The sequence below is a fragment of the Streptomyces sp. NBC_01237 genome (assembly GCF_035917275.1).
Lineage (GTDB): Bacteria > Actinomycetota > Actinomycetes > Streptomycetales > Streptomycetaceae > Streptomyces.
Genome location: NZ_CP108509.1, coordinates 857,564 through 1,088,249 on the forward strand (window position 1 = coordinate 857,564; position 230,686 = coordinate 1,088,249).

Here is a 230,686-nt window from a genome sequence, read left to right on the forward strand (position 1 = left end):
GATCCCGAACGTCTCGTCGAGCAAAGGCACTTGAATCTCCACTGGACTGGAGTTCCTACCGTACCGGCCTGACCCCTTGAGAGGAGCTTTCGTGATGACGGAGACACTGGACACCGCACGGCTCGTGGCGGGCCTGCGGGAGCAGACCGGAGCGTTCACCCGCGCGGTCGCCGGAAGGGACCCGGACGCTCCGGTGCCCACCTGCCCGCGATGGCGGCTGCGCACCCTGGTCGGGCATGTCGGTCAGGAGCACCGGTGGGCGGCCGAACTGGTCCGCAAAGGCGAGCGGTTGCCCGTTCCCGACCCTCGGCAGGCGGACCCCGGCGCCCCGGACGCATGGGCCGGATGGCTGCGCGAGGGCGCGGAGGAACTGATCCGCGCGATCGAGGAGACCGGACCGGACACCGGGACACCCACGTTTCTCGGGCCGCGACCGGCTGCCTTCTGTCTGCGCAGGATGCTGAGCGACACCTGCGTCCACCACTACGACGCGGCGTTCGCGACGGGCACCCCGTTCGGGGTCGCCGATGACCTCGCGGCCGACGTGATCAGCGAGAGCCTGGACCTGCTGTCCGCTTCGGCCTTCGAGAGGGTCCGGCCGGCGGTCGCAGAGCTGCGTGGCAGGGGCGAACGCATCGGGTTCCGGCCGCGGTCCACGGACGGCTGGGTGATCACCAGAACGCCTGAGGCAGTGCGGTGGGTACGTGGGCCGGTCGAGGCCGACGTGGTGGTGTCGGGGGCGGTGGCCGACCTCATGCTGGTGTTCTCCCGCCGCGTACCGCCGGAGGACGACCGGGTGACGGTGACGGGCGACCGTGCGTTGCTGGACCACTGGCTGGCCCGCGCGGTGTTCTAGCCCGGCCGGTCCGCACCTCGTCGACGCCGCCTCCCGGCCTTCCGGGAGACGGCGTCGCCCTGCGGAGCCGCTGTCAGGGGCTCGTGAGGATGACGAGTTGCCGAGTGGCCCGGGTCATCGCGACATAGCGGTCGACCGCTCCTTCGATGCCCTTGCCGAACGCCTCCGGGTCGATGAGGACGACCAGGTCGAATTCGAGCCCCTTCGACAGTTCCGGAGTCAGCGACCGCACGCGGGACGTCTCCCGGAACGCGGGATCGCCGATGACACAGGCGATCCCGTCGGCGTGTGCGTCGAGCCAGGTGTCCAGGATCGCGGTCAGATCCGCAGCACAGCCGTGGAGGACGGGCACGTCGGCGCTGCGGATGGAGGTCGGCACGTTGGCGTCCGGGAGCACGGCGCGGATCACCGGCTCCGCTTCCGCCATGATCTCTTCCGGCGTCCGGTAGTTGACGCTCAGCGAGGCCAGCTCGACCCGGTCGAGCCCGACCCGTTCGAGCCGTTCCCGCCACGTCTCCGTGAACCCGTGCCGGGCCTGGGCACGGTCCCCGACGATGGTGAAGCTCCGGGACGGGCACCGGAGCAGCAGCATCTGCCACTCCGCGTCGGTCAGTTCCTGGGCCTCGTCCACGACGATGTGCGCGAACGGGCCCGCGAGCCGGTCCGGCTCGGTGCCGGGCACCGCGGCCCCGTCGCCCAGGGCGTCCCGGATGTCCCGTCCGTGCAGCATCGTCACCGCGCCCTCGCCGTCGTCGTCGGCCTCCAGCAGGGCGTCGACGACATGGGCCATGTGCTCGCGTTCGGCGGCGACAGCGGCGTCGTGGCGACGCCTGTGTCGCGACGCTTCCGGATCGCCGACCCGCTGCCGTGCCGCGTCCAGGATCGGCAGGTCGGACACCGTCCACGCCCGGGCGTCCTCGCGCTGGAGCCGCTGGATGTCCTCGCGGCCGAGCCAGGGAGCGCACATGCGCAGGTAGGCGGGTACCGACCACAGGTCTCCGACGAGGTCCGCCGCTTCGAGCAGCGGCCACGCGCGGTCGAAGGCCGTGATCAGCTCCCTGTTCCGCAGCAGCGACCTGCGGAGCAGGTCGGCCGAGCCGTCGCCGTCGTACTTGTCCATCAGGATCGTGAGCAGTTCCTCCCAGACCTGGTCGCGTGCCTCGTTGTGGGGAGCGCCCGGTCCCGCCGACGCGAAGGCCACGGCCCAGTCGTCGGCGCTCAGCCGGATGTCGGACCACTGGGTCGTGACCGTCATCCCCCTGGTGGGCGGCTCCTCGTAGAAACTGACGGCCCTCTCGATCGCCTTCACCAGATCCGCGGACGACTTCAGGAGGGCCACGTCCGGATCGGCCTCGGCCGTCGCCGCGGCTCCCTCGGGGACGAGGTCGCGCAGGGTACAGGTCTGTACGCCCTCCTCCCCGAGGCTGGGGAGGACATCGGCGACGTAGCCCAGATAGGGCTGGTGCGGACCGACGAACAGTACGCCGCCCCGGCGGTGGCCGAGGCGAGGGTCGGAGTGGAGGAGGTAGGCGGAGCGGTGCAGAGCGACGACGGTCTTGCCCGTACCCGGACCGCCGTCGACGACGAGCGCGCCGCGGGATCCCGCCCGGATGATGGCGTCCTGGTCGGCCTGGATGGTGCCGAGCACATCGCGCATCCGTGGCGACCGGTTGCTGCCCAGGCTCGCGATGAAGGCGGACTGGTCGTCGAGCGCGGCGTGCCCGGCGAACCCGTCCGGGGTGAACACCTCGTCCCAGTAGTCGCTGATCCGCCCATGTGTCCAGCGGTACCTGCGGCGGCTCGCCAGGCCCATCGGGTTGCCGTGGGTGGCGCCGAAGAACGGCTCGGCCGCGGGGGAACGCCAGTCCAGCAGCAGCCGTCGCCCCTCGCTGTCCGTCAGGCCGAGTCGTCCGACGTACACGGGCTCGGGGCTGTCCGCGCCGACCATGTGCCCCAGGCACAGATCCAGACCGAAGCGACGCAGCGCCCGCAGGCGACCGGTCAGCCGGTGGATCTCCGTGTCCCGGTCCATCGCCTGACGGCCGACGCCGCCGGGCGACCTGCGCTCGGCGTCGAGGCGGTCGGACAGCTCGGCGATCGACTGCTCAAGGCACTGCGCGATGGCCGCGAAGTGCTCCTCGTCGCCGCCGATCAGCGTCGGATCGTCCTTGGGGGAAAGGCGGTCGGGAAGGTCAAACGCCCTTGTGGTCAGGGGGTTCACGGTACGAGCTCCGATCTGAGGTCTCCGGCGCCCTTGCGCACGGCCAAGGGCTGTCCCGCGTGACGAATCCGGTGGCCATGACGGGACACGCTCCGCCCGGCGGGGACCCCGTGGCCGCTGTCCGTCGAGGCCGCCGGGATCTGTGGGTTCTTGTGTTCCGGGTCCCGCCCGATGGTCCGGTGCGGTGTCACGCGGGCTCGGGCGGCCGTTCCCGGCCGAAGGTGTCGAGCAGCAGCTTCGCGGCCACCTCGGCCCCGTCGGCGCGGATCGTGCCGGCCACGGCCCTCGCCCGTGCGCCGGTCCCGGGGGCCAGGGCCGTACCGAGCGCGGCCGACAGGGACTCGAAGGTCGGGGTCGGGCCGTCGTGTGCCGCGCCGATGCCCAGGTCGGCCACTCGGCCCGCCCAGTACGGCTGGTCGGCCATCTGGGCCACCACCACCTGGGGCGCACCGGCCCGGGTGGCCGTCGTCGTGGTGCCCGCGCCGCCGTGGTGCACGACGGCGGCCACCCGGCCGAACAACTGCTGCTGGTTGACCTCGCCGACCACGAAACAGTCGTCCCGGTCGTCGATCGCGGCCAGGTCCGCCCAGCCGCGCAGGACGACCGCGCGGCGGCCGTGCGCCCGGACCGCTTCGAGGGCCACCCGGGCGACCTCCGTCGGGGCGAGCATGGGCATGCTGCCGAAGCCCACGTACACCGGTGGTGCTCCGGCGTCCAGGAACGCCTCCAACTCGGCGGCGAGCGGCTGGACATCGGGCAGGATCCACGCGCCGGTCCGGACGACGTCGAAGTCCGGCGTCTCCTGCCACGGGTCCAGGACCGGGTCCGTCGCCAGCCACGGCCGGTCTCCGATGACGTAGTCACGGACGTGGTCCACCGGTGGCAGGCCGATCGACGCCCGGTTCGTGTTGAGCGCCTCGCCGAACAGTACGTCGATGCTCTCGGCGTCCAGGTCCCACAGCACCTGGTTGTCGGTCACCTCCGGCGGGAACGGCCGCCCCGGATACGCCGGCGGCGGGTGGTGCGGCGACGGCAGGGTGAGCTGCTGGAAGGTCACGGACACGGAGGGGATGCCCAGCTTCTCGGCCACCGAGCGCGCGCCGGCCGCGGCCGGCATCATGCCGGTCGCCACCAGCACATCGCATCCCTCGGCCGCCGCGACGACCGTGTCGAACTGGGCGGCGATCACCTCGGCCGCCCGCCGGGGAAGGGACGACGCGGGCGGCGCCGCCTTCGTCCACGCGCGCGCCGACGGGCCGACCGGCACCAGCGGCACGCCGACACCGGCCAACCGCTGCGCGAAGTCCTCGTCGGGCGGCGCGCACACCCGCGCTTCCGCGCCGAGCTCACGCAACCGCACCGCCAGTGCCACCAGCGGTTCGACGTCTCCGCGCGACCCATACGTAGACAACAGCACACGCACTGAGTGACTCTCCCATTTTCGCAGGTCCTGGCCTCGGCGGACGATTCTGCGGCATGACCGGGGCCTTGCCGCAAGCCCCCCTGTGCGCTATACCTTGGGAGTGGAAAGGAGTGGGTACTCCCCCTTTCCCGGTCTCGTCCACTGCCGACGGACACCCTCCTCCCTGAGCGAAGCGTCGACGTACGTCCGCCGACAGCTCCAGCCGTCCCGGTGGCGGGTCGCGTACACGAGGTCGTACGCCGGTGACACCTCGCGCGCCGACGGGGGCGCGGCGCCACGTCACCGGCTGACGTCGGGCTCCTTCACCACCGCGGTGGGCGGCGTCCGCGAGGCGGGGAATCTGGCCGGTGCGTAGTTCGGCTGCCGCAGGCGGTACACGTGTCCGAGATGGTGCTGAAGCCGGGCGTGGCGGAACTGATAGACCGCACCGGTCCGGCGCAGCACACCTCGGCGGTAGGCGTCGTCGAGGAAGGCACCCGTGTTCCAGGGAAGCTTCCCGGTGAGCGGCAGCCAGACGCGGACCAGGGTCAGCCACTGCCCCCAGGCGGTGAAGCACAGTGCGTAGGAGAAGGCACCGCCGAGCCCTCCGACCGCTCCGATGAGGATTCCGTTGGGCAGGCTCCAGCCCAGCGGCCCGAACACCCCCCGGAACACGTCGACGATCAGGAACCCGCCGAGGGCGATCGCCACGCTGAGCACGGGAACGATGACGAGGATCTGCCGGCCCACCGTCGCGCGGTTCGCGGACAGCAGGCTGATCGGAGTGGCCGCGGAGGATACGTCCAGCGGCGCTTCGAGCGCCGCGATGACCCCGAAGACCAGCCCGGCGGCCGAGCCGAAGATCAGCCCGAAGATCAGCATGTCGATGAGCGCGCTCTCGAACACGTCGGGAAGCGCGAGCGGATGCCCGTAGTACAGCGCGCGTTCGAGGGCGAAGGCGCACGCGCACCCGGTCCCCATCACGAATCCGCCCAGCAGCACGGCGCCGAACCGGGCGGCGAACGTGCGCAGCGGTCTGCGGCCGATGCCGTTGGATCTGGTGTGCAGCCGCAGGCGCACCTGACTCGGCGCGAAGACACCGCCGTCCAGCGCGGCCAGCACGGCGTAGACGGATCCGAAGGCGAGGCCACCGGCCGGCCCCATCATGGCTCCCTGCGCGAGGATCTCGCCGGGCGTGATGACGCCGGCGAGCAGTCCGACCAGCCAGGTGGACACCGTGATGCAGAGCGCGGATGCCAGCACGACGGCCGTGGTGCGCGTCGAGCGTCGCAGCGAGTCGCCGATCTGCCACCACGCGAGGTCCTGCCGGTCCCGGTCGAGGCGAACCATGTGGTGGGCGAGGTATCCGAGCCAGCGCCGGGCCCGTTCCGGGTCCCAGTTCCGCGGTGGACGCCGGGACCCGCCGATGCCCCGCTCGGGGACGCGCGGCCGGTAGACCGCGGGCACGAAACCCGCCAGCAGGTGTTCTTCCAGTGCGTGCTCGGTGGGGAACCGCTCGGTGTTCAGCAGTTCCGCGGAATCCCTGTCCGGCGCTTCGCTGTACATCGTCCGCGCCAGGACGACCATCAGGGGGGTGCTCAGAACCCTGGCGAGATGCACGCCCGACTCGGCCTTCGGGGACCGCAGTTCCTCCAGGACGGTGTCCCAGGCCCCTGCCCTCCGGTCGGGCCCGGGGCTGTGGGCGGCGGGCCGGGCGGTCCGGGGCAGGTAGGCCGTGAGGTCGTCGGGGGTGAGGTCGGTGAGTTCGATGCCGGCCGCCCAGACCAGTGGCGCCCGTGCCGCCCGCACCGCCTCGGCGTACTCGTCGCGCCGGCTGGTCAGCACGAGCGGCAGCGAGGTCGCGTTGAGGGCTTCGAGCGTCTCACGGCGCAGGCTTTCGGCGATCTCGTCGAACCCGTCCAGGACCGGCAGTACGAGATCGGCGTCGACCAGCGCGGCGGCCAGGGTCATTCCGCCGGGAGTCCTGCGGGCCAGATGCTGATAGTCCCGCAGCAGCCGGCCGATCAGCCAGTCCCGCAGGGTGATGGCCGTCGCGTCCCAGTCACCGATGCTGAAGATCACCGGTACCCGGCCGGAAACCGCGGGGCTCTCAAGGAAATTCAGGATCAGCCTGATCGTCAGAATGGACTTTCCCGATCCGGCCCGGCCGAGAACGACCAGACGTCCGGACGGGATCTTCCGGTAGACGTCCGCCACACTGCGCAGATCGCCGCTCAGTTCCACACGGGGCGAAGTGGCTCCCGGTGGCAGGCGTTCGATGTTCTCCGCATGGTCGGTCAGGTCCGCGGGTGCCGGTTGCCATCGCACCGGCAGCGGAAACGGGTCGTGGACCCGGTGCTGCTCCTCCTCGCGCCGCCAACGGCGTCCGACCTCTCTCGCCAGTTCGGCAGCGACGCCGACGAGCGCGTCACCGGCCGACGACGAGAGCGAGGCCGGGCCCGGGAGCGGTACGGAGGGCGGGTCCGGGGGCGGTGCGGAGGGCGACAGTGAGGGCGGGTCCGTGGGCGGTGCGGAGGGCGCGCTGTCGGCTTCCGCTGGACCGGCGACCGTCTCCGGTTGTTCCGGGGCCGTCGAGGCATGGTCCTTCGCGAGCATGGCAGCCAGGCGCCTGCGGTCCTCCGGGGTGGGTTCCAGAGCGTCGGCGAGCAGGTTCACCGTGCCCAGCCGATGGTCGGTGGCCTTTCCGGTCTCCAGCCGGCTGATGGTGCGAATGCTCACCCCGGACCGTTCCGCCAGCTCTTGCTGCGTCAGCCCCGCTTGATTCCGCAGCCGGCGCAGCAACGTGCCGAGCTGATCCGTCACTTGGGTGCCCCTCCACTCGCGAGCGCGGACAGCGGCGAGTGTAGTCCGGTGACCGGCCATATATGGCCGGTGCTCTGTCCTGTCCCCCGAGCCGGGTGGATACGACGATCAGTGGTGCCGGGCCCATCGGCGGGTGGTCCTGCCGGGCAGCGGACGCCGGGATCGCCCGGCCGGCCCGGCGGCGGGAGCGTGCCGGAGCCGAAGGGCTGTCCCACCGACTGCCCGGAAACGGGATACGAGATACGAGGAATCGCCATGGCATACCGCTGCTGGTGCGGAGAATGCGCTTTCAGGACGCCATGGCTCAGCGAGTCCCAGGCCGAGACGCGGCAGATCCAGCACTACGCCGAGAGGCACCCGGGCCTTGAGCCCGGCGGCCATGTGGAAGTCAGTCGCAGGAGTCCGAACGGGGGTACGGGATGTCTTCGGGTGGTGGGAATCCTCGTCCTGTTGCTGATCCTCGCGGCCGCATGCCGTCAGTGGTACGGGAATTGAGCCCGAGGGCTCTGCCTGCCCACCGGAATGGGACGTCCGGGCGGCCGGGCGGAGGGGACACCGCCCCGCCCGGCCCTGAACACGTCGAATCACCGAGGAAAGGAATACGCATGCGTCAACGGCGAATTGTCGGTCTTCTTGCCGGAGTCCTGGGACTTCTTTTGGCCCTGACGGGCACCACCGGCGCCACGGGCGCTGTCGCGGCCGAGGCCAGGACGGCAGCGGTCGCGGGAGGGGAGAAGCGTGTCTTCAACGCCATGCAGATCATCTTCCAGCCGGACACACCCGATCTCTTCTGCACGATCGGAGCGGTCGGCACGGACACCTACGGGCGGAACATCGCCATCTCGGCGGGGCACTGCCTGCGCGGCGAGCAGTACGCCGACCGTGACATCCCCGAGAACATCCAGCCCGTCTACGATCGCGGCGACGCCGGCTTCGGCCCCATCGGGTACGTGCGGTACTTCAAGGATCCCGAGGGCTCGATGACGGGGCACGCCACCAAGGACTACATGATCATCGAGCTGGTGCCGACGGTGATTCCCTCCTCGCAGGGCCCGCACCTGAAGCAGGTGGGTGAGACCGCGGTTGCCGGCGGGCAGCCCAGCCCCAACGCCCTCACCCCGCCGCTGGCCGTCGAACGCCTCCTCGGCACGGCCCTGTTCGACAACAACGAACTGGTGGTGTCCGGTCAGCTCGGTGTCTACTACGGACGCATCACCAACAACTCAAGCGGTATTTACCAGTCCTGGGCTCCGCACAAGGCCGGAGACTCGGGGGGACCGGCGATCTGGCACGTGCCCGGCAGCGCCTACCCCTCGTCCGAGAACGGCTTCCGGGCGACCGGCCCCTGGGCGGGGATCACCAAGGCCATCTTCCTGGGAGTCCCCCAGTACGCCTATACGAGCTCCGCGAACATCCTCGCCGACCTTCGTGCCCGGGATGCCGCACACCCCGGCGTCTACGGCGCGGGATTCCGCGTCACCACTAACCCCTGAGGGCCATGCGCGGGCAGACGGCAACCGCACCGCATGCCACGCCACCGGGACGGCGACGCCGCACCGTGGCCGAACGCGGGCGGCAGGAACCTCTCGCGGCAGCCGGCCGGCCCTCACCGCAGGCCGGCACCGCCCGACGCCCGGTCCACCGAACAGCCGGCCCCGTGGAGCGGCCGAAGTGTCCCTCCCCCACGGAAAACCGAAAGCAGAACGCCCTATGAAACCCATGATGTCCGGCGCACAGATCCGCGCCACGATACGCGCCAGGGCGGCCGCCGCCGCGATCGCCGCGACGGCGGTGCTGAGCGCACTGTCCGCACCGGTCGCCCACGCGGACACCCCCGTGATCCCGAGCTTCACCGACGGCTACGGCCTGACCCAGGTCACCGACGCCACCGAGGTGCACTCCAGCACCGACTTCACGATCACCGTGACGACCCCGCAGCTCTCCGGCCGGCACAAGATCCGCGTCTTCCTTCCCTCCGGCTACCGGACGGAGCCCGCCAGACGGTGGCCCGTGGCGTACTTCCTGCACGGTGGGGGCGGCACCGTGGACGACGCCGCCGCTGCCCCCGCTCTGCGCTCGGACTCGATGATCACCGTGGTCCCGGACGGCGGCCTGAAGGGCTGGTACGCCGACTGGGTCATGCAGAGAACCGCTCTGGGCGCGGCCAACTGGGAGACCTTCCACATCAGCCAGGTCATCCCGTTCATCGACGCCAATCTGCGCACCGTCGCCGACAGGGGACACCGGGCGGTCGTCGGTCTCTCGATGGGCGGTTACGGAGCCCTGCGGTACGCCGAGGCCCACCCCGGCCTCTTCGGCCATGTCGCCTCCCTGTCCGGCGGCATCGACTTCGGCATGGCGGAGATCCGCGCGGCCGTCCTGGCCACGGAGCTCAACCTCACCGGCGCGTGGTGCGCGGTGAGCACCTCCACCCCGTCCGGCACCGGCCGGTGCACCGGCTACGGGCCCTATGTCGACAGTGACGCGATCTTCGGCTCCCCCTACCCGGTCCTCGACGCGGACCGTGTCTGGAAAGCGGTCAACCCCGCCGCCCCGGCCAACCTCGCCGCCCTGACCGGGACCGGAGTCACGCTCTACACCGGCAACCAGGGGCCCATAGACCACTTCACCGAGATCGCCGCCAGGACCGTCAAGGACCGCCTGGACGTGCTCGGACTGCCCAGCCGCCTCATCAACTACGGCAACGGCTCCACGCTGGCTCCCACGTGCGACGGCGGCCACAACTACGGCTGCTGGGCCCCCGCGCTCGCCGACTACATTCCCCGCCTCGCGACCGAGTTCGCCACGGCGAGCTGACCTCGGGGAGCCGTGCCGCACGGCTCCCCGGAGGACGGCGGACCGATCACCGGGGGGTGAGTTCCCACGGACACGTCCGGTGCGGGGAGGAGACACGCGAGACTGGGTGCATGTCTCTTCCCCGTACCGAGTGCCCCGAGCCCGGGTGCGGCCGCGATGTCGCGGTCAGCCGCAAGGGGCTCGTCTACCGCCACGATCCGGCATCGGGCAGGACCGCGGAGCTGAAGTCGTGCCCCGGGAGCCTGAAACCGGTCCGGGCCCCGGAGGGCGACCCGGTGCTGTTCGTCACCCCGGGGATGCCGGAGCCGGCCCGGTTGTTCTGAGCAGCAGGGCCCGGCGCGACGGAAGGTGCTCGCGCCGGGCCCTGCTGTCCCGGCGGGTGATCGACAGGCTCTGAAGATCGTCGGGTGCCGGGCCCCTTCCTCGACGCGCTCAGCCCGCGAACCGGGCCATCCATGCCTCGACGTCGTCCGCCGACCGCGGCAGGCCCGCCGACAGGTTCTCGTTGCCGTCGTCGGTGACGACCAGATCGTCCTCGATCCGGACGCCGATGCCGCGCCACTCCTCGGGCACCGTCAGATCGTCCGGCTGGAAGTACAGTCCCGGCTCGACGGTGAGCACCATGCCCGGCTCCAGAACACCGCCGACGTACTCCTCGTCCCGGGCCTGGGCGCAGTCATGGACGTCCAGACCGAGCATGTGACCGGTGCCCGCCATGGTGAATCGGCGCTGGAGGCCGAGTTCGTACGCCCGGTCGGCGGGGCCTTCGATGAAGCCCCATTCGACCAGCCGGGCCGCCAGGTAGCGCTGGGACGCCTCGTGGAAGTCGCGGTAGGCGGCGCCCGGCTTGACGGCGGCGATGCCTGCCTCCTGCGCCTCGTACACCGCGTCGTAGACCTTGCGCTGGAGCGGTGTGAAGGTGCCGCTGATCGGCAGGGTGCGCGTGACGTCGGCGGTGTAGAGGGTGTGCGTCTCCACGCCGGCGTCGAACAGGAGGAGGTCCCCCGCCCGTACCGGACCGTCGTTGTCCGTCCAGTGCATGATCGTGGCGTGTTCGCCCGCGGCGCAGATCGAGCCGTAGCCGACGGCGTTGCCCTCAAGGCGTGCGCGGCGGAAGAACGTGCCCTCGATCCAGCGCTCGGACGACGCGATCGCCCGGGAGAGCTCACCGATCACATCGGTGAATCCGCGCACGGTGGAGTCCACGGCCTTGCGGAGCTCGGCGATCTCCCAGTCGTCCTTGACGAGGCGGAGGTCGCTGAGCGCCTCTTCCAGTTCGGAGTCACGCTCCTCCTCGGTGGTGACGGCGGTCTCCAGGGACGGGTCGATCCCGCGGACGATCCGGGTCGGCACCGCGGTGGCGGCGGCCAGGTCATCGGCCGCCGCGCGGACGTCACGGCAGGGCAGGCCGAGCACGAGCTGCGACTCGGCGAGGGAGCGGCGGCGGCCCATCCACAGTTCCGCCGTGGGGCCCGTCCAGAATTCGTCGTTGTTCCTGCTGTCCCGCGGCAGCTGGTAGCAGTAGGCGTCGTGGCCGCCGTCCGCACGGGGTTCGAGGACGAGGGCGCCGTCCCGGGCCCGGTCCCCCGTCATGTGCACATAGCCCGAGTACGGGCGGAACGGGTAGGCGTCGTCGTTCGACCGGACCTTGAGGTTCCCCGAGGGAATCACGAGGCGTTCGCCCGGGAAGCGCGCGGAGAGCGCGGTGCGGCGGCCGGCCGCGTACGGGGCCTGCTCGGCGAGCCGCAGGTCGTGCCGCTCGGTGTCCGCCCACCCCGTCCGCATCAGAGCGGACAGTTCCTCGGAGATCCCTGAGTAGAGACCGTTCTTTCGGCCTTTCGCCACGTCGTACGCCTTCCTGTGGGTGGGTGCCTCAGCGGCGAGGGGCCGCGGGAGCCGCGCGGACTGCTTCCGCTCGCGGTGCGTCCCGGGCGCCCTCGCTGCCGCCGGTCGTCGGCGGCTCCCGGACGGTATCGCGCACAATGAGCGTTCGGTGCCAAGGACCGCCACTGGCACAGATCCGCCAAAACCCTGGCCGGAGCCGTCGATAATGGGGTTCATGACGAACGGGAAACTCGGCGAGGCCCTGCGGCTTCTGGGAATCGATCACGCGGCGGTCCGGGTCTATCTGGCGCTGCTGGAGCTGGCCCCCGCGCCGCTCAGTGCGATCGGGACCGCGGCGGGGCTGGACGGTGCGGATCTCGCCGCGTCGTACGGCGCGCTGGTCGACGCCGGTCTCGCCAGTGCCGCCGAGGAGGGCGAGGACGTGGTGGCGCCGGTTCCCCCCACCGCGGGCCTGGAGATCCTCGCCCGGCACCGGGCGGCCGAGGTCGAGGAGTCGCGCATCACCGTCGGGGGCGCGTTCGAGTCGTTCCGGCGGCAGCGGCTCGCCGCGTACAACGATCATCTCGTGGAGGTCGTGACCGGCGACGCCATCGGCCCCAGGATCCGTCATGCCTGGGCGAGTGCCCGCGACAGGATCCGGCAGTTCGAGTCACCGCCGTACTTCCCCCTGCCCGGAGCCACGGACGACGCACTGGCCACACTCGCCCGCGGTGTGACGCAGCGCGTCGTGTACTCGCGGGAGTCACTGGAGCATCCGGGCCACCTGAAGAACGTCATCGAGCCGTGCATCAAGGCCGGTGAGCAGGCGAGGGTGCTGCCGTCCGTGCCGGTCAAACTCGTGATCATCGACGAGGCGTACGCACTCGTGTCGTTGTCGATCAAGGAGGCCGACGTGCACAACACCATGCTGGTCGTGCAGCCGTGCGGCCTGCTCTCCGCGCTCGTGGCGCTGTTCGAGCAGTCCTGGCAGAACGCCCTGCCGTTCCACGGCCGCACCACAGGGCCGGGCGGTCTGCCGGCCGCCGACCGCCGGCTGCTGTGGCTCCTCGCGGGCGGCGCGAGCGACGATGTCATCGCCCGCGAGCTGGGAATCAGCCGCCGGACGCTCTTCCGCCGTCTGCAGATCCTGATGGCGCAGCTGGGCGCCGCCAACCGTTTCCAGATGGCCTTGCAGGCCCAGCGCTCCGGATGGCTGTGACCGGCCCGCCGACGGGCGAACCGGTTCCGGGGCCGGCCGGCCGCGGACGGCCGTTCGAGGGTGGCGCGAACCGCACGAGGGAGCGCTGAGCCGTGCGAGGGTGCCGCGAACCCCACGGGGAGCGGAGGGAGCGCCTCTGCTTTCGGCCAATCATGCGGCCGGGGAGTGTCGTGCGAACGATGTGCGCGTGGCCCCGGCCCGACCGGACGCCAAGATCGTCCCGCGCGCGGGCCGGCCACCGGCCCACGGATACGGAGGTCCGCCGTTCGCCCCCGAGAACGAGGGGAGGCCGACTTCCAGGAGGGGTGGCACCGTCGATGCGTACGGCCGGAGGGACGGCCCGCTCCCGCGGCGCGGCCTCCCTTCGTGCTTCCTGGCACGCCGGACGGACGAGGTGAGAGCACACGTAAGCCTCGGCGCCACCCCCGAGGCGTGAGGGGCACGGCCGGACGGGGGCGCCCGGCACCGGGCGATCGGCCGTGTGCCGGAGCGAATTCACCGGGCGCGGTGCCGGAGCCGTCCGCCGCACCCCACGCGCCGCCGTACGGCAGTGGGCCGGTAAGCGGCACACGACCACCCGGGTTCGTACAGGGATCGGGTCCACGGCCGGATTGCGCCGCGAGGCCGGAAATACTGCACCCCGTACTGGCCTTGTGGCGCTCGGTGACGCCTGGTTAGGCTCCGGCTCGTTTCAATTCCTTGGCATTTTCTGCAAGTTCTGGACGACTCGTGAACAACCTCCGGTCGTCGCCGCATGCGGAGAGGGGGCATGGATGGCAGGGACGTCGGCGTCCCGGGCGGACAACGGCCCGGCCACTCCGCCCGCGGCCGAGCCCCGTGCTCTGCCCCGCGACGTACGCCTCTTCTGGTGGGCGAGCACCGCCGATGCGCTCGGGAGCCAGACCTCGGGCATCGTGCTTCCCCTGCTGCTGCTCACCTTGGGGTACTCGCCCGCCGCGGTCGGTCTGATCGCCGGTGCGTCCGCGGCCCTGGGAATGGTGCTGGGCCCGCTGGCGGCGGTCCCCGCCGACCGGGGGGCCCGCAAAACGGTGATGCTGTGGTCCGCGAGCGGGGCCGCTCTGGCCATGGCGACCGTGTCCGTCACCGTGGCCTCGGGTCGGCCGCCACTGGTCCTGCTGCTGTGTGCCGTGCTCGTGGAACGCTTGTGCACCGCCTCCTACGAAGCCGCCTCCCGCGGAACGATCGCCATGATCTGCCCGCCGGCGGGCTACCCCCGCCTCGTGGCCCGGCTACAGGTGGGGGACAACGTCGCCCTGGTCCTGGGACCCCTGCTCGGGGGCGCGCTCTACCAGGTGAACCGCGCCCTGCCCTTCCTCGCCGATGCCCTCTCCTACACGGTGACCGCCGTGTGCATCCGGTTCATGCGCGCTGATCTGCGTGCCCCCGCCGCGGCGGACACCGGGACGGCGACACCCCTCGCGGACGGGCCCGGGGAGGAGACACCGGGCCCGGCGGGTCCCCGCGGCGGTGGCGGCGGTCCGGAACGGCACGCGCGTCGGCTCCGCCGCGCGGCCCTGCTCGCCGAAGTCGGAGCCGGTCTGCGCCTGGTGGGTTCCTCACCTCTGCTGCGACTGGTCATGCTGTGGACCGCGGTCGTGAACGGGGCGCTGTCCGCCCTCTACTTCGGGGTGCTCTTCTCCCTCCGGCACGACGGCCACAGCGGGTCCGCGACCGGAGTGGTCCTGGCCGTGTCCGGGGCAGCGGGCATCGCGGGCGCGCTCGTGGCCCCCGCGCTGGCGGGCCGGCTCGGTGCCACGCGCACCTTCCTCGCGGTGACCTGGCTGCTCGTGCCGCTCGCCGCGGGTCTGGCCGCGACCCGTTCGCCGTGGGCCTTCGCCACGCTGTTCGGCGCGGTGTGCCTGATCCTGCCCGCGGCCACCGTCGTCCTCCAGTCCAGGACCATCGCCACCACTCCGCCGCACCTCCAGGCGCGGGCCGGGGCCGTCCTGGCCGCCGCCGCGGGCGGCGCCGCCGCACTCGGGCCCGCGGCGGCGGGGCTGCTCGCGTCACGCGCGGGCACGGCCGGACCGGCCCTCGGCTGCGCGGTGGCCCTCATCGGCCTTGCCGCGTATACGAGTTCGGCCCATCCTCGTACGCTCAAGAGCACCGGGAGCACCTCGTGACGGGCCCGTCGACCACCGATTCCGCGAGCAGCCGCACCGCGGGCGAAGCGCCCCCCGCGTATCTCGTCTCCCGGGACGCGCTGCCCGAGGTGTGCGCGAAGGATCCGCTCCGGATGGTCTTCACCGCCGACGCGGGGGGCCGCTGCGAGGTCTTCACCTGGGATGCCACGACCGCCACCGCCCGGCAGGTGACGGACCACCCCTTGGGTACGTTCCACGGTTCCATCGACGCCGACGCCCATGTGTGGTGGTTCGAGGAGGACGCCCACGGTGTGGGCCGTTGGAAGTTCCGGCCCTTCGACGGCGGGCCGGCGCGCGAGGGCCTGCTCGGCGTTCCCGCCGGCCCGGCCCGTGGTCTGAGCGTGAGCCGCACCGGCACCGTCGCGGTCGCCCTGGGCGACTCGGAGGGCACCACCGTGCACTGCGGCCGGCGCGGCGGCGAGGCACGTACGGTGACCCGGCTCCCCCATCACGCCACCCTGACCGGGATCACGGCCACCGGTGGTCTGCTCGCCGTGAGCGCGCAGGCCCGCTCAGCGAACGCGGTCACCGTCTTCCGTACCGACGGCACCCGCCGCGCCGTGCTCCACGAACCCGGTGGGGCCCTGTGGTCCCTCGGGTTCGGGCCCCGTACCGGACAGCGGGATCTGCTGCTGATACGGGAGTGGCAGGGACGCTACCTGCTCGCCACCTGGTCCCCGGGGCAGCCGCTCGTCACCCACGCGTGGTGCGCGTTCGACACGGAGATCACCGGGCGCTGGTGCCCGGACGGCCGCTCCGTGCTCGTCCGCCAGGACCGGCACGGCCGCAGCATCCTGCACCGGGCCGACCTCGCCGCCCGCACGCTGACCGTGCTGCCCACCGACCCCGGCACCCTGCTGGACGCCTGCGAGCACCTGAACGGCGACGTCCACACCCTCTGGACCAGTACCGCCACCCCGCCGCGCGCGCTGTCCACCGCCGGCACCCCGCTGCCCTCCGCCGCGCGCCTCGCCCCGCGGGTACCGGGCGTGCCCCACGATCTGTGGACCGCGGGACCCGACGGGCCGGTGCACACCCTGGTCACCCTGCCTGAGGGGACGTCCGCGCCCACACCCACGGTGTTCCTCGTCCACGGCGGCCCGGCCGACCACGACCGCGATGCCTACGACGGCGCGGTGCACTCCCTGGTGGCTTCCGGGTTCGCCGTCGCCCGGGTCAACTACCGCGGCTCCACCGGGTACGGGCCCGCGTGGCGGGGCGCGATGACGGAGGGCGTCGGGCTCACCCAGGTCGCCGACCTCGCGGCGGTCCGTGCGGACCTGGTCGCGCGCGGCTGGGCCGACCCGCGGGCACTCGCCCTCTGGGGCACGTCCTGGGGCGGGTACCTCGCCCTGCTGGCGCTGGGAACCCGGCCCGGCCTGTGGCAGGCGGGCGTCGCCGTGAAACCGGTCGCCCATCTCGCCCGTGCCCACGCGACCACCACGCCCGCCCTGCGCGCCCTGGACGAGCGGCTCTTCGGCGGGACGCCGCAGGACCTCCCCGAGGTCTACGCGCGGAGCTCGCCGCACACCTACGTCCCGCACCTCGACGCGCCGCTGCTGCTCGTCGCGGCGACGCACGACGTGAAGTGTCCGCCCGGCCAGATCCGGGAGTACCTGGACGAGCTGGCCGCCCATCACAAACGGCACGAGGCGCTGTGGCTGGACACCGGCCACGACGGATACGACGGGCGGGACCACGTGAAGGTCCTGCGCGGCGCCCTCGTCTTCCTCGACCGCGAACTGCGCGGCCGTCCGCGCACCACCCCCACAGCGCCCCCCGCCACCCGGCGGGGGGAGTCCGTCCGGCCGACGGACGCTTTTGCACCGGCCGCGAACGGCACACCGCAACGCCTCACGGAAAGGCAGACCCATCATGCAGAAGGACATCATCAACAACGACCCGCTCACGGGTGACGAGGAAAGCCGCAAGCCGGGCATCAGCATCACCATCACCGTCCCCATCCGCAACGCCGAGGACTCGGACACCGAGAGCTAGTCCTCATGGGGCCGGCCCGGTGCCCCGTGCACCGGGCCGGCCTCCTCCCCTCCGGAACCCGGAACCCGGACCTCCGGAACCCCGGCCTCCTGGCCTCCGGAGTCCCTGACGGCCCGGACCGTCCCGAGTGCCCTGGTGCCCCCGCACGTCCCCGCCCCGCCGCCGCGACGCCACCGCAAGGAGCCCCCGTGCGTGTTCTGCTGGTCAATATGCCCTGGTCGCCCATCGACCTTCCGTCACTCGCCCTGGGGATCCTCAAGCGCAGCGTGGACGAGCGCGTTCCCGGGGCCTCGGCGACGGTGCTCCACGCCAACCTGGAATTCACCGACTGGATCACCTCACGCACCGAGTTCACGGCCGACGACTACGAGTACTACGCCCTCTCCTCGTACTTCATGGGCTGCGGCGACTGGGTCTTCTCCTCGGCCCTCTACGACGACCCCTCCTGGCGCGAGGCGGAGTTCACCGAGGCCATGCGCACCCGGCTGAAGAAGTCCCGCCTCAAGATGTCCCACGAACTGCACCGTCTGGCACCGGACTTCGTCGCGGAGATGGCCCAGCGGATCGTCGACGAGGCGCCCGACGTCGTCGGGTTCACCTCCACGTTCCAGCAGAACACCGCGGCCCTGGCCGCCGCCAAGCACGTGAAGCGGCTCGCCCCGCACATCAGGACGGTCATGGGCGGCGCCAACTGCGACGCCGAACAAGGGGCGGCCCTGCACCGCAACTTCCCCTTCGTCGACTATGTCGTGCGGGGCGAGGGAGAAGCCGCCTTCCCCCAGTTGCTCAGCGCGCTCTCCACGGGGGAGGACCTGGCCGGGGTGTCCGGACTGTGCCACCGGACGGACGACGGGGTGAGCACCGTGAACCCCATGGCATCGAGCCCGCTGCCGCCCGCGACCATCCTGGCACCCGACTACAGCGGCTACTTCGAACGTCTGGCGTCCTCCGCCGCCCGCAACTGGGTCGAGCCGAAGCTCGTCGTCGAAGGAGCGCGCGGCTGCTGGTGGGGCGAGAAGCACCACTGCACCTTCTGCGGACTCAACGGCTCCTTCATGCAGTTCCGCAGCAAGAGCCCCGATGTCTTCTACGACGAGATCATGGAACTGGCGCGCAAGCACCGGGTGCTCGACATGTACGTCGTCGACAACATCCTCGACATGGGCTATCTCTCCACCGTGCTGCCCCGCATCATCGACAGCGGGTACGACCTGCGGCTGCACATCGAGATCAAGGCCAACATGCGGCGCAGCCAGCTGCGCACACTGTCCGACGCCGGCCTCATCTACGTGCAGCCCGGCATCGAAAGCCTCAACAAGCGCGTGCTGGACCTGATGGACAAGGGCGTCAGCGGCTGCCAGAACGTCCGGATGCTCCGGGACGGGGCGGAGACGGGGCTGTCCATCTCGTGGAACTACCTCCACGGCTTTCCCGGGGAGAGCGCGAAGGACTACGAAGGGGTCATCGCCCAGATTCCGGCACTGGAGCACCTCGACCCGCCCGTCGATCTCTCCGCACGGATCGCGATCGAACGCTTCAGCCCGTACTTCAACAAACCTGAACTGGGGTTCTCCGGGCTCCGGCCCGAGGCGCACTACCGCTTCACCTACGATCTGCCGGAAGAGGAACTGTACGACCTCGCCTACGTCTTCGAGGCACCTCAGCGGGGCATCGGCGAGACCACCGTCTCGGCTCTCAACGATGCGCTGGCGCTCTGGAAGGAGCACCACGCCGACGCCCGCCTCACCCAGGCGGACCTCGGTGACCGGATCATCCTCGTGAGCAGGCGGCGCGCCTTCGACTGGCGGGTCATGGAACTCTCCGACCCCTTCGAGATCGCGGTCTTCCGCCTGCTGGACCAGCCCCACGCACCGGCCTCGCTCCTTCGCAAGGCGACGGTACGGGTACCCGGCCACACCCGTACCGAGGCGGACGTCGACGCGCTGCTGGCCCACTGGCAGGAGCGCGGGCTGCTGTTCACCGACGGCGGCCACTTCGTGCACCTCGCCCCTTCCGCCGTGAACGAGGACCTGCTGCGCCTGGGCTTCATGCGCACCGCGCACGCGGCGCCCGCACCCGGTTCCCCGCCGGAGTCCGGCTCCGGGTCCGAGCGCGGAACGGACAGCGGCACCAGGACGGACCGCGACGCCGTACTTGCCTGACGCCCCCGCTCCCCCGACGACCTCGCCCTCCCCTTGACCTGCTGACCCAGTGATATGCCCGATGTGAGCGAAACCCGACGAGCCGGAGACCCCCTGCCATGGACTCAGCCCTCGACACCACCGCGGCCACCCTGCGCGTCGCGGCCTGGCGCGACTACGACGAAGCCGCCTGCGCCCTCCCCGGCATGTTCCTGGGCGAACTCGATCTGACCGGCCCCGTGGCACAGGAGAGCGACCGGCTCTGGGACCTGGGCGCCCGCCGCGTCGTCCTGCCCGCCGCCGTGGACCTCACGGCCGCGGGGGACCTCGACGGCGCCCGCCGCACCGTGCGGGCGCTCAGCCTGGTCCGGGACCTCACCGCCCGCGCCGTGCTCGTCGAGTGGGACCTCCGGCTGGACCCCGCGCGCCCGGACGACTGGCTGACCCTCAGCCATCTCCAGCCGCCCCGGACGCTGCACGGGGCACCTGACCCGCTCGCCACGCTCACCACCTGGCGCAACGGCCACTACCTGGGCAAATGTCTGTGGCGCAACGGCCCCGGCTTCCTCCAGATCCGCGATCGCCGCTGGGGCAACCTCCAGCGCTTCACCGCGGACGAGCCGCACTACCGCAGCGCCGTCGAGGAGCTGTCCTACGGGGCTCCGAGCCGGTCCGTACCGAAGGACGCACTGGAGGACTTCACCGAGGAGAAGCTCGTCCTCCATCTCGGACCACTGGCCTGGTGGGTCCCCTACCGTGTGAGCCGGTGGATCCAGGAGCCGATGGCCATCTGAGACCGCGGAACGAACGGCGAACCCCCCACTGTCGTGCGAGACTTCGGCCATGGAGGATGTGAGACTGACCTTCGACGACGGCTCTGTCGTACGCCTGCACCTCGCGCCGCGGACCGGGACGCCGACGGACCGTCCGGCCACCGACGCGCGCAGCGTCGAGCACGACGGCGCCCCGGCGGGCGAGTTGGACCTGCCGCCGGGGTTCGGCAGCGCGCGGCCGGTGAGTTCCGACGGGCGCACGGCGCGGACCCTCACCCGCAGCGGTCAGGCGCTGAGCGACGCGCTGCGACCTCTCGGCGGGGTGCTCAGCGGCATCCACGACTCCTTCAGCCGGTTCGCCCAACGGCCCGACGAGGTCACGGTCGAGTTCGGTGTCACGCTGGGCAGCGACCTGAGTCTCGGCGTGTTCTCCGGAAGCGGCGAGGCCAGCTTCACCGTCTCGGCGACCTGGAACCTCAACGGCACGGAGGAAGCGGCCCCGACGCACCCGCCCGTCGCAGGGCTGCCCAGCCAGGTCAACGGTTCCTGACCCGTATGCCGCTGGATGTGACGCCCTCGCTCGCCGACGCGCCGCTGCACCGGGCGTTCGTGTCCGTCCTGGGCCGGGACCAGCCGGTCGGTGCGGGCGTGCTGCTCTCCCCCACCCTTGTCCTGACCTGCGCACATGTCATCAACAGCGCACTGGGCCGGCACCGCTTCGACACGCCCCTGCCGCCACGGGGGCAGCAGATCGGGCTGAGGTTGCCGCATGTCGACCGGGAGCGCGAGCTGGTCGGCCGGGTGCTGCCGCACTGCTGGCGGCCGCCGCGCAGCCGCCCCGAGGCCGACCACCCGAGCCCGCCCGGGGCCGGCGCCCTTCCGTACTACGGCGATCTCGCGGTCGTCGAGCTGGACACCGAGGCCCCACCGGGCGCCGAGCCGGCCCCCTTCCTGACCCATCGGGACGGCAACGAGGTCATCGCCCAGTGGGCGAGCGGACACGCCCTGCCCACCCTCCGTGCGATGCCACGGGTCTCCGCCCATCCCTGGATCGCGCTCGACGTCCTGGGCGGGACCGTGGCCGACGGATTCAGCGGCGGGCCGCTGTGGGACCGGGAGCGGCAGGCCGTCGTCGGGCTGGTCGTCGCCGCTCACGAGAGCCGCACGCCGCAGGAGCACTCCCCACCGGCCGGGCAGTACACCCCGCCCGCCGCGATGTACGCGATCGGGCTCTCCTCCATCGAGTCCGAACTCCCCGGCCTTCCGCCGGTCGCCGTCCCCGCCGCGGGCCGCGGTCGGCAGCAACTGCTGGGCGCCCTGGAGAAGTTGCTGCCGACCCGCAGAGAGATCATGGCGTGCGAGGAGCGGCTCGCCGGGCGGCTGGGGCGGCGGTCCTCCGGTCCGGCCGCCGACGTCGAACGACTGGCGGGCCTGGCCATGGGAGTACGCCGGGGCGTCCCCGAACTCCTCAACATCGTCTACGAGCAGCTCGCCGAACTCCGTCCCGGCTCCTTCGCGGCCGACCCGGACTGGGAGCGGGCGCTCGGGATCGCGCGCATCGTCAGTCCGCGGGAACGGCTGTCGCCGGGGCAGCGGCGCAATCTCGACGCCCTGCTCGCGGAGTGCCGCACCACCGACCCGGGCGCGCTCGTCCGCACCGTGCTTCCCTTTGCGGACGACCTGCCGCGGCCCCGCGATCTCGCGGACGCCACGGATGTCCTGGAGTGCTACGACCCTCAACCCGGCCAGCCCATGCCCCCGTTGTTGCAGGGCGTCATCCGCATCAGCGTCCAGGAGCGCGCGTCGGGCGCGTATCTCGCCGACGATCTGGACGCGTGGGTACGCAGCACCGCCCCCCGGCTGGGTGTGGCGCCCGCCGCCGTCGCCCAGTTCCGGGCGGATGTGTCGGCGCATGCCGGGGCGCGTGGAGCGCGACCGCCGAGCACGGCTGCGCCCCGGGTCCAGGTCGAGCTGCTGCCCGTGTCCACCGGCCATCTCTTCACGTATCAGATCTGGGTCTGGAGCGGCGACGGACGGCACGAGGTGGTCCTGACCGAGGACACCGAAGTCACCAGCCAACGCGTCGTGGAGGCCATCCGGCAGGTGCTGCGTACGGAGGTGGAGGAGCATCCGGAGACGGCGCTGGTCGAGTTCTTCGTGGCCCCCGCCTGGCTGCGGCTCGATGTGGACACCTGGGAGTTCCCGGGCAGCGCCGACGACGGGGGCTTCCGGCCCGGCATCACCCGCCGGGTGGTGCTGCGCAGTTCGGAGCGGACCCGGGAGACACACGCCGGGTGGAAGCGCCGCAGCAGCGCGCTGCCGTCCTCGCCCCGGCTGCTGCTCGATCAGCGTTCCTCCGACCCGGTGGTGGCGCAGGCCAGGCTCGAAGTGAATCCGGAGGCCGGGATCGTCGTCGTCTGCTGCGACCGGCAGTACCAGGGGCTGGTGCTGCGCCAGTGCATCCAGGCCGGGGTCCACACCGTGCTGTGGCACCGCGAGGAGCACGGCGGGCAGATCGCGGCGGACCTGCTGGCGCTGGTCGAGGGTGTCGATCACGCGCGCATCCCCGAAGCGGTCCGGCTGGAGCGGGCCAAGGCCATGGCCGATCCGGACTGCACGACCCACCACGGGCGTGAGCTGTCGCTCCTGCACGACGGGCCCGACCACCGGCCACCGCCCCTGGCGCCCGCCCCGTGGGCCCTCACCCAGCCATGACCCCGCCCCGACGAGGAGACCGCGTCGTGCCGCATCCACGCGCCACAGCACCTGGTGACAGCAGCTCGCCCGCCGAACCCTGGTGGGTGTTCCGCGGCCCGTCCGACCTGCCCGAGCCGCCACCGTGGCGGCGCTTCCCCGCCGCACGGCGCAGCCCCGGCTCCCGGCGCTACCTCATGAACGCCGACGAGATCGCCGTCGTCAACGCCGCGCTCCATCTGCGCCGTCCCCTGCTGGTGACGGGCCGTCCCGGCACCGGGAAGAGCTCACTGGCCCGCGCCCTCGCCGAGGACCTGGGGCTGGGCGAGGTGCTCCGCTGGTCGGTGAACAGCCGCTCCACGCTGCTGGACGCCCTGTACCGGTACGACGCCGTCGGCCGACTGCGCGAGGCGTCGCTGCAACGTGAGCGCGAGACGCCGCGCGGTCCGGCACGGCGGCTCAAGAGGCGCGGCGCGCAGAGCTCGGACATCGGCAACTATCTGCGCCTGGGGCCGCTGGGGACGGCACTCGCCGCCACCGGCCGCCCCCGCGTGCTCCTCATCGACGAACTCGACAAGTCCGATCTGGACCTTCCCAACGATCTTCTGGTGGTGCTGGAGGAGGGCGAGTTCGAGATCCCGGAGCTGGCCAGGCTGCCCGAGCACCAGCAGACCGCGGATGTTCTGGTCACGGGCAGCAGGGAACGCATCCGGGTGCAGCGCGGCCTGGTGGCCTGCGAGGAGTTCCCCATTGTCGTCATGACCAGCAATGGGGAGCGGGACTTCCCCCCGGCCTTCCTGCGCCGTTGTGTCCGGCTCGACCTGCGCGACCCGGACGAGGCGAAGCTGCGTGACATCGTCCGGCAGAACCTCGGTGAGGCCGCCCTGTCCGAGGCCGACGATCTGATCTCCGAATTCCTCCGGAAGGCGGCCGTACAGAGCCTGGCCACCGACCAGTTGCTCGCCGCCGTCCATCTGCGGGTCACCGGGGCCGACCTCACGCGAGAGGAGCTGCTCGGCGCGGTCATGCACCGGTTGGACGAAGCGTTCCCGTCATGATCGACCGGCTGCACGTGCTCCTGGATTCCCTGGGGTACGACCTGGCGGCGCCCGAACTGCTCGATGTGCTCTGGCTCGCGCGGGCGATGGGCCCTGCGTCACCGGCGCCCGAGCAGCCGGCCGGCCCGCCGGCACTCCGGCCGGATGACGCGCCCGTTGTGAAGCCGGTGGGGGACGCCGGGCCCGGGTCGCCCGCAGCGCCGTCCGAGGCCGCCCGCGATCCGCGCGTCACGGCGCAGGCCGCGGAGCCGGCCGGCCGGCCGCACCGTCTGTACGCCGCCGACGGCGGAGGCAGCGGCGCCGCACCGGAGGGCGCCGGGACGCGGGCCCGTTCCGTTCGCGCACCGGGGCCCCGGGCGCTGCCGGGGGCGCAGCCGCTGGCCCGCGCGCTGCGCCCGCTGCGCGGCTACCGCGACCACCGCTACCGTACGGTCGCGGACATCGAGGCCACGGTCCGGCTCACCGCCGAGTCGGGTGTGCTCGACGTGGTGGCCCGGCCCGAGCAGGAGTTGCGGCACACGGCTTTCCTGCTCGTGGACGACTCGCCGTCCATGCGGCTCTGGCAGCCGCTCGCACGGGAGGTGAAGCGCCTCCTGGAGCGAGCCGGAGTGTTCCGTGCGGTACGGGTGCACCGGTTCGTCCTGGGTGATGGTCACCGCCCCACCGGAACTCCGCGGACGGAATCGCCCGTCACCTTCGTGCTGACGGACGGTGTGGACGAGGCATGGCAGAGCCCTGCGGCGGACCGGTTCATCGAGACGTGGGGGCGCGCCGGGCCGCTGACCGTGCTGCCACCGCTGCCGCGGCGGCTGTGGCGTGGCACGGCCTTCGACGCACAGCCTCATCCGGTCGTGGCGGAGCAGCCGTTCGCGCCCGCCCGCGAGCTGCGGATCCTCGACCCGCTCAGTGGTCTGCCGGTCCGACGGACGGCGGACCGGCCCGCGGTCCCGGTGGTCGCGCTCACGCCGTCCTCGCTGTCCGCGTGGGCCCGGCTGCTCACCCGGCCCGGCACTCCCTCGCTGGTGGACATCGCGATGTTCGACGCCGGTGGCGTGGCGTCACGGGCTGCCGGTCCTCCCCCCTCGACGCACCCGCGGCATCGTCTGGAACGCTTCCGGGCCTCCTTCTCCCCGGACGCCTACCGGCTGGCCGTGCGGCTCTCCGCGATCAGGCCGCTCAGCCTGCCGGTCATCCAGCTGGTACGGATCGCCTCCCTGCCCGGCACGTCGCCGACAGCGGTCGCCGAGGTCCTGCTCGGTGATCTGCTGCGGCCGGCGGAGGACGGCGGGCCGGGGGACCTTCGTCTGCCGACGGCTGTCGGGGGCGGGCCGGCCGATCCGCTCTACGACTTCAGGCCCGGAATCCGGGACCTGCTGGCGAGCGGGCTCAGCGTGGAACAGTCCATCGAGGTCGTCGAGGCGGTCGGCGGTGCGCTGGAGCCCTATCTCGGCCGGATGCCGGACTTCGCCGCGCTGCTCGACGATCCGCGGGGCGACGAGCACCGCTCGGCGGGGACATCCGCCTTCGCTGTCCTGGTCAGCCCGGTACTGGACCGGCTGTACGGCAGGGCCACTCGGGTCGCGGAGGTTCCGGGCGCGCACCAGGTACCCCTGCGGTTCACCGTCTTCGGACCGCATCTCGCCTGGCGGGGCACGGAGCCGGTCCCGATGGGATCGTCGCGGCAGAAGGCGGTACTGGTGGCGCTGCTGCTGCGCAGGGGCCGGGCCGTGGCCGACACGGTGCTCGTGGACTCGGTGTGGGGTGAGCAGGCGCCCGACGACAGGACGCAGGCGGCGCGGTCCTATGTCTCCCGGCTGCGGCGGGCGTTGGCCTCCTCCGGGATCGAGATCGAGGACACGGCGGACGGCTACCGGTTGCCGGCACCGGGCGGGACGGACGAACCGGACCTGGATCTCACGGTCGCCGAGCGGCTCCACGAGGAGGCGAGGACGGCACGGGCGGCGGGCGACCTCGCCGGGGCCCGGCGGGCGCTGACCGATGCGCTGGCCCGCACCGAGGGACCTCCGCTCGACGGGATCACCGGCCCCTTCGCCACGGACCAGGCCACCCGTCTCGCCGAGTGGCGCCTCGCGCTCCTCGAATTCCGTATCGAACTCGATCTGGAGGCGGGGGATCATGCCGCGATCATTCCCGAACTCGACGGTCTGACCCAGGCACATCCGTTGAACGAGAGGCTGCGCGCGCATCTGATGCTCGCCCTGTACCGCAGCGGCCGACAGGCCGAGGCCCTCGCGGTGTACGCGGACATCCGCAGACTGCTCCACGACGAAATCGGGCTCGACCCGGGCCCGGAACTGACGCGGCTCCAGACACGCATCTTGCAGGGCGCCGATGCCTCTCACCCCGCCGTCGCCCCGCGCCCACGGCCCGTGCTCGCGACGTCACCGGTCACGGCACCACCGGTGGACGGGGTGCGGTTCGCCGTGCTCGGGCCCGTACGCGCCTGGCGCGGTGGCGAGCTGCTGGCCTCCGGTTCACCGCAGCAGCGGGCCCTGCTGACCGCGCTGCTCCTGCGCGACGGGCGGACGGCCACCGCGTCCGAACTCATCGACGCGATCTGGGGCGAGGAGCCGCCCCAGCAGGCGCTGGCCGCGCTACGGACGTACGCTTCCCGGCTGCGCAAAGTCCTGGACCCCGGTGTCCTGATCTCCGAAGCCGGAGGTTACGCCCTCCGTATCCCCGCCGACGCATTGGATCTCCACACCGCCCGGCGGTTGGCCACCGAGGCCGAGCAGGCCCGGATCAACGGCGATCTCCCTCAGGCCCGCGCCCTGATCACCGAGGTGCTGGCCCTGTGGGACGGCGAGGCGCTCACCTCCGTGCCCGGTCCGTACGCGGAGAACCAGCGCACCCGGCTGGAGGAATGGCGCCTCGAACTCACCGAGACGCGGCTCGACCTGAACCTGGAATCCGGTTTCCACGCGGAGGCGATTTCCGAGCTGACCGCGCTCACCGCCGCACACCCGCTGCGGGAGCGGCTGCGCGGACTGCTGATGATCGCCCTATACCGCAGCGGACGCCAGGCCGAGGCCCTCGCGGTGTACGCGGACACCCGCCGGCTGCTCGCCGATGAACTGGGCGTCGACCCGCGCCCCGAGCTGGCCCAGCTCCAGCAGCGCATCCTCCAGGCCGACGAGGAGCTGGCCCGCCCGGCCGGGCAGCAGTCCCCGGCCGAGGAGACCCCCTGGCCGCCTCCCCCGGCCGTTCCTCACCAACTCCCGACTTCCGTTCATGACTTCACGGGCCGTCAGCACCATCTTCTGGAGATCACCGAGCATCTGCTCCGGGCCGACGGTTCGGTCATGGCCATCACCGCGCTGGGAGGCCTGGGAGGCGTCGGCAAGACGACTCTCGCCGTCCAGGCCGCCCATACGGTCCGGACCGACTTCCCGGACGGCCAGTTGTACGTCGACCTCCAGGGCGCCGGATTCCGTGCGGCGGCGGCCGAGGCGGTGCTCGGCTCGTTCCTGCGCGCACTCGGCACCGCCGACTCCGCGATCCCGGACACCCTGGACGAGCGGGCCGCCCTGTACCGCTCCTCACTGGAGGGCCGCCGCGTCCTGGTCCTCCTGGACAACGCCCGTGACGCGGCGCAGATCCGCCCGCTGCTCCCCGGCACGGCGGGCTGCGCGGCGCTGGTCACCAGCCGGGTCCGGATGGTCGATCTGGCCGGTGCGCACCTGGTGGACCTCGATGTGATGTCCCCCGAGGAGGCCCTCCAGCTCTTCACCCGGATCGTCGGCACGGAGCGGGTCGGCGCGGAGCGCGAAGCGGCCCTGGACGTGGTGGCCGCCTGCGGCTTCCTGCCGCTGGCCATCCGCATCGCCGCCTCCCGGCTGGCCGCCCGCCGCACCTGGACGGTCTCCGTCCTCGCCGCCAAACTCGCCGACGAGCGCCGCCGCCTGGACGAACTCCAGGCCGGCGACCTCGCCGTCAAGGCGACCTTCGAGCTGGGCTACGGCCAGCTGGAGCCCGCCCAGGCCCACGCCTTCCGCCTCCTCGGCCTCGCCGACGGCCCGGACATCTCGCTGGCCGCCGCCGCCGCCCTGCTCAACCTGGAGCCGCACACGGCGGAGGACCTGCTGGAAGACCTGGTCGGTACCAGTTTCCTCGACTCGGCGGCACCGGGACGCTACCGCTTCCACGACCTCGTACGCCTCTACGCGCGCGCCTGCGCGGAGCGCGACGAACAGCCGCCGCAGGAGAGGGAGAAGGCGCTGTCACGGCTGCTGGACTTCCACCTCGCCACGGCGGCCGGGGTCTACGCGCTGGAGCACCCCGGAGACCGGCTGGTCGACCATCTGGAGCCCACGGAGCACGGAGGCCTGGTCTTCGGCGGCCGACGCGAGGCGATCGACTGGCTGTACTCGGAGGCGACCGCTCTGCTCGCCTCCGTCCGCCAGTCCGCGGGCCCGTCGCTGCGGCGCGCCGTGGACACGTTGTGGGCCACCCAGGATCTGGCGGACTCGGGCGCCGCTTCACGGCAGTACGAGGCGGTCGCCACGTCCCTGTGGGAAGAGGCGGCGCGGCGGAGCGACCCCAGGGCCGAGGGGCGGGCCGCGCTGGTCGTGGCCAGGAGCCATATGAACGCGGGCAGGTTCACGCAGGCCGACGACGCGGCCGCCCGCGCGCTCCTGATGGCGGAGAGCTGCCAGGACGCCCTGGCGATCTGCTGGTCGCAGAACAGCCGGGGCACGATTGCTCTCTACCAGAACCGCCATGAGCAGGCCGAGCGTCATCTGACGGCTGCCCTGGCGGGTTTCCAGGCCGTCGGTGACCGGCCCGGCGAGGCGAGCGTCCTGTGCAATCTGTCCCGTGCCCGGCTCGCCGCCGGTGAGGTCTCCTCGGCCCTGACACTCGCGGAGGAGGGGATGGCCGTCTACGACGGCCTCGACATGTCCCTGCGTGGCGCCAACGCGCGCTACGCGCTCGGACTCGCGCTCACGGCCGCCCAGCGGTTCGACGAGGCCATCGCGTCGTTCCGCGAGGCCCATCTGCGGTTCGCCGACAGCCGCCAGCGCCTCTGGGAGGGCATGAGCCTCTTCAGGATCGCCGAGGCCGAACTCGCCGCGCACCATCCGGCAGCGGCCCTGGACCTGGCCGAGCGGGCCCTGGCCGTACTGAGCGGCATCGGCGGGGACTGGCGGAGGGGCAACGTGCTGACGGTCCTGGGGCGAGCGCTCCAGGCCGTGGGCCAGGTGGACCGTGCGCGGGCGTGCTGGCAGGAGGCGCTGGACCTCTTCGAGGAACTCGGTTCACCCGAGGCCCGGCAGGTGAGCGAACTGATCGAGGGCCGGATGTCCTCCTCCCTGCCGAACACCACGTAGCCAGTCCGTCCGCCGACGCACACTGCCCCGTTCCCGGCGCGGGTCCGGGAACGGGGCAGCGGCCGTGCGCATCCGACGAGGTCAGAACCCCTTCTGGAAGTCGCCGTGTTCGGACAGCCATCGGTGGACGGCGAGTGCGGTGGATTCGGCGTGTTCCTCAAGCATGGAGAAGTGGTCGCCCGCCACCTCCGTCCGGACGTGCTCCAGGGTCCAGCCGGCGCGCGCGTCGTCGCCGAGCAGTTCGGGCAGGGCCCTGTCCTCCGCCGCCCCGACGAGCAGGGTCGGGGTGGTCACGGGCCGCGGGGTCCAGCCGTCGAGCAGATCCGCGTACCACGCCATCGCCGTGAGCTGTTCGTCGGCGACGGGCAGTTGCGGGAACCGGTCGAGCAGCCTTCGCGTGATCACGGACATTCCCCGGACCATGGCCGCCCCGGTCGACCGGGGGGTGTCGAGCAGCACCAGTGCGACGGGCGGAACGCCGGCCGCCTCCAGCCGTCGTACGAGCTCGTGGGCCAGCCATCCTCCGGAGGAATAGCCCGCGAGCGCGAACGGCCGGTCCTCGAACCGTCGCAGCAGCGTCTTGGCCAGTCGGTCCGCGGCCGCTTCCAGGTTCACCGGCAGCGGCTCCCCCGGGGCGTATCCGGGCGCGGCGGCCGTCCAGACCTGTCGGCGGTTGCGCAGTGCGGCGGCGAACTTCACGTACTGGTACGCCCCTGTGGGTGCGATGAGCGAGGACAGGCAGACCAGTGCCGGTTCCTGTTCACCGTCCGAGAGCCGCAGGGTTTCCGGCTCGGCCCCCTCGCCCGTCGCGAAGGCCGGCCGCAGCCGGGCGGCGATCGACAGCAGGTCACCGGCCTGTTGCGGGGTGCCGGTCCGCAGCGCCGCGCGGAAGAGCGCGGCAATGGGGTGCGCCGCATCCGGTGAGGGCGGCGGTGTCTGCTGCGAGGACGCGTGGGGCGGCCGGGACGCGGAGTCGGAGGCGGGTTCCTCCGCTGCCGCGGGGCTCAGGCGCGCCATGAGGGCGTCCACGTGGGAGCCGCCGGTCTCCAGGAAGTGGGCGGCCAGCTCCTCGACGGACTCGGCGTCGAAGAGCAGGGTGGACGACACCTCACCGAGATCCTCGCGCAGCGCGTTCGTCAGCTGGAGGACAAGGATGGAGTCCATCCCGTAGTCGCTGAGCGGCGCCGAGAGAACGATCTTGTCCGCCGGAATGCCGAGGGTCTGTGCGGCCCGGTCACGGAGGTAGCCGGCCATCGTGTCGGCGCGGCCGGCCTCGTCGGGAGCCGATGCCGTTCCGGTCGGGACGCCGGTCAGGGGTGCTGCCGGGGCCGGGACCGATACAGGGACCGGAGCCGGAGCCAGGACAGGAGCCGGGACAGGGGCCGCGGCCGCCACCGGGGTGAAGGCGGGTTGCGGGGGTGCGGTGGTCCCGGCCGGGGACTTCGGGGGTGTCCGCCGGGTCGCGGACTCCCGCCGCGCCGGCGGGGCCGCCGCCTGCCGTGCGATCCCGTCGCTCTCGGCGGCGATGATCTGCTGCCCGAGCTCACGTGCCTGGGGCAGCACGGAGACGACCGACGGGAAGCCCTCGCTCGCCAGCACCTCCCGCCAGTTCTCCGGCGACAGCGCGGGCGAACCCGGCACGCGCAGCGAGTCGTCCTCGAAGAGCCACCAGCCCTCCAGCAGTCCGAACGTGAGGTGGCTGGAGACGTCGAACGCCGCGAGTTCGTTCATCAGGAGCCAGCCCCCGTCGCGCAGGGCCGCCTTCGCGTTGCGGATCGTGTTCCGCGTGTCGCGCGTCGCGTGCAGAACATTGGCGGCGATGACCAAGTCGTAGCTCCCGCCTTCGACGCCCTGCCCCGCCAGCGGCTGTTCGGCGTCGAAACGGGCGTAGGCGAGATACGGAACCTCCGGTCCGTACTCGGTCCGGGCGTGGTTGAGGAACGCCTTCGAGAGATCGGTGTACACGTATGTCTCGATGTGCTGCTGGAAGGGGCGCAGCGCGGCGAACATCCCCACGCTGGTGCCGCCCGTGCCGGCGCCGATCTCCAGGATGCGAAGGCGAGCGCCCGGATCCAGGCGCAGCCGCTCCGCGACGACGGAGGCCGCGGCATCGCTCATGGCGCGGTTGTACATGTCGGCCACGCGGTTGTTGCGGTACGTGCCTTCGACGAGCGTGACGGAGCCACGCGGGAACAGGATGTCGGTCGGCCGGGTCCTGCCGGTGAGGATGTCGGGCAGCGCCCGGAGCGCGGCGTCGAGCAGGGCGAGTTCGGCCGCCTTGTCGGGATCCGCGGACCACTCCGCGCGGCGCTGGTCCCATTCGCGGTCGAGGACCTCCAGCGACGGGGCCGACTGCGGGACGATGCGGAGCGCGTGGTCGAGCCAGGTGTCGTAGCGGTCCAGGATTCCGGCACGCCGGCGGAGCCGGGCGATGTCGTCGGGGGACGACGGGGTGCCGGAGCCGTGCAGTCCGCCGAGCGCTTCGAGATGTCCGCGGACCATGCGCCCGAGGAGCGGATCGCGTTCGTTCCTGCGCCATGCGGCGATCGCGCGCAGGGTCTCCCACTCGGACGGTGCCGTGGGGGCCGCCACGACGGCGGCGGGCGTGACGTGGGACCGTGCCCTCGCGTGGACCGTGAGCCGGGTCGCCGGGTCGATCCCCTCGATGGCGTCGGGCTTGCTCAGCTTGATGAAGCTCACCTGACGCTGCGGTCCGCCGAGAAGCGTGCCGAGCGCCTCCATCGCCTCCGGCGGTTCGATCGAGACCAGGCCCCAGCGTGCCATGTGTTCGCGGTGGAGTTCGGACGAGGCGCTGCCGATGCTCCCCCACCACCCCCAGTTCATCACCTTCACCGGGCACTCCCAGTGCCGGGCGAGGAAGTGGGCGTAGGCGTCGCTGAAGGTGCATCCGGCCGCGTAGTTGCCCTGGCCCGCGGCGGTCGTGAACGATTGGACGGACGAGAAGAAGAGGACGAAGTCCAGACTCTCGTCCGCGAACACCTCGGCCATGGCCACGCTGGCGTCGATCTTCGCCGTGAGGCTCGCGCGCAGCGTCGCCTCGTCCATCCTGGCCAGACTCTGGTCCCGCAGGACGAGTGCCGCCTGGATGACGCCATGGATCCGCGGATGATGCCGCTTGATCTCCTCGTAGGCCCGGCGCAGCGACGCGGGGTCGGCGGCGTCGGCCGACAGGTAGCGCACACTGCCCCGACCGTTGCCGTTGCCGTTGCCGAGCTTCGCGTCGATCGACGCGTCCTGCGGGCGGCGACCGATCCAGATCACATGGGCGCCGTAGCGCTGGACGACGTGCTGGGTCCATACGGTGCCGAGTCCGCCCGCTCCGCCGATCACGACGTAGACGCCGCCTTCGCGGTACCCCTCCTTTTCGGCGTTCCCGGCCTCGTTCGGCACCCAGCGCCGGACCAGCCACTGGCCCGTGCGGCGCACCAGGGTGTCGCTGTCCGCCCGTTCGGGGAGCGTCAGCAGGTCCTCGGGCAGGTCGGGGGTGTCGAGGTCCGTCCGGCGGACCGACCAGTGCGCGTACTCCCGCCCGAGCGAGCCGAAGAGGCCGTGCAGCCCGGCGTGGGCGGGTGCTGTCGACTCGGTGTCGTACGTGGCCAGGGCGCGCCGCGTCACCAGGGTCACGACGAGCGGGCGGGCGTCGTGACCTGTGCGGACGAGGGCCTTGATCATGCGGAAGGCCGCGATGACGCCGTCCTCCTGGGCGGCGGTGAAGCCTGCGGTGTCGGTCGGCAGGAGCGCCGGCCGCCCGTCCGGTTCGGTGTCGGGCGCGATCCAGACGAGATGCCCGACCGGGGCCGCGGCCCGGAGCCGGGACGCGACCTCGTCCGTCGACGCGCTCGGCGGAAGGTCCCACACCGTGGCACGCGGGTACTGACGGGTGAGCTCGGACCGCTGGTCGGTGCTTCCCCCCACGACGAGCACATGGTCCGGGGCCGGCAGGGGGCGGTCGTCCGTCGTGCGCGCGGATACGGGTTCCCAGACCGGTGCGAACAGCGCGGGTGCCGGTTCCTTCACCCGGCGGGAGGTGTAGCCGGTCATCCGGACGCAGACCTCGCCGTCGCCGTCGACGAGATCCACGTCGAGCCGGCTCAGCGTGGTCGGCTTCCCCGTCGCGTCCGCGGCACGGACGACCGCCCACATCGAGGGCGGGCACGGGGCGAGGAGTTCGAAACGGTCGAGCGCGAACGGCACCACCGTCTCCAGGGCGGTCGCGCCGTCGGTGAGGTGCAGCGCGATCGATGCCTGGATGGCCGAGTCCAGCAGCGACGGGTACAGGACGTACGCCGTGTCGGCCGCGTCGGCGTCGGCCGGCAGGTCGAGTTCGGCCACGACGGTGCCGGTACCGACGTGTGCCTCACGGATGGCGCGGAGCGACGGCCCATGGACGATGCCCATCGACGCGAGCGCGTCGTGGATGCGTGCGGCGGACACGGTCGTCGCACAGTTCGCGCGGAGCGAGGCGAGGTCGAGGGGCTCGGGACGGGCCGTGTCGGAGGGCGCCATCCGCCCGGTGGAGTACACGACGGGCCGGGCGGCTCCACCGGTGTTCGAGGCGATCTCGAAGGTGAACTCGTCGTCCTTCGCGGGTTTCACCAGGACGTCGAGGCTCAGGGGTGTTCCGTCGTGGGTGACCGGCCGTACCCAGGTGATGTCACGCATGCGCAGCGGCGCCGACGCGTCGGTGCCCCACAGCCGGGCCGCGGTCTCCCGTGCCATTTCGAGATGGGCGACGCCCGGGAGGACGCGCTGCCCGCGCACCGTGTGATCGCGGAGGACGGACTCGTCGCCCTTGAACTCGGTGGACGCGCGCAGGGTGCCGGGGCTGCCCGCCACCGGCGAGAACTCCTGGATCAGCGGATGGTCCGTCAGCGGGCGTCGCACCGCGGCGCGGTTCACTACGGACGGCGGGGACAGGGGCGGCGGACCGGCCCAGTAGCTTTCCGCGGCGAACGGGTAGGTCGGCAGGGGAACCCGCAGATGGGCTCCCGCGGCGAACGCCGCCCCGTAGTCGAGGGCGACGCCCTGGGTGAAGTATCCGGCGAGAGCGGTGAGGTCCGCGCGGTACGCCTCGGCGTCCGCGCCGGCCCCGGCCGGGTCCGAGCAGCGCAGGAGGCACGCGTCGCCATGGCTGCTCCCGGTGCCTGCGCCGCCCTTGCGGGCCGGCACCGCGTGGCCGGTGAACGCCCGTGATCCGTCGGGACCTTCGTCCAGTGTCCGGATCAGCTCGGCGCGGTCCGCCACCACGCAGGCGAACCGGTGGGCGAACCAGTCCCTTCCCACGGCGAGCGTGTAGGCGAGGTCGCCCAGGTCCGGGGCGTCCTCGCGGCGGCAGTGCGCCGCCAGCCGCGTCATCTGCCGGGCCAGTTGCTCGCGTGAGTGTGCCGAGAGGACGACGAGATACGCGGGGCGCGGCGCTCGGCCGCGGGCACGGTCACGGGCGGCGGACGGCGCTTCCTCGATGACGAGGTGCGCGTTGGTGCCGCTCGCGCCGAAGGAGCTGACGGCCCCGCGACGCGGTCCGCCGTCGGACGGGCTCTCCCAGCGGTGGTTGCGTGTACTCAGATAGAAGGGACTGTCCTCAAGGCTGATGGCGGGGTTCGGCTTCTCGAAGTGCAGTGAGGCGGGGATCTGTTCGTGCCTCATCGCGAGGAGGATCTTCAGCACCCCCGCGACGCCCGCGGCGAACTGGGTGTGACCGAGGTTCGTCTTGACCGAACCCAGCGCGCAGTAGGCGGTTTTCTCCGTGCCGGCCCGGAACGCGCGGCTGAGGGCGGAGAATTCGATGGGATCGCCGAGCGGGGTGCCGGTGCCGTGGGCCTCCACGAGCCGGATCGACTCGACGTCGACGCCGAAGGTCTCGTACGTCTCGCGGAGCAGCCGCTCCTGCGAGACGGAGCTGGGCGCCATGATGCCGTTGGTCGCTCCGTCGTGGTTGCTCCCCGTGGCGCGGATCACGCCATGGATGTGGTCGCCGTCGGCCAGGGCCTCGTCGAGCCGCTTCAGTACGAGGACACCGACGCCCTCGCCCGGTACGAACCCGTCGGCACGGTGGTCGAAGGTGTGGCAGTGTCCGGTCGCCGAGAGCATTCCGGCACGTCCGGCCAGCTCGTAGAGCCGCGGTGTCGACTGGACGAAGACCCCGCCCGCCAGTGCCATGGTGGTCTCGCCCGACCAGAGCCCCCGGCACGCCAGGTCGATCGCGACGAGCGAGCTGGAGCACGAGGTGTCGACCGCCAGCGCGGGTCCCTTCAGGTTGAGGACGTAGGAGATGCGGGCCGGGATGACGGATGCCATGCTCCCCCAGAACGCCTGGGCCGGCGCGTCCTCCCCCACGATCTCCTGGTAGTCACCGTTCCAGCAGCCCACGTACACACCGCAGCGGGTCTCCCCCAGGTGCCGCCCGGCGTACCCCGCGTCCTCCAGCGCCGTCCACGCCTCCTCCAGCAGCAGGCGCTGCTGGGGATCCATGGCGGCGGCCTCGACGCCCGAGATGCCGAAGAACGACGGGTCGAACCGATCGATCCCGTGCAGGAATCCGCCCTGTGTGCAGAGCGGCGAACCGTCGGCCCCGGTGTCCGCGAGCTTCCAGCGGGTCGCCTCGGTGACGAGGTCGTCGCCGTTCACGAGATGGGTCCAGAGGTCGTCGAGGTTGTCGGCCCCGGCGAACCGGCCGCTCATCCCGACGATGGCGATCGGCGCGCGGCCGGCGGGCCGTCCGGCGGGAACGGGGCCGGAGGCGGTCCGCGGACGTACTTCGACGGTGTCGGCCCGCGGTGTTGCCGGGGCGCCGATGTCTCCGTACTCCGCGAGCAGATGCGCGACGAGGCGATCGGCGGAGCTGTGGTCGAAGACGATGCCGGTCGAGAGGTCGAGCCCGAACGTCTCGTTGAGCAGATGGACGAGACGGACGGCGAGGATGGAGTCGAGTCCGTAGTCGGCGAACGCGAGCCCGCCGTCGAGTTCGTCCGGCGACATGACCAGCACTTCCGCGATCTTGGCCCGCACGGTGCGTGCGACCCCTTCGTCGCGGGTGATGCCGGGCGTGGCGTCGGGGGCGAGGGCGGGTACGGCGCGGGGCGCGGTCTCGGGTGCGGAGAGGGATACGGCCTCGGGTGCGAGGGATACGGCCTCGGGTGCGAGGGATACGGCCTCGGCGAACTGCCGCGCGGGGGCGGCCGGCGTGCCGCCGGGGACCGCGGCCCGGACGGGCTCCAGGTCGCCGATCCAGAACCGGTCCCTCGCGAAGGGGTAGGTCGGCAGGGAGATCCGGCGGGGCGGCGTCTCCCCGTGCAGCATCGGCCAGTCCAGCGCCACGCCGTCGGCCCAGAGCGCGGCCAGTTTGTCGAGCTTCCCCGCGCGGGCCCACCGTTCGACCAGGAGCTCCCGGAGGTCCTCGTCGGCCGAGATCTCGGCGACGGCGCCCGATGCCTGTCCGGCGCTGCCCCGGTGGAGGCCCGGCGTCAGCGCCTCGTCCCCGGTCTCCGTGTACGCCCGCAGTACACGCCGGAGCTCGGGCAGTGAGGACGCCGTCACCGCCAGACGCTCCTTCATCGCCTCCCGTCCGACCTGCAGCGTGAAGGCGAGATCCGCCAGGCCGACCGGTTCGCGCTCCGCTTCGCCTCGTTCGAGGAACGCCACCAGCCGCGCGGCGGAGTGCCGGAGCCGCTCCGGCGTCCGCGCCGAGAGGACGACGATGTGCTCGCCCTCGTCGGAGGCGGCCCGGTCCTCCTGTGCGTCCTGCCCCACGTACTCCTCCAGGATCACATGGGCGTTCGACCCGCCCGCCCCGAAGGAGGAGACCGCCGCGATCCGCGGCCGTTCGGACTCCCACGGTGCCAGGGTCCGCTGGACGAAGAACGGCGTCTCCTCGAACTTGATGCCAGGGTTCAGCTCCTCGGCGTGCAGGGACGGTACGAGCGTGCGGTGCCGGAGCTGGAGTACGGCCTTCGTGATGCCCGCGATGCCCGCGGCGGCCTCCAGATGCCCGATCGCCGACTTCACGGAGCCGATCGCGCAGAACTGCCGCTCGTCCGTGGTCTGTCGGAAGGCGAGGGAGAGTCCCTTGACCTCGATCGGATCACCCAGCTCCGTACCGGTGCCGTGCGCCTCGACATAGCTCACGTCCCGCGCCGGGACCCCGGACCTGGCCAGCGCGTCGCTGATCAGTTCCGCCTGGGCGGTCGGGCTCGGCACCGTGTAGCCGTTGGACCGCCCGCCGTGATTGATGCTCGTCCCGCGGACCACGGCGAGGATGCGGTCACCGTCCGCCAGGGCGCGGCCGAGCGGCTTCAGCAGCACAGCACCCACGCCCTCGCCGGGTACGAACCCGTCACCGCCGCTGCCGAAGCTCCGGATGTGTGCCTGCGAGGACAGCATGGTGGAACGGCAGAGCTCGATGTAGTCGGAGGGATGCAGATAGAGGTTCACCCCACCGGCGATGGCCACCTCGCAGGAGCCCTGGCGCAGGTGCTCGCATGCCTCGTGGATCGCGGTGAGGGAGGACGAGCACATCGTGTCGATCGTCAGGCTCGGTCCGTGCAGGTCCAGGACGTACGAGGTCCGTGCGCTGAGCGAGGCGAAGGAGAGCGCGGGCACGACGCTCTCGCCCGACGGCAGGCGCGCCTCACCGTGCCGCGCGTGGCCGGACTTGGTCACGCCGGCGAAGACGCCGACCCGCCGTCGATGGCGACGGGCCAGCTCCTCACGGGTGTAGCCCGCGTCCTCGATCACCTCCCACGAGGCCTGGAGGAAGAGGCGTTCCTGCGGGTCCATGGCGTAGGCGTCGCGCGGTGCGATCCGGAAGAACCGCGGGTCGAACGCGTCGAAGTCCGCCAGGAATCCGCCCCACTTGCTGTAGCTGCGCCCGGTGGCGACGGCTGTGGCCCGGTCCGGTTCGTAGAAGCCGTCCAGGGGCCATCGGCCGGGCGGGATCTCCGTGATGAAGTCGCGTCCCGCCTTGAGGTTCTCCCAGAACTCGTCGGTGTTCTCGGCCTGCGGATAGCGGCCGCTCATGCCGATGATCGCGATGGCCTCGTCCGGGGCGGGCGGGCCGGAGGGCTCGGCCGTACCGGGGGTGGGCGGGCGCGACGGCCCGGAGACGGCGGCCGGGGCCGCGTCCGTGCGTCTGCCGGGAGCGGCCGGGCCGTGCTGCGCGGCGAGTCGCCCGGCGACGGCGCGCAGCGTGGGGAACTCGTAGAAGAGCGTCGTCGGGACCTCGCCGTACACCGAGGACAGCTCCCTGTTGAGCTGCACGACCATGACGGAGTCGAGGGCCAGGTCGTCGAGCGGCCGGTCGGCGTCGACTTCGGGCAGGGGGAGCTTCGTCACCCGCGCGAACACTTCCACGACGGACCGGAGTGTCTCCCGGTCGGGATGCCCGCCCGCCGTCCTCGGCACGGGCGCGGAAGCGGCAACAGGAGTGCGTACGGAAGCGGTTGCGGCAGCGGGTACGGAGCCGGGGACGGCCTTCGCCGTCTCGCCGTGGTGCACCCATATCTGGTCCTCGCCTGCCTCACCGAGCCGCCAGGCGCCCAGGAGTGCCTCGATCCCCCGCTCCGACTCCATGGGGACCAGGCCGCGGTCGCGCCGGAGGTACGCGGCGGTCGCGGCGTCCACCGTCATTCCGCCGTCCTTCCAGAGCGGCCAGGCGATCGAGACCGTGCGGCCCGACCGTTCGCCCGCCGCGACGCGGGTGTTGCGCCGGGCGGCGTACGTGCCGAGATAGGCGTTGGCGGTGGCGTAGTCGGACTGACCGGGATTTCCGGTGACGGCCGCTCCGGACGAGAAGACGAGGAAGGATTCCAGCGGCATGCCCGCCGTGGCCCGGTCCAGGTGCACCAGGCCGTCGACCTTCGGGGCGAGGACCTTGTCCCAGTCCTGCGCGGTCTTGTTCGTGAGGGTCGCGTCGTGGATGACGCCCGCGGCGTGGATGATTCCGTGGATCGCGCCGCTCTCCTCGCCGACCTGCGCGACGAGGTGGCGTACCTCCTCCCAGCGGGAGACGTCGGCGAGGGCGTACCGGGCGACCGCTCCGGCTTCCCGCAGTTCGGCGAGCAGGTGGCCGATCCGTGCGTCCGGCGCCGACCTGCCGACGAGGACGAGCGTCGGGCGTGCGACGTCGGTGGCGATCCGGCGGGCGACGACGGCACCGATGCCGCCGGCGCCTCCGGTGATCAGATACACGCCTCCCGAGCGCCAGGGCGTGCCCGTGCCGGCGGACGGCATCGGTGCCCAGGTCCGCACCCGGCGCTCCGCGCCCCGGTGCACCACGATCGCGTCGTCCGCGTGGCGTGCGTCGTCCCGGACGATCGCCGCGATGCCGTCCGCGTCGCGCTCGCCGTCGAGTCCGATGACCTGCCCGGCGATCTGCGGGTTCTCCAGGGTGGCCGTCCGCAGGAGTCCCGCGAGGGCGAGCCCGGACGCTTCCTCCCCGTCCGTGGGTGTCACCAGCTGCACGAGCGTGGCGCCCTCGTGCGCTTCCCCGGCGAGAGCGCGGAGGATCTCGAAGACCTGCCGTGAGATATCGGTGAAGCGGCTCTCCGGGCGCTGCTTGGCGGTCGTGACGGTGTGGCAGCGCACACCGGGCAGCCGGCGTTCGACGCTGTCCCGTGCGGACGCCGTCGCTCCGCAGAGGATGACGGCATGACGCGTGTACGGGGCTTCACCGGAGCCGCCCGACGCCATGGGTTTCGGCGTCCAGCGGGGTACGAGCAGCGTCGTGCCGACCGGGCGGGCGGGTTCCACGGCGCTGTTCTCCCTCGGGCCGCTTCCGGGGATCCAGTACCTGTCGTGGGCGAACGGGTACGTGGGCAGATGCGTGCGCCCGGGCAGGGCGGCCCCGTACAGCCGGCGCCAGTCGACCTCGGCCCCTCCGCTCCAGCGGGCGATCACCTCGGCGAGGCCGTCCGGATCCGGCCCGGTGCCGCCCTGCGGCCCGGGTGTCGCGTGGTCGAGGAACGCACGCAGCTTTCCGGCGAGTTCCCGGTGCGAGGTGACGACCCAGCCCGCCCGTACGTCCATGGCTTCGCGCCCGGCCTGGAGCGTCCACGCGATCGAACGGAGGGGGGCGGGGCGGGCGGTGTTCTCCAGATGGGCCAGGAGGTCCTTCGCCCGCTCGCGGAGCTGCTGTTCCGTACGCGCCGAGAGGGGAACGGCGACGGGCCTCCCGGCACCGTCGGTGTCCTTTGCCGCAGCCCTGTCCGCCGGTGTCCGCCCGGCGTATTCCTCGACGACGACATGGCAGTTCGCGCCGCCGAAGCCGAAGCTGCTGACTCCCGCCCGCCGGGGAGCGGGCGCACCGTCGCCCCCGCGCGGGCGCTCCCAGGGTTCACTGGAGCGCACGATGCGGAACGGGCTGCCGTCGAGCTGGATGTAGGGGTTGATCTCGTCGCAGTTGCGGGTCGGCGGCAGGGTGTTGTGCTCCATCGCGAGCAGCACCTTGAGGAGCCCGGCGATACCGGCGGCGGCTTCCAGATGCCCGATGTTCGTCTTCACCGAGCCGATCCCGCAGGTGCCGACGCCGTCGCCGCCCAGCTTCCGGAAGGCGCTCTGGAGCGCGCGCACCTCGACGGGGTCGCCCAGGGCCGTGCCGGTGCCGTGGGCCTCCACATAGCCGATGGTGCGGGGGTCGATGTCTCCCATCGCCCGGACCACGAGGTCCGACTGCGCGGAACCGTTGGGCGCGGTCAGGGAGTTCGCGCGCCCGCCGTGGTTCTCCGCGCTCCCGACGATCACTCCGAGGATGGCGTCCCCGTCGCGCTCGGCCGCCGCGAGGGGCTTCAGCACGACGGCTCCGACGCCCTCGCCCCGTACGTATCCGTTGGCGTCGCTCGCGAAGGTCTTGCACCGGCCGTCCGGGCTCAGCATGCCGGCCCGGTCCGCGCTGACGAACGTGTCGACGCTGAGGAGGAGGTTCACCCCGCCCGCTATCGCGGCGTCGCAGGCCCCGGAGCGGATGGCTTCGACGGCCCGGTGGACCGCGACGAGCGAGCTGGAGCAGGCCGTGTCTACCGGCTCGCTCGGACCGTGGATGTCCAGTACGTAGGAGATGCGGTTGGCGAGCATGGAGTGGGCGTTGCCCGTGGAGGTGAACGCGTCCGGCGGGGTGCCGTGGGCCGCGAGCAGGGTCGCGTAGTCGGTCCCCGAGACACCGAAGTACAGCCCGGTGTTCGCCGGGAGGCCGGAGGGGGTGTACCCACTGTGTTCCAGCGCGTTCCAGGCCGTCTGGAGCGCCAGCCGGTGCTGCGGGTCCATCAGCTCGGCCTCGCGCGGCAGGATGCGGAAGAAGGCGGCGTCGAAGGCGTCCACCTCGTCCAGGACGCCCGCGTGGCGCGGAAACTCGGACTCCTCCACGATGCGCGCGTAGGCCGCGTCGTAGCGGTGCAGGGGGAACGCCGTGACGTTGTCGGTCCCCGCCGCCAGATTCGCCCAGTACGCGTCCAGATCGGGTGCACCGGGGAATCGGCCGGCGGCCCCGATGACGGCGATCGGCATGAGTGCGTCCTCGGACACCGGGCGCGTGGTGGCCGACACCGCGTCGGGAACCTCGGCCGTCTCCCCGCGGGACCGGCCCGCGGGACTCGGAACAGGCGCCTCGGCACGGTCCACGGGACTCGGAACACGCTCCTCGGTCCGGTCCGCAGGACTCGGAATCAGCTCCTCCGTACGCTCCGTGCCGCGGGGAACCGGCTCCTGGGCACGATCCGCCGGGAGTGATCGCTCGTACGCCGTGCGCAGAGGGCTCGCGTACTCCGTGACGAGGTGGCGGCCCAGTGAGTCGAACGTGTTCCGGTCGAAGAAGACCGCGGGGGTCAGGTCGATGCCGAACCGCTCGCCCACCTGCCTGGACAGGGTGATCAGCGAGATCGAGTCGAAGCCGAAGGCGTCGAAGCCGGTGCGGGGATCGAGTTCACCGACCTCGAACTTGAGGATGCCGCCCGCCATTTCACGGAGTTCGTCCACCGCGAAGGAGACGATGCCGTCGCTGCCCTCCCCCGGCCTCTCCTCGTCCGCGCCTTCGGCCCGGTCCACTGCTCGTGCGCTCACGCCGGAGTCCTTTCGCGGTGCTTCGTCATCGCCGCACCACATGTCCGAGAGGACGGCGAGCACCTCGCCGTGCCGGTCCAGCAGTCCGACGGACCCGCCGATGCCTTCGCCGTCGGCGGTGACGTCGAAGACGGCGTACGCCACCGGTTCACCGGTGCCGCTCGCACCGGCGAAGAGCCGGATCTCGTCGATCCGGTGCGGCGCCGTCCGTGCCCAGTGGGGTGAGCCCGTCCGCTTCGCTTCGTACTGGAGGCCCTGTGCGACGGCCGCGAGGACGTGCGGAGCGAGGGTGACGTTCGGCTTCACATGGTCCCGTTGGAGTTCGGGTGCGGTGATCTTGAGCACCAGTCGCCCGTCCCGCATGCGGTGCGCGCTCTCGGTGCCGTTGAGCTCCGGTGTGTATCCGAGGCCGCCCTCGGCGAGTTCCGCGAGGAATTCGGTCCGGGAGAGCGGGTCCGCCGGGCCGGAGGTGAGCGCCCCGACAGGGATTCCCGTGAAGGGTTCCGTACGGGGACGACCGGGCGAGGACATACGGTCGTCGTCACCCACCCGCACGTCGAACGCCGCCACGGGTGTCCGTGCCCCCGACGCGTCCTGCGCGAACACGGCCGCGGAGGCCGTCTTCCCGTCGACGGCGTCGACGGACGTCACCAGACGCGCGGCCGTCGCCCAGGGGACCGGGCCCAGGAGGCGCAGCCGGCGCACGAGGGCCCCGTCGGCGAACCCGGAGACCTTCGTGGCGGCGATCGCCAGGTCGACGGCGAACGTGGGGACGATGCCGCGTCGCTTGTCCTGCCGCTCTCCCGTGGTGCAGCCGTAGTCGAGGAGATCGTCCAGGTGCACGTCGAGCGCGTAGCGCAGCCCGCTGACGTCCGACTCGTTCCTGCCGAGGAACGGGTGGAGCTTGTCGCGGAGGGCGAGCGGCGCGATCACGGACGGCGCGCCCTCCTCCTGGGCGACCCAGCAGCGCACGCGCTCGAAGGGATAGGAGGGGAGGGAGACCCGCCGGGGCGTGCGTGCGCCCTCGTCGGCCCGGCGCCAGTCGACGCTCTTCCCGCCCACCCAGGTGGTCGCCAGGCTCCGCAGGCCCTCGGTCACCGGGCCGCCGCCCGCGAGCGCGGCACCGAGGTCCCGGTCTCCCGCGAGATAGCGGTCGACGGCGGCGACGGCCTCGCCGGTGGTCTTCGCGAGGAATGCCCAGCGGTGCGGGAGTTCGTTCTTGCCGACGCGGAGGGTGAAGGCGATCGCCGCCGGGTCCGTCTCCGTACCGGCGGCCAGATAGGCCCGGAAACGGGCGAGATACGCCGCGAGTGCGGAGTCGTTCATCGCGGAGAAGACGAACAGCTCCTCGTGCCCGTGCACCGCGCCGTGCGGGTCGCCGGACGTCTGCGGATACTCCTCAAGAATGATGTGGGAGTTCATGCCGCCCGCACCGATCGATGTGATCCCCGCGCGCCGCGGATGGGTGATCCGCCGGCCGTCGACGGTCGTCACCGCCGGCTCCCAGGTGGCGAGCCGGCGCTGCACACGGAACGGCGTACGGGAGAAGTCGATGTCCGGGTTGGTCACCGAGCTGTGCAGCGAGGGTGCGAGTTTCCCCTTCTGGAACTGAAGGATGACCTTCGCGATACCGATCATCCCGGCGGCGTGGAGAAGGTGTCCCATGTTCGACTTGACCGAGCCGATCGCACAGAACTGCTTCTCGTCCGTGTATTTCCCGAAGGCGGTGCTCAGCGCCTTGACCTCGATCGGGTCGCCCAGTGATGTCCCTGAACCGTGGGCCTCCACATAGCTGATGGTCCGTGGATCGACTCCCGCGTCGTCGATCGCCTTCTCGATCGCGCGTGCCTGCATCCGAGGGCTGGGGACGGTGAAACCGTTGCGTACGCCCGCGTTGGCGAGAGCGGTTCCCTTGATGACCGCGTACACATGGTCGCCGTCGCGCTCGGCCTCGACGAGCGGTTTGAGGACGAGGGCTCCGATGCCCTCCCCCAGGATCGTCCCGTCCGCGCCCAGGCCGAAGCTCCGGATCACGTCGGAGGTCGCCGTCGTGAAGTGCTCCTGCGACGAGGTGATGAGGTTGTACGGGTGCAGCAGCAGGTTCACTCCGCCCGCGACGACCATCCTGCACTCGCGCGCACGGAGCATCTGCACGGCCTGGTGGACACAGGTCGAGGACCCCGAGCACATCGTGTCCACGAAGATCGAGGGACCGGTGAGCCCGTAGAAGTACGAGAGCATGTTGGGCAGTGTCCCCGTGTAACTGCCGCTCGCCGGGGACCCGCGCGTCAGACTGTTCTGAAATCCGTACAGACCGTAGTGGTTGCTCATGGAACCGGCGAGTACGCCGACATCGCCTTCGTACATGCGGTGGATCGTCTCGCGCGAATAGCCCGCGTCCTCCAGCGCCTCGACACCGGTCTGAAGGAACAGACGGACTTCGGGCGACATGCTCTCGGCATCCCGCTTGGAGATGCGGAAGTAGCGGGGATCGAACATGTCGATGTCCCGGAGGTAGGTTCCGGTACGGATCGAACTCTTGCCGAGGACACTGCGGTCGCGGCTGTAGACCGCGTCGTAGTCCCAGCGTTCGCGCGGTACTTCGCGGAACTCGTCGCGGCCCTCTTCGAGCACCGACCAGAGGTCGTCGAGCGTGTCCGCTCCGGGGTACGTCCCCGAGATGCCGATGATCGCGATGTCGTGGTAGTCGTCGCGCGGGCCCGGCACGGTGTCGCGCCGGTCGGGGGCGGCGGGCGTACCGGTGACGGGAGCGGGCCGAGCGGGTGCGACGGGATCGGGCCGCGCGGGGGCCGCGGGAGCCGACGCCTCGTCCGGCCGGGCCGCGGCGGGCGCGGCGGACTCCTGGGGCGGGTCTTCGGCAGCGACGAGGGCGCGCAGCGTGTCGCCGTGCTCCGCGATGAAGTGGCCGGCGACGCCCTCGATATTGGTGTGTTCGAAGAAGATCGTCTTGGGCAACGGGCCGAAGATCTCTTCGAGCGAGGCGGTCGTCTCAAGGATGGCGAGCGAGTCGATCCCGTACTCGACGAGGTTGACCGTCTCGTCCAGCGTGTGGGGATCGCGGTGCAGCACATCGCCCACGATGCGGCGCAGCAGTGCCGTCGTACGCTCCGTCAGCTCTCCCTCGGCGAGGGCGCGGGCGGGAGCGGTCTCCGTGGGCAGGGAGACGGGCGCGTGCGGGGGCGGGGCCGCCGTGAGCGTGGCGGCGGCGCCGTACGCGACGACGACGTGTTCGGGCGCATCGCCCAGTACGCGGCCGAGGACACGCAGCCCGTCCTCCGTCGGCAGGGGCTCCCAGCCGCGGTCCCGGCGCATCGACTCCAGCGTCACGGGGTCCATGGACATCCCGCCGTCGGCCCACAGCGGCCAGCTGACGGCGCGGGTTCGCCCGGACCGTTCGCCGATGTCGACCAGCGCTCGGCGGTGGTGGGCGAAGGCGTCCAGGAAGGCGTTGGCCGCCGCGTAGTCCGACTGACCCGCGTTGCCGAACACCCCCGCCACCGAGGAGAAGGCGACGAAGAAGTCGAGCGGCAGGCCGCGCGAGGCGGCGTCGAGGTGGAGAACGCCCGCGACCTTCGCCTCCAGCACCGCCCGGAGATCGGACGCGTCCTTGGTGAAGATGTACGCGTCACGGAGGATGCCCGCCGCGTGGACGATGCCGTCGATCGTTCCGTGGTCCCGGGTGATGGCGCGGACCGCGCGGTCCACATCGTCCGCCGACCCCACGTCGAGGGGGAGATAGTGGGCGTCGGCCCCGGCCTCCCGCAGCTCTCGCAGGGCCGCCTCGCTCGCGGTCGCGGGTTCCGACCGGCCGCTCAGGACGACGGTGACGCCGGCCCGCCGGGCGAAGTACCGCGCGACATGCAGCCCCAGGCCGCCGAGGCCGCCCGTGATCCAGTAGACCCCGCCCTCCTTCAGCGGCGGGATCTCGGCTCCCTCGCCCAGGGGGAGTTCCCGGGGCCGTGACGCGAGACGTGTGCCGTCCGCCCCGTAACGGATCTCGCAGTCGGCCGACCCGTCCGCCGCCTCCGCCCGGAGAATCTCCGCGATCCGCTCGGGCGACGCGGTGTCGAGCCCCGCGACCCGTACGACCCGGCCCGAGATGCGCGGGTTCTCCAGCACGACGGTCCTGAACAGGCCGGTGAGCGGTGCGTGGTAGTGCCCCGGCAGGCGGTCGTCCACCAGGGCGACGAACCGGTGGGCTCCCCTGGGCTTGGACCGCACCAGTTCCGCGATGTGGCCGAAGACCAGGTCCACCGCGGCCCCGACGCCATCGGCGACACGGCCGGGGGCGACTTCGGGAAGAGGCGAGACGGTGAAGCCGGTCGCGTCCGCCACGGGGGCCCTGTGCGCGGCGGCCTCCCCACCGAGGTACCCGCGCACGGAGGGGAGGACGGCTGCCTCGCCCTCGTGGGTGCCGAGCGGCGTCGGCACCCACTGAACGGTGGCGGTGACGGTGTCCGCACCGGCTCCGCCGCCGGGCTTCGCCGGGTCCGTCCGCTGGACCAGCCCGCGCAGGCTGACGCTCACGATGCCCTCGCCGTCGCAGAGGTCGATGTCGAACATGGCCAGCGCACTGTGCCCTTCACGGCGCCGCACCCACGCCCATGTCTCGGGCGCGCAGGGGCCGTGGACCTTGAGTTCCTCGAAGGCGAACGGCAGGGCGGGGCTGTCGGAGGGCTCACGCGAGGTCTCCGCCAGGAGCACGAGCGTGGACTGGAGCGCCGCGTCCAGCACGCTGGGCGGCACGACGAAACCGGCGCCCCCGGCCCGGCGGACGTCCCCGGTCCGGCCGGCGTCCGCGGCCTGTCCGGCGCCCGGCTCCGCGATGCGCGCGAGCAGTTCCCGCGCACCCACCCGGAGTTCCTTCAGCCCGCGCATGGCCGGTCCGTACTCCAGCCCCCGCGCGTGGAACGCCGCGTACACGTCCGCCGGGCCGCGCTCCCCGGGGCAGGCCGCAAGCAGCGTGCCGAGGTCGAGCCGGTCCGGCTGCTCGGGAGCGCCTATCTCGACGATGCCGGAGCTGTGCACCACGGTCGTGGCCGTGCCGGTGGAGACCTCGAACGCGATGGCGCCGCCGTCCTGCGGGGTGAGCCCCACGCTGACGTCGACCGGTGAGTCCCCCACGACGAGCGGGCGTGGCCAGGCGACGTTGCGGAGCCGGATGACCGCGGGCTCCTCGGCATCACGCCCCACCGCACGCGCCACCGCGGCGCGGACCATCTCCACATGGGCGGCCGCGGGCAGGACACGGGTGCCGCGCACCACATGCGAGGCGAGGAACGGTTCCTCCCCGGTGAATGTCGAGCTGTAGCGCCGCCGGGCGGGCCCTGAGGCATCGGAGGTGTCGGCGTGAACGAGCGGGTGGGGCACCGCGCTTCCGCTCGCCACCGGTGGCGCCGTCGCTGCCGCGACGTCCTTCGGCGGAGTCCTGAACCAGTGCCGCTCACGGGCGAAGGGATAGCCGGGCAGGCACACACGCCGTGGACGTACCGCTGCGGTGCCGGCCCCGGGCCGCTCCGCCCAGTCCACCTCCCCGCCCCCGGCCCAGAGCGTCCCCGTCCTCTTCAGCTCGGTGATTCCCTCGTCGGCCAGGGCCACCGTGCCGCCCAGGTGGACCTCGCCCTCGGTGAGCGTGCCGTCCATGAACGCCTGGAGTGCGGCGCCGAGTTCGGCCCGGTCGGCGACGACGAACGCGACCCGCGCGGGCATCGGTTCGCGGCCGGACCGCAGGGTGTACGCGATGTCGGCGAGCGCCTGCGAGGGCTGTTCCCGCAGATGGGAGAGCAGGTTGCCCACGACCGCGCGCAGTCGTTCCGGCGTCTTCGCCGAGAGCGGCACGAGCTGTGCGCCCCGGACGGGCTCGTCCCGCGTGCCGTCGTCGCCGAGGTGTTCCTCGAGCACGACATGCGCGTTGGTGCCGCCGAATCCGAACGAACTCACCCCGGCACGGCGCGGCAGGGCCTCTCCGTCCTTCCCGGTGGACGGTGCGGCCCAGGGCTGGGTGTCGCGGATGACGTGGAAGGGGCTGTCGTCGAGCCTGATGAGCTTGTTCTGATTCTGGAAGTTGACGGTCGCGGGCAGCGTCCGATGCGCCAGGGAGCCGATCACCTTGGCGATGCCGGCAACTCCCGCGGCCCCTTCCAGATGCCCGATATTGGTCTTGACCGAGCCGATCCCGCAGCTCGACGGCTGGGCTACGGTGCCCTGTGCCGCGTGCAGGTTACGGAAGGCCCGCTTCAGAGCCATGGTCTCGATCGGATCGCCCACGGGCGTTCCCGGGCCGTGCGCCTCGATGTACGTCACGGTCTCGGGGCGTATTCCGGCGCGGGTGTAGAGCCGCTCGATCAGATTCGCCTGCGCTGTCGGATTGGTGACCGTGAGGGAATTCGTCCGGCCGCCGTGATTCGTGGCGACCCCCTTGATGACCGCCTGGATCGGATCACCGTCCGCCACGGCCTGTGCGAGAGGCTTCAGAAGAAGGATGGCGCCGCCTTCACCGCGCACATAGCCGTCGGCGCTCTCGTCGAAGGCGCTCGCGCGGCCGGTGCGGGACAGCATGCTCGCCTGGCTGAAGGCGACGAAGTGCTTCGGCGACCAGATCAGGTTGACCCCGCCGGCCAGCGCGAGACCGCACTCGCCGTTGTTCAGCGCACGGACCGCCTCGTACACGGACACGAGCGAACTCGAACATGCCGTGTCGTTCGTGATGCTCGGGCCCTGGAAATCGAAATGGTAGGAAACACGGTTCGCGATGATCGAGTAGGCCGTGCCGGTGGGAAAATAGACGTCGGTTGCGGCCCCTTCCCGCTCCATCATTTCCGCGTAGTCCGCGTGGCAGACCCCCATGAAGACGCCGGTCTCCGTGCCCGCGAGTTCACTCGCCGCGTAGCCCGCGTTCTCGATGGCCCGCCAGGCGAGTTCGAGCGTCATCCGCTGCTGCGGATCCATGCTCTCCGCCTCGCGCGGCGAGATGGCGAAGAAATCGGCGTCGAAGCAGTCCGCGTGCTCGATGAATCCGCCCCAGACACTGTTCGTCTTCTGGGCCCCGCGCTTCGGATCCCCGAAGTACGTCTCCTTGGACCAGCGCTCGGCCGGGACCTCCGAGATGAGCGAACGGCCCGCGATGAGATGCCCGCTGAGTTCCTCCAGTGTGTCGGCACCGGGGAATCGCAGGGCGAGTCCGATGATCGCGACATCATCGGTCGCGGGCGTCGGTTCGACCGTACTCATCGGAGTCCTCCTGCAGAGGGGAAGGCTTGGTCCGCCGACGTCGATCGCCGGGATGTGCGATGGTCGACGATCGTTCTCACCGTGAAACCGTCCTCCGGGAAGGCGTGCTCGGGCAGTCCCTGTCCGAGCACGAACTGCTGGTTGAGGACCGCGGTCGAGAGCAGGTAGACGAACGCCTGGTCCTCCTTCGTGCTGATCTCCCCCTGGGGCGTGGCCATGATCTTGGTGACGAGCTTCCGTGCGAACACGGGGTCGATGCAGTCGATCTTCTGCAACTCCGTGTCCGAGAGCAGCAGGTCCAGATACTCGGGCCGCTGCTCCTTGAACACGGTCGCGCCGGGCGCGCGGTACGGCTGCTTCCGCCGGGTGAGGCTCGATTCCGGCAACTCGCCCCAGAACGCCTTCTTGAGAATGGCCTTCTCCTCGAAACCGTCGTCGAATCGCAGGTTGATGGACGCCGCCGCGCGGACGACGGCGGGATCGAGGAACGGGCAGCGGTTCTCGACCCCGTGCGCGAGGCTCATGCGCTCCCCCTGGGTCGAGAGGAGATAGCCGGGAAGAAGGGTCTTGTATTCGAGCCACTGCGCCTTGCGGACCGGGCTCAGGGCGGCATAGCCGGGTGTCGTGTCCGTGAGCGCCAGAAGGTCCGCGAACGGATCGTCACGCTGTTTCAGCAGGCGCGCGGCGAACCGCCCGTTCTGGTAGCGGAGTTCGTGGGAGAAGAGCCCCGGCAGGCGTTCGACGGCGAACTGCTCGAACAGACCCTTCAGCCGCGCACGGTTAGCGGGACCGAAGTGGCTCAGCTCGGGGTGGAGACTGCTGAGCCCGGTCATCCGCTCGTCGTCCGACAGATCGTTCCATGAAGCGCGCAGGAGTGTCTCGCGGAAGAGCGAGTAGCCGAGGAACGCCTCGTCGGCACCCTCACCACTGAGGATCACCTTGATTCCGGCGTCCCGGGCGTGCCGGGAGAGCAGATACATGGGCACGAACGCCGCCCGGAACGCGGGCACTTCCGCGTGATACACGGCGGACGGGAAGTTCGCGGCGATATCGGCGCTCGACACGGCGATGGACGAGTGGCGCGTCCCCAGATGCGAGGCGACGACCTGCTGGCTGCTCGACTCGTCGAATGCCGCCTCGTCGAACTCCACCGAGAACGTCCGGACCTCGTGCGAGGAGAGCTCCGTCGTCAGCTTGGTCACAATGGAGGAATCGAGGCCGCCGCTCAGGTAGACGCCGACCTCGACATCGCTCCTCAGCCGCATCTCGACGCTCTCGCGGAGGGTCTCGCGGACGAATGCGGCCGCTTCGCGTTCGGTACCCGTGAACGGTGGTACGTCGAGTTCGAGTTCGGCGTAATCGTGCAGCACCGTCCGTCCGCCCCGGACGGTCAGGCAGCTGCCCATGGGGAGCTGGCGGATGTGCTGGAAGGGCGTCCGGTCGGGCAATGGCGTCCACGCCGCGAAGGTGGAGGCCAGTTCGCGGGGGTCGAGCTCGAATCGGAACCCCGGGAACGCTTGGAACGCCTTCATCTCGGAGGCGAAGAGGAATTCCCCGCCCCGGTTTCCCCGGGCGTCGCTCCCCTCGCGGTCGACGTAGAAGAGCGGGCGTTTGCCGTATCTGTCACGCGCCAGGAAGAGCTCGCCCGACCGCACGTCCCGGATCGCGACCGCGAAGGCGCCGTTGAAGCGGGGCAGGCAGGCGAGCCCCCACTGGGCCCACGCCTGCAGGACGACCTCGGTGTCCGAACGCGTACGGAACCGGCGGCCGAGTCCTCGCAGCTCCTCGCGGAGTTCGACGTGGTTGTACAGCTCGCCGTTGAAGCAGATCCAGTAGCGTTCCGTCGGGTCCGCCATCGGCTGTGCGCCGTTGGGGAGGTCGACGATCGACAGACGGGCCGTGCCCATGGCGACGCCGTCATCCAGGTAGTAGCCCGCCTCGTCCGGCCCGCGGTGGCGGATGAGCGACAGCATCGAGGCCATGACCTCGGGCATGGCTCCGGCGTCGAGCGAGGGCGAGACGAAGCCTGCTATTCCGCACATGCGGGTCTCCTTGCTTCAGTGGTCGTCGCGCTCGGCAAGTTTCTTCGCGATGAAGGCGTCGATGGCTGCCAGTGAGGTGAAGACGTTCGTGAGGAATTCCTCGTCCGTCAGCTTGAGCGAGAAGTCCTGTTCGAGGGAGCTCAGGAGCTGGATGTATCCGAAGGAATCCATCACCCCGGCCTTGAAAAGATCACTCTCGGCCGTCAGTTCGCCATCGAACTCCACGAGGAATTGATCCTCGATGAGCTTCTGTATGTGCTGCGTTCGGTCCATGTCTCACACCCCGCTTTTCATGAGAGTTTTATCGGCGTCGGTCCTCGTAAGACTCTTCACCATGCGGAGAAGGGAGTGACCGCCTACCTCCTCGCACTCCAGCCCGGCGTCGAGGGAGAGGAGATGGCGGATGCTGTCGGCCCACAGGACCGGTTCGACGAGCTGCCTGCTCAGCATCTCGGGGATCGTGCCCCGCTCGTAGGGACGTCCGCTCACATTGGAGATCACGGTCGTTCCGGGCTCCGCGAACGTGAACCCGTCGAGGAATCTCTCGAACTCGGCGCGCACCGGTTCCATGTGGCGGGAGTGGAAGGCGGCGCCGACCCGTAGCGCGGCGAAGCGGATCCCCCGCTCCTTGAGCGAGGCATGGGCGGCTCGCAGGGCGCCGTCGCTGCCGGCGATCACGACCTGGGCGTCGGTGTTGAAGGCCGCGAGATCCACGCCCTCGACGCCGTCCGCCCTCAACATGTCGAGCAGGCGCGGGGCCGGGGTGTCCATGACCGCGGTCATCCCGCCGCCCGATGCCTCGGCCATGAGCTCGCCGCGCTTCTTGACGAGCCGGAGACCTGTCTCGAAGTCGAAGACCCCGGCCGCCAGGAGCGCGTTGTACTCCCCGAGGCTGTGCCCGAGATAGCAGTCGGCAGGCCGGTCCTCGCGACGCTCACGCTCGAACGTATGCAGCGCGTTGACGGTGAAGAGGGCCGGCTGCGTGCACTCCGTCCGCGCGAGCACGTCGTCCTGATTGTCGCGGCAGCGCGCGACCAGGTCATACCCCAGGAGATCGCAGGCGTATCGCGAGATGCCTGGATAGCGGCCGAAAACATCTGCCCCCATGCCCCGGAACTGCGCCCCTTGCCCAGGGAAGAGAATCGCAAACACCGTGATGCCTCCAGGGTCTGCGCCGGTGGCGGGCCCACGGCCACCCGGCGATGTCGGTTCCGCACATGCTGTGCCACCCCCCTTGCGGCGTGCTGGCCGGAATGCTGATCCACCGACTCGGCCCCTTGTCGGGATCCTTGCCATCCGCTTGCCGGTTCCCCCGGTATACACAGGAACCACTTTGCCAATTCGGTGATCGTTTATTGGCCATTCATCGGCCCTGAATCATTGGACGAACATCCGCTGACCTAGGATTAATTCGCCGGAGAAGTCTCAAGCGTGAGAACGAATGGGGCCGAATATGTCTGTACGCCAGGCTCAGAGCGCAGCTCAGCCTCCCCAGTCGCCCGCCCCCTCCGGACCGGTGCTGCAGGTCCTGGGGCCCATGTCGGCCCAGTTCGGGGGGCATGACGTGTCCCTGGGTCCCCCCCGTCGCCGGGCGCTCCTGGCGCTCCTGCTGATACGGCTGGGCCGGGTCGTCCCCACCACGGTTCTCGTCGAGGAGCTCTGGCGGGACGATCCGCCGCAGCGGGCCGTCGCCACGCTGCAGAGCCATATCTCCCACCTGCGCCGGGCGCTGGCCCCCGCGGCCGGTCCGGGCAGGACGGCGGTACTGCGCCACCGGGCCCCCGGATACGTCCTTCAGCTGTCCCCGGAACAGGTGGACGTCCACCAGTTCGAGCACCTCTTCTCCACCGGGCGCCGGTTCCTCGCCCGCCAGGATCCCGCCGCCGCACGTGACCGGCTCACCCGGGCGCTCGCCCTGTGGCGCGGCTCCCCGTACGCCGAATTCGTCACCCACCGGCCGCTCGCTGACGAGTGCACACGGCTGGAGCAGGTCCGGCTCACGGCCCTGGAGGCATCCGCCGAGGCCGGCCTCGAACTGGGGAGGACCGCCGAGGTGGTGACCGAACTGGAGCGCGAGGTGCGTCAGCATCCGACGCGGGAACGCCTGGTCGGCCATCTGATGACCGCGTTGTTCCGGTCGGGCCGGCAGGCCGAAGCGCTGGAGGTGTACGAATGGACGCGGAGCTATCTGGTCGAGGAGTACGGCGTGGACACGACCGCCGAACTCCAGCGGCTCCACACCGCTCTCCTCCGGCAGGAACTCGGCGATCAACGCCCCCACACCGTGCCGGACGCCGAGCTGCCGTCCAGGGCGACCGGGTTCACCCGGCCCGTCCGGACCGGGTTGTCCGTCGAAGCCGAGGGTGTGACCGCGGTGACTCCGGCGGCCGGGGAAACGGTCCTGCGCGGTCCGGAGAAGCCGAAGGGGCCGGGGCGTACGGCTCAGGCCCGGTCCCTCGCCGCCGGACTCTCCCTCGGTGAACCGGTGACGCCGCCGCCCTTGACCGGCCGGGAGCGAGAGCTGAGGCGCCTGGTCGCCGCAACGGCCGGAGCGGCGGCCGGTCGTGGACACCTCGCCTGTGTGTTCGGCTCCTCCGGGCTCGGCAAGACCCATCTGGTGATGGAGCTCGTCCAGCGCCTCCAGAGCATGGACGGGGACATCGAGACGATCCGGAGCGGCTGCTTCTCCGGGGAGGGAGTCCCGCCGTACTGGCTGTGGACCCAGGTGCTGCGCCGGCTGTCGGCGGCACGGCCCGAAGCCTTCCGCGCCGCCGCGGCACCCTTCGGCTCGCTGCTCTCCCCGCTGCTGCCCGGATGGCAGACCGGTCCGGGCGACAGGGAGGAGGCCGAGCCGGACGGTTCCCAGGGGCCCTTCCGGACCCACGACGCGCTCTGCGAAGTCCTGCTCGCCCTGGCCGCCCAGAGGCCGCTGGTGCTGCTCCTGGAGGACGTGCACTGGGCGGACACCGTCTCCCTGGACCTGCTTCGTCTGCTGGCCACTCGCCGCCAGGGCCATCCCCTCAGCATCGTGCTGACCGGCTGGGACCTGGAGGCATGGCCCGACGCCTCGCGGTTCCGGGTGATGACCGAGGTGCTCAAGGGCCCCCACACGGAGATCCTGCGGCTGGCCGGACTGACCCGGCCGGACGTCGCCACCCTTGTCGACGCGCAGGCCGGGCCCGGCGTCGACGAGCGGATCATCGACGCGCTGCACCGCCAGAGCACGGGCAGTCCCTACTTCGTCCTGCAGATGCTCTCCCTGCTCTGCGACGCCAGGGACCTGCGCGATCCCGGCGCCGTCGACGAGCTCCTCGGCCTCATCGTGACGTGCGCGCGCAAGGTGCTCCGCCAGGAATTCGCCATGCTGCCGGAACCGGTCGTACGGCTCCTGCGGCTGTGCGCGGTCGTCGCACCCGATATCGAACTGGATCCGCTGTGCCGTGCCACCGGCACCAATTCGGCCATCGCCATCGTGGAGTCGGCGGTCCGGTACGGGCTCCTCGCCCCGGACCGGCACCGCCCCGGACGGCTCCATCTCGCCCCGCCACAGGCTCAGGAGGTGCTCACCAGCGAGCTGACGGAGGAGGAGCGCCAGCGGCTGCACGCCCGGTACGCCGACGCCCTCTCCCCGCACGTACACGAGGACAGCGAGCCGGAGGAGATCGACAGCGTCGCCCATCACGCCTGGCGCGCCAAGAACGCCATGCCCCCGGCGCGGGTGCTGCCCTGGCTGCTGCGCGCGGCCGAGAACGCGGAAGTGCGCCTGGCCTCCGAGGAACGCGAGATGTGGCTGCGCCGCGCGCTCGGGATGGCGGGCTCACTGCCCGACGACCCGTCCGCCCGCGACCTGGAGCAGCGTCTCCACCTGGAACTGGGCCATCTGCTGGGCCAGGTACGGGGATTCGGCGACGCCGAGGCCGAGGCCGAGGTCACCCGGGGACACGGCCTCCACACGACCCCCCAGACCTCCGACGACCCGGCGGTCCTGTCGATGCTGGGCGTGTCGCTTCTCGTCCGCGGGCGCTACGACGAGTCGAGGCAGCTGTCCATCCTGCTGCGGAACATCGCCGAGCGCACCGACGGCCCGACCGCCCGGCTCGGCGCGGCGTACGGCGAGGGTGCGGCGCTCTTCGTCCGCGGTCTCCTGCCCGACGCGCTCAAGGAACTGGAGGACGGCGTCGAGCTCGCCGATCGGCTCGCGCGCGAGGGCCGGCTGCCGGAGGGAACGTACCGGTCCGACCCACGGGTCTACTTCCGTTGCTACGACGTGTTCGCCCGCTGGTTGCTGAACGACCGTGCGGCGGCCACCGAGCAGCGTCGGCGGCTGCTGCGGCTGACTCGGTACGAGAGCAGGCCGTGGGACCGGATCGAGGCCCTGTACGCCGACGCGATCGTGGCCGCCTGGGAGGGCGATGTGGAGACGGCACGGTCCTCGGGCACCGAGGGCGTCGGGCTGGCCGTCGAACACGGGCTGTACTACTGGAAGGCGATGCTTCACATCCCGCTGGGCTGGGCCCTCACGCACGCCGGACATCGGGAGGGGATCCCCGAGATGAGGAACTCGCTGGCGGAGCTGCGACTGTCCCGGACACACATACGCCTGCCGCTCCACCTGGGGCTGCTGGCCCAGGCCCAGCACCACGCCGGACAACGGGAGGACGCGGTGGACACCCTGCGCACCATGGTCGCGGTCATCGAGCACCGGAGCGAGTACGTGTACCTCCACTCCGCCCTGCCCGCGACGCGCCTGCTCCACGAGCTCCTGGGCAAGGACACGACCGAACGGTTATTACCGGAGTGAGCCGTGCCCGGTACCGCCCGTTCGGCCCTCACGCATGGAGCAGGCGAGTTGCCCGCGACGGACCGTGCCCCGCGTCTCCACGGCGTCGGCGCGCTGTCCCTCAGGTGTGCGAGGACAGGGAGACCGGGTACACGGCGAGGGAGAACGAATGCCCGGCGGGGTCCGTGTAGACCCTGACATCGCGCGGGCCGCTGTTGTCCTTCGTGTCGACCGGCCTGGCCCCCAGACCGATCGCCTCGCGCTCCGCTTCATCCATGTCGCCCCGGCCCACCAGGATGCGCAGATGGGCCTGTTGGGCGTCCTCCGGGCGCGGCCAGCTCGGCGGCGCATAGCCGTGGTCGCGGCGGACGGCGAGATGCACGCCGTTGTTCCCGACCACTTCAACGAAGTCGGGATCGCTCCCGATACGGGTCTCCGCGCTGAGCAGGCCGGAATAGAACTCGGCCAGTTCCAGGGGTTCGGCACAGTCCAGAACCAGGACACTCGTCTTTTCGACAGTCATATTTTCCGGATACCCCGGGTGCGACCGCCCACTCCGGCCGACCCGGCTTCCGGCTGATACGACACGGTCCCCTCCGCCCGCCGCGTCCGGGACGTGACAGCCGGCACAGCCCCTCCCAGGGGGTGCGGCCCTCAGCCGCTGCCCTCGCGCCGGAGCCGGGCCGAGAGGTGGTGCTGGAGGGGCCGGCCGACCGCGGCGAGATCGTGGACGAAGATGAGCGTGTTCTCGTCGGTCAGGGTGTAGCGGCGGCGGGTGGCGTCGACCTCCTTGGCGGTCGGAGCGAGAGCGACCTGGTGGGTGGTGAGGTCGAGGGCGCCGTCGGCAGCCCGGCCGACCGAGATCTCCGCGATGCCGGTGGGCTGGGTGATCAATGCCTCCACCCGCCCATCGGGCTGCATGCGCCACCAGCCGCTCTCACGGGCCGAGGGCCGCAGCGGGGTGCCGTCCGCGTCGATCAGCCAGGCTCGCGCCTCGTAGCGGAGGAAGGGCCGCCCGTCGTGGCTGAACGTGACCTCCTGCGCGTACGCGAACTTCTCGGCGAGCGTCGGGTACTCGCCGCGGCCCCGGCCGGTCCAGGTGCCCAGGAATCCGATCAGCGGCGCGAGCAGAGGATGCGGCGCAGGTGCTTCGCCGGGGCGAGAGGTGTCCGGATAGGGGTGCCGGCGAACGGGGTCGGACATGCGCGCTCCTCGGTCGGGGTTCGGTGCCGGTGGCAGCCTAAGGGCTGCCTCGGGGTCATGCCGCTGACTACCACGCGGATGATGCACTGAACTCCTCCGCGATGCGCACCGTCCCTGCTTCGGACACTCGGACAGGGTCAAGGCTTCATGCGCTCGACAGCCGACCACCGCCGGAGGGTTTTCCCTGGTCGTAGGGGCTGGGCGAGGGAGGACACGTCAGCGGCACCAGCTCACGCACGGGATTTGACGCGTCAAAATTATCGGCCGAACGACCGCCGCGGGACAAGCTTGACGCGCAAAGAAATCTCCCAAGTACCCACAATGACAAGAACCTTGACGCGTTATGGGCGAGACCATACGGTGCACACGCCGCCCCCCATCGAGCCGCCGCCGGAGCGTACCCATGAAGCGCCGCACCTTCCTTGCCGGAACCGCCGCCGCCGCCGCGTCCGTGCCCGCCACCATCGCCGTCGCACCCGCCGTCGCCACTGCCGCGCCGGTCGCCCCCGACAGCGCCGACGGCGCCGCGACGGTGCGCCTCGTCCTCGACGGCGTGGCGCACGATGTGCCGCCGGCCACGCTGTACCGGACGACGCTCGCGGCCACCGGCACGGCCGGCGGGGCGCGGGTCACCATGACCGACGCGTACAGCGAGTTCTCGGTGGCGTTCCCGAGCCCGTACACCCCACACCTCAGCCGGGTGTCGGTGTGGCTCACCGGGGTGACGCCGAAGAAGGGCAACCTCTGGCTGAAGCTCTTCGACCAGGACAACGAGGAGTGGGGCACGCTCGCGAGCCGGGTCGACCCGGCCGGATTCGACGGGCGGACCCGGGTCACGTTCGAGCCGCAGCGGCTCTCCCGGATGACCTGGAGCGGGAAGGCCGACGGACGGCTCACCTACCCGCTGCGTCGGCTCGTGCTCGTGTTCTTTCCCGACGACAAGCAGTCGCCCGACCCGTTCGTGGTCGATGTGGACTCCATCGAGGTGGTCGGCGACGGCGGGCCGGTGGATACCTGGAGCCGGGCCGGTGCGCTGGAACTGACCAGCGGGGCCGACCGGGTCCTCATCGACCGTCACGGCCGGCTGCTCGACTGGACGACCGGCGGCCGGGTCCAGTCCCCCGGTGTGCTGCCGCTCGCCGTGTACTACGACAACGGCACCGGCGTCTTCTCCGACGAGGCCACGGCCGAGATCGCCCGGGTCGCCGCCGATGAGGCCACGGTCAGCCTGACCGTGCCCGGCTTCTTCGCCGCGGACGTGGCGGTGCGGCTGCGTGCGGGACATCTCGAACTGCGCCCGACCGGCCTTCGGAACCTCTGGTCCCGGCCGATCCTGCGGGTCGCCTGCCCCGAGGTGGCCTACCGGGTCATCCCCGCCGAAGGCACCATGCTCGGCATCGCGCCGAAGTGGGGCGGGCTCGCCCACACCCGCTCGGTGCTGGCCGGTGGCTTCTACGCCAATTACGGCATGCCGACCGCGACCCACGACCTGATCCTGTTCGAGGAGGACGACTCCGCACTCGGCGTGTACTCCGTGCAGCCCGCGAACGTGAAGCCCTACCGCCCGACCCAGTTCGGCTTCGTGGGTGCCCGCGCCCGCGCCGAATCCCTGACCGGGCTGATGCACCGCGTGGATGCCTGGATCGCGCCCGGCACGTCCGAAACGCTCCCCGCGACCAGACTGGCGGCGGGCGGCACCGCGTTCGACCTGTTCGCGGCGTACCGGGCGGACAACCGGATGAACGCCTGGCGCGGACTCTCCGACAAGCTCGAACCGCGGCTGCGCGCGGGGCTGGCCGACTCGGTCCACCTCAAGGTGGACCTCTGGCAACCGACCGGCGGCACCTCGGCGACGGGGCGGCCGGAAGTGGCGTTCGCGTATCTGCGGGCGGTGCCCGGCGGGCCGTACAGCGTCGAGCTCGCCAGCTACTACTCGGACGGTCAGCACGACCACCACTACCCGGACTTCCTCACCTTCGACTACCTCGGCGGACCGGCGGAGTTCCAGCGGCTCATCGACACCATCCACGACCGGGGGCACTACGCCGGCGCGTACACCAACCCGACGTGGTGGCACCCGGACAGCCGGGCGGTGGCCACGCTCGGCGGCGTCGAGCGGATCGGTATCCGGGACGGACACGGCAAACTGGTCACCAAGACGCACACCGACAACCTCGGGTACCTCATCGGCGGCTGGCGCAAGGCGCCCCGGGCGCTGATCCTCGACCAGCTCCGCACGTTCCGCGACAGGTACGGCCTGGACATGATGTTCCAGGACGAGATCGCACGCCGGGAGTACGACTACTCGGCGGACTTCTGCGCGCCGCCGTACGCGTACTGCGAGGAGATAGTGGAGCAGACCGCGCAGTCGGCCGCGATCCTGCCGATCGGCACCGAGGGGGTCGGCGGTGACCGGCTCTTCCAGGACCTGACGTCGAGCCTCGGCTTCTACCTCAACACCATGCAGGGCGACCGGGCCGGAACGTACGACGGGCCCAACCGCAACGGCGTCGTGGTTCAGCAATGGCCGCTGGGCACAGCCGTCATGCACGACAAGATCGCGTTCTACCCGCACAACCTCGACCGCGGCGTCGACACCACCGAGAACCTGAGCTGGGCGCTGGCCTTCGGCCTCAACATGCACTACCAGGCACAGCACATGGAGAGGGACTTCAGGGCGGGACGCGGATTCGAGATGCTCAAGGGGCTGTCGCTGGTCCAACGGCGGGTCGCCGCACGGTACTTCGGACGGGCGATGACGGCGTTCCGGTACCTCACCGAGGATCTGAAGGTGTCCCGGACCGCGTTCGAAGGGGGCCTGGAGATCATCGCCAGCCATGATCTCCAGCCCCGCGCGCTGCCGCTGCCCGGCACACTCGGCACCGTGACGGTGGCCCCGCACGGCTTCGTCGCGAGCGAGCAGGGAACACCGACGTACGCGCTGATCAACGACGCGCACCACCGGCCCGGTCACCTCGCGCGCTGGAAGGACGGCCGGTTCGTTCCCGAACTCGCCTGGTACCCGGCGGATCTGGCGGGATACCGGTCCGACACGGTCCACGCCGACCTGCGGCTCACCGCCACACCCGCGGAACTCCCCGCGGGCGGCACCGCCCGTGCGGCCCTGACCCTCGCGGCGTGGGACGGCACACCGATCGACCTGACCGGTGCGGACATCGCCTGGGAACTCGACGGCCAGCCGATCGCGCACCTGGACACCGACGCCGACGGCAGCGTGTGGCTCGCACCGAACCCCGGCGGTACGAGCGGATGGGCGACGGTCCGCGCCGTTGTCACCCGTGACGGGGTCGCGGCGTACAGCGGCGTGCAACTGGTCGAGCTCAGCGGCTGAACCGTACGTCCGGGCGGTGCCGGGGTCAGTCTTGTGGAGGCTGCTGGGGTGGGCCTGGCGCCGAGCCCGGGATGTTCAGCTTGATACGCGTGGTGATGTCGTGTGCGTCGGCATCGGGCCAGGGCCATGCCACGCCTCTGGTGACAGCCGTGCTCCACGGCGCGTCATGGCCCCGGCCGTCCGACGACCGGGGCCCGGAGGTGCCGTGTACCGAATTCTCGTGGAAGGAGTCCAGTGCTTCCAGCACGTCCTGCACCCGGGCAATCTCCAGCTGGATTTCCTCACGCCGTCGGACCGACTGCTCGATCTCGCGCCGCATCGTCAGTGACTGACTCTCCAGGGCCTCCCATACCCGGTCGGCCTGCCGGGCCGCTTCGCCGAGGATCGCCCTGGCTTCCTCACGGGCCGCCGCCACGATGGCCTGGGCCGACCTGGTGGCCGCCGGGGGGACGGGCGTGGGGACGCTTGACGCGTGGAGCGGTCGTTCGGCCCCCGGCCACACGGCCGTCGCCCCCTGCCGGGCCTCCGCCGGCACCCCGGCGGCACCCCGTCGCAGCCGCTCCGCCTCCGCGGAGCTCTCCACCGTGTTCCGCGGGGCGGTGTGTGCGCCGTCCGGCAGTGGGCCGGGGCCGGCTCGCCCCTGACGCGCTCGGGCCGCCGCCCTGGCGGCGATCTGCGCTTCACGAGCGCTGCGCCAGAGCTTCCGGAACTCCTCCGCCTCGGCTCGATCACCGGGAGCGAGCAGCCGCACGAGTTCCAGCGTGAACTGCTGCGAGGGCAGCCGTTTGCCGTTCAGTGCCTCGGAGACCGCGGCCGGGGACAACGGGACCTCCCTCCTGGCACCTCGCGAGATCTGCCGCAAAGGAGGTGTGCCGGAGTCCAGGTGCACGGCGCGCAATCGATGGGCGAACACCCGCAGTGCCTTGTCGTAGGCATCGGCCAGGGCCTCGGCCGAGGGCTCGGCACCGTCCACCACCGCTTCTCCGGGCTCTTCGGGGACAGCACCCGACATCGGGCTCCTTGTGTTCGTACCGGCACTTTCCGTCACGCTAGCCCGCGGCGCGCGGGACTTCCGGACGTTCCAGCGAAAACCACCGAACGAATGGCGTTTCGGCCGAACACCTCGCCGGTTCGGATTCGTCCTCGTACGTTCGCCCGGCTGGTCTCCGGCCCGACCGTGTTCTCCCATGGAGTCGCGCAAGGAGAGGACGCCGGTGATCCGAGGAGCGGACCCGGCGCGAGCAACCGGAGGAGTCACCATGACGGGGAATCGCCCTACGGGTCGCGGGGGTTGGCATCTGAGCCTGGACGGCAGGGGGCTGGAGGTCGGCGCGGGCGCGCATCTGCGTCTGTCGGTCTCGCTGGCCGCGCTGCGCTGGATCATGTGTCTGGGCGGTGCGACCGCGGCAGGCTGCACGTACTGGACACGGCTCGGCCGCTGAGACTGTGGACCGGGCGCGGACAGGACGGCGGAGCCCGGCCGAGCAGAAAGTCGCTTGTACGAGCCGGAGGTTGCGCATAGCGTCCGCGGGATGGAGACAAAGCCCCTCGTCCGGCGTTACCAGACCTCCGACGAGGACGAGGTGATGGCGCTGTGGTCGAGTGCCTCGAAACTGGCCCACCCGTTCGTCGAGGGTGAGGGCGAGGGTGAGCGGGCCCGCAAGGTCCGTGAGGTCTATCTGCGCGAGGCCGAGAACTGGGTCGCGGACGAGGACGGCGTCGCCGTCGGCCTCCTGGGCCTGATCGGCAGCGAGATCGGTGGCCTGTTCGTCGCGCCCCGGGCTCAGGGGCGGGGTATCGGGCGGGCGCTGGTGGAACATGCCGCGACGCTGCGCGGCGATCTGCTGCTGGAGGTGTTCGAGGCGAATCCCGCGGCCCGTGGCTTCTACGGGCTCATGGGCTTCGAGGAGCGCGAACGCCGCGTGGACGAGGAGACCGGGCACGTCCTGATCGTCATGTTCCGTCCGGGACGCTGAGCGCGTCGCCCCCCAGGGCTTGCGGGCGTCGGGCTCCGGCCGCCGTCGGGTGCGGTCCGCGTCGTTCGGCGGCCCGACGTCCGTGACTGTCCACGAGGGCCTGCCGCACCGCATAATTCAGCGGTGAAGAGCAACCACGTGATTCTCGATTGGAAACTTCCTTTCCACGAGCGGATCCGGCAGGCCGTCGAGATGTGGATCCACGATGGCCGTGGCCCCGACCATCTGGTGACCGGCAAGGCGTTCTTCGCGATGTACTCCTGGCACCTGCGCCACTGGACCGACCATGACATCGCGTGGGCGGAGTTCGCCGCCGCCTCGTACCACTCCCTCGGTGGCAAGGACGGCTGGGAAGCCATGCTGCGTGAGCGGGCCAACTGCGAGAGCTGCGGGGACAGATACCGGCTGGAGAACATCGGGCTGTGCACCGGATGCATGCGGTACACCTGCTACGACTGCGGCGCCCACGGGTCCTGCGCCGGCGAGATCGTCTGACACCCGCGGCCGTCGGGATCCGGCGGGCGTACCGCGCCCGGCCAGACCGGCGGTCCGGCCCGGCCCACCCCCTCCGTGGGCCGGGCACGTTCTGTTCCCGCCGCGATGACCTCGGCAGGGTCAGCGGCTCACCCCGTTCTCCGCCGCCTGGGTCAACAGCGGTTCCACCAGGGGTGGCTGGAAGCCCAGGGCCAGGAAGGCGACGGGCCAGGAACCGCGCCGTGTGATCTCGAACCGGTAGAAGGCCATGAAGAGGGACTGCGAGGTCATCATCTGGATCCCCATCACCTCGGCCCACGGGACCGCCCTCCGCGGCTGTCCGAACAGACCGGTGATGACCAGGCCGTCCCTGAAGAGGTAGCACCTCCTGAGCCCGAATCTGGCGGAGGCGCGGCCCCATGCCCACCTGAGCCCGATCGCGGCCAGCGCCACGGAGATCGTGATGGCGCCCTTGGTGAACGCCGCCGTGGGCCTGACGCAGACGAGGCCGACGAGCGTCGCCAGGCACAGCCCCAGGAGGAGCCGCAGGCCGAGCTGAGCAAGCCCTCCCCCCAGTCCCGCGACGGCGTAGTTGCCCCGCGCCTCGCCGAAACCCGCCCTGTTCACGCCTGGTCGCATGCCGAATCGTCTTCCTGGTAGGTCATGTGGGGTGAGGGCTTCCTGTCGGTGCGCGGGGGCCACCGGGTCATCGCCCGGTCCGCGCGACGAGTTCGGCGAGCAGACGGGCCCGGGGAACCATCCGCGCGACATCGACGTACTCGGAGTCCGCGTGCGCGCCGGCGCCCACAGCGCCCAGGCCGTCCAGCGTCGGACAGCCGACCGCCGCGGTGTAGTTGGCGTCGGAGGCCCCGCCGACGGCGCGCCCGCGCAACGGTTCCTGACCCAGTTCGTCGGCGATCCCGGAAGCGAGGGCGAACAGGGCGGCGGAGGACTCCGGTCCCATGGGCGGACGTTGCCTGCCTCCCAGCACCTCCACCCTGGCTCCGGGTGTCCGCGCGCGGAGCCCTCGTACCAGCGCGTCGATCCGGTCCTGCTCCGTGGTGGTGGGCGCTCGTACGTCGAGCGCCAGCCGCGCCAGCGCGGGCACGGTGTTGCGCGCGCTTCCGGACGACATCAGGGTGGGGGTGACGGTCGCGGCACCCAGGGTTTCACCGTCCGCTCCGGAGGCGTCCGAAGGGGCTCCGGAGGCGGCCGACGGAGCTCCGAAACCGGCGACGGCCAGCACCTGGTGAGCGATCTCGACCGTGGCGTTGACCCCCTTCTCCGGTTCCTGGCCCGAGTGCGCGGCCCGGCCGTGCACCACGACCTCGTAGCGCGACGTGCCTTTGCGGGCGGTCTTGAGCGCGCCCTCCTCGTCGGCTGCCGCCTCCAGCACGAACGCCGCCGCGCATCCGCGCGCGGATCGCTCGATCAGCTGCCGTGAGGTGGTGGAGCCGACCTCCTCGTCCCCGTTGACCAGCACGCACACGCCCTCCGGGGAAGGCAGGGAGGCCAGTGCGTGGAACATCTGCACCAGACCGGCCTTCATGTCCAGAACCCCGGGACCGCGAGCCCTCCCACCGGCCACCGCCCAGGGGTGGGTTTCGAGCGACCCGATGGGCCAGACCGTGTCGTGATGCCCCACCAACAGGACCCGTGGCGTGCCGAAGGTCCAGCGCAGATGGGTCACTCCTTTGATCACGATCGTCTCCGGCGCGACCCCCAGCAGCCTCGCCCCGAGTGCACCGACCACCTCGGCGCTGCGCGCCACCGCACCGAGGTCGGCCGAGTAGGACTCGCAGACCACGAGCTCCTCGAGGTCGGCCAGCATCGCCGGCAGGGCGAGGTCGTACTTCCCGGTCACCGGTTCCACCCCGTCGTCGCTTTCTGTCGTAACACCGCACATCCCCCTCGGATCTCATGGGCCTTCGATGGAGCGGCGGAGCTCGATTCCGTTCCGGAGCACCGCCGCGTGAAACGACGCTAGGACGCGACCCGGCATTCCACCAGCGACTGGTTTGCATGGAAGCCATGCGATCGAGGAATGTGTTGAGGGAGCATGATGCGGTCGGCGAAGGCAATCGGAGGGCGGTAGGAGGGTGTTCGAGAACGACGCGCTGCGGCTGTTCGTGACCGTGGCGGAGAGCGGTTCGTTCACGGAGGCGGCGGTCCGGCTCAGCTACACGCAGTCCGCGGTGTCCCGGCGGATCGCCGCGCTGGAACAGCGGGCGGGCGGGCCCCTGTTCGACCGGCTACCTCGCGGCGTACGGCTCAATCCGGCCGGTCGCACGCTGCACCGGCACGCCCTGGAGGTACTGGACCGACTGGCGCGGGCGGAGCGGGAGCTCGCCGTGCTGCAGGCCGGCCTCGGTGGGCTTCTGCATGTCGGAGCATTCGCCACCGCGAACATCTCCTTGATGCCCGGCGCTCTGCGGGCGCTGCGGGACGCCAGGCCGGAGGTCGAGGTGGTCGCGGCCGAAGGCCCGACCGACACCCTGATGCGGCGGCTCTCGGACGGGGCGCTGGACCTCGCCGTCGTCAGCGACTACCCGTCCGGCCTGCCGCGGGCCGACGGTGTCACGACGACCGAGCTGTGCGAGGACGAGTTGTGCGTCGCGCTTCCGCGAGGGCACCGGTTGGCCGGTGCCGGCCGGATCGACCTGCGTGAACTGCGTGACGAGGCCTGGCTGCAGAGCGCTTACGGCGACCGCCCGACGATGCTCGCCGACGCCTGCGTACGGGCCGGATTCAGTCCGAGGAAGATCATCAGGATCGCGGAGTGGACGGGCAAGTTCGGCTACGTGGCCGCGGGACTGGGGGTGGCGCTCGTTCCCTCGCTCGCCGCTCGGGCGGTCCCCGGGACGCTGGCCGTGTGCCGCCTCACCGATCCGGCTCTGCGCCGGACCCTGCATGTGGCTCTGCCCTCGGCGCCCCTGCCGGCCGCCCTGGAGCTGCGCGGCCTTCTGCGTGCTGCCGTCGACCGCGAACAGTGGGATACGTAGGTCCTCCGCCACACCTGTCCTCGGAGCCGGGTGCGGATCGACGCTCGCCCGCGCCCGGGACCACCGCATCAGGTGCGGCCGTCATGCCGTCGGCGGCCCTGCGGCGCGGCAGGAGGCCGATTCCCCCCGATGCTCCCGCAAACGGCAGGCACCGAGGGCGCGACCCGGATCGGCCACCGCGCGAGGCGTGGGGGTGGACACCGGTGGCCTGTGACGGGACCTTCACGGCCGTGTCCCGGTTGTGTGCCATTCGGTGTCCGGCCGAAATTCGACGTTAGCCTGACGGCGCTCAGGGTGTCCCCGGGGCGTCGGAACACATGAACGGGAAGCAGGAACAGACGTGGGCAGACGTGACGGGCACGCGGTGTCGCGCAGGCGGATACTCGGGCTGGCGGGGACAGGGCTGGGGCTGGTCGCGTTCGGGGCCGGGGTCGTGGGGTGCGGTCCCGAGAAGAAGGTGGATGTACCGGGCGGCAGTGCCGCACCGGGCGGGGACGAGAGCGGTGACGGTTTCACCACCCCACCGCCGGGCACCGCACCCGAGCCGCTGTGGCGGGCGGAGGCGGCGAACAGCAACCTGTCCGGCATCGACGCGCTCGCGGTGACCGGTGACCTGGTTCTGGTGGCGGGCGACCCGCTGGTGGGACGGGACATGGCCGGTGGCAAGCAGAAGTGGTCGCGCGCCGGGGTCACCACTCCCGGAGCCGAACTCGTCATCGGCGGCGGAACGCTCTATCTCACCAGCGCCGAGTACGACGGTGATGTGGTGGGTCTGGACCCGGCCACGGGCAAGGAGACCTGGCGCAGCCGCCTGGGCGAGAAATATCAGCTGCCGCGCCCGATCGCGGCCGACGACCGCCATGTGTACGTCCTCGCCGGCATCCTGGAGAAGGACTTCTCCACCCCGAACAACGTGATCGCCGCGATCGACACCACGTCCGGCAGGATCGCCTGGCGCGAGCAGCGCGACGCGGGGACCGAGGAGTACGGCATCACCGCCTCGGTCGTCGACGGGCACCTCATCTACACGGACTACCGCGAGAACGTGACCGTCCGTGACACGGCGACGGGGCGGCAGGTGTGGACGAAGAAGATCAGCCGGTCCAACCACCGTCGCTTCGCGGTGCACGAGGATCTGGTGATCGTGGCGGACGGGCGGCGGCTGCGGGCGCTCTCACTGGCCGGGGGCAAGGACCGCTGGTCGCTCCGGACGGAGGAGTTCAGCACGTTCAACGACCCGCATGTCCTGGACGGGGTGCTCTACGTCTCCGACAGCGTGCGCGGCATGTGGGCGGTGGAGCCCGGTACGGGCAAGCGGATCTGGCACAACGGGGAGCTGCTGGAGTCGGCCACGCAGGCCTGGCAGTTCGCCAAGGTGGGCGGCACCCTGTACGGCGCGACCGAGTTCGACAAGGACGGCGGTGTGCACGCCTTCGACGCGGCGACCGGGAAGCTGCGCTGGACGTACAACGACAAGTCCGGTGACATCCAGCAATGGTACGTGGCGGCGGCGGGCGACCGGCTGGCCGTGATGCACGGGAAGCGGCTCTACGCGCTGCCCGCCGTCTGATCCGAAACGCGGTGCGGATGCGGGTGCTCGGCGAAGGCCGCGGCGCCCGGGGCCGACCGGCCCCGAGGACCCGGCTGCTTTGCGGCCTGCTCCGGAGGTGTGAAGGCCGCCCGTGTCCGTGCGGGCCGGGGAAGCCTCGGGTGCGAACCGGCGGTCAGTGGGTACAGGACCCGTGACCCGAGTCGGTGCGGGTACGCTCCCCCGCCCGCACACATCACCGAGGCCCCATGGTTCGCCCATGGGGCCTCGGCCGTGTCAGGTTCTCCCACGGGCTGCCGCACCGGCACCGCCCGCGCCGGGAACCATCCGCACCGGTGCGGTCCGCAGCGGGGCCGCCAGCGCCCGGACCGTCCGCACCTGCGGCCGCGGCGCCCGAGCGGGCGCCGCGGCCCCGCGGGATGTCCCGTTCAGCTCGGCGTTCTCCAGCGGCGGCCGCCCTTCGCCGCCGCCACCAGTGCGGGCACCGTGCCGAGCTTGACCCGCGGGCGGCCGTGCTCACGGCCGCGTGCCCGCTCGGCCCGGTCGATGGCGGCCAGCCCCCGGGCGTCCACGACGTCACGGCCACGGCTACGGGCGAGACGGTGGAATGCCTTGGGCGGGTGGACCGGGGAGGCCAGGGCACCCGCGATCGCGTCGGCCAGCAGCGTGCCGACGGTCTCGGCCGCGCAGGTGCGGTTGGCTCCGATGCCGCCCGAGGGGCCGCGTTTGATCCAGCCGACGACGTATGTCCCGGGCATGCCCGTCACCCGGCCGCCCTCGTGCGGTACGGTCCCGCCCGACTCGTCGAAGGGGAGGCCCGGAACCGGCATGCCGCGGTAGCCGACCGCGCGCAGCAGCAGGCCCGCGGGGATGTGCTGTTCGCCGGGACCTTCCGTCACCCGCACCCCTGTGACGCTGTCGTCACCGAGCACCTCCAGGGGAGCGGAGTGGAAGCGGAAGACGATGCGCCGGCCCGGAGCCGGCGGACGCGACCAGTCCTGCGTCCGGCGGGGCACGTCCCGCAGCAGGGCCGCCTTCTCGCCCGGCGCCGCGCTGTCGATCGCCGCCCCGGTCCGGGGATCGTGGTCGTCCACAACGAGTTCCACGCCGGGCAGGTGCCCGAGGGCGAGCAGCTCGGAGGCGGTGCAGGCGGCGTGCTCGGGGCCCCGTCGGCCCAGCAGGACCACCTCACGCACCGTCGAGTCCCGCAGCGCCGCGAGGGCGTGATCGGCGATATCGGTACCCGCCAGCGTGGCCGGATCCGTGACGAGGATGCGCGCGACATCGAGAGCGACGTTGCCGTTGCCCACGACGACGACCCGTTCCGCGGAGAGGCCCACGGCCTCGGGCGCGACCTCCGGGTGGGCGTTGTACCAGGACACGAACGAGGTGGCCGAGCGACTGCCGGGCAGGTCCTCGCCGGGGATGCCGAGCCGCCGGTCGGCCGAGGCACCGACCGCGTAGATCACCGCGTCGTGGTGCGCGGCGAGTTCCTCGGCGGTGATGTCCTTGCCGACCTCGACGCCCAGATGCATGCGTACACGGGGATGGGAGTGGAAACGTGCGAAGGTATCGCCGACCTTCTTCGTCGCGGGGTGGTCGGGCGCCACGCCGTAGCGGACGAGACCGCCCGCCACCGGCAGCCGGTCGACCAGCGTCACCTGGGCGTTGGTGTGCAGGAGGAGATCCTCGGCGGCGTACATGCCGGCCGGTCCGGTACCGACGACCGCCACCCGGATCGGCGCGAAATCGGACGGCAGGCTGCGCGCGAAGGAAGGCTCGCCCCAGGCATGGAAGTTCGGTCCGGCGGGAGCCGGTTCGGGTTCCTCGTCCGTGAAGTAGGCGGCGTTGATCGCGGCGTACCGCTTCTGCGCACCGAAGAGGCTGTCCACGGGGAAGATGGCGTCGACCGGACAGGCATCGGCGCAGGCACCGCAGTCGATGCACGTCGCCGGGTCGACGTAGAGCATCTCGGTACTGCCGAACGCCCGTTCCTCGGGGGTCGGATGAATGCAGTTGACGGGGCATACGGCGACGCAGGTGGCGTCGTTGCAGCAGGTCTGGGTGATGGCGTAGGTCATCTCGTCAGCTCAGGTCGTCGGCTCGGACCAGGTCAGATCAGCGCGGCGCGCTTGTAGAAGAACAGGGCCGGTTTCGTCAACAGCCGGGCCGAGGCCAGGAACTCCATCAGACCCGAACAGCTCGACCTCATCAGGGACTTGTGGTGCTCGTTGGCCCTGGCCTCGGCGCGGGCCCGCTTGCTGTCGAGGCCCGCGTTCGCGTAGACGTCCCGGTTCACCATGCTGGTGACGATGTAGTACGAGGCGATCGCCACGACGAGCGCGTTGATCCGCCGGCGCACCGCGCCCGCGTCGCGCAGCCGCTTGCGGGTCTCGTCACGGGCGAACTTCATGTGCCGCGACTCCTCCACCACATGGATGTTGTTGATGGTGCGCACGAAGGGCGCGACCCGCTCGTCCCTCATCCAGTCGCGCTGCATCACGTCGAGCACTTCCTCGGCGACGAGTATCGCCGCGTACGCGGCCTCGCCGAAGGCCAGGGTCTTGAACGCCCGCCCCAGCTCGACCACCGCCCGGTGCGGCCGGTACGCGGGGGCTCCCAGCTTCGCCGCACCCCTGGCGAACATGATCGAGTGCCGGCACTCGTCGGCGACCTCGGTGAGCGCCCACTGGAACCGGGGGTCGGTCGGATCCTTGGCGTACATGTCGCGCAGCACCATCTGCTGGAGAATCATCTCGAACCAGATGCCCGTACTGGCCACGGACGCCGCTTCCTGGCGGGTCAGCGCCTTGCGCTGCGCGTCGGTCAACTCCGCCCAGTAGGCGGTGCCGTAGAGCGTGCTCCACTCGGGGCTCGCGCCGTGGTCGTCCTTGTCGAGCGGGGTCTCCCAGTCCACTTCCGTGGCCGGGTCGTACGACAGCTTGGCAGCCGATTCGAGCAGCCGTCGGGCGACGTCCTGCTCGGCGAGGCGGCCCTGGTCCTCCGGCCGAACGGTGCTGCTTGCCATGGTGCGGCTCCTTGAATCGAGAGATCGACCCGACGCTGCCCGACCGGTGTCCCAACGCGTGCGCGTTTGATGGGATCGATGGCCGCCGAGCGCCGCCACGCTTGTTAGACACCGCGTCTAGCAAGCTTATTAGACGCAAGGTATAGCAAGAGTGCCGCACGGGCCTACCCCCGCGCCAGGAATCTGTACGAGCCCTCCACGACCCGACGTCACGGTCCGGGCGCCACCGGGCCCCGTGCCGGGCGGGCCGGCATGACCGGCGTAGGGCCCAGGCGAACACGCCTGCCCGTCAACGGAGTTGCCGAGACGGGCAGCCGGTTACCGCTGGTCGAGGTGGGGGCGAGAGGGTTCGGACCGCGTTCAGGACGGAGGCTGCGCGGCGGTTTCGCCGATTCGGCCACGGGCCACCCCCGGCCTTCACCACCCCGGGTGCACACGCTCTCCCGGCGTCACCACAGCGTTCACCAGTAGTGACGCCTGCCGCCCACAGCGTGACCAATACCACCGAGAATCCAGAGAATGGCGCCGATGACGGCCAAGACGATTCCGATGGTCCAGAGAATGCCGAATCCGGTCACCAGCCCGATCACAAGAAGGATGACACCGAGGACGATCATGACGTTCTCCCATCACAGCGCGAAACCGTCGGGACACTCACATTATGCGCCTCACCGTACGATTTCCCCCGCCCGGAACCTTTGGGCCGATGCCGCCCGGGCGGCATCGATCGATGGTCACCGCCCAGGGTTCGCAGCGAGCCCCGGGCAGTGATCCACATGAGTTGCGGGCCCGGGCCCTCTACGATGCGGTGAGGCACGGAATCCCCGAGGCCGGACGCCGACAGGGCTGGGTACCGTGCGGAAGGCAACCCACACGGGAGGCGTTCATGGCGATACGGCATCGTCTCGTCCACAGCCCGCCCCACCGGCTCTGGGCAGTACTGCGGGACCCGTCACGCTACGGCGACTGGGTCGTCGGCACCGATTCCTCACGTGCGGCGGACGGAATCTGGCCGGAGGTCGGATCCTCGATCGAGTACGCGGTGCGGCTGGGCCGGAGAGAGTTCCACGGACGGACCGTGGTCCGTCTGCTGGATCCCCCCAGGACCCTGGAACTGGAGGCGCACAGCGGGCCGTTGGGAACGGCTCGGATCGCCTTCGACATCCGGCCGTGGGGCGACGACACCCTCGTACTGGTGGATGAGCACCCCTTGCAAGGAGTCGGCGGCCAACTGCACAACGCCGCCGTGGACGCCCTGCTGCAGATACGGCACCGCGCGATGCTGCGCCGGCTCGCCGAGGTCGTCGAGTCGCGTGCCGACGACGACGCCGACGCCGCGTGACGACGACCCGCCACCCGGGACGAACCCATTGATGACAGCGGGTTCCTCAAGGCGCCCTCGCGGCCGATATCCGCGGGTGCGGCGGGATACGCCGTGAAGAACTCCCCACCCGCATAACCGGTCGACACGGACAGCCGTGTCCACGTCGGCCCGCGCTTCGTGGATCCGGCCCTCGCCACGGAGCTCCGGCCGGCGGCATGAGCCCCGCCGAACGGACGAGACGCGCTTCCGGCAAGGACAGGCGCCGTGTACGCGACCAACCACACCCTGTGATGTTCAAATGTCTGACGTTTGTGTACGGTGTCTCCATGAAACGCATCAGTGCACCGCGGCGGACGGCCAGCCTGTCCGCTCAGCTCGTGGACAGTCTCCGCTCGCACATCGAGTCGGGCGGGTGGCCGGTGGGGACGCGGATCCCGCCGGAACAGGCCCTCATCGAGGAGCTCGGGGTCGGCCGCAGCACCCTGCGGGAAGCGATCGGTGCGCTGGTGCACCTGGGCCTTTTGGAGCCCCGGGCCGGGGACGGCACCTATGTCCGCGCGTCCAGCGAGCTCCAGTCGGTCATGGTGCGGCGGGCGAGTTCCGCGGAGCGGGACAACGTGCTGGAGCTGCGGACCGTTCTGGAGGAGTACGCCTCGGGAGCCGCGGCCCTGCGCCGCAGCGAGAGCCAGTTGCAGCAGTTGCAGGAGCTGCTGGCCGACGCCGACGAGGCCTCCGCCGGTGAGGACACGGCCGCGATCACGGGCGTCGACGCGCTGTTCCACCGGGCCGTGGTCCGGGCGAGCGGGAACGACCTGCTGATCGAGGTGTACGACTACCTCGGTACGGCGCTCACCTCGTCCCTGGGGGGTCTGCCGTGGGACGCCGTCCACGCCGAGGAGCATGCCCGCCTGCACCGGCGGCTCGTGGACGCGATCGAGGCCCGGGACCAGGGCGGCGCCCGCTACGCGGCGGCCGCGATCGTCCGGCTCACCCGCGACCACGAGACCGGTACGCCACGAGCAGCGGAGGACCGGTGAGTTCGCAGCCGGCCTCGCCGGCCCGCCAGCACTCCGCCTCCGGACCACCCGCCGCCGAGTCCGCCCTGCCTGCCGTGTCGGTCGGGCTCGTCGTCGCCATCTGTCTCGTGGCGGCGAACCTGCGCACCACCCTGACCGGTGTCGGCGCACTGCTGCCGGAGATCGAGCACGGCAGCGGCCTGACATCGAGCTGGGGCGGGCTGCTGAGCACGCTCCCGCTGCTGACGTTCGCCGCGACGTCGCCCCTGGTCGCCCGCGCCTCCCACCGGTGGGGCAGCGCACGCCTGCTGGTGGCGGCGCTCGGTGTGCTGGCCGTCGGAACGGTGGTCCGCTCCCTTCCCTCCGTCGTCTGCCTGTTCGCCGGAACGGTGATCCTTTCCGCGGCCATCGCGTTCGGCAACGTGCTGCTGCCCGCTCTGATCAGGCGGAGCGTGCCCGCCCACCGGATCCAGGCCGTCAGCGCTCTCTACGTGACCGTCATGGGCCTCATGGCCGCGGTCTCCTCCGGGATCTCCGCACCGCTGGCCCACACCGTGCCGGGTTCCTGGCGCACCGCGCTGGCCTGGGGCCTCGCGTTCACCGTCGCGGCGTTCCTCGCCTGGCTGCCCCGGATACGGGGTGACAAGCCGCAGGAGTCCACCGGCGCGGCCCACAGCCCGGTACCGTGGCGGTCGCGGCTCGCCTGGCAGGTCACCTTCTTCATGGGCCTGCAGTCCCTGGCCTTCTACACCGCCGTCGCGTGGCTGCCCAGCATCCTGATCGACCGCGGCACGAGCAGCACCACGGCCGGATGGATGCTCTTCTACTACCAGGTGGTGTCCCTGGCGGCCAGCAGCCTGCTGCCGCTGCTCACCCGGGGCCGGCACGACCAGCGCTGGACCGCGGCCGGGGCCTCGGTCCTCGTGGCGGGTGGCTTCACCGTACTGGTCGCCGCCCCCGCGCTGTCCGTCCTGGCATGCACCCTGCTGGGACTCGGCGGCGGCGCGTGCCTCGTCCTCGCGCTGACCTTCCAGAGCCAGCGCGCCGGCAGCTCCGGCGAAGCCGCCGCGCTGGCGGGCATGGCACAGTCCATCGGCTACCTCGTGGCGGCGGCCGGGCCCCTCCTCCTGGGCATCCTGCACGACACCACTCGCAGCTGGACGCTTCCGCTCACCGTCCTGGCCGTCCTCGGCATCGCCACGGCGGTCGCCGGACACGGTGCGGGACAGGACCGCCGCATACATCAGCCCGCCCCCTGACACGACCGCCCCGCCCGCACAGCGACTCCGCCCGCATGAACACGTATGAACGGCTGAACACGTATGCACGGCCGCGAAGGAGATCACACGTGTCCCGCTCCCGACTCCTGACCGACGGGTTCGACGCACGTACGGACCGACGAAGCGCCCATCTGTACGCGACCGACGCCCAGTTCCGTGACACCGCACCCCTGGGCACCGTCACCGAGGCGATCCGGCGGCCCGGACTGCCGCTCGCCGTGGCGGCGTGGCGGAGTCCCCCGTCCGACGCCGTCTCTTTCGGTCACGCTGCGACCGCGTCCTCACCGGCCAGGAACGGATTCAACAGCGTGAGCAGGGCGCGGGGCCGGTGCAGAGGAATGATGTGGCCACAGTCGTCGATGACGTGTCCGGTGAGGTCGTCGGCGAGGGGGCGGAGTTGGCGTTCCAGCGCGGCGCCCACAGGGTGTGCGCCCAGCGTCATTGTCGGCACCGTCAGGCGGGCGGTGGTGACGGCCTGCGAGATCTGCAGTGCGCTTTCGGGCAGAGCCCGGTAGTAGGAGAACGCGCGGCTCAATGCGGGGCTGCCCGTGTACGCGTGGACGAAGGCGTCCCGGATGGCCGGGGGCACTCCGTCGCCGAGTGTGCCGGTGTGCAGGAACCAGTCGATGTACGCGGCCTCGTGGCCCTCCAGCACGGTCTCGGCGAGGCCGGGCTCGGCGGTATGGAAGCCGAACCACCACGGCGGCCCGCCGGCGAGGAAGTCCTCGGCGCCCGGCAGCCCGCCCAGCACGGACTCCATGAGGACCAGGCGCCGGACGAGACCGGGGTGGCGCAGGGCGAGGAGGAAGGCCGCCGGGGTACCCGCGTCGATACCCACTACGGCGGCCGAAGACACGCCGAGTTCGGTGAGAAGCGCTGCGGCATCCTCGGCCAGGGTGCCGGCGTCATACCCGGAGGCGGCCGGGCTGCTCGCGCCGAATCCGCGCAGGTCCGGGGCGATGACGCGGTGGCGGTCGGCCAGGTCGGCCATGATGTCCGTCCATAGCTCCCAGGTGTGCGGAAAGCCGTGCAGCAGCAAGACGGCGGGGCCGGATCCGGCGAGGGCGACATTGAGTTCGACACCATTGACAGCAACACGTCGCAGTTCGGGCACGGAGGGACTCCAGGGCTGGTGAGAGGTGGTGAGGGCTGGTGACAAGGTCACGCTAGGGAACTAGCCTGGTCCTTCCAAGACGGCACTTTCCCCTCAGGTGGTGAGCCCCGGGTGACCACGTCCATGCCCGGCGAACCCGGCCGGCGGCCGGGTGAGCGCGGTGATCTGCTGAACCCGGACTGCCCGACCCGCCGGTTGCTCGACCGTATCGGCACCAAGTGGACGTCGATGGTGGTCAAGGTGTTGGCCGAGGCGGATCCCAGCGAACTCCGGTTCGCGGAACTCCGGCGTCGCATTCCGGGCATCTCACAGAAGATGCTCTCTGTCACGCTGCAGAGTCTGGTCCGTGACGGCCTGGTCGCGCGCCGCGTGGAACCCACAGTGCCGCCCGCCGTCCACTACCGGCTCACCGAGCTCGGCCTGTCCCTCGAAGGGCCGCTCTCCGCCCTGCGGGTCTGGGCCGAGACACACATGCCGGAGATCGACCGCAGTAACCGGCTCGCCGGGGCCTGACTTCTCCGGCAGGAAGAACGACGGTCACAGCCACTCGCCGAGGGTGGCGACGAGGACGGCCGCCTCATCGTTCATCGCTCAGGATCCACTTTCGGTGCACGCGCCGGTCCCGCACCACGGCCCCAGCTTCTCCGGATTGCGGACCGCCCAGATCCGGGTGACGCGGCCGTCGGCGACCTCGAACGAGGCCACGGTCATGACGGCTCCGGCCCGCCGGGCCACCAAGCCCGGCACACCGTTGACCGACCGCTCCAGCAGTTCGAGCCCCGGAGCCTTGTCGGCGATGGCCACCATGTACCGGGCGATGCGCGCACCGCCTTCGACCGGGCGTAGGACGGTACCGACCATGCCACCGCCGTCGGCGGTCATCACGGCGGCCGGGTCGAGGAGGTCGACGAGGGCCGCGATGTCCTTGGTCTCCCATGCCTCTTTGACCTGCCGCACCGTGTCGGCCTGCCCGGCCGCCGTCGCCGGGGTTCGCTCGACACGTACCCGGCGCCGGGCGGAGGCCGCGAGCTGCTTGCAGGCCGCAGAGGTCCGGCCGAGGACATCGGCGATCTCGGCGAACGGGTACCGGAAGACGTCGTGCAGGACGAACGCCACCCGCTCGGCGGGTGTCATCGACTCCAGGACGACGAGGAAGGCCATGGTCACCGATTCGTCCAGGACCAACTGGTCGGCGGGATCGGTGCCATGGCCGTGCTCCCACTCGGCGTGATCGGGCAGCGGATCGGGCAGCCACGCCCCGACATAGCGTTCACGCCGGGCCCGCGCCGAGCCGAGCACGTCCAGACAGATACGGCCGGTCACCGTGGTCAGCCAGGCACCGGGGGAAACGATCTCGTCCTGCCGACTTCGCGGCAACGCGTACCAGCGCGCGTACGCCTCCTGCACGGCGTCCTCGGACTCGGCAAGTGAACCGAGCAACCGGTAGGCGACATTGATCAGTTGGCGCCGCTCACCGGCTATCCCATCGGCGCCCGCCGCAGCTGTCCCCATACTCCCGATCACCTCCTCGCCTTACCTTTCGCAGGCCCGCGTCGTCGGGCTGGTGAGACCTTATCGATCTACTGCCTCCGGGCAGAAAAGGGGACCGCGGCATGGCAACCCAGGCGACGGCACAGCGCCGCTTCTCGTTTCTGCAGATCGCGATCATCCTGCAGACCCTGACCATCTTCCTTCAAGCGGTCTCCGCCGGACTGCTGCTGACCTCGTCCTACGGAGAGACGCTGCACAGTGCCGGAGCCCGCGTGATGTACGGGGCGTCGATGCTCTACGTGCTCGCGGCGGCGCTGGCGTGGAAGCCGGGCGGCGGCTCGCCCCGGCCCATCTGGTACGCGTCCGGCTTCCTCGTCCTCGCCTCGGTCCAGGTCGCGGTCGGCATCGCGCACATCCCGTCGGTCCATCTCCCCCTGGGCGTCCTGATGTTCGGCCTGAGCGTGCTGGCGCTGGCGCGGCGCTGAGGTCGGACACGGACGCCTGCACGGATCGGCAGGAGCCTGTCCGGCTGATCCGGGCGACACCGGTGCGGTGCCGTCGCTCGGCGCCCGGGGTTCGATCACGCCCACCAATGTCCCGTCACCACGCCCGAGCGACGCACCGAGCATGCCCGGCCCGCGCGAGCGTGACATCTTCGGGCCGTCCGGCGCTGGAATGAGTGCGGCCCCCGGCAGTCGGCGGCCGGGGGCCGCGCCCCGGTACTCGGCGGGTGCGCGGGTCAGTGTTGCGCCGCGGTGAGTTCGGCGAGACCGGCGCGGACAGCGGCGGCGCCTGCGTCGAGTTCGTCCCGCTCCCTCACTCGCCAGTTCGCGTCGATCCGCAACCCATCCCCCGCGAAGCGGGGGAAGACGTGCAGATGCACGTGGAAGACCTCCTGAAAGGCGGCCCCCACCCCATCAGATCCCCGGCCCGCGGACCAGTCGTTTGCGACCGCGGGGCCGAGCACGAGGAGCGATGGTCACAGCCGTTCGTCCACTGCCGCAACGACGACGGTCGCCCCGTGCCGAACGGCGATCCCGTCGGGCCGTCAACACCATTCCCGCGCCTTCCCGTTCGGGTGATCTACGGCGCGTCGGGAGGATCTCGGTGCGGTGTGGGAAGCCTCCAGGCGTCCGAATCCTGGGAGGGGAATTCGTGGGAGTGTCACGCGAGTACGGCGCCATCAGCGAGGGGCCGACGCCGGCCGATGCGGCGGGGACGCTCGCACTGCCCTATCCGAGCGGTTGGTCCGCACTGGCCTTCTCCGACGAGTTGCGCCCCGGTGCTGTGCTCACACGGCCCCTGGCGGGCCAGGACGTGGTGCTGTACCGGCTCGGTACGGGGGCTGTCCGTGCCGTCCGTCCGTACTGCCCGCATCTCGGTGCGCATCTGGGTCTGGCGAAGGTCGACGGGGACGATCTCGTATGTCCCTTCCACTTCTTCGCTTTCGGCCCCGACGGCACCTGCGTGCGGACGGGGTACGACACGAAGCCTCCGAGGTCGCCGTTGGCGCAGCTGCCCGTGCACGAGGTCAACGGTGCCGTCTTCGTGTGGCGGCACCACGACGGCCGGGCGCCGGACTGGTTCATTCCCGAGTGGCACGAGATCGGCCACCGACCTGCCCGCAACGCTGCCTGGGAACTGGCGGGCAATGTCCAGGAAGTCATCGAGAACTCGGTGGACCTCGGGCATTTCGCCACCCTGCACGGCTGGGCCAAGGCCGAGATCGGCGGTCCTGTCAGTTACGACGACGCCTCGTTCCATGTGTCCATGCGGGCCCACGAGTCGGCGCCGCTCCTCGGCGACTTCGTCGTCGATGTGGAAGTGGACGGTTACGGACTCGGCTGCCTGCACGCCGACGTGCACACGCCCAGGCTCGGGCTGCGGATGTGCACGATGGTCATGCCGACGGCGATCGCCCCCAACCGGATGCAGTTCCGCCAGAAGAACCGCATCGCCTTCACCGAGACGGCCCGGCTGCCGGCCCCTCTCGCCCGTGTGGTGAGCCGAACCGCCGCCAGGCTGCTGGACCGCGCCGTCTTCCGGTCGAGTTGCGAGTTCACCGCGGCCGACTTTCCGATCTGGCACCACAAGCAGTACCAGCAGCCTCCCCGGCTCGCCCCGGGCGACGGGCCGATCGGTCCCTTCCGGCGCTGGGCCCGGCGGTTCTACCCGGTGCCGGCGGTAGCGGAGGAACTCGGTTCGGCGACAACGACGAACGAGGCAGCGGAGCTGACAGGACTGCCGCGCCCCGAGAGCTCGTAACACGGTCGCGCAGGCGCGGAACGGGCGGTTGGGGGCCAGGTTGAGCAGAGCGCCGCTGCCGGTGCCAAGGCCGTTCACCGGCTACGCCGGAGTCATCCCGGAATGAGGAGGCTCGGCCACCACCGTTCCGAAGCAGCCCTCCGGTGCCGCGGTCTGCCCCCGCACGGGTCAGTCGTTCCGAGGCGTGTGCGGTGGTGGAGCCGCCACAACGGGTGGCTCGCCATCGCCCGATGCGTCGGCCTCATCGCTCTCGGCCACCACCGGTCGACGGCGCGGTTCCCCCGCGCCCAGGCACGGGTGTGCGGGCCGCCTCCCGCCAGGGCGGCGGCCCGCACACCTACCAGGTCACCAGGAGCCGCATCGGGCTGCGGGAAGTGGAGCCCAGCCGCCAGGCGACCCTGTCCGGCGGCTCCGCGATCCTCAAGCCCGGGAATCCGGCGGCCAGGCGGTGCAGGGCCAGTTGCAGCTCCAGCCGGGCCAGCCAGGCGCCCAGGCAGTAGTGCGGTCCGGCGCCGAACGACAGGGTCGGGGCCTCCATCGGAGCGAACAGGTCATCGAGCGGCGTCTTCGAGAAGACCGCCGGGTCCCGGTTGGCCATGCCGCAGTCCGCGACGACCACCGCGCCCTCCGGAATGGTCACGCCGCCCACGTCGACGGCCGCGGAGGCGCGGCGTACGCTCCCCCGGTCGTCGCCCAGGGGGACCAGGTGGAGCAGCCGGTCGGCCACCGCCCCCGCCGCCGCCTCGTCGGTACCGAGCCGGGGCCAGCACTCGGGCCGTTCACCGAGCAGGTAGAGGAGGGAGTTGCCGAGCATGGTCATCGTGCTGTCGTGGCCTCCCACCACCAGTCCGCAGACCAGGCTGACCAGCTGGGCCTCGGGGATCTCGCCCTCCTCGTCGGCGGCCGCGACCAGGCTGCTGACCAGATCGTCCCCCGGCTTCAGGCGCCGCTCGGCCAGCAGTTCGGCACCGAACGCGGTGAACTCGGCCAGCGCGGTGGCCACTTCGGGCGCGGAGTGGGAACCGTCCGAGAAGGCGTGCTCGCTCCAGTGCCGCAGCCGGCCCCAGGCCGAGGCGTCGAGCCCCATCAGCCGGCTGATCACCGCCACCGGCAGCGGGAGGGCGAATTCGGCGACGATGTCCACCGGCCGCTGCCCGCGGTCCAGTTCGTCCAGGAGCTGTTCCACGATCGCGGCGATCCAGGGGCGCCAGCGGGCGACGGCCCTCGGTGTGAACGCGCGGCGCAGGGTGCGGCGCAGCCGCAGGTGGTCGAGGCCGTCCTGGTTGAAGATCAGGTCGGGGTTGTTCACGAGACCCGGCGCTTCCGACAGGGCCGGACCGTCCGCCGCGTACAGTTCGGCGCGGCCGAACCGGGTGTCGGTGAGGACCTGCCGCACATCGGGATATCGGCTCACCAGCCAGCCCGGGGACCCGTCGGGCAGCGTCATGGTCCGGGGTGGGCCGGGTTCGGCGAAGTCCAGCCGGTGGAGCGGGGGCAGCGGCTCGTCGGGGCCGGCCTTCGTGGTGCTGTCCGCGGCGGGCACGGTGCCTCCTGGTGTCGTCGTCGTCCGTTGCGGCAAGGGCTGTCCCAGCGGTCCCGGTGCATCGGCGCCCGGTGCCGGACGAGCTGCGTCGCAGGGCGGAGGGACGTCCGTGTACTGGATGTGTGCGGGTGCTCCGACAGCGCGGCGAGGTGCCGTGGTCGTCGTCGCGGGCCCGCCGGGGATCGTGGGACAGCCCTTACGGGTCACAGCTCGACCAGGACCTTTCCGAGGTTCGCCGCCCGGTCGTGATACAGACTCCCGTAGGCGGCCGGAATGTTGTCGAAGCCGCTGTGGAGGGTGTGGTCGAAGACGACCTCGCCCCGGCGGATCTGGCCGCCGAGTTCGGTGTGGAGTGTCCGCCAGTTCTCGTCGGTGAACCATTCCAGGGAGAAGATGCCGCGTACCGTCGTGCGCGGGAACATGATGTACGGCAGGAGCCGGGGGCCCACGGCGTCCCGGCCCACCTGGGTCGCCCACTGCCAGCAGACGGCGACCTGGCTGTTGATGTTCAACATGGAGAACACCGCGTCGGTCACGGCGCCGCCCAGGTTGTCGAAGTAGCGGTCGACACCGTCCGGGGCCGCCTGCGCGAGCGCGTCGCGGATGCTGTCGGGGCTGTCCCCGTGCCGGTACTCGACGACGGCGTCGAAGCCGAGGCCGGTGAGGTGCCCGGCCTTCTGGGGGCTCGATGTCGTACCGATCACGCGCGCTCCGGCCCGCCGGGCCAGCTGGCCCACCAGTGCGCCGACGGAGCCGGAGGCACCGCTGATCACGAGGGTGTCACCGGGGCGGATCGTCATGAACTTGGTCAGCGTGCCCCAGGCCGTCATACCGGGGCCGCCCATCGCGCTCAGCGCCGTCGGCAGCGGAAGGGCGTCGTCGTACCAGGCGGGGTCCAGGCGGCGGTAGGCGGGGAAGACCATCGGGAACGTGCCGGTCTGCCAGAGCGTGGCGGCGCCCGTGCCGATCACATGGGAGCGCCAGCCCCCGAACCCCTGCACCAGGTCGCCGGGCCGGTGCGCGGCCAGGGGTCCGGCCTCCAGCACCTCCATGATCGAGTCGGCCCCCATGTGCCCGCCGAGCGGAGTGTCCAGGGCGATGCCCTGGAGGTACGGGTCCACCGAGACGTACAGCGTCCTGAGCAGCATCTCGTCGGGGGCGAGGTCCACGTCGATGTCCTCGACGACCTTCTCGTAGACCCGGTCGGTGTCGGGAACACCCTTGACGTGCTCACGGACCACCCACTTCTTGATCTTCATTTCGCTTCCCTTCCCATGCCTGCGTGCTTCCCGACCGGAATGACGAGATGGGTCGGCGGCGGCCCTGTCCGGTCGATGGAGGCGGTGAACGTCCTGTCGTCGTCACGGCAGATGAACTGCACGACGTGCCGGCCGGCCGCCGCGGCGCGGATCAGCCCGCCGGTCGTGGCCCAGACACCGGACTGGTAGAAGTTGCTCAGCCCCGGCAGTCCGGGCCCGTGTTTCTTGACCAGTTCCTCCAGCGTCTCCCCGCTCTCCACGAACGGCTGCCAGCCGAGGACGGTCCCGTCGTGGTTGCCCGTGTAGCGGACCTGGGTGAGCGGGCTCGACACGTCGCGTACGGCGATCGCGGCCTCGATGCCGGGATAGCGCTCCTCCAGGAATCTCACGAGCGCCACGCGTGCCCGGCGTTTGGCGGCGTAGTAGCCGCGTCCGTGCCGCACGGGCAGCGTGTGGAGTTCCTGGCCGCCGCGGGCGCGGCTGATCTGCTCCGGCCCTTCGTCCAGTTCGCGCCAGGGGGCGATGTCGCTGAAGTACGTGGCGTAGATGACGGTCGTCTCCTCGGGGGAGAGTTCCGGGTAGTGGCTGCTGCGGAACTGGACGTTGATGCTCGGATGGCGGATGCCGGTCAGCTCGGCCGCCTGGGCGTCGTCCAGCAGATACGTCGTGCACGGGTCGGCTTCGGGGAAGGTGCGCTTGAGCCCGAGGAACAGGGTGAAGTAGCCCGGGAACACCATGCCCGGTTCGTGGATGGTCTCGGTGTAGAGGCGGCGGTAGGCGTCGTTGAGATAGCGCCCGCCCAGGAACTTCATCATGGTGGTGTGCCCGTCGCAGGCGGAGACCACGATGTCGGCCCGGATCTCGCGCCCGTCGCTGAGGCGGACCCCGACCGCCCTGTCCCGCTCGACGAGCACCTCCTCGACCTTGGCGTTGTACGTCACCTCGCCGCCGAGACGCCGGTAGCGTTGCTCGATCGACTCCGCCAGTCCGAGCGAGCCGCCCTCGGGCACGCCCGCGGACAGATTGGCGTGCGAGGCGAGCTGGAAATGGGTGGGCAGGACGGGGAACGCCGGGTGTTTCTCGTACAGGACGAAGTTGAACGCCTGGCGCAGCAGCGGGTCCTTGAATCTCGCCGAGTAGTCGGACATGAGCACGCTGATCGACTTGCGGATGGAGTTGAAGTACGGGATGAACGAGGCCAGCATGCGCCAGCGTTCGGTCCGTCCCATGAGTCCGACCGGCTTGAGGAAGGGGTAGACGGCCAGACACTTGCGAAACGCCCGGAGCTGTTTGCAGAACTCCTTGATCTGTTTCGCGTCGGCGGGTGACAGCTCGGTCAGATGGGCCTGCAGCCGGTCCGGGTCGGAGTAGAAGTACACCGCCCGGCCGTCCTGACCGCGCACGATGTTGAAGACGTCGAAGTGGCGTACCTCCTTGCCCTGCAACGCGCCGAGCTCCAGCCAGATCTGGTGCATCTCGTTGCCGGGGCCGCTGCCGAGCAGCCAGCTGACGCAGGCGTCCAGCGTGAAGTCCCCCCGTTCCCAGGCGGTGCAGCAGCCGCCGGGGATCTCGTGCATCTCCAGGATCTGGGTCCGGTAGCCGTTCAGCTGCGCGTAGCAGCCGGTGGAGAGCCCACCGAGCCCCGCGCCGATGATGATCATCGTCTCTCTGCCGCGCGGCGAACGCGCCATGGACTCGCTCTCCTCAGTCTTCACGGGGCGACGTCCTCCTGGGGGGAGCGCCGGTCGAGCTGGGGCAGGTGTCCGAGCTTGCCGGGGTGCCAGGGCTCCTTGCCCTCGCTCTCCCAGGCCGTGAATTCGACGCCCAGCTCCTCGCACAGGTACTGGGTGGCGAAGCGGCCGGTGGACGCGGCGCGGATCAGGCCGCCCATGCCGACCCACTGCCCGGCCATGGAGAAGCCGCTCAGGCCGGGCAGCCGCATGCGGTCCTTGCCGACCAGGTCGGACGCCACGTCGTCGGCGTCGGAGAACGCCTTCCAGGCCAGGATCGAGCCGTTGTGATTGCCCGTGTACCGCTTGGTCGTCGCCGGTGATGCCACATCGACCAGTTCGATGCGCTCGGCCGTGCCCGGCCGCAGGCGCTCCAGGAAGCGCCGCACGAAGTCGGCGACCTTGCGCTTCTGCGCCCAGTACTCCTTGCGGTCACTGGCTCGCAGCGCCTTCCAGTAGGCGAAGTCGCTGAAGTAGGTGCAGTGGACCACCGACTTCCCCTCGGGGGCGAACCCCTCCGAGTAGCGGGAGCGCAACTGGACGACCAGGCTGTTCTGGAGTGCGCCGGGCAGTTCGGCCGCGTCCGCGTCGGAGAGCAGGTACGTGGTGCTGTGGGCGTCGTCGTCGGGGGCGTAGTCGCCCCGGATACCGACGAAGGCGGAGACCACCGCGGGGAACAGGGTCCCCGGGCGGTTCAGCAGGTCGTTGTAGAGCTTGTCGATCCGTGGGCCGGTGTACTGCCCGCCCAGCAGCCCGTAGATCGTGGTGTGGCCGTCGCAGGCCGACACGACATGGTCGGCGTAGTACTTCCTGCCGTTGCGCAGTTGGATGCCGATGGCCCGGCCGTCCTCGACCAGTACCCGCTCGGTCCGGGCCCGGTAGGTGATCGTGCCGCCGAGCCCGGTGTAGCGTTCCTCGATGGACCGTGCGAGTCCGAGGGAACCGCCCTGCGGGAAGCCCGCGTTGTGGTGGTACGCGCTGGCCATGTTGAACAGGTACGGCAGCAGCGGGAAGCCCTCCGGGTCCTGGAAGAAGATGTTCCGGAACGCTCTGCGCAGCAGTGGGTCCTCGAAGCGGTCGGCGAAGGTGTGCATCGGGGTGGCGGCGGTGCGCCAGAAGAGCCGGAACGCCGGCAGCACGGTGCGCAGCGTCGCGGCCTTCTCCCGTACGGTCCGCAGGGCGGGTGCGGTCAGGAACGGGTAGAGCTCGATGTCGGTGAATCGCCGCAGATCCCGGCAGAAGGAGCGGATCAGCCGTGCGTCGGCCGGCGAGACCCCGGTCAGATGGCGTTCCAGCCGGGCCGGGTCGTTGTAGAACGTCACCGAGCGGCCGTTCTCGTCGACGACCTTGTTGAACAGCTCGAAATTGGTGATCGTCTTGCCGTCGAGCGCGCCCAGTTCACGCCATACCCGGTTCGCGTCGTTCCCGTCGGCCGTACCGATCAGCCATTCGATGCAGTAGTCGAAGATGTAGCCGTCGCGCGCCCAGGCCGTGCAGCAGCCGCCGGGCAGTACGTGTTTCTCGAAGATGCGGGTCCGCACTCCGCTCATCTGCGCGTAGCAGCCGGTGGACAGTCCGGCGACACCCGCGCCGATGACGATGACGCGGGGCTTGCTGCCGGCCGCCCGCTTTCGGGTGCTCCAGTCGGGCTCGTGGTCATCCGGCATGGTCCGCGCCCCCCGTCAGGATGGCGCGTACCAGGTCGGCGTTGCGGGTGAGGTGTTTGGCGTCGAGCATGTCCGCGTGGGTCCCGGAGCCGCGGAGCACGGTCGTACCGGTGGTGGAGCTGCCGTGCCAGGTGCCCCGGGCGCCTTCCGCGTAGAGCTCGGTCTTGTCCTCGTCCGTCACGATGCTGACCGATGCCGCGACCGTTCCGGTGTTGGGGGTGCGGCCGCAGAAGGCGAGGTACTCGGCGGCGTGTTCGAGTGTGGCGCGGGCGACGATCTCCGATCCGGTGTGCTTGCGCAGATGCCTGCCGAGCTCCGCCTCGAAGGTCTTGATCCCCTCGTCGCCCGGAACGTAACTCTGCAGAATGCGGCGCGAGTCCAGCACGACGACATGGTCGACCTGGCGTCCTCGGCGTTCCATCTCCTTGGCGACCTCGAACGCGAGGTTGCCGCCGAGGGAGTAGCCGAGCAGGTGGCAGGGGCCTTCGGGCTGGGCGGACTCGATGAGATCCGCGTAGCGTGCCACCTTGTCGTCGCCCGGTACGTAGTTGAAGGCGATGATCCGGTACTGCGGGAGCTCTGCCGAGAGGCCGCGGTAGACGAGGCCGTGGCCGCCGGCCGGAGGGAAGCAGAAGACGGTCGGTCCGGCCCCGGTGTTGAAGGTCAGAAAGGGAAGTTCCTCGGCCGTCGTGCTGTGGATGAGTTCCTCCACGGTCGCGGCCATCCCGTGCAGCGTCGTGGCCTGGTAGAGCCGGCTCACGGGGATGCTGATGCCGAACTCCGTCCGCAGGTGGTGGAGCAGTTCGATCAGCTTGATCGAGCTTCCGCCCGACTCGAAGAAGTCGTCCTCCAGGCCGGCCTGTTCGAGGCCGAGCAGCGATTCCCACTGCCGGGCCATGCTGGTCTCGTAGAGGGTGACCGGCGCTTCGTGGGGCCGCTCCCGCTCCCCGGCCCGCGGTACGGGCAGTGCGGCTGTGTCGACCTTGCCGTGGGGGGTGAGGGGGAGGTCGGTCAGTTCGGTGAAGCTGGACGGGATCATGTACGTCGGCAGCGCCGTGGCGAGATGGCGGCGCAGGGTGCGCCGCTCCAGCACCGCGCCGGGCTCCGCGACGCAGTAGGCGCACAGCGTGTCGTCCCCCCGGCTGTCGGGACGGACGGCGACGACCGCTCGGGCCAGGCCGGGCATGCTGGCCAGATGCGCCTCGATCTCTCCGATCTCGATGCGGTGGCCGCGCAGTTTGACCTGGTTGTCCATCCTTCCGAGCAGGTGCACGCGGCCCTGCGCGTCCCAGCGTGCGATGTCACCGGTCCGGTAGAGGCGTACGGGAGCGGCGTCCGGCTCGTGGCTGAGGGTACGGGTCACGAAGCGCCGGGCGGTCTGCTCCGGGTCACCGGCGTATCCGATGGCGATGCCTTCGCCGCCGATCCACAGTTCGCCGGGGACGCCGGGCGGGACCGGTTCGCCGTGTTCGTCGAGGACATGGAGCGTGCTGTTGGACAGGGGCCGGCCGATCGGGACCATCAGGCCGGGTTCCAGGTCGTCCACGGGGCCTTCGAAGCAAGCGCTGTCGATGGTCGCCTCGGTGAGGCCGTAGGAGTTGATCAGTCGGGTGCCGGGACCGCACAGGTCGCCCAGCCGCCGGTACTCGGCGACTTTCCAGGCGTCCGAGCCGACCACCAGGAGCCGCATGAAGTCCAGCCGCTTCCCTTCGCGGGAGCAGTGGTCCATCAGTCCCCGCACGATGGCCGGGACGAACTCGGCGCAGTCGACGCGCTCGGACCGCATCGTGCGGTAGAGGCGCGGTGTGTCGAGGATGAGGTCGCGGTCGGCCAGCACCAGGCTGCCGCCGGAACACAGGGCGCGCACCAGGTCGCCGGTGAACACGTCGAAGGACGGCCCGGCCATCTGGAGGTGGACGCGTACGTCCTGCTCCAGCCGGTACTCCACGCGCCATGCGTCGTACGCCGAGGCGAGGCTGCGATGGCTGACCTGTACGGCCTTGGGGCGGCCGGTGGAGCCCGAGGTGTTGATGATGTAGGCGGGGGCGTCCAGGTCGTCGGTCCCCGGCGGGGCGGGCCCGTCCGTCTCGGTCGCGCGCAGCTCCTCCAGGGTCACCGTCGCGGCCGGCAGACCCGCCGCCCACTCCCGGCGGCCGTCGTCGGCGATGACGACGAGTCCGGCGTCGGCGGTACGCAGGATGTGGGCGACGCGCTCGGCGGGCTGGTCGGGCTGGATCGGCAGATAGGCGCCGCCGGCCTTGAGGACGGCGAGCAGGGTGACGATCAGCTCCGGAGACTTGTCCAGGCAGAGGGCGACCACCGAGCCCGCGGTGACTCCCAGTTCACGCAGCCGGCGGGCCCTGGCCGTGGCCCGGCGGTCGAGTTGTGCGTACGTCACCCGGGTCGCGGCGCCCTGTGGGGAGGGCACCGAGACGGCTGTGGCACCGGGATGCGCGGCGGCGACGTCGCTGATCAGCAGGTGCACCGGCCGGACGGGAGCGGATTCCCCGTCCGTACGGCCCGGGGGCAGGGCGAGCCGGGCGGCCCCGCTCCACTCGCCGACCAGCTGTTCGCGTTCCTTGGCGCCGAGCATCGTCAGCTGCGGCGTGGGCCGGGCGGACGGCGCCCGGGTCATGCTGTCGAGCAGATTGATGTAGTGCGCGGCCATCCGTCGCATGGTCTGCGGCAGGAACAGGTCGGTGTTGTACTTGAAGACGCAGTGGAACCGGCCCTCCGCCTCGTCCTCGTACGCCGACAGCGTGATGTCGAACTGGCCTTCCTCCTCGGGCAGTTCGATGTACTCCAGGCGGTATCCGTACTTCTCGGTGGCCACCTTGTGGGTGAGCAGGATGAACATCGCCTGGAACACCGCGGAGCGGCTGGGGTCGTGCTGGAGGCCCAGCTCCTCGACCAGCAGGACGAAGGGGTACTCCTGGTTGTCCAGCCCGTTCAGCACGGCGGTGCGGACCTGTTCCAGCAGATCTCCGACAGTGGGGGCGCCGGAGAGATCGGCGTGCAGCGGGAGCGGGTTGACGAAGTACCCGTACACGGGGGCGAAGTCCTGCTCGGTGCGTCCGGTCACCGGGCTGCCGACGATGATGTCTTCCTGCCCCGAGTAGCGGTGCAGCAGGATGTAGTAGGCGCTGAGCAGGACCATGAACGGGGTCACGTTGTGCTCGCGGGCCAGCGCGTGGACGCGGGCGCTGAGTTCGGAGTCGAGCGTGAAGAACTCCGAGGCGCCGTTGTGCGTCTGCACGGCCGGGCGCGGCCTGTCGACCGGCAGGTCCAGCAGCGGGACCTCGGCGGGCAGGTGGGAGCGCCAGTAGTCGAGCATTCCCCCGGCCTCCCGGCCGGCCAGGAATTCGTTCTGCTTGTTGAGGAAGTCGAGGTAGCGGGTCCGCACCGGCGGCAGCGCGTGCTCCTGCCCCTTCTTCAACGCCTCGTACACGGCGAACAGTTCCTCGATGAACGTGAACGTCGAGATCGCGTCCGAGACGATGTGGTGGACGGCCTTCATGATGATCCAGCGGTTCGTCTCCCGCCTGAAGAGGCGGAAGCGGACGAGCGGATCACGTTCGAGGTCGTACGGTTTGCGGTATTCGGCCACGATCGTCCGGTGGATGGTCTCCCAGTCCTGGCCCTCGACGTCGAAGAGGGCGAGGTCCGGGTCGACGTCGGTGGACACCTGCTGTACGGGGCGGCCGTCCTCCAGGAAGAAGTTGGTGCGCAGTGCGGGATGCCGTGCGATGAGCCTGCGTACGGCCTCGAACATCAGGTCCGGGTCGAGTTCGACGCGGACTTCGACCGCGCCGCCGATGTTGTAGGCGTAGCCGTCGGGGTTGAGCTGCTTGAGGAACCAGAGGGCCTTCTGGTTCTGGGTGAGGGGGTAGCGCCGTTCGTCGGTGAACACCTCGATGCTCGTCGCGCCGGCGGGGCCGGTGTCGGTCGCCACCCGTTCGACGAGGCCGTCGTACAGCTGCCCGGCCAGTTCGCCGACGGGGGTGCCGCTCAGCAGGGCGACCACCGGCAGGGCGATCCCCAGTTCGGCGTGGACCTTCGCGCGCAGCTCCATCGCCAGCAGGGAGTCGAGGCCCAGCATGCCGAGTCCGGTCGACGGGTCGATCTCCTCGGCCGCCGTGCGCAGCACGGTGGCACACAGGCCGGTGAACCGTGCGGTGACCAGCGCGCGGCGTTCGTCCTCGCCGGCGTCACGAAAGGCGTCGAGGAATCCGTCGCCCCCGCCGGTGACCGGTTCCCGCGCGGCTGCCGCCAGTTCGCCGACGAGCGGGGGCGGGGCGGCGTACCAGGCGAGGAAGGTCTGCCAGTCGACGACCGTGGCGACGAGCAGCTGGGCACGGTCCTGGCCTATGACGCGTTCCAGGACGCTCATGCCGACGTCCGGTGCCAGCGAGCTCATCCCCCGGCTGTTGAGGTAGTGGTCCACCAGGCCCAGTTCCTCGATCATGCCGGTGGCCCAGGGGCCCCAGTCCAGGCTGAGGGCGGGCAGGCCGTGGGCCCTGCGGTGGTGGGCCAGCGCGTCCAGGAAGGCGTTGCCCGCGGCGTAGTTGGTCTGGCCCGCCGTCGTCAGCAGCGAGGCGATCGAGGAGAACAGGACGAAGTGTTCGAGAGGTTCGTCGCGCAGGTGGTGGTGCAGCAGGTAGGAGCCGATGACCTTGGGGTCGTGGACCGCGTCGAACGTCGGCCGGTCCATGTCCGCGATCAGGGTGTCCCGGACCTGTCCGGCGAGGTGGAACACCCCTCGGATCGGCGGTGGGTCACCGCGCCGGTGTGTGTCGAGCCAGGCGGTGAGGGCCTGCTCGTCGGTGATGTCGACGGGTGCCAGAATCGTCTGCGCGCCCAGTGCCTCCAGTTCCCTCAGGAGCGCCACGGCCCGGCCCTGCGGACCGGCGGGGTCGGTCGCCCGCCACTCCTCGCGTGCCGGAACCCCGGTGCGGCCCATCAGGATGAGCCTGCGGGCGCCCCGCTTGACGAGCGTGCGGCACAGCAGCCTGCCGAGAGCGCCGAACGCACCGGTGACCAGGTAGCTTCCGTCGGCGCGCAGGCGCAGCGGCAAGGGGCGGGTCAGCCCCTCGGCCGTACGGATGCGGCTCGTCGCGCGGCGGTCGCCGCGCAGTCCGATCTCCTCCTCGTCGTCGGTCAGGAGCTCGCGCAGCAGCGCGTCGGCGTCGGCGCGGCGCCCTGCGTCGTCCTGCGGCCGCGCGGGGTCCAGGTCGATCAGTTTGCCCCGGTGGGACGTCAGTTCCTGGTGGCGCAGCACGCGTCCGACGCCCCAGGCGGGCGCTCCCAGCGGTTCGACCGGCTCACCGGGTGAGACGGGCTGCGCGCCGCGGGTGACGATGTGCAGTCTGCCGCCCTCTCCCCTGGCGAGGAGGGTCCTGGCGAGGGCGATGAGGGAGTACGTCCCGGTGCCGCTGTGCCGGGCCAGACCGGCGCGCCCGCACTCCGCGATGTGCGGCAGATCGAGGTTCCAGAGATGGACGACGTTGCCGCGGAAGGGGACGCCGTCCTGTTCCAGGTCGGCGAAGAGCTGTTCCAGGTGGGTGGCGGATCCGGGTTCGACGGTGAACTCCCGGCCGTCCCCGCCCCGCCCGTATGCGGGTCCCGGGCGTACGGTGCGGCAGCGTTCACCGCGTGCGGTCACCAGCGCGGCGAACGCGTCGCCGACGCCGCCCGTATCGGCGAGAACCAGCCAGTCGTGCCCGTCGCCGGTGGCGTGGGCCTCCTGCCGCTCTCCCCCGTCCTGGGGGCCGGCCTCCTCCCACGGCCGGTCGATCCAGGTGGTCTCGGCCAGCCAGGAGTCGATGGTGCTCCGGGCGACGGCTGTCGACGCCTTCTCCACGTCGGCCGCGCGGAAGCCCCGGATGCGGCCGAGTGCGGTGCCGTCCTGTGCGTACAGCGTGATGTCGCCGACGAGTTCGTTCCCGTCGTCGCCGGACACGGTGCCGTGCGCCCACAGCGGCTGGTCGCCCACCGGGTCGAGGCTCAGCTCGTCGAGGCTCAGCGGGAGCCGGATGCCGGTGCTCCGCGGCTGCTCGCGGTCCGTGAGGATCTGCGGCGTCAGCAGGGACTGGAAGCAGGCGTCGAGCAGTACGGGGTGGATGTGGTGGCGGGCCGCGTCGTCACCGATCGCCTCCGGGGGACGGATGCGTGCGAGGACTTCGCCGGAGCCGATCCACACCTCTTCGATGGCCTGGAACGCCGGGCCGTAGTGGTAGCCGAGGGCGGCGAGCGCGGCGTAGCACTCCGGGCCGTCGAGCCGGCGTCGGCTGCGGGCCCTGATCGCCTCGGCGTCCAGCGCCGGGCCGGGTGTACGGCGCTGCCCGGCACGGACCACACCGCTCGCGTGTACGGTCCGCTCCGCGTCCGGGTCGGGTACGGACGCGATGGTGAAGGCCGCGTTCTCCAGGGACAGGGACAGGTGCACCGTCCGGTCCTCGCCGTCGGGCAGGAAGAGCGCCTTGCGGAGATCGATGTCGGCCAGGACGGCCGTGTCGCCGCCGGTGAGCGCCCGCACGGCCTGCGTCGCCATCTCCAGATAGCCCGCCGCCGGGAAGACCACGGTGTCCTGGATCCGGTGGTCGGCCAGATACGGCATCGCCTCGGTGCCGAGCCGGACCTGCCAGGCGGGTTCGGCGTGGTCCGTGCGGCGGCCCAGCAATGGGTGGTCGACACGTCCGAGACGGACCTGTGCGACCGGTTCGGGCTCCGTCCAGTGACGGTCGCGCTTCCAGGGGTAGCGGGGCAGCGCGACGGGCTCCCCGGTGGGCTGGAGCACGTCCCACGCGACGCCGACGCCCGCGTTGTGCAGCGTCGCCAGCGAGGCGGCGAAGCGCTCGGGTTCGTTCTCCTTGCGGCGCAGCGACGGTACCGCCGTGCCGGGCCGGTCCCTGCTGTCCAGGCATTCGCGGATCGCGTGGGCGAGCACCGGATGCGGGCCGATCTCCAGGAACAGGCTGTGGCCGTCGTCGGCGAGCCGGTCGACCGCCGCACGGAACCGCACCCGGTCACGGACGTTCTTCCACCAGTACTCCGCGTCCAGTTCGACGCCTTCGGCGATGCCTTCCCGACCCGTGAGATACACCGGTACCCGCGCCGGACGCGGCGCGAGGTCCCGCAGCGAGGTCAGCAGGTCGTCCTTGATGCGGTCCATGCCGGGGCTGTGGTACGGCACGCGCACCGACAGGAACCTGGTGAAGACCTGCTCGGCCCGCAGCTCGTCCGCCAGCAGGGTCAGCGCCGCCTCATCGCCCGCCAGGGTCACCGCGGTGGGGCTGTTGACGGCGGCCACGGACACCTGGTCCCGGTAGGGGAGGACGCGGCGCTCCGCCTCGTCCTCGGGCAGGCTCACGGCGAGCATCGTGCCCGTACCGTCGAGCGTGTGCTGCAGGCGGCTGCGGTGCACGGCGATGCCGACCGCGTCCTCCAGGGAGTAGACGCCGGCCTCGTAGAAGGCGGCGATCTCCCCGGTGCTGTGCCCGACGACGGCGTCCGGCCGCACGCCATGGGCCCGCCACAGGGCGGCGAGACCGATCTGCACGGCGAAGTTGGCCGGCTGCGCCAGCCAGGTCTCCCCCATGCGCGAGTGTTCCTCGTCGGCGGTCATCTCCTCGATCAGCGACCAGCCGGCGATCCTGCGGATCTCCCGGTCGCAGGCGGTGACCACGTCGCGGAACACCGGTTCGCTCGCGAACAGTCCTCGGCCCATGCCCCACCACTGGGGGCCCATGCCGGTGAAGACCCAGACCAGCCGCCGTTCCGAGGGGTCCAGCCGACGTCCCTGGAGCACGCGGGGGTGCGGCTCGTCCCGCAGGTACGCGGCCAGCGCCTCGTCCAGGGAGGCGCGCGAGGAGTAGACGACGGACAGCCGTGACTCGAGGTGACTGCGACGGTGCGCGAGCGTGTGGCCGAGGTCGGCCAGCGGGACGGCCCGGCCGTTGCTCCCGTCGAGCTCACGCCGGATGCCCGCCGCCACGTCCGCCAGCGCTTCGGGATGACGTGCGGTCAGCGGGAGGATGCTCCAGGCCCGTTCCGCCCGGTGCGTGGGCGGGGCGGCCGGTGCCGGGCGCGGAGGTGCTTCCTCCAGGACGACATGGGCGTTGGTGCCGCCGAAGCCGAACGAGTTCACTCCGGCCCGTGCGGGCCCCTCGTGCTCGGGCCATTCGGTCAGCCGGGTGGGGATGTCGTACGGCGCGGCGGCGAGGTCGATGGCCGGGTTGATCCGCTCCAGGTTGATGTGGGGCGGGATCGTGCGGTGTTTCAGGGACAGGGTGGTCTTGATCAGCCCGGCGATGCCGGCGGCCGACTCGGTGTGCCCGATGTTGGTCTTGACGGAGCCGACGTAGCACGCGGCTCCGGGGCTGCGTCCGATGGCCAGGGCGCGGGCCAGGGCGTTGGCCTCGATCGGGTCGCCGACCGGCGTCGAGGTGCCGTGCGCCTCCATGTACTGCAGCTCGCCGGGGGTGATGCCCGACTCGGCGCAGACACGCTGGATGAGAGAGACCTGGGACTGTGCGTTCGGCACGGTGATGCCGTTGGTGTGGCCGTCCTGGTTGACCCCGCTGCCGAGGATCACGGCGTGGATCGGGTCCCCGTCGTCGAGCGCGTCCCCGAGCCGTTTGAGCGCCACCAGGCCGACTCCCTCGGCCCGTACATAGCCGTTGGCCGACGCGTCGAACGTACGGGAGCGACCGTCCGGCGAGAGGAAGCCGCCCTTCGTCTCCGCGATCGTGTACTGCGGTGCCATGTGCAGCAGTACGCCGCCCGCGAGCGCGAGATCGGTCTCGCCCTTGTTCAGGCTCTGGCACGCGAGGTGCACGGCCACCAGGGACGAGCTGCACGCGGTGTCGATGGAGAGGCTGGGGCCGCGGAAGTCGAAGCAGTACGAGATGCGGTTCGACACCATCGTCATCATGGTGCCGGTCGCGGTGTGCGCGGCCAGCGTCTCGAAGCTCAGATCGGAGAACTGCAGGATCTTGTAGTCCAGCGTGAACGCCCCGACGAAGACCGCCGTGTTGCTCCCGGCGAGTTCGGCGGGCCGCTGGCCACCGTCCTCCAGCGTCTCCCAGGCCACCTCCAGCAGTTTGCGCTGCTGCGGGTCCATGTGGTCGGCCTCGCGCGGGCTGATGCCGAAGAAGGCCGGATCGAATTCGTCGAAGCCGTCGATGTAGCCGCCCCGGCCACCTGTCAGGCGTCCGGGCTTGTCCTTGTGTCCGCTGCCGAGTGTGGTCACGTCGTACCGGTCGGCCGGGGTGGGCGTGATGCAGTCCTTGCCCTCCACCAGGTTCTGCCAGAACGCCCGATGGTCCGACGCCCCGCCGGGCATACGGCAGCCCATGCCGATGATCGCGACTTTACCCCGTAAAGCGTCGTTGATCGCGTCAGCCAAGTTCGCACACTCCTCAAGTCGTGACACTGCCTCGCGGCAGTGGTGCAGTTGACGGTGTGGGGCCCGAAGGGCCCGGTCAGGCGGGTCCGCTCCCGGGCTTCTTCGCACGGCGCCAGGGGTGGAGAAGACTGGCGAGAATCTCACCGGTGGCGGGGAACGAGGCGGGATCGCCGAGTCCGACCGCGGCCGGCTCGCGACCGGGCCGCCAGGTGAAGCTCCCGAAGAGGTGGTCCCAGCACGACAGGTCGGAGCCGTAGTGGCCGGCCTCGGACAGATCGGTGCTGTGATGCAGGCGGTGCTGCTCAGGGCTTGCCAGGACGTGGTTGAGCCGGCCGATGCGCACATCGATGTTGGCGTGGACGAAGTAGCCCTGTGCGGCCACGAACAGCCCCACGACGAACACCGACTCACGGGAGAAACCGATCAGCGCCAGCGCGAGCTGGATGACTCCCTGCGAGAGGAGGATGTCGAGGACGTGGTTGACGCCGTTGTTGGCGACGTTGACCTTCTGCGGGACGTGGTGCACACCGTGCAGCCGCCACAGCAGGGCGTTGGTGTGTCCCAGTCGGTGCACGAAGTAGCTGGCCAGCGAACCGGTCACCAGCGCCAGCGGGATCTCGGCCCACAGACCGAGCGCCGGACGGGCCGGGGAGAGCTCCCCGACCGCGGTCGTCACCAGCAGTTGGGCCAGGGCGCTGCCGGCCATGGTCAGGAGGAAGTAGACCGTGTACCAGCGCCATTCGGCCCGGCTGGGATGCCAGTCGCGTTGGTGCGGGATCAGCTTCTCAAGGACGCCCAGATAGAGGAGGGTGCCGATGAGGAAGAGCGGACTGACCCGCGTCAGGTCCCACCGCAGCAGCAGGGAAGCCCCACCTACCACAACGGTGGCCCCGAGGAGCAACGGATAGGAAATCCTGCGGAGGACAGCACCCCAGGTTAATTCGGAGAGAATTCCCCGCCGTCCGGAATTTGTGCCCGGATACGCCCCACCGTCGATCTGCTGTTCATATTCGTCCATCCGCAACACCTCCGTAGCGATGCGGTCGCGGGGCCATGACCTGCACCCTTGCAGGTCAAACCCCGCGTGGCGACACGTGGACGCCGCCCCCGTGGGCTCGGTTCATTCTTTTCCCTTTTCGGCGGCTTCAATCCTCACGCGCCCCCGAGAAATGAGAATTCCGCAGAACGCGAACCCTCACGTGAACCATTGAACCGGACGTCCTACCCGGGCGGAATATGAACAGAGCCCACTGTCGCTAATGTGAGTTACTTAGTATTATTAGCGCCCCGGCGAAATGGTCACGCAGAGCTTTCGCCGGAGCGTCCGCCGAGGCGGGCGAAGGCGTCGAGCACCAGCTCACACACGGCGTCCGGGTCGGCGCCCGCCAGTGGCTCGCGCGCGACGACCGTACGCATCAGGCCGATGCCGAGGAGCCAGGCGATGGCCAGATCGGCGCGCAGCTCGCCGTCCGGCGTCCCGGAGAGCGAGGCCAGCACCTTCTGGTATTCCGCACCCAGTTCACGCAGCGCCCCGGCCGCCTCGTCGCCCCGGCCGATGGACCGGAGGTAGACCTCCAGCGTCCGGTCGCCGGAGCCGGGGGCGCTGCGGGTGAGCATGGAGCGCAGCGCCTTCTCGAACAGTTCCTCGGGCGGTGTCGCGCGCAGCTCCTCCAGCCCGCCCTCGGCGACGACCTCGGTCAGCAGCGCCTGCTTCGATCCGAAGTACCGGAACAGCAGAGCCTGGTTGACCCCGGCCCGCTCGGCGATGGCACGGACGGTGGCCCGCTGGTAGCCCCGCTCGGCGAACAGGTCACGAGCGGCGTCGAGCAGCCGTTCGCGGGTGACCGCAGCATCCCGGCGCCCCCGGCCGGACGACGGGGCGGGCGCTTCTGCCATGACTGCGTCCTTTCGAATGGCCCGTCAGAGTAACGGCTGTAAAGCGCTGTTGACCGCTCGTAGGGCCGGTCCTACCGTTGTAAGCAGCTGCTTACAACTGGGAGATCGTATGACGACGCACGTCGAGCCCCACGCGTACCCCTTCAACACCGCCGAAGGACTCCAGCTCGCGGAAGAGTACGAACGCGTCCGCGAACGTTCGGGACTGCTCCGGGTCCAGATGCCGTACGGCGAGCCCGCCTGGCTGGTCACCCGCTACGCGGACGCCCGGCTGGTACTGGGCGACCAGCGCTTCAGCCGGGCCGCGGGCGCCGCGCACGACGAGCCGCGGCAGTCGGAGGGCCGCCGGGACAGCGGGATCCTGAGCATGGACCCGCCCGGCCACACGCGGCTGCGTTCCCTGGTGGCCAAGGCGTTCACCGTCCGCCAGATCGAGAAGTTACGGCCTCAGGTCAAGGAGCTGACCGCGAGCCTGCTCGACGGGATGGAGGCGGCCGGGCCCCCCGCCGACCTGGTGGACGGCTTCGCACTGCCGCTGCCCGTCGCGGTGATCTGCCGGATGCTCGGGGTTCCGGAGGCCGATCGCCCACGTTTCCGGGTTTGGAGCGACAACGCGCTGTCGACCAGCTCCCTGACCGCCGCCGAGTTCGACGCCAGCCGCGAGGAACTGCGCTCCTACATGGGCGAGTTGATCAACCTGCACCGTGAGGATCCGCAGGACGACCTGATGACCGCGCTGATCGAGGCGAGGGACGGCGGCGAACGGCTCACCGAGCTGGAGCTGATCGATCTGTGCGTGGCCATCCTGGTGGCCGGACACGAGACCACCGCTTCGCAGATTCCCAACTTCGTGCTCACCCTGCTGGATCATCCCGATCAGATGGATCAGCTCAGGGCACATCCCGAACTGATCCCGGGCGCGGTGGAGGAGCTGCTGCGGTTCGTGCCGCTGGGCAGCGGAGCGGGTCAGCCCCGGTACGCCACCGAGGACGTCGAGGTGGGCGGCACTCTGGTCCGCGCCGGCTCCCCCGTGCTGGTCGCCATCGGCGCGGCCAACCGGGACGCGTTGCGCTTCACCGCACCCGGTGTCCTCGACGTCTCCCGGGAGGGCAACCAGCACCTGGGGTTCGGGCACGGGGTCCACCATTGCCTGGGCGCCCCGCTGGCCCGGCTGGAGCTCCAGGAGGCACTGGGCGCGCTCCTCACCCGTTTCCCGGGACTGAAGCCGGCGGGGGACGTGACCTGGAAGACCGAGTTGCTCGTGCGCGGCCCCCGCGTCATGCCGATCGGGTGGTGAGCACCATGACCTGGCACGTACGTGTGGATCCGCAGCTGTGTCTGGCGTCGGGCATGTGCGCCGGGGTGGCCCCCGAGGTGTTCGCGCTGGACGGCGAGCACGCGAGGACCGTCGTCGACGGGATCGAACCCGACGAGCGGGTCCTGGACGCGGCCGACATCTGCCCGGCCCAGGCGATCACGGTGCACGAGGGGAACAGGGTGATCGCACCCGGACGGGACTGAGGGCAGGCCCGGGGCCGCGAGGCGGGCCGGCGGCCGGGTCGGCTCAGGAACGGGACGGGACCGGGCCGGGCCACCGAAGCCAGGACCGGTCCGCCCGGGGCCGGTCCGGGGCCGGTCCGGACGACGAACCGCCCGGACGGCGACCGGGATCGGCTGTTACGACTGGCGACGGGGCTTGCCCGACTTGCCGGGCCCGCCTCGCTTGCCGGCCTTGGTGCCGCCCGAACCCCGCTGGGGGCTCTTGCCCGTCGATTTCCCGGCAGCGGGCTTGCGCCCCGCGCCCCGTGCCTCGGCGCGCTTGCCCTTCGGCTGCGCCGGGGTCGGCGGGCGGCCCCGTGTGCTGTTGACGGTCCGCCCCCGGACGATCCCGATGAACTCCTCGACCAGGTCGGTCGTTTCGTCCTCCGGCCACGACAGGGCGATGCGCGACTCGGGGGCGCCGGGGACCGGCCGGTACGTGAGGTCCTTGCGGTGGTGCAGCCGGGCGAGCGACTGCGGGACGACGAGCAGGCCCACACCGGCCGCCACCAGTTCGATGGCGTCCGCCGTGGTGTCCGGGCGCTCGATCGCGGGACGTCCCGGCCTGTTCTCCCATTCGAGGGGGTCGTCGAGGGGGTGCAGCACGATGTCGTCGGCCAGGTCCTCGACGGACACCTCGTCGACCGCGGCCATGAGGTGATCCTTCGGGATCACGACCACGGTCGTCTCGGTGTACAGCGGGATCGCGCTGAGGTCCGTACGGTCGATGGGCAGCCGTACGAATCCCGCGTCGGCCCCGCCGGCCCGCAGCAGGCCGGGCGCCTCGGCCGCGGGCACCGCGACCAGGGTCAGCGGGACCTCGGGCAGCCGCTCGTTCCAAATCCGCACCCACTTGGTGGGCGTCACCCCCGGGACATAGGCGAGCCGGAACGCAGGGGGTACTTCCGAGACAGTCACCCGCCCAGATTACCGGTCGTGGTCGGCGGTAGCTCACACGCTCGATACTCTTGACACCATGACGTCGCACCAGACCACCCAGACCATGAAGCCCGCGACCGCGGCGAAGAAACTGGGTGTGTACCTCGAGGCCACCCCCACCGAGTTCCAGGAGGGTGTCGTCTCGCGCTCCGAGCTGAACGCCCTGCAGACCGATCCGCCCGAGTGGCTGCAGGAGCTGCGACGCACCGGCCCGCACCCCCGGCCCGTGGTCGCGGCGAAGCTCGGCGTCTCCATCGCCGGTCTCGCGCGCGGCGGAGTCACGGAGCCGCTCACCACGGAGCAGATCGAGGCCCTGAAGAACGAACTCCCGGAGTGGCTGCAGAAGGAGCGCGCCACCCAGGCGGAGGTCCGCAAGGAGACGGTGCGCATCAAGGAGAAGAAGGCGGAACAGGGCGAGCAGTCGCACCGGCCGCGTTCCTGACCTCCCGCGTGGCCGCCGGGTTCACCGGCGGCCACGACGACCGGCGCCCCTCACACATCAGCCCCCCGGACGTGTCGTCCGGGGGGCTGATGTGCTGTGCGGACCGGGTCAGGCCGCGGTGATGTTCTCCGCCTGCGGGCCCTTCTGGCCCTGCGTGATGTCGAAGGTCACAGCCTGGCCTTCCTGGAGCTCACGGAAGCCGGTGGAGTTGATGTTGGAGTAGTGCGCGAAGACGTCCGGGCCGCCACCGTCCTGCGCGATGAAGCCGAAGCCCTTTTCCGAGTTGAACCACTTGACGGTTCCGCTTGCCATGCCGGTGCCTCTCAGTCGATATCGGATCCGCACCGCGCGAATCCGGAGGTGATCGCCCTGGTCCTCAGGCACTGCACAGCAAAACGCCCGCGCCAGGCGCGGGCAGGTGCTGCGAACCACGACATCTGCCGATGACGCTACACGGCGAGAGGGGCGCTCACCAGAGAGCAACGCTAATTTGCCGTCACCTGCCATCCACCTGGTGCGCACGGTTACCGATCGGTACTGGGTGCGCCGGCCGTGGATCGCGTCTCAGTCACGCGGTGCGCCGGGGGCCGGAGGGCGGCTCCCGGGGGCGTCCTGGGGCGTCGTCGGCGGTGCGGCGCCGCCCTGGAGACGCTCCAGATCCCCGGGGCGTACCTGGATGACCACGAGCGCGACCAGAGCGGCCACCACGGCCATGATCGCGGCGACGATGAACGCGCTGGAGACGCCCGAGGCCAGCACCTCGTCGCCCCAGTGTCCCGGGAGCTGCCCGGTCCTGCGGAACTCCAGCAGCTGGGCCGGGGTCCCTTCCTTCAGGAAACGAGGAATCTGCTCGGCCGCCGCATTACGGCTGGCCGTGCCGAAGACCGTGACCAGAATGGACAGACCGAGCGACCCGCCCACCTGCTGGGTGGCGTTGAGGACCCCGGACGCCGCGCCCGCCTCCCGGGGCGCCACACCCGACACCGCCATCAGCGTCAGCGACACGAACTGCATGCCCATGCCGAGGCCGAAGACCAGCACGGGACCGAGGATGCTCCCCAGGTACGAGCTGTTCACATCGGTCATCGTCAGCCAGCCCAGCCCCACCGCGGCCAGGACCGCCCCCGTCACCATGAAGGGTTTGGGGCCCCATCTGGGCAGCAGTTGCGAGGTGATGCCCGCGCCCACCGCGACGATCACGCTCACCGGCAGAAAGGCGAGACCGGCCTGCAGGGGGCTGAATTCCAGGATGTTCTGCACGAACAGGGTCAGGAAGAAGAACATCCCGAACATCGCGGCGGACAGGCTCAGCATCATCCCGTAGGAACCGGCACGATTGCGGTCGCGGAACATCCACAGCGGGGTGATGGGCTGCTTCGAGCGCCGCTCGATGGCGATGAACACGGCGAGGAGCACGAGCGCCGCGCCGAAGGACAGCAGGGTCACCCGGTCGCTCCAGCCGTCCTCGGAGGCACGGATGAATCCGTAGACCAGCATGACCATGCCCAGCGTGGAGGTGAACGCGCCGACGATGTCGAAATGGCCCGGGTGGCGTTCGGACTCGCGGATGTAGCGGCGGGTGGCGAGCGCGATCAGCAGGCCGATGGGCACGTTGACGAAGAAGACCCAGCGCCAGTCGAGCCACTCCACCAGCACCCCGCCCGCGAGCAGTCCGATCGCGCTGCCACCCGCCGAGACGGCGGCGAACACCCCGAACGCCTTGTTCCGTTCGGGGCCCTCCCGGAACGTCGTGGTGATCAGCGACAGGGCCGTCGGGGAAGCGATGGCGCCACCGACACCTTGCAGCGAGCGGGCCGCGAGCAGTTGCCAGGATTCCTGCGAGAGACCGCCGAGCAGCGAGGCGAAGACGAAGAGCAGGACGCCGAAGACGAAGACCCGGCGGCGGCCGAGGATGTCTCCCAGCCGCCCGCCGAGCAGCAGGAGCCCGCCGAAGGTCAGCGTGTACGCGTTGACCACCCAGGACAGGGATTCGGTCGAGAAACCCAGTGACGTCTGGATGTGCGGCAGCGCGATGTTGACGATGGTGATGTCGAGGACGACCATCAACTGGCACGAGGCGATGACGAGAAGCGCCATCCCACCGCCTCGGCCCCGCTCCGGGGCCTGGGCAGTGTCCGCAGGTGTCGCGTGGGAGCCCGTCATGGGATTGCTTGCGTCGTGAGGGTCACTCGCGGTTCGGTCCCGGGTCGGGAGCGACCAACGGGTGAACGGTCGCGTTCACACATCGACCCTAGGACGGGGCATCGCGCCCCGCGAATCGATCATTGGGCAACCAGGCCGCCGAGCGGGTAGGTGTCGATGTCGGCACGGGGGCGCGACAGGTGCAGTGCGGTGTGGAAGTGGCCCGCCGTCTCCTTGCCGTCCGGATTCTCCCCTGTCGCGGTCACCGCGGCGACGGCGTACCGCTGCTCGGCGGCGCTGGTGAAGCGGCGCTGGACGAAGGTGGCCCCGGCGTACTTCTCCGTGGTCAGGCCGTGGCGGGCGAGGTGCTCGGCGATCGGCGCGTAGGAGCCGGTGCGCAGCACGAACGCGGCGACCCACGGTGGCGGGCCGGCGTTGTCCAGGATCGGCCGGAAAGTGGCCCCGGACAGGAAGCTGGCGCCGCCGGTGATCGTGATGAGGCGGACGTTCCGTGCCGCGTCCAGCAGGGCCGGGGAAGCCGGGGAGGTCTCCAGATTCTCGGCGAACCCGTCGTCGAGCAGGCCGACCGCCCGCGCGTAGGCGATGGCGCGGGGGGCGATGTCGAGGCCGATCACCGGGACGGCGTCCCGTCGGCGGCGGGCCCGGAAGAACGCCCGGTCGTGCTCGATCAGCTCCTGGGTGGTCATGGCCACCGTCCGCGGAGCCGTGTAGTGGGCCCGCAGGCCCTCCAGCGTCACGTCGTGGTTGAGCAGAGCGGCGTTGATCCCGTACGAGCAGCACAGGTCCAGCACCGCGTCGCCCGTGCCGCTCAGCCGGAGTTCGGCCAGGCGTCGGAAGACGGGCCGGGCGTGCTGGGGTGTCCGGTAGCCGAACGCCCCCAGTTCGCGGAAGAAGGCTCGGGGATCGGCCCGGTCGTAGATGTCGTCGAACGGGGTCATCGTCCGCTGGACGGGCGCCTCGGCGCCCTCTCCTCGTGCTTCGGCCATCGCTCGCGCTCCCCTCGGTACCCGGGCCCGCGCCCGTGGTCACCACAGCCTCCAGCAACGGGCGCGCGGGGGAAACAGGGCCTCCGCGGAACCGGACACGGCCCGGGCGGCAGGGACCGCGTCTTCGGTGCGGCGCACCGTCGACGGGGCGGTTTTTCGTCCGCCGCCACCAATCGGGACCGGTACGCCGCTGCCTAGTGTTCCCCTCACTCGGCGGCGGCCTGCCGCTCCTTCGGAGGTGACCATGCCCAGTTCCGCAGGCAAGGGGACGCGACGTACACCGAAGCGCGGGGTGCGGCCCGTGACCGCTGTGGCGGCGGCGTTCGGTCTCATCGCCACAGCGGCCGCGTGCGGGGGCGGCTCGGCCGGGGGCAGCGCGGGGTCGAGGGTGGTGGTCGCCATCGGCGCCGATCCGGGCAGTCTCAGCCCCACGACGGCGCTGGCCGGCACCGCGCTGGCGATGAACTCCTTCGCCTACGACACGCTCGTGCACATCGCGGCGGACGGTTCGCTGATCCCCGGGGTGGCCGAGAAGTGGACGGTCACCTCCACTTCGGCCCGGTTCACCATCCGCTCCGGGGTGAGCTGCGAGGACGGCTCGGCGCTCACGGCAACGGATGTGGCCGCCGAGTACAACCACATCGCCGACCCGGCGAACCAGTCGCCGATGCTCGGGCTCTCCGTACCCGTCACCGCCGTCGCGAAGGCCGACGAGGCGACGCGCACGGTCACCGTCACCACGACACGACCCGCACCGTTCATCGCGCACATGGCCCGGCTGCTGCCGCTGCTCTGCGAGGAGAGCCTGGCGGCCCCGGCCGCGCTGGCCAAGGCCACCGGGGCGAGCGGCCCGTACCGGCTGACCGAAGCGGTTCCGGGCGACCACTACACGTACGCCCGGCGGGACGGGTACACCTGGGGGCCCGGCGGCGCCACCGGGGAGGACCTTCCCCGCACGGTGGTGTTCAAGGTCGTCGCCAACGAGTCGACCGCGACGAACCTCCTGATGGCCGGGCAGATCGACGTCGCCCAGATCAACGGCGGCGACCAGCAACGGCTGGACGCGGCCGAGGTGAAGAACCGGAGCATCGACGCGCTGGTCGGCCAGCTCATGTTCAACCAGGCCGCCGGGCGTCCGTCCGCCGACCTCGCGGTGCGCCGCGCCCTGATCTCCGTACTGGATCTCAAGGACCTCAGGAACGTCGCCACGGGCGGCATCGGGACACCCCCCACCAGCATCGGGGAGGTCGCGCCAACCCCCTGCACCGGCGACCCGGTGACCGGGAATGTCCCCGCCCACGACCCCGAGCGGGCCGCCGCCGCCCTCACCGCGGCGGGCTGGACCAGGAGCGGCGGCACCTGGACGAAGGACGGCAAGCCGCTGACCATCGGGTTCAGTTACGCGACCAACCAGGGCACGCAGGTCGCGTCGGCGATCGAACTGGCCGTCCAGAAGTGGACCTCCTTCGGGGTGAAGGCATCGGCCGACCCCGTGAGCGGGTCGAGCATCGCGGGCACCCTGACGGGCGGCGACTGGGACGTGGCCTGGGCTCCCATCGGGGTGACCCTCCCGGACCAGCTGACCCAGTTCTACGACGGACAGCCACCGCCGAAGGGCAACAACTTCGGGTCCGTCGCCAACCCCGACTATCACCGGCTCGCCGCACGTGCCTCCGCCATGCCCGGCACGTCGGGCTGCGCCCTGTGGGAGCAGGCGGGTGCCGCCCTGGTCAAGCGGGTCGACATCGTGCCGATCGTCAGCAGGCCGATCCGGCACTACGCGAAGGGCGTCACCTTCCAGGTGGACGGCGGCGGCATCATCCCCAGCACTCTGCGCCGGAGCGCGAGCTGATGGCCACGCTCCCCGCGCGCTCCCCGCGCCGACGGCGCACACTCGGCATGCCGCGATTCCCGCGCGAGCGGGCCCGCAGCCCCTGGGTCGGATTCGCCCTGCGCCGCACCTGGCGGCTGGTCGCCTCTCTTGCCGCCCTGGTCACCGCCGCTTTCGCGATGATCCATCTGATTCCCGGGGACCCGGTGCGGGCGGCGCTGGGACCCACCGCCGATCCGGCCCTGGTCGATGCCCGCAGGCAGTCGCTCGGGCTGGACCAGCCGCTGCCGCAGCAGTACGGCGACTTCGTCGGCAGGCTGTTCCAGGGCAGCCTCGGGGACTCGATCGGTGCCCAGCTGCCCGTGTCCGAGATCATCTCCAGCCGGCTTCCGGCGACCCTGCAGATCGCCGTCCCCGCGTTCGTGCTGATCCTGCTGCTCGCGATCCCGGTGGGGATGACGGCCGCGGTCCTGACCCGGGACGGCCGCAGGCGGCGCGGTGAACTCGCCTTCACCGGGATCACCGGATTTCTGGGCGCCGTGCCCGAATTCCTGCTGGCGGTCGGTCTGGTGGCCGCGTTCGCCGTGGCCTGGCCGGTCCTCCCGGTGGCCTCACAGGCCGGCCCTGCCTCCTACGTACTGCCGGTACTGGCCCTCACGCTCGTCCCGGCGGCGACGCTGTCGCGCATCGTCCGGGTGGAGACGCTGCGGGTGCTCGGAGAGGACTACATGCGTACCGCCCAGGCCAAACGGCTGCCCGCCCGGCTGCGCTATCTGCGGCACGCGCTGCCCAATCTGCTGACCTCCTCGCTCACCCTGGGCGGCCTGCTGTTCAGCTCGCTGCTCGCCGGCACGGTACTGATCGAGAACGTCTTCGCCTGGCCCGGCCTCGGCACCACGATCGTGCAGGCCATCACCGAGAAGGACTACCCCCTGGTCCAGGGCGTCGTGCTGGTCTACGGGGCGGCCGCGCTGCTGATCACCTTCGCCGTCGACGTGGCCGTGGCCGTCGCCGACCCCCGGTCCACCGTTCGCGGGAGCTGACGATGCCTCAGAGGAATCACGACACCGCGCTGCGGCACCGGCTGGGGCGCACCCTCAGGACGCCGATCGGCGTCACCGCCCTCACCGCCTGCCTGGTGGTGGCGCTGGTCGCCGTGTTCGGCCCCACCCTGCTCGGCGCCCAGGCGGCGCGGGTGGACACGGACGCGATCAACGAGGGCAGCAGTGCCGCGCACCTGCTCGGCACCGACCAACTGGGCCGCGACATCGCCGCCCGGGTGGTGGTGGCGACCCGGCTGACCCTTCGCCTCACGCTGCTGGCCACCGCGATCGGGGTCGGTGGCGGGCTGCTGCTCGGTGTCGCACCCGCGGTGCTCGGGCGCCGCGCCGGGCGGCTGATCACCGCCGTGGTGGGCGTGCTGGTGGCCTTCCCCGGACTGCTGTTCCTCCTCTTCCTGGCCACGATCTTCGGCGTGGGCAGCACCGGGGCGGTGTTCGCGGTGGGGCTCGCCATGGTCCCGCCGATGGCACGGCTGGTGCAGAACCTCACGGCGTCGGTCGCGGGGGCGGACTACGTCTCGGCGGCACGGATCCTCGGTGTGGGGCGGTTCCGGCTGGTGGTCCGTCATCTGCTGCCCAACATCGCCGAGCCGTCGGTGCTGTTCGCCACCCAGGCGGCGGGGGGCATCCTGGTCGCCTTCTCGGGTCTCTCCTTCCTCGGGCTCGGTGTGCAGCCCCCGGACTACGACTGGGGGCGGCTGCTCAACGAGCAGTTGAACCGGGTCTATGTGAACCCGGTGGCGGCCCTGGCGCCCGGTGCGGCCGTGGTGCTGACGGGGCTGATGTTCGGGCTGGTCGGCGAGGTGCTCGCCCAGGCGGGCGGCCGACGGGCACCACAGGCGCGCGGGACGTCGGCGCCGCGGCGGCCGGAAAAGTTCGTGCGGGACACGACGGCCGGCGCCGACGGCGGGCCGGTGGTCCGGGCGCACGATCTACGGGTGACCTTTCCCGGCGGGCGGCAGGCCGTACGCGGCATCTCGCTGGACATCGGCGCGGGCGAGGCCGTCGGGCTGGTCGGCGAGTCCGGTTCCGGCAAGAGCCTGACCGCGCTGGCACTGGCGGACCTGGTTCCGCACCCGGGACAGGTCTCCGCGCGTACGCTCCGCTTCGACGGGCACGATCTGCGGGCGGACCCCCGGCTGGGCACCGCCCTGGCCATGGTCTTCCAGGACCCGATGGCCTCGCTCAACCCCGCCCTGCGCGTGGGCCGCCAGCTCGCCGAGGTGGCGGAGGTGCACCTCCGCCACACCCGGGCGCAGGCCGCGGCGCGCGCCGTCGACCGGCTCGGCGCCGTCCGTATCCCGTCGCCGGAACGCCGGGCCCGGCAGCGGCCGCACGAGTACTCCGGCGGGATGCGTCAACGGGCCGTCATCGCGATGGGGCTGATGGGGAACCCGAAGCTGATCATCGCCGACGAGCCGACCACGGCACTGGATGTGGCGGTCCAGAAGCAGGTGCTCGACCTGCTGGCCGAGGTGCGTGAGGACTCCGGCGCGGCACTGCTGCTGATCTCCCACGACCTCGCCGTCGTGGCCCAGGTCTGCGAACGGGTGCTGGTGATGTACGGCGGCCTGATCGTCGAGAGCCTCCCCGTCACGGAGTTGCTGCGCGGCGCCGCGCACCCCTACACACGGGCGCTGATCGGAGCGGTCCCGACGATGACCACGGCCCCCGGTACGGAGCTGGTGACCATTCCGGGCCGTCCGCCGGAGCCGGGCGAGGACAGCGGCGGATGCTCCTTCGCCCCGCGCTGCGAACGGGCCCGGGAACGCTGTCACACAGCCGCGCCCGCGCTGGCCGGCTTCGGGGCGGGCCGGGAGGTCGCCTGCTGGTATCCGGTGGGCGGGGCGGCGGGCGGCGACCCCGTCGGGACCGCGCCACGGACGACGGAGGCCACCTCATGAGCTCCCTGGAACTGTGCGGGATCACCGTGCGATACGGCCGCTTCACCGCAGTGGAGAACGTGGATCTGCTGGTGCCGGACGGGACGGTGACGGGCCTGGTCGGCGGTTCGGGGTCGGGCAAGTCGACCCTCGGCAGGGCCGTGGTGGGGCTGGCGCCACTGGCGGCGGGCCGCGTACGGGTGGCGGGGCGCGAGGTCGGCGTACGGCGCGGTCGCAGCCCGGTGCAGCTGGTGTTCCAGAATCCGTACGCCTCGCTCGACCCGCGCATGAGCATCGGTGCCGCGGTCGCCGAGGCCCTGCCCCGCCGGGCCCGTACCGACGGGGAGCCGAATCGCCGGCCGACGGCCCGCGAGCGGCGCGCCGCCCGGGACGCGGAGGTGGCGCGCTGCCTCGAACTCGTGGGCATCGACCCCGGGCGGGCGGCACTGACGCCGGACGCGCTCTCCGGCGGACAGCGCCAACGCGTCGCCCTGGCCCGCGCCCTGGCCGCCCGGCCCGCCGTGCTGATCGCGGACGAGATCACCTCGGCGCTGGACGTCTCCGTCCAGGGCGCGGTGCTCAATCTGCTGCGGCGGCTCCAGCGCGAACTGGGGTTCTCCATGCTGTTCATCTCCCACGACCTCGCGGTCGTGCGCCATCTGTCCGACCAGGTCGCCGTGCTGGACGGCGGGCGCCTGGTCGAGTGCGGTCCCACCGCCGAGGTACTGGAGCGGCCCGCACACCCGACGACGCGCACCCTCATCTCCTGCGTACCCACCCTTGCGACCGCCGAGGAGGCGTCATGACCAGAGCACTGAGGATCGACGATGTGTACCGCTTCGAGATCCCCTGCGACCCCTCGTTGTCCCCCGACGGCGAACGCGTCGCGTACACGCTGACCACCCAGGATGCCGAGCGGGACTGTGCGGTGACCTCGATCTGGGAGGTCCGCGGTACGGGCGGCCCGGCCCGCCGGCTCACCCGGGGTCCCTCGGACGCCGCGCCGCGCTGGTCCCCGGACGGCACGCGGCTGGCGTTCCTGCGCGCGGGGCAGTTGCATCTGCTGCCCGCGGACGGGGGCGAGGCGGCGCCGCTGACCACGGCCGCCCGGTGTCCGGCGGGGGCGGGGGTGCCGGTGTGGAGCCCGGACGGCTCGCGGATCGCGTTCGCGGGGCCGGGGTCGCGCCGCGAGGACACCGCCCCGGTGGTGATCGACGGCCTCGGCTGGAAGGTGGACGGGGCGGGTCTGCTCGGCGCGGTCCGCGCCCAGTTGTTCGTGGTGGAGGTGGAGTCCGGCGAGGTCCGGCAGCTCACGGACGGCGACCGGCACGCGGGCCCGCCCGCCTGGTCGCCCGACGGCACACGGCTCGCCTATCCTGCGCCGGCCGGGCCGGACGCGGATGTCACCGGGACCTCGGCGGCTCATGTCGTCGAGGTCGGGGCCGCCCTGCCCGCACCCGTACGGGTCGGCCCGCCCACGGGGGTGGCCGGGCCGGTGAGCTGGTACCCCGACGGGAGCGCGCTGCTCGTCGTCGGGCGGACCGGCACGGGGGTCGGCCATCTGGAGCTGCTGCGCCAGCCCCTCGACGGATCCGCTCCGGTGTCGCTCAGCGCCCCTCTGGACCGTAACGTCCTGCCCGGAGGGCCCGGATATCCGGGGGCGCTGCCGCAGTTCCACGGCGACGGCATCGTGTTCTGCGCCCGCGACCGGGGGGCCACCCGGCTCTACCGCGTCGACGCTTCCGGGATCGGCGAGTTCGCGCTGCCCGCCGGTGAGGGGGTCAGCGGGTGTTCGGTCGCCGCCAAGGCGGGCCGGGCCGCGCTGGTCGTCTCCGACACATCGAGTTTCGGCGAGATCGCGCTGCTCGACCTGGCTGACGCGGGGTCCGGGCGGCCGGGCGACCCGGGCAGCGGACGGCAGCCCGCGCGGCTGACCGCGCACATGGCGCGCTCGCTGCCCGGCGTCGCCCTCCACCCTTTCACCGAAAGGGAGTTCACCGTCTCGGACGGCACCGTCGTGCACGGGATGATCACCCGCGCTCCCGGCACCGCCCCGGGCGGCCCCCTGCTGGTGGACGTGCACGGCGGACCGCACAACGCCTGGGCGCCGCACGCCGATCCGGCCCACCTCTACCACCAGGAGCTGGTCTCGCGGGGCTGGACCGTCCTGACACTGAACGTGCGCGGCAGCGACGGCTACGGCGAGTCCTTCTACAGGGCCGCCGTGGGCGCCTGGGGCGAGGCGGACGAGCAGGACATCCTCGAACCGATCGCCGCCCTCGTCGACGAGGGGCTGGTCGACCCGGCCCGGATCGCGCTCACCGGCTACAGCTACGGCGGCTATCTGACCTGCTGGCTCTCCGCCCGCAGCGATCTCTTCGCCGCCGTCGTACCGGGCGGCGTGGTCGCCGACCTGACGAGCCTGGCCGGGACGTCCGAGGAGGGACATCTGATCGCCGGTCACGAGATCGGCGACCGGGACCGGCTGACGGCACTCTCCCCGCTCAGCCATGTGGACGCGGTCCGCGCGCCCACGCTGATCCTGCACGGCGGCGCGGACGACTGCTGCCCGGCCGGCCAGGCCGAGCAGTGGTTCCACGCACTGCGCACCCGGGGCGTACCGGTCCGGCTGGTGCTGTACCCGGGCTGCTCGCACCTGTTCATCCTCAACGGCCGGCCCTCGCACCGGGAGGACTACTCCCGGCGCCTCGTCGACTGGGTCACCACACACACCGACCGCTGAACACAACGAAGCTGGAGCCGACCATGACCACGAATCCGGAGCCGAACATGACCGACACCGCCGTCCCGTCCGCCGAGCTGCCCCCGGGCCTGTCCGCGGAGCTGACCGCCCACTGGGCAGCCCGCCTCACCGAGCTCGCCGCCCGCTACCGGGTTCCCGGCGCGAGCCTCGCCGTCCTGCACCGGGGCGAGGTGACGATCGAGGCGTCCACCGGCCTGGCCAACATGGAGGCCGGGATCGCGGCGACGACCGACACCCTGTTCCAGATCGGCTCGATCTCCAAGGTATGGACCACCACGGTGGCCATGGCCCTGGTCGACGAGGGGCTGCTCGAACTGGACGCCCCCATCGTCTCCGTGCTCCCCGAACTGCGTCTCGTCAACGACGAGTTGACCCAGGGAGTGACGCTCCGCCATCTGCTGACGCACACCAGCGGCATCGACGGCGACTTCTTCGCCGACACCGGCCGGGGCGACGACTGCCTGGAGAAGTTCACCGCGCTGCTGGCCGATGTCGCCGCCAACCACCCGCTGGGCGCCACCATGTCGTACTGCAACGCGGGCTTCACCCTGCTCGGCCGGGTGCTGGAGCATGTCACCGGCGTCCAGTGGGACGAGCTGATGCGTGAGCGCCTGTACCGGCCGCTCGGCCTGACCCGTACGGTCACCCTGCCGGAGGAGGCGCTGCTCCACCGCGCCGCCGCCGGACACCCGGGCGAGCCCCCGGCGCTCGCCCCGCAGTGGGGCCTGATGCGGTCGGCCGGACCGGCCGGGCTGATCTGCTCGACGCCGCGCGAGGTCCTCGCCTTCGCCCGGATGCACCTCGACGGCGGTGTCTCCGGGAACGGCACCAGGATCGTCTCGGCCGAGAGCGCCACCGCCATGCAGACCCCGCAGGTGAAGGTCCCCGACGCGAACATGCTGGGGCATGCCTGGGGGCTGGGCTGGATCCTCGACACCTGGGACGGACAGCCGGTGTACGGCCACGACGGCGGGACCATCGGCCAGAGCGCGTTCCTGCGGGTGCTGCCGGGGGCCGACCTCGCGATCTGCCTGCTCACCAACGGCGGCGACACCATGGGCCTGTATCTGGAGGTGTTCTCGGAGATCGCCCGCGAGCTGGCCGGGGTGACGATGCGCGCCACGCTCCAGCCCGCGAAGGAGCCGGTCGCGTTCGACCCGGCCGAGTACGTCGGGGTGTACGAGCGGATCTCCAGCCGGATGGAGATCGTGGAGCGGGACGGCGCTCTGGTGATGCTCGACAAGGTGACGGGGCCGCTGGCCGGGCTGACCTCGGAGCCCGACAAGGAGTACGCGATGCACCCGGTCGGGCCGGGTCTCTTCGTGCTGCGCCGGCCCGGGTTCAGCACCTGGATCCCGGTCGTGTTCTACACGCTCGCCGACGGCACTCCGTATCTGCACCACGGTGCCCGCGCCACCCCGAAGGCCCTCTGACGTGCCCGCGTTCGCCACCGCGCTGGAGGCGGGTCTGCCGGACCTGCTGGCGGGCATCGAGGAGCTGGTGCTGGCCGAGTCGCCCAGCACGGACCGGGCCGCCGTCACGGCCTGCGCCCGGGTCGTCGCCGCACTCGGCACCCGGCTGACGGGTGCCGAGCCGGAGTGGCTGGACACGCCGGGAAGTCCCGCCCTGCGCTGGCGCTTCGGCTCCGGTGACAAGGTGCTGCTGCTGGGCCACTTCGACACGGTCTGGCCGGTGGGCTCCCTGGCCGGGCACCCCTTCGCGGTGACCGGGGGCCGGCTGACGGGGCCCGGCTGTTTCGACATGAAGGCCGGGGTGGTGCAGCTGTTCCACGCGCTCTCCGTGCTCGACGACCGGGACGGCGTATCGGTGCTGCTCACCGGCGACGAGGAGATCGGCGCCCCGGACTCGCGCGCCCTCATCGAGGCCGAGGCCCGCCGTACACGCGCCGTGCTGGTCCTGGAGGCGAGCGAGGGCGGGGCGCTGAAGACGGCGCGCAAGGGGGTGTCCGGCTACGAACTGGGGATCGCCGGACGCGCGGCGCACGCCGGTCTCGAACCCGAGCGGGGCGTCAATACGACCACCGAGCTGGCGCACCAGGTGCTCGCGGTGTCGGCGCTCGCCGATCCGACGACCGGCACCACGGTGACCCCGACCGTGGCCTCCTCCGGCACCACCGGCAACACGGTGCCCGACGCGGCCCGGCTGCTGGTCGACGTACGGGTGGGGAGCCTCGGCGAACAGGTCCGGGTGGACCGTGCGATGGGCGCACTGGCGCCGGTGCTCGCGGGCGCCTCACTGCGGGTGTCGGGCGGTCCTAACCGGCCGCCGCTGCCGGCGAGCGCGTCACAGGAGCTGTTCGCCCGTGCCCGCAGCCTCTACGCCGGCCTGGGCTTCGGGGCGCTGCGCGGAGTGGCGGTCGGCGGCGGCTCCGACGGCAATCTGACAGCCGGGGTGGGTACGCCCACGCTGGACGGACTGGGGGCGGTGGGCGGTGGGGCGCACGCCGACGACGAGCATGTGACCGTCGCCGAACTGCCCCGTCGCGCGGCGCTGGTGGCGTCGCTGGTGACCTCGCTCGTACGTGAGCCGGTGGCCGGGACGGACCGGGTGGAAGCGTGAACAGTACGCACGTCGTGGCCGCGGCGGCCGCCGCGGAACGGGCGGCGCTCGATGCGGGGGTGAGCGTCGCGGAGCTGCACGATCCGGACGAGATCCTGGCGGCCTGCGGGCTGCTGGACCGGATCTGGCGGCCCCAGCCGGGCAACCCGCTGATCACCCCGGAACTGCTGCGCGTCTTCGCCCACTCCGGCAGCTATGTGGTGGGAGTCCACCGGGACGGCGAGATGACCGGGGTCTGCCTGGGGTTCCTGGCCACCGCCGGGCTGCACTCGCACATCGCCGGGGTGGCCGGCAGCGCCCGCGGCCGCAATGTCGGGTTCGCCGTCAAACTGCACCAGCGGGCCTGGGCACTGGCCCGTGACATCACGACGGTGACCTGGACGTTCGACCCGCTGGTCAGCCGTAACGCCTACTTCAACCTGGCGAAGCTGGGGGCGGTGCCGAGCGAGTATCTGGCCGACTTCTACGGCACGATGCACGACGCGGTGAACGCCGGTACCGAGACGGACCGGCTGCTGGTCCGCTGGGAGCTGACCGGCGGGTCCGCCGTCGGGGCCGCCGCGGGCACCCCCCTCGTCGTCACGTACGACACCCCGGGTGCCCGCACCGTGGTCGCACTGGACGCCAAGCCCGACGGCCGTCCCGCCGTCGGCCGCCTGGACGGCGACACCGTACTGGTGCGGATCCCGGCGGAGATCGAGGCGCTGCGCCGCACCGACCCGCCCCTGGCCCGCGAGTGGCGGTACGCGCTGCGCGAGGTCCTCGGTGGGCTGATGGAGCAGGGACACGCCGTCACCGGATTCACCCGGGACGGCTGGTATGTGATCGACAAGCGTCAGGAGAGAACGGCATGAAGCTCGTCGGTGTGGAACTGCGCCGGATCGCGATGCCCCTGGTGGCACCGTTCCGGACCTCGTTCGCCACCCTGACCTCCCGGGAGATCCTGCTGGTCAGGGTCGAGACCGAGCACCACGAGGGGTACGGGGAGTGCGTCACCATGGCCGATCCGCTGTACTCCTCGGAGTACACGGCGGCGGCGGTGGACGTCCTGCGCAGCCATCTGGTGCCCGCGCTCGGCGCACTGCCCACCCTCGATCCATGGGCGGTCGCCCCGGCGCTGGCCGCTTTCAAGGGCCACCGGATGGCCAAGGCGGCGCTGGAGACGGCCGTGCTCGACGCCTGGCTGCGCGCCCACGAGCTGTCGATGGGCCAGTGGCTGGGGGCGACGGCCGAGCGGGTGCCGGCCGGGGTGTCGGTCGGCATCATGGACTCCGTCCCCGCCCTGCTCGACGCGGTCGACGGCTATCTGGCCGAGGGATACCGGCGGATCAAGCTGAAGATCGAGCCCGGCTGGGACGTGGCACCCGTGCGGGCCGTCCGCGAGCGCTTCGGCGACGACGTGGCGCTCCAGGTGGACGCCAACACCGCCTACACCCTCGCGGACGCCGGGCAGCTGGCCCGGCTGGACCCGTACGGTCTGCTGCTGATCGAACAGCCGCTGGACGAGGAGGACATCCGGGGCCACGCGGCACTGGCGCGTCGGGTGCGGACCCCGATCTGTCTGGACGAGTCCATCGTCTCCGCCCGGTCGGCGGCGGACGCGATCGCGATGGGTGCCTGTTCGGTCGTCAACATCAAACCGGGCCGGGTGGGCGGCTATCTGGAGGCGCGGCGGATCCACGACGTGTGCGCCGCGCACGGCGTCCCTGTCTGGTGCGGCGGCATGCTGGAGACGGGGCTGGGCAGGGCCGCCAACGTCGCCCTCGCCGCGTTGCCCGGGTTCACCCTGCCCGGCGACACCTCGGCCTCCGACCGGTACTACCGCACCGACATCACCGAGCCGTTCGTCCTCGATGACGGCTACCTCGATGTGCCCCGGGGGCCGGGGCTCGGGCTCTCCCCCGTCCCCGGCCGGCTGGCCGAGGTCACCGAATCGACGGAATGGATCAGCCGATGACCACGATCCGGCCGGGTACGACGGGAATACCGACCGCCACCGCCGAGAACAGGATCCGGGCGGCGTTCGACGAAGCCGGGGTCGAGGGATTCTTCCTCGCCCGCGAGATCGACGGGGACCGCACGATCGGCGTCTCGGCGGACGAACCGGTCGTTCTCGCCTCGGTGTTCAAGATCCCGGTCGCCCTCGCCTACGCCCGCGAGGCCGCCGCCGGGCGGCTGGAGCGGACCGAGCGTCTCGCGGTGGACACACGGTACCGGGACGGTGGAATCGGCACGTCCGGCTGCGCCGACCCGATCGAGATGAGCCTGCGCGACCTCGTCCACCTGATGCTGACGATGAGCGACAACGCCGCCACCGACGTGGTGCTGGCCCGGGTCGGTCTCGACACGGTCAATGGCCTGCTCCGTGAACTCGGCCTGGAGCACACCCATCTGATCGGCGGCTGTCTCGAACTGATCAGCTCGCTCCTCGCGGACCTCGGCGCGTCCACCGAGGCCGAGGCGCACGCGAAGCTGGCGGCGCTGGGGCCGGAGCGGATCATGGAGCTCTCGGTGTGCGTGCCGGAGCTCACCACCCGCTCCACGGCCCGGGAGACCGCCGAACTGCTCGCCCGTATCTGGCGTGACGAGGCCGGTTCCGCGGTCGCCTGTGCCGAGGTGCGGGCCGTGATGGCCCAGCAGATCTGGCCGCACCGGCTCGGCTCCGGGTTCGACGACAGCTACCGGCTGGCCGCGAAGACCGGGACGCTGCCGGGCTGGCGCAATGAGGCCGGGGTGATCGAACATCCGGGCGGCGGGCGCTGGGCGGTGGCCGTCTTCACCCGGTCCGACACCCCCGACCTGCGCAATCCCCGGGCGGACCGGGTGATCGGGCAGGTGGCGCGACTGGCCGTCGACGAACTCCGATCCCTTAGTTTGTGACGATGACGGAGCAGCCGCGGGCCGTGCTCGGCCGGATACTCACGGATCTGGGATCGACGCTGATCGAGGTGGTGGCCGGGGAGGCGGATCCGGCCCGTGCCGTGACCGGGGTGCTGATCCAGGACCCGTTGGACGAGCCGGCCCGGCTGCCGGGCGCGGTGGTACTCGGCGTCGGGGTGTACGGCGCCGAGCAGGTCGCCGCCCTCGTCGACCGTTCCGCCGGTCTCGGCGCGGCGGCCGTGGTGGTCCGGTCGCCGGTCCCGGTGGAGGGGCCGGTGTCCGAGGCGGCCGCGCGCACCGGCCTCACCGTGCTGGGCCTGACCCCGGGCGCGTCCTGGGCGCAGGTGGCGGCGCTGCTGCGGTCGCTGCTCGCCGTCGACGAACTGGGCACGGTGGGCGGTCCCGACGAGGCCGACGGCGGTGAGCCGCTGGCCGGGGATCTGTTCGCCCTGGCCAACGCGACGGCCGGGCTCCTGGACGGCCCGGTCACCGTGGAGGACCGCAACGGGCGGGTGCTGGCGTTCTCCAGTCGGCAGGACGAGGGCGACGAGGCCAGGATCGCGACCGTCCTGGACCGTCAGGTGCCCGCGGAGAAGCTGCGGGCGCTGGAGGAGCGCGGCGCCTTCCACGCCCTGTACCGCAACGAGGGTCCGGTCTTCGTGGAGGGCATCTCCGCCAAGCCGCGGGTCGCGATCGCCGTCCGGGCGGGCGGTGAGATCCTCGGTTCGATCTGGGTCGTCGTCGAGGGCCCGCTGAGCGAGGACCGTACGCAGTCCCTGCACGAGGCGGCGAAGGTGGCGGCCCTGCATCTGCTGCGGCAGCGGACGGGCGAGGACGTCGAGCGCCGGCTGCGCGCGGATCTGCTCGCCACCGTGCTGGAGGGCGGCCCGCACGCGCCCCAGGCCGCCATCCGGCTGGGCCTTTCGGTGCAGCCCGCCTGCGTCCTGGCCCTGGCGGTCACCGGAGAGGCGTCCGCGCCCGACCGGGCGGCGGCGGGCGAGCGCGTCGCGGAGGCCCTCGCCCTGCATCTGTCGGCGATCCACCCCCGTACGGCGGCGGCCTCGCTGGGTGGTGTCAGTTACGCGGTTCTGCCGACGAGTTCGGACGAGCAGGCGCTGCGGGTGGCCGAGGCGTTCCTGGGCCGCATCGGCGGTCGGGTCCCGGCCGTCATAGGCGTCGGCAGGCTCGCCGCGCGCCCGGCCGAGCTGCGACGTTCCCGCGCGGATGCGGACCGGGCGCTGCGGGTGCTCTGCTCCGGGCGCTCGGCGCGCCGGGCGGCCCGGCTGTCGGACGTCTACGCCGCCTCGCTGCTGGAGGAGCTGACGGACCGGATCGCCGCCGAGGACGATCTTCCCGACGGTCCGGTGGTCCGGCTGCGCGCCTACGACGCGCGGCACCACACCGCCCTCACCGAGACGCTGGACGCCTGGCTGAGCACGTTCGGTGATGTGATCGCCGCCGCGGCCACCGTCCACATCCACCCCAATACCTTCCGGTACCGGCTCAAGCGGCTGGCCGTGGTGGCGGGCATCGACCTCGGCGACCCGGAGGCACGGTTCGAGGCCATGCTCCAGTTGCGGCTGCGGCCGCCCGGTCCGTGATCCCCGGTACGCCGACCGGGCCCGTTCGGCCGCCGCTGTGGCGGGCTCATCGCAGGGCGTGCACCGCCGCCCCGAACAGCGCCGGTGCGCGCTGGGCCGCGGTGACGATCAGACGGCCTCCGCCGGGGTACCGGGCCGCCCTCAGCAGGGCTTCGGTGAGCAGCCGGTGACGTCTCGTCAGCCGGGCCCAGTGCCGGGGGTAGTCCTGGGGGCGGCCTGTGGCCAGGCAGCCGATCGCCGCGGTGGCCGTCGCCATGGCCAGGGCGATGCCCTCCCCCGTCAGCGCGTCGATGTAGCCCGCCGCGTCGCCGACCAGCAGGACACGTCCGGCCCGCAGGCTCCGGGCTCCCTGCCGCAGGGGTCCGGCGCCGCGCACGGGGGTGGCGTCCAGGCCGTCGAGTACGGCGGCGAGCGCGGGGAAGGCGGTCAGGTGCCGCGCGTAGGGGCGGCGGTCGCGGCTGAGTACGGCCACGCCCACGAGGTGCTCCCCGACGGGTGTCACATAGGCCTCGCCCTGCCGGGACCAGTGGACTTCGACGAAGTCCGTCCAGGGGGCGATCCGGTAGTGGCGGCGCAGCCCGTAGCGCCGCGGCGCCGCGGCGGGGCGGTCGAGGCCCAGTTCACGGCGGAGCGGGGAGTGCAGACCGTCCGCGGCGATGAGCCAGCGGGCGGTGAGTCCCATCGCGCCGACGCTGTCGTGGTGCTGGCGGACGCCGGTCACCTTGCCCGGTACGACCCGGACGCCGAGTTCCACGGCCCGCCGGTGCAGCGCGGTGTGCAGTTCGGTCCGCCGTACGCCGAGCCCCCGGCCGTCGCGGAACGCCGCCTGGGCGCTGCGGCCGCCTTCGAGGTAGCGGATTCCCCGCAGTTCGCGGCCGGAGGGCCGCACTCCCAGCGCCCGCAGGGCCGCGACCCCGCTCGGCATGATCCCCTCGCCGCACGCCTTGTCGACGGGGGTGGTGCGGGGTTCGACCACGACGGTGTCCATCCCCGCGCGGGCCGCCGCGATCGCCGCGGCCAGGCCGGCCGGGCCGCCGCCGGCCACCAGGACGTCGATCACACCCGCACCTGCGCTTCCGGCATACGTGCCAGTGCCCCGTCCTCGCACCGGACCCGCACGACCATCAGGGCGGCGTTGAGCAGGGTGAACACGGTGGCGGTCACCCAGGCGCCATGGACCAGGGGCAGCGCCAGTCCTTCGGCGGCGACCGCGACGTAGTTGGGGTGGCGCAGCCACCGGTAGGGCCCGCCGGTCACCAGGGGCAGGCCCGGAACGACGATGACGCGGGTGTTCCACCGGTGTCCGAGCGTGCGGATGCACCACCAGCGCAGTGCCTGCGCGGCGAGGACCACGGCCGCCATGGTCCAGCCGAGCAGCGGCGGGAACGGGCGTCCGGTCAGCGCGACTTCGGCCAGGCAGCCCGCCAGCAGGCCCGTGTGCAGGGCGACCATCGCCGGGTAGTGCTCCCGGCCGGCCTCCGTGCCGCCGCGGGCCAGGCTCCAGCGGGTGTGGCGCCGGGCCACGGCGAGTTCGGCGAGGCGTTCGGCCGCGACGGCCAGCACCAGCGCGGTGTACCAGATCATGTGTCCTCCGTCCTACCAGCGCAGCAGCACCAGTTCGCAGCAGAATCCGGGTCCCATGGCCATCAGCAGACCGGGCGTTCCCGGTTCGGGCCGCCGCTCCGCCAGCGTGTCCCGAAGGACGTGCAGGACCGAGGACGAGGACAGATTGCCCACGTCGGCCAGTGAGCGCCGGGTGACGTCGAGGGCGTTCTCGGGCAGTGCGAGGGCCTCGGAGACGGCTTCGAGCACTTTGGGGCCGCCCGGATGGCACACCCAGTGGGCGATGTCCTTCGGTTTGAGGCCGTGTTCCGCCAGGAATCCGCTCACGTCGTCGGCGAGATACCGGCGGACCACGTCGGGGACGGCCGGGTCGAGCACCACCTTGAAGCCGGTGCTGCGGACGTCCCAGCCCATGATGTGCTCGGTGTCCGGGTACATCCGGCTCCGGGTGGCGACCACCTCGGGGCCGGCGGTGCGGGGCCGGCGGTCTCCGGTGACGACGACGGCGGCCGCACCGTCGCCGAACAGCGCGGTCGCCACCAGGTTGGCGGGGGTCACGTCATCGCGCTGGAAGGTGAGGGAGCAGAGCTCGACCGAGAGCAGTACGGCGACGTGGTCGGGCGCGCCGAGCAGATAGTCGTGCAGCCGGGCCACCCCGGCCGCTCCGGCGACGCATCCCAGGCCGAAGACCGGCAGCCTCTTGACGTCCTGCCGCAGGCCGAGGCGGCCCACGAGCCGGGCGTCGACGGACGGCGCGGCCACTCCGGTGACGGAGGTGAACATGAGCAGGTCCACATCGGTGGCCCGCAGTCCGGCGGCGCGCAGTGCGCCGCGTACCGCCTCGGCGCCGAGGTCGACCGCAGCGCCGACGAACACGTCGTTGGCCCCGCCGAAGCCGTCGAGTGCGTCATAGCGTTCCAGCGGCAGGACCGTGTGGCGGTTGCGGACCTGCGCGTTCTCGTGGAGCCGGTCCAGTACGCGGCGGTCGGCGCCCGGCGGCAGGCAGGTGCGCGCCACCATGTCGGTGACCTCCCGCTGGGCGTGGCGGTGCGGTGGCAGGGCCCCGTGGACAGCTGCGATCCGGCTCATCCCGACTCCTGCTTAGGCGGCGTCATGGCCCCATCCTGCCCCCAGAAGTGGATGAATCGCCGTAAACGACCCGTGCGGCTGTCGTGTTGGCCCGGCCCCGGGTCCGTACGATCAGCCGATGGACAACCCGGACGAACCGGCCATGACCGTGGCGGTCACCCCGCCGTTCCACCGCGCTGCGGGGCTAGCCATGGCCTGTCATCCCGGGCCGGTGGTCGCGGTGACGTCGCTGGCTGCCGCGCTGGCCGTCGCCGCCGGTTCGAGCGCGGCCCGTTGCCTCCTGATCGGCGCGGCCGTGCTGGCCGGTCAGCTCTCGGTCGGCTGGTGCAACGACGCCTACGACGCGCGGCGCGACGCCGAGGCCGGCCGCCGGGGAAAGCCGGTGGCCCTCGGGGCGGTGAGCCCCGGCGAGGTGTGGGCAGCGGCGTTCATCGCCCTCGCCCTGTGCGTACCGCTGTCGCTGGCCTGCGGCCCGCAGGCGGGTACGGTGCATCTGGCCGCGGTCGCCGCGGCGTGGCTGTACAACCTGCGGCTCAAGGCGACCGCCCTGTCCTGGCTCCCCTATGCGGCCGGATTCGGCGCGCTGCCGGCCGTGGTGACCCTGAGCCTGCCGGGCCACCCCTGGCCCGCGTGGTGGGCGGTGGGCGCCGGTGCGCTGCTCGGGTTCGCGGCCCATCTGGGCGACACGCTCGCGGACATCGCCGACGACGAGCGGGCCGGTATCCGCGGTCTGCCGCACCGGCTCGGCGCCACGGGCACCCGGCTGCTGCTGCCGCTCGCCCCGGCGGCGGCGACGGCGGTGCTGGTGCTGGGCCCCGCGGGGCCACCGGACCGGTGGGGCGCGGCCACGCTCGCGCTGGTCCTCCCGACGGCGTTCGCCGGACTCGTCCTGGGCCGGTTCTGGCGCAAGGCGGCTCTGGCGGGGACGGTGGCCGTGGCGGCGGTGGACCTGTCCCTGCTCCTGGTCCGGGGCAGCAGCTTCACCTGACCCCGCACCAGGAACGGGGGATCTCCTCCCGCCGACGGCGGGGGTCCCGGCCGCGGTCCCGTATTTTCCGGTCGCGGCACTATGAACTGATAGGTCCTCCCGCTACCCTCCGCGCATGATTTCCACGGTTGTCTGGGGAACTGGCAACGTCGGCCGCGCGGCGATCCGCGCCGTCGAAGCACATCCGGCCCTCGCACTCACCGCCGTCATCGTCCACGACCCCGCCAAAGTCGGCCGGGACGCCGGTGACCTCGGCGGGACGGGCCGCCGTCTGGGGGTCGCCGCGACCGACGACGCCGCCGGTGTGCTGGCCGCCGGTCCGCGGGCGGTGGTGTACGCGGCGTCGGGCGACATCCGCCCCGACGAGGCCCTCGACGACATCTGCCGGGCGATCCGGGCCGGTGCCGTGGTCGTCACCCCCGCGCTGTACGCGCTCTACGACCAGCTCAACGCCCCCGCGGAGCTGCGGGAGCCGGTCCTGGCCGCCATCGCGGACGGCGGCGGCTCGCTGTTCGTCTCCGGAGTCGACCCCGGCTGGGGCAACGATGTGCTGCCCCTGCTGATCAGCGGCCTCGGCACCACCGTGGACGTGATCCGCTGCCAGGAGATCTTCGACTACTCCACCTACGACCAGGAGGACTCGGTCCGCGACCTGATCGGCATGGGCCGGCCGATGGACTTCGAGCCGCTGATGCTCGCCCCGACGGTCCCCACGATGGTGTGGGGCGGGCAGATACGGCTGATGGCCAGGGCGCTCGGGGTCGAACTGGACGGGATTCGCGAGACGTTGGAGCGGTGCCCGCTGGAGACCGCGGTGACGACCAGGACGATGGGCGGGTTCGAGGCCGGTACGCAGGGTGCGGTGCGGTTCGAGGTGCAGGGCATCGTCGAGGGCGAGCCCCGCATCGTCATCGAGCACATCACCCGCATCCACCCCTCCTGCGCACCGCACTGGCCGAGCCCGCCCGACGGCGACGGCGCGCACCGGGTGGTCATCGAGGGCCGCCCGCGTATCGAGGTCACGGTGGAGGCCACCGACGAGGGCGAGAACCGGTCGGCGGGCGGGAACGCCACCGCGGTCGGCCGCCTCGTGAGCGCCGTCGACTGGCTCGTGGCGGCGGAACCCGGACTGTACGACGCACTCGACGTCCCACTGCGCCCCGCAGTCGGCAGACTCGGAAGGAGATCACGATGAACATCGACATCCCCGAAGGCAAGGACGCCATCGCGTACGTATGGGGCGAGATGGTCCCGGGGATCGGCATCGCCGCCGCGAATTTCTCCATGGCGGTGTACGCCCACACGACCCTGGGCCTGCGCGAGTTCGAGGCCGCCCGGCTGCGGACCGCGCAGATCAACGGGTGCGCGTTCTGCCTGGACTGGCGCACCGAACGGGACGGGGAGACGGTCGAGGACACGTTCGCCGACGCGGTGACCCAGTGGCGTACCGCCGATGTCTTCGACGTGCGGACCCGGCTCGCCGCGGAGTACGCCGAGCGGTACGCCCTGGACCACCACGGCCTCGACGAGGAGTTCTGGACCCGGATGAGCGCGGCCTACAGTCAGCTGGAGATCGTGGAGCTGAGCATGAGCATCGGCTCCTGGCTGGCGTTCGGCCGGCTCAACCATGTACTGGGCCTCGACACGGTGTGTGCGCTGCCCAGCCACGCGGTCACAGATCAGTAGCGATGATCTCCTCGATGTTCCGTTCGGCGAGCGCGGTGATGGTGACGAACGGGTTGACGCTGGTGTTGCCGGGGATCAGCGAGCCGTCGATGACGTAGAGCCCCGCGTAGCCGTGCAGGCGGCCGTAGTTGTCGGTGGCCCTGTCCAGCACCGCGCCGCCGAGCGGGTGGTACGTGAGGTGATCGCCCCAGATCTTGTAGACGCCGAACAGGTCGGTCCGGTAGATCGTCCCCTCCTTTTTGTTGATCTTGTCGAAGATGGTTCTGGCGGCATCGATGGACGGCTGCTTCCAGGCGGCCTGCCAGTTCAGGTCGACCTTGCCCGTCGCGGCGTTCCAGGCGAACTCGGCACGGTGGGGGTTCCTGGTGATCGACAGATAGAACGAGGCGTAGGTCTCGATGCCGGTGGGCAGCGGTGCGACCTCGGCGAACGCTCCCCCGGCGGCCCAGTTGTCGATGCCGCCGGTGGGTATGGACGACTGGACCTTGCCCGTCGAGTCCCACATGTGGTTGGCGCGGCCGCACATGACGTTGCCGTTGTCGCCCCAGCCCTTGCCGATCTCGCCGTTCAGCCGGGACAGCGCTCCGGTGGCCTTCAGCGCGACCAGCAGTTTGCTGGTGCCGACGCTGCCCGCGGCGAAGAACACCTTGTCCGCGGTGACGGACTTGGTCTCGGCGGTGTTGCCCGAAGTGTCGATCCGGTCGATGAGGACGGTGTAGCCGCCGGTGGCCGCGGGGGCTACCGAGGTGACCTTGTGCAGCGGGGAGATGGTGACCCTGCCGGTGGCCCTGATCCGGTCGAGGTAGGTCTTCTGCAGCGACTTCTTGCCGTAGTTGTTCCCGTAGAGGATCTCCCCGTCCAGCGCCGACTTGGGGACGCTTCCGGCCGCCTCCTGCTTCATGTAGTCCCAGTCGTACACGGCGGGCACGAAGACGAACGGGAACCCGGACCGCTCCGCGTGCTTGCGGCCGACCCGGGCGTACCGGTAGCACTCGGCGGTGTCGAACCAGGCCGGGTCGATGGTGCCGACCCCGAGCCCGGCGTTGGCGCGCGGGTAGTACGTGCCGTACATCTCGTCGGCGTTCACCGACGGAAGGATGGCGCCGAAGTTCTCCCGTCTGGGCGTGACCGCCATACCCCCGTTGACCAGCGAACCGCCACCCACCCCGCGGCCCTGGTAGACCGTGATGCCGGCGAACTCCTCGGCGTCCAGGATCCCGGTGTAGCGCGGGACGTTCCTGTCGATCGGGAAACCGAGGAAGTTGCTGAGCGGCTGCTTCGTCCTGGTGCGCAGCCAGTAGGAACGGTAGTCCGGGCTGGTCGTGTTGGCGAAGATCCTGCCGTCCGGGCCCGGGGTGTCCCAGGCCATGCCCATCTCGATCATGTGCACATCGACGCCCGCTTCGGCGAGGCGCAGCGCGGCGACGGAGCCGCCGTACCCGGTGCCGATCACCAGGACCGGCACATGGGCGCCGGGATCGATCGGAGCGGACTCGGCCGCGGTCGCCGCCCGCGCCGGGGCCGAGTGGCCCGTAAGGGCCACGGCTCCAAGAAGAGAACCTGTTCCTGTGATGAAACGACGGCGCGAGACCCTCTTGGATCCCGCATTCTGCATGGTAGCGTCACTCATGTGACTTCCCTCACTCTCGACAGAGTGCAACAGGTTCTACTGTCGATCGCGTGGTAAGTCACTACATACCTGTGGGTAACTTGCACCGGATGCCCGGCATGATCCGGAATCACCGATGGGCGGTGAAGGGGCCGAAAGCCCCTTCACCGCCCATCGGTTCGTCCCACTGCCGGCACTGCCATGTATCAGTAGGCCCCGAACACGTTGTCGATCGAGCCGTACTTGTCGGCGGCGTAGTTGCACGCGGCGGTGATGTTGGCGACCGGGTCGAGGCTGTCCATCGACGTACCGGGCACGTGGTACGCCTGGAAGGTCGGGTCGATGACCTGGAGGAGCCCCTTGGACGGGGTCCCGGCGACGGCGTTCGAGTCCCAGTTGTTGACGACCTGCGGGTTGCCGGACGACTCACGCATGATGTTGCGGTGGATGCCGTCGTAGCTGCCGGGGATGCCGTGCTCGGCCATGACGGCCAGCGACTCCTTGATCCAGCCGTCGAGATCGTCCGTGTACGTCGCGGGCTGCTCGGCGGGGACGGTGGTGGTGTCGGCGACGGCGGTGGCCTCGGCGACGCCGTTCGCGGTCCCGGTGGTGTCGTCCGCCGGGGTCGTGGCGGCGGCACCGGGGGCACCGTGCGCGGCCTGCGGTGCGGCCGTCCGCTCGGAGCGGTCGGCACGGTCGCCACCCGCGGCCCGGTCCGACGACGCGTCGGAGGACTTGGAGCCGGTCACTGATGCGGCGCCGACCGACAGCTTCAGACCGGGGTGAATCAGATCGGGGTTGCCGCCGACGGCCTCCCGGTTGTCCTCGTACAGCTTCTGCCAGCCGCCACCGAGGGAATACGCACGGGCGATCTTGGAAAGGGAATCACCCGCGATGACGGAATGAGTCGTCACGGCGCCCTTACCGACGGCGATTTCCTTGGCGGATACGGCAGTGGGCGCCTTTTCGGCGGTGGCGGATTGCGCGGGCGCCGCCGAGGCGACGGTCGCACCGGCCAGCGGAATCACGAGAGCGGCTCCGCCCGCACCCACGGCGATGATGCCGCGGGTCAGCGAAGTGGCCTTGAAACGACGGTGCTTACCCATGGAGGGCATGGTGGATTCCTCTCCGTCGCCTACGAGGTGAGCTGTCGGGTTCAGGCTGGAGTTGCCTGGCCGCACGCGAATGCGACTTCACCCCGAGCCGATCCGGATACCGGATCGGCGGCTTACCTGGGTCCCCCGCTCCTGCCGTACGTAAGTAGGTCCGATTGCCGGACGGCGGCAGGATTAGGCGTTCCATCCGGATTGACGGTGACCGTAGGCGAGAAAGGCCGGGCAGAACAAGCCCCGAATTCTTGATCGCAATTCTTCCGCAAGATCAATTCATGGAAATACCTGTCGGCAATCCCACAGCGCGAAGTCAACTTTCCCGTCGCAGAAGGGAACCGGGCGACGTGTCACGCCGTCAGGGGTCCGGAACGTGACTCTCGCCACTGAGTCCGAAAAGGCCGTTTTGCTCCACACTCCGAAGATCGCGCATCGCCCGCACGGCCTTCGTGAGCGGAAAGTCTAATTCCGGAAAATCCCCCATAATGCAGAATTCGGGCATCTTGGGGCGGACCGATGGACTCCACAGGACCCCGGCCCGAGGTCCGGCCGCGGCAGGGCTTAACGTGTGCGGTGGAGACTGGTAAGCCAAGCCTTACTTGCGCAGCTTGCCACCCGTCCTGCCCGCGTCGCCCGCCCTAAGGAACAACACGCCATGACACGCCCCGTCCGCGTCGCCATCGTCGGAGCCGGTCCCGCCGGGATCTACGCAGCGGACGCGCTGCTCAAATCCGAAGCCGCACAGGACCCGGGCGTATCGATCGACCTGTTCGAGCGCATGCCCGCCCCCTTCGGCCTGATCCGCTACGGCGTGGCCCCGGACCACCCGCGGATCAAGGGCATCGTCAAGGCACTCCACCAGGTGCTGGACAAGCCGCAGCTGCGGCTGTTCGGCAACGTCGACTACCCCCATGACATCGGGCTGGACGAGCTGCGGTCCTTCTACGACGCGGTGATCTTCTCCACCGGCGCCGACGCCGACCGCGCGCTCGGTCTCCCCGGGATCGAGCTGGACGGCTCCTACGGCGCGGCCGACTTCGTCTCCTGGTACGACGGGCACCCCGAGGTGCCCCGCAGCTGGCCGCTGACGGCCGAGAAGGTCGCCGTACTGGGCGTCGGGAACGTGGCCCTGGACGTGGCGCGCATACTCGCCAAGACGGCCGACGAGCTGCTGCCGACGGAGATCCCGGCCAACGTGTACGAGGGCCTCAAGGCCAACAAGGCACTCGAAGTGCATGTCTTCGGCCGCCGCGGTCCGGCCCAGGCCAAGTTCAGCCCGATGGAACTGCGGGAGCTGGACCACTCGCCCAACATCGAGGTCATCGTCAACCCCGAGGACATCGACTACGACGCGGGGTCCATCGAGACCCGGCGGGGCAACAAGCAGGCCAACATGGTCGCCTCCACGCTGGAGAACTGGGCGATCCGCGATGTCGGCGACCGGCCGCACAAGCTCTTCCTGCACTTCTTCGAGTCGCCCGTCGAGGTCCTGGGCGAGGACGGCCGCGTGGCGGGTCTGCGGACCGAGCGGACCGAGCTGGACGGCACGGGCAACGTCCGGGGCACCGGCGAGTTCACCGACTGGGACGTGCAGAGCGTCTACCGTGCGGTCGGCTACTACTCGCAGGAGCTCCCGAAGCTCCCCTTCGACGTCTCCTCCGGCACCGTTCCGCACGCCGCCGGACGCGTCATCGCCGGTGAGGAGCCGATGACGTCCGTGTACGTCACCGGCTGGATCAAGCGTGGACCGATCGGCCTGATCGGGCACACCAAGGGTGACGCCAACGAAACGGTCGCCTGCCTGCTGGAGGACCGCGCCGAGGGCCGGCTGCCCGCCCCCGCACAGCCGGACCCGGACGCCGTCGTCGCCTTCCTCGACGAACGAGGCGTCCGCTACACCACGCGTGAGGGCTGGCACCGCCTGGACGCGCACGAGCAGGCGCTGGGTGCGGCCGAGGGCCGCGAGCGGATCAAGGTCGTGGACCGCTCCGCCATGCTGGACGCGTCGGGCGCTCCCGCCGTGTCGGGGGCTTCCGGTGCCTCCGATCCGGCGGACGCCCCCGCCGGTTCCTGACCGGCCGGAACCGCGCCGCTGGACGGCGGCTCAGTCCGCCGCCGTCCAGCGGGAGGCGAGCAGCAGCGCGATGTCGTCGGGCCGGTCGTCGGCCTGCCCCGCCTCCTCGATCACCCGGTCCGCGATGTCGCCGAGGGATGCCGAGCCGAGCGCGGCGATGCCGCTCCGCAGCCGCTCGATGCCCTCGTCGATGTCGGTCCCCGCGCGCTCGATGAGCCCGTCGGTGAACAGGGCCAGCATCGCCCCGGGGTCGAGCCGGAATTCCGTGACCGGGTAGACCGCCTCGCTGTCGATGCCGAGGACGATGCCACCGGCGAGGTCCAGGACCTCCGTCGTGCCGTCGGGATGGCGCAGCACGGGCTGCGGATGCCCCGCCCGCACCGCCTGGACGACACCGGTGACGGGGTCGAGGACGACATAGCAGCAACTGGCGAACTGGCCGGGGTCGAGATCGATGAGCAGCCTGTTAGTACCGCTCATCACCTCCTGCGGATCACGTGCGCCGAGAGCGAAGGCGCGTACGGCGCTGCGCAGTTGGCCCATGGTCGCGGCGGCTGCCACACCGTGTCCCTGGACGTCGCCGATGACCAGGGCGGGACCGCGGCCGGTCTCGATGACGTCGTACCAGTCGCCGCCGACGTCCATGCCCTGCGTGCCGGAGAGGTACCGGGCGGCCGTGTCGACGCCTTCGATCCCGGGCAGCCGGTGCGGCAGCAGGGCGTCCTGCAGACCCCGGGCCAGCGCCGCCTCGCTGTCGTAGCGCTGGGCCCGCTTGAGTGCCTGTGCGATGAGCCCCGCCAGGGCGGTGAGGACGGTGCGCTCCTCCGGGCTGAAGCCGCGCGGCCGGTCGAAGCCGAGGATGCAGGAGCCGACCAGCCGCCCGGAGGCGATCAGCGGCAGGAAGGCCCGCGCTCCGACGTCGGCGTCCATGGGGATGCCGGGATAGGCCTCCCCCAGGCGCTCCATGGACTCGAAGAAGATGGGGCGGCCCGAGGTGAGCGTCTCCACTCCGGGGATACGGGCGTCGAGACCGACGCCGTCGAACCGGTCGAGGAAGCCCTTGGGGAAGCCGGTCTCCCAGGCCAGATAGAGATGGCGTTCGCTCAGCAGATAGATCGCCAGCTGTCTGCCGCCGAAGGCGGGCAGCAGTTCCTCGGTGACGACGGCGGACACCTGGCGGGCGGTGACGGCCTCCGTCAGCGCGATGGCGAGGGCGACCGGCCGGTACAGGGCGGCGGATCGGTCGGCCGGGGAGCCCAGTCCGGCGCCCGGCACGACGACGGACCCGGGGGCGTAGGCCGGCTGTTCCGTGGCGTCGAGCACCACCGTCACCCCGTCGTGGCCGGGGTACATGGAGACGGAGAGCCATTCATCCGGGGCGCGGCGGGCCAGGAAGTGGACGGCCTCGTCCGAGAGCAGCGCGGCCCGGTGGTGGTCCTCGTAGGCGGGGTGCCCGAACCACGGCAGGGTCTCCCACAGGACGCGCCCGACCAGCTCGGTCCGGCTGCGGCCGAGGAGGTCCTCGGCCAGGTGGTTGGCGTAGGTGATCCGGCCGAGCCGGTCGAGCGAGAAGATGCCGCGGGGTATCCGTTCGGCCGCCTCCGCGACGACCGGGCCGGCGCCGAGGTCCACCACGAAGCCGGTCAGGTGGCTGGCCGCTCCGTCGCCGGTCGGGTGGACCCCGCGTCCCGAGAGTTCCAGCAGGTGCGAGCGGCCGTCGGGTCCCCGCAGCCGCATCCTGCGGACGACGGAGGCGTCCGGCTCCACGGCTTGGCGGGCGAGTGCCCACAGCCCGTACACGTCCTCCGGCACCAGCCGCGCCGCGAGGGCGTCGACGGTGCCCGGGAATGCGGCGGGGGTGGTGCCGAGGATCGCGCACATCTCCTCGTCGGCGGTGACGGCGCCGCTTTCGAGTTCCCAGTCGAAGCGGCCGATCCGCAGCGGCGGCGCGATGGCCGCGGGCAGCTGGACGGGCAGCGGCGCCTCGTCCCACAGGCACGAGGTGCCACCGGATCCGAGTTCCGCGAGGTCCTGGCCGAGCCGCCGGGCGATGCGCTGGAGCCGCCCGCTCTCGGCGGGTGCCACCGGCTCCCCGGGCGTGGCGGCGCGCATCACGAACAGGACGCCCGCTCGGTCCCGGCCGGCCCCGACCGGGAGGTACAGCGAGCCGAAGGGGAACGGCAGCCCCGCCATCAGCTGCGGGAAGCGGCGCATGGCCTCCTCCGCGTCGGCCAGGAGCACCGCTCTGCCCGTGCGGTAGGACTCGGACACCGGGAAGGGCCGCTTGACCTGCATGCGCCACCAGGGGCGGAACAGCGGACCGGGCAGCCCCGCGAGTACCGCCAGCCTCAGCAGTCCGGGCGTCGACGAACGCAGGTACACACCGCCCGCGTATCCCCCCGCGGACTCGATCGCGCTCACGGCGGCCTGGGCGAGCACCAGGGAAAGCTCGTCCGGTACTCGGCCAGTGCTCGCTTCCCCTGCCACATCCCCGCTCTCGTCGAGCGGGGTGTGCCGGGTCGTGCCGTGCCGGGTCACACAGCCAGCATGCTCCCCCTCCGCCGTGCCGCGCACCTTCGCGGGCCGCGGCCCGGGCGGCTCGCGAAGGGTGCCGTACGGCTCGCTCCGGCTGCCGTACGGCGGCTCAGTGGAGCTTGGCGACGGCGGTGCGGGTGCTCTTCCTGAAGCCCTCCAGCGGTGCTCCGTCGAGATCGCCCAGCTGGCCCCATTCCAGGACGGTCACCGTCCGGCCGTCACGGCCGACCGAGTAGAGGCCGATGTCGGTCGAGCCGCCCTCGGGGTGGGACGTGTCGACGCTGTAGACGTGCGCGCCGTCCTCGACGTTCACCCGGCCGTGGTAGAAGGCCTCGCCCTCAAGCCCCGGGTCCTCCTCCTTGAGCCGGTCCAGGCAGCTTTCGAGCGCGGCACGGAGCTCGGCGGCCAGTGCCGTCGCCCGCGCGGTGGTGGCCGCGACCGTGGTGGTCTGGCGTGCGCCGGTGTCCAGCTCCGTCCGGAAATCGCGATGGCCGGTGGACGCCGCCGGCGCGATACCGGCGGTGCAGACGGAGCCGGAGTCGGGCAGTCCCCGGCGCACCGGACCGGCGGTCCACGGGCTGAGGGAGGCGGGCAGCTGCGAGGCCGAGAGGAACTTCGGCGCCGCGGGGGCCGCGAGCGAGGCGGGTGCGGCGGCGGCCGGTGAGGGTGCGGTGAGGGTGATGCCCGCGGCTACGGCGGCCATGACGGCGGCACGGATCTTGTTCACGGAAGTACTCCCCGTTTCGGTGGCTGAGCGGAACGGGCACCAGCCTCGGCGGCCGTCGGGGCGGTGCCAAGCACGACACGAACCCCTGGAACGGCGGAACCATCCCACCCCCGGTGACGTGGGGTCTTTCAGTGGGGTGGAACGCCCTCCTGGGACGGCCGGGGAGGTCGAGGGGGTTGGCAACAGCCGAGGAGAGCGCGAGCGAGGCCTTCGCGGCGCGGCTGCGCGCCCTGCGGGACGGGTCCGGCCGCACCTACGCCTCCCTCGCACGGCGGGTGGACATCAGCGCCTCGACACTGCACCGGTACTGCGTGGGACGGACGGTGCCGATCGCGTTCGCGCCGGTGGAGCGGCTGGCCCGCTTCTGCGGGTGCGGGGGCGACGACCTCGCGGCGCTGCACCGCCTGTGGATCATGGCGGACGCCGAACGGAACCGGCGACGGGTCCCGGTGCCGAGCCTGCCGGCCGCCCCCGTCACGGCCGGGGGCTCCACGAAGGGCGAGGGTGGCGGGGACGGGCGGGAGCCTGTCGTACGTGCCCCGGCGCGGCGGCGCGGTCCGTACGCCGCCACTGCCCTGCTCGCGACGCTCATCACGCTGACCCTGATCGTCGTGTTCGGCGGAACGCCGTTCTCGGGGGCGGACGGACCGGGAGCGGCCGTGGAGAAGTCCGAGGGGCGTGTCCCCGGAGCGGAACGGCCACGACGGGCCGTCGTCCCCTCCCCTGCCGCCCCCTCCTCCGGCGCCCCCTCCCCCGATGTCACGCCCTCCCCTTCCGGCGACGCGGCGGCCGGGGCGGTGGACCGCCCGCGGCAGCCGCGGGCGACGGTGGCCGAGAACGGCGTCGGCTCCGCCGGGGAACGGGAGGGCGACGCGTTGCCCCTCTCGTGGACCACCGACGATCACATCTGGAAGAACGGGTGCGATCACGGCTATCTCCTCGGCGGGGACACCGCGGAGGTGCCCCCGCCGCCGGTGGAGGCGGACGCCGAGTCCTGGGCACGGTCCCTCGGTGCCGTGCACGCGTCCGACACCGGCGTGCGGATCACGCTCCAGGGCAAGGGTGAGCGGGCGGTGGTCCTCGAATCGCTGCGGATCCGGGTGACCGCCCGGCGGGAGCCGCCGAAGCGGGACGTCTACCGCATGAATCACGGGTGCGGCGGCGCGCTCACTCCCCGCCTGTTCGATGTGGACCTGGACCTGCCGCGGCCGCTCGCGCGGTCCGTCGCGGGCAATGACTCCGGTGAGCCGATCGCGGCGGTCGCGTTCCCGTACAGCGTCTCGGCGACGGACCCGGAGGTCTTCCTGGTCACCGGTCGCACGGCCGGCTGTGACTGCGACTGGTACGGGGAGCTGCGATGGAGCGCCGGCGGGCGATCCGGGACCGTGCGCATCGACGACAACGGCAGCCCGTTCCGCACCAGCGGTGCCCGGGGACGTCCGGTGTACGACTACGACTCCCACGCCGGCCGCTGGGTACGCGCCGAGCCGGAAGCACCCCTGCGTCAGCGTGGCGGCGGGCCGCTGCGTTAGCGCGGCCGGCTCGGGCGCCCGGCGGCCGTTCAGCCGCCCAGGGCCTTACGCGGTTGCTCCTTGTTCATCGAGGAGCGGTCCCCGATGTTCCGCCTCTTCGCCTCGCCGTACAACTGGTCCCTGGTCGGCCCCCCGGGCCCCGCTGTGCGACCGCTCCCCACCGCGTTCGTACGCCGACTTGCTGTCCTGCGTCCATGCTCTGCTCGCGGTCCTGGACTCGCCGGCCCTCGCCCGCTCCTTGTTCACGGTGCGGGCGGCGATCTCCTTCGCACGCCCGGTCGACTCGCCGCGCTTCTCGGCGCCCTCCTTGATGTGCTCGTACTGACGTTCACGCTTCCGACGGGAACCTGCGGGCACGACGCCTCTCCTCTCCGTGTCACGGCGGTGTGCGGCCCGGACAGCGCACGTCCACCACTCCACAGCGCCGGACCGCGCGCCGCCGGCGGAGCGGGGGCGGGCAGGGCGGCCGACGGCTCGCCGCCGTGCGGGCCGGTGGGCATCCGGCGATGCTGGTTGCGGACAGCCCCGGACGTCCCCGTCATCGGCGCTCGCCGTTCCGCCAGGGAGGTACTGATGGATCCGGCCACCGCCTTGCGGCGGATCGCGTTTCTGCTGGAGCGCTCGCAGGGCGCCACGTACCGGGTACGGGCGTTCCGCCGCGCGGCCGAGGCGGTCGAGGACCTGTCCGGAGACGAACTCGCGGAACGGGTGACGCGGGGAACTCTCGAAAAGGTGAGCGGCATCGGGCCCAGGACGGGCCAGGTGATCCGGGAGGCGCTGGCGGGCCGGGTGCCGGAGTACCTGGACCGGCTGGAGACGGAGGCCACGGTCCCGCTCGCCGAGGGGGGCGAGGCGCTGCTCACGCGTCTGCGGGGCGACTGCCATCTGCATTCCGACTGGTCGGACGGTGGCAGTCCGGTCGAGGAGATGGGACGGACGGCCATGGAGCTGGGCCACGAGTGGGCGGTCCTCACCGATCACTCCCCCCGGCTGACGGTCGCGAACGGACTGTCCGCGCCGAGGCTGCGGGAGCAGCTGAAGGTAGTGGCGGAACTCAACGAGCGGTGGGCGCCGTTCCGGCTGCTCACCGGCATCGAGTGCGACATCCTCCCGGACGGCTCGCTCGATCAGGAACCGGAGCTGCTGGAACAGCTCGATGTGGTCGTCGTGTCGGTGCACTCCAAGCTGCGCATGGAGGCCGGGGCGATGACGCGGCGGCTGGAAGCGGCGGTGCGCGACCCGCACGCCGATGTCCTGGGCCACTGCACGGGGCGCCTCGTCGCGGGCCGGAGCCGGCCGGAGTCGGATTTCGACGCGGACCGGGTCTTCGCCGCGTGTGCCGAGTCCGCGACGGCGGTGGAGATCAACTGCCGCCCGGAACGGCTGGATCCGCCGCGGCGGCTGCTGCGCCGGGCCGTCGAGGCGGGCGTGCTCTTCGCCATCGACACCGACGCGCACGCTCCGGGACAGCTGGACTGGCAGATCCTCGGCTGTGCGCGGGCCGAGGAGTGCGGGGTGCCCGTGGAGCGCGTCGTCACGTCATGGACGGCCGACCGGCTGCTGGAGTGGACCTCACCGGGGGCCCGGTGAGGTCCGGGCCATCGGCCGGGAGCTGCCGCGCGGGGGTCCGGGAGGAGCACGTCGCGGGGCCCGGGAGGAGCACCTACTTCTGCGGGTGGATGTCTCCGCCGGCCATGCCGCTCTGCTGTTCGCTGCGGTCACGGATCGTCCGGGCCTTCTTCTCCAGGCGCTTGCGCTCCTCCGGGTCTGTCGCGCGCTGCGCGGCCTCGGTCAGCTGCTGTGCCTTCTCGCGCATCTGCCGGGCCAGGTTCGCAGGTTCGTCGGAACCGCTCATCACCACTCCTCGGACGGTACGGGCCACCACGTCGGGGGACCAACACCCCCAGCGAACCAGTGCCGCGGCACACCCGCATCCCGGAACCGCCCGGCGGGGAGCACAGCGAGTGCGCACCCGCCCCGTGCCGCCCGCCGGAACACCGTGAGGCGCGCTGCCTACAGGACGGGACCGGGGTCGTCGTCGGGGCCGCCCGCCTCGACCCGGAGCGCGAGATCCCGCAGCACGTCGGTCGATGTCACGTCCGTCTGTCCGGAGTCGTGCACCTGCGCCAGCATCGTGAAGGCCAGGGTGAAGGCGCCCACGAGCTGCTCGACCGCGCCGCCGACCTCACGCCCGACCACGCTCACCACCTCCTCGACGGAGAAGTCCTCGGGGATCGCGATGTGGGGCATCGTCTCGTTCAGCAGGGCGGTGACAGCACCGGCACCGCTGTCCAGATCGTCCCGGTCGACGTCCGCCTCCAGCAGCCGCTGCATCTCACCCGCCTCGGTGAGAATGCCGATCACGCGCTTCACAACTTCCCTCTGCTCCATGTCGCGAGCATAGGGCGTGCAACCTTGCCGCAACGTCAGGTGCGGTTGACTCGGCCCGTCCGTGGCCGGTCGGGGAAGGGCTGATACGTGGATCACGTTCCGAACGCTCCGGTAGTGGAGTTCACCGACGCGGCGGCCGATCTGGTCAGACGGCTGCGGGCGGGCCACGGCCCGTTGATGTTCCACCAGTCGGGCGGCTGCTGCGACGGCAGCGCGCCCATGTGCTACCTGGCCGGTGAGTTCCGTACCGGGAACTCCGATGTGCTGCTCGCCGATCTCGCCGTCGAGGGCGTCGCCGAGACGGTGCCCTTCTGGATGTCGAGGAGCCAGTACGAGGTGTGGGCGCACACCCGGCTGATCGTCGATGTGGTGGAGGGTCGCGGCAGCGGGTTCTCGCTGGAGGCTCCGGAAGGGGTGAGGTTCCTCATCCGCTCACGGCTCGTCGGCACCTGAGGCGCGCCCCGGTGCACGGAGCGCCCATGCGTGGGGACGGCCGGTGCGCGGGGCCCTGTGCGGGGGCTCAGCGCGGCCGGCGCTGTTTGTGGGAGCGGTTCTCCAGCATGGCCCGGCGGATTCCCGCCGCGGTCGCCCTGGCGTGGTCCGGGGTGGCCGTGTGGTCGGCGACCGAGGTGACGAAGCGGTGCGTGGGCTGTCGGCAGCGGCCGCAGGGCGCGTCGGTGGTGATCAGATGGCCGTCCTCGCACTGCGGGTCGGCGCACTGGCCCGGCCGCAGCAGCTGCTCGGCGATGTCCTGGGCGCTCCAGCGCCGCCTGCCGTCCTCGTCCTTCTCGTTGAGGGCGTGGGCCCAGCGGAGGTTCCACCGGCGTTCGATGCGTTCGCGCAGACCGCCCGCGGTGCGCCGGCCGAGCTCCTGGTGGATCAGCTCCTGGACGGACTGCGGTACGCGACCGCCGAACGCCTGCATCAGCGGCTGCGGCAGGGCCTGCAGAACGTAGCGCGGCGGATTGCCCTTCGCGTCCTCGCGCCACCTCTGGCATTCGCAGGAGCCGTCGGGCCGCCGCGGGCTCTGGCAGCGGCCGCACAGGCCGCGGCACTCGGCGCACAGCCCGTCGTCGAGCCCGTCCACATGCGGCGCGGGAGCCCGGCCGCACTCACGGCAGCAGGAGGCGCACGGCCCGCAGAGCCGTTCGTTGCCCACCTTCGTCGACCAGGTCCGCATCTGGCACCGGCAGCAGAGTCCGTTGTTGCAGTACTCGTGGTGGGCGGCGCCCGAGTGCCGTCCGGGTGGCGGGAAAGACATGGCCCCATTGTGCGGGATCGGGCCGCACCGGCACGAACCGTCCGCGGGGACGGGGCGCCGGTCCCGGTCAGGGGTTCAGGGCGCTGACCACGTTCGCGGTGGCGACGATGCCTTCCTGGATGGTCGGCGCCATGCTCGTGCCCGCGAGGCAGAACCCGAGCAGGGCGCAGACCAGCGCATGGGAGAGCTTCAGCCCGCCGTTGCGCAGGAAGATCACTGCCAGGATCAGCATCAGCAGCACCAACGAGATCGAAATAGCCATGGCCAACCTCCACCGCCGCGCCGGAATTGCGGCATTCGGCCGCCAGTGTGGCGTAGCGGAAAGGCCGTTCGGCGCACTGGCGTGTCCGCCGAACGGGTACTTACCGGCTGTGGCGCGTCAGTCGGCCCGGACGGCGCTCCCCCGGGCGCGCAGGAAGCGTTCGAGGCCCGCCAGGTCGTCGGTGTTCAGATGGTCGGCCCCGGCCGCGAGCAGCTCGGTCCATACGGCGTCGCGCTCGGGTCCCGCGAGGTCCGGGGTGGCCCAGAAACGGACGCGCTGACCCCGCCGGTGGGCGGTCTTGACGAGACCGGCGAGCCGGTCCCGTTCGGCGGCCGGGAAGGGGCCCGCGCCCAGCCAGCCGAAGGACTGGGTCCAGTTGGCGCTGATGAGCGGGATGAAGGACGCGGTGGCCGCCGTACCGAGGTCTTCGAGGCGGCCGTCGTAGAAGGCGTACCGGGTGTGCTGCGCCTCCATGGGGGCACGGGCGGCGCGGTCGCCGGAGATGACGGGGGTGACCGCTCCGGCGCGGACCCTGCCGTGGCTGTAGCGGGTCAGCATCCGGCGGTAGCGCTGGAGCTGCCGGTCCAGTTCGAGGTAGGCGGCCACGCCGTCGGCCTTGATGTCGATCAGCAGCTGCAGCGGGGCGCGGTGTCCGGGGGGGACGCTGCCGTGGTTCGCCCCGGCCAGGGCCAGCAGCGGATCGAGGTAGAGGGAGGCGAGGGTGCGGGTGGGGTCGAGGCCGGCGGCGTCGTGGGCGACGAGCAGCTCGCCGTCGACGAGGAAGATGTCCGCCTCGACGCTGGTGAAGCCGTGCGCGAGGGCGTCGTGGAGCGGTCGCGGGTGCAGGTAGTCGTTGTGCGCGTGGGCGTGGCGCAGAGGACGCGGTCCGTGGGGGCGGCCGTGGTCGCCCGGGTTGCCGGAGGGGGCGGCGACGGCCGCCCCGGCGGGGACGACCACGCCCGCGGCCGCGGTGGCGAGCGCGGTGGTGACGACTCTGCGACGGGTCAGGTGTGCCATGGCCATGGGGTCTCCCTGAAGCGGTGGGAAGAGCAGAGCGGTGCGGACGGACGCGACCGAGTATGGGGGCGCGCACCGCCTTCACGGCAGGTACCTGCCAAGAGTTGGAGCGGTCGTCGTCCGCCCGTCGACTGCGCTGCGCCCGTTGTTCGGCCTCGGCGCCGGGCCATGGAGGGGACGGGCCGTCAGCCAGGCATCGTCCGGCGCCGGCCGGATCCGCCGCGGGCAGCGGCCGCGCGGGCCGTGCCGTCGCGGGGGATCAGCCGCGCTCCTCCGGTCCGTGCCGCGGGGCCGGTTCGTCCCAGCGGACCGTCCGGTCGCACCAGCGCTCCAGCAGCACCCGGTCGTGGCCTACCGCCAGCAGCCCCGCCCCGGACTCCTCGCGGTAGGACTCCACGACGGCCACCAGGGCGGCGGTCGTCGAGGCGTCGAGCATCGCGGTCATCTCGTCGCAGATCAGCAGTCTCGGCTCCAGGACCAACGCACGCGCGAGGCAGGCCCGTTGCAGCTGGCCGTCGCTCACCGCGTGCGGACGGCGGTCGAGCAGTTCCCCGGTCAGCCCGACGCGTCCGGCCAGCTCTCCCACCCGGTCCGCGACCTCCCCGCGCCGCCCCGTGGACCGCAGCGGCTGGGCGATGAGTTCGCGCAGGCTCAGCCGGGGGTCGGCGGAGAGCCGGGGCTGCTGGAAGACGACGCCGACCGCGGTCCGCTGCGCCTGCGGGGCCCGGTGGCGCCAGCCGCGTACCGCTTCTCCGCCGAGGGTGACGGTGCCCGCGTCGGGGCGGTGCAGCAGGGCCGCGACCCTGGCCAGGGTGGACTTGCCGCAGCCGCTCGGACCGAGCAGCCCGACCGCCTCGGCCGGGGCGACGCTCAGCGAGACGTCGCGGACGACGGGGCGCCCCGGGTCGTATCCGGCGGTGATGCCGGTGAGCTCAAGCATCGGCGGACTCCTCGCTCCGGCGGTCCTCACCGGTGGGCAGGCTGTGATGGCAGGCGACGGCCCCGTCGAACGCGGGCAGCACGGCGCACTGTTCATCGGCACGGGCGCAGCGGGCGGCGAACGCGCATCCCTCGGGCAGGGCGCCCAGCTCCGGCGGCATCCCGGGGATCGGCGTGAAGTCCCGCTCCGGCAGGGCGTCGAGCAGCCCCCTCGCGTACGGGTGCCGGGGCCCCGGGTGCCCGAAGAAGCGCTCGGCGTCGGCGAGTTCGACGATCCGTCCGGCGTACATCACGGCCACCCGGTCGGCGATCCGCTCGGCGGCCGCGAGGTCGTGGGTGATGAGCAGCAGTGCACGGCCCCCGTCGGTGTGGCGGCGCAGCTCGTCGACGGTCCGCTCCACGAGGTCCCGGTCGAGCCCGGTCGTGGGTTCGTCGGCGAGGAGCAGCGGCGCGTCGCCGATCAGGGCGAGTGCGGTGGCGGCGCGCTGGGCGAGGCCGCCGGAGAGTTCGTGCGGGTAGCGGTCGAGGTGGTCGGCGGGGAACGAGGCGCGGGCGGCGGCCGCCTCCGCCGCCGCCCGTACGGCGGGCCTGCGTACCCCCGTCAGTTCGCGGAGGGTCTCCTCCAGCTGGGCGCGGACCGTGCGCACGGGGGTGAGGTGGGCGGCGGGGCTCTGCGGTACGAGTCCGATGCGGCGGCCGCGTACCGAGCGGGCGAGGGTGCGTTCGTCCGCGGTGAGCAGGTCGGTGTCCCCGGCCAGGAGGGCGCTGCCCGTGGTCCCGGCGTTGGCGGGCAGCAGTCCGAGCAGCGCGGAGGCGAGTACGGACTTGCCGCAGCCGCTCTCGCCGACCAGCGCCAGGCACTCCCCGGCCGCGAGGTCGAAGTGGGCGTCGGTGACGGCCGCGATGTGCCGCCCGCCGCGCAGCCGGAAGCGGACGGAGAGCCCCCGCACGGACAGCACCGGAGCCCCCGGCACGGACGGCACACGGTGTCCCGGCGCGGACGTCCGGCGCGGCCGGTCTTCGCTCGGGCGGGTCACAGCATCAGCTCCGATCGGCGGCGCGGATTGATCCGCTCGCGCCAGGCACCGGCGAGGCCCGCCAGGGCGAGCGTCGGAATGATCAGGAAGAGGCCGGGGAAGAGCGTCGGCCACCAGTCACCGGCGAGCAGCGATCCGCGCGCGGACTGCACGAGGTTGCCGAGGCTCGCCTGGTGGGCGGGCAGGCCGAGGCCCAGGAAGGACAGCGCCGACTCGTGCCACATGGCGTGCGGCACCATGAGGACGGCCGCCAGACCGGCCTGCGGCAGCACCCCGGGCAGCAGGTGCCGCACGATGACCCGTCCCCGCGAGGCGCCGCCGGAGATCGCCGCGTCGATGAAGGGGCGCGAGCGCAGCGAGAGCACTTCGGAGCGGACGATGCGTGCCGTGGACAGCCAGTGCGTCAGGGCCACGGAGACGATCACCGGCCAGACGCCGGGCCGGAACATCGCGACGATGAAGATGCCGAGCAGCAGGTGCGGTACGGACGAGAAGGTGTCGACCAGCCGCATGACGACCCGGTCGGTCCAGCCGCCGAACGCCGCGGCCAGGGCACCGACGGCCGTGCCGATGACGGTTGCGGTGAGGGCGGCGACCAGTCCGACGAGCAGGGAGACGCGCAGCCCGTAGACGCAGCGCAGCAGCAGGTCCCGGCCCACGTCGTCCGTTCCGAACGGGTGCGCGAGGGAAGGCGGTCGCAGCTTGGCGGCGAGGTCGACGGCCTGCTGGTCGAGCTGGACCAGCGGCGGTACGACGAGGACGGCCAGCAGCACGGCGGCCACGATCCCCGCCGAGGCGACCACACGGATGCGGCGGCTGGTGCGGCGCGGGGACGCGAACACGGCCTCAGCCATCGAAGCCCACTCTCGGATCGGCCAGTCCGTACAGCAGATCGGACAGGAGGTTGCCCAGCAGCACCGCCACGGTGGCGAGCACCGTGAGGGAGGCGAGCAGCGCGAAGTCCACGGAGGTGGCGGCCTGCACGGTGGCGGCGGCGATGCCGGGCCAGCTGAAGACCGTCTCGACGAGGAGTGCGCCGGTGATGAGTTCGGGGACGCGGGAGCCGATCAGGGTGAGCATCGGCAGCATGCCGGAGCGCAGGGCGTGGCCGAGCAGCACGGTGCGTTCGCGCAGTCCGCGGGCGCGGGCGCCGCGTACCGGGTCCTCGTCCAGGGCGTCGGCGACTCCCTGGCGCACGTAGAGGAAGAACCACGGCAGCTGGGAGATCCCGAGGACCGCCGCGGGCAGCACCAGGTGGGAGGCGACCTGGCCGAAGGTGACCGTGTCGCTGGCGGCGTCGGTGAGTCCGCCGGCCGGCAGGACGTCCAGTTTCAGGGCGAAGAACCAGATGGCGAGCAGCCCGAGCCAGAAGGCGGGGGCGGCTTCCAGGGTGTACGCGGCCGAGCTGACGCACCGGTCGAGCGAGCCGCCGGGACGGCGGGCGGCCAGGACACCGAGGCCGGTGCCGAGCAGGATGGCGACGACGAAGGCGGTGGCGGCGAGCAGCACGGACCAGCCGACGCGTTCGCCGATGACATCGGCGACCGGCTGGCGCATCACGCTGGAGTCGCCGAAGTCGCCCTGGAGCGCGGAGGTGAGCCAGTTCCACCAGCGGGTGACCAGCGGCCGGTCGACGCCGAGGTTGGCGCGGAGCTGGTCGAGGTTCTCCTGCGAGGCGGTGAGGCCCGCGGTGCCCGCGTAGGCCTTGACGGGGTCGAAGGGGGATGCGGCGGCGACGGCGAACACGCCGAAGGTGACGACGCCGAGGACGGGCACGGCGAACAGGGCCCGCCGTCCCGCCATCCGCGCCATCGGCCCCCAGGGGAGGCGGCGTTTCACTTCTCCGCGCCCTCGGGGGTCCACTTCTCGACGTTCCACCAGGGGCCGGAGGCCAGGCCGTGGTCGTGCGGTTCGACCTGTGTGGTGAGCGGGCCGAACCGGTCGTCGACGACGTAGAGGTGGTCGATGTGGGTGAGGAAGGTGTAGCCGGGGTTCTTGACCAGTTCCCGCTGGACCGTGTCGTACGCGGCCCGGCGGGCGGCCTTGTCACCGCTCCTGCGGCCCGCTTCGAGGGCCGTGTCGACGGCCTTGTTGTCGTACCACGCCATGTTGTTGAAGCCGTCGCCCGCGAGGGAGGACTTCAGCAGGGTGTACTGGTCGAAGTCGGGGTCGGCGGGCGATCCGCCGCCGGCGAGGACGGCGTCCTGCTTCATCCGGGGCTCGATGACCTCCCAGGTCCCGGCCTCGGCGGTGATGTCGATGCCGGCCTTCTTGGCGTCGGAGGCGTAGGCGAGGGCGTGTTCCTGGCGGAGCTTGTCGCCGGTGAGGTACCAGAGCGGGAAGGCGGCGCGTACGCCGTCCTTGGCGCGGATGCCGTCCTTGCCGGGCTTCCAGCCCGCCGTGTCGAGGATCTTCTTCGCGGCGGCGAGGTCGTGGGTGCGCTCGGTGCCCTTGGTGAACCACTCGCTGTCGGTGGGGACGGGACCGTAGGCGGGCTTGCCCTCGCCGTTGAGGATGGAGTCGACCATGGCCTGCCGGTCGACGGCGACATCGAGTGCGCGCCGGACTGCGGTGTCACCGGCGACCTTGTTGTGGGTGGGCAGGGTCACGGTGCGGTAGTCGTACGTCGTGGCCGCGTAGGTCCGCTTGCCGTCGTCGCCCTTGAAGCCCTTGGCGAGGTTGGGCGGCAGGATCGCGCCGTCGAGGTCGCCGGAGCGCAGCCGGGTGGCGCGCACGTCGTCGTCCTTGATGATCGCCATGGTGAACTTCTTGATCTTCGGTGCGCCGCCCCAGTAATCGGGGTTGGCCCTGAAGCTCAGTTTCTCGCCCTTGGACCACTTGGTGAGGAGGTAGGGCCCGGTGCCGATGGGGTGGGTGGTGAAGGCGCCGGTATTGACGTCCTGCCCGCCCGCGACGTGTTCGGGGGCGATGGGCAGGACGGTGCGCTGGGCGAACGGCGCGTAGGGGTACTTGAGGGTGAAGACGACGCTGTCCTCGCCGACCGCCTCGACGGATTTCACCGCGTCCAGCTCGGTGCGGGAGGCGTTGTTCGTCTTCTCGTCCAGGACGGTGCGGTAGGTGAAGACGACGTCCTTGGCGCCGAAGGGCTTTCCGTCGCTGAACGTGACGCCCTTGCGGAGCCGGTAGGTGTAGGTGAGCCCGTCGGCGCTGACCTCGGGCAGGGCGGTGGCGAGCGCGGGCCGCAGCGTCATCCCGCCGTCGAGCGCGAGCAGCCCGTCGAAGATCTTGGAGTTGCCGTCCTTGCCGTAGCCGAGCAGCGGGCTGAGGCTGTCGGGCTCGTACGCGATACCGACGACCGCGGAGTCCGCGGAACCCGCCCCGGAGCCGGAACCCGCGTCCGGATCTCCCGGATTCGAGCAGGCCGCCGCGGATATCGACAGCACGGTCGCCAGCACGGTGGCGACCGCTCCCCGTATCGATCGGGCCGTCATACTCTGCACATCCCTATTGAAGATCGAATGTTATTGCGAAACGATCGCAATTAAACAGCACGTAAAGGGCCGCGCCCACCCCGCCCACGGTGCTCCGCCTCCGCCGGACATGGCGAAGCGGGGGTACGCGTCGCGTACCCCCGCTGAAGGATCCGGGGAAAGGGCCCTACGGCGCCGGGAGTTCGGCCAGCTCGGCGACGGCCGCGCGATGGCTTCCCGCCGTGCCGTACGCGATCGAGTCGGCCTTGGCCCGCTTCAGATAGAGATGCGCGGGGTGTTCCCAGGTCATCCCGATCCCGCCGTGCAGCTGTACGCACTCCTCGGCCGCACGGACCGCGACCTTCGAGCAGTACGCCTGGGCCACGGCGACCGCGAGCGGGACGTCGGGGCTTCCGGTGGCGAGGGCGTCGGCGGCGTTGCGGGCGGCGGCGCGGGCCGAGACGACCTCCAGCCAGAGCTGGGCCATCCGGTGCTTGAGCGACTGGAAGGAGCCCACCGGCCGGTTGAACTGGTGCCGTTCACGGGTGTACCGGACAGTCTCCGTCAGGCACCACTCGGCAAGGCCGAGCTGTTCGGAGGCGAGCAGCCCGGCACCGGCGAGCAGCCCTCGCCGTACGGCGTCGGCCGCCGCTTCCCCCGTGGCGAGCGGGGTCCCGGTGGCGCCGCTCAGGATGACGGTCGCGAGCGGACGGGTCAGGTCGAGCGGGACGAGCGGGTCCACGGTGACCGTGTCTGCGGCGGCCTCGACCGCGTACAGGCCCTGCGGGGTGGGGACCAGCAGCACGTCGGCGGTGGCGGCGTCGGCCACCGCGGTCACCGTCCCGTCGAGTACGCCGTCCGCCGCGGCCACCGTCGCGCCGGTCGCGCCGGCGGGCGGGGTGGCGAACGGCACGGCGAGGGCGGCGACCCTGCGGCCGGAGGCGAGGCCGGTGAGCAGTTCCGCGGCCGGGCCGTCCTCGGTCCCCAGCGCGAGCAGCGTCGCGGTCGCCACGACCGCGCTCGTCAGGTACGGCGTCGGCGCGACGCTGCGCCCGATCTCCTCCAGGACCACGGCGGCCTCCCGGTGCGAGGCGCCCTGTCCCCCGAGCTTCTCCGGTACGAGGAGTCCGGCGGCGCCGATGCCGGCGGCGAGCGCCTGCCACAACCGCGGGTCGTACGGCGTGTCGGACTCCGCGCGGGCGAGCACGGTCGGCGCGTCCGCCCGGTCGGCGAGCAGGGAGCGCACGGCGGACCGCAGATCCTCCTCGGTCTCCGAGTAGAGGAGGTCGGGGGTCGCGGCGGGCTGGTGGAGCGCGGTCATCGGGAGAGGTCCTTCCAGGCGACGTCCTTGTCGTTGCGCGGCTCGACGGGCAGCCCGAGGACGCGCTCGGCGACGATGTTCAGCAGTACCTCGCTCGTACCGCCCTCGATGGAGTTGCCCTTGGAGCGCAGATAGCGGTATCCGGCGTCGCGTCCGGTGAAGTCGACCAGTTCCGGGCGGCGCATGGTCCAGTCGCCGTACAGGAGGCCCCCGTCACCGAGGAGTTCGACCTCCAGGCCGCTGATCTCCTGGTTGAGGCGGGCGAAGGCGAGCTTCATGCCCGACCCCTCGGGGCCGGGGTGTCCGGCGACGAGCTGCTGCCGCAGCCTCTCGCCGGTGAGCCTGGCGACCTCGGCCTCCACCCACAGGGTCAGCAGCCGCTGGTGCAGATCGTGGGTGCGCAGCTCGGGGCGTTCGCGCCAGGTGCGCGAGACCGGGCCGATCATGCCGCCCTCGCGCGGGATACGCGCCCCGCCGATCGAGACGCGCTCGTTCATCAGGGTGGTCCGGGCGACCTTCCAGCCCTCGCCGACCGGGCCGAGCCGCCTGCTGTCCGGGATGCGCACGCCGGTGAGGAAGACCTCGTTGAACTCCGCCTCGCCGGTGATCTGGCGCAGCGGACGCACCTCGACACCGGGGTCGGTCATGTCGCAGATGAAGTAGCTGATGCCGCGGTGCTTGGGCAGGTCGGGATCGGTGCGGGCGATCAGGATCGCCCAGCGGGCCACATGGGCGCTGGAGGTCCAGACCTTCTGCCCGTCGACGACCCAGTCCTCTCCGTCGCGGACGGCCCGGGTGCCGAGGGCCGCCAGGTCGGAACCGGCGCCCGGCTCGCTGAACAGCTGGCACCACACCTCCTCGCCGACCCACAGGGGCCGCAGGAAGCGCTGCTTCTGCTCGTCGGTGCCGAAGCCGAGGACGGTGGGAGCCGCCATGCCGAGACCGATGCCGATGCGGCGCGGGTCGTTGTCCGGGGCCCCGGCCGCGGCGAGTTCGGCGTCGATGACGGGCTGAAGGGAACGCGGTGCGTCGAGCCCGCCGAGTCCGGCCGGGTAGTGGACCCAGGCGAGACCCGCGTCGAAGCGGGCCTTCAGGAAGTCGGTGCGGTCCGTGGTGGCCGGTGGGTGCGCGGCGAGCAGTTCGCCCGTGCGGCGGCGGACCTCGGCCGCGTCGATGGAGGCGGTCATCGGGCGGCTCCCGTCGGCAGGACGACGATGCGGCCGGTGCTCGTGCCGTCGGCGACACGCTGCACGGCATCCGCCGCGCCGGCCATCGCGACACGCTCGCTGATCAGCGGCTTGATGACTCCCCGGGCGGCGAGCGCGGTCAGTTCGTCGTGGCAGGCGCGGACCGCGGCGGGGTCCTTGGTGTTGTACAGACCCCAGTGGAGTCCGGCGATCGAGTAGTTCTTGACGAGGGCGTGGTTGAGCGCCGGGGCGGGGATGACGCCGCTCGCGAAGCCGACCACGACGACTCGTCCCTCGAAGGCGACGCACTTCACGGACTTGGCGTAGGCGTCGCCGCCGACCGGGTCGTAGACGACATCGGCACCGCGCCCGCCGGTCGCTTCCTTGACCTTCGCGACGATGTCCTCGCTCCGGCGGTCGATGACCAGGTCGCACCCCAGCGTCCGGGCGATCCCGGCCTTCTCGGGCCCGCCGACGACGCCGATGACGGTGGCGCCCGCCGCCTTGCCGAGCTGGACGGCGGCGCTGCCGACACCGCCCGCGGCCGCGTGCACGAGAAGGGTCTCGCCCGCCCGGAGGTGCGCCCGGCGGTGCAGCCCGAACCAGCCGGTCTGGTAGCCGATGTGCAGGGCGGCGGCTTCGGCGTCGTCCAGGGAGTCGGGGGCGGGCAGCAGGGCCGCTTCGTCGGCGACGACGTACTCGGCGAAGCCGCCGTGCGGGAGCGCGGGGGTGGCGAGCACCCTGCGCCCGTCCTCGGTCTCGCCGCAGATCTCCACGCCGGGGGTGAAGGGCAGTGGCGGACGGACCTGGTACTGGCCTCGGCAGAGGAGCGCGTCGGGGAAGTTGATGTTCGCCGCGCGTACCTCGATCAGTGTCTGGCCGTCTCCGGGTGTGGGCCGGTCCGTCTCCTGAAGCTCCATCACCTCGCTCGGCTCGCCGTTCCGGTGCACTCGCCATGCCTGCATGAGGGGCCTCCACAACACTGTCGGCATTACCACTGCTCCGGCGCATACTAAGCGGTCGCTTGCCGATCTGGGAACAGCTGCGGCCCGTCCGGCGCACCGGCCCCCTCACACCCGCTTCGGCTTGGCCCTGACGTGCATGCGCTCCCCCTGGGGCCCGAACAGGCTGAGGTATTCCACCGGTTCGTCACCGGCCGGACCGAACCAGTGGGGCAGCCGGGTGTCGAACTCGGCGGCCTCCCCCGGAGCCAGCACCAGGTCGTGCTCGGCCAGCAGCAGCCGCAGCTTCCCGGAGAGCACGTACAGCCACTCGTACCCCTCGTGCGTACGCCGCTCCGGCACCTCCTGACAGGCGGACTCGTGCACCACCTTGTACGCCTGGAGGCCGCCCGGCCGTCCGGTCAGGGGAAGGGCGGTCTTGCCGCCGTACACGATCGGCTTGGCCCTGACCCTCGGGTCCCCGACGGGCGGCGCACCGACGAGGTCGTCGAGGGGGACCTCATGGGCGCGGGCGATCGGGAGCAGCAGTTCCAGACTGGGGCGCCGCCCGCCGGACTCCAGCCGGGAGAGGGTGGAGACGGAGATTCCGGTGGCGGCGGAGAGCGCGGCGAGCGTGACGCCCCGGTCGGTGCGCAGCCTGCGCAGTCGGGGTCCGACACCGGTGAGCACGGTGTCCAGTTCCGGGTCGTCCCGGTCGTGTTCCTTCATGTCCCCATTGCAGAATCAGCAAGGACGTTTGTCAATCGGGTGGCCCGGCGCCCCAGCGACGCCTGCGGGCGCCCCCCATCACACCGTCCCGGTGGTCCAGCAACTCCACCGCACGCACCCCGGCCACCGCGGCACTCGCCCGCCGCTCCCGCTCCCGCGGTGGCGCACACCCCTCGGGGGCGAGTGTGCCGCTGCGTGCACGCAGACCGCCCGCACGCGGTGGAGTCCGCGCCGAGTCGGCACCTCCGGGTCGGAATATACCCCCTGGGGTATTACTGTTAGGCTGCTGAAGATATACCCCCTGGGGTAAGCAATCGGAAGGAGCGTGTCGTGTTCTTCATCGACACCATGGACACCGCCGGTCTGGGCAACCGCAGCTATCTCGCGGGCGGCGAACGGGCCGCCGCGGTGGTGGATCCGCCGCGTGACATCGACCGGATCATCGCCGCGGCCGCCGCTCGCGGGGTGCGCATCGCCCTGGTGGTGGAGACGCATCTGCACAACGACTACGTGTCCGGCGGCCTCGAACTGGCGCGGATCACGGGCGCCCGCTATCTGGTGCCCGCCGCCGCGCGGGGCTCCTTCGCCCGTACGCCGGTCGCCGACGGAGACACCGTCGAGGTCGACGGCGGACTCACGCTGCGCGCGATGGCCACGCCGGGACATACGCCGCACCACACCTCGTACGTCCTGCGGGAGCACGGCCGTGCCGTCGCCGCGTTCACCGGTGGCTCGCTGCTGATCGGCGGCGTGGGCCGCCCCGATCTGGTCGAGCCCCGGCTGACCGAACGGCTGGCCCGCGCCCAGCACGCCTCGGCGCACCGGCTGGCCGACGCCCTGGACGACGAGGTCGCCGTGCTGCCCACGCACGGCTTCGGCAGCTTCTGCTCCACCACGCCGGGCGAGGGCACCGCGACGACGATCGGTGCCGAGCGCGGCCGGAACGAGGCGCTGGTCAAGGACGTGGACACCTTCGTCGCGGAGCTGCTCGCCGGTCTCGACGACGTTCCCGCCTACTACGCCCACATGGGCCCGGCAAACGCCGCGGGCCCCTCGCCCATCGACCTGACCCCGCCCGCACCGGCGGACGCCGGGGAGATAGCGAGGCGGCTCGCCGCGGGCGAGTGGGTGGTGGACCTGCGCGGCCGCGTCGCGTTCGCCGAGGGGCATGTCGCCGGGTCGTTCAACTTCGAGGGTGCCGGACAGCCCGCCACCTATCTGGCCTGGCTCATCCCGTGGGGCAGGCCGGTCACCCTGCTGGCGTCCACCGCCGAGGAGATAGCGGCCGCTCAGCGCGAGCTGGCACGGGTCGGCATCGACCGGCCGGCCGCCGCGGCCACCGGTGCCCCGGATTCCTGGGTCCGGACAGCTGACGAGCTGCGCTCCTTCGCACGGTCGGACTTCGCGGGGCTGGCCGCCGCCCGCCGCCGCGGCGAGGACCCGGTGGTACTCGATGTACGGCGGGCCTCGGAGCGCGACGGCGCCGCGATCGCCGGCGCGGTGCACATCCCCGTGCACGAACTGCCCGGCCGGCTGGCCGAGGTGCCGCCGGGCGTGGTGTGGGTGCACTGCGCGGGTGGCATGCGGGCGGCGGTCGCCGCGTCGCTGCTGGACGCGGCGGGGCGCGAGGTGGTGGCTGTCGACGACGTCTTCGGCGCGGCGGGCGAGGCGGGACTGACCGTCGTCGTGGCCGAGCGCCCCGGCGCGACGGGCGGACCGGCGTCCGGTTCCCCGGCACCGGGCACGACCGCGTGACCTCGCTGGTCCTGGCGCTGGCGGCCGGGGCCGTGGTCGGCCTGGCGCTCGGCGGGCTGGGCGGCGGGGGCAGCGTCCTCGCCGTGCCCGCGCTGATCTATCTGCTCGGCTTCACCCCCGCAGCGGCCACCACCGCCGGGCTCCTCATCGTCATCGCGACCTCGCTCACCGGACTGCTGGCCCATGCTCGGGAGGGCGTGGTCAGGTGGCGTACGGGAGGGCTCTTCGCCGCCGCGGGCGTCGTCCCGGCCGCCGTCGCGGGCGCGCTGTCGGCACGGATTCCGGCGGTGGTGCTGACCGTGGCGTTCGCCGTGCTCGCGGCGTTCGCCGCGGTCCGGATGCTCCGGCCCCGTCCGGCGCCGCCGGGCGCCGGGGACGGGCGCGGCCCGGACGTAGTCCCCGCCCGTAGGGCGGCCGGGGCGGGGGCGGGACTCGGAGCGCTGACGGGGCTGCTGGGAGTGGGCGGCGGATTCCTGGCGGTGCCGGCCCTGGTCACCGTCCTCGCCCTGCCGATGACCGCGGCCGTGGGGACGAGCCTGCTGGTCATCACGGTCAACTCGGCAGTGGCGCTCGTCACCCGGCTCGCCACACCGACCCCGCTGGACTGGGCGGTGATAGCACCGTTCACGGCATCGGCGGTGCTGGGCGCCTGGGACGGGAAACGGCTGGCCGCGAAGGTGTCCACGGACACCCTGCGGCGGCTGTTCGGTGCGGTGCTCCTGGCCGTGGCGCTCGCCATGCTCCTCGACGCGTTCCTGGTGTGACCCACGTCCGCCGGGGGCCGGGCAGGCGCCGTCAGGCCAGTGAGAGGAAGAGCTTCTCCAGCCTGGCGCGCATCCGGTCGCGGTCGGCGGGCTCGGCGGAACCGTCCGCCATGCAGTGCTGCAGTCCGGTGGCGATGATCGCGAAACCGGCCCGGTCCAGGGCCCGCGAGACCGCCGCCATCTGCGTGATGACGTCCTCGCAGTCCCGCCCTTCCTCGATCATCCTGATGATCGCGTTGAGCTGGCCCTGGGCGCGGCGCAGGCGATTGAGGACCGACTTCAGTTCGTCGGCCGCCATGTCGAGTTCCACACATCCTCCTCCGAATACCCCAAGGGGTATCCTAACCTGTCCGGGGAAGGAGAGACGCCTGTCTCTTCCCCACCCGGTGAACGAAAGGACCAACTGCTCGTGACCAGCCATGCTTCCCTGTCCCCCGCCCAGGCCGCAGCCCGTCTGGAGGAGTTCACCGTCATCGATGTGCGGGCCCCCGGCGAGTACGCCTCCGGACATGTCCCCGGCGCCCTGAACGTCCCGCTCGACCGGCTTCCCGAGGCCCTGCCCGCGCTGAAGTCGGCCTCCGCACGCGGCACGCTGCTCATGGTCTGCGCCTCCGGTGTCCGTTCCACCCGGGCGTGCGAGGTCCTCTCCGGGGCGGACATCGACGCCCTGACGCTCACGGGCGGCACCTCCGCCTGGGAGGGCGACGGCCGCGGACTGGACCGGCCCGAGGGCTCCGGAGCCGTCTGGCCGATGGAGCGCCAGGTCCGTCTCGCCGCCGGTTCGCTGGTGGTGGCCGGTCTGGTGGCGGGGCTCCGCTTCCCGGCCGCGCGCTGGCTGTCCGCCGGCATCGGCTCCGGCCTGGTCTTCTCCGCGCTGACCAACACCTGCGGCATGGCGGCGGCCCTCTCGAAGCTCCCGCACAACCGCGCACCGCGCACCGCCGCCGACCTGAGCACCACGCTGGAGGCGCTCCAGAAGTGAGCGGAGCGGGCGTTCGCCCGGAACGTAGGCGAGGGAGCCGGCCGCACCTGGTGTGCGGCCGGCTCCCCGTGTTCACCGGGCGGTTCCGGTCAGATCTCGTCCCTGACCATCGCGAGCAGCCGGTCCAGTACGCGCGGTCCGCCCGCACGCAGTCCGTCGTGCTCGAACTCGTTGGTCACCCAGGTGCGCAGCCCGCGGATGGCGGAAGCGGTGCGCAGCGCGTGCCCGGTGTCGACGAACATGTCGTCGTGGAAGACGGCGGCGACGACCGGCACCTCGTTGGCGGCGAGCCGGTCGGTGTCGTACAGCACGGGCCAGTCGGTGCGGTTGGCGAGGAGTTCGGCGGTCTCGCGCAGCGGGCGCAGGGCCGGGTCGACGTCGAAGTGCCAGGGGTGGATCGTCTCGCCGGTGAGGAGCACGGGGCCCTCGCCCGCCAGTGCGCCCGCCGCGTCGAACTGCGGGAACTCGGCGCGGACCCGCTCGGCCGACCAGCCGGTGGGCCGCCCGCCCTGGCCGTAGATCGCCTCGTGCATCAGGGCGTACAGCGGATGGCCGGCGAACGAGTTGGCGGTGCGCACGGCCTCCTGGAAGGCGTCGGACAGCTCGGTTCCGTGCGGCGTGCGGACGAAGGCGTTCTCCAGCAGGTAGTGCAGCTGGTGGCTCCCGTTGCCGACGCCCAGCATGATGCCGAGGGACTGGAACCCCTCGGGCGTCAGCCGGTGCCCGGTGCCCTGGGAGCTGTGGGCGAGGAGGTACTCGGTGATCTCCCGGACCCGCCGCACGTCCTGCGGGTAGCGGGCGTAGTGGGCCGCGACCTTCCGCTCGACCCGGGGGTAGGCGGCCCGGTACACCTCGTCGGCATGGGCGTCCAGGGCGGGCAGTCCGCCGGTGATCAGAGCGGCCGTGAGCCCTTCCGGGGCGGCCGACAGATAGCGGACGGCACAGAATCCGCCGAAGGACTGTCCCAGCACCGTCCAGGTCTCGCCACCGGTGACCTGCGGCCGGATGGCTTCGCAGTCGCGGACGATGTTGTCGGAGCGGAAGTGGCCGAGGTAGTCGGCCTGCTCGCGCGGGCCGCCCCGCAACGGCAGGGTCTGCCGGTTCGCCGGGGTGGACCTGCCGGTCCCCCGCTGATCGAGCAGGAGCACCCGGAACTCCCGCACGGCGCGGCCCAGCCATGCCTCCGCGCCGACGTAACGGCGGGCGCCGAACCCGGGGCCGCCCTCCAGGTAGATCAGCCACGGCAGTTGCTCCCCGGTCCTGCCGGACGCCACCGCCTCGCGGCCGAAGATCTCGATCTGCTCGCCGCCCGGGTCGCTGTGGTCGAGCGGGACCGTGAAATGACGGTCGGTGAAGACGACACCGGGCTGCCGGTAGCTGCTCACAAAAGGCTCCTGAATCAGATGGTTCCGGGACAGTTCAGCACATGGCCGTGACTCGGACAGTCCCGGCCCGTGTGCGCCGTACGCGGGGGGCTCCTAGCGTGCAGTCATGATCCGGTTCGAGCAGGTCAGCAAGGTCTACCCGGATGGCACGGCCGCGGTCGACGGGCTGTCCTTCGAGGTCGCCGAGGGGGAGCTGGTCACCCTGGTCGGACCGTCCGGCTGCGGCAAGACCACCACGATGATGATGGTGAACCGGCTGATCGAGCCGACCGCGGGCCGGATCCTGGTGGACGGCGAGGACATCGCCGCGGTCGACCCGGTGAGGCTGCGCCGCCGGATCGGCTATGTGATCCAGCAGGTCGGCCTGTTCCCGCACCGGACGGTCCTGGACAACACCGCGACCGTCCCGGCGCTGGTCGGCTGGAAGCGCGGCAGGGCCAGGGAGCGGGCGGCGGAGCTGCTCGACCTGGTGGGCCTGGACCCCGGCACGTACGGCTCGCGCTATCCCGCCCAGTTGTCCGGCGGGCAGCGCCAGCGGGTGGGGGTGGCCCGCGCACTCGCGGCGGATCCGCCCGTGCTGCTGATGGACGAACCGTTCGGTGCCGTCGACCCGGTGGTACGGGAACGGTTGCAGGACGAGTTCCTCGGGCTTCAGGCGACGGTCAGGAAGACCGTCCTGCTGGTCACGCACGACATCGAGGAGGCGGTGCGGATGGGCGACCGGATGGCCGTGTACGGGGAGGGCCGCATCGAGCAGTTCGACACCCCGGCCGCCGTGCTCGGCACCCCGGCGACGCCCTATGTGGCCGGGTTCGTCGGCGCCGACCGGGGTCTGAAACGGCTGTCGGTCACCGCGATCGAGCCGGAGGACCTCTGGGAGCCGCCGGTGGCCCGCCTCGATGAGCCGGCCCGGTCGGCGGCGGCCCGGCTGGGCGCGTCGGGGGCCCGCTGGGCGGTGGTACTGAACGGTGCGGGCGATCTGCACGGCTGGGTGTCGGCGGACGCGCTGCGGATCGCCGGGGAGCTGGGCACGGTGGGCGAGCTGGCCCGGCGGATGGACGCGTGGGTGCCCGTCGGCGCCCCGTTGAAGCAGGCGTTCAGCGAGATGCTCCAGTACGACGCCGGGTGGGTGGCGGTGCTGGACGGCGCGCGTTTCCTGGGCGTACTGACTCCGGCGAAGCTCCATGAGGCGCTGCGCCGCTCGGTGGACGCGGACGCCCAGGGCGTGGGGCGCGAGGACGTGGACTTCGACTCCGTCGCGGACGCGTAGGGGCGCCCCGCGGAGTAACCGGCTACCGCCCGCGCCGATAACTGCTGCCGTCCTTGGGCCGTACCAGCAGCCCCGCGACGACGAGATGGCGCCGCAGCGCCGAGCAGTCCTCGTGCACCGTGAGCAGCGCCTCGTTCACCTCGCGCTCGGTGTACGCGCGCTCGCGCTCGAAGAGCGTCTCGGAGAGGTGGACCAGCAACTGTTCGCGGCGTGCCACCTTGCGGGGGATCGTCGTGAGACGTCCGTGGGAGAAGAGCGCGGCCACACCGTGCGCACTGCTGGACTGTTTCTCGGGCATGGCCGGAAGCGTCGCAGGCCGGTGGTGGGAGGGCAACGCCTTTTCGGCGCGATGACGGAAACCGTACGGTGTGATCATCTGCTACTGCGACGAAGGCGGTCCCGCATGGCCCTGTTCGACCTCCCCCTCGATGAGCTGCGCACCTACCGCAGCCGGTCGGTGGAGCCCGAGGACTTCGACGCGTTCTGGTCGACGACGCTGGACGAGGCGAGGAGCCATGATCTCGACGCCCGCTTCGAACGCCGCACCGGCACGGGACTGGCGAGTGTCGAGGTGTACGACGTGACGTTCGCCGGTTTCGGGGGGCACCCGGTCAAGGGCTGGTTCGTCCTTCCCGCGGGCACCCGGGACCCGCTGCCGGTGGTCGTGGAGTTCCTCGGCTACGGCGGCGGGCGCGGCCTGGCCCACACGCATCTGCTGTGGGCCTCGGCCGGGTTCGCCCACTTCGTGATGGACACGCGGGGCCAGGGCAGCGGCTGGGCACCGGGCGACACCGCCGACCCCGTGGGCAGCGCGCCCTCGCTGCCCGGTTTCATGACCCGGGGCATCGAGGACCACCGGGAGTTCTACTACCGGCGGGTGTTCACCGACGCGGTGCGGGCGGTGGAGGCCGCGCGTTCGCATCCGCTGGCCGACGCCGCACGCACCGCCGTCACCGGGGTCAGCCAGGGCGGCGGCATCGCCATCGCCGCCGGCGGGCTGATACCGGACCTGGTGGCGGTCGCTCCGGACGTGCCGTTCCTGTGCGACTTCCCGCGCGCGGTCACCGTCACCGACCGGCAGCCGTACCGCGAGGTGGGCAACTACCTCAAGACGCACCGCGGCCGCACCGCGCGGGCCGCCGCCACGCTGGCCTATTTCGACGGGGTGCACTTCGCGGCACGCGGGCGGGCTCCCGCACTGTTCTCGACGGCCCTGGAGGACCTGACCTGCCCGCCGTCGACGGTCTTCGCGGCCTTCAACGCGTACGCCCACGAGGACAAGACGATCGAGGTGTACGACTTCAACGACCACGAGGGCGGCGGCGCGTTCCAGCAGGCCGCCCAACTGGCCTGGCTGCCCGGAAAGCTGACGGCCTGACCGGCCCGGAGCGACGGGCACCCCTTGCCGGCCGTGGTCTCACCCTGCCGGGATGAGCTTCTCGGACTCCAGGTAGTGGCGCGCGACGTCCTCGGGGAGCCGGCGCCAGCTGTCCACCTCCTCGTTCATCGACGCCAGGGCGGCCGTGGTCAGCACGGTGTTGAGCGGGTCGAGCGCGTCCCGCACTCCGGCGCTGCCCGCCCGGGAACGGTTGACGACGGGGACCAGGTGGTCGGCGTTCTGCAGATGCTTGTCGTCGGCGAGGAGTACGAGGCCGAAGTCGTCCAGGGTGGCGTCGGTGGTGGTGGTCAGGACCATCTGGTCCTGACCGCTCTGCACGGCCTGTTTGGCCTGGGTGGTGCCGACGCCCTTCGGGTCGACGGCGGTGATCCGGATGCCGTACGTCTTCCTGAGTCCGGGCGCGCAGTAGGGGCGCTGTACGCATTCGTCGCCCGCCGCCAGCCGCACGGGCAGGCGTGAGCGCCCCAGGTCGCTGAGGGTCCTGAGCCGGTGCCGCGCCGCGTACGGGGCGGCGACCGCGAAGGCGTTCTGGTCGACGGCGCGGCCCGGATCGAGGACCACGAGGCCGCGACGGGCGGCCAGCGAACGGAGCGCCTTCATCGTGGTGCCGAGGTCGGGTGAACCGACCGGGGCGGCGTCCGCACCGTTGGCCTTGGCGTTCAGCCAGTCGGCGAAGGTGGCCGCGTACTCCGGCACGACGTCGATCTGGCCGTTCTCCAGTGCGGGTTCGTAGATCTCCCGGTTGGTCACGGAGATGATCTCGGTGGAGTACCCGGCCCGGTCGAGCAGGATCGCGTACATCTGGGCGAGCAGATCGCTCTCGGTGAATCCGGCGGACCCGATCGTGAGGTGCTTGCTGTCGCCGGGCGGGGCCGTGACATCGCCCCGGTTCTCCAGCGTGGGGCCCGAGGTGCAGGCGGTGGCGGCCAGCAGGAGCGCGCAGCACAGGGCGAACCGGGTACGGAGGCGGGTCACGCGGCCTCCCGGGTGCGGCGCCGGTCCGGGGCGAGGCGCTGACCCGTCTCGAAGAGCCCTTCCACGAGGAGGGCGAATACGGCGACGAGGACCGCTCCGGCCACGACCTGGGGTGTGGAGGCCAGGTTGAAGCCGGCGGTGATGATCCGGCCCAGTCCCCCGCCGCCGGCCAGGGCGGCCAGGGTCGCCGTGGCGACGAGTTGCACGGCGGCGATCCGGACGCCGGTGAGGATGAGCGGCAGCGCGAGCGGGATCTCCACCCCCAGCAGCATCTGGCGGCCCGTCATGCCCATGCCCCGGGCGGCCCGGACGACGTCCCGGTCGACCTCGCGCATCCCCACGTAGGCGTTGGTGAGCAGGGGCGGCATGGCGAAGAGCACCAGGGCGATGATGGTCGACCACTGACCGTACGTACCGATCGGCGTGAGGAGCAGCAGGACCAGCACCGCGAACGTGGGGACGGCCCGGCCGATGTTGGAGATGTTGACCGCGAGGGCGCCGCCCCTGCCGAGGTGGCCCAGGACCAGGGCGACCGGCAGCGCGATGAGGCAGCTGATCAGCAGGCAGACGACGGTGAGGAAGAGGTGTTCGCCGAGCCGGTGCCAGATGCCGTCGGGGCCGGACCAGTGGGTTGCGGTGGTGAGCCAGGACCAGGTGTCCCGGAGGGTGGTCACGACGGTGTCCTCGTCCAGGGCGTCAGCCACCGCTGCACGAGCAGGAGCAGCAGGTCGGCGGCGACGGCGATGACGACACAGAGGACGGACGCGGTGAGCACCTGGGCCTTGAAGTAGGTGTTCATGCCCGAGTAGATGAGGTTGCCGAGCCCGCCGTGGCCGACGATCGCGCCGACCGTGACCAGGGAGACCGCAGAGACGGTGGCGATCCGCAGTCCGGCCATGGCCGCGGGCAGGGCGAGCGGGAGTTCCACGGCGATCAGCAGGCGTGCGGGGCCGTAGCCCATGCCGCGCGCCGCCTGCCGGGTCTCTTCGGGTACGGCGCGCAGTCCGGCGAGGATGTTCCGGACGAGAAGGGTCAGTGAGTAGAGGACGAGTCCGGCGACGACGAGCGTGGCGGACAGTCCGTACACCGGCAGCAGGAGCGAGAACATCGCGAGCGACGGGATCGTGTAGAGGATCGTCGTCAGCCCGAGCACGGGCCCGGCCGCCCAGCGTCGGCGGCGGGCTGCCAGGGCGAGCGGCAGGGCGATGGCCAGTCCGATCAGCACCGAGACCGCGGTCAGCTGAAGGTGCTGGACGACCGCGTCCCAGAGGATCTCCCGGCGGCTGGAGAGGTAGGCGCCGCAGATCCACTCATTGCGCGCGAGGCAGTCGTCGGGGGGCGCGGTCACTCGTCCATTGGAGCGCGGGAGTCCGGTGGACGCCCGTCATGATCGCCTGTTCGAGGTGGGTGCTCGGACCCGGCGTCCCCGGGCCCGGAGCCGGCCGCCCCGCACGAAACCCCCGTCTTGAGCGACTGCTCAAATTCCTGCTAGTGTCCCGGACCGGTGATGGGTTGAGCGATCGCTCAACCCTGGACGGACCATGGACGAACCGGGGGCAGACGTGGGGCTGTACGTCGAGGCACTGATCCGTGTGGATCCGGAGGAACTCTGGGAGCTGACCCAGAACCCCGCGCATCACCAGCGCTGGGATCTCCGCTTCACGGAGATCACGTATGTGCCGGGCGCCCCCGACGCTGCCCGGCGGTTCCGCTATGCCACCCGGGTGGCCCCCTTCCTCACGGTCGCGGGCACCGGTACCAGCGCGGGCGAGCGGCACCGGCCGGACGGCGAGCGGGTGTCGGCCCTCCGGTTCTCCTCGCCCCAGCCCCTCTCGCTCCTCGCCGAGGGCAGCGGCTACTGGCGATACGTACCGACGTCCGACGGCATCCGCTTCCTGACCGGCTACGACTACCGGACCCGCTGGGGCCGTTTCGGCTCGCTGGTGGACCGGCTGGGGTTCCGGCCGCTGATGGGCTGGGCCACCGCCTGGTCCTTCGACCGGCTGCGGCTCTGGTGCGAACGCGGCATCAGCCCCGCCCGCTCCCTCGGGTACGCCGTGGCCGAGGTCGCCGTCCGGCTGCTGGCCGTGCCCGCGGCGCTGCCTCTGGGGCCGGGCGCCGCGCTCACCGCCGCGGCGGCCGCGCTGCTGCTGCCGCCGCTGCCCGTCACTCCCGCCGCCCGCCGCTGTCTTCGCCGGCCGCCGGGCCGTGCCACCGCCCCCGCACCCGCCGTCCTGCGACTGCTGGAGCGTCCATGACCTCGATCTTCCGCCTCGCCATGGGCCCGGAGTTCGACCGGCTGCACCCCCAGTTGCGGCGGCGCTTCTCGGTCGGTCTGGACAGCGGGGAGGCCTGTCTGGGACGCGGGGTCATGGACCGGATCTGGCACGGGCGGGCCTTCGTGAAGCCGTTCCTCGCCCTCGGCGGCACCCGCAACGTGCTCGTCCCCCGTACCGGCCGTGACATTCCCTTCACCATCGAGAACGTGCCGTACACCGACTCCTTCGGCCGCGAGACCGTCACGTTCGTGCGGACCTTCGCGCTGCCCCGCGGGCCGCGCCGGTTCGACGCCACGATGGTGCACAGCCCCGAGCGGTCCTGCGTGCTCGACTACCTCGGCACCCATCAGCACCTCGCCACAGATCTGCGGCTCGCCGCCGAGCCCGACGGATCGCTGCTGATCCGCTCGGGCGAACACCGCTTCCGGGAGGGGCCGTTCGACGTCCGCGTCCCCGGATTCCTCCGGGGCGACGCCGAAGTGCGCGAGTCCTACGACGACGCGACGGGACGCTTCCGGATCCGGGTCGCGGTCACCAACCCGCACTTCGGCCCGCTGTTCGGGTACGAGGGCACGTTCCGCGCGCGGTACGTCGATGCCCGGCGTCACGGCGTGCGCGCCGGGCTGCGTCCCGTGCGCGAGGAGGCGCGGGCATGACCGGTGGGAGCGCCGCCGGTCAGGACACCAGGGTGAAGCTGATGGAGGGCGCCCTGCGCACCCTCTCCGAGCACGGCATCGCCAAGACGTCCGCCCGGTCCGTCGCGGCCGCCGCCGGGGTCAATCAGGCGCTGGTCTTCTACCACTTCGGGTCCGTCGACGAACTCCTCGCGGCTGCCTGCCGCCACGGTGCCGAGCAGCGCGTGGCCCGCTACCGCGACCGGTTCGCCTCCGTCACGACGCTGAGCGAGCTGCTCCGGTGCGGGCGTGAGCTGCATGCCGAGGAACGGGCCGGAGGCCATGTCGCCTTCCTCGCCCAGTTGCTGGCGGGCGCCCAGACGCAGCCGCGTCTCGCCCCCGCCACCGCCGCCGGTCTTGAGCTGTGGACCGACGAGATCGAGAAGGTCCTGGTCAGAGTCGTCGCCACCACCCCGCTCGGGGACTTCGCGGACCCCGCCGGGCTGGCCCGCGCCGTCGCGGCGTCCTTCGTCGGCCTGGAGCTGTACGACGGGGTCGACCCGGACGGCGCCGGGCGGGCGCTCGACGCTCTGGAGCAGCTCGCCGCGCTGGTCGATGTCCTGGAAGGGCTCGGTCCGGTGGCGCAGCGCGCCGTACGGCGCCGGCTGCGGCGCACCGGGAAGTGAGCGGGACGGGCCCGGCCAGGGGCGGGAGGCCGGCCGGGGAAGGCCGTGGGTGTGTCCCCCGCACGGGTGCCGGTCAGGTGTCGAGGTAACGCAGTACGGCCAGTACCCGGCGGTGTCCCTCTTCCGTGCGGGGCAGGCCGAGCTTGGTGAAGATGCCCGCCGTGTGCTTCTCGACGGCGCGCTGCGAGATGCCGAGCGCCGCGGCGATCGCGGTGTTGGTCCGCCCCTCCGCCATGAGGGCGAGGGTGTCGCGTTCCCGAGAGGTGAGGCCGGAGAGTCCGTCCTCCTTGCGCCGGGCGGCCAGCAGCCGGGTGACGACCTCCGGGTCCAGCGCGGTGCCGCCGTCCGCGACGCGGTGCAGGGCGTCCACGAAGTCGGCGACGTCCACGACCCGGTCCTTGAGGAGATATCCGAAACCGGACATCCCGGTGGCCGCCAGCCGGTCCGCGTACCGGGTCTCGACGTACTGGGAGAACAGCAGCACACCGAGGTCGGGGTGGCGCAGGCGCAGTTCGAGGGCGGCGCGCAGCCCCTCGTCCTTGTGGGTGGGCGGCATCCGGATGTCGGCGACCACCACGTCCGGCAGATGTACGTCGACGGCGTCCAGCAGGGCGTCCGCGTCACCGACGGCCGCCACGACGTCCAGGCCCCGGTCGCGCAGCAGCTGCACCAGCCCCTCACGGACGACGGCGGCGTCCTCGGCGATCACTATGCGCATCAGCGGGACTCCTGGGGGACGGTGCGGGGGACCTGGGCGGGCAGCGGCAGTTCGACGGTGACCGCGGTCGGGCCGCCGTCGGGGCTGTCGATCAGCAGCCGCCCGTCCACCGTACTGATCCGTTCGGCGAGCCCGGCGAGCCCGGTGCCCCCGGCCCCGGTGTCGGCACCGGGACGGGGGCCGGCGCCGCCGCGGCCGTCGTCGCGCACGGTCACCCGCAGCACCCCGCCCTTCACATACGCCTCGACCTCGGCCCGGTCCGCACCGGCGTGGCGGGCGACGTTGGCCAGGAGTTCGGCCGTGCAGAAGTACGCGATCGACTCGATGGCCTCGGGCGGCCGGTCGGGCAGATCGAGCCGTACGGCGACGGGGAGGCCCGCCCGGGTCGCCAGGGTCTCCAGCGCCACGTCCAGGCCGCTGTTGAGGGCGGGCGGATGGATGCCGCGGACGAGGTCGCGCAACTCCTCGATGGCGGTACGGGAGTCGGCGAGCGCGGAGTCCACGAGTGCGCGGCCCCGGATCAGTTGGGGTGAGTCGCCCGATGCGCGGGAGAGCTGGTCGCGCGCGCCCGCGAGGGCCATGGCGACGGCGATGAGGCGCGACTGCGCACCGTCGTGCAGATCGCGTTCGATGCGCCGCAGCGTGGCCGCCGAGTCCTGGACGGCCAGCGCACGGGTCTCCTCCAGGACGGTCACCCGGTCCGCCAGCCGCCCCGGACCGAGCAGGGCTCGGGCCGTGGGCCGTACGACGAGGGTGAGCAGGGCGCGCGTGGACCAGGCGGAGAGGGCGAGCACGGCGAGGCCCACGAGGGCGGTGGCCAGCGCCTTCGGCCAGGTGTCCAGACCGATGTCGCCCACCAGGCCGATACCGGGACGCCCGTCCGTCTCTACGGCCCGCCACCACAGGGGGTAGGCGAGTGCGGCGATGCCGTACAGCCGCAGGCCCACCGCGACGGCGAACAGGACCAGGCCCAGGGGTGCGTACGCGACACCGAAGGCGGCGGCGCGCCACCCGTCGCTGTCGGTGAGACGGGCGCGGACGCCGGACAGGAAGCCCCCGCCGCGCCGCTTCCGTTTCGGCGGCGCGGGAATGTCCTCCCCCAGCAGGCCGCGCAGCAGCCCGCGGTGCAGGGCGCCTGTCGCTCGGGCCGCGAACAGGACACCGACCAGCAGGAGCAGACCGACCAGCGTCACGGAGGCGACGAGCGACACGGCGAGGAGTTCGAGGAGCGCGATCCCGCAGATGAAGCCGGGCAGCGGAGCGAGGACGGCGTACGCGGTCTCCCGGCGCAGCGTCCGGGAGACGGGGACGCCGAGGAAACACAGAACGCCGAGGGGGCGGGTGGTACGAGGAGGCACGAAGGGGTCCGTTCCTGGCGGATGAGCGGAGGGCAGGCGGGGGCGGGCAGGGCGACGGGGCGGACCGTCACGCTCGCGGACACCACCACGGTCGTGTCCGGAGATGATCTCTCCTCCTCAGGTGCTCCGGACCATCCCCTCCATCGGCCGCACCCGCAGCATCCGCACCAGGGGCGCGCACGAGGCGGCCAGGACCAGCAGGAGCCCGGAGGCGAGCGTCGCCGCCCAGGCCCAGGGCGGCAGACCGGAGAGCGGAGTGCCGGTCCTCTCCCCCAACGGCACCATCACGGCGCAGCCGGCGACGGTGCCCGCGCCCACCCCGGCCAGGGCGGTGATGACGCCCTCCCAGAGGACGACGGCGACGATCTGCCGGGCCCCGGCACCCACCGCCCGGAGCAGGGAGAACTCCCGCAGACGCTCCAGGGTCAGCATGATCAGGGTGTTCGCCGCGACGAAGCCCGCGAAACCGGCGTACAGGAGCGTGCCGAAGACCTCCATCCAGTCCGGATCGCCCGCCCCGGACAGGGAGACGAACTTGGCCAGTGCGAAGGCCGTGACCAGGGCGATCGGCGTGACCGCCGCGGAGAGCCTGCGCGCCCTCGCCCGCGCACCGGCCACGGCCAGTTCCCCCGCCGCGCCGCCCGGCCCGCGCAGCAGCGGCGCCGCCACCGCGGCGGTGAGGCGGCCGATCCACGGCCCGGCGAGCCCGATCGCGACGAGGTGGGCGAGCAGGACGAGAGGGATCGCGGCCCCCGCGTCCTCCACCGACCCGTCCCGTGCGGCGGCGGTCAGCGCGACCGCGCCGAGCAGCGCGAGGACGGCCGACAACCCACGTACCACGCCTGCCCGTTCACCACCGGACACGGCCGATGCGGCGAGCGCCGACGACGGGCGGGTGCGCGAGCCGCGCCAGGCGGCGATCACTCCGCCGAGTTGCGAGGAGATCACCAGCACCCCGGCCGCCGCGAGGAACGAGGGCCACCCGACGCTCACCGAGAACCCGTCGGGCACTATGCCGTGCGCGGACATCCCGTCGAACCAGACGCGGGCGAGCAGCGAGCCGAAGCCGTACCCGACGGGCAGGGCGAGCAGCGCGGTGCACAGGGCCTCCGCAGCGACCATGCGTCTGATCTGCCAGGGGCCGGCCCCGATCGCCCGGAGCAGCGCGCTCTCGCGGCCCCGTTGGGCGACGGACAGCGACATCACCTGTCCGATCACGAAGACGGACAGATAGACGGTGACCAGGGTGAAGGCGAGGCCCATCTCGGAGACCGCCGCGCGCCCCGGGGCCGCGGGCGCCCCCGCGGCGGAGACGGCGATCGCCACACAGGCGGTGACCACCGTCGCGGAGAGGACGAGGGCGGCGAAGGTACCGGCGAAGGCGGAGGGCCGGGAGCGTACGGAGGCACGGGCGAGTCCGGTCGTCATGACAACGGTCCGTCCTGTGCCGGGCCGCACCCGTGCGCGCCGCATCCGACCGGCTCGTGGGCGCCGCATCCGACCGCGCACGGCTCGTGGGCGCCGTGTCCGGGCGGGTCGAACCCCTGGACGCCGCTTCCGGCCGGGCCGTGCGCCGGTGCGGTGTCCTCGGCCAGCCGCCCGCCGGAGAGCCGCAGCAGCCGGTCCGCCGCCGCGCCGACCAGCGGGTCGTGCGTGACGACCACCACCGTGGCGCCGAAGGCGCTCACCGATTCCCGCAGCAGTCCCACGATCCCGGCGGCCGTCGCGCCGTCGAGCGCGCCGGTGGGCTCGTCGGCGAACACCACCTCCGGTTCGGTGATCAGCGCACGGGCGATCGCCACCCGCTGCTGCTGTCCGCCGGAGAGCTGCCCCGGGCGGGCGTCCTCGCGTCCGTCCAGGCCCACCCGGGCGAGCATCCGCCGTGCGCGTGCGGCATCGCGCCGCTCGCCGTCGAGCCGGAGCGGCAGCAGGACGTTCTCCTGCACCGTCAGCGCGGGGAGGAGGTTGAAGGACTGGAAGACGAACCCGATGCGGGCCCGCCGCAGCCGGGTCAGCTTCCGCTCCCGCATCCGGCCGATCTCCTGTCCGGCCAGCCGCACCACACCGGAGGTGGGCCGGTCCAGGCCGGCCGCGCACTGCAGGAACGTCGACTTCCCGGATCCGGAGGGGCCCATCACGGCGGTGAACGTGCCCCGGCGCAGCCGGGCGTCCAGATCGCGCAGCGCGTGCACGGCACCCGGCCCCCGCCCGTAGGTCCGGCACACCCGGTCGAGTTCGAGAACCGGTCGGCTGCCCGCCGATGTGAAAAGGTCCATCGCGGTTCTGCCTGCTTTCCTCGGCCGGCGCCACCCGCCGACGACTCCCCGACGGTACGAAGCCACGCGCGGGGCCCGGAATGGGGCGGCCACCCGGATGCGGGGTTCGGGATTTCCGAACCCCGGCGGCTCCGACGACGCCTCGGCCGCCCGCTTCGGCCGGTTCCGGCTCTGCCACGACGGCCGGGGCTCACCGTTCGGACTGCTCCGGCCACCGGCCGGCGGCTGACCCGGCGAGCTGTCCACGGCGTCGGATCCGCCGATGGATGCAATGGGAAAACGCTTTCAGTGCGGCTATCGTAGCCCTATGCCGAGCCAGGTCAATCGACGTTCCGCCCGCCCCCGCCCGCCGTCCGCCGTGACGCTCCAGCAGGTCGCGCAGGACGCCGGGGTATCTCTCGCCACGGCGTCGCGCGTGCTCAGCGACAGCGACCGCAACGTCACCCAGGAGCTCCAGGAGCGCGTTCTGGAGGCGGCCGCCCGGCTCCGCTATGTGTCCAACGCGCCGGCCAGGGCGCTCGTGCAGTCCACGACCTCCATCATCGGGCTGATCGTCCACGATGTGAACGACGCCTACTACTCCGCCATCGCGGCCGGTGTCATGGAGGTCGCCCGCGACCACAAGCTCCTGGTGATGCTGGCGGGGACGTTCCACGAGCCGCACCTCCAGGCGGAGTACGTGGCCCGGCTGCGGGCCCAGCGGGCGCGGGCCGTCATCCTCGCCGGGTCCGGTTTCACCGGGGGCAGCCCCGCGCTCGCCCAGGAACTGGAGGCGTTCGCGGCGCACGGCGGCCGGGTGACCGCGGTGGCGCACGAGGGGCTGCCGGTGGACACGATCGTGCCGGGCAACCGCGAGGGGGGCCGTGCGGTGGCCGAGCATCTCGCCGGGCTCGGGCACACCGAGATCGGCGTCATCTGCGGCCCGCTGGCCCTGGTCTCCGTACAGGACCGGCTGCGGGGATTCCTGGAACGGGCGGCGGAGCTGGGCGTCCAGGTCCAGGAGCGGCATCGCGCGGAGGCCGATTTCACCCGGGACGGCGGGCGTGCCGCGGCGGTGCGGCTCTTCCGCAGGTCCCCGGGCATCACCGCGCTGTTCGCGCTCAATGACGCGATGGCTCTCGGCGCTCTCGCGGCGCTCCGTGACGACCTCGGCCGCAGCGTCCCCGCAGAGGTCTCCGTGGTCGGGTTCGACGACCTTCCGGTGGCCTGTGACGTCACTCCGGCACTCACCACCGTACGGCTGCCGCTGGAGGAGATCGGGCGCCGGGCGCTGCTGCTGGCTCTCGGCGACGCGTCGGCCTCGCCCAGGTCGCTCGCGGTGCCGTCGCGGCTCGTGGTGCGGGCCAGCACGGCCCCGCCGCCGCGCGTCACCGGCTGAGGCCCGCCGGGCCGGGCCGCGGGCCGTGTCCGCGAACGCCCAGCCGGTCACCGCGCTCGCCCCGCCGCGCGCGTTCCGAGCCCTCTCCCCCTTCAGTTGACGCACTAAGCGGCAAATTTTCCCTGCAACCCCCTTGAAATAATGCGTTAACCCTCAACACACTGGTACCCACGCTGCTTTGACGCGTCAAACCGAGGGGGTGGTGGCTGGATGGGCACGTCCGAGCCCAAGTACCAGCGCATCAAGGACGAGTTGCGGGCGGAGGTGGCGCGCGACGAGTTCGAGGCAGGTGCCCCGTTCATCACGCAGAACCAGTTGCGCGAGCGGTTCCAGGTCAGCTCCACCACCGCCGTACGCGCGCTCAACGACCTTGTCGCGGAGGGCCTGCTGGTACGCCGCCGCGGCCTCGGGACCTTCGTCGCCGCGCCCGGCGGCCGGGCGGACGGGTCCGCCGCCCCGCAGCGCTCGGGGGTGATCGCGTGCATCATCAGCGGCCAGGGGCCGCACCAGACCGACGTACTGCGCGGCATCGAGTCGAGCTGTGCGGAGCGCGGACTGCGCCTGTTCTTCTCCGACACGGCCATGCGGATGACCGCCACGGGCCACGCCGATCACCAGGCGTCCACGGCGCGCCAGGACAAGATGCTGCGCCAGGCGGTCGAGGACCGGGTCGACGGCATCATCCTGTACCCCGTCCAGGGCGCACCCGACCTCGGTGTACTCGACGAGATCAGGCGCCTGCGCCTGCCCATGGTGCTGGTCGACCGGTATTTCCCGGATCTCGCCATCGACGCGGTCACCGCGGACAACTACGACGTCGGCTACCGCCTCACCGAACAGCTGCTCGCCGATGGCCACGAACGCATCGCGACGCTCTGGGGCGAGACCGAGTGCACGAGCGTCCATGACCGGATGACCGGCCACAAACAGGCCCTGCGCGCCCATGGGCAGCCCCTGCTGCCCCAGTTGACCGCGCTGCGCTCGTACACCGCGCTGCCGGACAAGGAGCGCATCCGCCTGCTGTCCGAGCTGCTCGCCGCGCCCGAGCCACCGACCGCCCTGCTGTGCGCCCATGGCTTCGCCGTGGCCACCGCGGCCTCCGATCTGGCCTCGCTCGGCATCGGTGTTCCCGACGAGATCGTGCTGGCGGGCATGGACGACGCCGGCCCGTACGATCTGCTGCCGCTGACGAGCTTCGCCGCGCGGCTGCCCGCTCGGGAGATCGGCAGCCGCGCGGTGGAACTCCTGGTCACCCGGATCTCGGAGCGCGCGGCGGGCGACGACCCCTACCGCAGCGCCGAGCAGATCGTGCTTCCCGTCCGGATCAGGACGCGCGACTCCGCGCCGGTCCGGCTCCGCACCGTCGCCGCCCCCCGGCCCTGAGGAGGAGACTCCTGTGTCCGCCACCCCCGAACCCCCCGCCCGCGAGCTCGCGACCGACGTCCTGGTGGTCGGTGCCGGCCTCGGCGGCCTCGCCGCCGCGCTCACCGCCGCCCGCTTCGGCCACCACGTGGTGCTCGCCGAGGCCACCGACTGGCCCGGCGGTCTGCTCACCGCGCAGGCGCTGCCGCTCGCCGACGGTCACCGCATCGAACTGGACCCCGTCTCCCCCGGCTACCGCGATCTGCGCGAGCGGATCCGCGACTTCTACCGGCGCAACTACCCGCTGCGCCCGGAACCGTACGCCGATCCGCTGCTCGACCCCGGGCTCAGCACCACCGGCCATCTCAGCCATGAACCCCGCGCCGCGCTCGCCGTCGTCCAGGAGCTGCTGACCCCGCACCTGGCCGCGGGCCGGATCACCCTGCTGCTGTCGCACCGGCCGGTCGTGGCCCACCCGGACGGCGACCGGGTGGCCGCCGTCACCCTGGAGGGCCCGGACGCGAAGCGGCTGACCGTGTCCGCCTCGTACGTCGTCGACGCGACCGATCTGGGCGAACTGCTCGAACTCGCGGGCGTCGAGCACATCACCGGGGCCGAGTCCCGGGAGGAGACCGGTGAGCCGCACGCCGCCGCGGTGGCCGACCCGCTCGACCAGCAGCCCGTCTCCTGGGTCTTCGCCCTGGACCACCGCCCCGGCGAGGACCACACGGTCGACCGGCCGGCCGGCTACGACCGGTGGTCCGCCGCCTTCTCCTGGGACACCGCCGAACCGGGCAGCGGCTCGCTCCGTTCCGTGCCCCTGTTCCTGCACGAGCCGGACGACGTCCCGCCGTGGGCCGCGCCGCCCAACGACCGCTGGCACCAGCGGCGGGCGCTCGCCCGCAGCCGGTATCTGCCCGGGACCTTCGACAGCGACATCACTCTGGTCGACTGGCAGCAGACGGCCTACTCGGGACTCCCGCTCGTGGGGCTCGGCGAGGGGGCACGGGTCCGGGCCGAGCGGGAGGCGCGTGAGCAGGCGCTGTCGTTCCTCCACTGGATGCAGACGCGGGCGCCCCGCCACGACGGCGGCCACGGCTACCCCGAACTGCGGCTGCGCCCGGATGTGACGGGGACGGCGGACGGGTTCGCCAAGTCGCCGCGGATACGCGAGTCCCGGCGCATACGGGCCGAGTTCACGGTGCGGGAACACCACCTCACGGCAGCCGCCAGGACCGGGGCGCCGGGCGCGCAGACCTTCACCGACAGCGTGGGGACCCTGCGCTCCCGCATCACCCTGCAGCCGGGCACCGGGGGCGGCGACGGGCTCGATCTGGAGTGCCTGCCGTTCCAGCTGCCGCTGGGCGCACTGCTTCCCGTACGGGTGGAGAATCTGCTCCCCGCCGGGCAGAACGTCGGCGCCACGCACATCAGCGCCCCGGCACTCGGCGGGCACTGCGGCCAGTGGAGCATCGGCGAGGCCGTGGGCGCCCTGGTCTCGTACTGTCTGGAGCACCGGTTGCCGCCGCGTGCCGTACGCGCGAGCGAGCGCAGGCTGGCCTCCTTCCAGGGGCGGTTGAGCGATTCCCTCGGCATCGCCCTCGACTGGCCGGACGAACTGCGCACCGGGCCCGTGAACAGCGCCGGAGTGCTCTACGCCACGCTCTGAGACCATCCGGCCTCCCCCTCCGCCCTCCTCTCGGGGAGGGCGTTTTCCCGGGCTGCGGGAAAACGCTTACCAGCATGCTTGCCCACCACCACCCCGCTCACTCACCTGGACGGCCTTCCGTGTCTGTGACCCCCTACCGTGTCCTGTTCGTCGGCGCGGGCAACATCGTCCGCGCCGTCCATATGCCGGCCTTCCTCGCACACGCCCCGGACTTCACGGTGGTCGGCGCCGTCGACGCCGACGCGGAGGCCGCCCGCTCCTTCGCCGCGGACTTCGCACTCCCCCATCACTCCACCGACCTCCACGCCGCCCTGCGCGAGGTGCGTCCCGATCTCGTGGTCATCGCCTCCCCGCCCGTCGCCCATCGCGAACAGACCGTCGCCGCACTGGAGGCCGGGGCCTGGGTGTGGTGCGAGAAGCCGCCCGCGCTCAGCCTGGCGGAGTACGACGCGATGACCTCCGCCGAGGGCGAGGCGGGGCCGTACGCCCCGATCGTGTTCCAGCACCGGTTCGGATCGGGCGCCGAGCACGCGAAGGCGCTGATCGCCTCGGGCGGGCTGGGGGCCCCGCTCGTCGCCCACTGCCAGACCACCTGGTACCGCGACGACGCCTACTACGCGGTCCCCTGGCGCGGAAAGTGGGCCACCGAGGGCGCGGGCCCGGCGATGGGGCTCGGCATCCACCAGATCGACCTGATGCTCGAACTCCTCGGGGACTGGGCGGAGATCCGGGCGATGGCGGGCCGACTGGCCCGTGACACCGAGACCGACGACGTGACCACCGCGACCGTGCGCTTCGCCTCCGGCGCCCTCGCCACCGTCGTCAACAGTGCCCTCTCGCCCCGCCAGGTCAGCCATCTGCGGATCGACCTGCGCGACGCCACGATCGAGCTGAACCATCTGTACGGGTACGGCAACGGAGACTGGACCTACACCCCGGCGCCCGGTGTGGACCCCGCCCGTACGGCCGCCCGGTCCACGCCCGCCGAGGACATCCCCAGCTCGCACGGCGCCCAACTGCGTTCGCTGCTGGCCGACATGCGGGCGGGGCGGCGGCCCCGGGCGAGCGCCGGGGACGGGCGCCGTTCCCTGGAGCTGATCACCGCCATGTACAAGGCGGCCCTGACCGGAGCCACGGTGCTCGCCGGTGAGATCGTCCCGGGCGACCCGTTCTACACGGCGCTGCACGGCTCCGTACCGGGCTGGGCCCCCGAGGGGTCCGGGCGATGACGGACACCACCCGGGCTCTGCTGCTCACCTTCGACGACCGGCACCTACGCGAGTGGGCCGCCGCCGCGCCGCTGCTGCGCCGGTACGGCTCCCGGGTCACCTTCTTCGTCTGCGAGCCCGACCGGCTCGACCGCGAGGACCGGCGGCTGCTGCACCGGCTCGCGGACGACGGCCACACCATCGGCTGCCACGGCCTGCGGCACGAACGGGCGCCCGAGTTCGTCGCCGCGCACGGCGCAGGCGCCTATCTCCGCCGCGAGGTCCTGCCCGCGCTGGAGGAGCTGCGCCGCCTCGGCTTCGCGCCCAGGAGCTTCGCCTACCCGTGCAGCGCCCGTGACGACGGCACCGACCGGCTGCTGCTCGGCCTCTTCGAGCGGCTGCGCGGCGGCGTACCCGCCGACCGGCGCGCCGATCCGGCGCTCGCGGCCGACCTGCGCGTTCCCGCCGCGGACCTCGCGGACCGGCGGGTGCTGCTCGGCTGCTCGGTGGACTCCGGGCGCGGGCCCGTCGCGTACGGCCACGATCTGACCGGCATCGAGGCGACGCTGCGCACGACGGCCGAGGACGGCGGTGTCTCCACGCTGTACGCCCACTGCATCGCCGAGGCGCACGAGGCCAACCATGTGGCGCCCGCGCGGCTGGAGGCGCTCCTGGCCCTCGCCGACGATCTGTCACTGCCCTGCGTGGGCTTCGACGAGCTCCCCTGACCGCTCGCCGGCCGACGCGTCCCCCCGTTCCCACCACTTCTCCCTTCCCCTCACTCCCCTCAGCCCGGAAGAGGCTTCGCCATGCATGACGACCGCACACTGACCGAGGAACGCCTGGACCGGGTCCTGCGCGAGCGCATACGGCCCGCCGTCCATCCGCGGACCGCGCCGCTGGACATCGAGGTCTGGCACGCCCCCGGCGAACCGGTCCCGTTCACCGAGGCGGTGAACGCCCCCTACAAGCCCGGCGCGGTCGGCGACGACTGGGGGCCCGCGTGGGGCACCAGCTGGTTCAAGGTCAGCGGACGGGTCCCCGCCGACTGGGCCGGACTGACCGTCGAAGCGGTGATCGACCTCGGGTTCGCCCGGGACCGGCCCGGCTTCTCCGCGGAAGCCCTCGCCCACCGGCCGGACGGAAGCGTCGTGAAGGCCCTCAACCCGCGCAACACCTGGCTGCGCGTGGGGGAACGGGTCTCGGGCGGCGAGCAGTTCACGTACTACCTGGAGGCCGCCGCCAACCCCGAGCTCCTGGAAGGGGTCAGTGCGCTCGGCGACCGGGAGACCGCGGGCAGCGAGCCGCTGTACCGGGTCGAGCGGATGGATGTCGCCGTCTTCGACCGGCAGGTGTGGGAGCTGGTCCAGGACCTGGAGGTGCTCGACCAGCTGATGCGGCAGCTGCCGGTCGGCTCGGCGCGCCGCTGGGAGATCCTGCGCGCCGTCGAACGCTGCCTGGACGCGCTGGATCTCGACGGCGTCAACGCCACCGCCACCGCCGCCCGTGAGCAGCTCCGGCAGGTGCTGGCCTCACCGGCGAACGCGTCGGCGCACCGGCTCTCCGCGGTGGGCCACGCCCATATCGACTCGGCGTGGCTGTGGCCGCTCCGGGAGACCGTGCGCAAGGTCGCGCGCACCACCTCGAATGTGGTGGCGCTGATGGACGACCACCCGGAGTTCGTCTTCGCCATGTCGCAGGCGCAGCAGCTCGACTGGCTGCGGGAGCATCAGCCGGCGCTGTACGAGCGGGTCAAGGAGAAGGTCGCGGCCGGGCAGTTCGTGCCGGTGGGCGGGATGTGGGTGGAGTCGGACACCAATATGCCCGGGTCGGAGGCGCTGGCCCGGCAGTTCGTGTACGGCAAGCGCTTCTTCCTGGAGGAGTTCGGGGTGGAGACGCGGGAGGTGTGGCTGCCCGACTCGTTCGGCTACTCGGCCGCTCTGCCGCAGTTGGTGGCGCTCTCCGGCTCGCGCTGGTTCCTGACCCAGAAGATCTCGTGGAACACGACCAACCCCTTCCCGCACCACTCCTTCCTGTGGGAGGGGCTGGACGGCACCCGGGTGTTCACGCACTTCCCGCCGGTGGACACCTATGTGGCCGAGCTGTCCGGCGAGGAGCTGGCGCACGCCGAGGAGAACTTCCGGGACAAGGGCGGCGCCACCCGCTCGCTGGTCCCGTTCGGCTGGGGGGACGGCGGTGGCGGTCCCACCCGCGAGATGCTGGCGCGTGCCGAGCGGCTGGCGGACCTGGAGGGCTCACCGCGGGTGACGATCGAGACGCCCGCGGAGTTCTTCGCCGCCGCCGAGGCGGAGTACACCGGGCCGCCGGTGTGGCTGGGTGAGCTGTACCTGGAGCTGCACCGGGGCACGTACACCTCGCAGGCACGGACCAAGCAGGGCAACCGGCGCAGCGAGCATCTGCTGCGGGAGGCCGAGCTGTGGGCGGCCACCGCCGCCGTACGGACCGGCTTCCGCTATCCGCGGGCGGAGCTGGACCGGATATGGAAGAGCGTGCTGCTGCACCAGTTCCACGACATCCTGCCCGGCTCGTCGATCGCCTGGGTGCACCGCGAGGCGGAGGCCACGTACGCCCGGATCGCCGAGGAGCTGGAAGCGGTGATCGACGCGGCGCAGCGGGCGCTCGCCGGGTCGTCCGACGGTGGCGGCACGGTCGTGTTCAACGGTGCTCCGCACGCGCGTGCGGGTATCGCGGCGGGTGGCGGCACCCTGCGCGAGTCCGTGGAGGAGCCGGTGGAGATCGAGGAGTACGACGGTGGTTTCCGGCTCGACAACGGACTTCTGCGGGTCACCGTCGACGCCCGTGGTCTGGTGGTCTCGGCCGTCGATCTGGCGACCGGCCGCGAGAGCGTGGCCCCCGGCTGTGCGGCCAACCTGCTCCAGATCCACCCGGATCTGCCCAACCGCTGGGACGCGTGGGACGTCGACTCCTTCTACCGCAACACGGTGACGGATCTGACGGGGGCCGATTCGGTGCGCCGCGTCGGCGGGGGCGTCGAGGTGGTGCGCAGTTTCGGGTCGTCCCGCGTCACCCAGCTGCTGACGCTGCGGGCCGGGGCGCGGCGCCTGGACATCGACACCGAGGTCGACTGGCACGAGCGGGAGAAGTTCCTCAAGGCGGCCTTCCCCCTCGACGTACGTGCCGATCACTCCACGGCGGAGACGCAGTTCGGGCATGTCCAGCGTCCGACGCACACCAACACCAGTTGGGAGGCTGCCAAGTTCGAGATCTGCGCGCATCGCTTCCTGCATGTCGGGGAGCCGGGCTGGGGTGCGGCGCTGCTGAACGATTCGACGTACGGCCATGATGTGACCCGTACGGTCCGCGAGGACGGTTCCACCACGACCACGGTGCGGCTGTCGCTGCTGCGGGCCCCGCGCTATCCGGACCCGGCGACGGACCAGGGTGTGCACCGGCTGCGCTATGCGCTGCTGCCGGGGGCGACGATCGGCGACGCGGTGCGCGAGGGCTGGCAGTTCAGCCTGCCGGAGCGCCGGGTGCCGGGCACCGACGAGGTGGCGCCGCTGGTCTCGCTGGACGGTGACGCGGTGGTCGCCACGGCGGTGAAGCTGGCCGACGACGGCAGCGGGGACGTGGTCGTCCGGGTCCACGAGGCACACGGCGGACGGGCCACCGCACGTCTGAGCGCCGGCTTCCCGCTGGCCTCGGCGACGGTGACCGATCTGCTGGAACGCCCCCTGGACGGTGAGCGGGTCACCGTCCAGGGGGACGTGGTGGAGCTGGTGCTGCGCCCGTTCCAGATCCTGACGCTGCGCCTGGCGGTCGCCGCGGCGGGCTGAGCGGGCCCCGGCTCAGGAATCGCGGTCCAGCAGCGCCGGAACGCGGCGCAGCTGGACCGCTTCCTGGAACATGGCCCCGCCCTCGTGACCGTTGAACGGGTACACCTCGATCTCCTTCTCACCCCGGTACGCGTTGTACGCGGCGAAGACCGTGGACGGCGGGCAGGTCTGGTCCTGGAGGGCGACGGAGAAGAGCGCGGGGGCGTTGCCCCGGGCTGCGAACGACACCCCGTCGAAGTACGACAGGGTGCGCAGCACGTTCTCCTCCTTGCCGCGGTGCACCTTGAGGTAGCGGGCTATCTCGGAGTACGGGTTGGCGTCGGTGAGGGTGACGGCCCGCCCGAAGTGGCAGAGGAAGGGTACGTCGGCGGAGACGGCCGCCAGATCGGGGACGAGCCCGCCGACCGCGAGGGCGAGGCCGCCGCCCTGGCTGCCGCCGAGCGCCACGGTGCGGGCGGGGTCGGCGAGGGGATGGGTGCGGGCCGCCTCGACGGCGCGTACGGCGTCGGCGTAGACCCGGCGGTAGTAGTAGCTCTCCGGGGCCTCGATGCCCCGGGTCATGAACCCCGCGTGGGAGGGGCCGGAGCCGACCGGATCGGGGGTGTCCCCGACGTTGCCGCCGCTGCCCTGGCCCCGCACGTCCATGACGAAGTGGGCGAAGCCCGCCAGCGGCCACAGGCCCCAGCAGTGCGGCAGGCTGCGGCCGCCGTTGTAGCCGTGGAACTGGACGACGAGCGGGAGCGGGCCTTCGGCGTGCGCGGGGGCGCTGAACCAGCCCTTGACCGGGTGGCCGCCGTAGCCCGCGAAGGTGGTGTCCCAGACGCGCAGGCCGGTCAGCGGGGTGTCGACGGGTTCGAAGGTGATGCCGGGCCGGTGGGCGCGGGTCTCGGTCAGGGTGGTGGACCAGAAGGCGTCGAAGTCGTCGGGTTCCTCGATCCGGGGCCGGTAGTCGCGCAGTTCGTCGAGAGGCAGGTCGAACAGGGCCATGGTGTCGTGCGTCTCCTCATGGGTGGTGCGTGATGACGGGTTCGGTTTTGGTGGTACGGCATGGAGCAGCGGGGCCGGGTGCTGTCAGGTGCACCCGGCCCCGCCGGTTCTTGGGGAGCGGTCCGTCTGCCGGCCGCCCGGTCAGTCGGTCAGCTGGACGGCCCGCAGGCCGGTGGCGCTCTTGGAGTTGTTGGCGATGGAGGCGCCCCACTCGAACCAGCCGCGGCCCCGTCCGTCATTGTCGGCGTCGTTGACGACGAAGCCGAGTCCGATGGAGGCGGCCGGCTTGCCGCCGAGGCCGAGGGAGGCCCAGGGGACCGTCACCGTGTAGCGGGTGGTGGTGCCTTCACGGGTGATTTGGGCGGTCGCACCGGGGGTGATTCCCTCGCTCTGGCCGGCGGGCGGCCGCCAGGTGTACACCTGGGGCTTGCCCCCGACGAGCGAGGCGCCGACCTCGACGTACTGACGGCTGCGGCCCGGCACCTCGGGGGTGACGGCGAACTGGAGGCTGTCGCCCTGCCACATGTTCTCCGCGCCGGTCGCGGGCTGGTACAGGACGTTGTCGGTGAACTCGCCCTTCAGGACGAGCCCGGCGTCGGTGTACTGCGGGCGCAGGGAGCCGGAGAGGTCGGCCTCGCCCTGGTAGCCGCCCGCGTACTTCTTGCCGGCGTGGGTGGTCAGGTCGATGGGCGTGGTGGTGCTGGTTCCGGCCGGCTGGACCGCGCCCCAGCCGTTCCAGGCGCCCACGGGGTTCCTGGCGCCGTCGGGGGTGCTGACGTAGGCGGCCGTCCAGTAGCGGTTCCACGGCTTCACGTTGCGCGCGTCCACCGTGTACGCGACCTTGTTCTCGGCGCCCACCTTGATCGGCCCGTCGATGGTGCCCCGGTCCAGAAACGCGGTGTCCTGGTTGACCTGCCACTCCAGCTTGCTGAGGTCGAGCGCGGAGCGGGCCCGGTTGTTGGTGACGGTGACCTTCAGTGCGGCGGCGAAGGGTGCCGCCTTCTTCACCACCGGGTCGAAGGTGACCTCCGTCGGGGGCACCACCTCGGTGTCGGTGGTGATCCGGCCGAAGTTGACCGGGCCGAGTCCGACGGTACCGCTGACCGAACGTGTGCCGGTCAGTGCGGAGGTGGGCAGGTCGATGGTCGTGCGGGTCACGGCGCCGGGCTTCGCCGTCACCCGGTAGGTCTTTCCGGCGATGCGGAAGTCGAGCAACGGCGAGACCGCGGGCTGTCCCTTGGTGCGGTCGGTTTTGAGCACCGCGGTGACGGACTCCTCCGTGTTGGTGCGCTCGGGGAGTTCGAGGGAGAAGGAGGGGGCGGCGACGGCCTTGACCGCGCTCACCGTGCCCTTGACGTACAGCACCTTGCCGTCGACGCCGAGCTGCACCTTGCCGCCGACCGGGACGTAGGTCTTCGCCCGGCCCAGCTGGTCGGTGACGGTGACCGGTCCGGTGGCCGAGAGCTGGACGGTGCCCGGTGTCGCGGCCGTCGTGTACAGCGCGCGGACGGTGGAGGTGCCGGTGCCGAAGCGGTACGAGCGGACGTCGGCGGACCCGGCGTCGTCACGGCCCGCGAAGGCGCGGCCCGCGAGCTGGCGGATCAGGACGCTCTCGGTGACGACGGACTGCTTGGGCTGCCAGGCCACGACACCGGTGGTGGGCCGCTTGAACGCGCCGAAGTTGTGTTCCTTGTTGTTGGCGTCGGTGCCGTCGTTGGTGAGGTCGTACCAGTAGTAGCGGTCGACGCCGGAGGCGAACGAGAAGATCTGGGCGCGCGGCACATAGGCGGCCTGCGCGGCCTGGCTGACGCCGTCGGCGTGGGTGGGGTAGCCGTTCTCGGTCATCCACAGCGGGAAGTCCTCGCCGCCCGCCGCGTCCAGATCGGCCCGCACCTGCGGCAGTTTCGCCAGGGCCTGCTCGGGCGGGCTCGGGTAGCCGTAGTGGTGGACGCTGAGGGCGTCCATGTAGTCCAGGCCCTTGAGCGCGTAGAGCCGCTTCAGCCAGTCGGTCTGGAGGCCGGCCAGTCCCCCGCCGACCACGGTGGCGTCCGGGACCTTGGCGTGCACCTTGCCGTAGCTCGCCTTGAGCATCTGGAGGTAGCAGTCGGCGGTGATGCCGCAGGTGCCGTTGTTGAAGCCGGTCGAGTTGTACTCGTTGTAGATCTCGACCTCCTTCGAGGACTGCTGGTACTTCTCCACGATGCCCGCGGTGTACTTCCCGTACGCGTCCAGCGCGGCCGCCGAGGCGGGCGTCCTGTTGTTGTCGTAGTGGGGGTTGCGGTAGCCGGAGATCGGCAGGGAGACCAGGCCCAGGCTCTTGGCGTACGGGATGTGCTGGTCGGTGCTGTAGTTGCTCCAGGCGTACTGGCCCGGGGTCTTCTCGATCGCGCTCCAGTTGATGTCGGACCGGATCCCGTGCATCCCCATCAGCTTGACCGAGCGCAGCAGCTTCTGGTCGTCGCCGTCGTTCCACCCGTAGTGGATGCCGGTGCCGAAGCGCGGGTCCTTCTGCTCATGGCCGGCGAGCGCGGTCACCACGCCGAAGTTCACCGTGCGGGTCGTGGTACCGGCACTCGCCGTGAGCGTGTAGTAGCCGTTGCCCAGCTGGGTGGCGTCCACGGTGGCCGTGCCGCCCGTCACCGGCGCGGTGCCGGAGGCCACGGTCACCCCCTGGTCGTCGACGGCCTTCCAGACCACCGAGGTCTGGTCGGAGGTGAGGGCGATCTTCGCCTGGCCCTTGACGAAGAACAGGTCGGGCGAGGTGACGGTGAGTGTGGCCGCGGCCGCCGCCGCGTGGGCGGACGGTGCGCTGCCGGGCAGCGGCGCGGCCACCAGCAGGCAGCCGAGCAGGGCCGCGGCGCTGCCCCAGGCGGCGGGATGCCCGGAACGGCCCATTACTCTGGCCCGTGCCAGGGGTCCGGACCGGATCGTGCCGTTCTGTTCCATCGAGGTGTCCTCTCGATCGGATCGGTGCGGTGCGTCCGACGTGGTTCCCGGGCGGTGGTGTGCTCCGTCGGCTGTACCCCGGCGGAGCACACCGGTCCGGGCCTTCGGCGCGCACCGCTGCCGCCGCCGGCCTGCGCGGAGCGGTTCCGCGCCTGTTCCCGGGTGGATCTCATCCCTTGAGGCCGGTGAAGCCTCCCCCGCCGCGTACGATCTGCCGCTGGAAAATCAGGAACAGGACGACGGGGGGCAGGATGGCGAGCAGCATCCCGGCGATGAGCAGCGACTGTTCCGCCGTTTCCGCGAGGCGCGGCAGTGCGGCGGAGATGGGCTGCTTCTCGGTGTCCGGGATGACGATCAGCGGCCAGAGGAAGTCCTTCCAGGAGCTCATGACCGTCAGCAGGGTCACCACCGCGAGGATCGGCCGCGACATGGGCAGCACGATCCGGCGGAAGATGATGAACGGGCCCGCGCCGTCGACCCGGGCGGCCTCGAAGAGCTCCCGCGGGATGCCGTCGAAGAACTTCATCACGATCAGCACGGTGAAGGCGCTGGCCGCGTGCGGCAGCCATACGCCCCAGGGGCTGTTGGCGAGCGAGATGCCGAGGCCGGGCAGGTCGAGCACGGTGAGATAGAGCGCGACCAGGGAGATCGAGCCGGGGATGAAGAGGGTGGCGAGCACCATCCACCGCACCGGCGTGGCCCACTTGGGCCGCAGTACGGACAGGACGTAGCCGCCGGTGGTGGCGACGAGGAGGTGGGCGATGACCGAACCGGTCACCAGGACCACGGTGTTCCAGAGGTACTGGCCGACCTGGAGTTCGGTCCAGGCATGGGAGAGGTTGTCCCACTGGGTGTGGTCGGGCCAGAGCGCCAGCGGATCGCGCAGCAGCTCCTGGGTCGGCGATATCGCGCCTTTGAGGGTCCAGTACAGCGGGGCGGCGCCGAACGCGATCAGCAGGAGCAGGGACAGTCCCTGCACGGAGCGGAGCGAGGCGCGCACGGAGGTGCGCCGGCGGTCGGCCGAGGAGATGAGTCCACGTGCGCTCTCCTCGGTGCTCTTCCTGCCCCGCGAACGGAGGGGGGTGGTGACGGCCATCAGTTGTTCCAGCTCCTCGTCGCCCGCAGGTAGATCGCCGAGAGCACGCCGAGCACGAGGGCCAGCAGCACGCTGAGGGCGGTGGCCGCTCCGTAGTCGCCGTTCTGGAAGGCGTAGTTGTAGATGAGCATCAGGACGGTGAGGGTGGAGTCCTCGGGCCCGCCGTCCGTCATCACGAAGGGTTCGGTGAACACCTGGAGGGTGCCGATGATCTGGAGCAGCAGCATGATCAGGATGACCCCGCGCAGTGACGGCAGGGTGATGTGCCAGACCCGGCGCCAGATCCCCGCCCCGTCGATCTCGGCGGCCTCGTACAGCTCGCTGGGCACCGAGCCGAGCGCCGCCAGGTAGATGATCACCGTGGAGCCGAAGCCGGCCCAGGTGGCCTCCAGGACGATCGACAGCATCGCCGTGTCGGTGGACTGGAGCCATGGGTAGGGTCCCAGGCCGACATGGGCGAGCAACTGGTTGAACAGTCCGGCGTCCGGGTCGTAGAACCACTTCCAGAGCAGCACCGAGACCACCGGCGGGATCGCCACCGGAAGGTAGGCGAGAATCCTGAACAGCGTTCCGCCGCGCCGCAGTTCGGCGATGAGGACCGCGAGGAACAGGGGTACGGGGAAGCCGATGACCAGGGCGAGCGCCGCGAACAGCGCGGTGTTCCCGACCGCCGTCCACAGCAGCGGGTCGTCCAGCACATTGCGGAAGTTGTCCAGGCCCACCCACTGGGCGGGGCCGACCAGATTGGTCTGCTCGAAGCTGAGCCGCACGCTCTGGACGATCGGCCACCAGGAGAAGTAGGCGAAGGTCAGCACCATCGGCAGACCGAACAGGATGGTGGTGATGCCCCCCTGCCTGACCCAGCGGACGAAGCGTTCGGCCGGGCTGCCACGATGCGGGGAGGCACGGTGCGGCGGCCCGGCCTGCTCGCGGGGCGACGGCGGGGCGGACTTCACGGAACGGTTCATCGGTGTGCGGTCTTTCGGTGTGCGGTCCCCGGTGGGCGCCGGTGGCGCGTCCGACCTGCTCATTGACGGCTCCTCAAGCGTTCTGTGCGGCGGCGCTCAACGCTGCGCCCGCTCCACCTGGGACTTGACCTGCCCCGCGGCCTTCTTCAACTGCTCGGCGGGGTCGGCGTCCTCGCGGGTCAGTACGGCCTGTACGGCGCTGTCGAGGGACTTGTAGACGTTCTGCGCCTCGACGGGCGGCTCCACGACCAGTTCGAAGTCCTTGAGGGCCTGGGTGTACCTGGCGAAGTGCGCGACCGGGGTGTTGGCGTGCTCATTGACGGCCGCGTCGACGGGGTCCGAGACGGCGGGCCTGAAGAAGGGCACGACCGGGACGCCGACGACGCCGCCGTCCTTCTTCCTGGCCGCCGCGTCCTCGCCCGCGATCTTCGGGTCGTACTTGGTCGTCAGGTAGTAGAAGTCGATGAACTTCAGCGCGGCCGCCCTCTCCTGAGGACTCGCCTTCGGACTGATCACCGCGACATTGCCGCCGGCCAGGGTGCGCCGCCCGGCGCCGTCCACGGGCATGGCGGACAGCCCGACGGTCTCCGGGTCGCCCTTGTACTGCTGGACGTAGTGGTTGACCGCGGTCGGGCCCGTGACCGCCATACCGATCTTCCCCGCGGAGAAGTCCTTCTCGATGTCCGTGATGCTGCGCAGCTGGTTCTTGCCCATCGACCCGTCCGACCAGCGCATCTGGTGCAGCAGGTCGAGGGACTTCTCGGCACCGCTGCCGGGGGCGTCGAAGGAGTTGGCCCACTTGTCGCCGGTCTTCTTCTGCATGTCGTCGCCGTGGGAGTACGTCATGGCGGTCAGCATCCAGCCGCCGGCGTTCTCCTTGGTCGCCTGGGCGTAGCCGACGGCGTCGGTCCTGTCGGTGATGGCCTTGGCGGCCGTGCGGACCTCGGACCAGGTCTTCGGCGGGTTCTCGGGGTCGAGTCCGGCCTTCTCGAAGAGGTCCCGGTTGTAGAGGAGGCCCATGGCGTACTCCTCGGTGGGGACGCCATAGATCCTGCCGTCCTGCCCCTTGGCCGCGGCGAGCACGGCGTCGTTGAACTGGTCGCCGTTCTTCAGCTGCCCGAACTCCTCGGTGACGTCCGAGATCTGCTTGCGCTTGATCAGTCCCGACATCTCCGTGAGCGGTACCCTGACGATCGTCTCCAGGCTGCCGCCGCCCACCTTGGTCTGGAAGCTCTGCTGGTCGTACTGGTACTCGTTGGTCTTGACCCGGACCTTGGGGTTGGCCTTCCGGAACGCCGCCACCCGCGTGTTGAAGGTCTTCAGCGCTGCGGCGTTGGTGGCCGGGGGGCGGCCCGAGACGGTGATGGTCACCGTGCCGTCGGCCGCGACGCCACTGTCCGAGTCGGAGCACGACGCAAGCACGCAGACGAGCGCACCGGCGGTGATGCCCGTCAGGGCGGTGCGCAGGGAGGGTCTCATCGGGAACTCCTTCAGGGGCAGACCGGAAACAAGCCGGAAAGCGTTTTCCAGCCGGGGTCACCTTGCCTCGCGACATATCGCCGCGTCAATGGGTACGGTGCGGTCTTCCTGCCTCCGGGGCCCGTCCCGGAATCCCCGGAGGCGCGCGACGGGAGCTGCGGCACCTCACGGCGTCGCCGGAACGCCCGCATACATCCCGTATGCGGGTGCCCCTCCGCCTCGCGAAGCACCGCCTCCGACGCCGCGCCGATCCACCAGGGATGACAGAACGGCCCCTCGGCCCACCATCAGCCCCTTGCCGGGGCGTTGACATCGGCCTAGCCTCTGGAAAACGTTTCCCAAGCGTTTTCGGAGATCGCCGCGGAGGCGATCGTGAGCTGGAGGACATCCCGTGCACCCTGCCTGGTCGGCCGCCGAGTACGACCGTTCCCTGCTGCGAGCAGCGCTCGCCGAGGGCGACCGCCGCTGGGACGCCGAGGCACACCTGTTGCAGGTCGAGGCCCCGTACAACCCCATTCACACCCACATCAAGGGCGGTCCGGCACACCCCACCCGCAATTCCCTGCACTACGCGCTGCTGCTGCTGGAGCGCGGCGCCGACGGGGACGCCGCCCGCGCCCACTCGGTGCTCCTTGAGATCGCGCGGCTCCAGGACCGGTCGGCCACGAGCGACACGTACGGCATCTGGGGCTACTACGCCGAGGAGCCGGCCTCGCAGATGGCTCCGGCGGACTGGAACTGGGCGGATTTCCTCGGCATCCACCTGATCCTGATACACGCCCGGCACGGCGAGGACCTGCCCGGACCCGTGCTGCGCGAGGTGCGCGAGTCGCTGCGGCACGCGGCCGCCTCCATCATCCGCAGGAACGTCCACCTGACGTACACCAACGTCGCCGCGATGGGGACGTTCGTCACGCTCGCGGCCGGTCGGATCCTTGAGGACGAGGCGGTGTCCGCCTACGGCAAGGACCGCATGGTGCGCCTCGCGGAGGCGATCGACACCACCGGCAGCTTCACCGAGTTCAACAGCCCGTCCTACTGGGGCGTCGTCCTGCAGACCCTGACCCTGATCAGGGAACACGTCCGGGACGAGGACGTGCTGGCCGTCAACGAGCGGCTGCACGACCGGCTGTGGGAGCACTTCCTGGCCCGCTGGCACCCGCCGACCCGTCAGCTGTCCGGCCCGATGGCCCGCTGCTACAGCAACGACGTGGGCGCGCCGCCCCACCTGGTCAAGGCCACCGGGGGCCTGGTGAGTGCTCCGGCCGACGCTCCGGCCGCGTCTCCCCTGCTGGAGGGCGTGCACGCCTGCGTGGACTACCGGATGCCCGACTGGGCCCGTCCCCGGCTGCTGGCGCTGGAGGGCGAGCACGAGCACCGGGAGCGGTTCGCCGGGGCCCCGTCCCCCGAGACGGGCACCACCTGGCTGGACGGCATCACCACGCTCGGCAGCGTGAACCACCAGGACACCTGGCTCCAGCGGCGCCCGCTGTTCGGCCACTGGCTGCGCCCGGACGGCGGGACGGGACATGTGCACGTCCATCTGGTGAAGGACGACGGCGCGGAGGACTTCGACTTCGCCTCCGGCGTGATCAGTACCGTACAGAGCGGTCCGCACGTGGCCTGGCTGACGGGCTTCGCCTGCCCGGCGGGCGACCGGCACCACCACCTCGACATGATCGAGCCGGGCGGCCGTTTCCGGGCCCGGTCGCTGCGTCTGGTGGTGGACGTGATCGGCGCGCCTCCCGTGCCGGAACCGGTGGCGTTCACCGATGGCGTCGTGCTGGACCTCGGCACGGCCCGGCTCGGCTTCCGGCTGGCCGGCGGGAGCTTCGGCGGCCGTACGCCGACGGCGCGGCTGATCCCGCGCGAGGACGGCGTGCGGATCGAAGTCGTGCTCTTCGAGAGCGGGACGCCCACCGAGCTCGACTGGGAGACGGTGGGCGAGGCCTACGCGGCGGGGACCCTCTCCCTCGTCCGCGTCACCGAGGGCGCGGACGAGGACCGGGCGACCGGGGCCGCACCGGAGCTGGTGGCGGACGAGGACCGTGCGGAGCTGTGCTGGACGACTCCGCGGGGGAACCGGCTCACGCTGCGCGGCGGCCGGTCGGTGGTGTCCCGGGAGGCGCACGCGGCGCTGCACTCCGCGACGCTGGACGGTGCGGCGCCGCCCTCGCCCCGGCTGTCGCGGACCCGTCTCGCCCCGTAGTACCGGCGGAGTGAGGGGCACGCGCCCCTCGGCCCGCCCGTCCGCCGGACCGGTGGGATCCCGAGCAGAGGTTCCTGGAGAAAGGACCGTTCACGCCATGCGTGAAGAGACCGTGGACAGTGACATCACCGTCATCGGCGGGGGTCTCGCCGGTGTCTGCGCGGCCATCGCCGCCGCGCGGCTGGGACAGCGGGTCGCCCTCGTCCACAACCGCCCGGTGCCGGGGGGCAATTCGAGCAGTGAGGTACGGGTCTGGGTGTGCGGGGCGACCGCGCACGGCACCCAGCGGTGGGCCCGCGAGAGCGGCATCATGGGCGAGCTGTACCTGGAGAACCAGTACCGCAACCCGGAGGGCAACCCGTACTACTGGGACCAGGTCGTCATGGACGCGCTGCGGGCCGAGCCGAAGGTGTCGCTGTTCCTCAACACGGATGTCCGCGAGGTCGCCGCGACGGGACCCGCCACCGCGCGCACGATCACCTCGGTCACCGGCTGGACGATGGGCTCGGAGCGGCTGATCAGCTTCACCGGGCCGGTGTTCCTGGACTGCACGGGGGACGGTCTGGTCGGGCATCTGGCGGGCGCCGATCACCGGATCGGCCGGGAGGGCCGCGCCGAGTACGGGGAGAGCTGGGCTCCGGACGCCCCCGACGGCGAACTGCTCGGTTCGACGATCCTCTTCCACACCAAGGACGTCGGGCACCCGGTGAAGTACGTACCGCCGTCCTCCGCGAAGAACATCCTCGACACCCCGATCCCCGAGCACCGGCTGATCCGCACCGGCGACAACGGCTGCGACTACTGGTGGATCGAGTGGGGCGGCGGGCTCGACACCGTGCACGACAACGAGCGCATCCGTGACGAGCTCTGGTCCGTGATCCACGGCATCTGGGACCACATCAAGAACTCGGGGAAGTTCGACGCGGAGAACCTGACCCTGGAGTGGGTGGGCTCCCTGCCCGGCAAGCGCGAGTACCGCCGCTTCCTCGGCGACCATGTCCTGACCCAGACCGAGGTCATGGCCCAGGAACCCTTCGAGGACCGGGTCGCGTTCGGCGGCTGGTCGATCGACCTGCACCCGGTCGAGGGCATGTACGCCACCGAGCCGGGCGCCCACCAGATCCACCCCGACGGCATCTACCACATCCCCTTCCGCAGTCTGTACTCCCGCAACGTCGGCAATCTCCTCTTCGCGGGCCGCAATATCTCGGCCACGCACATCGCTTTCGGCACGACCCGGGTGATGGCGACGTGCGCGACGCTCGGCGAGGCGGCGGGGACCGGTGCCGCGCTCTGCGTACGGGACGGGGTCACACCGCGCGAGCTGGCCGCCGACCCGCGCCTCCAGCAGGTTCTGCTCCGTCAGGACGCCTCGGTGGTCGGGGTGCGCAACACCGACCCGGACGACCGGGCGCGCTCGGCGCGGGTGAGCGCGTCGAGCACCCTGGCCCGGCTGGCCGTCGAGCCGGGCCCGGGTACCGAGCGCTTTCCCCTCGACCGCGATCTGGGCATCGTGCTGCCGGTGGACCCGTTTCTCGACGGGTTCGAGCTGTTCGTCGACGCGGGTGCGGACACCGCTCTGGACGTCGAGCTGTGGGACACGGTGCGCGCCGAGAACGCCGTTCCGCTCCGTCGGCTGTCCACGCACTCCGTCCCCCTCGCGGCCGGGCACGACCGGTGGATCTCCGTACCGCTGCGCTGGCACCCCGACGAGCCGCGCAACGCCGTCGTGGTCGTGCGGGCCAATGCCGACGCCGCCCTGCACCTCGCCGACGAGCGGCGCACCGGAGTCCTCTCCCTGACCCGGAAACGGCCCGCGGAGGCGGGGCTCGACGAGCACATCCCCGAGGAGGACGGCGAGCCGGTGACCGAGTGGATCGCCCGCGGTCTGCGGCGGCGCAGCTTCTGCTTCCGGGCCGGGGCGACGGCCGCGTACGCCCCGGAGAAGACCGTCGGCGGTTTTCAACGACCCTACGGAGGCCCGCAGTTGTGGCAGGCGGCCGAGGAGGGGGCGGCCTGGCTGCGGCTGGACTGGGACTCGCCCGTCGAGCTGGGCTCCGTACAGCTCGTCCTGGACGACGACGTGGACGAGTATCTGAACAATCTGCACCTGCACCGCACACCGTTCGAGATCATGCCGGAGCTGGTACGGGACTACCGTGTCGAGGCGCTGGTGGACGGCGCCTGGCAGACGGTCGCCGCCCAGAGGGACAACCGCGTACGTCACCGGGTCCACCGCTTCACCCGGCGCACCGCCACCGCGCTGCGTGTGGGGGTGGACGCGACGAACGGGGCGCGCCACGCGCGGATCGTGGGGGTGCGCGCGTACGGCTGAGCGGGCCGGGAGCGGCCGCCTCCGGATCTACCGGGGCCTGGTGTCGTGGGCGGGCAGCGGTCGCAGGCCCGACCAGCGGTGCAGCATGCGGGTGGCGAGGGCCGAGCACAGCCGGCCGAGGGCACGCAGGTGTTCATGGTCGCGGGTGAGCTCGGCGACCGCTCCGAGCCGGTGCACCAGCCGCTCCCGGGCGAGGACGTCTCCCCACGCGAAGTCGGCCACGGGTACCCGCGCGAGGTGGTCGACCGACTCGCGGTGGGCTCGCTCGACCAGCGCGTCGCCGCGGATCAGCCAGCCCGCGCAGGCGTCGGCGAGGTCGCCGGGTACGTCCGTGCCGGTCAGCGTCCGCCAGGTGGAGCGGTAGACGTCCTCCGCCTCCGCGAACGGCGCGGGCCCGACCGACATGGCACACCAGCAGGTCGGGAACCCGATCCGCAGGTAGGCGAGTTCGACGAGTCCGTTCCCGAGCGCGGCCTGTTCGAAGTCGATGAACCGGACGCCGGAGGCGGTGTGCAGGTCATTGCCGGGGCAGGGGTCTCCGTGCAGCAGCGCGTGGTGGGGCGTGGGGTCCGACCGGTCGAGCAGGGAGTCGAGTTCGCCCGGCACTTCGCGCGGTACGGGGACGTCGAGGGCCCTGGCGAAGGCCAGGAAGGATGCGGCGTCCCCGGCCGTGGGACCGGACCACGCGGGCAGGATGCCGTTGTCCGCCGGGCCGGTGAGGGCGTGCAGCCGGGCGAGCGACTCCGCGTACCCCGGCAGCCAGTCGCCGGCGGGGCCGAGGTCGTCCACGTACTCCAGGACCAGCACCCGGTTCGGCGGGTCCGTGGCGAGCAGCGCGGGAGCGACGCCCGGCCGGGGGGCCCGCGCGGCCAGCCGCAGCGCGGCGGCCTCGCGCGCGTAGCGGGCGTCCGCGTCCGCCGCGGCGTCGCCGCCGTCGGTGATCTGCTTGACGATCACCCGGCCGCCGTCGCGGAGTCCGACCCGCCACACACGCGATCGCGGACTGCTCTCCAGCGGGACGGCCCCGGCGGGAGCGCCCAGTACGTCGCGGAGTTCGTCGCTCATCGGTACACGGTCCGGCATGGGGTCAGCGTAGGGCTTCGGGCGAGGGCCACGAGCGACGTGTACGGGATGCCGTGCGGCGCGGTCCCGTGGCAGTGCGTTCGCCCGATGTCCTGAATCCGTACCCGGCCAGACAGTTGACGCGTTCAGGCAACCCCCGGCGCGCGACTCCCGTCTTGATCACCGACAGGAAGGGTTCGCCGCACGTGACGGGCGGCGGCCACCCCCACCAGTTCCGGGCTATGAGCGCCATACAGCTATGCACTCCATGTATACATCAGATGCATAGCCGTGCGGTGACCGGACTTGACGCGCGAAAGGCACCCATGCAGAGCAAAGCACTGGCGCCCGAGTACCAAGGTGCTCTCACCAAGATGTCGGTGAACGCCTCCCTGACCGATGTTCTGGCCGAGGGCATACGTCACTTGGCGGCAGCCGAGGCTTCCGGCTCGCAGGCGGAGGTGGCACGGGCCGGGCTCGCCGTGGCGGAGGCGCACCGCAGGCTGGGGAATGTGACGGAGGCCGATCTGGCCTGGAAGGCCAGTTACCGGTCCGCCCGCTCGGTCGAGGACCTCGGTGCCATGGCCTGGGCGCTCTGGAGCGGTGGGACGCTGGCCCGCCAACGGGGCGCCCTGCGGCTCGCTTTCCGGCTGCTCGGGCTCGCCGCCGACATGGGCAAGCGCGGCGGGGACGTCGTCGCGCGCGGCTACTCCCTCGCCGGTCTCGCCGAGACCGGCCGAATACAGGGCGACTACCGGACCGTCGCGGCCCTGCACGAGCAGCTGCTCGCCGAGGCGCGTGCCCGCGGCGAGGCACGGCACACCGTATGGGCACTGGAAGGCATCGCGCAGATCCACCGCAACACGGGTTCGCTCGACACGGCCCTGACGATGTTCGAGGAGGCGGCCCAGCTCGCGAAGGACGCGGACGACTGGCGCGGCCGGGCATGGGGCCTGCGCGGCATCGCCGACATCGTCTCCCTGCGGGACGACCCGGAGCGCGCCCTGGCCCTGCTCGCCGAGGCCGAAGTCACCTGCCGCGAGATGAAGTTGTCCAGCGCGCTCGCCTACAACCACAAGATGCGCGCCAATGTCCTCTTCCGCGCCCGCCGGTACGAGGAGGCCCGCACGGTGTACGAGCAGGCGCTCGAAGAGTTCAGCGCCATGAGCGAGCCCCGCGGCGAGGCGCTGGCCCGGCTCGGGCTCGTCAAGGCGCGCGCCAGGCTCGGCCGCGACCGGGACGAAACCGCCGCGGATCTGGACGGGTTGCGCCGCACACTGGACCGGATCGGTCTGCTGAACGCCCGGGAGATGGTGGACAAGGCGTACGCCGAACTCGGCGTGGCACCCAGCGGCGGCGCGGGCGACGACGAGAGCGGCCGCCGATGACCGTGCCCACGACCCAACAGGACACCGCGCCCCGGACGCTGGCCCGCTGCCGCGATCTCGTACGGCCCGCTCTCGCCCAGGCCGTAGGGCGCCTGCACCCCTGGCACGCCGGGATGGCCGCCTTCTCCCTGGGCTGGAGCGACGTGGACGGCAGCCCGCTGCCCGGTTCGCAGGGCAAGGGGATCCGGCAGGCACTCGCGGTGCTCGGTGCCGAGGCGGCCGGAGCCCCCGGCCGGGAGGCCGTCGTGGGCGCGGTCGCCGTGGAGCTGATCCATACGTTCTCCCTGCTGCACGACGACATCATGGACGGCGACGAGACCCGCCGGCAGCGCCCCACCGTGTGGAAGGCGTACGGCACCGGCCCCGCGGTGCTGGCGGGAGACGCCCTCTTCGCCCTGGCCGTACAGACGCTGGCCGACGCGCCCGGCGGGAGCGGCGCCCCGGCGGTGCGGCGGCTGGCCTCGGCGCTGAGCGACCTGGTGCGCGGTCAGGCGGAGGACCTCCTCTTCGAGTCCAGGCCCTGGACGGGGCCCGGAGCGGTCCGTCCGCACGAGTACCGGTCGATGGCCGAACACAAGACGGGCGCGCTGCTCGGCTGTGCCGCAGGGCTGGGCGCCGTGCTGGCCGGGGCCCCCGCGGACACGGCCGACGCCCTGGACCGGGCGGGCCGGCACCTCGGGGTGGCGTTCCAGGCGGTGGACGACCTCCTCGGCATCTGGGGGGACCCGCAGACCACGGGCAAGCCGGTGCACAGCGATCTGCGCCGCCGGAAGAAGACATACCCCGTCCTGGCGGCGCTGGCCGCGGACCACCCCGCCGCCCGCCGGCTGGAGGTCCTCCTGCACGCCGGCGGACCGCTCGACGACGACGCTGCCCGCCGGGCGGCCGGTCTCATCGAGGAAGCCGGTGGCCGCACCGCCACCGTGGTCGAGGCGCACGAGCACCTGGCCGCAGCCCGCGAGAGCCTGGCCCGCGTTCCACTCGCTCCGGCCGCGCACGAGGAGATCCTGGCGCTTCTCCCGTACCTCATCCGACGCACCATGTGACGCAACACCCCACCACGCTCCGCGACCCCGCCGGTCCCTCCCGGCGGGGTCGTCCTGTCAGCGGTGTCGCGGCTCCGGACGCACGCGTCCGTCACGAGCGCCCCGCAGATCCCCACCGCTTTGCGGACAATAGAACCAATCGGCAGAACGAATGGTGGGCCTTACAGGTATTCAGGCAATCGGCCGCATTATCACCCTCTCGTAGAGGGTGGGATCAGGACCGCGCGACCATCCCGCTCCCCGGTGTCCTTGCGGCCGGGACCTCGCCGCACCGCCCAGCGGCAGCCCGGTTCCACCGGAGCCGAATAGGCGTACGGCATTTCCGGAACTCCACTGGAACAGCCTGCCATTCGAGTGTTCCCCACATGGACGCATGAGCGAGTCACGCGCGTCTTTCGGCCTTCTGTCTGCCAAAGTGCACTTCGTCTTTACTCACTGGATTGATCCCGCAGTTGACGTCGTGAGGCGTCACATCCAAGAAGCCGCGCGACGGCCTCATGGATGAGGTCTCTCCTATCCGGCTGCCCGACCGCCCTCTTTCTTCGGCGGTCGGATCACCGTCGTTTCAGAATCTCCTGATACCAGGGCTTTCCCGAGCCCGCGCTTCGGGGGCACGTAAGAAGAGAGCCGGCCGTGCTGCAAGAGCGTTGCACTGAAGAAAGACAATTGACGGTCCTTCATTTGGTACAGCCAGTGGATGGCGGCGTGGCCCGCGTGGTCACCGACCTCGTGAAGGAGCAGGCCCGGGCGGGTCTGCGCCCGGTGGTGGCCTGTCCGCCCGTCGGTCCGCTGGCGGACCGGGCCGCGGCGGCCGGAGCGGTGGTCCACAGCTGGCCCGCCGTGCGGGCGCCCGGTCCTCGGCTGGCCGGGGAGGTCGCGGCCGCGAGGCGGCTGATCCGTGAGTGCCGTCCGCATGTGCTGCACGCGCACAGCGCCAAGGCGGGTCTCGCGGGCCGTATCGCCGCACGCGGCCGGGTGCCCACCGTGTTCCAGCCGCACGCCTGGTCGTTCGAGGCCGTGGGCGGCCGCACCGCCGAGCTGGCCCTGAAGTGGGAACGCTTCGGGGCGCGTTGGGCCGACCACATCCTGTGTGTCAGCGAATCCGAACTGCGCACCGGGCAGGAGGCGGGCATCACCGCCCGCTGGTCGGTGATCCACAACGGGATCGACCTCGCCCACTTCCGCCCCGGAGACCGCAGGGACCGCCGGACGGCCCGTGCGGCCCTGCCCCTGCTGGACGGGGTCGAGGCCGACGCTCCGCTGGTCGTCTGCGTCGGCCGCCTGAGCCGGCAGAAGGGCCAGGACGTGCTGCTGCGGGCCTGGCGGCGGATGCGGGTCGAGGGTGCCCGGCTGGTCCTGGTGGGCGACGGTCCCGATCTGGACAGCCTGCGGGCCGCGGCCCCCGACGGTGTGCTGTTCACCGGAGCGAGCCAGGACGTGCGGCCGTGGATCCACGCGGCGGACGTCCTCGTCCTGCCCTCCCGCTGGGAGGGCATGGCACTGGCCCCTCTGGAAGCCATGGCCTGCGGCCGGCCCGTCGTGATGTCCGACGTCAACGGCGCCCGGGAGAGCCTGCCGCCCGGTCACGAGGGGCACTGCATCGTGCCGCCCGAGGATCCGGCGGCCCTCGCCTCGGCGCTCACCGGCCTCCTCACCGACCCGGCGCTGAGGGACGCGCTGTCCCGCAGCGTCCAGCGCCACACACGAGCTGTCTTCGACGTCCGGGAGACCGCGGGGGCGGTAGCCGGGCTCTACCAGGAACTCGTCGGCTTGTCCGGCCCCACGATGAGGAAGCGCACCGAGCGATGACGACGGAGAGTGCACCGGTCCCCGGCACTGCCCAGGCAACAGCCTTTCAGGCACACACGGTTCATCCGCCGCGAAGAGGCGGGGCCCGCGCGCCGTCCCTGCGCCGCACCCGCACGGGCGGCCGGTACGCACCCGCGGCGCGGCTGCTGCTCGCCGACTCGCTCGCGCTGGGCATCACCCTGGCGGTGTTCTCCCCGGTGCCGTGGCCGTCGGCGTGGCTCGCCGTCCAGGCCGCGGCCCAACTGATGCTGCACGCCTACCGGGGGCTGTACCGGCAGGGCCTGTCCCCCTCGGCCCTGTCCGAGCTGCCCGCGCTCCTCGGTCTCGCCCTGCTCCAGTGGTACGCGACCGCCGAACTGCTCGCCGCGTGGGACCCGCGTCACGCGATCGGCTGGTCGGCGCTGGCCTGCGCGGCGGCGGCGCAGACGGTGCTGTGCTGCGTCGCACGGGCCGCGGTCCACCGCGCACGCCTGCGGTCCGGCGCGAGGAACCCGCAGGCCGCCGTCGTCGTGGGGCACGGAGCGACCGCCCAGCAGGTCACGGCGGCGCTGTACGAACACCCCGAGTACGGGCTGCGACCGGTCGGCCGGGTCGTCCCCGGCCTTGCCCCGGACGAGGGCTTCACCGCGTCCCCGGCCGGATTCCCGCCCCTGCCCTCCCTGGTCACGGTGGAGGAGGCGGGCCGGGCCGTCGTCCAGAGCGGGGTGCGCCACGCGGTCTTCACCGCCCCGCCCGACGCGACCCCCGAAGGGGCGGCCCTCTTCGGCCTGTTCGTCGGGCACGGCTGCCGGGTGTGGCTGATCAGCAGCCCCGGTTCCGGGGCCGCCGCCCCGCGACCGGCCGGGGCCAGGCCCGACCATCTGTGGGGCTTCACCGCGTATGCCCTGCACAGCGGAGCGCACCGGCCCCTGACACACGGGGTCAAGCGGGTCATGGACGCCGTGCTGGCCGCGCTCGTCCTGCTGGCGGTGGCCCCTCTCATGGCGGGGTGCGCACTGGCGGTACGGCTCTCCGACGGGCCGGGCGTCGTCTTCCGGCAGGAACGCGTCGGCCGGCACGGACGGCCGTTCGTCCTGCTGAAGTTCCGCACGCTGCGACCGGCCGACGCACAGGAGTCGGCCACCCGGTGGAACGTCGCGGCCGACGGGCGGATGAGCCGGGTCGGCCGGATCCTGCGCCGCACGTCGCTCGATGAGCTGCCGCAGCTGTGGAACGTCCTGCGCGGTGACATGAGCCTGGTCGGCCCCCGGCCCGAACGCCCCTTCTTCGTGGCCCAGTTCAGCCGCGCCCACCCCGGATACCAGGCCCGCCACCGGATGCCGGTCGGCATCACCGGACTCGCCCAGGTGAACGGCCTGCGCGGCGACACGTCGATCGAGGAGCGGGCGCGGTTCGACAACCGCTACATCGAGACCTGGTCGCTCTGGCAGGACGCGTGCGTACTCGCCCGCACCGCCGGTTCCCTGTTCCGGCTCGGAGGCAGCTGATCATGGCCGTGACGTACACAGCGGCTGTGCCCGTACGTACCGTCCCCCGCGTCATCGCGGGCCGTTGGAAGAACCAGTGGCCGCTGCTCCCCCTGGTCGCGGCCGTCCTGCTGCCCGCCGTCCCGGTCGCGGCCCAGGGCTCCGGAGCCTGGCCCGGTGTCCCCCCTGCCGACATCGCGTCGGGCCTCGCGGTGCTCCTGTGCGTGGGCCGCCTGCTGTTCCTCCGGCAGCGCCCCCTGACGGCCGCCGCCGCGCTGGTCCTGGGCCTTCCCGCTCTCGGTTTCGCCGTGGCGACGGTCACGGCGGGCGACCCGGCCGGCGCGCTGCCCGGCCTCGTGCGTTACCTCCAGGTCTTCGTCCTGGTGCCGGCCGCCGTCTTCCTCCTGGTCAAGGACGCCCATGGGTTCCGGGTCGTCTCCGGAGCCCTCGTGCTCCTGGCACTCGTCCAGGGCATCACGGGTGTCCACCAGTACGTCACCGGCACCGGTGCCTCGTACATGGGCGAGGAGATCCGGGCCGTGGGCACCTTCGGGCCCAGCGACATCATGGGAATGGCCACGGTCGTCGCCTACGGTCTGCTCGCCGCCGCCGCCCACGCGCTGCGCACCCCCGAGGGTTCTCCCCGCTGGCTCCGGCCCTGCGCGGCCCTCACCGCCGTCGCCCTGACCGTTCCGCTCGTGCTGTCCTTCAGCAGGGGGGTGTGGATCGCCACGGCGGTGGCGGTCGTCGCCGTGCTCGTGCTGACCGGCCGACAGCAGGCGATCCGCTCGCTCGCCGTCCTGTGCGCCGCTTCGGTGGTGCTCGTCGGGGGCCTCGGCATCGGCTCCGGGATGATCTCGGAACGGCTCGGCAGCGTCACCCAGGTGACCCGGAACCCCGACCGTTCGGTCAGCGACCGGTACGCCATGTGGAGCGCCGCGGCCGGTATGTGGCGCGAGCGGCCCGCGACGGGGGTCGGCCTCAAGGGCTTCCCCGCGCACCGCGACGGGCACGCCTCGATCGGGCTCTCCTCGGGCAGTGACACCGAGGGTGCGGGCCAGGCGTTCCGGAGGCAGGCACTCCTGTCACCGCACAACATGTACCTGCTCGTCCTGGGCGAGCAGGGTCTGATCGGGCTCACCGCGGTGCTCGGCAGCTGGGCCGCGATCCTGGCCGGTTCCGTACGCAGGCTGGTCCGCGCCCGGTCGCGCGGGCACGCGGCCGTGGACTGCGGGCTGGTGGCGGTCGGCCTGATGACCTGGCAGACCGTCAACTTCCTCTACGCGGACATCGGCGGCCCCACCACGGTACTCAGCGGAATCATCCTCGGGCTCGCCGCCTGGTGGGCGTTGGCCGAGCCGGAAAAGGTGAGCGCCGCGTGAGCGACACCGGCACGGGGACGGAGACGGAGGCCGCGGAGCTGCGGTCCGCGCGCAGGCCGGCCCTCGGGGCGCCCCTGCCACCCGGACGGGCGACCGCCCCCCGGCTGCCCACCGCGCCGCGCATCCCCCCGGCACCCGCCGCGGCCGACGGGGCACCGCCCGTACCCGGCGGCTCCGAGCACTCCACGACCGGCGATCCCGGCACCGCGACCGGGCGTTCGGGCACCGGCGGCGAGGCCCCCGGGCTCGGTTCCTTCCTCGCCAGGGCCGCGGCCGTCACCGCCGCGCTGACGGTGATCGGGGCCCTGCTCGGGCTGGTACGGGACCAGGCCATCGCCCGCTACTTCGGAGCGAGCGACGCGAGCGACGCGTTCCTGATCGCCTGGACCGTGCCCGAGATGGCGGCGACGGTACTGATCGAGGACGGTATGGCACTGCTCCTCGTCCCGGCCTTCAGCATGGCCCTGGCCCGGCGTGCGGCCGCCCCGGAAGGACACTGCCGCACGGGCGACCCCGTCCGTGAGCTGATCGCCGGAACCCTCCCCCGGCTGTCCGCGCTGCTGGCCTGCGGCGCGGCGCTGCTGATCGCGGGCGCCCCGTGGGTCGTCGGCGTTCTGGCCCCCGGCCTGCGCGACCCCCGGCTGGCGGTGGACTGTACGCGCCTCACGGCCGTCACCGTCCTCACCTTCGGCATCACCGGATACTTCAGTGCCGCTCTTCGCGCACACCGCAGTTTCCTGCCGCCCGCCGGGGTCTATGTCGCGTACAACGTCGGCATCATCGGCATGACGCTCATGCTCCACTCGGCCTGGGGCGTGCGTGCGGCGGCGGCCGGAGTCGCCGTCGGCAGTCTGCTGATGATCGTGACCCAGTTGCCCGCCTTTCTCCGGCTGCTCCCCCGGCGCCGGTCCGGGGCGTCCCGTGCCCTGCGGCGGCGGGTGGCGGGGAGCACCGCCCCGCTGGTGAGCGCCACCGTGCTCGCTCCGGTCGTCCTGTTCGTGGTGAGCCGCCAGTCGCAGGTCCTCGTCGAGCGGTTCCTGGCCTCCACCCTGCCCGCGGGTGCCATCTCCCATCTGAACTACGCGCAGAAGGTCGCGCAGATGCCGATGGTGCTGTCCCTGATGATCTGCACGGTGACCTTTCCCCTGGTCGCCCAGGCCATGGCGGACGGGGACCGGGACAGGGCCCGTCACCGGGTCGAGCGCGACCTCGCCCTGGCCGGGATGGTCGTGCTGCTCGGCACCGCGGTCGTCCTGGGATACGCGCCCCGGATCATCGAAGTGCTCTTCCAGCGCGGCGCGTTCGGCGCACGGGACACGGCGGCGACCGCCGAGGTCATGCGGGTCTACGCCGTGGGTCTGCTCGGCCACTGTCTCGTCGGTGCCCTGAGCCGGCCGTTCTTCTCCGCCGGACGGCCCACCTGGTTCCCGGCCTTCGCCATGGCCACCGGGCTGGTGGTCACCACCGGCGCCGGGTACGCGCTGACGTTCCGTTTCGGCGTCAACGGCATCGCCGCGGCCAACGCCATCGGCATCAGCACCGCCGCGCTGCTCCTGCTGATGGGGCTCGGTACCCGGGTGGTGGCGATCCGGGTCCGGACCGTCGCCGCCTCCCTGGCCCGGCTGGCCGGCGCCGCCGCGGTGGCCGGGGCGGCGGGCTGGGCCGCCGCGCCCGCGGTGAGCGGTCCCGTTCTGAGCCTGGCCACCGGCTGCGTACTGGTTCCCGCGGTCTTCCTGCTGGCCGGGCTCGCGTTCAGAGCTCCCGAAGTCGTCCATCTGCTGGCCCTCATCCGAGAGAGGTTCTTCCATGGCCGCTGACCCCTCGGCGCGTCGCGCCGGCTTCCCTTCCTCCCGGCTCCGGCAGCCCGGCCGCACCCAGCCGTGGATTCTCACCTATCACTCGGTGAGTGATCCGCGGCACGACCCGTACGACATCACCGTCTCCGCCGACCGGCTCGACCGGCAACTGGCCTGGCTGCGCGGCAGGCACCTGACCGGTGTCGGGATGTCCGCCCTGCTGCGCGCGGACGCCACCGCCCGGCGCGGGCTGGTCGGGCTGACCTTCGACGACGGGTACGCGGACTTCCTCCACGAGGCCCTGCCCGTGCTGCGCCGCTACGACTGCACGGCGACGGTCTTCGTACTGCCGGGCCGGCCGGGCGGCTCCAACGCCTGGGACCCGCTGGGCCCGCGCAGGCCGCTGCTCACACCGGGGGAGATCCGCCGCCTCGCCGACGCCGGCATGGAGATCGGCTCGCACGGCCTGTTCCACCGGCATCTGACCACGCTGTCCGACGACGAGCTGCGCGCCGAGACGCGCCGCAGCCGGGAGCTGATCCGCGGCATCACCGGCACCGCTCCCGAGGGCTTCTGCTACCCGTACGGCACGGTCGACCGGCGCGTGATCGACGCGGTGCGCGACGCGGGCTACGGCTACGGCTGCGCCATCGCCCCCGGTCCGCTGCTGGGTCCCTTCGCCCTGCCCCGTACCCACGTCAGCCAGGCCGACCGCGGTGTCCGGCTGCGGGCGAAGGAACTGCGGCACACGATGCGGTACGGCAGGGGGGACGCCGCGGGGTCCCGGACGGCTCCCTCGGGCGAGCACGGTGTCACCCCCGCGGTCCCGACGGGCGGCCGCCGATGAGAGTGCTGCACATCATCACCGGGCTCGGGGTCGGGGGCGCCGAGCAGCAGCTGCGGCTGATGCTGCGTCATCTTCCCGTCCGCTGCGATGTCCTGACGCTCACCAACCCGGGATCGGTGGCCGCGGGGCTGCGCGCCGACGGGGTACGGGTGGCGCATCTGGGGATGGGCGGCAACCGGGACCTCACGGCCGTGAGCGGACTGGCCCGGTTCATCCGCGCGGGCGGGTACGACCTCGTCCATACGCATCTGTACCGGGCCTGCGTCTACGGGCGGATCGCCGCCCGGCTGGCCGGGATCCGCGCCACCGTCGCCACCGAGCACTCGCTGGGGCGGGCGGAGATCGAGGGCCGCCCGCTCACCCGGGGCACCCGCGCGCTCTATCTGGGGACCGAACGGCTCGGGTCGGCGACGGTCGCCGTCTCCGCGACCGTCGCCGGACGGCTGCGGGAGTGGGGGGTGCCCGCCGCACGGATCCACCTGGTGCCCAACGGGATCGACCCGGTCCCGTTCCGTTTCGACAGCGGGGGGCGGCGCTCGACCCGGGCGCTGCTGCGGATTCCCGCCGACGCCTTCGTGGTGGGCGGCGTGGGGCGGCTGGTTCCCGGCAAACGCTTCGACGTGCTCGTCCGCGCGGTCGCGGCGCTGCCCGGTGCCCGGCTGCTGGTGGCCGGCGACGGGCCCGAGAGCGAGCCGCTACGGGCACTGGCCCGCCGGCTGGGTGCCGCGGACCGGATCCTTTTCCTCGGCGAGTGCGACGCCGGAGCGTCCGGACCCGCCCCCGGTGTCCCCGCGTTGCTCGGCGCCATGGACGTCTTCGTCTCGACCTCCCGCGAGGAGTCCTTCGGGCTGGCCGCGGTCGAGGCGCTGGCGGCGGGGCTTCCGGTACTGCACGGCGCCTGCCCCGCGATCGACGACCTGCCCGCCGCCCACGCCCCGGGCGCCACCCGCATCACGGGCGGCTCCGAGGAGCTGACGGCGGCGCTGCGGCGGCGGATACAGGCCGCGCCGCACCGGCTTCCGCCGCCTCGGGCGGTCCGCCACTACGACATCAGGCGCAGCAGCGAACGCCTCATGGACGTGTACACGCATGCCCTCGACACCGCCCCACCGACCTGGAGAGCACACCCATGACCGAGTCTCCCGAGAAGCAGCAGGCCGCCCCCGGACGAAGCCGCCCGCGGCGCGCACTCCCGCGCCCGCCCCATTGGTGGCCGCTGCCCGTCTGCATCGTGCTGGGCGCGGCGTGCGGGCTCTCCTACGGCCTGCTGAAGTCCCCCGAGTACGCGGCCACCAGTTACGCGATGGCGGTGGTCGAGAAGGGTGCGGACCCGTCCGCGGCCATCGGCTACGCCCAGTCGTACGGGCGGCTCGCCACCAGCGACGCGACTCTCTCGTACGCCCATGGCGCGGCCGGTGAACCGGTGGCCGCGCTCCGTGCCCAGGTGCTCGCGGAGACCTCGCCCGACTCGCCCATGATCGCGGTCACCGGAACGTCGGGCGATCCGCACCGGGCCGCCGACATCGCCAACGCCGTCATCGAGGCCGTCATCGTCAACAGCGATCATGTCGCCGATGCCACCGGAGTGAAGCTGATCCAGTACACCCACGCGATGACGCCGGAGCGGGCGGTGTCGCCCTCCGTCCCCGTCGGCACGGCCGTGGGAGCGTGCGCGGGCGGCCTGATCGGCGGGCTCGTCCTCCTCGTACGGCCCCGCCGGAAGGGCTGGACCGTGTCCGCCCAGGTCCCCGGGCCGGCGTCCGCCGGTGAACCCGCGTCCTCGGGCGACCGGGAGCTCGTACGATGACCGCGCACGGGCCGGGCGGCCTCTCCGTGACGCTCTGCCGCGATCCCGAGGAGTTCGGCGCGCTCGCCGGGGAATGGGACGCGCTGCATCGCCGCTGTGTCACGGCGACCCCCTTCCAGCGCCACGCCTGGCTTCATTCGTGGTGGCTCTCGTACGGCCGGGAGGGCCGGCTCCGCGTCGTCCTGGCCCGTCGTGGCGGGCAGCTGATCGGCGCGGCACCGCTGATGCTCGTGCACCGCCCGATGCCGCTGCTCGTGCCGATGGGCGGCACGATCTCCGACTTCTTCGACGTGCTCGTCGACGAGGAGTGCACCGCACGCGCGCTTTCCGCACTGGCGCACGGGCTCGACCGGGCGGCCCGGCACGCGGTGGTCGACCTGCGGGAGGTGCGGCCCGACGCGTCGGCGCAACTGCTCTTCGGGATGTGGCCGGGTGCCAGAAGCCGGCTCACGGACTCGACGTGCATGGAACTGCCCGCCGAGCCGATCGACGTACTCGTCCGGCGCATGTCCAGTTCGCGTGGTCAGCGGGTGCGGTCCAAACTCCGCAAGGTGGACGCGCTGGGGGTCGAGTCCCGGCCGGTGACGGAGCACGAGGTGCCGGCCGCGGTCGGCCATCTGCTGCGGCTGCACGAGCTCCAGTGGCAAGGGCGGGGGATCAATCCCGAGCACCTCAGGCCCCGCTTCGCCGCACATCTGGTCCGTGCCACCGGGCGGATGGTGCGGGACGGTGACGCGGCGGTCACCGAGTTCCGGCTCGGGGGCGAGGTGGTCGCGGTCAACCTGGCGCTCCACTCCGGCCGTCTGACGGGCGGATACCTCTACGGGGCGCATCCCGGTCTCAGGGACCGGAAGGTGGATGTGGCGACGCTCCTGTTGCGGGACGTGGCGGGGCAGGCGGCCGGCACCGGGCGCAGCGTACTGAGTCTGCTGCGCGGGTCGGAGCAGTACAAGAATCACTGGCAGCCGGTCGCGGTGGTCAATCAGCGGCTGCTGCTGGCCCGTTCCGGTCTGGAGCCGCTGCTTCGGCTGCGTGAGTCGCAGGTGGCGGTGCGGGACCGGGCGGCGCGGAGCGTCAAGGCACGTCTCCCCGCGGCCCGGGACTGGCGCGGCCGGCTGACGGGCCTCTCCGTCATGGGCCCGTGATCCTGCGGATGCCCCGAGCCGCGGACGCCGTCGACGGGTGCCGGTGACGGCGTTCGGAACAAACCGGAGATATCACCTTTGTGTTGATCCGTTACCGTCTGCCGACTCTCGCGTTGTCACAGCATGCGGGGCCGCGTGCGCCGCAGCCAACCTCGATCCTTACAAGGAGTACTGATGTCGCGTATGACGAAGGTGGCCGCTGTGATGGCGGGCACCGGTGCCCTGATCGCCGGAGGCGCCGGGATGGCCTCCGCCGACGCCGGTGCGTCGGGCCTCGCCGCCGCCTCGCCGGGTGTCCTCTCGGGCAACCTCATCCAGGTTCCGGTGCACGTCCCGATCAACCTCTGCGGCAACACGGTCGACGTGATCGGGCTGCTCAACCCGGCCTTCGGCAACACCTGCGTGAACGCCTCCGGGGGCCACGAGACCGGCGGGGACTACGGCTACGGCCACTGATCTTCCTCCAGGAGAACGGCCGGTGTCCCTTCCGTCGGAAGGGACACCGGCCGTTTTCCGTGCCCGGAACGGTTTCAGACGTACCGATAGAAACGGGTGTGGTCCAGGAGCTGGGAGGGTGCGACGTTCCACGGCGGCATCCGGTCGTCGATGCCGAACACCCGGTCGCGATCCGAATCGGGAGAGGACGGCTTCCGGCCCGGAAGGTAGCCGCCACCGGGATGTGCCTTCTGCCAGCGGGTCCAGAGCAGGTCCATGAACGCGTGGTGCAGCCAGAAGACCGGGTCGTCGGGTGAGCCGGCGCCCGCCATCGGCCCGCCGACCCACTGGTGCACCCGGTTGTGGTTGGCCACCGGACGTGAGTCCCGGATGCCCCAGCCCTCGATCCGGTTCCGGAAGCCCTCGACGCTGACGCTGTTCCAGGGCTGAACGTCGTAGACCGGGTCGCTCAGCGCCCGGTCCACCTCCTTCTTCGTGGGCAGCGCCACCGGGTTGCGGGATCTGCCGAGGTCACGTGCCAGGAAGCGGTCGTCGGTCGTGCCGCCGCTCGTACGCCAGTTGCCCTGCCCGTACGCGAACGGTCCGGTCATGACCTGCCGGTCCCCGGGCCTGCCGTTGCCGCCGAGGAGATCGTCCGCCCACAGGGAGGAACTGGGCGTGTTGTCGACGGTCCAGTCCCAGTAGGGAATCGATACGCCCGGATCGACGGCCTGCAGGGCCCTTTCGAACTCCAGCAGGTACCTGCGGTGCCAGGGGAAGAAGGAGGGAGTCATATGGGCGGGCCGGAGGCGGTCCTCGGCGTCCGACACATAGAACTCCTGGTGCATGACGACGAACTCGTCGTACCGCCCCGAGCGCTTGAGCCGCAGGAGGGCGTCGACCAGCCGCCGCTTCTCCGCCCGCGTGAGATCCCGCTGATTCTTTCGGTTGTACACCGGTGCTCGTCCTCCTGGTTCACATGCTGTGCGTCGTGGCGAGGGACAACTGGGATCGGCCGAGTTCATCGACCGCGGCGCGGGCCGTTTCGACCAGCGTCGGGAAGGACTCGTAGTGGTTGACATGACTCAGATAGGTCCCGTCGGCGCGCCGCATGATGTGCAGGGGCCTGCCGTCGATGAGGACCTCGATGTGCGTGGCGGACGCGCGGGCATTGCCCGCGGGTACCGCACCCGCGGGCGCCGGTGCCGTCGTCGTCCCCCGGATGTCGCGCCCTCGGTACATCTCGGCGAATCGCTCGGGCCGCGGCCGTACGCCGCCGGCCACCGTCCCCGTACTGTTCGGCGACCCGGCACCGTGCGCCGCGGCACCGTGCGGCGCCCCGGGGCCCGGCTCCGGGCGGGGCCCGGAGTCCGCGCCGCCGTCGAGGACGGGCACCAGCACTCCGGCCGTGCCCGCGACCATGCCCACCGTGAAGGCGGCGCGCAGCACGAAGCGGCGGGGCAGGATACGCGCTCCGGCCCTGGTGCCGCTCGTGTCCTTGGTCAGATCCATGGGTACGCAACCTGCCTCTCGTCAACTCTTGCGGGTGCTGCCGAAGTCGGGGCCGACCGCGACAGGGTGTCGGGGCAGGGGCCGTCCGGACCCTGCGCGCCCGCCCGGTGTTCCGGCAATCGCGTGACATGGCGAGCCGACGGCCCGCGAGTGCCGCGTCGTTCGCCGGACAGCGCGCGGCGGACCGGAACATGGCGTGCGAACTCTTGGAGGTGGTGGGCATGACCGTTCCGACCCGGACGTCCGGGGACCGCGTACCGCGCACGAAGGAGGCCAACCTCGCCGACCCGCTGTTCTGGCAACGGCCGCGCACGGAGCGCCTCAGGGCGTTCGCTCAGCTGCGTGAGCTGGACGCGCCGGTCGGTTTCACACCCCGCGCGGGTGCCTCGCGCACCTTCGGCACCGCGTTCTACGCGCTGGTGAAGCACGCGGACGTACGGGCCGCCAGCCGCAATCCCGAGATCTTCGCCAGCGCGCCGGGCGTCACCACGCCGGAGCCGGCGCGCTGGGCGCGGGCGGTGTTCGGGAACTCCATGGTCAATATGGACGGCGCCGAGCACGCGGCGATGCGCCGGATCATCTCCCGGTCCTTCACCCCGCGCCTGCTCGCCGCCGCCGAGGAGAACATCCACCGGGTCGCCCGGCAGCTGGTGGACGAGGTGGGCACCGGCTCCGCCGCCGACTTCATGCCGTCGGCCCCGGCCCGGCTTCCGCTGGAAGTCATCTGCGACCTGATGGGCATCCCCGGGCACCACCGTCCGGAGATCGCCGCCCAGATCGATCACGCCTCGGAGCACGTCGGCGTACAGCGCCGGGGACGTGCCCGGCTGCGGGTGCCCGGACGCGGTCTGCGTTCCCTGGCCCGCATGCAGATCGTCATGGCGAAACTCGCCCGTGAGCGCCGCCGTCACCCCGAGGACGACCTCGTATCGGCTCTCGTGAACGCGGACATCGACGGCGAGGCGCTGTCCTCGCGCCAGCTCGGCGCCTTCTTCTCCCTGCTGCTCGTGGCCGGTGTGGAGACCACCCGTAACGCCATCGCCCATGGCTTGTCCCTGCTCACCCTTCATCCGGAGCAACGCGAACTGCTGGAATCCGACTTCGACCGGTACATCGACGGCGCCGCGGATGAGATTGTCCGACATTCGACACCGATCATCCAGTTCCGCCGGACAGTCACGGCGGAATACTCCCTGGGTGGACGCACATTCCTCCCCGGAGAAAAGGTCGCCCTCTTCTACGCCTCGGCGAACCGCGACGCAACGGTATTCAACGACCCCGATTCCTTCGACATCACCCGTTCCCCCAATCCTCACCTCGGATACGGCGGAGGCGGCCCCCATCACTGCCTCGGCGCACACCTGGCCCGACTGGAGATGAAGGCCCTGTTTCGGGAATTGCTCACCAGGAAGAACGTCTTTCGACAGGTGTCGGAAGCAGAGCTCGTCGATTCGAATTTCGACAACCGGGTGCGTTCCCTGCCCTTCACATTTCAACAGACCTGACCCCCGCCGAAACCCTCCCGGTCGAGATTCACTTGAATGGACCGGCCGAAACGCCGGAAATCATCAATGACTCTTTTCGGGCCCTGTGGTACCCGATGATGAAAATCTCCCCACATCGTCGAACCGGCCGGAGTTCCCCCGGAGCCAGGAGGAGTAATGCCCGCAAAGCGCCGTCTCATCAGTGCGTGCACCGCGGCGGTCGCGCTCAGCATCCTGGCCGGCGGCGGCATCGCCGGGCAGGCTCCGCCGAACCGGGACTCCGTCGACGGCGCCGCACCGGGCGCGCCCGGTGCGGGCGGTACCGCACACGGTGCCTACCTGGACTACGGGCCCGCAGGCGTACGAAGAATGGCCGGCCTGTCGCGCTGGCTCGGCGGCGCCGAGCTGCGCGCGGGGCACAGCTATCTGCCGGGCGATCTCTGGGTGAACATCGAGGGCAGACCGGAATTCCTGCGCTCCTGGGCGAACTGGCGGCAGGCGAAGGACAACCGGATGTTCGTGCTCAACACTCCCATGCTGGAGCGGAACGAGGAGCACGTCCCGGACGCCGAGGTCCGCACCATGCTGCGCGCGGGGGCCGCCGGCGAATACGACGAGCACTTCCGCAAGCTGGCCCGACGGCTCGTCTCCCTCGGTATCCCGGACACGGTGGTCGTGCTCGGCTGGGAAATGAACGGAACCACGTACACACATCGCTGCAGCCCCGATCCCGTGTCGTGGAAGGCGTACTGGAAACGCATCGTCACCGCCATGCGCGAGGTGCCGGGCCAGCAGTTCCGATTCGACTTCGCCCCCAGCCGCGGGCAGGACGCGATTCCCTGGACCGACTGCTATCCAGGCGACGACGTGGTGGACATCATCGGCATGGACTCCTACGACCAGCCCCCCGGCGAGTCCTTCGACGACCAGATCAACGCACCCTACGGACTGCGGAAACACGTCGAATTCGCGGCCGAGCACAACAAGCCCATCTCCTATCCCGAGTGGGGCCTGTTCCGCAACGGCGACAATCCCGAGTACATGCGCCGCATGCTCACATGGATCGAGCAGCACGATCCGCTGTACCAGACCCTCACGGACTACTGTCCGCACGGTGTGTGGCAATGCTCCGACAACCCGGAGTCCGCACGGGTGTACCGCTCCATGCTCACCGAGCAGGCGGCACCGGCGAGCCCCACCACCCCGGCTCCGTCCCCGACGCCTACACCCTCCGCGCCCGTCCTGCCGACCCCGGCCCCGGCCGTGCCGGACCCGGGTTCCCGCAGATGGTGCGTCACGCTTCCCTTCAGCGACTGGTTCGGCCATTGGCTGAGAGAACGAAGGATCTGCGTGCGCTACTGACCCGCGCGTGGAAACGGCTCCGACTCCCGCGGGAGTCGGAGCCGTCCACCCACACGGGTCCAGCGCGGGGGAATGCGGGACGAGCGGTGCCGTCGTCACGACAACGCGCGTGGGGACGGCGCGGTCACGCCGCCGAACGGGGGAAGCTCCCCGCGCACGACCACGCTCGTGCACATTCCCGGCCGAAGCGGGACCATGGAATCCCAGAGAGTGTGGTGAGGCGCATGGCAGCCGCCGCTGAGCAGCCCGACGCGGGCTCCGGCGCCCTGCCCTCCACAAGGCCGCAGGGGCCCTTCGACGCCGCCAACGACGCGACGGCCGTGATCGCCGGGGACGGGACGGTCATCGGCTGGACCCAGGGGGCACAGGACCTTCTCGGGTACTCCGCCGCCGAGGTGACCGGCCGGTCCGCGGCCATGCTGCTGGCGGTGCCCGAGGACCCCATCCGCACGGCGGGTGTCGCCGAGCGGTGCCGGGCGGGGACGGGCTGGAGCGGACTGATTCCCGTGCGGTGCCGGGACGGCCGACGCATCGACGTGGAACTTCGGGTGTCCGCGTCCTTCCGGATCGACGGCCGCGAGTGTTTCCTGGTGTCCGGCACGGAGCGCAAACCGCAGTGGACGATGCGCCAGTCCGTACTGGACGGCTTCCTCACCCGCTCGCCGGTCGGCATGGCGGTGCTGGACACGGAGCTGCGCTACATCTGGATCAACGACACCCTGGAGCGTCTGGGCGGTGTCCCCCGCGAGCAGCGTCTGGGGCGCCGGATGAGCGAGGTGCTGCCGGGGCTGGGGGCCGACCGTATCGAGGAGCTGATGCGGAAGGTCGTGGAAACCGGCGCACCGGTCACCGACTACGAGTACCAGGGCTGGAGCTGGGCCGATCCGCATCGCCCGCACGCGTACTCGGCCTCGTTCTTCCCGCTGGTCGACGAGGAGCGGACCGTCACCGGCGTCTGCTACATCGTCCTCGACATCACCGACCGGTGGAACGCCCGGCGGCTGCTGTCCCTCGTCAATGAGGGCGGGGCCCGTATCGGCAGCACCCTGGACGTGCTGCGGACGGCTCAGGAGCTGGCCGACTTCGCCGTGCCGCGCTTCGCCGACCTCGTGTTCGTCGATCTTCTGGAGCCGGTCGTCAGCACGGATGAGCAGCGGGTACGGCTTTCCAGCACCCTGCGGGCGGCCGACGGGCCGGTATTGCGGCGGGCGGCCATGTGTTCGGTCCGGGAGGGCTGTCCGGAGGCCGTCGCGCGCGTCGGGGAGCTGGTGGACTTCACTCCCCCGCCGCACGATCCGCGTTTTCTCATCGACGGCGAGCCGGCGCTCATCCCGGTACTCGACCCCACGAGTCCGATGTGGGCCGTGGATCAGCCCGCCAGGGCCGCGCGCATGCGGGAGTTCGGGCTGCACTCCCTCATCTGCGTGCCGATGCGCGCCCGCGACACCGTGCTGGGCCTCGCCACGTTCCTACGCTCGCGGAACCCGGTCTCCTTCGCGGAGGAGGACGTGGCACCGGCCCGCGAGCTGGTGGCGCGGGCGGCGGTGAGCGTCGACAACGCCCGCCGCTACACCAGGGAGCACACGGCGGCGCTCACGCTTCAGCACAGTCTGCTTCCGCAGACGCTCCGCAGCGGAACGGCCCTGGACGTGGCCTCCTCCTATCTGCCCGCGGACGCGAAGGACGGGGTCGGGGGCGACTGGTTCGATGTGATCCCGCTGTCCGGCGCCCGGATCGGCCTGGTCATCGGTGATGTCGTCGGCCACGGCATCAGCGCCGCCGCGACCATGGGCAGGTTGCGCACCGCGGTGCAGACCCTGGCCGACATGGACCTGGCGCCCGATGAACTGCTGGCCCGCCTCGACGATCTGGTGCTCCGGCTGAGCCAGGAGGAGCCCGACGACGAGGCCGCGGGCCCCGCCAGCACGACGGTGCTGGGCGCCACCTGTCTGTACGCCGTCTACGACCCCGTGACGCGCCGCTGCACCATGGCGCGCGCCGGCCATCCGCCTCCCGTGCTCGTCACCCCGGACGGCGATGTCAGCTTTCCCGAGCTGCCCGCGGGGCCGCCGCTGGGGCTGGGAGGGCTGCCGTTCGAGTCCGCGGAGTTCGAACTCCCCGAAGGCACTCTGCTCGGCCTGTACACCGACGGTCTGATCGAGGGCGCCGACCGGGACGTCGAACTCGGCATGTCCCGGCTCGGCCGCGCCCTGGCCCGGCCCGGTCTTCCCCTCGACACACTGTGCGCCGGCGCCGTCGAGCGGCTGCTTTCCGTGCCGCAGCCCGACGACATCGCGCTGCTGCTCGCGCGCACCCACGCCCTGAGCAGCGACCAGGTCGTCTCGTGGGACGTACCCAGCGAACCGGCGGCCGTCGCGGGGACGCGGGCCCGCGCGGCCCGGCAACTGGAGACCTGGGGACTGGCGGAGCTGGCGATGACCACCGAACTGATCGTCAGCGAGCTGGTCACCAACGCGATCCGGTACACCTCGGGGCCGGTACGCCTGCGGTTGCTGCGCCAGTCCGTCCTGATCTGCGAGGTCTCCGACGCGGGCAGCACGTCGCCCCGTCTCCGGCACGCCCGGACGACGGACGAGGGAGGGCGCGGCCTGTTCCTCGTCGCTCAGCTCGCCGCGCGCTGGGGCACCCGGTACGCGGCCCACGGCAAGATCATCTGGGCCGAGCAGAACCTCCCGGAGGACGAACCCCGTACGGGTCCTCCCAAGGACGAACCGCATACGGGGTGAGCCCTTCGCTGTCGCGCGTCGGCCCCCGGAGGGAGCGCCTCCGAGCCCGGAGCTATCGCTTGATCCGGGCGGCCGTCGGCAGGCCGAGCAGCAGGACGACACCCGCGGCCACGGCGTACGCGAGATGGTGACCCGGGAGTGTGGGGGTGCCGTGCCCGGCGGTGGCGGCCACGGCTGCCAGCACGGTCGGGCCCACGGCGCTGCCGATCTGCAGAGCGGTGACCGTCACCGCCGACGCGGTGCCGTGGGCCGCTTCCGGAACTCCTCTCAGACCGGTGACGCTGATCGCGGGGAAGGACAGCCCCTGCCCGATACCGGTGAGGACGAGCCCGGCGAAGACCGGCCACCAGTAGGTGGACCGGGCCCCGGCCAGGCACCACAGCAGCACTCCGCCCGCGGTCAGCAGCAGCCCCGCGACGAGGACGGGGCGGGCGCCGAAGCGGGGGATCAGCCGGCCGGACACCAGCGCCGCGCCGGTCACGGCGATACTGACCGGCAGCACGGCGAGGCCGGAGGCGGCGGCGGACATGCCGCGCACCTGCTGGAGGTGGAGCGGCAGCAGGAACAGCGCACCGCTCACACAGAAGTAGAAGGCCGCCCCCATGAGCGCGGCGGTCCGGACGCCGTCCAGGCGCAGCAGCGCCCGGTCGAGGAGCACCGCGTCGGCGGACCGGGTGCGGCCGCGCCGCCACCACACGGTCCCCGCCACCGCCGCGGATCCGAACGCGACGAGGAACATGCCGTCACCCGGCCGGGCCGCCAGGTCGGCGCCCAGGACGAGCAGGACGATCGCCGCCATGAGGGCGCCGGCGCCGACCGGGTCGGGGCGGCGTGCCCGTTCCACCGTTCCGGTGGGCAGACACCGCACGGCTGCCGCGGCGGTGACCGCGGCGGCAGCCGCCTGAAGGACGAACACCCAGCGCCAGCCCAGCGCGTCGGTGATCACCCCGCCGAGTACGAGCCCGGCTCCGTAGCAGCCCGCCTGCGCCGACGCGTAGACACCGAGCGCTCTCGACCGGGCGGCGCCCTCCGGGTACAGCTCGGTGACCAGGGCGGTGGCGGCGGGCATGGTGACCGCCGCGCCCGCACCCTGCACCACGCGGCCCGCGGCCACCAGCCAGAAGGCCGGGGCGAGGAGGGCGAGGACGGCTCCGGCGACCAGCATCAGCAGGCCGGCGACCAGCACCCGGCGCCGTCGGAAGCGGTCGGCCATGGCTCCGCCGCAGAGCAGCAGCCCGGCGAACGCGAGCGCGTAACCGGTCACCGCCCAGGACAGGCTCTGCGCCGAGGTGCCGAATTCGGCGCCCAGTGAGGGCAGGGCGCTGTTGAGTACGGCGACGCTCCCGGCGTCGAGCCCGGCGGCGGCGCTCAGGACGAGAAGGGGCAGGTGCCTCGGCGCCACCGGCGCGCGGCCGAGTGTGGGGGCGGTGGACATGTGCGGGCTCCGAAAGGCGTGGACGATGCGGACGGGGCACAGTCTTCGCAGGTCGGAGCAGGTGGACCAGATACCGGTGGGGGGTGGCCCCGGCAGGGCCACCCTCGGGGCCGCCGCCGGCCCGGGCGAGGGGAGATAATCGGGTGATATGGCTCCCGTACCCCCGGCCTCGCACACAACGGCCCCGGCGGCCGGACCCGCCCGCGCCGCTTCTGTCCCCGCGACGCAGGGCCCCCCGGCCTCCGGCGCCATGCCTTCCATGCCCGCGCCTTCCGTGCGCCGGCCTGCCGCTCCCGTGCCTTCCGTGCGCCGGCCTTCCGCGTCGCCGCTGCCCGAGCTGGCGCACTTCCTGCGGTCGCGGCGGGCCCGGCTGACGCCGGAAAGCGTGGGCCTGCCGCGTTCCGGGGCGCGCAGGCTGCCCGGTCTGCGCCGGTCCGAGGTCGCGGCGCTGGCCGGGATCAGCCCCGAGTACTACACCCGGCTGGAACAGGGGCGCCAGCGTCACCCTTCGGCGGAGGTCCTGGATTCCCTGGCCTCGGCGCTGCGCCTGGACGCCGACGCCCGACGCCATCTGCACCGGCTCACCCTCCGCGCGTCGCGGCGAGGCGAAAGCGGGGGCGACGCGGCCGGGGACCCCCTCCGCGTCCCGGCGGCGACACTGCGCCTGCTGCGGACCACCGCGGTGTGGCCCGCCTATGTCGTCAGTCCGGTGCGTGACGTGCTGGCCTGGAACGACGCGGCGGCCCGGCTGATCACCGACTTCGCCGCGCTGCCCGTCCCGCACCGCAACCTCGCCTGGTTCGCCTACGCCGACCCGTACTCCCGGGAGCTCTTCGTGGACTGGCACGCCGTGGCCCGCGGCAATGCGCACCGGCTGCGCGACGCGCTGGCCGCCGATCCCCACCAGGTGCGGGGCAACCATCTGGTGGCCGAACTGGCCGCACGCAGCCCGGAGTTCGCCGCAGCCTGGGAGGATCACGACGTGCGCGGCCCGGGCACCGGCCACAAGGTTCTCGACCACCCGGTGGCGGGGCGCCTGCGGCTCGACTACACGGTGTACGTGCTCCCCGGTGCGCAGGCGCTCGAACTGGTCGTCATGACGGCCCCGGAGGACTCGCCCTCCTACCGGGCACTGTTGGCCGGTGTGGCGGCCGGACCGGGCTGACCGGACTTCCCCCGTCCGGGGCCGCCGGGGATCACACCGGACGGTCGTCGACCTCGCGCGTACGAGCGCGGGCCGCCGCGCCCCGGGGGCTGAGCCTCCGGGGCGCGGCGGCCCGTCACCTGCTTCCCGGATTCCGGTGGAGAAGGCGGACGGAGCGGGCCGGGAAGGGCCTCTGGCGGTGTGGGGCCGCGGTGGGCGAACATGTCCGTACCGACCGTGCGCATGACATCCACGTGATCCGATCGAGCTGGGAGGGTCGATGACCCCCGTCGTTGCCACCGGAGTTGTGCCTCACCTCGACCCCGCGTTACCCGTTCCCCGCGGTCCGCTGTCGGCAGCGGTGGTCAGCGCGCTGGCGACGGGCCCCGCGAATCCGCCGGAGCCGCTTCCGGCGCACGACGTGGAGCGGATCGATCCGTACGGCGAGGATCTGACGCTGGCTCTCCACACCTGCTACGAGCTGCACTACCGGGGTTTCGCCGGTGTCGACCCGCTGTGGGAGTGGGATCCGGAACTGCTCAGGTTCCGGGCCGTGCTGGAGCGCGTGTTCCTGTCGGCGTTGCGCTCGGACACCGGTGGCGGTGATGACGTCACCGGGGCGCTGGACGCGCTGCTCGTCGAGCCGGTACCCGGTGACGGGGTCTCGCATTTCCTTCGGGACTCCGCCGGCTGGGGGCAGGTACGTGAGTACTTCGCGCACCGTTCGGTGTATCACCTGAAGGAGGCCGACCCGCACGCCTGGGTCATTCCCCGTCTGCAGGGGCAGGCCAAGGCGTCCCTGGTGGCGGTCGAGTTCGACGAGTTCGGTGGGGGGCGCGCCGAGAACGCGCACTCGCAGATGTTCGCCGACCTCCTGGCCGGGGCAGGGCTGTCCGCCGCGTATCTGCACTATGCGGATGATGTGCCGGCGCCCGCCCTCGCCATCGTGAATCTGATGTCGATGTTCGGACTGCACCGTCGACTGCGCGGCGCCCTGGTCGGTCACTTCGCGGCGGCCGAGATCAGCACGGCGCCGAGCGCGCAGCGGATCGCCCAGGCGCTGGACCGGCTGGGCGCGGACCCGGCGTGCGTCCTCTTCTTCACCGAGCACATCGAAGCCGACGCCGTGCACGAGCAGGTGTTGCGCCGCGATGTCATCGGTGACCTGCTCCGGCGGGAACCCGAACTCGCCGGTGATGTGGTGTTCGGCATCGCGGCCACCGAGCTGCTGGAGGGCAGACTGGCGGCGCACCTGCTCACCGCCTGGAGGACCGGTACGACATCTCTGCGCCGGCCGCTGCCCGAGCACTCAGTCGGGGGGTGATCCCCCGGCCTCGTCCTGCGGGGCCCGACGAACGCGTCGGCGGTGGCTGGTGTCACAGAACGGTGGGCGCCGGGTGCGCTGACAGACGCACAACGCGACCACGAACCGGTCCGAGACGACGGCCCGGCCGTCCCCGGTCACGATCTCGACCGGCCCTTCGACGAGCAGCGGTCCGCCGGGCACGACGGTGACCCGCCTCCGGTCCCGGTCGCGCGGGCCGGCCGCCGAGCCCATCTCCCGGTCAGGCTCCCGCTCCCGGTCCGGTTCCGCGCTACGTTCCGGTTCCGCGCTACGTTCCGGAGTCCCGCCGGTCACCGCGGATCACCACCAGTTCCTCGTGACGTTGTCCCGCCCCGATCAGTCCCTGGTCCTGGAGCAGTGCGACGCGGCCGTTCATGACCGGGCCGAAGGGCACTGTCCGCCGGGCCACCACGGCGGCCTTCAGTCCGCCCGCGTGCAGCAGGTCCACCGTGGTGCCCACCCCGCAGACGGCGGAGTGCACGATCAGCAGCATGCCGCCGTTGGAGAGCAGCCCGGGGGCGTTGGCGCACAGGGGATCCAGCAGGGCCCGCCCGTCCCGTGCGGCGTCCCAGGCCCTGCTCGGTCCGCTCCGGGGGAGCTCCCGCCGCGGGGACGGCACGTACGGCGGGTTGGCGAGTATCACGTCGAACTGCCGACGGGCGGGGAATGTCAGGGCGTCGCGGCGTTCGACCCGGACCGGGAGCCCGCGTACACGGGTGTTGAACCGCGTCGCCAGGGTGGCACGGAGCGAGATGTCCACGGCGGTGATGTGTCCCGCCCCCGCGTTGCCCGCCGCGACGGCCAACGCGCCGGTACCGGTGCACATATCGAGAACTCGTGCGCCACGAGGGATTCCGGCGTCGCGCAGAGCCTGGACCAACAACCACGTATCCGCTTGGGGCCGGTACACACCCGGGGGTCTCAGTAACCACACGGTGCGATCCGTACATCGCGGGAATCGGCCTGACTCCTCTCAGATCTCATCGGCCGCCTCTCGACGTCCGGATGAGCGGGTGAAGAGGAAGATGCCGTACTGCCATTCCTCGTCGGTCCACTGTGCGCGCAGTTCAAGACCTCGTGCGGTGACATCGGCCACGAACTGCTCGCGCCGGAACTTGTGGGACAGGCCGACGTTGAGCGAGTCGCCCCGCCGCAGATTCAGCTCAAGATCCAGCTCGTGAAGCGCGACGGAATGGTCCTCGTTCGCGTAGACGCGGGCATCGACGGTGCCGGTGACGGAGTCGAAATGCGCTCGCGTGGAGAAATTCCGCGCGTCGAAGTTTCCGCCGAAACGCCGATTGAGGTGATCCAGATGATTGAGCCGGAACGGCGTGAAGGCGGAGCGGCCGGCCGGATCGTTGTAAGCGGATTCGAGTACGCGGGCCGGCTTCAGCAGGTCGACCGACACCAGAAATCCGTCACCGGGTCGAAGCGTGCCGACGATCTCGGAAAGCAGCTTGTCGCGCTCCTCCAGCGGCATATTGCCGAAATTGCTCCCGAGGAACGACACCGTCAACGGCTCGGGCACGCTGTCCCGCAGCCAGGCCAGCCCCGCCTCGTACCGGCCCCACAGCCCCCGCACCCGCAGGCCGGGCAGTTGGGCGGTGAGATCGCGGCCACTGGCCTCAAGCATCTCGCGGCTGACGTCGATCGGCAGATAGCGGGTCGCTCGGCGCTCGACGCAGGCCGCCAGCAGCAGACGGGTCTTCTTCGCGCTCCCGCTGCCCATTTCCGCTATCGGCCCGCCCCCGATCAGGTCCGCGATCTCTCCGGCATTGCGTTGCAGCAGCCCGTACTCGACGCGGGTGAGGTAGTAGTCGGGTAACTCGGTGATCAACTCGAAAAGATCCGACCCGCGCGCGTCATATCCGAAGTGCGCGGGAATCCTTGGCGGATTCTCCCGCAGACCGGCCAGGAGAGCCGACCGGTCGTCCCAGAAAGCCGCACCCTCGTCAACGGCCACGATGTCGACCTGACTCAGCGACATGATCTCTCCCCTGGCTCATCGGACCGCGCCTCCCCAGGCGGCGGCCGTAGTTCCGTGCCCGTCTTGCGCGCCGATCGAACAGGACGAAAAAGCGGCTCGCCTTACGGCCGCACCCGTGGAGCCTGCCACTGTGCGAGAGGACGCAAACGGATTAACTCAGCCACATCGCGGACCTCCCACTACCGCATATGCCAGAGGCCGCATTTCACCCGCGGCGGTCTCTCGGATTTCCGCCGGACCGAACGTCCCGACGTCACCGGAGGACGCGAAACCCCCGCCGTCCGCCTTCGAGCAGGTGCGCCGGACATTGCGTCACCGTGCGTCATATCGGCTCCCGCACTTCCGGTCCGGACCCGTCTCGGGAGGTGAATTCCGTTGCCTTCCGGTGCGGTTGGTGTAGCTGGCACCACCGGGATCGGGGGGAGAGCTGTAGTGAGTTCGGATTTGCGCGCATCTAGCGTCTGACGGTGTGAGAAACCACCGGAACAGAGCGAGAAGACTCCCCTGGGAAACGAGACAACGCGCCTGGTGCGCAACGGCCTTGGCCGTGGCCGTCGACCCCGAGCGCGCCCGGTGGTCCGCCGCCGGCGCCACCCACCGTACGCACCAGCTCAAGGAGACTCCGTGAACACCCTCCGCCCGGCCGTGCGCCGCGCCTCGGCCGCGGGCCTCGCGCTCGCCGCCTGTCTCACCGCTTCCCCCACCGCGGCCACGGCCGCCGCACCCCCCGGCACGGACCGCGACCGCACCACGACGGCCGCCGACACCACCGGGGCCGGGCTCGGCCGCTACTACCGCCAGCACCTCGACTGGGGAACCTGCGTCAAGGGCCCCGACGACACGATGGGCCGGGACCTGGAGAAGGCCGGTGTACGGTGCGCGGACGTGACCGTACCGCTCGACTACGCCGACCCCCGGGGCCGTACGATCACCGTCGCGATATCCCGGCTCAAGGCCACCGACACCCGCCGCCGGATCGGCTCGGTCCTCCTCAACAACGGCGGCCCCGGCGGTTCCGCCATCGAATCACCGCCGGATGTCCGCAAGGCGATGAAACGGGTCGGACCGCGCTACGACATCATCGGCTTCGACCCGCGCTTCGTCGGCCGCAGCACCCCGCTGGACTGCGACTGGCCCGTCGGCACCTCCATCTCCTCGGCCGGTCTCGGCCGGGCGTCGTTCGAGCGACAGATCACCCTCCACAAGAGCCTGGCCGACAAGTGCCGCACCGCGAACGCGCCGGTGCTGCCCCACGTCAGCACCCGCAACACGGCCCGCGACATGGACGTCATCAGGGGCACGCTCGGCGAGCGGAGGATCTCCTACCTGGGCTACTCGTACGGTACTTACCTGGGCACCGTCTACACGCAGATGTTCCCCGGCCGCTACGACCGCATGGTCCTCGACGGTGCGCTCGCCCCGCAGGACTACAGCCCCCGGCTGCTCCAGGGCGCCGAGGGCGAGAACGAGCGGGCGCTCTCCGACTGGGCCGCCTGGGCGGCGGAGCACGATGACACCTACGGCCTCGGCCGCACCCGCGCCGAGGTGCTCGCCACCGTCGACCGGGTCTACACGGCGTCCGCACGCGGCCCGCTGACCGTCGGCACCGCCCCCGATGTCTTCCGCATCGACGACACCCAGGTGCCGTTCCTCCTGATCGCCGGGGTCGCCGACGACAGCGAAGGGGAGCGGGCCGCCTTCGGCGAGCAGGTGTCCGTGCTCGCCAGGGCCGCGGACGGCCGGCCGACCCGGCTGTCGCCGCAGTTCGCGGCGATGCTGCGGCGTGCGCTGATGGGTGAGGACGCGCAGTCGGGCAGCGTACAGTCCGCGATCATCTGCGGGGACAAGGCGGCGCCGCGCGACCCGGAGGTCTACTGGCGGGACATCGAGCGCAGCCGCGCCGCGCACCCGCTGTTCGGCCCGCTGGCCAACAACATCGGCCCGTGCGCCTTCTGGGACCGGCCGCGCGAGAAGCCCACGCGGGTGCGGCGCGACGCCCCGGCACTGATCGTGGCCGCCACCGGTGACCCGCGTACGACCTACCGGAGCAGCGTCGCGCTGCACGGCATGCTGCCGAGCTCCCGGCTGATCACGCTCAAGGGTGCCAACCGCCACGCGGTCTACGGCCTTTACGGCAACGCGTGCGTGGATGCCGAGGTCAACACGTACCTGGCCACCGGCAAGCTGCCCGCGCACGACCGGACCTGTGTCAAGCGGCCCGGCTGAGCCGGCCGGAGCCGGTGACGGGCGCGGCCGGGCCTGCCCCGGCCGCGCCCGCGCCGCCTGCCGTACGGGGGTGCTTCGCCGCGCCGGCGTTCCGCGTCCGCCGCGGGGGCGGCACGCAGACGAGGTTAGGGTAACCTAAGTTCATGCCGATCACCCTTCCCCGTCACCAGCGCGGCGAGGCCCCCTCGACAGTCCCGCTCCAATGGGCCGAACCGCCGGGCGGTGGCGGCGAGGTGGCCGACCCCTATCTGCTCACCACATCGGTCTTCGACGGCACCGGGCCGAAGGGGCCGCCGACCTCCGCGGTGCACACGCACACCGACGCGCTCCTGGTCTGGCCGCACTTCGGTTCGCTGACGCTGCACACGCGCACCACGGTGCGCCGGCTCATACCCGGACAGGGGGCCTGGCTGCCGCCCGGCACCCCGCACGCCGCGTTCCACGAGCCGGGCAGCGTCTGCTGCTACACCTATGTGGCGCGGGCGGCCGCCCCGCCGCAGTGGTCGTCCCCGCGGCCGATGAAGGTGGGCCGCGCGCTCCAGGAGATGCTGCTGCATCTCGACGCGACCTCGATGCCCGACGATCTCCGGCTGCGGACGCAGCGCGTCATCATCGAGATGCTGGAGGAGGACACGCATCCGGTGATCGAGGTACCGGTACCGGAGGACTGGCGGATCCGGGTCCTTGCCGACGATGTCATGCGCGACCCGGAGAGCGACCGCTCACTGGAGGAGTGGGCGGCCCGGCACGCGCTGAGCGTGCGCACCGTCACCCGGGCCTTCGGCCGCGATGTCGGTATGCCGTTCACCCGGTGGCGTTCGCTGGTGCGGATGTCCGTCGCCACGGCGCTGCTCGCCCAGGGGCGCCCGGTCAATCTCGTCGCGCACCGCTGCGGCTACTCGACCACGAGTGCGTTCTCCGCCGCCTTCCGCCGGGTGACCGGGGCCAGTCCGACCGAGTATCTGCGCGAGCAGACCGTACCGGCACCGGCCGACCGCTGAACCGGCCCGGCGGGTGAGACCCGCCGGCGACCGTGTCCCCTCACCCCTCCCCCGCCCGTTCACCGGCACCTGAGATGTGCCGGGGACGGGCTTTCGGCTGTTGCCGCGCGGCACGATGCACCCCGGATCCGCGCTCCGCCGGACATTCGGCGGGATGTGGCCGATTCGCGACGTACCCTGACCGCTCCGCGACCCCCACGGGACTCCCGCCTCCCTAATGTCTCCTTAGGTAAGGGTTGCCTTACTTTCTGGTGCGCGGAGTCGTGCACCGTATGACACCCCGCCTTCGGTGGTTTTCCCCCACCCGTGCCACGTCGCACCGAACGCGGTCAGGATTCAAGGAGAGACATGTCCACATTCACCCCGGCCCGACGCGGACCGGGCGTCCTGGCCCGCGCGCTGGCCGTGGCGGTCGCCGCCGTCGTCGTCCTGACGGGCTGCGGCGGCAACGCGTCCGATTCCGACTCGGCCAAGGCGAAGCCCGGTGCCGCCGCGGCCGGCTTCCCCGTGAGCATCAAGCACGGCCACGGGACCACGACAATCAAACAGAAGCCCAAGCGCGTCGTGGCGGTCAGCTGGATGTCCCTGGACGTGGTCGCGGCGCTGGGTACGGTCCCGGTCGGTGTGGACAAGCAGTGGGGCGGCGACAAGCAGGGGTACACGCCCTGGTTCCGCAGCACGGCCGAGAAGCTCGGCGGCCCCCTGCCCGAGACGCTGAACTACGGTGACGCGGGCGAGATCGACTTCGAGCAGATCCTCTCGCTGGAACCCGACCTCATCGTCGGGCTGTACTCCGGCATCAGCGACGTCGACTACAAGCGCCTCTCCGAGATCGCGCCCACCCTTCCCTACCTGAAGAAGCCGTGGGACGGCGGGACCTGGCAGGAGATGACCCGCACCATCGGCACGGCGCTGGGCGAGACCAAGAAGGCCGAGAGCCTGGTCACGGACGTCCAGGGCCAGTTGGCCTCCGTCGCCTCGGACCACCCCGAGTTCAAGGACACGACGTTCACCTACGGGGTCGCCCTGACGCCCGGCTCGACGGACCTCGGCCTCTACGTCGACTACGACGCCCGGGTCCGGCTGCTGACCGAGATGGGCTTCAAGAACACCCCGTCGATGAAGGCGATCGCCTCCACCGTCAAGGGCACCAACTGGTACGGCGGGATCAGCCTGGAGAAGCTCGACAGCATCGAGGCCGACATCTTCGTCGGCTGGGCCAACGGCCCCGACGAGGTCCCTTACACCCTCAAGGACCCGCTGTTCACCCGCTGGAAGCCGATCGCCGGGAAGCACTACGCGTTCGTCCAGGACCCGGCGATGGGCATGGCCACCAGCGGACCGTCGGTGCTCTCCATCCCCTGGGCGATCGAGCGCTACGTCCCGATGCTCGTCGACGCCGTCTCGGGCAAGGGCAACACCGGCGCGGACAAGTGACCGACCCCGCCGCTCTCCACAGGTGAAGCCCTCCCCCAAGGACAACCATGACGACCGCCTCACCCACGGGTGACCTCACCACCGGCGCAGAGCGCGATGTGCCGGGCCCGCGTAACGGCGCGGGCCCGGCCCGGCGCAACCGGTACCGCCTGCTGATCCTGCTCACCGCCGTCGGGCTGCTGCTCGTCATGGCCGTCCTCAGCGTCATGGTCGGCGCGCGTTCCATCGCGCCGGGCACGGTGTGGGACGCGCTGTTCCACTTCGACGACTCCGACGAGCACGTCATGGTCCGCGAACTGCGGGTCCCACGCACCACGATCGGACTGGTCGTCGGCGCGGCACTCGGCCTCAGCGGCGCGCTGATCCAGGCATTCACCCGTAACCCCCTCGCCGATCCCGGCATCCTCGGCGTCAACGCGGGCGCGAGCCTGGCGGTGACCTTCGCGGTCGCCGTGCTCGGATACACCGGCGCCGGCCAGTTCATCTGGTTCGCGCTGGCGGGGGCCTTCGGGCTCACCGTGCTGGTGTACACGCTCGGCTCGGTCGGCGCCGGCCGCGGCAGCCCGGTGAAACTCACACTCGCCGGCGTCGCGTTCACCGCCGTGTGCGGCGGCTTCACCTCCGCCATGGCGCTGAAGAGCACGACCACCTTCGATGTCATGCGGTTCTGGTCGGTCGGCTCCATCGGCGGCCGGTCGCTCGACATCCTCCCGGTCGCCCTGCCACTGATCGGCGCCGGACTCGTACTCGGGCTGCTGAGCGCGGGATCGCTCAACGCCCTCGCGCTCGGGGACGACATCGCCCGGTCCCTGGGCACCCGCCTCGCGGTGACCCGGGTGGTGTTGGTCCTCGCCGTCACCCTGCTGGCCGGAACCGCCGTCGCCGTCGCCGGACCCATCTCGTTCGTCGGCCTCATGGTGCCCCACATCGTGCGCTGGTTCGTGGGGCCCGACCAGCGCTGGATCCTGCCCGTCACCGTCATCGTCGCCCCGGCCTTCCTGCTGAGCGCCGACATCATCGGACGCCTGGTGCTCCCCTCCGGGGAACTGCGGGTCGGACTCGTCACCGCGCTCGTCGGCGCCCCCGTACTCGTCGCCCTCGTCCGGCGCCGGAAGGTGAGCACCCTGTGACCGCCGAAGCCGTACCCGCCGCGACCCAAGCCGCACCGGACCGGGTCGACTTCGGCCGGACCACCTGGACCCTGCGGCGTACCTGGCTGGCTCTGCGCATCGAGCGCCGGTCCGTCCTCGTCTGCGCCGCGCTGGCGCTCACCGTGGTGGCCCTGGGCATCGCCACCCTGGGCTCCGGGTCCATCTCGTTCACCCCCGGTCAGGTCCTGTCCGCCCTGTTCGACCCGGACGCCGACTCCCGGGCCCGGCTCGTCGTGGTGACCTGGCGGCTGCCCAGGCTGCTGTTCGCGATCATCTGCGGCGCGGCGCTGGCGATCAGCGGCGCGATCTTCCAGTCGCTCACCAAGAACCCGCTGGGCTCTCCCGACGTGATCGGTTTCGCCTCCGGTTCGTACGCGGGCGCGAGCGTCGTGATGCTGCTGCTCGGCACCGCCAACTACCTGGCGGTCGCCACGGGTTCACTCGTCGGCGGGGCCGCGACCGCGCTGCTGGTGTACGTGCTGGCCTACCGCCACGGGCTGCACCCGTTCCGGCTGATCATCGTCGGCATCGCCGTGGGCGCGTTCCTCAGCTCGCTCACCTCGATGCTGCTCCTCTCCGTCAACCCGCAGCAGGCGATGCTCGCGGCCACCTGGGGGGCCGGCTCACTCAGCGGGCTCGGTTTCGGCCAGCTGTGGGTGACCATGGCCGTCTTCGTGGTCCTGCTGGCCGGCTCCGCCGCCGTGGTCCGGCCCCTGATCCATCTCGAAATGGGGGACGACACCGCGGTCGCGCTCGGGGTGAACGCGCAGCGCGCCCGGCTGACGGCCACCGTCGTCGGGGTCGCGCTGACCGCGCTGGTGACCGCGGCGGTCGGCCCGATCGCGTTCATCGCGCTCGCCGCACCCCAGATCGCCCAGCGTCTGACCCGGAGCTCGACCACCGTGCGGATCCTTCCCGCGTCACTCACCGGTGCCGCGGTCCTGGTCGGCGCCGACTTCGTCGCGCAGCGCATCGACCTGCCCGTCGGTGTCGTCACCGTGTCCGTCGGCGGCGCCTATCTGGCCTGGCTGCTCGCCCGCCAGTACGCGGGCAGCCGCCGATGACCGCGCCCGCGGCGCGCCGCCTCCCCGCCCCGTCCCCCCAGCCGCCACAGGAGTACCCCGTGACCACCACGACGCAGCACACCCGGACCCCGGTACCGGCCCGGCTGGAGGTGCGGGACGCGTCGCTCGGCTACGGCCGGCGGCCGGTCTCGGAGCACCTGGACGTACGTATTCCGGACCAGTCCTTCACCGTCGTCATCGGCCCCAACGCCTGTGGCAAGTCGACCCTGTTGCGGGCCGTGGCCCGGCTGCTGAAACCGACCGCCGGACAGGTGGTGCTCGACGGCCGGTCCATCGCGAGCTACCGCTCCAAGGAGGTCGCGCGGCTTCTCGGACTGCTGCCGCAGACCTCGCAGGCGCCGGACGGGATCACCGTCGCCGAACTGATCGCCCGGGGCCGCCACCCGCACCAGGGGCTGCTGCGCCAGTGGACCGAACAGGACGAGCGGGCCGCGCTGGACGCCATGGCGGCCACCTCCGTCACCGAACTGTCCGGCCGGCTCGTCGACGAACTCTCCGGCGGCCAGCGCCAGCGGGTCTGGGTGGCGATGGTGCTCGCCCAGCAGACCCCCGTCCTGCTGCTGGACGAACCGACCACCTTCCTCGACATCGCCCACCAGATCGACCTGCTGGAACTGTTCACCGATCTGCACCGCGCCGGTCACACCCTCGTCGCCGTGCTGCACGACCTGAACCACGCGGCCCGCTACGCGACCCATCTGATCGCCATGCGCGACGGCCGGGTCGTCGCCGAGGGCGCCCCCGAAGAGGTGGTGACGGCCGAACTCGTACGAGAGGTGTTCGATCTCCCCTGCAAGGTCGTGCCCGACCCGGTCACCGGCACCCCGATGGTCGTCCCGCTCACCCGTCAGCGGGACGCGCGGTGAACGAACCCACCGCCGTCCGCGAGCCCGCCACCGGCACCGGCCCGGCCCACCCGGACCGCGAACCCAGCACCGTACAGGCACTGTTCCGCACCGCGCTCCTGCGACAGGGGCGCGGCGGCCGGCTCGTGCTCACCACGCTCTCGTTCATGGTTCACGAACTGTGCGAGGCCCTGGTACCGATCCTCATCGGGATCGTCATCGACCGGGCTCTGGCCCCTTCGGACAGCTCGGCGCTGATCGGATGGCTCGCGGTGCTCGCCGGGGTGTTCGTCGCCCTGTCCCTGTCCTACCAGCGGGCCTCGTCGGCCATGGTGAGCGTGTACGGCTACGGCGAACACGCCCTGCGGCAGCGCGCGATGGCCCGGCTGCTGGATCCGCACTCCCTCCTGAGGCGCCCCGGAGCGGGAGAGTCCCTCTCCCTGGTCTCGTCCGACACCTACCGTGTCGCCGGGGTCTCCTGGAGCGTCGTGCAGCAGGCGTCCACCATCACCGCGATCCTGACCGCCTCCACCGCCCTGCTGCTGATCTCCGTCCCCCTCGGCCTGGGTGTCATCACCAGCACCGTCCTGGTGCTGCTCGTCATGCGCAGGATCTCGATGCCGCTGGAGGCACGGGGGCTGGCCGAGCAGAGCTCGGCGGCGCGGGCCGGTGAGGTGGCCACCGACATGATCACCGGACTGCGGGTGGTCATCGGCATGAACGCCCAGGCCGAGGCGGCGCGCCGCTACCGTGCCGCGAGCGACGAGTCACGGCGCGGCGCCGTCGCCGCCGCACGCGCTGTCCTGGCGTACTCCAACCTCAGCGTGCTGATGTCCGGTGTGTTCCTCGCCGGGCTCGCCACGGCGTCCGGATACCTCGCTCTCGACGGGCGCATCACCATCGGTCAGCTCGTCACCGTCCTCGGGCTGGCCCAGTACCTCCAGGGCTCCCTCGCCCATGTCGGCACCTTCGCGTCCAACTGGATCCACAAGCGCGCCTCCGCCCGGCGGCTCAGCGACCTGATCAACGAACCGCCGCTGATCGACCCCGCGTCGGCCGCGGCCCGCACCGTACCGGCACCCTCCACCCCGGTCTCCGGCACCTCCGACCCGGTTCTGCGCTGGCACCCGCCCGGCCGCGAGGAGCCGCTCCAGCTGCGGACCCGCGATCTCGTCGGTGTCGTGCCCCGTCACCCCGCGCACGCCCGGGACCTCAGCGACCGGCTCGGCTACCGCGTCCCGCTCGACCGCGGTGAACTCCTCATCGACGGGATCGACGCCGTCGACCTCGGCCCCGACCGGGTCCGCGCGCGGATCGCCGCACCGCCCCACCACGGCGCCCTGTTCTCGGGCACCCTGCGGTCCAACCTCGCCCCCCGCGGCCGCGACGCCGACCCCGCCGTACTCCGGGCGGCGATGCTCGACGACGTACTCGAACACCTCGGCGGGGACGGGAGCGACATCGGCGAGCGCGGCCGCAAACTCTCCGGCGGCCAGCGCCAGCGCCTGCTGCTCGCCCGCGCGCTGCACGCCGGGGCCGACTTCGTCGTCCTCGACGAACCCACCACCGCGGTCGATCCCGCGACCGAACAGCGCATCGCCGAAGGACTGCGCGCCCTGCCCGCCACCACCCTGCTGATCACCACCAGCCCCATCCTGCTGTCCGCCTGCGACCGGGTCGTCGACCTCGGCGCCGCCCACCACGAACCGAACGGAACCCCCCGGTGACCCCGGCGCACCCCACCCTGCCCATCGCCGGCCCCCGCCGCACCCGGCGGGAACTGCGGCGCCGCCTGGGCGCCCACCGCGGCCGGCTCGCCGCCGCGCTGCTCACCCTCCTCAGCGGTACGGCGGTCACGCTGGCCACCCCGGCGATCCTCGGGGGCATCGTGGACGCGGTCACCGAGCAGTCCGGGCGCGGCCGGCTGACCGCTCTCGGCGTCGCCCTGCTGCTCGTCGCCGCCACCGGCGCCGCCCTCGCCCACGCCGGAGGCCGGATGCTGGTCACGGTGGTCCAGGACGTCCTGGCCGCGCTGCGCGAGGACGTGTTCGAGACCGCGATCCACCTGCCCGTCGCCACCCTGGAATCCTCCGACAGCTCCGATGTGGTCTCGCGGGTCACCCGCGATGTCGAGGCGATCTCGGAGGCGGCCTCCGATGTACTGCCCGACATCACCAACGCGGGCTTCACCATCGGTCTCAGCCTGGTCGGGCTGGCCGTCCTCGACCCCCGGCTGGCCCTCGCCGGTCTGGTCTGCCTGCCCATCCACATCCTCGCCACCCGTCAGTTCCTCGCCCGTTCCCACGTGGTGTACGGGGACATCCGCCGGCTGGAGTCCGCACGCGGGCAGTCCGTCATCGAAGCGGTGCACGGGGCGGAGACCATCCGTACCTACCGGACCCAGGACCTGCACCTGGGAGAGCTGTCCGGGCGCGGTGAACTCGCCATCGAGCGGCAGCGCGACGGGGTGAAGCTGCGCAACCGCTTCACGGGCCTGCTCAACGCGGCGGAGTTCATCGGGCTGGCCGCCGTCCTCCTGTGCGGTTACGCGCTGCTCGGCTCGGGGGCCATCACACTGGGCGCGGCCACCGCCGCCGCCCTCTACTTCCACCGGCTCTTCGGTCCGGTCGGCGCGCTTCTGGGCAGCCTGGACGACGTGCAGCGGGCCACGGTCGGGCTGGCCCGCCTCGTCGGGATCACCGACCTGGGCCGCGACCGGGAAGAGGGGGACGGGCGGGGCGGCGCGGACGGACGTCGCGAGACCGACGGGCGGAACGACACGGACGGGCCGCGCGAAACCGACGGCAGGGACGAGACCGACGGGCCTCACGAGACCGACGGCCCGGCCCGTGCTCCGTACCGTCCGGAGATCGAGGTGAAGGGCGTCTCGTTCTCGTACGACGGCACCCGCCCCGCCCTCAGCGATGTCTCCCTGCGCGTGCCCGCCGGCAGCAGCCTCGCGCTCGTCGGCGCCAGCGGCTCCGGCAAAACCACGCTGGCCCGCCTCATCGCGGGTCTGGGCGAACCCTCACAGGGCCGGATCACCGTCGGGGACGGCATCGCCCCCACCGGCCGGTACCTGGTCACCCAGGAGGTCCACCTCTTCGGCGGCACCCTCGCCGACAACCTGAGGCTCGCCCGCCCCACCGCCACCGACGACGAACTCCGCGACGCCCTGCGCGAGGTCGGTGCCGACTGGGCACTCGGCCCGGAATCCGGGCTGGACACCGTCCTCGGCCCCGGCGGCACCCTCCTCGACGACGGATCGGTCCAGCACCTCGCCCTGGCCCGGGTGCTGCTCGCCGATCCGCCCGTGGCCGTTCTCGACGAGGCCACCGCCGAGTCCGGACCGCAGGCCAGGAACCTCCTGCGGGCGGCTCTCGAACGCGTCACCCGGGACCGCACCAGCGTGATCGTGGCCCACCGCCTGGAACAGGCACGCGCCGCGGACCGCGTCGTCGTCCTCGCCCGCGGCCGGGTCGCCGAACAGGGCACCCACAGTGAACTGCTCGCCCGCCAAGGCGAATACGCCGCCCTCTGGCACGCCTACACCGCGACCGCTCCCCCTTCCTGACCTCGCCCCGACGCACCACCACCACACGCCAGCACGAAGGAGCACACCCATGACCATCCACCGAGCCGTCGTCGCCCGGGTCCTGCCGCTCACCGGAACCATGGTCCGGATCACGTTCCACGGCGGGGACCTCGCCACGTTCACCTCGACGGGCATCGGCGACGAGTACGTACGCCTCTTCTTCCCGCACGGGACCGACCGCGCCGACCTGTCACTGCCCGAGACGACGGAGAACGGCGACTGGCAGACCCCGGAGGGCAGGCCCACCGCCCCCATGCGCACCTACACCATCCGCGCGGTGCGCCCGGAGGCCGGGGAGATCGACATCGACTTCGTGCTGCACTCCCACGGTGTGGCGTCGAGCTGGGCCGCCGCCGCACGCCCCGGCGACATGATCGGACTCAACTCCCCCACCGGTCTCTACAGTCCCCCCGCCGACCTCACCTGGCAGGTCCTGATCTCCGACCTCACCGGGCTGCCCGCCGTCGCGCGGATCCTGGAGGACACCCCGGACGGGGTCACAACCCGGGCGGTCATCGAGGTGCCCGGCCCGGCCGCCGTCCAGCCGCTCCCGGACCGGCCGCACATCAGGTCGACCTGGAGCTACGGCGGCAACGGCGAGGGCCCGAGCCGTCTGGCCGAGCTGGTGGCCGCCGCGATCCCGCCCGGCGCGGACCTGACCGGCGGTTACATCTGGGTCGCGGGCCAGACCAACGCCCTGCGCACCGTGCGCCGCCACCTCCGCAAGGAGCTGAAGCTCCCCATGGAACGCTTCAAGGTGGTCGGCTACTGGGTGCCGGACTCCGACACCTGGACCGAGCGCTACGAGGCCCTGCCCGCGGACGTACGGGCGGAACTGGACGCCCTCTGGGACAACCCGGTCGACGAGCCGGAGGACCTCACCATCCGGTACGAGGCCCGCCTCAGCTCCCTCGGACTGTGAGGCGGCGCGGGCCGGGGCCCGCGGGGCCCGGGCTGTGAGGCCCGCCCGGGCTCAGGCCGCCCGCTCGGCGCTCTCCCCCGTCAGCGCCGCGAGCAGCCAGTCGTGCGCGGTGCCGGGGGTCGGCTCGGCACGCCCGTCCCGCGGGCCGATCACCTCGGCCACCAGCTCCCAGTACCGGTCGATCCGCGGGTCCGCCGCGAGCCGGCCGGTCAGCAGGCGGCGGAAGTCCGCGCTGTCACCCGTGCCGTACGAAGCGGCGTACGCGGCGACGAAACAGTCCAACGCCTCGCCCGGACGCGGTGCCCGCCCCCACCGCAACTGCGCCGCCGCCAGGCCGTACGCCTCCCCCAGACCGTCGTACAGCACCGCCGGACGGAAGTCCGGGGAGGACCGGTGGACCACGGGCTGGTCCCGCCCGGTCCCCTCGCACGGGCGCGTCACGAAGGCGTTCAGCCGCGCGAAGGCCAGCACCTGCGCGGGCGTCGGGTCCTCGGGCGGCGGCGGCACTGCCTGATCCAGGAACGCCGCGAGCGCCCGGCCCCGCATCCGTCGCGGCAGCCAGGCCCGCCAGAAACGTACGAGCGGGTCCGTACTGGGCGGGGCCGCCACCGTACCGATCAGCCGCAGCCGCTCGGCGCGTTCCTCCGGCGCGCACTCCTGGACCAGCCGCAGTCCCGCCTCGCGCCACCGCAGCGCCCCCAGCCGGCTGCCGACCTCGCGCAGCTGTCCGGCGACGGCGTCCTCCAGCACACCGCCCGACCCGTCCTCCTCGTCCAGGACGCGCCGCACCTGCGGGACCGGCAGGTCCAGGGCGCGCAGGGAACGGATCAGCAGCAACCGGTCCAGGGCGTCCGGGCCGTAACGGCGGTGGCCCCCGGAACTGCGCGCGGTCTCCGGCAGCAGGCCGCGGTCGGAATAGAAGCGGACGGTCTTGACGGTGACGCCGGCGCGCTCGGCGAGCTCGCCGATGCCGCACAGACCGTCGTGCGACGGGAACACTTGAACCTCCCTCAGGGGGAGTTCCTACCGTACCGGTGAGGGCGGACGGCCGGTCGAGGAAGGCTCGGCCGCCGCGCGGACCGCGGTGTACGGGCTCCGCGGCACGACGTACGAGGAGAGCGCGATGACGACCACATTCATCCTGGTTCCGGGTACCTTCACCGGCGATCAGGTGTGGGACGGGACGGCGGAGGGACTGGCCGCGGCGGGCGCCGAGGCTCACGCGGTGACGCTCACCGGGCTCGGCGGACGCGGCGGGACCCCGGCCACGGGGGTGGACCTGGAGACGCACATCGCCGATGTGGTGCGGCTGATCGACTCCGTCGGCATGGCGGGCGGCCGGGACATCGTGCTGGTGGGTCACGACTACGGGATGCACCCGGTGCTGGGTGCCGCCGACCGGCGTGCCGGCCGCGTCGCGCGGATCGTCTGCCTGGACACGGGTCTGCCGCAGGACGGCGTCCCGGCACTGGCCACCGTGCCCGACCGGGGCGTGCGCGAGGAGTTGCGGACGAGGGCGGGGCAGGACGCTCCGGTGGGTGAGGAAGTGCTCCCGGCCCCGGACTCCGGGGCGGCCTGGCAGCGCTGGGGCAGCACCGCCGGTGTTCCCGAGGAGGCTCTGGACCGGCTGACCCGGCTCGCGGCCCCGCAGCCGCTCGGCACCCTGCTCCAGCCGCTGCGGCTGACGGGGGCGGCCTCGGCGGTGCCGACCACCGGCGTGCTGTGCACCGCCAACGGCGCGGGCATCGAGATGGTCCAGATGCAGGTGGGCCTCGGCAACCCCGCCCTCCGGGCCCTCGCGGACCGGCGGGTGGGTTTCTTCGAACTCCCCACCGGGCACTGGCCGATGCTCTCCTGCCCCGGCGAACTGGTCACGGTGCTGCTGAGGGCGGCCGCGGGCGAGGGGCACCGGCTGACCCCGGCGACGGACGAACGGCCGGGGCATCTGAGGCCGTTCCTCCTGGACCTGCCGGACGTCCCGCGCGAGCGGTCCGGGAACGTGGACCTGTATCTGCCGCCCGAGGGCGAAGGACCCTGCCCGGCCGTGGTGCTCGTGCACGGCGGCCCGGTGCCCGCCGACGCCCGGCCGACCCCGCGGGACTGGCCGACCCTGACCGGGTACGGCCGGCTCGCCGCCCTGCGCGGGGTGGTGGGCGTGACTCTGGATCACCGGCTGCACGAGATCACCGACCACGCGCGCGCCGCCGAGGACGTCGCGGCGGCGGTGGATCTGGTCCGGGCCGACCCACGGGTCGACCCGGACCGGGTCGCGCTCTGGTTCTTCTCGGGCGGCGGACTGCTCGCGGCGGACTGGCTCGCTGCGCCGCCCGTGTGGCTGCGCTGTGTCGCCGCGAACTACCCGATCCTCGCGCCGCTGCCGAACTGGGGGCTCGGCGACAGCCGGTTCCGGCCGGTGCGCGCGGTGCGCGGGGCCGGTGAGCTGCCGGTCGTCCTGCTCCGGGCCGGGCTGGAGATGCCGGAGATCGCCGTGACGGTCGCGGAGTTCCTGGCCGCGGCCGAGGAGTGCGGAGCCGCTGTCGAGGTGATCGACGTACCCGAGGGCCACCATGGGTTCGAGACCGTCGACCCGACCGACGCGTCGCGCGACGCCGTCCACAGGGCGATGAGCTCCGTCCTGTCGCACCTGACGGCCTGACGGCCCGGAGTTCTGACGCCAGGCCGCCTGACCCGGCACCGGCGGCGCGGCGGTCACCGGCGCCGCCCCTCGACCGCACCGGCGGTGCGACGGTCCTGACACCCGGCGGCGCGACGTTCCTGGGGCACGGGCGCCCTGCCTACGCCTTGCGGAGCCGGGCGACGATGCCGTCGAGGTCCCGCTGGAACAGGTCGGGGCGGACGAAGTGCCCGCCGGGCACCTCGTGCCACTCGTGCGGGATACCGGCCGCACCGAGGCCGGCCCGGAACTCCCGCTGCCCGGCGAGCACCTGCGTCTCATTGAGCGTGTCGAACCAGTTGATCGGGTCGGGGCTGGTGCCCGCGACCAGGAAGACCCGCTTGTCGCGGTAGCTTCCGATGCGCTGCACCGGGTTGTCGGCGCTGACCCTGGCCTCGTCCCAGAGCGGCGCGCCGTAGACCGTGCCACCTCCCAGCTCCACGGCCGCGGAGGAGACGTTGGCCCAGTGCGTGACCAGGCCGGCGTCACGGCGGAGGCTGGCCGGCCCGGAGTGGGCGCTCACCGAGGCGAAGTGACCGTAGTACTTGGCCGCGTACTTCAGCGCACCGAAGCCTCCCATCGAGAATCCGGAGACGGCCCGGCCGTCGTACTCGGCGTAGGTACGGAAGTTGGCGTCGATCCACGGGAGGAGCTGGGCGATATGGAACGTCTCCCAGTTCCGGGGGCCGGTGTGGGAGCTGACCGGGTTGGAGTACCAGCCCGCGTGGCCGCCGTCGGGCATCACGACGATGACCGGCTTGCCCGCGGTCCAGGCGCGGATGCCCATGCGGTCGAAGGTGATGAAGTCCTGGTCGGTTCCGCCGCCGTGGAACAGGTACAGGACCGGATAGCGGCGCCCACTGGTGTGGTAGCCGTCGGGGAGCAGGACGTTGACGCCCGGATTCCAGCCGATCGCGTCGGTCGCGAAGCGGTAGTACCACATGCGCGGATCGCCCTCGTTGTGGTCGACGATGCGCAGCCCGAAGCCGTCGCCGGCCGCGGCGGCGGACGACGCCGCGGCCAGTACGCCTCCGGCGCCGAGGGCCGTCGCCGCGGTGATTCCGCCGATGGCCCTGATGACGTTCCTGCGGGTGGGGTGGGTGCTCAACGTGATCTCCTGGTGTGGGGAAGTGGCGCGGACGCGGCTGCGGGACACCGCGCGGGGCCGGCGGACGCACGCGGGCCGGCCGCCGGCCGGGCGGACGTCAGGCGGAGTACCCCTTCGGGGGGATCAGCGTGGCGAGCTGGTCGAAGGAGATCCAGTAGATCTGGTTGCCGCCGAAGGAGGCGGGGTCGGCGATGAGAACCGTGCGGTCCACCTCGTCGTAGCCGAAGACGGTGAAGTAGTGGTAGATCGTCTGGTCCGACGGGTATCCGGGCGGCTGGTTGCCCGGCGGGGCGACGATGTTGGCCACCAGCGGGTAGTTCCGGTCGATGTCGAAGACGATGTCCGACCACAGCAGGTCCCGCTGGGCCTGGGTGGGCGGGTCGTTCGGCATCTCCTTGGTCTCGTACCAGCCGCCGCCCAGGTTCGCGTTGAGTACGCCGGTGACCTGGCCGATGTGGTCGGTGCCCGCCTCGGTGGTGCCGAGCTGCCGGGCGAGCTCGCCCTGACCGGGCGGGGCGGTGCGGGCGGAGAGCGCGATGCGTGTGGCGGCCGGACCGCACCAGTAGCCGGTCTCCTGGACCTGGTAGTCGATCTGCAGCCAGTGGGCGCTACGGGTACGGCCGGATTCGACGCTCAGCCGGCCGCCCGGCCGGTTGTACCCGCTGACGACGGCCGTACCGGCCGCGGAGCCGTGGGTGCGTACGGACACGGCCGTGATGTGCGGTGCGGAGGACGCCTGGGCCGTGACGGGAAGGAGGAGGGTTCCGACGGCGACGGCGGCGATCGTGGTGGCCACAAGTCTCTTGCGCATGCAGGCTCCTGGTGGGGGGACGGGCCTTGCGGGAAGAAGCTGCTTCGGGGGCGCCCAGCAGTGCGGGACGGCGGGGACCAGCGTGGTTCCCGACCCGCCACGGGCACAAGCGCTGTAAGTCCAGGCTTACGACCGGAGGCGGGGGCCCGGCGCTCGTGGCCTACCGGCGGGCCGTGCGCTCCTCGGCGGCCAGCAGCGCACGGCCCTCCGCCGTTGCGACGTGAAAGGCCCGTCCGGCCCTGCGGACGGTGGTGATGAGACCCGCCGCGCGCAGCACGTTCAGGTGCTGGCTGACGGCCGGGTGGGTCACTTCCAGCAGGCGGGCGGCCTCCACGGTGGAGCAGCCGTTGCGGGTCGCGCGCAGAACGCCCGCGCGGGTGTGCCCGAGCAGTGGTCCCAGGGAGCCTGCGCCCTCTGCCGGGCGGGCGTCGGGGGCGGGCAGGGCCCAGTCGGCGTTGTGGTGGATGGGATGGACCAGGACGGGTGGCAGTTCCCCGTCCGCCAGTGTGATCGGTGTGGGCCAGCAGAAGAACGACGGTTGCAGCACGAGGCCCCGTCCTTCCAGACGGAGGTGCTGGTCGACGGGGTAGGCGACTTCCAGTACCGGCGGCCGCCAGCGGAACTGCGGGCCGAGTCCGGCGAGCAGCCCCTCGGTTCCGCCGTCCAGGAGGCTGTGCAGCCGGACGGCGCGGTCGGCTTCGACATGTGCCCGGACGCGTTGCCAGTACGGTGCCAGCGCCTCCAGCTGGTAGGCGTGGAGGGCATCGCCCAGCTGACGCAGGGCATGCGGGTCGCCGTCGGCCAAGGCCCCTGCCCAGCCGGGCAGTTGCCAGGAGGAGGCCAGGCGTGTCAGCTCGGTGCGCAGTCGCGGGCGCGGTGTGCTCATCAGGGTGTCGACGGCCGCTTGCAGGGTGGTGCGGTCGCCGGAGGTGGGTGTGAGGAAGTCCGGCGAGTAGCCGCGGGGCGGCAGCAGGCAGGAGAGCAGTCGGCGGCTGTCCGGGAGCCGGGGCCGGGCCCAGCGGCGCCACGCCCCGAACACCCGCTCCCCGTCGCGGCGTTGCAGCGTCTGCACACTGTTGCTGATCTCCCAGAGGAAGTCCGGCCCCGGGGCCACTCGGACCCGTGCCAGGTCCTCGGACGTGAAGTGCACCCGCAGCATGGTGGCTCCATCGATGAGTGAAGGCGCGCCGACGCCGGCCTCGGCCACGTCCGTCCGGTCAACGAGCTGACGGAGGCGCAGAGTTGTCCCGATCCACCACCTCTCCCCGCAGCGTACCGCCGTAGCGCGGCCGTACGGGCGCCGCTCGCGCGAGGCCGTTTCTCCGGCCCGTGGGCCGGCGGCCCCCGGGAAGCGGTTCGCCCCTCGCCCCCGGGTCCGCGGCCCGTACCCCGCGTGCGGCGCCGTCCGCCCGGCGCGCGTTCACCCGTCGTTCCCTCGCGCGTTGCCCAAGAGTCGCCGCGGAGGCTCCCCTTGTTGTGAATCAAGGCCATACGATGCGCTTGCGAAGCGCGCGCCGCGCACGGGAACACAGGGGGAGGCGCGATGTCAGGGAATCCGGATGAC

At 71.8% G+C, this 230,686-nt stretch carries 168 protein-coding genes, 4 pseudogenes and 1 riboswitch (2 of these 173 cut by a window edge); of the genes and pseudogenes, 92 read left to right on the forward strand and 80 right to left on the reverse strand.

The window, feature by feature from the left end:
- Positions 1–30 carry the beginning of a MerR family transcriptional regulator gene (locus OG251_RS40205; RefSeq protein WP_326682210.1) on the reverse strand. 1,002 nt of this gene lie to the left of the window's left edge, so 30 of the gene's 1,032 nt are visible here — the first part of the coding sequence; its start codon is at positions 28–30; the stop codon falls past the left edge of the window.
- A 64-nt stretch (positions 31–94) separates the two neighbouring features.
- On the opposite strand from OG251_RS40205, the gene OG251_RS40210 reads away from it, so the two are divergent.
- Positions 95–856, forward strand: coding sequence for a maleylpyruvate isomerase family mycothiol-dependent enzyme (locus OG251_RS40210; RefSeq protein WP_326682211.1), 762 nt, complete (start codon positions 95–97; stop codon positions 854–856).
- Positions 857–929: 73 nt separating this feature from the next.
- Here OG251_RS40210 and helR read toward each other — a convergent pair whose 3' ends face one another.
- The 3 genes from helR to OG251_RS40225 form a co-directional block, all read right to left on the reverse strand.
- A complete protein-coding gene (helR, locus tag OG251_RS40215; protein ID WP_326682212.1) occupies positions 930–3,077 on the reverse strand; it encodes an RNA polymerase recycling motor ATPase HelR in 2,148 nt (715 codons plus the stop codon).
- 187 nt (positions 3,078–3,264) lie between these two features.
- Positions 3,265–4,500: a glycosyltransferase gene (locus tag OG251_RS40220; protein ID WP_326682213.1), complete on the reverse strand. Its 1,236-nt coding sequence runs from the start codon at positions 4,498–4,500 to the stop codon at positions 3,265–3,267.
- Between the two features lie 279 nt (positions 4,501–4,779).
- Positions 4,780–7,302 carry a helix-turn-helix domain-containing protein gene (locus OG251_RS40225; protein WP_442818458.1) on the reverse strand — a complete coding sequence of 841 codons (2,523 nt, stop codon included), beginning with the start codon at positions 7,300–7,302 and terminating at the stop codon, positions 4,780–4,782.
- Between the two features lie 605 nt (positions 7,303–7,907).
- Between OG251_RS40225 and OG251_RS40230 the strand changes: the two genes are divergently transcribed.
- The 3 genes from OG251_RS40230 (at position 7,908) to OG251_RS40240 (ending at position 10,442) form a co-directional block, all read left to right on the forward strand.
- Entirely contained in the window at positions 7,908–8,795 is an 888-nt protein-coding gene (locus tag OG251_RS40230; protein WP_326682215.1) for a hypothetical protein, read from the forward strand.
- A 217-nt stretch (positions 8,796–9,012) separates the two neighbouring features.
- A complete protein-coding gene (locus tag OG251_RS40235) occupies positions 9,013–10,119 on the forward strand; it encodes an alpha/beta hydrolase (RefSeq protein ID WP_326682216.1) in 1,107 nt (368 codons plus the stop codon).
- 110 nt (positions 10,120–10,229) lie between these two features.
- Complete coding sequence (locus OG251_RS40240; RefSeq protein WP_326682217.1) at positions 10,230–10,442, forward strand: hypothetical protein; 213 nt, start codon at positions 10,230–10,232, stop codon at positions 10,440–10,442.
- Positions 10,443–10,551: 109 nt separating this feature from the next.
- On the opposite strand, the gene OG251_RS40245 is transcribed toward OG251_RS40240, so the two are convergent.
- Positions 10,552–11,964: an aminopeptidase P family protein gene (locus tag OG251_RS40245; RefSeq protein WP_326682218.1), complete on the reverse strand. Its 1,413-nt coding sequence runs from the start codon at positions 11,962–11,964 to the stop codon at positions 10,552–10,554.
- A 214-nt stretch (positions 11,965–12,178) separates the two neighbouring features.
- Here OG251_RS40245 and OG251_RS40250 point away from each other — a divergent pair, with 214 nt between their 5' ends.
- From OG251_RS40250 to OG251_RS45125, 11 genes and pseudogenes are all read left to right on the forward strand, one after another.
- Positions 12,179–13,162 carry a LuxR family transcriptional regulator gene (locus OG251_RS40250; protein WP_326682219.1) on the forward strand — a complete coding sequence of 328 codons (984 nt, stop codon included), beginning with the start codon at positions 12,179–12,181 and terminating at the stop codon, positions 13,160–13,162.
- A 773-nt stretch (positions 13,163–13,935) separates the two neighbouring features.
- Positions 13,936–15,306, forward strand: a complete 1,371-nt coding sequence (locus OG251_RS40255) for an MFS transporter (RefSeq protein WP_326682220.1) — start codon at positions 13,936–13,938, stop codon at positions 15,304–15,306.
- Positions 15,303–17,243 (forward strand): S9 family peptidase, encoded by a 1,941-nt coding sequence (locus tag OG251_RS40260; RefSeq protein ID WP_326682221.1) that lies wholly within the window; start codon positions 15,303–15,305, stop codon positions 17,241–17,243. The genes OG251_RS40255 and OG251_RS40260 overlap by 4 nt, the downstream gene beginning before the upstream one ends.
- Positions 17,203–17,325, forward strand: a complete 123-nt coding sequence (locus tag OG251_RS40265; RefSeq protein ID WP_274535814.1) for a hypothetical protein — start codon at positions 17,203–17,205, stop codon at positions 17,323–17,325. Before OG251_RS40260 ends, OG251_RS40265 begins: the two co-directional genes overlap by 41 nt.
- A 188-nt stretch (positions 17,326–17,513) precedes the next feature.
- Positions 17,514–19,487 carry a RiPP maturation radical SAM C-methyltransferase gene (locus OG251_RS40270; RefSeq protein WP_326682222.1) on the forward strand — a complete coding sequence of 658 codons (1,974 nt, stop codon included), beginning with the start codon at positions 17,514–17,516 and terminating at the stop codon, positions 19,485–19,487.
- Positions 19,488–19,585: 98 nt separating this feature from the next.
- The gene (locus OG251_RS40275) at positions 19,586–20,260 is read left to right on the forward strand and encodes a DUF5825 family protein (protein WP_326682223.1); all 675 of its coding nucleotides are present in this window, start codon (positions 19,586–19,588) and stop codon (positions 20,258–20,260) included.
- A gap of 49 nt (positions 20,261–20,309) precedes the next feature.
- Positions 20,310–20,789 carry a CU044_2847 family protein gene (locus tag OG251_RS40280; protein WP_326682224.1) on the forward strand — a complete coding sequence of 160 codons (480 nt, stop codon included), beginning with the start codon at positions 20,310–20,312 and terminating at the stop codon, positions 20,787–20,789.
- Between the two features lie 5 nt (positions 20,790–20,794).
- Positions 20,795–22,954 (forward strand): VMAP-C domain-containing protein, encoded by a 2,160-nt coding sequence (locus OG251_RS40285; RefSeq protein WP_326682225.1) that lies wholly within the window; start codon positions 20,795–20,797, stop codon positions 22,952–22,954.
- A 26-nt stretch (positions 22,955–22,980) separates the two neighbouring features.
- Entirely contained in the window at positions 22,981–23,991 is a 1,011-nt protein-coding gene (locus tag OG251_RS40290; RefSeq protein ID WP_326682226.1) for an AAA family ATPase, read from the forward strand.
- A pseudogene (locus OG251_RS45120) lies at positions 23,988–26,273 on the forward strand (SAV_2336 N-terminal domain-related protein); the annotation flags it as partial. The gene OG251_RS40290 and the pseudogene OG251_RS45120, both read left to right, overlap by 4 nt.
- 108 nt (positions 26,274–26,381) lie before the next feature.
- A complete protein-coding gene (locus tag OG251_RS45125; RefSeq protein WP_442818476.1) occupies positions 26,382–29,339 on the forward strand; it encodes a BTAD domain-containing putative transcriptional regulator in 2,958 nt (985 codons plus the stop codon).
- Between the two features lie 81 nt (positions 29,340–29,420).
- Here the strand turns inward: OG251_RS45125 and OG251_RS40300 are convergent, their stop codons facing one another.
- The 4 genes from OG251_RS40300 to OG251_RS40315 are packed head-to-tail and all read right to left on the reverse strand — an operon-like array spanning position 29,421 to position 52,852.
- Positions 29,421–49,658, reverse strand: coding sequence for an SDR family NAD(P)-dependent oxidoreductase (locus OG251_RS40300; RefSeq protein WP_326682228.1), 20,238 nt, complete (start codon positions 49,656–49,658; stop codon positions 29,421–29,423).
- Positions 49,655–51,700, reverse strand: a complete 2,046-nt coding sequence (asnB, locus tag OG251_RS40305) for an asparagine synthase (glutamine-hydrolyzing) (RefSeq protein WP_326682229.1) — start codon at positions 51,698–51,700, stop codon at positions 49,655–49,657. Before asnB ends, OG251_RS40300 begins: the two co-directional genes overlap by 4 nt.
- A 15-nt stretch (positions 51,701–51,715) precedes the next feature.
- A complete protein-coding gene (locus tag OG251_RS40310) occupies positions 51,716–51,973 on the reverse strand; it encodes an acyl carrier protein (RefSeq protein WP_326682230.1) in 258 nt (85 codons plus the stop codon).
- A 3-nt stretch (positions 51,974–51,976) separates the two neighbouring features.
- A complete protein-coding gene (locus OG251_RS40315; RefSeq protein ID WP_326682231.1) occupies positions 51,977–52,852 on the reverse strand; it encodes an ACP S-malonyltransferase in 876 nt (291 codons plus the stop codon).
- 412 nt (positions 52,853–53,264) lie between these two features.
- On the opposite strand from OG251_RS40315, the gene OG251_RS40320 reads away from it, so the two are divergent.
- Positions 53,265–56,501, forward strand: coding sequence for a BTAD domain-containing putative transcriptional regulator (locus OG251_RS40320; protein WP_326682232.1), 3,237 nt, complete (start codon positions 53,265–53,267; stop codon positions 56,499–56,501).
- A 100-nt stretch (positions 56,502–56,601) separates the two neighbouring features.
- On the opposite strand, the gene OG251_RS40325 is transcribed toward OG251_RS40320, so the two are convergent.
- Both OG251_RS40325 and OG251_RS40330 read right to left on the reverse strand, forming a co-directional pair.
- Positions 56,602–57,003: a VOC family protein gene (locus OG251_RS40325; protein ID WP_326682233.1), complete on the reverse strand. Its 402-nt coding sequence runs from the start codon at positions 57,001–57,003 to the stop codon at positions 56,602–56,604.
- A gap of 131 nt (positions 57,004–57,134) precedes the next feature.
- Complete coding sequence (locus OG251_RS40330; RefSeq protein ID WP_326682234.1) at positions 57,135–57,683, reverse strand: FABP family protein; 549 nt, start codon at positions 57,681–57,683, stop codon at positions 57,135–57,137.
- Between the two features lie 403 nt (positions 57,684–58,086).
- On the opposite strand from OG251_RS40330, the gene OG251_RS40335 reads away from it, so the two are divergent.
- Entirely contained in the window at positions 58,087–61,035 is a 2,949-nt protein-coding gene (locus OG251_RS40335; protein ID WP_326682235.1) for a hypothetical protein, read from the forward strand.
- Between the two features lie 25 nt (positions 61,036–61,060).
- Here the strand turns inward: OG251_RS40335 and OG251_RS40340 are convergent, their stop codons facing one another.
- The gene (locus OG251_RS40340; protein ID WP_326682236.1) at positions 61,061–62,047 is read right to left on the reverse strand and encodes a hypothetical protein; all 987 of its coding nucleotides are present in this window, start codon (positions 62,045–62,047) and stop codon (positions 61,061–61,063) included.
- A 247-nt stretch (positions 62,048–62,294) separates the two neighbouring features.
- Between OG251_RS40340 and OG251_RS40345 the strand changes: the two genes are divergently transcribed.
- The 3 genes from OG251_RS40345 to OG251_RS40355 all read left to right on the forward strand — a co-directional run bounded on the left by OG251_RS40345 (position 62,295) and on the right by OG251_RS40355 (position 63,506).
- Positions 62,295–62,477 (forward strand): hypothetical protein, encoded by a 183-nt coding sequence (locus OG251_RS40345; RefSeq protein WP_326682237.1) that lies wholly within the window; start codon positions 62,295–62,297, stop codon positions 62,475–62,477.
- Between the two features lie 90 nt (positions 62,478–62,567).
- Positions 62,568–63,011, forward strand: a complete 444-nt coding sequence (locus OG251_RS40350) for a GNAT family N-acetyltransferase (protein WP_326682238.1) — start codon at positions 62,568–62,570, stop codon at positions 63,009–63,011.
- A 123-nt stretch (positions 63,012–63,134) separates the two neighbouring features.
- Entirely contained in the window at positions 63,135–63,506 is a 372-nt protein-coding gene (locus OG251_RS40355) for a hypothetical protein (RefSeq protein WP_326682239.1), read from the forward strand.
- Between the two features lie 120 nt (positions 63,507–63,626).
- On the opposite strand, the gene OG251_RS40360 is transcribed toward OG251_RS40355, so the two are convergent.
- On the reverse strand, positions 63,627–64,124 hold the full coding sequence (locus OG251_RS40360; RefSeq protein WP_326682240.1) for a hypothetical protein: 498 nt from the start codon (positions 64,122–64,124) through the stop codon (positions 63,627–63,629).
- 67 nt (positions 64,125–64,191) lie between these two features.
- Positions 64,192–65,316: a M20/M25/M40 family metallo-hydrolase gene (locus OG251_RS40365; protein WP_326682775.1), complete on the reverse strand. Its 1,125-nt coding sequence runs from the start codon at positions 65,314–65,316 to the stop codon at positions 64,192–64,194.
- Between the two features lie 268 nt (positions 65,317–65,584).
- Between OG251_RS40365 and OG251_RS40370 the strand changes: the two genes are divergently transcribed.
- Positions 65,585–66,487 carry a LysR family transcriptional regulator gene (locus tag OG251_RS40370; protein ID WP_326682241.1) on the forward strand — a complete coding sequence of 301 codons (903 nt, stop codon included), beginning with the start codon at positions 65,585–65,587 and terminating at the stop codon, positions 66,485–66,487.
- A 340-nt stretch (positions 66,488–66,827) separates the two neighbouring features.
- Complete coding sequence (locus OG251_RS40375) at positions 66,828–68,057, forward strand: PQQ-binding-like beta-propeller repeat protein (protein WP_326682242.1); 1,230 nt, start codon at positions 66,828–66,830, stop codon at positions 68,055–68,057.
- A 407-nt stretch (positions 68,058–68,464) separates the two neighbouring features.
- Here the strand turns inward: OG251_RS40375 and OG251_RS40380 are convergent, their stop codons facing one another.
- The 3 genes from OG251_RS40380 to OG251_RS40390 form a co-directional block, all read right to left on the reverse strand.
- Entirely contained in the window at positions 68,465–70,117 is a 1,653-nt protein-coding gene (locus OG251_RS40380; protein ID WP_326682243.1) for an FAD-dependent oxidoreductase, read from the reverse strand.
- A gap of 32 nt (positions 70,118–70,149) precedes the next feature.
- Positions 70,150–71,064: an AurF N-oxygenase family protein gene (locus OG251_RS40385; protein ID WP_326682244.1), complete on the reverse strand. Its 915-nt coding sequence runs from the start codon at positions 71,062–71,064 to the stop codon at positions 70,150–70,152.
- Between the two features lie 461 nt (positions 71,065–71,525).
- Positions 71,526–71,681 carry a DUF6131 family protein gene (locus tag OG251_RS40390; RefSeq protein ID WP_326682245.1) on the reverse strand — a complete coding sequence of 52 codons (156 nt, stop codon included), beginning with the start codon at positions 71,679–71,681 and terminating at the stop codon, positions 71,526–71,528.
- Positions 71,682–71,950: 269 nt separating this feature from the next.
- Between OG251_RS40390 and OG251_RS40395 the strand changes: the two genes are divergently transcribed.
- The 3 genes from OG251_RS40395 to OG251_RS40405 all read left to right on the forward strand — a co-directional run bounded on the left by OG251_RS40395 (position 71,951) and on the right by OG251_RS40405 (position 74,663).
- On the forward strand, positions 71,951–72,406 hold the full coding sequence (locus OG251_RS40395) for an SRPBCC family protein (protein ID WP_326682246.1): 456 nt from the start codon (positions 71,951–71,953) through the stop codon (positions 72,404–72,406).
- 308 nt (positions 72,407–72,714) lie between these two features.
- On the forward strand, positions 72,715–73,425 hold the full coding sequence (locus tag OG251_RS40400) for a FadR/GntR family transcriptional regulator (protein WP_326682247.1): 711 nt from the start codon (positions 72,715–72,717) through the stop codon (positions 73,423–73,425).
- Complete coding sequence (locus tag OG251_RS40405; protein ID WP_326682248.1) at positions 73,422–74,663, forward strand: CynX/NimT family MFS transporter; 1,242 nt, start codon at positions 73,422–73,424, stop codon at positions 74,661–74,663. The genes OG251_RS40400 and OG251_RS40405 overlap by 4 nt, the downstream gene beginning before the upstream one ends.
- A gap of 283 nt (positions 74,664–74,946) precedes the next feature.
- Here the strand turns inward: OG251_RS40405 and OG251_RS40410 are convergent, their stop codons facing one another.
- Entirely contained in the window at positions 74,947–75,798 is an 852-nt protein-coding gene (locus tag OG251_RS40410) for an alpha/beta fold hydrolase (protein ID WP_326682249.1), read from the reverse strand.
- Between the two features lie 123 nt (positions 75,799–75,921).
- Between OG251_RS40410 and OG251_RS40415 the strand changes: the two genes are divergently transcribed.
- The gene (locus OG251_RS40415; protein ID WP_326682776.1) at positions 75,922–76,311 is read left to right on the forward strand and encodes a winged helix-turn-helix transcriptional regulator; all 390 of its coding nucleotides are present in this window, start codon (positions 75,922–75,924) and stop codon (positions 76,309–76,311) included.
- Between the two features lie 78 nt (positions 76,312–76,389).
- Here OG251_RS40415 and sigJ read toward each other — a convergent pair whose 3' ends face one another.
- Positions 76,390–77,310: an RNA polymerase sigma factor SigJ gene (sigJ, locus tag OG251_RS40420; protein ID WP_326682250.1), complete on the reverse strand. Its 921-nt coding sequence runs from the start codon at positions 77,308–77,310 to the stop codon at positions 76,390–76,392.
- 101 nt (positions 77,311–77,411) lie between these two features.
- On the opposite strand from sigJ, the gene OG251_RS40425 reads away from it, so the two are divergent.
- Positions 77,412–77,774, forward strand: a complete 363-nt coding sequence (locus OG251_RS40425; RefSeq protein ID WP_326682251.1) for a hypothetical protein — start codon at positions 77,412–77,414, stop codon at positions 77,772–77,774.
- 254 nt (positions 77,775–78,028) lie between these two features.
- Here the strand turns inward: OG251_RS40425 and OG251_RS40430 are convergent.
- Positions 78,029–78,196 (reverse strand): annotated as a pseudogene (locus OG251_RS40430) (HIT family protein); the annotation flags it as partial.
- A 248-nt stretch (positions 78,197–78,444) separates the two neighbouring features.
- Here OG251_RS40430 and OG251_RS40435 point away from each other — a divergent pair.
- Entirely contained in the window at positions 78,445–79,554 is a 1,110-nt protein-coding gene (locus OG251_RS40435) for a Rieske 2Fe-2S domain-containing protein (protein ID WP_326682252.1), read from the forward strand.
- Between the two features lie 337 nt (positions 79,555–79,891).
- Here the strand turns inward: OG251_RS40435 and OG251_RS40440 are convergent, their stop codons facing one another.
- The 7 genes from OG251_RS40440 to OG251_RS40470 form a co-directional block, all read right to left on the reverse strand.
- Positions 79,892–81,097: a cytochrome P450 gene (locus OG251_RS40440; protein ID WP_326682253.1), complete on the reverse strand. Its 1,206-nt coding sequence runs from the start codon at positions 81,095–81,097 to the stop codon at positions 79,892–79,894.
- 203 nt (positions 81,098–81,300) lie between these two features.
- A complete protein-coding gene (locus OG251_RS40445; RefSeq protein WP_326682254.1) occupies positions 81,301–82,356 on the reverse strand; it encodes an MDR family NADP-dependent oxidoreductase in 1,056 nt (351 codons plus the stop codon).
- Positions 82,353–84,017 (reverse strand): phytoene desaturase family protein, encoded by a 1,665-nt coding sequence (locus OG251_RS40450; protein WP_326682777.1) that lies wholly within the window; start codon positions 84,015–84,017, stop codon positions 82,353–82,355. Before OG251_RS40450 ends, OG251_RS40445 begins: the two co-directional genes overlap by 4 nt.
- Positions 84,018–84,067: 50 nt before the next feature.
- Positions 84,068–85,753: a phytoene desaturase family protein gene (locus OG251_RS40455; RefSeq protein ID WP_326682256.1), complete on the reverse strand. Its 1,686-nt coding sequence runs from the start codon at positions 85,751–85,753 to the stop codon at positions 84,068–84,070.
- On the reverse strand, positions 85,743–95,159 hold the full coding sequence (locus tag OG251_RS40460; RefSeq protein WP_326682257.1) for a non-ribosomal peptide synthetase/type I polyketide synthase: 9,417 nt from the start codon (positions 95,157–95,159) through the stop codon (positions 85,743–85,745). The genes OG251_RS40455 and OG251_RS40460 overlap by 11 nt, the downstream gene beginning before the upstream one ends.
- A gap of 76 nt (positions 95,160–95,235) precedes the next feature.
- Positions 95,236–96,177, reverse strand: a complete 942-nt coding sequence (locus tag OG251_RS40465) for a sterol desaturase family protein (RefSeq protein WP_326682258.1) — start codon at positions 96,175–96,177, stop codon at positions 95,236–95,238.
- Positions 96,178–96,458: 281 nt separating this feature from the next.
- The gene (locus OG251_RS40470) at positions 96,459–97,055 is read right to left on the reverse strand and encodes a TetR/AcrR family transcriptional regulator (RefSeq protein WP_326682259.1); all 597 of its coding nucleotides are present in this window, start codon (positions 97,053–97,055) and stop codon (positions 96,459–96,461) included.
- A gap of 109 nt (positions 97,056–97,164) precedes the next feature.
- On the opposite strand from OG251_RS40470, the gene OG251_RS40475 reads away from it, so the two are divergent.
- Together OG251_RS40475 and OG251_RS40480 are read left to right on the forward strand one after the other, a co-directional pair.
- Positions 97,165–98,352, forward strand: a complete 1,188-nt coding sequence (locus tag OG251_RS40475) for a cytochrome P450 (RefSeq protein ID WP_326682260.1) — start codon at positions 97,165–97,167, stop codon at positions 98,350–98,352.
- Between the two features lie 5 nt (positions 98,353–98,357).
- Positions 98,358–98,576 (forward strand): ferredoxin, encoded by a 219-nt coding sequence (locus tag OG251_RS40480; protein ID WP_326682261.1) that lies wholly within the window; start codon positions 98,358–98,360, stop codon positions 98,574–98,576.
- A gap of 156 nt (positions 98,577–98,732) precedes the next feature.
- Here the strand turns inward: OG251_RS40480 and OG251_RS40485 are convergent, their stop codons facing one another.
- The gene (locus OG251_RS40485; protein ID WP_326682262.1) at positions 98,733–99,512 is read right to left on the reverse strand and encodes a LysR family substrate-binding domain-containing protein; all 780 of its coding nucleotides are present in this window, start codon (positions 99,510–99,512) and stop codon (positions 98,733–98,735) included.
- Between the two features lie 58 nt (positions 99,513–99,570).
- Here OG251_RS40485 and OG251_RS40490 point away from each other — a divergent pair, with 58 nt between their 5' ends.
- Positions 99,571–99,975 (forward strand): DUF5997 family protein, encoded by a 405-nt coding sequence (locus OG251_RS40490; RefSeq protein ID WP_326682263.1) that lies wholly within the window; start codon positions 99,571–99,573, stop codon positions 99,973–99,975.
- 108 nt (positions 99,976–100,083) lie between these two features.
- Here the strand turns inward: OG251_RS40490 and OG251_RS40495 are convergent, their stop codons facing one another.
- From OG251_RS40495 to OG251_RS40505, 3 genes are all read right to left on the reverse strand, one after another.
- Positions 100,084–100,287 carry a cold-shock protein gene (locus tag OG251_RS40495; protein WP_015613078.1) on the reverse strand — a complete coding sequence of 68 codons (204 nt, stop codon included), beginning with the start codon at positions 100,285–100,287 and terminating at the stop codon, positions 100,084–100,086.
- A gap of 252 nt (positions 100,288–100,539) precedes the next feature.
- On the reverse strand, positions 100,540–102,138 hold the full coding sequence (locus tag OG251_RS40500) for an MFS transporter (RefSeq protein WP_326682264.1): 1,599 nt from the start codon (positions 102,136–102,138) through the stop codon (positions 100,540–100,542).
- 119 nt (positions 102,139–102,257) lie between these two features.
- Positions 102,258–103,124 carry a hypothetical protein gene (locus tag OG251_RS40505; protein WP_326682265.1) on the reverse strand — a complete coding sequence of 289 codons (867 nt, stop codon included), beginning with the start codon at positions 103,122–103,124 and terminating at the stop codon, positions 102,258–102,260.
- A gap of 301 nt (positions 103,125–103,425) precedes the next feature.
- Between OG251_RS40505 and OG251_RS40510 the strand changes: the two genes are divergently transcribed.
- The 11 genes from OG251_RS40510 to OG251_RS40560 are packed head-to-tail and all read left to right on the forward strand — an operon-like array spanning position 103,426 to position 117,724.
- Positions 103,426–104,976: an ABC transporter substrate-binding protein gene (locus OG251_RS40510; protein WP_326682266.1), complete on the forward strand. Its 1,551-nt coding sequence runs from the start codon at positions 103,426–103,428 to the stop codon at positions 104,974–104,976.
- Between the two features lie 47 nt (positions 104,977–105,023).
- Entirely contained in the window at positions 105,024–105,998 is a 975-nt protein-coding gene (locus OG251_RS40515; protein WP_326682778.1) for an ABC transporter permease, read from the forward strand.
- A gap of 2 nt (positions 105,999–106,000) precedes the next feature.
- Positions 106,001–107,920: a dipeptide/oligopeptide/nickel ABC transporter permease/ATP-binding protein gene (locus tag OG251_RS40520; protein WP_326682267.1), complete on the forward strand. Its 1,920-nt coding sequence runs from the start codon at positions 106,001–106,003 to the stop codon at positions 107,918–107,920.
- Positions 107,917–108,705 carry an ABC transporter ATP-binding protein gene (locus tag OG251_RS40525; protein ID WP_326682268.1) on the forward strand — a complete coding sequence of 263 codons (789 nt, stop codon included), beginning with the start codon at positions 107,917–107,919 and terminating at the stop codon, positions 108,703–108,705. Before OG251_RS40520 ends, OG251_RS40525 begins: the two co-directional genes overlap by 4 nt.
- Complete coding sequence (locus tag OG251_RS40530) at positions 108,702–110,642, forward strand: S9 family peptidase (protein ID WP_326682269.1); 1,941 nt, start codon at positions 108,702–108,704, stop codon at positions 110,640–110,642. The genes OG251_RS40525 and OG251_RS40530 overlap by 4 nt, the downstream gene beginning before the upstream one ends.
- Before the next feature lie 23 nt (positions 110,643–110,665).
- Complete coding sequence (locus OG251_RS40535; protein WP_326682270.1) at positions 110,666–112,096, forward strand: serine hydrolase domain-containing protein; 1,431 nt, start codon at positions 110,666–110,668, stop codon at positions 112,094–112,096.
- A gap of 1 nt (position 112,097) precedes the next feature.
- Positions 112,098–113,243, forward strand: a complete 1,146-nt coding sequence (locus OG251_RS40540; protein WP_442818459.1) for a M20/M25/M40 family metallo-hydrolase — start codon at positions 112,098–112,100, stop codon at positions 113,241–113,243.
- Positions 113,240–114,097, forward strand: coding sequence for a GNAT family N-acetyltransferase (locus tag OG251_RS40545; protein ID WP_326682271.1), 858 nt, complete (start codon positions 113,240–113,242; stop codon positions 114,095–114,097). Before OG251_RS40540 ends, OG251_RS40545 begins: the two co-directional genes overlap by 4 nt.
- Complete coding sequence (menC, locus tag OG251_RS40550) at positions 114,094–115,200, forward strand: o-succinylbenzoate synthase (protein ID WP_326682272.1); 1,107 nt, start codon at positions 114,094–114,096, stop codon at positions 115,198–115,200. Before OG251_RS40545 ends, menC begins: the two co-directional genes overlap by 4 nt.
- Positions 115,197–116,123, forward strand: a complete 927-nt coding sequence (locus OG251_RS40555; protein ID WP_326682273.1) for a serine hydrolase — start codon at positions 115,197–115,199, stop codon at positions 116,121–116,123. Before menC ends, OG251_RS40555 begins: the two co-directional genes overlap by 4 nt.
- Before the next feature lie 2 nt (positions 116,124–116,125).
- On the forward strand, positions 116,126–117,724 hold the full coding sequence (locus OG251_RS40560) for a PucR family transcriptional regulator (protein ID WP_326682274.1): 1,599 nt from the start codon (positions 116,126–116,128) through the stop codon (positions 117,722–117,724).
- 46 nt (positions 117,725–117,770) lie between these two features.
- Here the strand turns inward: OG251_RS40560 and OG251_RS40565 are convergent, their stop codons facing one another.
- Genes OG251_RS40565 through OG251_RS40575 form a run of 3 tightly spaced genes read right to left on the reverse strand, consistent with a single transcriptional unit; the run spans position 117,771 to position 120,376 of the window.
- Positions 117,771–118,784 (reverse strand): NAD(P)/FAD-dependent oxidoreductase, encoded by a 1,014-nt coding sequence (locus OG251_RS40565; RefSeq protein ID WP_326682275.1) that lies wholly within the window; start codon positions 118,782–118,784, stop codon positions 117,771–117,773.
- Positions 118,781–119,308 (reverse strand): isoprenylcysteine carboxyl methyltransferase family protein, encoded by a 528-nt coding sequence (locus OG251_RS40570; protein ID WP_326682276.1) that lies wholly within the window; start codon positions 119,306–119,308, stop codon positions 118,781–118,783. The genes OG251_RS40565 and OG251_RS40570 overlap by 4 nt, the downstream gene beginning before the upstream one ends.
- 12 nt (positions 119,309–119,320) lie before the next feature.
- On the reverse strand, positions 119,321–120,376 hold the full coding sequence (locus OG251_RS40575; RefSeq protein ID WP_326682277.1) for a type III polyketide synthase: 1,056 nt from the start codon (positions 120,374–120,376) through the stop codon (positions 119,321–119,323).
- Positions 120,377–120,494: 118 nt separating this feature from the next.
- Here OG251_RS40575 and OG251_RS40580 point away from each other — a divergent pair, with 118 nt between their 5' ends.
- The 3 genes from OG251_RS40580 (at position 120,495) to OG251_RS40590 (ending at position 123,050) form a co-directional block, all read left to right on the forward strand.
- Positions 120,495–121,364 carry a UbiA family prenyltransferase gene (locus OG251_RS40580; protein ID WP_442818460.1) on the forward strand — a complete coding sequence of 290 codons (870 nt, stop codon included), beginning with the start codon at positions 120,495–120,497 and terminating at the stop codon, positions 121,362–121,364.
- 115 nt (positions 121,365–121,479) lie between these two features.
- Positions 121,480–122,559 carry an NAD(P)H-dependent amine dehydrogenase family protein gene (locus OG251_RS40585; protein WP_326682278.1) on the forward strand — a complete coding sequence of 360 codons (1,080 nt, stop codon included), beginning with the start codon at positions 121,480–121,482 and terminating at the stop codon, positions 122,557–122,559.
- Complete coding sequence (locus OG251_RS40590) at positions 122,556–123,050, forward strand: carboxymuconolactone decarboxylase family protein (protein WP_326682279.1); 495 nt, start codon at positions 122,556–122,558, stop codon at positions 123,048–123,050. Before OG251_RS40585 ends, OG251_RS40590 begins: the two co-directional genes overlap by 4 nt.
- Here OG251_RS40590 and OG251_RS40595 read toward each other — a convergent pair.
- Entirely contained in the window at positions 123,037–124,665 is a 1,629-nt protein-coding gene (locus OG251_RS40595; RefSeq protein ID WP_385893148.1) for a GMC oxidoreductase, read from the reverse strand. The two genes, OG251_RS40590 and OG251_RS40595, sit on opposite strands and share 14 nt — an antisense overlap.
- A 200-nt stretch (positions 124,666–124,865) precedes the next feature.
- Positions 124,866–125,774, reverse strand: coding sequence for a transglycosylase SLT domain-containing protein (locus tag OG251_RS40600; RefSeq protein ID WP_326682281.1), 909 nt, complete (start codon positions 125,772–125,774; stop codon positions 124,866–124,868).
- Positions 125,775–125,776: 2 nt separating this feature from the next.
- Positions 125,777–125,936: riboswitch (cyclic di-AMP (ydaO/yuaA leader) on the reverse strand.
- Positions 125,937–126,423: 487 nt separating this feature from the next.
- On the opposite strand from OG251_RS40600, the gene OG251_RS40605 reads away from it, so the two are divergent.
- Positions 126,424–127,842, forward strand: a complete 1,419-nt coding sequence (locus tag OG251_RS40605; RefSeq protein ID WP_326682282.1) for an FAD-dependent oxidoreductase — start codon at positions 126,424–126,426, stop codon at positions 127,840–127,842.
- Between the two features lie 30 nt (positions 127,843–127,872).
- On the opposite strand, the gene OG251_RS40610 is transcribed toward OG251_RS40605, so the two are convergent.
- Positions 127,873–130,380, reverse strand: coding sequence for a SpoIIE family protein phosphatase (locus OG251_RS40610; protein WP_442818461.1), 2,508 nt, complete (start codon positions 130,378–130,380; stop codon positions 127,873–127,875).
- 106 nt (positions 130,381–130,486) lie between these two features.
- Positions 130,487–131,080, reverse strand: coding sequence for a hypothetical protein (locus OG251_RS40615; protein ID WP_442818477.1), 594 nt, complete (start codon positions 131,078–131,080; stop codon positions 130,487–130,489).
- Between the two features lie 200 nt (positions 131,081–131,280).
- Between OG251_RS40615 and OG251_RS40620 the strand changes: the two genes are divergently transcribed.
- The gene (locus OG251_RS40620; RefSeq protein WP_326682284.1) at positions 131,281–132,636 is read left to right on the forward strand and encodes a helix-turn-helix domain-containing protein; all 1,356 of its coding nucleotides are present in this window, start codon (positions 131,281–131,283) and stop codon (positions 132,634–132,636) included.
- 29 nt (positions 132,637–132,665) lie between these two features.
- Here OG251_RS40620 and OG251_RS40625 read toward each other — a convergent pair.
- Positions 132,666–132,993, reverse strand: a pseudogene (locus tag OG251_RS40625) (plasmid stabilization protein).
- Between the two features lie 216 nt (positions 132,994–133,209).
- Here OG251_RS40625 and OG251_RS40630 point away from each other — a divergent pair.
- Positions 133,210–134,226 carry a PHP domain-containing protein gene (locus OG251_RS40630; RefSeq protein WP_326682285.1) on the forward strand — a complete coding sequence of 339 codons (1,017 nt, stop codon included), beginning with the start codon at positions 133,210–133,212 and terminating at the stop codon, positions 134,224–134,226.
- Positions 134,227–134,299: 73 nt separating this feature from the next.
- Here OG251_RS40630 and OG251_RS40635 read toward each other — a convergent pair whose 3' ends face one another.
- Complete coding sequence (locus OG251_RS40635) at positions 134,300–134,491, reverse strand: DUF6381 family protein (protein WP_326682286.1); 192 nt, start codon at positions 134,489–134,491, stop codon at positions 134,300–134,302.
- Positions 134,492–134,649: 158 nt separating this feature from the next.
- The gene (locus OG251_RS40640; RefSeq protein ID WP_266811216.1) at positions 134,650–135,027 is read right to left on the reverse strand and encodes a hypothetical protein; all 378 of its coding nucleotides are present in this window, start codon (positions 135,025–135,027) and stop codon (positions 134,650–134,652) included.
- Positions 135,028–135,141: 114 nt separating this feature from the next.
- Between OG251_RS40640 and OG251_RS40645 the strand changes: the two genes are divergently transcribed.
- Positions 135,142–135,480, forward strand: coding sequence for a DUF779 domain-containing protein (locus OG251_RS40645; RefSeq protein WP_399589418.1), 339 nt, complete (start codon positions 135,142–135,144; stop codon positions 135,478–135,480).
- Positions 135,481–135,547: 67 nt separating this feature from the next.
- Here the strand turns inward: OG251_RS40645 and OG251_RS40650 are convergent, their stop codons facing one another.
- From OG251_RS40650 to OG251_RS40710, 13 genes and pseudogenes are all read right to left on the reverse strand, one after another.
- Positions 135,548–136,288, reverse strand: coding sequence for a hypothetical protein (locus tag OG251_RS40650; protein ID WP_326682288.1), 741 nt, complete (start codon positions 136,286–136,288; stop codon positions 135,548–135,550).
- Positions 136,289–136,355: 67 nt separating this feature from the next.
- Positions 136,356–136,550 (reverse strand): hypothetical protein, encoded by a 195-nt coding sequence (locus OG251_RS40655; protein ID WP_073721363.1) that lies wholly within the window; start codon positions 136,548–136,550, stop codon positions 136,356–136,358.
- Positions 136,551–136,667: 117 nt separating this feature from the next.
- Positions 136,668–137,567: a phosphatidylinositol-specific phospholipase C/glycerophosphodiester phosphodiesterase family protein gene (locus tag OG251_RS40660; protein WP_326682782.1), complete on the reverse strand. Its 900-nt coding sequence runs from the start codon at positions 137,565–137,567 to the stop codon at positions 136,668–136,670.
- 259 nt (positions 137,568–137,826) lie between these two features.
- A complete protein-coding gene (locus OG251_RS40665; RefSeq protein WP_326682289.1) occupies positions 137,827–138,507 on the reverse strand; it encodes an ABC transporter ATP-binding protein in 681 nt (226 codons plus the stop codon).
- Positions 138,500–139,489 carry an ABC transporter ATP-binding protein gene (locus tag OG251_RS40670; RefSeq protein ID WP_326682290.1) on the reverse strand — a complete coding sequence of 330 codons (990 nt, stop codon included), beginning with the start codon at positions 139,487–139,489 and terminating at the stop codon, positions 138,500–138,502. The genes OG251_RS40665 and OG251_RS40670 overlap by 8 nt, the downstream gene beginning before the upstream one ends.
- Before the next feature lie 50 nt (positions 139,490–139,539).
- Positions 139,540–140,397, reverse strand: coding sequence for an ABC transporter permease (locus OG251_RS40675; RefSeq protein WP_326682291.1), 858 nt, complete (start codon positions 140,395–140,397; stop codon positions 139,540–139,542).
- Positions 140,390–141,355 carry an ABC transporter permease gene (locus OG251_RS40680; protein ID WP_326682783.1) on the reverse strand — a complete coding sequence of 322 codons (966 nt, stop codon included), beginning with the start codon at positions 141,353–141,355 and terminating at the stop codon, positions 140,390–140,392. Before OG251_RS40680 ends, OG251_RS40675 begins: the two co-directional genes overlap by 8 nt.
- A 23-nt stretch (positions 141,356–141,378) precedes the next feature.
- Positions 141,379–142,995, reverse strand: coding sequence for an ABC transporter substrate-binding protein (locus OG251_RS40685; RefSeq protein ID WP_326682292.1), 1,617 nt, complete (start codon positions 142,993–142,995; stop codon positions 141,379–141,381).
- 166 nt (positions 142,996–143,161) lie between these two features.
- Positions 143,162–144,295, reverse strand: coding sequence for an acyl-CoA dehydrogenase family protein (locus OG251_RS40690; RefSeq protein WP_326682293.1), 1,134 nt, complete (start codon positions 144,293–144,295; stop codon positions 143,162–143,164).
- A complete protein-coding gene (locus OG251_RS40695) occupies positions 144,292–145,482 on the reverse strand; it encodes an acyl-CoA dehydrogenase family protein (protein WP_326682294.1) in 1,191 nt (396 codons plus the stop codon). Before OG251_RS40695 ends, OG251_RS40690 begins: the two co-directional genes overlap by 4 nt.
- On the reverse strand, positions 145,479–146,447 hold the full coding sequence (locus OG251_RS40700; protein ID WP_326682295.1) for an NADPH:quinone oxidoreductase family protein: 969 nt from the start codon (positions 146,445–146,447) through the stop codon (positions 145,479–145,481). The genes OG251_RS40695 and OG251_RS40700 overlap by 4 nt, the downstream gene beginning before the upstream one ends.
- Positions 146,448–146,552: 105 nt before the next feature.
- Entirely contained in the window at positions 146,553–147,152 is a 600-nt protein-coding gene (locus tag OG251_RS40705) for a helix-turn-helix domain-containing protein (RefSeq protein WP_326682296.1), read from the reverse strand.
- 76 nt (positions 147,153–147,228) lie between these two features.
- Positions 147,229–147,339: pseudogene (locus tag OG251_RS40710) on the reverse strand (PIG-L family deacetylase); the annotation flags it as partial.
- Positions 147,340–147,482: 143 nt separating this feature from the next.
- On the opposite strand from OG251_RS40710, the gene OG251_RS40715 reads away from it, so the two are divergent.
- Positions 147,483–148,907 carry an MBL fold metallo-hydrolase gene (locus OG251_RS40715; RefSeq protein ID WP_326682297.1) on the forward strand — a complete coding sequence of 475 codons (1,425 nt, stop codon included), beginning with the start codon at positions 147,483–147,485 and terminating at the stop codon, positions 148,905–148,907.
- Positions 148,904–149,671, forward strand: a complete 768-nt coding sequence (locus OG251_RS40720; RefSeq protein WP_326682298.1) for a sulfite exporter TauE/SafE family protein — start codon at positions 148,904–148,906, stop codon at positions 149,669–149,671. Before OG251_RS40715 ends, OG251_RS40720 begins: the two co-directional genes overlap by 4 nt.
- A gap of 31 nt (positions 149,672–149,702) precedes the next feature.
- On the opposite strand, the gene OG251_RS40725 is transcribed toward OG251_RS40720, so the two are convergent.
- Positions 149,703–149,981 (reverse strand): metal-sensitive transcriptional regulator, encoded by a 279-nt coding sequence (locus tag OG251_RS40725; protein WP_323137936.1) that lies wholly within the window; start codon positions 149,979–149,981, stop codon positions 149,703–149,705.
- A 99-nt stretch (positions 149,982–150,080) separates the two neighbouring features.
- Between OG251_RS40725 and OG251_RS40730 the strand changes: the two genes are divergently transcribed.
- Positions 150,081–150,653 carry a rhodanese-like domain-containing protein gene (locus OG251_RS40730; protein ID WP_073721321.1) on the forward strand — a complete coding sequence of 191 codons (573 nt, stop codon included), beginning with the start codon at positions 150,081–150,083 and terminating at the stop codon, positions 150,651–150,653.
- Between the two features lie 89 nt (positions 150,654–150,742).
- On the opposite strand, the gene OG251_RS40735 is transcribed toward OG251_RS40730, so the two are convergent.
- A complete protein-coding gene (locus tag OG251_RS40735) occupies positions 150,743–152,038 on the reverse strand; it encodes an alpha/beta fold hydrolase (RefSeq protein WP_326682299.1) in 1,296 nt (431 codons plus the stop codon).
- A gap of 106 nt (positions 152,039–152,144) precedes the next feature.
- On the opposite strand from OG251_RS40735, the gene OG251_RS40740 reads away from it, so the two are divergent.
- Positions 152,145–153,308 carry an ABC transporter ATP-binding protein gene (locus tag OG251_RS40740; RefSeq protein ID WP_326682300.1) on the forward strand — a complete coding sequence of 388 codons (1,164 nt, stop codon included), beginning with the start codon at positions 152,145–152,147 and terminating at the stop codon, positions 153,306–153,308.
- Positions 153,309–153,330: 22 nt separating this feature from the next.
- Here the strand turns inward: OG251_RS40740 and OG251_RS40745 are convergent, their stop codons facing one another.
- On the reverse strand, positions 153,331–153,606 hold the full coding sequence (locus OG251_RS40745; protein WP_326682301.1) for a DUF2087 domain-containing protein: 276 nt from the start codon (positions 153,604–153,606) through the stop codon (positions 153,331–153,333).
- Between the two features lie 105 nt (positions 153,607–153,711).
- On the opposite strand from OG251_RS40745, the gene OG251_RS40750 reads away from it, so the two are divergent.
- Entirely contained in the window at positions 153,712–154,686 is a 975-nt protein-coding gene (locus tag OG251_RS40750) for an acetylxylan esterase (protein ID WP_326682302.1), read from the forward strand.
- A gap of 39 nt (positions 154,687–154,725) precedes the next feature.
- On the opposite strand, the gene OG251_RS40755 is transcribed toward OG251_RS40750, so the two are convergent.
- Genes OG251_RS40755 through OG251_RS40765 form a run of 3 tightly spaced genes read right to left on the reverse strand, consistent with a single transcriptional unit; the run spans position 154,726 to position 157,030 of the window.
- Positions 154,726–155,682, reverse strand: a complete 957-nt coding sequence (locus OG251_RS40755) for an ABC transporter substrate-binding protein (RefSeq protein ID WP_326682303.1) — start codon at positions 155,680–155,682, stop codon at positions 154,726–154,728.
- Positions 155,679–156,356 (reverse strand): ABC transporter permease, encoded by a 678-nt coding sequence (locus OG251_RS40760; protein WP_326682784.1) that lies wholly within the window; start codon positions 156,354–156,356, stop codon positions 155,679–155,681. The genes OG251_RS40755 and OG251_RS40760 overlap by 4 nt, the downstream gene beginning before the upstream one ends.
- Complete coding sequence (locus OG251_RS40765; RefSeq protein ID WP_073721313.1) at positions 156,353–157,030, reverse strand: ABC transporter permease; 678 nt, start codon at positions 157,028–157,030, stop codon at positions 156,353–156,355. The genes OG251_RS40760 and OG251_RS40765 overlap by 4 nt, the downstream gene beginning before the upstream one ends.
- Positions 157,031–157,244: 214 nt before the next feature.
- Here OG251_RS40765 and OG251_RS40770 point away from each other — a divergent pair, with 214 nt between their 5' ends.
- The 3 genes from OG251_RS40770 to OG251_RS40780 are packed head-to-tail and all read left to right on the forward strand — an operon-like array spanning position 157,245 to position 159,261.
- Entirely contained in the window at positions 157,245–157,940 is a 696-nt protein-coding gene (locus OG251_RS40770) for a hypothetical protein (protein ID WP_326682785.1), read from the forward strand.
- Positions 157,937–158,617, forward strand: a complete 681-nt coding sequence (locus OG251_RS40775; RefSeq protein WP_326682304.1) for a DUF4166 domain-containing protein — start codon at positions 157,937–157,939, stop codon at positions 158,615–158,617. Before OG251_RS40770 ends, OG251_RS40775 begins: the two co-directional genes overlap by 4 nt.
- Entirely contained in the window at positions 158,614–159,261 is a 648-nt protein-coding gene (locus tag OG251_RS40780; RefSeq protein WP_326682305.1) for a TetR/AcrR family transcriptional regulator, read from the forward strand. The genes OG251_RS40775 and OG251_RS40780 overlap by 4 nt, the downstream gene beginning before the upstream one ends.
- 73 nt (positions 159,262–159,334) lie before the next feature.
- Here the strand turns inward: OG251_RS40780 and OG251_RS40785 are convergent, their stop codons facing one another.
- From OG251_RS40785 to OG251_RS40800, 4 genes are all read right to left on the reverse strand, one after another.
- Positions 159,335–159,979, reverse strand: a complete 645-nt coding sequence (locus OG251_RS40785) for a response regulator transcription factor (protein ID WP_326682306.1) — start codon at positions 159,977–159,979, stop codon at positions 159,335–159,337.
- Positions 159,979–161,337 (reverse strand): sensor histidine kinase, encoded by a 1,359-nt coding sequence (locus OG251_RS40790; protein WP_326682307.1) that lies wholly within the window; start codon positions 161,335–161,337, stop codon positions 159,979–159,981. The genes OG251_RS40785 and OG251_RS40790 overlap by 1 nt, the downstream gene beginning before the upstream one ends.
- A 117-nt stretch (positions 161,338–161,454) precedes the next feature.
- Complete coding sequence (locus OG251_RS40795) at positions 161,455–162,765, reverse strand: ABC transporter permease (RefSeq protein WP_326682308.1); 1,311 nt, start codon at positions 162,763–162,765, stop codon at positions 161,455–161,457.
- Positions 162,762–163,613 carry an ABC transporter ATP-binding protein gene (locus tag OG251_RS40800; protein ID WP_326682309.1) on the reverse strand — a complete coding sequence of 284 codons (852 nt, stop codon included), beginning with the start codon at positions 163,611–163,613 and terminating at the stop codon, positions 162,762–162,764. The genes OG251_RS40795 and OG251_RS40800 overlap by 4 nt, the downstream gene beginning before the upstream one ends.
- A gap of 307 nt (positions 163,614–163,920) precedes the next feature.
- Here OG251_RS40800 and OG251_RS40805 point away from each other — a divergent pair, with 307 nt between their 5' ends.
- The 6 genes from OG251_RS40805 (at position 163,921) to OG251_RS40830 (ending at position 173,048) form a co-directional block, all read left to right on the forward strand.
- Positions 163,921–164,991, forward strand: a complete 1,071-nt coding sequence (locus tag OG251_RS40805) for a LacI family DNA-binding transcriptional regulator (RefSeq protein WP_326682310.1) — start codon at positions 163,921–163,923, stop codon at positions 164,989–164,991.
- Between the two features lie 210 nt (positions 164,992–165,201).
- Complete coding sequence (locus OG251_RS40810; RefSeq protein WP_326682311.1) at positions 165,202–166,374, forward strand: GntR family transcriptional regulator; 1,173 nt, start codon at positions 165,202–165,204, stop codon at positions 166,372–166,374.
- 13 nt (positions 166,375–166,387) lie between these two features.
- Complete coding sequence (locus OG251_RS40815; RefSeq protein ID WP_326682312.1) at positions 166,388–168,022, forward strand: FAD-dependent oxidoreductase; 1,635 nt, start codon at positions 166,388–166,390, stop codon at positions 168,020–168,022.
- A gap of 74 nt (positions 168,023–168,096) precedes the next feature.
- Positions 168,097–169,251 (forward strand): Gfo/Idh/MocA family protein, encoded by a 1,155-nt coding sequence (locus OG251_RS40820; protein WP_442818462.1) that lies wholly within the window; start codon positions 168,097–168,099, stop codon positions 169,249–169,251.
- Positions 169,248–169,958, forward strand: a complete 711-nt coding sequence (locus OG251_RS40825; protein ID WP_326682313.1) for a polysaccharide deacetylase family protein — start codon at positions 169,248–169,250, stop codon at positions 169,956–169,958. The genes OG251_RS40820 and OG251_RS40825 overlap by 4 nt, the downstream gene beginning before the upstream one ends.
- Positions 169,959–170,039: 81 nt before the next feature.
- On the forward strand, positions 170,040–173,048 hold the full coding sequence (locus OG251_RS40830; RefSeq protein WP_326682314.1) for an alpha-mannosidase: 3,009 nt from the start codon (positions 170,040–170,042) through the stop codon (positions 173,046–173,048).
- Positions 173,049–173,060: 12 nt separating this feature from the next.
- Here OG251_RS40830 and OG251_RS40835 read toward each other — a convergent pair whose 3' ends face one another.
- The 5 genes from OG251_RS40835 to OG251_RS40855 all read right to left on the reverse strand — a co-directional run bounded on the left by OG251_RS40835 (position 173,061) and on the right by OG251_RS40855 (position 180,524).
- Positions 173,061–174,035 carry an acetylxylan esterase gene (locus OG251_RS40835; protein ID WP_326682315.1) on the reverse strand — a complete coding sequence of 325 codons (975 nt, stop codon included), beginning with the start codon at positions 174,033–174,035 and terminating at the stop codon, positions 173,061–173,063.
- 141 nt (positions 174,036–174,176) lie between these two features.
- The gene (locus OG251_RS40840) at positions 174,177–176,981 is read right to left on the reverse strand and encodes a hypothetical protein (RefSeq protein ID WP_326682316.1); all 2,805 of its coding nucleotides are present in this window, start codon (positions 176,979–176,981) and stop codon (positions 174,177–174,179) included.
- Between the two features lie 169 nt (positions 176,982–177,150).
- Positions 177,151–178,077, reverse strand: a complete 927-nt coding sequence (locus OG251_RS40845; protein ID WP_073721298.1) for a carbohydrate ABC transporter permease — start codon at positions 178,075–178,077, stop codon at positions 177,151–177,153.
- The gene (locus tag OG251_RS40850) at positions 178,077–179,108 is read right to left on the reverse strand and encodes a carbohydrate ABC transporter permease (protein WP_326682317.1); all 1,032 of its coding nucleotides are present in this window, start codon (positions 179,106–179,108) and stop codon (positions 178,077–178,079) included. The genes OG251_RS40845 and OG251_RS40850 overlap by 1 nt, the downstream gene beginning before the upstream one ends.
- A gap of 33 nt (positions 179,109–179,141) precedes the next feature.
- Positions 179,142–180,524: an ABC transporter substrate-binding protein gene (locus OG251_RS40855; RefSeq protein WP_326682318.1), complete on the reverse strand. Its 1,383-nt coding sequence runs from the start codon at positions 180,522–180,524 to the stop codon at positions 179,142–179,144.
- Positions 180,525–180,915: 391 nt separating this feature from the next.
- Here OG251_RS40855 and OG251_RS40860 point away from each other — a divergent pair, with 391 nt between their 5' ends.
- Positions 180,916–182,733 (forward strand): hypothetical protein, encoded by a 1,818-nt coding sequence (locus OG251_RS40860; RefSeq protein WP_326682319.1) that lies wholly within the window; start codon positions 180,916–180,918, stop codon positions 182,731–182,733.
- Positions 182,734–182,830: 97 nt separating this feature from the next.
- Positions 182,831–185,068 carry an FAD-dependent oxidoreductase gene (locus tag OG251_RS40865; RefSeq protein WP_326682320.1) on the forward strand — a complete coding sequence of 746 codons (2,238 nt, stop codon included), beginning with the start codon at positions 182,831–182,833 and terminating at the stop codon, positions 185,066–185,068.
- A 27-nt stretch (positions 185,069–185,095) separates the two neighbouring features.
- On the opposite strand, the gene OG251_RS40870 is transcribed toward OG251_RS40865, so the two are convergent.
- Complete coding sequence (locus OG251_RS40870) at positions 185,096–186,151, reverse strand: aminoglycoside phosphotransferase family protein (protein WP_326682321.1); 1,056 nt, start codon at positions 186,149–186,151, stop codon at positions 185,096–185,098.
- A gap of 305 nt (positions 186,152–186,456) precedes the next feature.
- Between OG251_RS40870 and OG251_RS40875 the strand changes: the two genes are divergently transcribed.
- From OG251_RS40875 to OG251_RS40925, 11 genes are all read left to right on the forward strand, one after another.
- Positions 186,457–187,518, forward strand: coding sequence for a tetratricopeptide repeat protein (locus tag OG251_RS40875; RefSeq protein ID WP_326682322.1), 1,062 nt, complete (start codon positions 186,457–186,459; stop codon positions 187,516–187,518).
- Positions 187,515–188,564: a polyprenyl synthetase family protein gene (locus OG251_RS40880; protein ID WP_326682323.1), complete on the forward strand. Its 1,050-nt coding sequence runs from the start codon at positions 187,515–187,517 to the stop codon at positions 188,562–188,564. The genes OG251_RS40875 and OG251_RS40880 overlap by 4 nt, the downstream gene beginning before the upstream one ends.
- Positions 188,565–189,197: 633 nt before the next feature.
- Positions 189,198–190,373 carry a glycosyltransferase gene (locus OG251_RS40885; protein ID WP_326682324.1) on the forward strand — a complete coding sequence of 392 codons (1,176 nt, stop codon included), beginning with the start codon at positions 189,198–189,200 and terminating at the stop codon, positions 190,371–190,373.
- Positions 190,370–191,860, forward strand: a complete 1,491-nt coding sequence (locus tag OG251_RS40890) for an exopolysaccharide biosynthesis polyprenyl glycosylphosphotransferase (protein WP_326682325.1) — start codon at positions 190,370–190,372, stop codon at positions 191,858–191,860. The genes OG251_RS40885 and OG251_RS40890 overlap by 4 nt, the downstream gene beginning before the upstream one ends.
- Positions 191,861–191,862: 2 nt before the next feature.
- The gene (locus OG251_RS40895) at positions 191,863–193,221 is read left to right on the forward strand and encodes an O-antigen ligase family protein (protein WP_326682326.1); all 1,359 of its coding nucleotides are present in this window, start codon (positions 191,863–191,865) and stop codon (positions 193,219–193,221) included.
- Positions 193,218–195,038, forward strand: coding sequence for a lipid II flippase MurJ (locus OG251_RS40900; protein WP_326682327.1), 1,821 nt, complete (start codon positions 193,218–193,220; stop codon positions 195,036–195,038). Before OG251_RS40895 ends, OG251_RS40900 begins: the two co-directional genes overlap by 4 nt.
- Entirely contained in the window at positions 195,028–195,864 is an 837-nt protein-coding gene (locus tag OG251_RS40905) for a polysaccharide deacetylase family protein (RefSeq protein ID WP_326682328.1), read from the forward strand. Before OG251_RS40900 ends, OG251_RS40905 begins: the two co-directional genes overlap by 11 nt.
- A complete protein-coding gene (locus OG251_RS40910) occupies positions 195,861–196,997 on the forward strand; it encodes a glycosyltransferase (RefSeq protein WP_326682329.1) in 1,137 nt (378 codons plus the stop codon). Before OG251_RS40905 ends, OG251_RS40910 begins: the two co-directional genes overlap by 4 nt.
- Complete coding sequence (locus OG251_RS40915) at positions 196,994–197,671, forward strand: YveK family protein (RefSeq protein WP_326682330.1); 678 nt, start codon at positions 196,994–196,996, stop codon at positions 197,669–197,671. The genes OG251_RS40910 and OG251_RS40915 overlap by 4 nt, the downstream gene beginning before the upstream one ends.
- Positions 197,668–198,816 (forward strand): GNAT family N-acetyltransferase, encoded by a 1,149-nt coding sequence (locus OG251_RS40920; RefSeq protein ID WP_326682331.1) that lies wholly within the window; start codon positions 197,668–197,670, stop codon positions 198,814–198,816. Before OG251_RS40915 ends, OG251_RS40920 begins: the two co-directional genes overlap by 4 nt.
- Before the next feature lie 174 nt (positions 198,817–198,990).
- Positions 198,991–199,272 carry a chaplin gene (locus OG251_RS40925; protein WP_326682332.1) on the forward strand — a complete coding sequence of 94 codons (282 nt, stop codon included), beginning with the start codon at positions 198,991–198,993 and terminating at the stop codon, positions 199,270–199,272.
- Positions 199,273–199,346: 74 nt separating this feature from the next.
- On the opposite strand, the gene OG251_RS40930 is transcribed toward OG251_RS40925, so the two are convergent.
- Positions 199,347–200,207 carry a tyrosinase family protein gene (locus OG251_RS40930; RefSeq protein WP_326682333.1) on the reverse strand — a complete coding sequence of 287 codons (861 nt, stop codon included), beginning with the start codon at positions 200,205–200,207 and terminating at the stop codon, positions 199,347–199,349.
- A 19-nt stretch (positions 200,208–200,226) separates the two neighbouring features.
- Positions 200,227–200,763, reverse strand: coding sequence for a tyrosinase family oxidase copper chaperone (locus tag OG251_RS40935; protein WP_326682334.1), 537 nt, complete (start codon positions 200,761–200,763; stop codon positions 200,227–200,229).
- 221 nt (positions 200,764–200,984) lie between these two features.
- Here OG251_RS40935 and OG251_RS40940 point away from each other — a divergent pair, with 221 nt between their 5' ends.
- The 3 genes from OG251_RS40940 (at position 200,985) to OG251_RS40950 (ending at position 206,356) form a co-directional block, all read left to right on the forward strand.
- Positions 200,985–202,268 carry a cytochrome P450 gene (locus tag OG251_RS40940; RefSeq protein WP_326682335.1) on the forward strand — a complete coding sequence of 428 codons (1,284 nt, stop codon included), beginning with the start codon at positions 200,985–200,987 and terminating at the stop codon, positions 202,266–202,268.
- Between the two features lie 156 nt (positions 202,269–202,424).
- Positions 202,425–203,609, forward strand: a complete 1,185-nt coding sequence (locus OG251_RS40945; protein WP_326682336.1) for a glycoside hydrolase family 26 protein — start codon at positions 202,425–202,427, stop codon at positions 203,607–203,609.
- Between the two features lie 224 nt (positions 203,610–203,833).
- The gene (locus OG251_RS40950) at positions 203,834–206,356 is read left to right on the forward strand and encodes a SpoIIE family protein phosphatase (protein WP_326682337.1); all 2,523 of its coding nucleotides are present in this window, start codon (positions 203,834–203,836) and stop codon (positions 206,354–206,356) included.
- 52 nt (positions 206,357–206,408) lie between these two features.
- On the opposite strand, the gene OG251_RS40955 is transcribed toward OG251_RS40950, so the two are convergent.
- Complete coding sequence (locus OG251_RS40955) at positions 206,409–207,791, reverse strand: MFS transporter (RefSeq protein ID WP_326682338.1); 1,383 nt, start codon at positions 207,789–207,791, stop codon at positions 206,409–206,411.
- A gap of 304 nt (positions 207,792–208,095) precedes the next feature.
- Between OG251_RS40955 and OG251_RS40960 the strand changes: the two genes are divergently transcribed.
- Entirely contained in the window at positions 208,096–208,956 is an 861-nt protein-coding gene (locus tag OG251_RS40960) for a helix-turn-helix domain-containing protein (RefSeq protein WP_326682339.1), read from the forward strand.
- A gap of 259 nt (positions 208,957–209,215) precedes the next feature.
- On the forward strand, positions 209,216–210,259 hold the full coding sequence (locus OG251_RS40965; RefSeq protein ID WP_326682340.1) for an iron-containing redox enzyme family protein: 1,044 nt from the start codon (positions 209,216–209,218) through the stop codon (positions 210,257–210,259).
- Here OG251_RS40965 and OG251_RS40970 read toward each other — a convergent pair.
- The 3 genes from OG251_RS40970 to OG251_RS40980 are packed head-to-tail and all read right to left on the reverse strand — an operon-like array spanning position 210,245 to position 212,267.
- Positions 210,245–210,493, reverse strand: coding sequence for a CDGSH iron-sulfur domain-containing protein (locus OG251_RS40970; protein WP_326682341.1), 249 nt, complete (start codon positions 210,491–210,493; stop codon positions 210,245–210,247). The two genes, OG251_RS40965 and OG251_RS40970, sit on opposite strands and share 15 nt — an antisense overlap.
- A 55-nt stretch (positions 210,494–210,548) precedes the next feature.
- Complete coding sequence (locus OG251_RS40975) at positions 210,549–211,214, reverse strand: HemK2/MTQ2 family protein methyltransferase (RefSeq protein WP_326682342.1); 666 nt, start codon at positions 211,212–211,214, stop codon at positions 210,549–210,551.
- A 39-nt stretch (positions 211,215–211,253) separates the two neighbouring features.
- The gene (locus OG251_RS40980; RefSeq protein WP_326682343.1) at positions 211,254–212,267 is read right to left on the reverse strand and encodes an L-histidine N(alpha)-methyltransferase; all 1,014 of its coding nucleotides are present in this window, start codon (positions 212,265–212,267) and stop codon (positions 211,254–211,256) included.
- 624 nt (positions 212,268–212,891) lie between these two features.
- Here OG251_RS40980 and OG251_RS40985 point away from each other — a divergent pair.
- From OG251_RS40985 to OG251_RS41025, 9 genes are all read left to right on the forward strand, one after another.
- Positions 212,892–214,493, forward strand: coding sequence for an alpha/beta hydrolase (locus OG251_RS40985; RefSeq protein ID WP_326682344.1), 1,602 nt, complete (start codon positions 212,892–212,894; stop codon positions 214,491–214,493).
- A gap of 143 nt (positions 214,494–214,636) precedes the next feature.
- Positions 214,637–215,494 (forward strand): helix-turn-helix domain-containing protein, encoded by an 858-nt coding sequence (locus OG251_RS40990; RefSeq protein WP_326682345.1) that lies wholly within the window; start codon positions 214,637–214,639, stop codon positions 215,492–215,494.
- Positions 215,495–215,842: 348 nt separating this feature from the next.
- A complete protein-coding gene (locus OG251_RS40995; protein WP_326682346.1) occupies positions 215,843–216,931 on the forward strand; it encodes an iron-siderophore ABC transporter substrate-binding protein in 1,089 nt (362 codons plus the stop codon).
- Between the two features lie 47 nt (positions 216,932–216,978).
- Positions 216,979–218,061, forward strand: coding sequence for a FecCD family ABC transporter permease (locus OG251_RS41000; protein ID WP_326682347.1), 1,083 nt, complete (start codon positions 216,979–216,981; stop codon positions 218,059–218,061).
- On the forward strand, positions 218,058–219,146 hold the full coding sequence (locus OG251_RS41005; RefSeq protein ID WP_326682348.1) for a FecCD family ABC transporter permease: 1,089 nt from the start codon (positions 218,058–218,060) through the stop codon (positions 219,144–219,146). Before OG251_RS41000 ends, OG251_RS41005 begins: the two co-directional genes overlap by 4 nt.
- Positions 219,143–220,033, forward strand: a complete 891-nt coding sequence (locus OG251_RS41010; RefSeq protein ID WP_442818463.1) for an ABC transporter ATP-binding protein — start codon at positions 219,143–219,145, stop codon at positions 220,031–220,033. Before OG251_RS41005 ends, OG251_RS41010 begins: the two co-directional genes overlap by 4 nt.
- Positions 220,030–221,739 carry an ABC transporter ATP-binding protein gene (locus OG251_RS41015; RefSeq protein WP_326682350.1) on the forward strand — a complete coding sequence of 570 codons (1,710 nt, stop codon included), beginning with the start codon at positions 220,030–220,032 and terminating at the stop codon, positions 221,737–221,739. Before OG251_RS41010 ends, OG251_RS41015 begins: the two co-directional genes overlap by 4 nt.
- Positions 221,736–223,586, forward strand: a complete 1,851-nt coding sequence (locus tag OG251_RS41020; protein WP_326682351.1) for an ABC transporter ATP-binding protein — start codon at positions 221,736–221,738, stop codon at positions 223,584–223,586. The genes OG251_RS41015 and OG251_RS41020 overlap by 4 nt, the downstream gene beginning before the upstream one ends.
- A 49-nt stretch (positions 223,587–223,635) precedes the next feature.
- Positions 223,636–224,529: a siderophore-interacting protein gene (locus OG251_RS41025; protein ID WP_326682352.1), complete on the forward strand. Its 894-nt coding sequence runs from the start codon at positions 223,636–223,638 to the stop codon at positions 224,527–224,529.
- Between the two features lie 51 nt (positions 224,530–224,580).
- On the opposite strand, the gene OG251_RS41030 is transcribed toward OG251_RS41025, so the two are convergent.
- On the reverse strand, positions 224,581–225,528 hold the full coding sequence (locus OG251_RS41030) for a helix-turn-helix domain-containing protein (RefSeq protein ID WP_326682353.1): 948 nt from the start codon (positions 225,526–225,528) through the stop codon (positions 224,581–224,583).
- A 124-nt stretch (positions 225,529–225,652) separates the two neighbouring features.
- Between OG251_RS41030 and OG251_RS41035 the strand changes: the two genes are divergently transcribed.
- Positions 225,653–227,185 carry an alpha/beta fold hydrolase gene (locus OG251_RS41035; protein WP_326682354.1) on the forward strand — a complete coding sequence of 511 codons (1,533 nt, stop codon included), beginning with the start codon at positions 225,653–225,655 and terminating at the stop codon, positions 227,183–227,185.
- Between the two features lie 139 nt (positions 227,186–227,324).
- Here OG251_RS41035 and OG251_RS41040 read toward each other — a convergent pair whose 3' ends face one another.
- The 3 genes from OG251_RS41040 to OG251_RS41050 all read right to left on the reverse strand — a co-directional run bounded on the left by OG251_RS41040 (position 227,325) and on the right by OG251_RS41050 (position 230,281).
- The gene (locus tag OG251_RS41040) at positions 227,325–228,311 is read right to left on the reverse strand and encodes an alpha/beta hydrolase (protein ID WP_326682355.1); all 987 of its coding nucleotides are present in this window, start codon (positions 228,309–228,311) and stop codon (positions 227,325–227,327) included.
- A gap of 97 nt (positions 228,312–228,408) precedes the next feature.
- On the reverse strand, positions 228,409–229,122 hold the full coding sequence (locus OG251_RS41045) for a C39 family peptidase (RefSeq protein ID WP_326682356.1): 714 nt from the start codon (positions 229,120–229,122) through the stop codon (positions 228,409–228,411).
- A gap of 160 nt (positions 229,123–229,282) precedes the next feature.
- The gene (locus OG251_RS41050; protein WP_326682357.1) at positions 229,283–230,281 is read right to left on the reverse strand and encodes an ArsR/SmtB family transcription factor; all 999 of its coding nucleotides are present in this window, start codon (positions 230,279–230,281) and stop codon (positions 229,283–229,285) included.
- Between the two features lie 384 nt (positions 230,282–230,665).
- Between OG251_RS41050 and OG251_RS41055 the strand changes: the two genes are divergently transcribed.
- Positions 230,666–230,686, forward strand: the beginning of a protein-coding gene (locus OG251_RS41055) for a cupin domain-containing protein (protein WP_326682358.1). The gene runs 699 nt beyond the window's last position; 21 of the gene's 720 nt are visible here — the first part of the coding sequence; the start codon lies at positions 230,666–230,668; the stop codon falls past the right edge of the window.

Excerpts from the sequence above, each read along its gene's own strand:
- OG251_RS40500 (WP_326682264.1), bottom strand. The coding sequence starts at position 102,138 with ATGACGGGCTCCCACGCGACACCTGCGGACACTGCCCAGGCCCCGGAG.
- OG251_RS40340 (WP_326682236.1), bottom strand. The coding sequence starts at position 62,047 with ATGTCGGGTGCTGTCCCCGAAGAGCCCGGAGAAGCGGTGGTGGACGGT.
- OG251_RS40580 (WP_442818460.1), top strand. The coding sequence starts at position 120,495 with ATGGACAACCCGGACGAACCGGCCATGACCGTGGCGGTCACCCCGCCG.
- OG251_RS40775 (WP_326682304.1), top strand. The coding sequence starts at position 157,937 with ATGACCTCGATCTTCCGCCTCGCCATGGGCCCGGAGTTCGACCGGCTG.
- OG251_RS40925 (WP_326682332.1), top strand. The coding sequence starts at position 198,991 with ATGTCGCGTATGACGAAGGTGGCCGCTGTGATGGCGGGCACCGGTGCC.
- OG251_RS40940 (WP_326682335.1), top strand. The coding sequence starts at position 200,985 with ATGACCGTTCCGACCCGGACGTCCGGGGACCGCGTACCGCGCACGAAG.
- OG251_RS40890 (WP_326682325.1), top strand. The coding sequence starts at position 190,370 with ATGACGACGGAGAGTGCACCGGTCCCCGGCACTGCCCAGGCAACAGCC.
- OG251_RS40535 (WP_326682270.1), top strand. The coding sequence starts at position 110,666 with ATGACCACGAATCCGGAGCCGAACATGACCGACACCGCCGTCCCGTCC.
- OG251_RS40605 (WP_326682282.1), top strand. The coding sequence starts at position 126,424 with ATGACACGCCCCGTCCGCGTCGCCATCGTCGGAGCCGGTCCCGCCGGG.
- OG251_RS40425 (WP_326682251.1), top strand. The coding sequence starts at position 77,412 with ATGGCAACCCAGGCGACGGCACAGCGCCGCTTCTCGTTTCTGCAGATC.
- OG251_RS40875 (WP_326682322.1), top strand. The coding sequence starts at position 186,457 with ATGCAGAGCAAAGCACTGGCGCCCGAGTACCAAGGTGCTCTCACCAAG.
- OG251_RS40750 (WP_326682302.1), top strand. The coding sequence starts at position 153,712 with ATGGCCCTGTTCGACCTCCCCCTCGATGAGCTGCGCACCTACCGCAGC.
- OG251_RS40240 (WP_326682217.1), top strand. The coding sequence starts at position 10,230 with ATGTCTCTTCCCCGTACCGAGTGCCCCGAGCCCGGGTGCGGCCGCGAT.
- OG251_RS40280 (WP_326682224.1), top strand. The coding sequence starts at position 20,310 with ATGGAGGATGTGAGACTGACCTTCGACGACGGCTCTGTCGTACGCCTG.
- OG251_RS40655 (WP_073721363.1), bottom strand. The coding sequence starts at position 136,550 with ATGGCTATTTCGATCTCGTTGGTGCTGCTGATGCTGATCCTGGCAGTG.
- OG251_RS40780 (WP_326682305.1), top strand. The coding sequence starts at position 158,614 with ATGACCGGTGGGAGCGCCGCCGGTCAGGACACCAGGGTGAAGCTGATG.
- OG251_RS40385 (WP_326682244.1), bottom strand. The coding sequence starts at position 71,064 with ATGGCAAGCAGCACCGTTCGGCCGGAGGACCAGGGCCGCCTCGCCGAG.
- OG251_RS40700 (WP_326682295.1), bottom strand. The coding sequence starts at position 146,447 with ATGCAGGCATGGCGAGTGCACCGGAACGGCGAGCCGAGCGAGGTGATG.
- OG251_RS40465 (WP_326682258.1), bottom strand. The coding sequence starts at position 96,177 with ATGGACGAATATGAACAGCAGATCGACGGTGGGGCGTATCCGGGCACA.
- OG251_RS40665 (WP_326682289.1), bottom strand. The coding sequence starts at position 138,507 with ATGCTTGAGCTCACCGGCATCACCGCCGGATACGACCCGGGGCGCCCC.
- OG251_RS40850 (WP_326682317.1), bottom strand. The coding sequence starts at position 179,108 with ATGAGCAGGTCGGACGCGCCACCGGCGCCCACCGGGGACCGCACACCG.
- OG251_RS40380 (WP_326682243.1), bottom strand. The coding sequence starts at position 70,117 with ATGACCTACGCCATCACCCAGACCTGCTGCAACGACGCCACCTGCGTC.
- OG251_RS40350 (WP_326682238.1), top strand. The coding sequence starts at position 62,568 with ATGGAGACAAAGCCCCTCGTCCGGCGTTACCAGACCTCCGACGAGGAC.
- OG251_RS40825 (WP_326682313.1), top strand. The coding sequence starts at position 169,248 with ATGACGGACACCACCCGGGCTCTGCTGCTCACCTTCGACGACCGGCAC.
- OG251_RS40585 (WP_326682278.1), top strand. The coding sequence starts at position 121,480 with ATGATTTCCACGGTTGTCTGGGGAACTGGCAACGTCGGCCGCGCGGCG.
- OG251_RS40800 (WP_326682309.1), bottom strand. The coding sequence starts at position 163,613 with ATGGACCTTTTCACATCGGCGGGCAGCCGACCGGTTCTCGAACTCGAC.
- OG251_RS40810 (WP_326682311.1), top strand. The coding sequence starts at position 165,202 with ATGGGCACGTCCGAGCCCAAGTACCAGCGCATCAAGGACGAGTTGCGG.
- OG251_RS40805 (WP_326682310.1), top strand. The coding sequence starts at position 163,921 with ATGCCGAGCCAGGTCAATCGACGTTCCGCCCGCCCCCGCCCGCCGTCC.
- OG251_RS40525 (WP_326682268.1), top strand. The coding sequence starts at position 107,917 with ATGAGCTCCCTGGAACTGTGCGGGATCACCGTGCGATACGGCCGCTTC.
- OG251_RS40995 (WP_326682346.1), top strand. The coding sequence starts at position 215,843 with ATGTCCACATTCACCCCGGCCCGACGCGGACCGGGCGTCCTGGCCCGC.
- OG251_RS40795 (WP_326682308.1), bottom strand. The coding sequence starts at position 162,765 with ATGACGACCGGACTCGCCCGTGCCTCCGTACGCTCCCGGCCCTCCGCC.
- OG251_RS40690 (WP_326682293.1), bottom strand. The coding sequence starts at position 144,295 with ATGACCGCGCTCCACCAGCCCGCCGCGACCCCCGACCTCCTCTACTCG.
- OG251_RS40820 (WP_442818462.1), top strand. The coding sequence starts at position 168,097 with ATGCTTGCCCACCACCACCCCGCTCACTCACCTGGACGGCCTTCCGTG.
- OG251_RS40650 (WP_326682288.1), bottom strand. The coding sequence starts at position 136,288 with ATGTCTTTCCCGCCACCCGGACGGCACTCGGGCGCCGCCCACCACGAG.
- OG251_RS40520 (WP_326682267.1), top strand. The coding sequence starts at position 106,001 with ATGCCTCAGAGGAATCACGACACCGCGCTGCGGCACCGGCTGGGGCGC.
- OG251_RS40275 (WP_326682223.1), top strand. The coding sequence starts at position 19,586 with ATGGACTCAGCCCTCGACACCACCGCGGCCACCCTGCGCGTCGCGGCC.
- OG251_RS40945 (WP_326682336.1), top strand. The coding sequence starts at position 202,425 with ATGCCCGCAAAGCGCCGTCTCATCAGTGCGTGCACCGCGGCGGTCGCG.
- OG251_RS40470 (WP_326682259.1), bottom strand. The coding sequence starts at position 97,055 with ATGGCAGAAGCGCCCGCCCCGTCGTCCGGCCGGGGGCGCCGGGATGCT.
- OG251_RS40575 (WP_326682277.1), bottom strand. The coding sequence starts at position 120,376 with ATGAGCCGGATCGCAGCTGTCCACGGGGCCCTGCCACCGCACCGCCAC.
- OG251_RS40935 (WP_326682334.1), bottom strand. The coding sequence starts at position 200,763 with ATGGATCTGACCAAGGACACGAGCGGCACCAGGGCCGGAGCGCGTATC.
- OG251_RS40555 (WP_326682273.1), top strand. The coding sequence starts at position 115,197 with ATGACCACGATCCGGCCGGGTACGACGGGAATACCGACCGCCACCGCC.
- OG251_RS41025 (WP_326682352.1), top strand. The coding sequence starts at position 223,636 with ATGACCATCCACCGAGCCGTCGTCGCCCGGGTCCTGCCGCTCACCGGA.
- OG251_RS40390 (WP_326682245.1), bottom strand. The coding sequence starts at position 71,681 with ATGATCGTCCTCGGTGTCATCCTTCTTGTGATCGGGCTGGTGACCGGA.
- OG251_RS40495 (WP_015613078.1), bottom strand. The coding sequence starts at position 100,287 with ATGGCAAGCGGAACCGTCAAGTGGTTCAACTCGGAAAAGGGCTTCGGC.
- OG251_RS40530 (WP_326682269.1), top strand. The coding sequence starts at position 108,702 with ATGACCAGAGCACTGAGGATCGACGATGTGTACCGCTTCGAGATCCCC.
- OG251_RS40300 (WP_326682228.1), bottom strand. The coding sequence starts at position 49,658 with ATGAGTACGGTCGAACCGACGCCCGCGACCGATGATGTCGCGATCATC.
- OG251_RS40970 (WP_326682341.1), bottom strand. The coding sequence starts at position 210,493 with ATGGGCTCGGCGGCCGGCCCGCGCGACCGGGACCGGAGGCGGGTCACC.
- OG251_RS40345 (WP_326682237.1), top strand. The coding sequence starts at position 62,295 with ATGACGGGGAATCGCCCTACGGGTCGCGGGGGTTGGCATCTGAGCCTG.
- OG251_RS40595 (WP_385893148.1), bottom strand. The coding sequence starts at position 124,665 with ATGCAGAATGCGGGATCCAAGAGGGTCTCGCGCCGTCGTTTCATCACA.
- OG251_RS40230 (WP_326682215.1), top strand. The coding sequence starts at position 7,908 with ATGCGTCAACGGCGAATTGTCGGTCTTCTTGCCGGAGTCCTGGGACTT.
- OG251_RS41035 (WP_326682354.1), top strand. The coding sequence starts at position 225,653 with ATGACGACCACATTCATCCTGGTTCCGGGTACCTTCACCGGCGATCAG.
- OG251_RS40590 (WP_326682279.1), top strand. The coding sequence starts at position 122,556 with ATGAACATCGACATCCCCGAAGGCAAGGACGCCATCGCGTACGTATGG.
- OG251_RS40480 (WP_326682261.1), top strand. The coding sequence starts at position 98,358 with ATGACCTGGCACGTACGTGTGGATCCGCAGCTGTGTCTGGCGTCGGGC.
- OG251_RS40745 (WP_326682301.1), bottom strand. The coding sequence starts at position 153,606 with ATGCCCGAGAAACAGTCCAGCAGTGCGCACGGTGTGGCCGCGCTCTTC.
- OG251_RS41010 (WP_442818463.1), top strand. The coding sequence starts at position 219,143 with ATGACCGCGCCCGCGGCGCGCCGCCTCCCCGCCCCGTCCCCCCAGCCG.
- OG251_RS40895 (WP_326682326.1), top strand. The coding sequence starts at position 191,863 with ATGGCCGTGACGTACACAGCGGCTGTGCCCGTACGTACCGTCCCCCGC.
- OG251_RS40785 (WP_326682306.1), bottom strand. The coding sequence starts at position 159,979 with ATGCGCATAGTGATCGCCGAGGACGCCGCCGTCGTCCGTGAGGGGCTG.
- OG251_RS40265 (WP_274535814.1), top strand. The coding sequence starts at position 17,203 with ATGCAGAAGGACATCATCAACAACGACCCGCTCACGGGTGACGAGGAA.
- OG251_RS40310 (WP_326682230.1), bottom strand. The coding sequence starts at position 51,973 with ATGGACCGAACGCAGCACATACAGAAGCTCATCGAGGATCAATTCCTC.
- OG251_RS40685 (WP_326682292.1), bottom strand. The coding sequence starts at position 142,995 with ATGACGGCCCGATCGATACGGGGAGCGGTCGCCACCGTGCTGGCGACC.
- OG251_RS40640 (WP_266811216.1), bottom strand. The coding sequence starts at position 135,027 with ATGGAGCAGAGGGAAGTTGTGAAGCGCGTGATCGGCATTCTCACCGAG.
- OG251_RS40630 (WP_326682285.1), top strand. The coding sequence starts at position 133,210 with ATGGATCCGGCCACCGCCTTGCGGCGGATCGCGTTTCTGCTGGAGCGC.
- OG251_RS40865 (WP_326682320.1), top strand. The coding sequence starts at position 182,831 with ATGCGTGAAGAGACCGTGGACAGTGACATCACCGTCATCGGCGGGGGT.
- OG251_RS40965 (WP_326682340.1), top strand. The coding sequence starts at position 209,216 with ATGACCCCCGTCGTTGCCACCGGAGTTGTGCCTCACCTCGACCCCGCG.
- OG251_RS40600 (WP_326682281.1), bottom strand. The coding sequence starts at position 125,774 with ATGCCCTCCATGGGTAAGCACCGTCGTTTCAAGGCCACTTCGCTGACC.
- OG251_RS40980 (WP_326682343.1), bottom strand. The coding sequence starts at position 212,267 with ATGTCGCTGAGTCAGGTCGACATCGTGGCCGTTGACGAGGGTGCGGCT.
- OG251_RS40330 (WP_326682234.1), bottom strand. The coding sequence starts at position 57,683 with ATGTCCGACCCCGTTCGCCGGCACCCCTATCCGGACACCTCTCGCCCC.
- OG251_RS40490 (WP_326682263.1), top strand. The coding sequence starts at position 99,571 with ATGACGTCGCACCAGACCACCCAGACCATGAAGCCCGCGACCGCGGCG.
- OG251_RS40845 (WP_073721298.1), bottom strand. The coding sequence starts at position 178,077 with ATGGCCGTCACCACCCCCCTCCGTTCGCGGGGCAGGAAGAGCACCGAG.
- OG251_RS40660 (WP_326682782.1), bottom strand. The coding sequence starts at position 137,567 with ATGGCACACCTGACCCGTCGCAGAGTCGTCACCACCGCGCTCGCCACC.
- OG251_RS40255 (WP_326682220.1), top strand. The coding sequence starts at position 13,936 with ATGGCAGGGACGTCGGCGTCCCGGGCGGACAACGGCCCGGCCACTCCG.
- OG251_RS40335 (WP_326682235.1), top strand. The coding sequence starts at position 58,087 with ATGAAGCGCCGCACCTTCCTTGCCGGAACCGCCGCCGCCGCCGCGTCC.
- OG251_RS41050 (WP_326682357.1), bottom strand. The coding sequence starts at position 230,281 with ATGCTGCGGGTGCACTTCACGTCCGAGGACCTGGCACGGGTCCGAGTG.
- OG251_RS40840 (WP_326682316.1), bottom strand. The coding sequence starts at position 176,981 with ATGGAACAGAACGGCACGATCCGGTCCGGACCCCTGGCACGGGCCAGA.
- OG251_RS40475 (WP_326682260.1), top strand. The coding sequence starts at position 97,165 with ATGACGACGCACGTCGAGCCCCACGCGTACCCCTTCAACACCGCCGAA.
- OG251_RS40950 (WP_326682337.1), top strand. The coding sequence starts at position 203,834 with ATGGCAGCCGCCGCTGAGCAGCCCGACGCGGGCTCCGGCGCCCTGCCC.
- OG251_RS40880 (WP_326682323.1), top strand. The coding sequence starts at position 187,515 with ATGACCGTGCCCACGACCCAACAGGACACCGCGCCCCGGACGCTGGCC.
- OG251_RS40615 (WP_442818477.1), bottom strand. The coding sequence starts at position 131,080 with ATGGCCGCCGTAGCCGCGGGCATCACCCTCACCGCACCCTCACCGGCC.
- OG251_RS40695 (WP_326682294.1), bottom strand. The coding sequence starts at position 145,482 with ATGACCGCCTCCATCGACGCGGCCGAGGTCCGCCGCCGCACGGGCGAA.
- OG251_RS40990 (WP_326682345.1), top strand. The coding sequence starts at position 214,637 with ATGCCGATCACCCTTCCCCGTCACCAGCGCGGCGAGGCCCCCTCGACA.
- OG251_RS40855 (WP_326682318.1), bottom strand. The coding sequence starts at position 180,524 with ATGAGACCCTCCCTGCGCACCGCCCTGACGGGCATCACCGCCGGTGCG.
- OG251_RS40395 (WP_326682246.1), top strand. The coding sequence starts at position 71,951 with ATGGCGATACGGCATCGTCTCGTCCACAGCCCGCCCCACCGGCTCTGG.
- OG251_RS40915 (WP_326682330.1), top strand. The coding sequence starts at position 196,994 with ATGACCGAGTCTCCCGAGAAGCAGCAGGCCGCCCCCGGACGAAGCCGC.
- OG251_RS40445 (WP_326682254.1), bottom strand. The coding sequence starts at position 82,356 with ATGAAGATCAAGAAGTGGGTGGTCCGTGAGCACGTCAAGGGTGTTCCC.
- OG251_RS40675 (WP_326682291.1), bottom strand. The coding sequence starts at position 140,397 with ATGGCTGAGGCCGTGTTCGCGTCCCCGCGCCGCACCAGCCGCCGCATC.
- OG251_RS40235 (WP_326682216.1), top strand. The coding sequence starts at position 9,013 with ATGAAACCCATGATGTCCGGCGCACAGATCCGCGCCACGATACGCGCC.
- OG251_RS40250 (WP_326682219.1), top strand. The coding sequence starts at position 12,179 with ATGACGAACGGGAAACTCGGCGAGGCCCTGCGGCTTCTGGGAATCGAT.
- OG251_RS40635 (WP_326682286.1), bottom strand. The coding sequence starts at position 134,491 with ATGAGCGGTTCCGACGAACCTGCGAACCTGGCCCGGCAGATGCGCGAG.
- OG251_RS40740 (WP_326682300.1), top strand. The coding sequence starts at position 152,145 with ATGATCCGGTTCGAGCAGGTCAGCAAGGTCTACCCGGATGGCACGGCC.
- OG251_RS40455 (WP_326682256.1), bottom strand. The coding sequence starts at position 85,753 with ATGCCGGATGACCACGAGCCCGACTGGAGCACCCGAAAGCGGGCGGCC.
- OG251_RS40905 (WP_326682328.1), top strand. The coding sequence starts at position 195,028 with ATGGCCGCTGACCCCTCGGCGCGTCGCGCCGGCTTCCCTTCCTCCCGG.
- OG251_RS40365 (WP_326682775.1), bottom strand. The coding sequence starts at position 65,316 with ATGCTGGCCGACCTCGAGGAGCTCGTGGTCTGCGAGTCCTACTCGGCC.
- OG251_RS40955 (WP_326682338.1), bottom strand. The coding sequence starts at position 207,791 with ATGTCCACCGCCCCCACACTCGGCCGCGCGCCGGTGGCGCCGAGGCAC.
- OG251_RS40210 (WP_326682211.1), top strand. The coding sequence starts at position 95 with ATGACGGAGACACTGGACACCGCACGGCTCGTGGCGGGCCTGCGGGAG.
- OG251_RS40450 (WP_326682777.1), bottom strand. The coding sequence starts at position 84,017 with ATGATCATCATCGGCGCGGGGCTCGGTGGGCTCTCCACCGGCTGCTAC.
- OG251_RS40285 (WP_326682225.1), top strand. The coding sequence starts at position 20,795 with ATGCCGCTGGATGTGACGCCCTCGCTCGCCGACGCGCCGCTGCACCGG.
- OG251_RS40910 (WP_326682329.1), top strand. The coding sequence starts at position 195,861 with ATGAGAGTGCTGCACATCATCACCGGGCTCGGGGTCGGGGGCGCCGAG.
- OG251_RS40360 (WP_326682240.1), bottom strand. The coding sequence starts at position 64,124 with ATGCGACCAGGCGTGAACAGGGCGGGTTTCGGCGAGGCGCGGGGCAAC.
- OG251_RS40870 (WP_326682321.1), bottom strand. The coding sequence starts at position 186,151 with ATGCCGGACCGTGTACCGATGAGCGACGAACTCCGCGACGTACTGGGC.
- OG251_RS40705 (WP_326682296.1), bottom strand. The coding sequence starts at position 147,152 with ATGAAGGAACACGACCGGGACGACCCGGAACTGGACACCGTGCTCACC.
- OG251_RS41045 (WP_326682356.1), bottom strand. The coding sequence starts at position 229,122 with ATGCGCAAGAGACTTGTGGCCACCACGATCGCCGCCGTCGCCGTCGGA.
- OG251_RS40560 (WP_326682274.1), top strand. The coding sequence starts at position 116,126 with ATGACGGAGCAGCCGCGGGCCGTGCTCGGCCGGATACTCACGGATCTG.
- OG251_RS40415 (WP_326682776.1), top strand. The coding sequence starts at position 75,922 with ATGCCCGGCGAACCCGGCCGGCGGCCGGGTGAGCGCGGTGATCTGCTG.
- OG251_RS40835 (WP_326682315.1), bottom strand. The coding sequence starts at position 174,035 with ATGGCCCTGTTCGACCTGCCTCTCGACGAACTGCGCGACTACCGGCCC.
- sigJ (WP_326682250.1), bottom strand. The coding sequence starts at position 77,310 with ATGGGGACAGCTGCGGCGGGCGCCGATGGGATAGCCGGTGAGCGGCGC.
- OG251_RS40325 (WP_326682233.1), bottom strand. The coding sequence starts at position 57,003 with ATGACTGTCGAAAAGACGAGTGTCCTGGTTCTGGACTGTGCCGAACCC.
- OG251_RS40570 (WP_326682276.1), bottom strand. The coding sequence starts at position 119,308 with ATGATCTGGTACACCGCGCTGGTGCTGGCCGTCGCGGCCGAACGCCTC.
- menC (WP_326682272.1), top strand. The coding sequence starts at position 114,094 with ATGAAGCTCGTCGGTGTGGAACTGCGCCGGATCGCGATGCCCCTGGTG.
- OG251_RS40680 (WP_326682783.1), bottom strand. The coding sequence starts at position 141,355 with ATGGCGCGGATGGCGGGACGGCGGGCCCTGTTCGCCGTGCCCGTCCTC.
- OG251_RS40515 (WP_326682778.1), top strand. The coding sequence starts at position 105,024 with ATGCCGCGATTCCCGCGCGAGCGGGCCCGCAGCCCCTGGGTCGGATTC.
- OG251_RS40830 (WP_326682314.1), top strand. The coding sequence starts at position 170,040 with ATGCATGACGACCGCACACTGACCGAGGAACGCCTGGACCGGGTCCTG.
- OG251_RS40505 (WP_326682265.1), bottom strand. The coding sequence starts at position 103,124 with ATGGCCGAAGCACGAGGAGAGGGCGCCGAGGCGCCCGTCCAGCGGACG.
- OG251_RS40920 (WP_326682331.1), top strand. The coding sequence starts at position 197,668 with ATGACCGCGCACGGGCCGGGCGGCCTCTCCGTGACGCTCTGCCGCGAT.
- OG251_RS41000 (WP_326682347.1), top strand. The coding sequence starts at position 216,979 with ATGACGACCGCCTCACCCACGGGTGACCTCACCACCGGCGCAGAGCGC.
- OG251_RS40400 (WP_326682247.1), top strand. The coding sequence starts at position 72,715 with ATGAAACGCATCAGTGCACCGCGGCGGACGGCCAGCCTGTCCGCTCAG.
- asnB (WP_326682229.1), bottom strand. The coding sequence starts at position 51,700 with ATGTGCGGAATAGCAGGCTTCGTCTCGCCCTCGCTCGACGCCGGAGCC.